At 72.0% G+C, this 193841-nt stretch carries 154 protein-coding genes, 1 tRNA gene and 4 pseudogenes; 75 read left to right on the top strand and 84 right to left on the bottom strand.

Features of this window, described 5'->3' with window-relative positions; translation table 11 throughout:
- A pseudogene (locus ACFYW3_RS28560) lies at positions 1–512 on the top strand (hypothetical protein); the annotation flags it as partial.
- A 303-nt stretch (positions 513–815) separates the two neighbouring features.
- On the opposite strand, the gene ACFYW3_RS28555 reads toward ACFYW3_RS28560, so the two are convergent.
- From ACFYW3_RS28555 to ACFYW3_RS28485, 15 genes and pseudogenes are all read right to left on the bottom strand, one after another.
- Positions 816–1859, bottom strand: a complete 1044-nt coding sequence (locus ACFYW3_RS28555) for a methyltransferase (RefSeq protein WP_389387775.1) — start codon at positions 1857–1859, stop codon at positions 816–818.
- An 18-nt stretch (positions 1860–1877) separates the two neighbouring features.
- A complete protein-coding gene (locus tag ACFYW3_RS28550; protein ID WP_351750439.1) occupies positions 1878–3071 on the bottom strand; it encodes a cytochrome P450 in 1194 nt (397 codons plus the stop codon).
- 31 nt (positions 3072–3102) lie between these two features.
- Positions 3103–4296 (bottom strand): cytochrome P450, encoded by a 1194-nt coding sequence (locus ACFYW3_RS28545; protein ID WP_389387774.1) that lies wholly within the window; start codon positions 4294–4296, stop codon positions 3103–3105.
- Between the two features lie 299 nt (positions 4297–4595).
- Positions 4596–5438 (bottom strand): ABC transporter permease, encoded by an 843-nt coding sequence (locus ACFYW3_RS28540; protein WP_053685057.1) that lies wholly within the window; start codon positions 5436–5438, stop codon positions 4596–4598.
- Positions 5435–6379, bottom strand: coding sequence for an ABC transporter ATP-binding protein (locus ACFYW3_RS28535; protein ID WP_351750442.1), 945 nt, complete (start codon positions 6377–6379; stop codon positions 5435–5437). The genes ACFYW3_RS28540 and ACFYW3_RS28535 overlap by 4 nt, the downstream gene beginning before the upstream one ends.
- Before the next feature lie 156 nt (positions 6380–6535).
- Complete coding sequence (locus tag ACFYW3_RS28530) at positions 6536–7387, bottom strand: DUF4097 family beta strand repeat-containing protein (RefSeq protein WP_053685053.1); 852 nt, start codon at positions 7385–7387, stop codon at positions 6536–6538.
- Between the two features lie 40 nt (positions 7388–7427).
- The gene (locus ACFYW3_RS28525; RefSeq protein WP_351750444.1) at positions 7428–7934 is read right to left on the bottom strand and encodes a hypothetical protein; all 507 of its coding nucleotides are present in this window, start codon (positions 7932–7934) and stop codon (positions 7428–7430) included.
- A 211-nt stretch (positions 7935–8145) separates the two neighbouring features.
- Positions 8146–9348, bottom strand: coding sequence for a cytochrome P450 (locus ACFYW3_RS28520; protein WP_053685075.1), 1203 nt, complete (start codon positions 9346–9348; stop codon positions 8146–8148).
- A gap of 24 nt (positions 9349–9372) precedes the next feature.
- Positions 9373–9588, bottom strand: coding sequence for an MbtH family protein (locus ACFYW3_RS28515; RefSeq protein WP_053685048.1), 216 nt, complete (start codon positions 9586–9588; stop codon positions 9373–9375).
- Positions 9585–10892, bottom strand: a complete 1308-nt coding sequence (locus ACFYW3_RS28510) for a SidA/IucD/PvdA family monooxygenase (protein WP_351750448.1) — start codon at positions 10890–10892, stop codon at positions 9585–9587. Before ACFYW3_RS28510 ends, ACFYW3_RS28515 begins: the two co-directional genes overlap by 4 nt.
- 62 nt (positions 10893–10954) lie before the next feature.
- A complete protein-coding gene (locus ACFYW3_RS28505) occupies positions 10955–25993 on the bottom strand; it encodes an amino acid adenylation domain-containing protein (RefSeq protein WP_389387773.1) in 15039 nt (5012 codons plus the stop codon).
- Between the two features lie 325 nt (positions 25994–26318).
- Positions 26319–30137: an SDR family NAD(P)-dependent oxidoreductase gene (locus tag ACFYW3_RS28500; RefSeq protein WP_389387772.1), complete on the bottom strand. Its 3819-nt coding sequence runs from the start codon at positions 30135–30137 to the stop codon at positions 26319–26321.
- The gene (locus ACFYW3_RS28495) at positions 30134–30916 is read right to left on the bottom strand and encodes a thioesterase II family protein (protein ID WP_389387771.1); all 783 of its coding nucleotides are present in this window, start codon (positions 30914–30916) and stop codon (positions 30134–30136) included. The genes ACFYW3_RS28500 and ACFYW3_RS28495 overlap by 4 nt, the downstream gene beginning before the upstream one ends.
- Positions 30917–30927: 11 nt before the next feature.
- Positions 30928–35589 (bottom strand): condensation domain-containing protein, encoded by a 4662-nt coding sequence (locus ACFYW3_RS28490; RefSeq protein ID WP_389387807.1) that lies wholly within the window; start codon positions 35587–35589, stop codon positions 30928–30930.
- Positions 35590–35910: 321 nt separating this feature from the next.
- Positions 35911–37362: pseudogene (locus tag ACFYW3_RS28485) on the bottom strand (amino acid adenylation domain-containing protein); the annotation flags it as partial.
- Between the two features lie 557 nt (positions 37363–37919).
- Here ACFYW3_RS28485 and ACFYW3_RS28480 point away from each other — a divergent pair.
- From ACFYW3_RS28480 to ACFYW3_RS28460, 5 genes are all read left to right on the top strand, one after another.
- On the top strand, positions 37920–38618 hold the full coding sequence (locus ACFYW3_RS28480) for a thioesterase II family protein (protein ID WP_053683046.1): 699 nt from the start codon (positions 37920–37922) through the stop codon (positions 38616–38618).
- 6 nt (positions 38619–38624) lie between these two features.
- A complete protein-coding gene (locus ACFYW3_RS28475) occupies positions 38625–39464 on the top strand; it encodes an SDR family oxidoreductase (protein WP_063839654.1) in 840 nt (279 codons plus the stop codon).
- 59 nt (positions 39465–39523) lie between these two features.
- On the top strand, positions 39524–42826 hold the full coding sequence (locus ACFYW3_RS28470; RefSeq protein WP_389387770.1) for an amino acid adenylation domain-containing protein: 3303 nt from the start codon (positions 39524–39526) through the stop codon (positions 42824–42826).
- 75 nt (positions 42827–42901) lie between these two features.
- Positions 42902–43429, top strand: a complete 528-nt coding sequence (locus ACFYW3_RS28465) for a hypothetical protein (RefSeq protein ID WP_053683044.1) — start codon at positions 42902–42904, stop codon at positions 43427–43429.
- A gap of 974 nt (positions 43430–44403) precedes the next feature.
- On the top strand, positions 44404–45084 hold the full coding sequence (locus ACFYW3_RS28460) for an LmbU family transcriptional regulator (protein WP_389387769.1): 681 nt from the start codon (positions 44404–44406) through the stop codon (positions 45082–45084).
- A 480-nt stretch (positions 45085–45564) separates the two neighbouring features.
- On the opposite strand, the gene ACFYW3_RS28455 is transcribed toward ACFYW3_RS28460, so the two are convergent.
- Positions 45565–46209 (bottom strand): FMN-binding negative transcriptional regulator, encoded by a 645-nt coding sequence (locus tag ACFYW3_RS28455; protein WP_389387768.1) that lies wholly within the window; start codon positions 46207–46209, stop codon positions 45565–45567.
- Between the two features lie 614 nt (positions 46210–46823).
- Here ACFYW3_RS28455 and ACFYW3_RS28450 point away from each other — a divergent pair.
- Together ACFYW3_RS28450 and ACFYW3_RS28445 are read left to right on the top strand one after the other, a co-directional pair.
- Positions 46824–47423 carry a hypothetical protein gene (locus tag ACFYW3_RS28450; RefSeq protein ID WP_351762808.1) on the top strand — a complete coding sequence of 200 codons (600 nt, stop codon included), beginning with the start codon at positions 46824–46826 and terminating at the stop codon, positions 47421–47423.
- A 91-nt stretch (positions 47424–47514) separates the two neighbouring features.
- Positions 47515–49770, top strand: a complete 2256-nt coding sequence (locus ACFYW3_RS28445; protein WP_389387767.1) for an MMPL family transporter — start codon at positions 47515–47517, stop codon at positions 49768–49770.
- Between the two features lie 661 nt (positions 49771–50431).
- On the opposite strand, the gene ACFYW3_RS28440 is transcribed toward ACFYW3_RS28445, so the two are convergent.
- Positions 50432–50812 (bottom strand): DUF6221 family protein, encoded by a 381-nt coding sequence (locus tag ACFYW3_RS28440; RefSeq protein ID WP_351762802.1) that lies wholly within the window; start codon positions 50810–50812, stop codon positions 50432–50434.
- A gap of 115 nt (positions 50813–50927) precedes the next feature.
- Here ACFYW3_RS28440 and ACFYW3_RS28435 point away from each other — a divergent pair, with 115 nt between their 5' ends.
- Both ACFYW3_RS28435 and ACFYW3_RS28430 read left to right on the top strand, forming a co-directional pair.
- Entirely contained in the window at positions 50928–52052 is a 1125-nt protein-coding gene (locus ACFYW3_RS28435) for a saccharopine dehydrogenase (protein WP_389387766.1), read from the top strand.
- Positions 52049–52651, top strand: coding sequence for a TetR/AcrR family transcriptional regulator (locus ACFYW3_RS28430; protein WP_351762797.1), 603 nt, complete (start codon positions 52049–52051; stop codon positions 52649–52651). The genes ACFYW3_RS28435 and ACFYW3_RS28430 overlap by 4 nt, the downstream gene beginning before the upstream one ends.
- A 414-nt stretch (positions 52652–53065) precedes the next feature.
- On the opposite strand, the gene ACFYW3_RS28425 is transcribed toward ACFYW3_RS28430, so the two are convergent.
- Complete coding sequence (locus ACFYW3_RS28425) at positions 53066–53896, bottom strand: class I SAM-dependent methyltransferase (RefSeq protein ID WP_389387765.1); 831 nt, start codon at positions 53894–53896, stop codon at positions 53066–53068.
- Between the two features lie 73 nt (positions 53897–53969).
- On the opposite strand from ACFYW3_RS28425, the gene ACFYW3_RS28420 reads away from it, so the two are divergent.
- Together ACFYW3_RS28420 and ACFYW3_RS28415 are read left to right on the top strand one after the other, a co-directional pair.
- Positions 53970–54557 carry a TetR/AcrR family transcriptional regulator gene (locus tag ACFYW3_RS28420; protein ID WP_389387764.1) on the top strand — a complete coding sequence of 196 codons (588 nt, stop codon included), beginning with the start codon at positions 53970–53972 and terminating at the stop codon, positions 54555–54557.
- 199 nt (positions 54558–54756) lie between these two features.
- Positions 54757–54833: transfer RNA gene (locus ACFYW3_RS28415), tRNA-Met, on the top strand.
- A gap of 67 nt (positions 54834–54900) precedes the next feature.
- Here the strand turns inward: ACFYW3_RS28415 and ACFYW3_RS28410 are convergent.
- Positions 54901–55179, bottom strand: coding sequence for a hypothetical protein (locus ACFYW3_RS28410; protein WP_351762789.1), 279 nt, complete (start codon positions 55177–55179; stop codon positions 54901–54903).
- A gap of 104 nt (positions 55180–55283) precedes the next feature.
- On the opposite strand from ACFYW3_RS28410, the gene ACFYW3_RS28405 reads away from it, so the two are divergent.
- From ACFYW3_RS28405 to ACFYW3_RS28395, 3 genes are all read left to right on the top strand, one after another.
- Positions 55284–56099, top strand: coding sequence for a hypothetical protein (locus ACFYW3_RS28405; RefSeq protein WP_389387763.1), 816 nt, complete (start codon positions 55284–55286; stop codon positions 56097–56099).
- Between the two features lie 301 nt (positions 56100–56400).
- Complete coding sequence (locus ACFYW3_RS28400) at positions 56401–57774, top strand: hypothetical protein (RefSeq protein ID WP_389387762.1); 1374 nt, start codon at positions 56401–56403, stop codon at positions 57772–57774.
- 391 nt (positions 57775–58165) lie between these two features.
- Positions 58166–58717: a YciI family protein gene (locus ACFYW3_RS28395; RefSeq protein ID WP_351762780.1), complete on the top strand. Its 552-nt coding sequence runs from the start codon at positions 58166–58168 to the stop codon at positions 58715–58717.
- Between the two features lie 523 nt (positions 58718–59240).
- Here the strand turns inward: ACFYW3_RS28395 and ACFYW3_RS28390 are convergent.
- Positions 59241–60092 carry an immunity 49 family protein gene (locus tag ACFYW3_RS28390; protein ID WP_389387761.1) on the bottom strand — a complete coding sequence of 284 codons (852 nt, stop codon included), beginning with the start codon at positions 60090–60092 and terminating at the stop codon, positions 59241–59243.
- 860 nt (positions 60093–60952) lie between these two features.
- On the opposite strand from ACFYW3_RS28390, the gene ACFYW3_RS28385 reads away from it, so the two are divergent.
- Together ACFYW3_RS28385 and ACFYW3_RS28380 are read left to right on the top strand one after the other, a co-directional pair.
- Positions 60953–61708: an alpha/beta hydrolase gene (locus ACFYW3_RS28385; RefSeq protein ID WP_351763410.1), complete on the top strand. Its 756-nt coding sequence runs from the start codon at positions 60953–60955 to the stop codon at positions 61706–61708.
- 394 nt (positions 61709–62102) lie between these two features.
- On the top strand, positions 62103–62468 hold the full coding sequence (locus ACFYW3_RS28380) for a DUF1330 domain-containing protein (protein ID WP_351763408.1): 366 nt from the start codon (positions 62103–62105) through the stop codon (positions 62466–62468).
- A gap of 106 nt (positions 62469–62574) precedes the next feature.
- Here the strand turns inward: ACFYW3_RS28380 and ACFYW3_RS28375 are convergent, their stop codons facing one another.
- Entirely contained in the window at positions 62575–63033 is a 459-nt protein-coding gene (locus ACFYW3_RS28375) for a GNAT family N-acetyltransferase (RefSeq protein ID WP_389387760.1), read from the bottom strand.
- A gap of 413 nt (positions 63034–63446) precedes the next feature.
- Here ACFYW3_RS28375 and ACFYW3_RS28370 point away from each other — a divergent pair, with 413 nt between their 5' ends.
- The 3 genes from ACFYW3_RS28370 to mihF all read left to right on the top strand — a co-directional run bounded on the left by ACFYW3_RS28370 (position 63447) and on the right by mihF (position 66189).
- Entirely contained in the window at positions 63447–64199 is a 753-nt protein-coding gene (locus ACFYW3_RS28370; protein WP_351763402.1) for a hypothetical protein, read from the top strand.
- A 276-nt stretch (positions 64200–64475) separates the two neighbouring features.
- The gene (locus ACFYW3_RS28365) at positions 64476–65048 is read left to right on the top strand and encodes a hypothetical protein (RefSeq protein ID WP_389387759.1); all 573 of its coding nucleotides are present in this window, start codon (positions 64476–64478) and stop codon (positions 65046–65048) included.
- Positions 65049–65829: 781 nt separating this feature from the next.
- Positions 65830–66189: an integration host factor, actinobacterial type gene (mihF, locus tag ACFYW3_RS28360; protein ID WP_351763398.1), complete on the top strand. Its 360-nt coding sequence runs from the start codon at positions 65830–65832 to the stop codon at positions 66187–66189.
- A 319-nt stretch (positions 66190–66508) separates the two neighbouring features.
- On the opposite strand, the gene ACFYW3_RS28355 is transcribed toward mihF, so the two are convergent.
- Together ACFYW3_RS28355 and ACFYW3_RS28350 are read right to left on the bottom strand one after the other, a co-directional pair.
- Entirely contained in the window at positions 66509–68089 is a 1581-nt protein-coding gene (locus ACFYW3_RS28355; RefSeq protein WP_389387758.1) for an MFS transporter, read from the bottom strand.
- A gap of 420 nt (positions 68090–68509) precedes the next feature.
- Positions 68510–69730: a PucR family transcriptional regulator gene (locus ACFYW3_RS28350; RefSeq protein ID WP_389387757.1), complete on the bottom strand. Its 1221-nt coding sequence runs from the start codon at positions 69728–69730 to the stop codon at positions 68510–68512.
- Between the two features lie 435 nt (positions 69731–70165).
- Between ACFYW3_RS28350 and ACFYW3_RS28345 the strand changes: the two genes are divergently transcribed.
- A complete protein-coding gene (locus ACFYW3_RS28345; protein ID WP_351761715.1) occupies positions 70166–70786 on the top strand; it encodes a hypothetical protein in 621 nt (206 codons plus the stop codon).
- A gap of 92 nt (positions 70787–70878) precedes the next feature.
- Here ACFYW3_RS28345 and ACFYW3_RS28340 read toward each other — a convergent pair whose 3' ends face one another.
- Entirely contained in the window at positions 70879–71472 is a 594-nt protein-coding gene (locus tag ACFYW3_RS28340) for an MBL fold metallo-hydrolase (RefSeq protein WP_389387756.1), read from the bottom strand.
- A 138-nt stretch (positions 71473–71610) separates the two neighbouring features.
- On the opposite strand from ACFYW3_RS28340, the gene ACFYW3_RS28335 reads away from it, so the two are divergent.
- Complete coding sequence (locus tag ACFYW3_RS28335) at positions 71611–72519, top strand: GlxA family transcriptional regulator (protein ID WP_389387806.1); 909 nt, start codon at positions 71611–71613, stop codon at positions 72517–72519.
- An 87-nt stretch (positions 72520–72606) separates the two neighbouring features.
- Here the strand turns inward: ACFYW3_RS28335 and ACFYW3_RS28330 are convergent, their stop codons facing one another.
- Positions 72607–73125: a DUF1203 domain-containing protein gene (locus tag ACFYW3_RS28330; protein WP_351761709.1), complete on the bottom strand. Its 519-nt coding sequence runs from the start codon at positions 73123–73125 to the stop codon at positions 72607–72609.
- A gap of 358 nt (positions 73126–73483) precedes the next feature.
- On the opposite strand from ACFYW3_RS28330, the gene ACFYW3_RS28325 reads away from it, so the two are divergent.
- The 4 genes from ACFYW3_RS28325 to ACFYW3_RS28310 all read left to right on the top strand — a co-directional run bounded on the left by ACFYW3_RS28325 (position 73484) and on the right by ACFYW3_RS28310 (position 75753).
- Entirely contained in the window at positions 73484–73798 is a 315-nt protein-coding gene (locus ACFYW3_RS28325; RefSeq protein ID WP_351761706.1) for a hypothetical protein, read from the top strand.
- Positions 73791–74702 (top strand): hypothetical protein, encoded by a 912-nt coding sequence (locus ACFYW3_RS28320; RefSeq protein WP_351761704.1) that lies wholly within the window; start codon positions 73791–73793, stop codon positions 74700–74702. Before ACFYW3_RS28325 ends, ACFYW3_RS28320 begins: the two co-directional genes overlap by 8 nt.
- 624 nt (positions 74703–75326) lie before the next feature.
- On the top strand, positions 75327–75584 hold the full coding sequence (locus ACFYW3_RS28315; RefSeq protein WP_351761701.1) for a hypothetical protein: 258 nt from the start codon (positions 75327–75329) through the stop codon (positions 75582–75584).
- A 10-nt stretch (positions 75585–75594) separates the two neighbouring features.
- Complete coding sequence (locus ACFYW3_RS28310) at positions 75595–75753, top strand: hypothetical protein (protein WP_389387755.1); 159 nt, start codon at positions 75595–75597, stop codon at positions 75751–75753.
- Between the two features lie 83 nt (positions 75754–75836).
- Here ACFYW3_RS28310 and ACFYW3_RS28305 read toward each other — a convergent pair whose 3' ends face one another.
- From ACFYW3_RS28305 to ACFYW3_RS28290, 4 genes are all read right to left on the bottom strand, one after another.
- On the bottom strand, positions 75837–75998 hold the full coding sequence (locus tag ACFYW3_RS28305; protein ID WP_053676175.1) for a hypothetical protein: 162 nt from the start codon (positions 75996–75998) through the stop codon (positions 75837–75839).
- A 148-nt stretch (positions 75999–76146) separates the two neighbouring features.
- Entirely contained in the window at positions 76147–76596 is a 450-nt protein-coding gene (locus ACFYW3_RS28300; RefSeq protein WP_389387754.1) for a DUF2267 domain-containing protein, read from the bottom strand.
- A 50-nt stretch (positions 76597–76646) separates the two neighbouring features.
- Complete coding sequence (locus ACFYW3_RS28295; protein ID WP_351761696.1) at positions 76647–77042, bottom strand: DUF2267 domain-containing protein; 396 nt, start codon at positions 77040–77042, stop codon at positions 76647–76649.
- A gap of 146 nt (positions 77043–77188) precedes the next feature.
- Positions 77189–77623 carry an Hsp20/alpha crystallin family protein gene (locus tag ACFYW3_RS28290; RefSeq protein ID WP_389387753.1) on the bottom strand — a complete coding sequence of 145 codons (435 nt, stop codon included), beginning with the start codon at positions 77621–77623 and terminating at the stop codon, positions 77189–77191.
- Between the two features lie 129 nt (positions 77624–77752).
- Here ACFYW3_RS28290 and ACFYW3_RS28285 point away from each other — a divergent pair, with 129 nt between their 5' ends.
- The 3 genes from ACFYW3_RS28285 to ACFYW3_RS28275 all read left to right on the top strand — a co-directional run bounded on the left by ACFYW3_RS28285 (position 77753) and on the right by ACFYW3_RS28275 (position 80327).
- Positions 77753–78463, top strand: coding sequence for an HSP18 transcriptional regulator (locus ACFYW3_RS28285; protein WP_389387752.1), 711 nt, complete (start codon positions 77753–77755; stop codon positions 78461–78463).
- A gap of 102 nt (positions 78464–78565) precedes the next feature.
- Entirely contained in the window at positions 78566–79738 is a 1173-nt protein-coding gene (locus ACFYW3_RS28280) for a PP2C family protein-serine/threonine phosphatase (RefSeq protein WP_351761688.1), read from the top strand.
- 217 nt (positions 79739–79955) lie between these two features.
- On the top strand, positions 79956–80327 hold the full coding sequence (locus tag ACFYW3_RS28275) for an FKBP-type peptidyl-prolyl cis-trans isomerase (protein WP_389387751.1): 372 nt from the start codon (positions 79956–79958) through the stop codon (positions 80325–80327).
- Between the two features lie 102 nt (positions 80328–80429).
- Here the strand turns inward: ACFYW3_RS28275 and ACFYW3_RS28270 are convergent, their stop codons facing one another.
- The 7 genes from ACFYW3_RS28270 to ACFYW3_RS28240 form a co-directional block, all read right to left on the bottom strand.
- The gene (locus tag ACFYW3_RS28270) at positions 80430–80606 is read right to left on the bottom strand and encodes a hypothetical protein (protein ID WP_351761684.1); all 177 of its coding nucleotides are present in this window, start codon (positions 80604–80606) and stop codon (positions 80430–80432) included.
- A gap of 240 nt (positions 80607–80846) precedes the next feature.
- Positions 80847–81359, bottom strand: a complete 513-nt coding sequence (locus tag ACFYW3_RS28265; protein WP_389387750.1) for a protein phosphatase — start codon at positions 81357–81359, stop codon at positions 80847–80849.
- Between the two features lie 154 nt (positions 81360–81513).
- On the bottom strand, positions 81514–82287 hold the full coding sequence (locus ACFYW3_RS28260; RefSeq protein ID WP_389387749.1) for an alpha/beta fold hydrolase: 774 nt from the start codon (positions 82285–82287) through the stop codon (positions 81514–81516).
- Between the two features lie 47 nt (positions 82288–82334).
- On the bottom strand, positions 82335–82466 hold the full coding sequence (locus ACFYW3_RS28255) for a hypothetical protein (protein WP_389387748.1): 132 nt from the start codon (positions 82464–82466) through the stop codon (positions 82335–82337).
- On the bottom strand, positions 82463–82843 hold the full coding sequence (locus ACFYW3_RS28250) for a DUF1048 domain-containing protein (protein WP_389387747.1): 381 nt from the start codon (positions 82841–82843) through the stop codon (positions 82463–82465). The genes ACFYW3_RS28255 and ACFYW3_RS28250 overlap by 4 nt, the downstream gene beginning before the upstream one ends.
- A 2-nt stretch (positions 82844–82845) precedes the next feature.
- A complete protein-coding gene (locus tag ACFYW3_RS28245) occupies positions 82846–83175 on the bottom strand; it encodes a PadR family transcriptional regulator (protein ID WP_351761674.1) in 330 nt (109 codons plus the stop codon).
- A gap of 306 nt (positions 83176–83481) precedes the next feature.
- The gene (locus ACFYW3_RS28240; RefSeq protein WP_389387746.1) at positions 83482–83979 is read right to left on the bottom strand and encodes a hypothetical protein; all 498 of its coding nucleotides are present in this window, start codon (positions 83977–83979) and stop codon (positions 83482–83484) included.
- 896 nt (positions 83980–84875) lie between these two features.
- On the opposite strand from ACFYW3_RS28240, the gene ACFYW3_RS28235 reads away from it, so the two are divergent.
- The 4 genes from ACFYW3_RS28235 (at position 84876) to ACFYW3_RS28220 (ending at position 89035) form a co-directional block, all read left to right on the top strand.
- The gene (locus ACFYW3_RS28235; protein WP_389387745.1) at positions 84876–86915 is read left to right on the top strand and encodes an ABC transporter ATP-binding protein; all 2040 of its coding nucleotides are present in this window, start codon (positions 84876–84878) and stop codon (positions 86913–86915) included.
- A 121-nt stretch (positions 86916–87036) separates the two neighbouring features.
- Positions 87037–87297 (top strand): NUDIX domain-containing protein, encoded by a 261-nt coding sequence (locus tag ACFYW3_RS28230; RefSeq protein ID WP_389387744.1) that lies wholly within the window; start codon positions 87037–87039, stop codon positions 87295–87297.
- Complete coding sequence (locus ACFYW3_RS28225; RefSeq protein WP_351761664.1) at positions 87294–87860, top strand: NUDIX domain-containing protein; 567 nt, start codon at positions 87294–87296, stop codon at positions 87858–87860. The genes ACFYW3_RS28230 and ACFYW3_RS28225 overlap by 4 nt, the downstream gene beginning before the upstream one ends.
- A 356-nt stretch (positions 87861–88216) precedes the next feature.
- Complete coding sequence (locus tag ACFYW3_RS28220) at positions 88217–89035, top strand: hypothetical protein (RefSeq protein WP_389387743.1); 819 nt, start codon at positions 88217–88219, stop codon at positions 89033–89035.
- 255 nt (positions 89036–89290) lie between these two features.
- On the opposite strand, the gene ACFYW3_RS28215 is transcribed toward ACFYW3_RS28220, so the two are convergent.
- The 3 genes from ACFYW3_RS28215 to ACFYW3_RS28205 all read right to left on the bottom strand — a co-directional run bounded on the left by ACFYW3_RS28215 (position 89291) and on the right by ACFYW3_RS28205 (position 91781).
- Complete coding sequence (locus tag ACFYW3_RS28215) at positions 89291–90181, bottom strand: hypothetical protein (RefSeq protein ID WP_389387742.1); 891 nt, start codon at positions 90179–90181, stop codon at positions 89291–89293.
- 10 nt (positions 90182–90191) lie between these two features.
- On the bottom strand, positions 90192–90755 hold the full coding sequence (locus ACFYW3_RS28210) for a papain-like cysteine protease family protein (protein ID WP_351761657.1): 564 nt from the start codon (positions 90753–90755) through the stop codon (positions 90192–90194).
- Positions 90756–91046: 291 nt separating this feature from the next.
- Positions 91047–91781, bottom strand: coding sequence for a dienelactone hydrolase family protein (locus ACFYW3_RS28205; RefSeq protein ID WP_389387741.1), 735 nt, complete (start codon positions 91779–91781; stop codon positions 91047–91049).
- 428 nt (positions 91782–92209) lie between these two features.
- Between ACFYW3_RS28205 and ACFYW3_RS28200 the strand changes: the two genes are divergently transcribed.
- Positions 92210–92425: a hypothetical protein gene (locus tag ACFYW3_RS28200; RefSeq protein ID WP_351761652.1), complete on the top strand. Its 216-nt coding sequence runs from the start codon at positions 92210–92212 to the stop codon at positions 92423–92425.
- Between the two features lie 80 nt (positions 92426–92505).
- Here the strand turns inward: ACFYW3_RS28200 and ACFYW3_RS28195 are convergent, their stop codons facing one another.
- From ACFYW3_RS28195 to ACFYW3_RS28175, 5 genes are all read right to left on the bottom strand, one after another.
- Entirely contained in the window at positions 92506–92856 is a 351-nt protein-coding gene (locus ACFYW3_RS28195) for a hypothetical protein (RefSeq protein ID WP_389387740.1), read from the bottom strand.
- Between the two features lie 142 nt (positions 92857–92998).
- The gene (locus tag ACFYW3_RS28190; RefSeq protein ID WP_384616653.1) at positions 92999–93343 is read right to left on the bottom strand and encodes a beta/gamma crystallin domain-containing protein; all 345 of its coding nucleotides are present in this window, start codon (positions 93341–93343) and stop codon (positions 92999–93001) included.
- A 294-nt stretch (positions 93344–93637) separates the two neighbouring features.
- Positions 93638–94330 carry a hypothetical protein gene (locus ACFYW3_RS28185; protein WP_389387739.1) on the bottom strand — a complete coding sequence of 231 codons (693 nt, stop codon included), beginning with the start codon at positions 94328–94330 and terminating at the stop codon, positions 93638–93640.
- 559 nt (positions 94331–94889) lie between these two features.
- Positions 94890–95282, bottom strand: coding sequence for a nuclear transport factor 2 family protein (locus ACFYW3_RS28180; RefSeq protein ID WP_351761641.1), 393 nt, complete (start codon positions 95280–95282; stop codon positions 94890–94892).
- A gap of 72 nt (positions 95283–95354) precedes the next feature.
- Positions 95355–96575, bottom strand: a complete 1221-nt coding sequence (locus ACFYW3_RS28175; protein ID WP_389387738.1) for an alpha/beta fold hydrolase — start codon at positions 96573–96575, stop codon at positions 95355–95357.
- A 98-nt stretch (positions 96576–96673) separates the two neighbouring features.
- Here ACFYW3_RS28175 and ACFYW3_RS28170 point away from each other — a divergent pair, with 98 nt between their 5' ends.
- Positions 96674–97267 carry a TetR/AcrR family transcriptional regulator gene (locus ACFYW3_RS28170; protein WP_351761636.1) on the top strand — a complete coding sequence of 198 codons (594 nt, stop codon included), beginning with the start codon at positions 96674–96676 and terminating at the stop codon, positions 97265–97267.
- A 345-nt stretch (positions 97268–97612) separates the two neighbouring features.
- Here the strand turns inward: ACFYW3_RS28170 and ACFYW3_RS28165 are convergent, their stop codons facing one another.
- Together ACFYW3_RS28165 and ACFYW3_RS28160 are read right to left on the bottom strand one after the other, a co-directional pair.
- Entirely contained in the window at positions 97613–98209 is a 597-nt protein-coding gene (locus ACFYW3_RS28165) for a hypothetical protein (RefSeq protein WP_389387737.1), read from the bottom strand.
- A 424-nt stretch (positions 98210–98633) separates the two neighbouring features.
- On the bottom strand, positions 98634–98939 hold the full coding sequence (locus tag ACFYW3_RS28160) for an SCO0607 family lipoprotein (RefSeq protein WP_351762821.1): 306 nt from the start codon (positions 98937–98939) through the stop codon (positions 98634–98636).
- 247 nt (positions 98940–99186) lie between these two features.
- On the opposite strand from ACFYW3_RS28160, the gene ACFYW3_RS28155 reads away from it, so the two are divergent.
- The gene (locus tag ACFYW3_RS28155; RefSeq protein WP_389387736.1) at positions 99187–99429 is read left to right on the top strand and encodes a hypothetical protein; all 243 of its coding nucleotides are present in this window, start codon (positions 99187–99189) and stop codon (positions 99427–99429) included.
- Positions 99430–99503: 74 nt separating this feature from the next.
- Here the strand turns inward: ACFYW3_RS28155 and ACFYW3_RS28150 are convergent, their stop codons facing one another.
- Positions 99504–100424 carry a helix-turn-helix domain-containing protein gene (locus ACFYW3_RS28150; protein ID WP_389387735.1) on the bottom strand — a complete coding sequence of 307 codons (921 nt, stop codon included), beginning with the start codon at positions 100422–100424 and terminating at the stop codon, positions 99504–99506.
- A gap of 525 nt (positions 100425–100949) precedes the next feature.
- On the opposite strand from ACFYW3_RS28150, the gene ACFYW3_RS28145 reads away from it, so the two are divergent.
- From ACFYW3_RS28145 to ACFYW3_RS28125, 5 genes are all read left to right on the top strand, one after another.
- The gene (locus ACFYW3_RS28145) at positions 100950–101606 is read left to right on the top strand and encodes a helix-turn-helix domain-containing protein (protein ID WP_351762827.1); all 657 of its coding nucleotides are present in this window, start codon (positions 100950–100952) and stop codon (positions 101604–101606) included.
- Positions 101607–101846: 240 nt separating this feature from the next.
- Positions 101847–102389, top strand: coding sequence for a toxin-antitoxin system, toxin component (locus tag ACFYW3_RS28140; RefSeq protein ID WP_389387734.1), 543 nt, complete (start codon positions 101847–101849; stop codon positions 102387–102389).
- Position 102390: 1 nt separating this feature from the next.
- Positions 102391–103557, top strand: coding sequence for an MAB_1171c family putative transporter (locus ACFYW3_RS28135; RefSeq protein ID WP_389387733.1), 1167 nt, complete (start codon positions 102391–102393; stop codon positions 103555–103557).
- 180 nt (positions 103558–103737) lie between these two features.
- A complete protein-coding gene (locus ACFYW3_RS28130) occupies positions 103738–105174 on the top strand; it encodes an NAD(P)/FAD-dependent oxidoreductase (RefSeq protein ID WP_389387732.1) in 1437 nt (478 codons plus the stop codon).
- A 450-nt stretch (positions 105175–105624) separates the two neighbouring features.
- Positions 105625–106434, top strand: coding sequence for a helix-turn-helix domain-containing protein (locus ACFYW3_RS28125; RefSeq protein ID WP_351762838.1), 810 nt, complete (start codon positions 105625–105627; stop codon positions 106432–106434).
- 76 nt (positions 106435–106510) lie between these two features.
- Here ACFYW3_RS28125 and ACFYW3_RS28120 read toward each other — a convergent pair whose 3' ends face one another.
- Both ACFYW3_RS28120 and ACFYW3_RS28115 read right to left on the bottom strand, forming a co-directional pair.
- Positions 106511–107851 (bottom strand): MFS transporter, encoded by a 1341-nt coding sequence (locus ACFYW3_RS28120; RefSeq protein ID WP_389387731.1) that lies wholly within the window; start codon positions 107849–107851, stop codon positions 106511–106513.
- Complete coding sequence (locus ACFYW3_RS28115) at positions 107848–108606, bottom strand: GntR family transcriptional regulator (protein ID WP_389387730.1); 759 nt, start codon at positions 108604–108606, stop codon at positions 107848–107850. The genes ACFYW3_RS28120 and ACFYW3_RS28115 overlap by 4 nt, the downstream gene beginning before the upstream one ends.
- A gap of 254 nt (positions 108607–108860) precedes the next feature.
- Between ACFYW3_RS28115 and ACFYW3_RS28110 the strand changes: the two genes are divergently transcribed.
- The gene (locus tag ACFYW3_RS28110) at positions 108861–110168 is read left to right on the top strand and encodes a M48 family metallopeptidase (protein WP_351762844.1); all 1308 of its coding nucleotides are present in this window, start codon (positions 108861–108863) and stop codon (positions 110166–110168) included.
- 122 nt (positions 110169–110290) lie between these two features.
- Here ACFYW3_RS28110 and ACFYW3_RS28105 read toward each other — a convergent pair whose 3' ends face one another.
- Positions 110291–113134 (bottom strand): AAA family ATPase, encoded by a 2844-nt coding sequence (locus ACFYW3_RS28105; RefSeq protein ID WP_389387729.1) that lies wholly within the window; start codon positions 113132–113134, stop codon positions 110291–110293.
- Between the two features lie 305 nt (positions 113135–113439).
- On the opposite strand from ACFYW3_RS28105, the gene ACFYW3_RS28100 reads away from it, so the two are divergent.
- The 3 genes from ACFYW3_RS28100 to ACFYW3_RS28090 all read left to right on the top strand — a co-directional run bounded on the left by ACFYW3_RS28100 (position 113440) and on the right by ACFYW3_RS28090 (position 117067).
- Entirely contained in the window at positions 113440–114126 is a 687-nt protein-coding gene (locus ACFYW3_RS28100; RefSeq protein WP_389387728.1) for a LuxR C-terminal-related transcriptional regulator, read from the top strand.
- 164 nt (positions 114127–114290) lie between these two features.
- Positions 114291–114977, top strand: a complete 687-nt coding sequence (locus ACFYW3_RS28095; protein ID WP_351762850.1) for a DUF4255 domain-containing protein — start codon at positions 114291–114293, stop codon at positions 114975–114977.
- The gene (locus ACFYW3_RS28090) at positions 114974–117067 is read left to right on the top strand and encodes an ATP-binding protein (protein WP_389387727.1); all 2094 of its coding nucleotides are present in this window, start codon (positions 114974–114976) and stop codon (positions 117065–117067) included. The genes ACFYW3_RS28095 and ACFYW3_RS28090 overlap by 4 nt, the downstream gene beginning before the upstream one ends.
- A 74-nt stretch (positions 117068–117141) precedes the next feature.
- Here ACFYW3_RS28090 and ACFYW3_RS28085 read toward each other — a convergent pair whose 3' ends face one another.
- A complete protein-coding gene (locus tag ACFYW3_RS28085) occupies positions 117142–118554 on the bottom strand; it encodes an RICIN domain-containing protein (RefSeq protein ID WP_389387726.1) in 1413 nt (470 codons plus the stop codon).
- 85 nt (positions 118555–118639) lie between these two features.
- Complete coding sequence (locus ACFYW3_RS28080; protein ID WP_389387725.1) at positions 118640–120358, bottom strand: DUF4157 domain-containing protein; 1719 nt, start codon at positions 120356–120358, stop codon at positions 118640–118642.
- 265 nt (positions 120359–120623) lie between these two features.
- Here ACFYW3_RS28080 and ACFYW3_RS28075 point away from each other — a divergent pair, with 265 nt between their 5' ends.
- The 12 genes from ACFYW3_RS28075 to ACFYW3_RS28020 all read left to right on the top strand — a co-directional run bounded on the left by ACFYW3_RS28075 (position 120624) and on the right by ACFYW3_RS28020 (position 135269).
- Positions 120624–122225 carry a phage tail sheath subtilisin-like domain-containing protein gene (locus ACFYW3_RS28075; RefSeq protein WP_389387724.1) on the top strand — a complete coding sequence of 534 codons (1602 nt, stop codon included), beginning with the start codon at positions 120624–120626 and terminating at the stop codon, positions 122223–122225.
- Between the two features lie 72 nt (positions 122226–122297).
- A complete protein-coding gene (locus tag ACFYW3_RS28070) occupies positions 122298–122741 on the top strand; it encodes a phage tail protein (protein ID WP_053676562.1) in 444 nt (147 codons plus the stop codon).
- Positions 122741–123253 carry a hypothetical protein gene (locus ACFYW3_RS28065; RefSeq protein ID WP_351757654.1) on the top strand — a complete coding sequence of 171 codons (513 nt, stop codon included), beginning with the start codon at positions 122741–122743 and terminating at the stop codon, positions 123251–123253. Before ACFYW3_RS28070 ends, ACFYW3_RS28065 begins: the two co-directional genes overlap by 1 nt.
- Positions 123250–123408, top strand: a complete 159-nt coding sequence (locus ACFYW3_RS28060) for a DUF6760 family protein (protein ID WP_199826461.1) — start codon at positions 123250–123252, stop codon at positions 123406–123408. The genes ACFYW3_RS28065 and ACFYW3_RS28060 overlap by 4 nt, the downstream gene beginning before the upstream one ends.
- A gap of 3211 nt (positions 123409–126619) precedes the next feature.
- The gene (locus ACFYW3_RS28055; RefSeq protein WP_389387723.1) at positions 126620–127345 is read left to right on the top strand and encodes a hypothetical protein; all 726 of its coding nucleotides are present in this window, start codon (positions 126620–126622) and stop codon (positions 127343–127345) included.
- 163 nt (positions 127346–127508) lie between these two features.
- Positions 127509–127931, top strand: coding sequence for a phage tail protein (locus ACFYW3_RS28050; RefSeq protein ID WP_053684973.1), 423 nt, complete (start codon positions 127509–127511; stop codon positions 127929–127931).
- A 30-nt stretch (positions 127932–127961) separates the two neighbouring features.
- The gene (locus ACFYW3_RS28045; RefSeq protein ID WP_389387722.1) at positions 127962–128684 is read left to right on the top strand and encodes a LysM peptidoglycan-binding domain-containing protein; all 723 of its coding nucleotides are present in this window, start codon (positions 127962–127964) and stop codon (positions 128682–128684) included.
- On the top strand, positions 128684–130600 hold the full coding sequence (locus tag ACFYW3_RS28040; RefSeq protein WP_389387721.1) for a VgrG-related protein: 1917 nt from the start codon (positions 128684–128686) through the stop codon (positions 130598–130600). The genes ACFYW3_RS28045 and ACFYW3_RS28040 overlap by 1 nt, the downstream gene beginning before the upstream one ends.
- 61 nt (positions 130601–130661) lie before the next feature.
- Positions 130662–131093 carry a GPW/gp25 family protein gene (locus tag ACFYW3_RS28035; protein ID WP_389387720.1) on the top strand — a complete coding sequence of 144 codons (432 nt, stop codon included), beginning with the start codon at positions 130662–130664 and terminating at the stop codon, positions 131091–131093.
- A complete protein-coding gene (locus ACFYW3_RS28030; RefSeq protein ID WP_389387719.1) occupies positions 131093–133051 on the top strand; it encodes a putative baseplate assembly protein in 1959 nt (652 codons plus the stop codon). The genes ACFYW3_RS28035 and ACFYW3_RS28030 overlap by 1 nt, the downstream gene beginning before the upstream one ends.
- A 59-nt stretch (positions 133052–133110) precedes the next feature.
- On the top strand, positions 133111–133620 hold the full coding sequence (locus tag ACFYW3_RS28025; RefSeq protein ID WP_351757754.1) for a phage tail protein: 510 nt from the start codon (positions 133111–133113) through the stop codon (positions 133618–133620).
- Positions 133617–135269: an NADase-type glycan-binding domain-containing protein gene (locus ACFYW3_RS28020; RefSeq protein ID WP_389387718.1), complete on the top strand. Its 1653-nt coding sequence runs from the start codon at positions 133617–133619 to the stop codon at positions 135267–135269. The genes ACFYW3_RS28025 and ACFYW3_RS28020 overlap by 4 nt, the downstream gene beginning before the upstream one ends.
- A gap of 458 nt (positions 135270–135727) precedes the next feature.
- On the opposite strand, the gene ACFYW3_RS28015 is transcribed toward ACFYW3_RS28020, so the two are convergent.
- The 7 genes from ACFYW3_RS28015 to ACFYW3_RS27985 form a co-directional block, all read right to left on the bottom strand.
- On the bottom strand, positions 135728–138739 hold the full coding sequence (locus ACFYW3_RS28015) for a condensation domain-containing protein (RefSeq protein ID WP_389387717.1): 3012 nt from the start codon (positions 138737–138739) through the stop codon (positions 135728–135730).
- Positions 138729–140612 carry an amino acid adenylation domain-containing protein gene (locus ACFYW3_RS28010; protein ID WP_389387716.1) on the bottom strand — a complete coding sequence of 628 codons (1884 nt, stop codon included), beginning with the start codon at positions 140610–140612 and terminating at the stop codon, positions 138729–138731. The genes ACFYW3_RS28015 and ACFYW3_RS28010 overlap by 11 nt, the downstream gene beginning before the upstream one ends.
- Before the next feature lies 1 nt (position 140613).
- Positions 140614–142626: a non-ribosomal peptide synthetase gene (locus ACFYW3_RS28005; protein WP_389387715.1), complete on the bottom strand. Its 2013-nt coding sequence runs from the start codon at positions 142624–142626 to the stop codon at positions 140614–140616.
- On the bottom strand, positions 142626–145802 hold the full coding sequence (locus ACFYW3_RS28000) for an amino acid adenylation domain-containing protein (protein WP_389387714.1): 3177 nt from the start codon (positions 145800–145802) through the stop codon (positions 142626–142628). Before ACFYW3_RS28000 ends, ACFYW3_RS28005 begins: the two co-directional genes overlap by 1 nt.
- 221 nt (positions 145803–146023) lie before the next feature.
- Positions 146024–147319, bottom strand: a complete 1296-nt coding sequence (locus ACFYW3_RS27995; RefSeq protein ID WP_389387713.1) for a condensation domain-containing protein — start codon at positions 147317–147319, stop codon at positions 146024–146026.
- Positions 147320–147407: 88 nt separating this feature from the next.
- Entirely contained in the window at positions 147408–148772 is a 1365-nt protein-coding gene (locus ACFYW3_RS27990) for an MFS transporter (RefSeq protein ID WP_351757690.1), read from the bottom strand.
- A 397-nt stretch (positions 148773–149169) separates the two neighbouring features.
- The gene (locus ACFYW3_RS27985; RefSeq protein WP_389387712.1) at positions 149170–150030 is read right to left on the bottom strand and encodes an SDR family oxidoreductase; all 861 of its coding nucleotides are present in this window, start codon (positions 150028–150030) and stop codon (positions 149170–149172) included.
- 50 nt (positions 150031–150080) lie between these two features.
- On the opposite strand from ACFYW3_RS27985, the gene ACFYW3_RS27980 reads away from it, so the two are divergent.
- Positions 150081–150731 (top strand): TetR/AcrR family transcriptional regulator, encoded by a 651-nt coding sequence (locus tag ACFYW3_RS27980; RefSeq protein ID WP_389387711.1) that lies wholly within the window; start codon positions 150081–150083, stop codon positions 150729–150731.
- 269 nt (positions 150732–151000) lie between these two features.
- Here ACFYW3_RS27980 and ACFYW3_RS27975 read toward each other — a convergent pair whose 3' ends face one another.
- Positions 151001–151621 (bottom strand): hypothetical protein, encoded by a 621-nt coding sequence (locus tag ACFYW3_RS27975; RefSeq protein ID WP_389387710.1) that lies wholly within the window; start codon positions 151619–151621, stop codon positions 151001–151003.
- A 257-nt stretch (positions 151622–151878) separates the two neighbouring features.
- Complete coding sequence (locus ACFYW3_RS27970; protein ID WP_389387709.1) at positions 151879–152175, bottom strand: hypothetical protein; 297 nt, start codon at positions 152173–152175, stop codon at positions 151879–151881.
- Between the two features lie 171 nt (positions 152176–152346).
- On the opposite strand from ACFYW3_RS27970, the gene ACFYW3_RS27965 reads away from it, so the two are divergent.
- A complete protein-coding gene (locus ACFYW3_RS27965) occupies positions 152347–152961 on the top strand; it encodes a DUF4328 domain-containing protein (protein ID WP_351757703.1) in 615 nt (204 codons plus the stop codon).
- Positions 152962–153096: 135 nt separating this feature from the next.
- On the opposite strand, the gene ACFYW3_RS27960 is transcribed toward ACFYW3_RS27965, so the two are convergent.
- Entirely contained in the window at positions 153097–153534 is a 438-nt protein-coding gene (locus ACFYW3_RS27960) for a MarR family winged helix-turn-helix transcriptional regulator (RefSeq protein WP_351757706.1), read from the bottom strand.
- Between the two features lie 141 nt (positions 153535–153675).
- Here ACFYW3_RS27960 and ACFYW3_RS27955 point away from each other — a divergent pair, with 141 nt between their 5' ends.
- Entirely contained in the window at positions 153676–154602 is a 927-nt protein-coding gene (locus ACFYW3_RS27955; protein WP_389387708.1) for a zinc-binding alcohol dehydrogenase family protein, read from the top strand.
- A 62-nt stretch (positions 154603–154664) separates the two neighbouring features.
- Here the strand turns inward: ACFYW3_RS27955 and ACFYW3_RS27950 are convergent, their stop codons facing one another.
- From ACFYW3_RS27950 to ACFYW3_RS27940, 3 genes and pseudogenes are all read right to left on the bottom strand, one after another.
- Positions 154665–155483, bottom strand: a complete 819-nt coding sequence (locus ACFYW3_RS27950) for a hypothetical protein (protein WP_389387707.1) — start codon at positions 155481–155483, stop codon at positions 154665–154667.
- A gap of 128 nt (positions 155484–155611) precedes the next feature.
- A pseudogene (locus ACFYW3_RS27945) lies at positions 155612–155824 on the bottom strand (FG-GAP-like repeat-containing protein); the annotation flags it as partial.
- 67 nt (positions 155825–155891) lie between these two features.
- Positions 155892–156653: a hypothetical protein gene (locus ACFYW3_RS27940; protein WP_389387706.1), complete on the bottom strand. Its 762-nt coding sequence runs from the start codon at positions 156651–156653 to the stop codon at positions 155892–155894.
- Between the two features lie 716 nt (positions 156654–157369).
- Here ACFYW3_RS27940 and ACFYW3_RS27935 point away from each other — a divergent pair.
- The 3 genes and pseudogenes from ACFYW3_RS27935 to ACFYW3_RS27925 form a co-directional block, all read left to right on the top strand.
- A pseudogene (locus ACFYW3_RS27935) lies at positions 157370–157648 on the top strand (DUF6545 domain-containing protein); the annotation flags it as partial.
- A gap of 29 nt (positions 157649–157677) precedes the next feature.
- Positions 157678–157821: a hypothetical protein gene (locus ACFYW3_RS27930; protein WP_389387705.1), complete on the top strand. Its 144-nt coding sequence runs from the start codon at positions 157678–157680 to the stop codon at positions 157819–157821.
- A gap of 107 nt (positions 157822–157928) precedes the next feature.
- Positions 157929–158471: an SMI1/KNR4 family protein gene (locus ACFYW3_RS27925; RefSeq protein WP_351757719.1), complete on the top strand. Its 543-nt coding sequence runs from the start codon at positions 157929–157931 to the stop codon at positions 158469–158471.
- 70 nt (positions 158472–158541) lie between these two features.
- Here the strand turns inward: ACFYW3_RS27925 and ACFYW3_RS27920 are convergent, their stop codons facing one another.
- Together ACFYW3_RS27920 and ACFYW3_RS27915 are read right to left on the bottom strand one after the other, a co-directional pair.
- A complete protein-coding gene (locus ACFYW3_RS27920; protein WP_389387704.1) occupies positions 158542–160197 on the bottom strand; it encodes a sigma-70 family RNA polymerase sigma factor in 1656 nt (551 codons plus the stop codon).
- Positions 160198–161449: 1252 nt separating this feature from the next.
- Positions 161450–161728 carry a GlsB/YeaQ/YmgE family stress response membrane protein gene (locus ACFYW3_RS27915; RefSeq protein ID WP_351757726.1) on the bottom strand — a complete coding sequence of 93 codons (279 nt, stop codon included), beginning with the start codon at positions 161726–161728 and terminating at the stop codon, positions 161450–161452.
- A gap of 170 nt (positions 161729–161898) precedes the next feature.
- On the opposite strand from ACFYW3_RS27915, the gene ACFYW3_RS27910 reads away from it, so the two are divergent.
- A complete protein-coding gene (locus tag ACFYW3_RS27910) occupies positions 161899–162522 on the top strand; it encodes a hypothetical protein (protein ID WP_351757728.1) in 624 nt (207 codons plus the stop codon).
- A gap of 296 nt (positions 162523–162818) precedes the next feature.
- Here the strand turns inward: ACFYW3_RS27910 and ACFYW3_RS27905 are convergent, their stop codons facing one another.
- The 5 genes from ACFYW3_RS27905 to ACFYW3_RS27885 all read right to left on the bottom strand — a co-directional run bounded on the left by ACFYW3_RS27905 (position 162819) and on the right by ACFYW3_RS27885 (position 169829).
- Positions 162819–163022, bottom strand: coding sequence for a cold-shock protein (locus ACFYW3_RS27905; RefSeq protein ID WP_053683670.1), 204 nt, complete (start codon positions 163020–163022; stop codon positions 162819–162821).
- 167 nt (positions 163023–163189) lie between these two features.
- On the bottom strand, positions 163190–163666 hold the full coding sequence (locus tag ACFYW3_RS27900) for a hypothetical protein (protein WP_389387703.1): 477 nt from the start codon (positions 163664–163666) through the stop codon (positions 163190–163192).
- A 68-nt stretch (positions 163667–163734) separates the two neighbouring features.
- On the bottom strand, positions 163735–165312 hold the full coding sequence (locus ACFYW3_RS27895) for a glycosyltransferase family 2 protein (protein ID WP_389387702.1): 1578 nt from the start codon (positions 165310–165312) through the stop codon (positions 163735–163737).
- Positions 165313–165707: 395 nt separating this feature from the next.
- On the bottom strand, positions 165708–166163 hold the full coding sequence (locus ACFYW3_RS27890; RefSeq protein WP_389387701.1) for a hypothetical protein: 456 nt from the start codon (positions 166161–166163) through the stop codon (positions 165708–165710).
- Between the two features lie 129 nt (positions 166164–166292).
- Positions 166293–169829 carry a chemotaxis protein gene (locus ACFYW3_RS27885; RefSeq protein ID WP_389387700.1) on the bottom strand — a complete coding sequence of 1179 codons (3537 nt, stop codon included), beginning with the start codon at positions 169827–169829 and terminating at the stop codon, positions 166293–166295.
- A gap of 447 nt (positions 169830–170276) precedes the next feature.
- Between ACFYW3_RS27885 and ACFYW3_RS27880 the strand changes: the two genes are divergently transcribed.
- From ACFYW3_RS27880 to ACFYW3_RS27870, 3 genes are all read left to right on the top strand, one after another.
- Positions 170277–170795 carry a hypothetical protein gene (locus ACFYW3_RS27880; RefSeq protein ID WP_351757741.1) on the top strand — a complete coding sequence of 173 codons (519 nt, stop codon included), beginning with the start codon at positions 170277–170279 and terminating at the stop codon, positions 170793–170795.
- 363 nt (positions 170796–171158) lie between these two features.
- Complete coding sequence (locus ACFYW3_RS27875; RefSeq protein WP_389387699.1) at positions 171159–172916, top strand: trypsin-like serine protease; 1758 nt, start codon at positions 171159–171161, stop codon at positions 172914–172916.
- 285 nt (positions 172917–173201) lie between these two features.
- A complete protein-coding gene (locus tag ACFYW3_RS27870) occupies positions 173202–174839 on the top strand; it encodes a trypsin-like serine protease (protein WP_389387698.1) in 1638 nt (545 codons plus the stop codon).
- A 271-nt stretch (positions 174840–175110) separates the two neighbouring features.
- Here ACFYW3_RS27870 and ACFYW3_RS27865 read toward each other — a convergent pair whose 3' ends face one another.
- The 5 genes from ACFYW3_RS27865 to ACFYW3_RS27845 form a co-directional block, all read right to left on the bottom strand.
- Positions 175111–175755: a dihydrofolate reductase family protein gene (locus ACFYW3_RS27865; RefSeq protein ID WP_351757749.1), complete on the bottom strand. Its 645-nt coding sequence runs from the start codon at positions 175753–175755 to the stop codon at positions 175111–175113.
- A 148-nt stretch (positions 175756–175903) separates the two neighbouring features.
- The gene (locus ACFYW3_RS27860; protein ID WP_389387697.1) at positions 175904–178180 is read right to left on the bottom strand and encodes a DPP IV N-terminal domain-containing protein; all 2277 of its coding nucleotides are present in this window, start codon (positions 178178–178180) and stop codon (positions 175904–175906) included.
- Between the two features lie 110 nt (positions 178181–178290).
- The gene (locus ACFYW3_RS27855) at positions 178291–178962 is read right to left on the bottom strand and encodes a DUF4097 family beta strand repeat-containing protein (RefSeq protein WP_389387696.1); all 672 of its coding nucleotides are present in this window, start codon (positions 178960–178962) and stop codon (positions 178291–178293) included.
- 461 nt (positions 178963–179423) lie between these two features.
- Entirely contained in the window at positions 179424–180287 is an 864-nt protein-coding gene (locus tag ACFYW3_RS27850; RefSeq protein WP_389387695.1) for an ABC transporter permease, read from the bottom strand.
- A complete protein-coding gene (locus ACFYW3_RS27845; RefSeq protein ID WP_389387694.1) occupies positions 180284–181198 on the bottom strand; it encodes an ATP-binding cassette domain-containing protein in 915 nt (304 codons plus the stop codon). Before ACFYW3_RS27845 ends, ACFYW3_RS27850 begins: the two co-directional genes overlap by 4 nt.
- 132 nt (positions 181199–181330) lie before the next feature.
- Here ACFYW3_RS27845 and ACFYW3_RS27840 point away from each other — a divergent pair, with 132 nt between their 5' ends.
- Together ACFYW3_RS27840 and ACFYW3_RS27835 are read left to right on the top strand one after the other, a co-directional pair.
- Entirely contained in the window at positions 181331–182506 is a 1176-nt protein-coding gene (locus tag ACFYW3_RS27840) for a sensor histidine kinase (protein ID WP_389387693.1), read from the top strand.
- The gene (locus tag ACFYW3_RS27835; protein WP_351756445.1) at positions 182503–183162 is read left to right on the top strand and encodes a response regulator transcription factor; all 660 of its coding nucleotides are present in this window, start codon (positions 182503–182505) and stop codon (positions 183160–183162) included. The genes ACFYW3_RS27840 and ACFYW3_RS27835 overlap by 4 nt, the downstream gene beginning before the upstream one ends.
- A 23-nt stretch (positions 183163–183185) precedes the next feature.
- Here ACFYW3_RS27835 and ACFYW3_RS27830 read toward each other — a convergent pair whose 3' ends face one another.
- Positions 183186–185015, bottom strand: coding sequence for an alkyl/aryl-sulfatase (locus tag ACFYW3_RS27830; protein ID WP_389387692.1), 1830 nt, complete (start codon positions 185013–185015; stop codon positions 183186–183188).
- 266 nt (positions 185016–185281) lie between these two features.
- On the opposite strand from ACFYW3_RS27830, the gene ACFYW3_RS27825 reads away from it, so the two are divergent.
- Positions 185282–185797 carry a hypothetical protein gene (locus ACFYW3_RS27825; protein ID WP_351756439.1) on the top strand — a complete coding sequence of 172 codons (516 nt, stop codon included), beginning with the start codon at positions 185282–185284 and terminating at the stop codon, positions 185795–185797.
- A 322-nt stretch (positions 185798–186119) separates the two neighbouring features.
- On the opposite strand, the gene ACFYW3_RS27820 is transcribed toward ACFYW3_RS27825, so the two are convergent.
- The 3 genes from ACFYW3_RS27820 to ACFYW3_RS27810 form a co-directional block, all read right to left on the bottom strand.
- Complete coding sequence (locus ACFYW3_RS27820; protein WP_389387691.1) at positions 186120–187238, bottom strand: NAD(P)-dependent oxidoreductase; 1119 nt, start codon at positions 187236–187238, stop codon at positions 186120–186122.
- Positions 187226–187348, bottom strand: a complete 123-nt coding sequence (locus tag ACFYW3_RS27815; protein WP_351756433.1) for a hypothetical protein — start codon at positions 187346–187348, stop codon at positions 187226–187228. The genes ACFYW3_RS27820 and ACFYW3_RS27815 overlap by 13 nt, the downstream gene beginning before the upstream one ends.
- Before the next feature lie 104 nt (positions 187349–187452).
- Positions 187453–188163, bottom strand: coding sequence for a YitT family protein (locus tag ACFYW3_RS27810; protein ID WP_389387690.1), 711 nt, complete (start codon positions 188161–188163; stop codon positions 187453–187455).
- 61 nt (positions 188164–188224) lie between these two features.
- On the opposite strand from ACFYW3_RS27810, the gene ACFYW3_RS27805 reads away from it, so the two are divergent.
- A complete protein-coding gene (locus tag ACFYW3_RS27805; protein WP_389387689.1) occupies positions 188225–189628 on the top strand; it encodes a PLP-dependent aminotransferase family protein in 1404 nt (467 codons plus the stop codon).
- Positions 189629–189916: 288 nt separating this feature from the next.
- Here ACFYW3_RS27805 and ACFYW3_RS27800 read toward each other — a convergent pair whose 3' ends face one another.
- Both ACFYW3_RS27800 and ACFYW3_RS27795 read right to left on the bottom strand, forming a co-directional pair.
- Positions 189917–190228, bottom strand: coding sequence for a hypothetical protein (locus tag ACFYW3_RS27800; protein ID WP_351756424.1), 312 nt, complete (start codon positions 190226–190228; stop codon positions 189917–189919).
- A gap of 477 nt (positions 190229–190705) precedes the next feature.
- Positions 190706–191281 (bottom strand): DUF2231 domain-containing protein, encoded by a 576-nt coding sequence (locus tag ACFYW3_RS27795; protein ID WP_389387688.1) that lies wholly within the window; start codon positions 191279–191281, stop codon positions 190706–190708.
- 283 nt (positions 191282–191564) lie between these two features.
- Here ACFYW3_RS27795 and ACFYW3_RS27790 point away from each other — a divergent pair, with 283 nt between their 5' ends.
- The 3 genes from ACFYW3_RS27790 to ACFYW3_RS27780 all read left to right on the top strand — a co-directional run bounded on the left by ACFYW3_RS27790 (position 191565) and on the right by ACFYW3_RS27780 (position 192883).
- Positions 191565–191753, top strand: a complete 189-nt coding sequence (locus tag ACFYW3_RS27790; RefSeq protein ID WP_351756419.1) for a hypothetical protein — start codon at positions 191565–191567, stop codon at positions 191751–191753.
- A 230-nt stretch (positions 191754–191983) separates the two neighbouring features.
- On the top strand, positions 191984–192331 hold the full coding sequence (locus tag ACFYW3_RS27785; protein ID WP_351756416.1) for an STAS domain-containing protein: 348 nt from the start codon (positions 191984–191986) through the stop codon (positions 192329–192331).
- A gap of 141 nt (positions 192332–192472) precedes the next feature.
- Positions 192473–192883, top strand: a complete 411-nt coding sequence (locus tag ACFYW3_RS27780) for an ATP-binding protein (protein ID WP_351756414.1) — start codon at positions 192473–192475, stop codon at positions 192881–192883.
- 294 nt (positions 192884–193177) lie between these two features.
- Here the strand turns inward: ACFYW3_RS27780 and ACFYW3_RS27775 are convergent, their stop codons facing one another.
- Positions 193178–193339, bottom strand: a complete 162-nt coding sequence (locus ACFYW3_RS27775; RefSeq protein ID WP_053676175.1) for a hypothetical protein — start codon at positions 193337–193339, stop codon at positions 193178–193180.
- A gap of 208 nt (positions 193340–193547) precedes the next feature.
- Between ACFYW3_RS27775 and ACFYW3_RS27770 the strand changes: the two genes are divergently transcribed.
- Positions 193548–193721, top strand: coding sequence for a CsbD family protein (locus tag ACFYW3_RS27770; protein ID WP_351382683.1), 174 nt, complete (start codon positions 193548–193550; stop codon positions 193719–193721).
- Positions 193722–193841 lie beyond the last annotated feature (120 nt).

Below are 193841 nucleotides of genomic sequence, written 5' to 3'. Positions count from 1 at the left end.
CAGGCGGCGCCGGTCCGCCGACGGACCAGGAGACCGGTGGCCATGCCGGCCCACCCACCGACCAGGAGACCGGGGCAGGCGGCGCCGGTCCGCCGACGGACCAGGAGACCGGTGGCCATGCCGGCCCACCCACCGACCAGGAGACCGGGGCAGGCGGCGCCGGTCCGCCGACCGACGGCGAGATCGGCAACGGGGGCGGTCCCTGCGGGCCCGCGGACTGGTTCGACATGACCCGGGACTTCCAGGCCTACCTCCAACAGCACCTCACCAAGGCAGACGACGGCACCGTCTCCCAGGGCTCCGTGCGGGAGACCCGCGTCCGGAAGGTGAGCGCCGCCGGAGAGGCGCGGATCACCTTCGTCTCCTACTTCACCGACGACGCCCTCAGCCGTGACGCCGCGCTCCGTCTGGCGCGGCTGTTCGCCGACTGGCGGCGCGAGGTCTACGGCGACACGGGCAGGGTGACGGTCCGTACCACCGAAGGGACGGTGCTCGTCACCCTGACCTGGTGACCCCCGGCCTTCGCACGTCCCATCACCGCGCGCCTGCCGACTGACCGTGAGGCCGGCGGCGACGTCCTTCGGACACGTCGGCGACGTCAACCGCCTTCCTGCCGCGGCGTCCGGGAACCGCGCATGCGACGTACGCGCGACCGCCTCCATGGCGTGAATCGGAGGAACCGGCACGCTCGCGAGGCACCGAGTCGGGGGTCAGGTCGTGGGGGCCGGGTCTTGCGGTCACGTCGTGGGGTCACGTCGTGGGGTCACATCGTGGCGTCACATCGTGGGGTCACATCGTGGGGTCACGTCGTGAGGTCACGTCGTGGGGGTCGCCTCGATGACGTGATAGTCGGGCATGCCGTCCGGCACGGGGACCGGGAAGGTACCGGTCAACTTGAAACCGGCCCCGGCCAGCAACTGCGCGTACTCCTCCTCGGTACGCTCCCGACCCCCGGCGAACACCAGGTTGTTGAGGTCGGTGAGCCCGTACGCCGCCGACGCCTCGGGGGTCAGCACCGGCGGCATCAGGGTCTCCACCAGCAGCAGCCGTCCCGTGGGCGGCAGGCCCGCACGACAGCCGCGCAGCAGCTCCCCGGCCCGCTCGTCGCCCAGGTCCCGGACCAGGTTGTTGAGCAGGCAGGCGTCGGATCCCGGTGGCAGCGGCGTCCCGGAGCCGGCGGTGAGCTCGCACCGGTCGGCGACCCCCGCGGCTGCCAGGGCGGCCGAGGTGCGCTCCAGGTTCTCCTCGCGTTCGTGGATCACCGCGCGCAGCGCGGGCACGGCGGTCAGGACGGCCGCGGTCAGGGTGCCGTCGTCGCCGCCGAGGTCGGCGAGGAGGGAGAAGCGGGAGAAGTCGTACGCCGCGACGACGCCCGGCGCGAACACCGCGCCGACCTGGGCCATCCCGGTGCGCAGCTTCGCCGCCGTCTGCGGATCGGCGAGCATCGTCTCGTGGGCGGTCAACCCGGAGACGGGGTCCCGGGCGGGCCGGCCGCTGCGGACGACCTCCGTCAGCTCGCCCCAGGCGCGCCAGAGCTCCGGCGCGGTGGAGAGCATGACGTCGTCGCGTTCGGCCCCCGCCAGGCCGCGGCCGAGCGCGGTCAGCGAGAACCGTTCCTCGTCGAGCTGGGTGACGAGGCCCAGGCCGGCGAGGGCGCGCAGCAGTCGGCGCAGCGCGGCGGGGTCCGTGCCGGTCTGCCGCGCGAGGTCGGGGTGGGTGCGGGGGCCGTCGCCGAGGGCTTCGGGAATCCCCAGCTCGGCGGCGGTGTAGAGGATGCGGGCCGGGACGAAGCCGAGGGCCATGTGGGACAGCGACTGCTCGGCGGGGGCGGTCCCGGCCGACCCTTCGGTGACGGACAAGGCGTCTCCTCTCAGGAGTCAGGAGGTCAGCAGGGGGAGCGTGTTGACGCCGACCATGTCGGGTGTCGGGAAGAAGGTCGGGGGCCGCTCGGGGTCCGTTCGGAGCACCGGGAAGCGGTCGAGGAGGGCGTTCAGCGCGATCTTGCCCTCCAGGCGGGCGAGGGGGGCGCCGATGCAGAAGTGGACTCCGTGGCCGAACCCGAAGTGCGGGTTGGGGTCCCGGGACGGGTCGAAGGCCTCGGGGTCGGTGAACTGCAGCGGGTCGCGGTTGCCGGCTCCCAGCCAGAGCATGACGATCTGGTCCTTGGGGATGGTGGTCCCGGCGATCTCCACCTCGGTCCGGGTCGCGCGGGCGAGCGCGGTGGAGGGCGACAGCAGACGCAGGGCCTCCTCGATGGCGCCCGGCACCAGCGTGCGGTCCGCGCGGACCTTCGCGGCCGCCTCGGGGTAGGCGTCCAGGCACAGGACGGTGTTCCCGAGGAGCATGGTGGTGGTGACGTGGCCGGTGACGAGCAGGATGTTCGCGACGTTGACGATCTCGTTGTCGGTCAGGCGGCGGCCGTCCGCCTCGGCCTGCACGAGGTGTGTCAGCAGGTCCTCGCGGGGGTTGCGCCGCCGGTCGCGCACGTGCCCGGCCATGTAGTCGAGGAGCGGGCGCAGTCTTTCGGTGGCGTCGCGGACGTCGGCGGCGCCCTGGCCGCTGCCGTCGAGGAAGCTGAAGCCGCTGAAGCCCTCGATGATGTCGTCGGCCCATGTCCGGAACAAGGTCCGGTCCTCGGCCGGGACGCCCAGCAGCTCGGCGATGACGATGACCGGCAGCGGGTAGGCCAGGTCGGCCGCGACCTCGATCTCCGGCCGGCCCTCGACGGCGTCGAGCAGGTCCCGGGTGATGTCGGCGACCCGCGCCTCCATGCCGGCGACCAGCCGCGGAGTGAAGGCACGGCTGACGAGCTGCCGGTAGGTGCGGTGCCGCGGCGGGTCCATCTGCGACATGTCCCCTTCCAACAGCGGGGCGTCGACCGAGACCGGCAGGAGGTGGGCGAGGTCGGAGGTGAACGTGGCGTGGTCACCGAGGATGTGGCGCGCCTCAGCGTGGCCGTAGACGTTCCACACGCCCTGCGCCTCGTCGAAGAGGACGGGCGAGGCGGGCCGGTGGCCGCGCAGCCACTCGTGCTCGGGGTGGATGTTCCACCGTTCCACGACCGTGGTCATCACGCTTCTCCTTGCCGGGGGCTTCGGGGGGTCACTGGGTGACGACGGGCAGGGTGGCGACGCCGCTGGCATCCACCACCTGCAGGAACGTCGGCGGGTTCGCCGGGTCGGCCCGCAGGTTGGGCAGGCGGTCCAGCAGGGTCTCCACCGCCGCCCGGCTCTCCATCCGGGCCAGTTGGCGGCCCAGGCAGAAGTGGATGCCGCGTCCGAGACCGAGGTGCGCGTTGGGGGATCGCCCCGCGTCGAACCGGTCGGGGTCCTGGAACTGCCGCTCGTCCCGGTTCGCGGCGCCGGTCCACACGATCATCAGCTGGTCCGCGGGGATGACCGTGCCGGCCACCTCCACCGCGGCGTTCGTGGCGCGGCCGACGCCGCATATGGGGCTCATGTACCGCATGGACTCCTCCAGGAGCGGAGGGACCAGCGCACGATCGGCCCGGACCCGGGCGTCCTGGTCGGGGAAGGCGTCCAGGCAGAGCACGGTGTTGGCGATGAGCATGGCCGTGGTGAGGTGTCCGTTGACGAGCAGGCGGTTGGCGATGTTCGCGATCTGGCTGTCGTTGAGGCGTTCGCCGCCCAGTTCGGCGTGGACGAGCTTGCTGATCAGGTCCTCGCGCGGTCGCCTGCGGCTCTCCGCCGCCCGCTCGTGCCAGTAGTCGCGCATTTCCCAGAGGAGTTCGAGTTCCTTGTGGAGTTCTTCTTCCTGTTCCAGGACGGTCTCCGGCGACTCGAACTTCTCCGAGCCGTCGAGCATCTTGTCCATCCACGTGCGGAAGATGGCGCGGTCGCTTTCCGGGACCCCCAGGAGGTCGGAAATCATGATGAGCGGCAGCGGGGCGGCGAATTCCGCGACGAGGTCGAACTTCTGCTTTCCGTCGATCTGGTCGACGAGTTCGTCGACGATGCCCTGGACCCTGGATTCGAGTTTCGCGACGAGTTGAGGAGTGAAGGCGTAGTCGACGAGTCCGCGCAGCTTGCGGTGGAGCGGCGGGTCGGTGTGGCTGAAGTCCCCCTCCACCACCGACTCGTCGAGTTTGATGGGGTCCAGCCGCATGGTGTCGCTGGAGAAGGTCCGGGGGTCGCCGAGTATCGCAGCCGCTTCGGGATACCCGTAGACGTTCCACAACTGCAGTTCCTCGTCGTAGTCGACGAGTTTCTCCGGCCGCTGGCCACGCAGCCAGAAATGGCCCGGGTGCATGTCCCACGTGTCGACGGGCGAGGTCACAGGAGTGTCCTTCCGGGAATCAGGCAGGGGGTCGCCGATGCGCGTTCCGCGCGGCCGCCGCTGCGAATGGGGCGGCGAATTCGGCAAGCGCGTTCAGTCTTCAAGCGGGCGGTCCGCGGTGTCAAGGCCGGTCCGTACGAGGGGTGTTGTCCCGGCGACGGGACAGCCGCGGCGGGCCCCCGCGACGGCACGCGGGGGCGGCACTGAGGGGCGTACGGGCGTACGGGCGTACGGGCGTACGGGCGTACGGGCGTACGGGCGTACGGGCGACCGTACGGGAAGGCTGTCGCCGTGGTTCCTCAGCCGACGCGCTGCATGGCCTTCTCGCGGCGGGCGGCGACGGTCGAGCCGGACTCCCGGCGGGCCATGCGGCGCAGGACGATCGGGGCGAGGACCAGGCCGACCACCGCCCAGGCGGTGAGCACTCCGACGGTCTCCAGGTGCCGCCAGGACTCGCCGAGTTCGACGGTGACGGCGTCGTCGGGCAGCAGGGCCGAGCGCATGCCGAGGCCGAGCCAGTAGATCGGGAAGACCTGGGCGACCCACTGCACCCATTCGGGCATCGAGGTGATGGGGTAGAAGATCCCCGAGGTGCCGATCATGGCGAGAATGGGCAGGGTGAGCAGGCCCTGGCTGCGGGCGCTGCTGAACACCGATCCCAGGACCGCGCCGATCGGCAGGGTGGCCACCAGGCCCAGGAGCAGGACCCAGCCGAGCGTCAGCCAGGAACCCAGGTCGCCGACCGTGAGGCCGGGGATGAGGAACAGGGCCGGCACGAGGAAGATGGCGAGGTCGACGATCACGCCGCCGGCCACGGAAATGATCTTTCCGATGAGGTAGGCGGGCATGCCGTGCGGGGTGGCCTTGGCCCTGAGCAGCGTGCCGTCCTCGCGTTCCGCCGTCAGCAACTGGCTCATCGAGACCATGGCCATGGCGGCGTTCATGCCGAGGATGCCGGGCAGGACCAGGGTGCCGAGCTCGAACCCGCTGTCCCCGAAGGACACGTCCCTGAGGAAGTAGAGCACGACCAGCATCAGCACCGGCCAGAAGAAGTGGTTGAACAGATCGCCGCCGTTGGTGAACGACTGGCGCAGTTCGATGCCGCCGCGGGCCCATCCCGCGCGCAGTGCGGTCCTGTTCATCGGGCCGGTTCCCCCAACTCGTCCGCCGGGGTGGTCGCCCCGGTCTCGGCTCCGCCGGCGTCGGCCTGCTGCCGCACCAGGGAGAGGTAGGTGTCCTCCAGCGTCGCCTTGCGGATCTCCAGGTCGGTGATCGACTCCCCGTACTGCCGGAAGAGGTCGAAGGCGAACTTGGTGGAGTCCGAGGTCGTCCGGTGGTACTGCGAGCCGTCGCGCGACCAGCGGACCTCGTCCTCGCCGACGATGCGTTCGGCGAGTTCCTGGGCGGTGCCGTCGGCGATGATCCGGCCGCCCCTGAGGATCATGATGCGGTCCGCGAGCTTCTGTGCCTCGTGCAGGTCGTGGGTGGTCAGGACGATGGTGGTGTCCTGTTCGCGGGCGAGCCGGGCCACGAGGTCGTGGAACTCGCGCCGGGCGACCGGGTCCAGTCCGGCGGTCGGCTCGTCCAGGAAGAGCAGTTCGGGGCGGCCCACGATGCCCACGGCGACGTCGAGGCGGCGGCGCTGGCCGCCGGAGAGCATCCGGACCTTCTTGTCCGCCTGCGCGGTCAGGCCGACCGCGGCGACGAGCTCGTCGGTGTCCCAGGGGCGCCGGACGGACTGCGTGGAGTACCGGGCGTAGTAGAGGCCGAGGTGCGCCAGCAGCTCGCGGACCCGCCAGCGGCCGTGGTCGCGCCAGGACTGCAGGACGACGCCGACCCGGGCCCGCCAGGGCTCGTCGGCGTGCGCGGGGTCGGTGTCCAGGACCTCGACCCGGCCGGCGGAGCGGGTGCGGAAGCCCTCCAGGATCTCCAGCGTGGTGGTCTTGCCCGCTCCGTTCGGCCCGAGCAGGCAGACCACCTCCCCGTGCCGGACGCGGAAGGTGACATCCCTCAGGACCTCGGCGGTGCCGTAACTCATGCGCAGGCCGTCGACGTCGATCACGACCCGTTCGGCTGTTGTCATAGTTCTTCCCTCATGGGTGCACGTCTCTCCGGTGGGGGAACGATCGGGGTGGCGGCCCAGGAGCCGCGGGGGACGATGGACTCCCGGGCCGCCCGGCCTCGGCCGCGTGCGTTCGCGGGTGTGCCGAGGCCCGTCCGTGGGGTGGGCGCGATGTGTTCAGGAACGGTGGACGGCGATGTCGCCGCTGTAGGTGCGCACGCGCACCTCGACGATCTCGTCTCCGGTCGCGGGGCCGCCGACGGTCTTCAGGGCGTTGTGCACGGTTCCGGTCAGGGTGCTCACGTCGAGCCGGGCGGCCGTGCCTTCCCGGATGCCGATCTCGATCTCGGCGGAGGAGGCGGTGAGTACGACGGTGCCGCGGACGATCTCGGCGAGCCGGATCCGGCCGTGGGCGGTCTTCGCCTCGACGTCGCCCTGCGCCCGCTCCACGTGGAAGTCGCCGTTCATGCCGCTCAGCCGCAACTCGCCGGTGATCTCCCCGATCCGGGTCTCGCCGTGGTCGTTGCCGATGTGGGCGGAGCCGTCGATCCTGTCGACGCGGACGCCGCCCGAGCCGTTGCCGATCCTGACGCTGCCGACGGCGTGGCCGACGGCGATCTCGCCCCGGGAGGTGCTGAGCCGCAGCGGCCCCGCCTCGTCGAAGCGGAAGTCGCCGTGCGCGGCCTCGAAGCGGCACTCGCCGAGCCGGCCCTCGGCCCGCAGGGTGACCGCGGTGCCGCGGCCGCGGACCTGGGATCCGGCGGGCAGTTCGACGTCCAGGTCCACGGAACCGACCTGGCGGGCGGATCCCGGCCAGTGGATGCCCTGTCCGGCGACGCGGACCGAGAGCCGGTCGTGCGTGCAGTCGACGCGTGCCTGTTCGGCGGCCTTGACGTCGGCGGGGTCGGAGGGGTCGGTCGGACGCACCTCGACGACGGTGTCGTCGCGGTCCGCCGCCCTGATGGACAGGTTGCCGTGGGGGATCTCGATGCGAGCGGAGATCGGTCCCGGGGTCTTGAACGTTGTCATGCCGGCCTTCCCTGGTGAGCCGTCGGTGCGGACGGGTGCGCTAGCGCACCCAACCCACGTTGTACTGCCCTTCCTGCGCCGGCGGGCCCTCGGGGCGGGGCGGCCCGCCCAGGGTCGCGGTGACGGCCCGGACCAGCCAGGTGTTCACCGACAGGCCCTCCCGGCCGGCCGCTTCCTCGATGCGCGCCTTGAGGTGTTCCGGCGGGCGGAAGTTGATGCGTGCCGGGGCGCCGTCCTCTTCGGCGGCGGGCGGGTGCGACTCCGGTTGCGGTTGCGGTTGCGGGGCCTTCGCGGTGCGGGGACCGGCCGTCGGGGTCACCACGAGGGCGGGGTCGAGCCCGCGCAGCCGAACCTCGACGGCCTGTGGGGCGAGGTCGCGGGAGACCTCGTCCGCCGCCGCGGACAGCACACCGAGGAGGGTCAGTCGTACGGAGGCGTCCAGCGCGGAAGCGAGGCGTTCCGCGACGGCGAGGGCTTCCCCGCCGGCCGCCTCCGCGGCGACGAGGAACTCGCCGCGGACGTTCTCGACGAAGGGCGTCAACTTCATAGCGCCATGATGGCACACGCATGGCGCCATCCACAACCAGGCCAGGGCGCCACTCCTCGATCGGACGCGACCCGACCGTTTCAAGCGAGCGCCGAGCCTGAGGGATCCTGTCGGCGCCGTTCACTTGTACGCTGGCGCCACAGTGGCGCCGACATGCCTGCGGCGGCGGCCCCCGAGGGGGCCGCCGCCGCAGGCCGTGCTCCGTCGTGCGTCAGTCCCGCGAGGTGCGCACCGGCAGGGTCGCCACCCCGGTGGTGTCGAAGCCGGGCATGAACGTCGGCGGGTGGTCGGGGTCGGTGAGAAGCTCCGGGAAGCGGTCGAAGAGCAGGTTCAGCGCGACCCGACCCTCCATCCGCGCCAGCGGGCCGCCGAGACAGAAGTGGATGCCGCGGCCGAACCCGAGGTGCGGGTTGGGCCCGCGGGTCACGTCGAAGACGTCCGGATCCGCGAACTGCCGCGGGTCCCTGTTCGCGGCCCCGAACCACACCATGACCATCTGGTCCGCGTCCAGCCGCCGCCCGGCGACCTCCACCTCCGCCGTGGTGGCGCGGTACGTCGCGGCCACCGGGCTCATGAAGCGCATGGACTCCTCCAGCAGACCGGGCACCAGTGACCGGTCGCGCCGCACCCTGGCCGCCTGCTCGGGGTAACTGTCCAGGCACAGCACCGTGTTGCCGATCAGCATGGTGGTCGTCAGATACCCCGCGATCAACAGCATCTTGGCGAAGTTGACGATGTGGTTGTCGCTCAGCCCGCGTCCGCCCAGCCGCGCCGAGGCGAGCCGGCCCAGCAGGTCGTCCCGCTCACCGCGACGCCGGCACTCGGCCGTGTGCTCCCGCAGGTACTCCAGCATCTTGCGCATCGGGACCATGCCCGCCTCGAAGATGCGTTCCTGGTCCTCGGCATCGTCCTCCATGGACACGTCGCCGAGGCTGAGCACCATCTGCGTCATCCAGCCCTCGAACAGGTGCCGGTCGGCGGCCGGGATGCTCAGCAGCTCCGCCACCACGGTCACCGGCAGCGGGTAGGCCAGGCTCGTCATCAGGTCGAACCGGTCCCGGTCGGCCACCGCGTCCAGCAGTTCGTGGGTGAGAGCGGTGATCCGGGGCTCCAGGTCGGCCACCACCTTCGGGGTGAAGGCGTGGCCGACCAGGCTGCGCAGTTCGCGGTGGTCCGGCGGGTCGGTCTGGAGCAGGTCGCCCTCGGTGAACGACTCGTCGGCGCCCATCGGCAGCAGTCTCGCCATGTGCGAGGAGAAGACCTGCGGGGTGCTGAGGACCTCCACGGCCTCGCGGTAGCCGTAGACGTTCCAGGCGTTGGTCTTCTCGTCGAACTCGACCGGATGCCCCGGGCCGCGTCCGTGGAGCCAGAAGTGCTCCGGGTGGATGCCCCAGCGCTCGGCCGGACTGGTCATGAGGTTCCCCTTCACCGTGTCCCTTCAGCCGTTCGCCATGGCCTCGCGCAGGCTCCTGGGCCTCATGTCCGACCAGTTCGCCTCCACGTACGCCTCGCACTCCTGCCGGCCCTCCTCGCCGAACACGACCCGCCAGCCGTCGGGCACGGCGGCGAAGGAAGGCCACAGCGAGTGCTGCTCCTCGTCGTTGACCAGGACGAGGAAGCGGCCGGTCTCGTCGTCGAACGGGTTGCTGCTCATGCGTCGGTTCCCTTCGTGGTGGCACCGGACAGCAGCCGGGCCGTGATCGATCGCGCGATGTCACCGCTGCGGACGGCGATGTTCGACAGCAGTGAGGACGCGAGTCCGTGGGTGTGCTCGGTGCCGCCCTGGAGGTAGAGCCCCGCGTCCAGGCCCTCCCCCGTGACCATGCGGTAGTCGCGGGTGACCCGGTGCCGGCCGTTCTCGTCGCGCAGGCAGTGCGCGTCGAGGTCGCCGAGGACCGCCGCGGGATCCATCGGGGCGTATCCGGTCGCGCAGACCAGGACGTCCACGTCCAGGTCGTACGTTTCCTCGTCGGCCAGTGAGTGCACGGTGATCCGGGTGTGGCCGCCGGCGGGCCGGGCGTCGGTGACCCGCGCCAGGTTGCGGAAGTCCAGCCGGCCGGCGCCGTTGAACTCGTCCTCGTAGGCGCGCTCGTACAGGCCCCGGATGACCTCGTCGTCGACCACCGAGTAGTTGGTGTTCCGGTGGTTGTCCCAGATCGCGTCCTTGGACCGCTGCGAGCCGTGGAAGTAGCGGTCCACCGCCTCCGGGTCGAACACCTGGTTGGCGAAGGGCGTGTCGTCGGCGATGGCGTAGCCGTACGACGGCACGATCGCCGTCACCCGGACCTCGGGCAGGTGGTCGTGGAGGTACCTGACGATCTCGGCGGCGCTCTGGCCGGCGCCGACGACCGCCACCCGGCGCAGCGGGCGACCCTGCCGCTCCCGCAGCCGGTGCAGGAACCGCGAGCTGTGCCAGACGTGTTCGCCGGCCTCCAGCCCGGCGGGCATCCGGGGCACCAGGCCGGTGGAGACGACCACGTTGAGCGCCTCGACGGACCGGGTGCCGCCGGCGGCGTCCCGCATCCGGACGCGGACGCGCCGCGCGGGCCCGCCGTCGTCCGCGGGGACCGCCGACATCCCGGTGACCTCGCAGGAGTAGTCGGCCTTCAGGGTCAGCTTCGACTCGGCCCATTCGAGGTAGTCGTGGAACTCCCGCCGGGTGGGGAAGAAGTCCTGGTTGTTGACGAAGCGGGTGAGACGGCCCACGTCGTGCAGGTAGGAGACGAAGCCGAACCGCGACGCGGGGTCGCGGAAGGTCGCCAGGTCCTTCAGGAAGGACACCTGCATCTTCGCCGAGGGCAGCAGCATGCCCCGGTGCCAGCCCAGCGACGGCTGCCGCTCGAAGAAGGCGGAGCTGACCGGATGCGGGCCCTCCTCCAGTGCGACGGCCAGCGACAGGTTGGAGGGCCCGAAGCCGACGCCCACGACGTCGTAGGTCTCCGGAGCACTGGTATCCATGCGATTTCCCCTCGTGTCGGAAAAGCGGGACCGGCGGGCGCGCTCGCCGCCGGAACGGCGGCTCAGCGGCCGGCGAGTTCGCGGGTGATGACGGCGCAGATCTCCGCCGCCGGTCCCGGCAGGTACAGGTCCTCGTGGGCGGCGTGGACGGGGTGGCGGTGCACGGTGCCGCCGACGTACGGCGCCCACGGCGGCGCGTAGGTGCCCTCCGGCTTGGGCACCGCGTCGAAGAGCAGCACGTCGCCGTCGAAGACGGGCACCGGGAAGCCGGGCATCAGGGACGTGTAGTTGAGCCCGATCCGAACGGCGGTCTCGACGAGGCTCTCGTAGTCGTCGGCGCCGACGGCTCCGGTGAGGTGCTGGGCGAAGTAGTCGCGGAACTCGGTCTCGGTCGGCAGGGGCCGGCCGGCGAGACTGCTGCTCGGCACGCTGTCGAGCAGCGCCACCAGTCCCACCTCGTGTCCGCGACGCCGCAGTTCCGCGGCCATCGCGTGGGCCAGGGTGCCGCCGCTGGACAGGCCCATCAGGTGGAAGGGCCCTTCGGGCTGCACCGCCAGGACCTCCGCCACGTAGTCGTCGACCATCTCCGCCACCGAGCCGGGCAGCGGAGTCGACCCGTCGAAGCCCTTCGCCTGGAGCCCGTACACCGGCCGGTCCTTGGGGAGCAGTCCGGCGAAGCCCAGGTAGGGCCAGCTCAGGCCGCCGCCGGGGTGCACCCACCACAGCGGTTCGCGGTCCCCGTCTCCCTTGACGGTCAGGACGGGCGCGAACGGGTCGGCGTCCGAGGCGGTGCCGACGCCGCTGTCCGCTTCGAGGCGGGCGGCGAGTCCGGCGGCCGTCGGCGACTGGAAGACCACGCGCAGCGGCACCTCGACGCCCAGGACGGCCCGGATCCGGGTCACCAGCCGGTTGACGAGCAGGGAGTGGCCGCCCAGGTCGAAGAAGTCGTCGGTGGACCCGACCGGGCCGGTCCCCAGCACCTCGGCGAACAGGCCGCACATGATGGCCTCCCGGGTGCTCTGCGGGGCGCGTCCGGCCGTGGTCCGGGCCGTGTCGGGCGCGGGCAGGGCGCGGCGGTCGAGTTTGCGGCTCGCCGTGAGCGGCACCGCGTCGATGACGAGGAGCGAGGGCGGAACCATGTGTCCGGGCAACCGGTCGCGCAGGTGGCGGGCCAGATCGGCCGGGCCGGGCTCGGCCTCTCCGGCGGCCACGACGTACCCGGCGAGCCGGCGATCGCCCGTGCGGGTGTCGACGACGACGACCGCCTCCCGGACGTCCGGGTGGTCGCGCAGCGCGGCCTCGATCTCGCCGAGCTCGATGCGGAACCCGCGGATCTTGACCTGTTCGTCGGTCCGCCCGCGGAAGAGCAGGTCGCCGTCGCCGGTCCACTCGACCACGTCGCCGGTGCGGTACATCCGCTCGCCGGGTGCGCCGAAGGGGGAGGCGAGGAACCGGCCGGCGGTCAGGGCCGGCCGACCCGTGTAGCCGCGGGCCAACCCGGCGCCCGCGATGTACAGCTCGCCCGGGACGCCGGGCGGGACGGGGCGCAGCGCGCCGTCGAGGACGTGGACGCGGGTACCGGCGACCGGCCGGCCGATGGGGCGGGCGCCGCCGTCGCCGGTGAGGGGCAGGCTCATGGTGGCGCAGACGGTGGCCTCGGTCGGGCCGTAGACGTTGACCACGCGCCGGCCGGGCGTCCAGCGGGCGACGAGGTCGGGGGCGGCCGCCTCGCCACCCAGGACCAGGCAGGACAGACCCGACATGGATCCGTCGGGCATGGCGGCGAGCATGGTCGGGGTGAGCATCAGGTGGGTCACCCCGTGCCGCTCGACGGTGTCGGCCAGCGGCGTGCCCGGGACCAGTTCGGCGGCGTCCGCCATCACCAGCGAGGCACCGGAGAGCAGGGCGGTGAACACCTCGCACAGCGAGACGTCGAAGCTGGGCGAGACCAGTTGCAGCATGCGGTCGGCAGGGGTGAACGCCAGCCGTTCCACGTGGGACAGGACCAGGCCGGCCAAGCCCCGGTGGGTGACGGCCACTCCCTTGGGGAGGCCGGTGGAACCGGAGGTGTAGATGACGTACGCGGTGTTGTCGACGGTGGCGCGGACGCCCGGCACGGCCCCGGTGGCGGTCTCGGCTTCGGTGGGCGCCGGCGGCGGCGCGTCGACCCGCAGGGCGGGGACCTCAGACGCGGACAGGGCGTCGGCGGTCGTGGCGTCGACGAGGGCGAGCCGGGCACCGGAGTCCCGCGCCATGAACGCGATCCGGCCGGGGGGCAGGGCCGGGTCGACCGGCAGGTAGGCGCCGCCGGCCTTCAGGACCGCGAGCAGGGCGGTGACCAGGGCGGGCGAGCGCCGTACGGACACCGCCACCACCGTCTCGGGCCCCACCCCGTGCCGGGCGAGTTCGTGGGCCAGGGCGTCGGAGCGGGCGTCGATCTCCCGGTAGGTCGATCGCCGGCCCTCGAAGTGGACGGCGACGGCGTCGGGGGTGGCGGCCGCTTGGCGGGCGAACTGCTCGGCGACGGTCCCGGGGGCCGTCTCGCGGGCGGTGTCGTTGAAACCGGCGAGCACCTTGTCCCGGTCGGGGCCGGTGAGGGTGTCCAGGACGCCGAGCGGGGTGCCGGGGTCGGCCGCGATGAGCTGCAGGACCCGCGCGAACCGCTCGGCGACGTCCTCGGCGGTGCCGGCGCCGACCAGGGGCTGCCGGTACCGCATGGCGATCCGCAGGTGCGGGTCGGCGGTGGCGGCGACGCCGAACGGGTAGTGGGTGCCGCCGTCGGAGCCGATCCGGGCCACTCGGACCCCGGCGTCGCCGCCGGCCTCGGCGATGGCCGTGCGGTCGACGGGGAAGGACTCGAAGACGACGACGGTGTCGAAGAGGACGGGCAGCCCGGTGGAGCGCTGGACGTCGGCGAGTGAGACGTGATGGTGGTCCAGCAGGGCGGCCTGCCGGCCTTGGAGCGCGGTCAGCATTTCGCCGAGGGTGTCCCACGGGGAGAGGCGGACCCGGACCGGCAGGGTGTTGATGAACAGTCCGACCATCGCGTCGGCGTCGGGGACGGTGGGCGGGCGGCCGGAGACGGTGGTGCCGAAGACGACGTCCCGGCGGCCGGTCAGGCCGGCGAGCACCAGCGCCCACGCGCCCTGGACCAGGGTGTTGAGGGTGACGCCCAGTTCGGCGGCGCGCCGGGTCAACTCGCGAGCCGTGTCGGGGGTGAGCGGGACGTCGAGCCGGCCGGTGTCGCCGGTGTCCGCGTCGGCGGCGGGGTCGGGGTCGGGCCCGCCCCTGCCGACGGCGAGGAGGGTCGGCTCGTCGGTGCCGTCGAGTTCCTCGGCCCAGGCCCGTGCGGAGGCCTCGTGGTCCCGGGCGGCGAGCCAGGTGAGGAAGTCGCGGTAGCCGCGGACCCGGGGCAGCGCGGTGGGGTCGCCCGCGGAGGCGTAGAGCGCCATCAGGTCGCGGGTCAGCAGGGGCAGGGACCAGCCGTCGAAGAGGACGTGGTGCGCGGTCAGCACGAGCCGGGCGTCCGTGTCGGAGGTCCGCAGCAGTGCCATGCGCAGCAGCGGTGCGACGGCGGGGTCGAAGTGGTCCTGCCGGTCGGCGTCGAGGAAGCGCCGCAGGGCGTCGTCGCGGGCCTCGTCGTCCAGGTCCCGCAGGTCCTCCTGTCGCCAGGGCAGCCGGACGCCGTCGACGACGAGTTGCACCCGGTCGCCGGACAGGCCGGGGACGAAGGCGGTGCGCAGGGCGGCGTGGCGGTCCAGGAGGGCCTGGCCGGCGCGGCGCATCCGGTCGGGGTCCACCTCTCCGTCGAGGTGGTGGACCATCTGGACGTGGTAGGCGTCGTGCCCGGACTCGGCCAGCCGGGACTGGAAGAGCAGGCCTTCCTGGAGGCCGGTGAGGGGCCATACGTCGGCGAGGCCGGGGTACTGCTTCTCCCAGGTCTCCAGTTCGCCTTGGCGGACGGTGACGAGCGGTACGTCGGAGGGGGTCAGGCCGCCGGCGCCGGGCCGCGTGGCGTGCCGGGCCAGTGCCTCCAGCGCGGTGTGCCACAGGTCGGCGAGTTCCCGGACGTCCTCGCGGGACAGCAGGCCGGTGGGGAAGTCGAAGCGGGCCTGGAGGGCGGGGCCGTTGTCGGTGTCGGCGACGAAGGCGTTGACGTCGACGGTCGCCATCGCCGGCATGGCGGGGTCGAGGGCCGCCGTCAGCCCGGTGCCCGCTTCGGTGAAGCCCTCTCCCCTGAGGTGGGCGGGCATGTCGGTGGCGGCGAACCGGCCGAGGTAGTTGAAGGCGATCTGGCCGGTGGAGTGCGGGGCGAGAACGGCGGCGGTCTCCTCGTTGAGGTGCCGCAGCAGCCCGTACCCGAGTCCCTTGCCGGGGACGGCCAGGAGCTGTTCCTTGACGGCCTTCAGAACGGCGCCGGCCGCCGGACCCCCCTCGAACACCTCGTCGAGGTCGACGTCACCGACGTCGAGCCGGACCGGGAACACGGTGGTGAACCAGCCGACCGTCCGCGACAGGTCCGCGCCCTCGACCGCGTCGTCCTCCCGGCCGTGTCCTTCCAGGCGGAGGAGGACCGAGGACTCCTCGTCGCCGCGGTTCCGGCGCCAGGCGGTCACGGCGAGGGCGAGGGCGGCGAGCAGCCCGTCGTTGACGCCGCCGCGGAACGCCGCCGGGAGGGCGGCGAGCAGGGCCTCGGTGACCGGGGCGGAAAGATGGACGGAGAGGTGGTCGACGGTGGCCTGGGTGTCTCGGGCGGGATCCAGGGCCCGTGACCCCAACAACGGGTCCGGCCCCTCCACCACCGACAACCACCACCCGAGCTCCGCCACCCGCTCCCCGCGCGAGGCATCCTCCACCAACGCGTGCGACCACCGCCGCACCGACGTCACCGGAGCCTCCAACCCCGCCACACCCCCCGACCGCAACCCCACCCACGCCTGCGCCAGATCCGGCAACAGGATCCGCCACGACACCCCGTCCACCACCAGGTGATGCACCACCACCAACAACCGACCCACACCCTCGAACCACACGAACCGCACCATCACCCCCGCCCACGGATCCAACAACCCCGCGGCCACATCCAACTCACCCTGCACATCAGCCCCGACACCCGCCGACGACAACAACCCGGCCACATCGACCGAACCCCGCTCCCCCACCACCAGACCACCCACCACCAACCGCGCACGCAACACCTCGTGCCGATCCACCACCGCACCCAACACCGCCACCAAACCCGCCCGATCAATCCCCACCGGCAACTCCACCACCGCCGACATCGCGAACCGGCCGATGTTCCCTCCGAGTTCGAGGAGGTGCCGGGCGATCGGCAGGAGCGGCATCCAGCCCTCGCCGTCGTCGGCGGGCCGTGCGGGGGCGGCGGTGGCGCCCTCGGTGAGGGTCGCGGCGGAGGCGAGTTCGGCGACCGTGCGGAGTTCGAAGATCTGCCGCGGGGTCACGGACACGCCGCGGGCCCGGGCGCGGGCCACGACCTGGATGGAGCGGATGCTGTCGCCGCCGACCAGGAAGTAGTCGTCGTCGACGCCGACCCGGTCCAGGCCCAGCACCTCGGCGTACACCTCGGCCAGGACCTGTTCCTGCCTGGTGCCGGGGGCGCGGTAGTCGCCGCCGGTGAAGACCGGTTCGGGCAGTGCCGCGGGGTCGGGCCGTCCGTCGGGGCCGAGCGGCAGCGCCGGCAGGGACACGAACACGGCGGGGACGAGTTCGGCGGGCAGCCGTCCGGTCAGGAAGTCCCTGAGCTGGGCGGCCGAGGCGCCGGGGGTGAGTTCCAGGGCGTCCGCGGGGTCCCCGTCCGAGGTGGCGGGGACCGTGTAGGCGACCAGGCGGCGGCCGTTGCCGGTCCCGTCGTGGGTGATGACGACGGCCTCGGCCACGCCGGGGTGGGCGGTGAGGGCCGCCTCCACCCGGGTGCGGTCGACGGCGGCGGCGCGCACGGCCGGCTGCCGGATGGCGGCGGTGGCCGCGGCGCCGGGCGCGGGCAGCGGGCGGTCCGGGGTGTCGGCGACCCGTGCGAGCAGGTCGGTGAACCGGCGGGTGAACTCCTCGGCGGTGGCCCGGTCGTAGAGGTCGGTGGCGTACTCCAGGCCACCGACGACGCCGGTGCCGGGGATGTCGGCCATGGTGAGGAACAGGTCGAACTTCGCAGTGTCGTTGGCGACGGTGTCCAGGGACACCCGCAGACCGCTGAGCTCGAAGTCCTCCCGGACGATGTGTTGCCAGCCGAACATCACCTGGAACAGCGGGTGGTGAGAGGTGGAGCGGTCGGGGTTGAGGAGTTCCACGAGTCGTTCGAAGGGCACGTCCTGGTTGTCGTACGCCGCCAGCGCCCGGTCGCGCACCTGGGCGAGGACGTCGGTGAAGGAGGGGTCGGAGTCCATCCGGACGCGCAGCACCCAGGTGTTGACGAAGAACCCGACGAGGTCGGCCAGTGCCTCGTCGGTGCGGCCGGCGATGGGGGACCCGATGGCGACGTCGTCACCCGCGCCGGACTCGCGCAGCAGGACCGCCAGGGCCGCCTGGAGGACCATCGAGACGGTCGCGCCGTGCGCCCGGCCCAGGTCGGCCACGGCCCGCGCGAGGGCGGGGTCGAGCGTGAACTCGACCAGGCCGCCGCGGTGACTGGGGGCGGCGGGGCGGGGCCGGTCGGTCGGCAGCGCGATCGGCTGGGGCAGGCCGTCCAGTTCCGTCCGCCAGTAGGCGGACTGACGGGCCATGAGGCTCAGGGGATCGGCCTCGTCGCCGAGGAGGTCGCGCTGCCAGCGGGCGTAGTCGGTGTAGCGGACGGCCGGAGCGGGCAGGCCGGGGTCCCGGCCGGCCAGGCGGGCCTCGTAGGCGGCGCCGAGGTCCCGCATGAGCGGCGGGATGGACTCGCCGTCGCCGGCGATGTGGTGGATGACGAGGACGAGGCGGTGGTCGGCGGGTCCCAGGCGCAGCACGGTCGCACGCAGGGGCAGGTCGGCGGCGAGGTCGAAGACGTGGGAGACCGCGCGGGCGACGGCGGCGTCGGGGGTGTCCCGTTCCCCGGGGCCGCACTCGACCACGGGCAGCGGCACGTTCACCGTCGTGGCGGGCGAGACCTGCTGGAAGGGGACACCGTCGGCGTCCTCGCCGATCAGGGTGCGCAGCGCCTCGTGGCGGGCGATCACGTCGTGGAGGGCGCGGTTGAGGGCGGGGAGGTCCAGCGGCCCGGTCAGCCGCAGCACCAGGGGCAGGTTGTAGGTCGCCGAGGCGCCCTCGAACCGGTCCACGAACCAGATGCGTCGCTGCGCGAAGGAGAGCGGCACCCGGTCGGGACGGTCGTCGGCGCGCCGGAGTTCGGGCCGGGCGGGGACGCCGAGGGCGGGCTGGAGGGCGAGCTTCGCGACGGTCGGGGCGTCGAACAGGGCGCGCAGCGGGACCTCGGCGCCCAGCGTGGCCCGGATCCGGCCGATCAGGCGGGTGGCGAGCAAGGAGTGGCCGCCGAGGGCGAAGAAGTTCTCGTCGATGCCGACCTTCCGGAGTCCGAGGACCTCGGCGAACAGGGTGCACAGCACCTCTTCGCGGACGGTCCGGGGTTCCCGGCCGCCTTCGGCGCCGCCCAGTTCCGGCTGCGGGAGCGCGGCGCGGTCCAGCTTGCCGCTCGGGGTCGTGGGGAGGGCGTCGAGGAGGACGAACGCGGAGGGGACCATGTAGCCGGGCAGGCCGGCTTCGGCGTGGGCGCGCAGAGCGGTCGCGAGCGGGCCGGTGTCGGGGCGGGCGGTGCCCGGCAGGGCGACGGCCGTGGCCGCGGGGACGGCGTACGCGACGAGGATCCGGCCGCCGGAGGGTCCCTCGCGGACGACGGCGACGGTCTGTTCCACGCCGGGGTGGCCGCTCAGAACGTTCTCGACCTCGCCGAGTTCGATGCGGAAGCCGCGGATCTTGACCTGGTCGTCTGCGCGTCCGAGGTACTCCAGGGTGCCGTCCTCGCGCATGCGGGCCACGTCGCCCGAGCGGTACATCCGCTCACCGGGCCCGCCGTGGGGGTCGGCGGTGAAGCGTGCCGCGGTCAGGGCGCCGCGGCCGTGGTAGCCGCGGGCCAGGTGGGGGCCGGCGATGTACAGCTCGCCGGGGACGCCGACGGGGACCGGCCGCAGGGCGTGGTCGAGCAGGTGGATCCGGGTGTGCGGCAGCGGGCGGCCTATGGGCGGGACGCCGGGACCCGCGAGCGGCTCGCTCAGGGTGGCCACGATGGTGGTCTCGGTGGGCCCGTAGGCGTTGATCAGTCGGCGGCCCGGCGCCCAGCGTTGGACGAGCTCCTCGCCGGCCGCCTCGGCGCCGACGACCAGGGTGCGCAGTCCGTCCAGCCCCTCGGGGTCGAGGGTGGCGACCAGGGAGGGGACGAGCAGGGCGTGGGTGACGCGGCGTTCGCGCAGGAACCGGCCGAGTGCCTCGCCGACCAGCGGGCCGTGGGGCGGCAGCACGAGGGCGGCGCCGCTCGCCAGTGCCATGAGCACCTCCATGGCGGCGCCGTCGAAGCTGGCGGAGGCGAACTGCAGGACGCGGCTGTCGGGGGTGATGCGCATGCGCTCGGTCATGGCCTCGGCGAGGCCGGCGAACCCGGTGTGGGTGACGAGGACGCCCTTGGGGCGGCCGGTGGAACCCGAGGTGTAGACGACGTAGGCGAGGTCCTCGGGTCGCGGGTGCGGGAGCGGGGCGGTGGCCGGTCGGGTGGCGATGCGGTCGTGGTCGGCCTGCAGGTCGACCACGACCGCGGCGCCCGGTGCGAGCCGGCCGCGAGCGTCGCCGGCGGTGACGACGAGGGTGGCGCCGGAGTCGGCGAGCATGTAGGCGAGCCGGTCGGCCGGGTAGCCGGGGTCGAGCGGGACGTGGGCGGCCCCCGCCTTCATGATGCCGAGCATGCCGGTCAGGAGGTCCGCGCCGCGTTCCAGGCACAGGGCGACGATCGTGCCGGGTCCGGCGCCGAGGTCCCTCAGGTGGTGGGCGAGCCGGTCGGAGCGCGCGTCGAGTTCCGCGTAGGACAGGGCGGTCCGGTCGTCCTCGACGGCGAGGGCGTCGGGGCGGGCGGCGGCGTGGGCGCGGAAGAGGCCGGGGAGGGTCTCGGCGGGCACCGGCGGGCCGGCGTCCGCGGACGCCTCGGTCGGGGTGCGGCCGTCGGCGGCCACCGTGCCCAGCGGGTCGACGCGGCCGGTGAGTCGCTCGGGGTCTTCGGCGATCAGGCGCAGCAGGTGCCCGAGCCGTTCGGCGATGCCGGTCACGGTCTGCCGGTCGAAGACGTGGTGGTGGTACTGAAGGGCCAGTCGCAGGTGGGGGTCGGCGTCGGCGGTCACCACGAGCGGGTAGTGGCTGCCGGTGAACGGGGTGAGGCCGGTGATGGCCACCTCGGAGGCGTCGCCGGCGGCGTTGATGCCGGCCCGGTCGACGGGGTAGGACTCGAAGACGACGACGGTGTCGAACAGGGCGGCCAGTCCGGCGGCGCTCTGGATGTCGGCCAGTGCGTGGTGGTGGTGGTCCAGGAGGGCCGCCTGTCGGTCCTGGAGGTCCGTGAGCAGTTCGCCCAGTGACCGGGCCGGGGCGCAGTCCACGCGCACGGGCAGGGTGTTGATGAACAGGCCGACCATGCCGTCGACGCCGGTGACGGCGGGCGGCCGGCCGGAGACGGTGGTGCCGAAGACGACGTCGCGGCGGCCGGTGAGGGCGCCCAGGAGCAGCGCCCAGCCGCCCTGGACCAGGGTGTTGAGGGTGATGCCGAGTTGTGCGGCGCGCCGGGCGAGGTCGCGGGCGAGGTCCGCGGGCAGGGGCACGGCGACCTGTCCGACCTCGGTGTGGAGTTCGGTCCCGGCGGTCGGGGCCAGCAGGGTGGGTTCGTCGACGCCGTCGAGTTCCTCGGCCCAGGCGCGGGAGGCCGCGTCGCGGTCCTGGGCGGCGAGCCAGGTGAGGAAGTCGCGGTAGCCGCGGACCCGGGGCAGCGCGGTGGGGTCGCCCGCACAGGCGTAGAGCGCCATCAGGTCGCGCATCAGCAAGGGGACGGACCAGCCGTCGAAGAGCACGTGGTGGGCGGTCAGGACGAGTTCGGCGCGGTCCGCTCCGGTGGTGAGCAGGGTCATGCGCAGCAGCGGTGGCCGGACCGGGTCGAAGTGGTCGTCCTGGTCCTCGCGCAGGACGCGGGCGAGTTCCGCGGCGCGTTCCTCCTCGCCCGCGTGGCGCAGGTCGTGGTGGTGCCAGGGCAGCCGGACGCCGTCGACGACGAGTTGCACCCGGTCGCCGGAGGGGCCGGGGACGAAAGCGGTGCGCAGGTTGGGGTGGCGGTCCAAGAGGGCCTGGCCGGCGCGGCGCATCCGGTCGGGGTCCACGGGGCCCGACAGGTGGTGGACCATCTGCATGTGGTAGGCGTCGAAGCTGGTTCCGGCGAGCAGGGCGTGGAAGAGCAGGCCTTCCTGGAGGCCGGTGAGGGGCCATACGTCGGTGAGTCCGGGGTACTGCTCCTGCCAGGTGTCCAGGTCGTTCTGGCGGACGGTGACGAGCGGTACGTCGGAGGGGGTCGGGCCGCCGGCGCCGGGCCGCGTGGCGTGCCGGGCCAGTGCCTCCAGTGCGGTGTGCCACAGGTCGGCGAGTTCCCGGACGTCCTCGCGGGACAGCAGTCCGGTGGGGAAGGCGAAGCGGGCGGTGAGCCGCGGTCCGTCCTCGCCGTCGATGACCAGGGCGTTGACGTCGAGGACGGACGGGGCGGGCATGTCCGGGTCCATCCGCGGGATGAGGCTCTCGGTGCCGGCGGCGCGGTTCCATCCGTTGCCGCGCAGGTGTGCGGGCATGTCGGTGGTGGAGGAGTGGCGGCCGAGGTAGTTGAAGGCGATCTGGCCGGTGGGGTGCGGGGCGAGGACGGCGGCGGTCTCCTCGTTGAGGTGTCGCAGCAGCCCGTACCCGAGTCCCTTGCCGGGGACGGCCAGGAGCTGTTCCTTGACGGCCTTCAGAACGGCGCCGGCTGCCGGACCCCCCTCGAACACCTCGTCGAGGTCGACGTCACCGACGTCGAGCCGGACCGGGAACACGGTGGTGAACCAGCCGACCGTCCGCGACAGGTCCGCACCGGGTACGGCTTCCTCCTGCCGGCCGTGTCCTTCCAGCCGGATCAGGGTGGAGCTGTCGTCGGCGCCCCTGGAGCGGCGCCAGGCGGTCACGGCGAGGGCGAGGGCGGCGAGCAGCCCGTCGTTGACGCCGCCGCGGAAGGCGGCGGGGACGTCGGTCAGCAGGGCGCGGGTCGCCTCGGCCGGGAGGGTCGTCCACAGGTCCTCGACGGTGGCCTGGGTGTCTCGGGCGGGATCCAGGGCCCGTGACCCCAACAACGGGTCCGGCCCCTCCACCACCGACAACCACCACCCGAGCTCCGCCACCCGCTCCCCGCGCGAGGCATCCTCCACCAACGCGTGCGACCACCGCCGCACCGACGTCACCGGAGCCTCCAACCCCGCCACACCCCCCGACCGCAACCCCACCCACGCCTGCGCCAGATCCGGCAACAGAATCCGCCACGACACCCCGTCCACCACCAGGTGATGCACCACCACCAACAACCGACCCACACCCTCAAACCACACGAACCGCACCATCACCCCCGCCCACGGATCCAACAACCCCGCGGCCACATCCAACTCACCCTGCACATCAGCCCCGACACCCGCCGACGACAACAACCCGGCCACATCGACCGAACCCCGCTCCCCCACCACCAGACCACCCACCACCAACCGCGCACGCAACACCTCGTGCCGATCCACCACCGCACCCAACACCGCCACCAAACCCGCCCGATCAATCCCCACCGGCAACTCCACCACCGCCGACATCGCGAACCGGCCGATGCCACCGCCCTGTTCGAGCAGGTGGGCGGCGATCGGGGAGAACGGCATCCAGCCCTCACCGCCGCCGTCGAGTTCCGCGAGGGCGACGGGGCGGGCCGCCTCGCGCTCGCCGGCCGCGGCGGACAGCTCGGCCACCGTGCGGAGCTGGAAGATCTCGCGCGGGGTGACCTCGACCCCGCGGGCGCGGGCCCGGGAGACGACCTGGATGGAGCGGATGCTGTCGCCGCCGACGGCGAAGAAGTCGTCGTCCACGCCGACCCGGTCCAGGCCCAGCACCTCGGCGTACACCTCGGCCAGGACGCGTTCGCGTTCCGAGCCGGGGGCGCGGTAGCGCTCGCCGGTGAACTCCGGCGCCGGCAGCGCGGCCCGGTCGAGTTTGCCGTTGGGGGCGAGCGGGAGCCGGTCGAGCATCACGAAGGCGGCGGGCACCATGAACTCGGGCAGCCGCTCGGAGGCGAAGGCGCGCAGCTCCGCGGCGGAGACGCCGGCGGTCAGGTCGACCTCCAACTGCCCGAGGCTGTCGACGGCCGCCTCGGTGCCGGCGACGGCACCGGTGGACACGACGTGGGCGACGAGCTGTTTGCCGCCGGGCCGGTCATGGGCGGTGACGACGGCCTGGACGACGCCGGGGTGGGCGATGAGCGCGGCCTCGACCTCGCCCGCCTCGATCCGGAAGCCCCGGATCTTCAACTGGGCGTCTTCGCGTCCGGCGAACTCCACTTCGCCGTCGGTGTTCCAGCGGGCAAGGTCGCCGGTGCGGTACATGCGGTCGCCGGGGGCGCCGAAGGGGTCGGCGACGAACCGGCCGGCCGTCAGGGCGGGCCGGTCCCGGTAGCCGCGCCCGATCTCGCCGGCGACGTACAGCTCGCCGACGACCCCCGGCGGCACCGGAGCGAGACCGGGGCCGAGCACGTAGGTCCGCATGTTGCCCAGCGGTACGCCGACGGGGGCGCTGTCGGGGCCGTCGGCGTCGGGGACGGCGGAGGTGGTGGCGTAGAAGCTCTCGCTCTGGCCGTAGGCGTTGACGATCCGGACCCCGGGGAAGGCCTGCCGGGTGCGCCGCACGAGTGAGGAGGGCAGGGCCTCGCCCGCGAAGACGACGATGTCGACGGAGGTCGTGTGCGCGAGGTGGTCGACGAGTTCGGCGAAGACCGAGGGGACGGTGCTGATCACACTGCCCGTCCAGCCGTCGCGTTCGCCGAGGACGAGCACGTCGCGGACGATCTCGACGGTGCCGCCGGCGGCGAGCGTGGTGACGATCTCGAAGACGGACACGTCGAAGTTGACCGAGGTTCCGGCCAGCGTCCTGGATCCGGGGCCGAGCCCGACGGCCGGGGCCAGGCCGGTCACTCCGTTCACCACGCCTCGGTGGGTGATGGACACGCCCTTGGGAACCCCGGTGGAGCCGGAGGTGTACATCACGTAGGCGAGGTTGTCGGGTGCCGGGGTGACGGTGGGCGGCCGGCGGGCGGTGCCGTCCAGGTCGAGTTCGTCGAGGTGCAGGCGCGGGCCCCCGCCCTCGGGGAGGCCCGGGGCGGTCCCGGTGTCGGTCAGCAGCAGGCCGGGACGGGCCTCGGTGAGGATGCGGCCGAGCCGGGCGCTGGGGTAGCGGGGGTCGACCGGCAGATAGGCGGCGCCCGACTTCCAGACCCCGAGGAGGGCGGTGACCAGGTCGGCGGAGCGCGGCAGGGCGAGCCCGACCAGGGTCTCCGGTGCGGCGCCGTGTCCGGCGAGGACGTGGGCGAGCCGGTCGGAGCGGGCGTCGAGCTCGCGGTAGGTCAGCTCCCGGCCGTCGCAGACCACGGCCACGGCGTCGGGGGTGCGGGCCGCCTGCCGGGCGAAGAGGGCGGGCACGGTGGCGTCGGCCGGGACGGGCGCGGCGGTGTCGTTGCGGGCGACCAGCGTCGCGTGCTCGGCGGGGGTCAGGGCGTCGGCCACCGCGATCGGCGCCGCGGGGGCGGCGACCAGTTGGGAGAGGAGGCGTACGAAGCGGTCTCCGAGGGCGGCGGCCGTGTCGCGGTCGAACAGGTCGGTGGCGTACTCCAGGGTGCAGCGCAGCCCGCCGTCGCCGCTCGCGGTGAAGTTGAACTCCAGGTCGAACTTGGCGGTCGGGGTGGGGACCGCCTCCAGGGTGGCGGTCAGGCCCGGCAGGTCGAGGGTGATCTCGGCCTCGCTCTGCCAACTGAACATCACCTGGAAGAAGGGGTGGTAGGCGGTGGAGCGCTCCGGGTTCAGTGCCTCGACGAGGCGTTCGAAGGGCACCGCCTGCTGGTCGTAGGCGGACAGCGCCTTGTCCAGGACCCGGTCGAGGACCTGCTCGGTGGTGGGGGTGTCGGACAGGTCCACGCGCAGCACCCAGGTGTTGACGAAGAACCCGACGAGGTCGCTCAGCGCCTCCTCGGTGCGGCCGGCGATGGTCGAGCCGATGGTGACGTCCGGCCCGGCGCCGCTGTGCTGGAGCAGGACCGCGAGCGCGGCCTGCATGGCCATCGACTGGGTCAGGCCGCGGGAGCGCCCCAGTTCCGCGGCCGCGAGGGCCAGGGCGGGGGTGACGGTGAACTCGACGGCGTCGCCGCGGTGGCTTGCCCGCGGGGGTCGGGGGCGGTCCGCGGACAGGGTCGACTGCTGGGGGGCTCCGGCCAGTTCCCGGCGCCAGTAAGCGAGTTGGGTGGACAGCACGCTGTCCGGGTCGGCGGGGTCACCGAGCAGTTCCCGCTGCCAGAGGGTGTAGTCGCCGTACTGCACGGCGAGTTCGGGCCACTGCGGGGCCGTGGCGGTCAGCCGGCCGGTGTAGGCGGCGGCCAGGTCGCGGCCGAGCGGGCCCATCGACTCGCCGTCGGCGGCGGCGTGGTGGACGGTCAGCACCAGGACGTGCTCGGCCGGTGCGCTGCGGACGAGCAGGGCGCGGAGCGGGATCTCGGTGGCGAGGTCGAAGCGGTGGGCGGCGGCGCCGGCGACGGCCTCCGCGAGGGCCTCGGGGTCCGCTTCGACGACGGGGAGCGGGACGCGCGCCTCGGCGGCGGGAAGCACCCGCTGGACCGGGAGGCCGGCCTCGTCCTCGACGAACAGCGTCCGCAGGCTCTCGTGACGGCCGACCACGTCGTTCAGCGCCTCGGTGAGGGCGCCGGTGTCCAGGGTTCCGCTCAGGCGCAGGACGAAGGGGATGTTGTACGTCGACGAAGGCCCCTCGAAACGGTCGATGAACCACAGGCGGCGCTGTGCGAAGGACAGGGGGATCATTTCGCGTCTACTCCTCGATCGGTCTTCTGCGCAGACGAGGCCTGTCCGGGCGCGGCCCTCGGCGTCGGTCGCGGGGCGGTTCGACGTTCACGGGAATCCGGAGAATCGGCGGTGCGGTCCGGATCGGAATCACACATCGCGGTGCGGGCGCTTCTCGTGGGCGCCACCGCGGATTTCCACGACGCATACTTCCCGCCGCCGCACGGCGGGGTCAAGGAAACGCGGACGGGAGGGGGCGCCGTGCGCGGTGGCCTTGTCCCGGCGACGGGACAAGGCCACCGCGGCGCGCGCACGCGGGTGCGGGTGGGGCGTGGGGGCCGGCCGGTCAGGCCGCGCGTCGGCGGCCGATCGCCTCGGCCATCGCCGCCAGGGTGGGGTGCTCGTACAGCTCCTGCGTGCCGACCCGGACCGCGAAGGCGTCCTCCACCAGGGCCAGCAGCCGGGTGGCGCGGATGGAGTTCCCGCCCAGGTCGAAGAACGAGGTGTCGCGTCCCACGCGAGCGCCGTCCAGGGCCTGTGACCACAGCGCGGCCAGCTTCTCCTCGCGTTCGCCGACCGGCGCGGTGAAGGCCCGGCGGGGCCGTCCGGGTGCGGTGTCGCGCAGCAGGGCGGCGGTGTCCACGTTCCCGTCGGCCGTCTTGGGGACCGCCGTCACCTCGACGAGCCGGATCGGGACCGGACACCGGCGCAGACCGGCCGCCGCGGCGGCCCGGACCGTCTCGGGTGCCACCCCCTCCGCCGTGTACGCCACGATCGCCTCGCCCGCCCGCAGCCGGTCCGGGACCAACTCGTCCATGACGGCCGGATTCGACGGGTCCGGGCCCACGGCGAGGCGGTGGTGCGGTGAGGCGACCGCGTCGAGGAACAACTGGAGTCCGTCCGCAGGGTCGATGACGCGGAATCCGCGGCTCACGGCAGCGGCCGCGGAGCGTCCGCGGTTCATTCCCGTTCCGGTCCACATGCTCCAGGACAGGCAGTGAACCGGGCGGTGGCGTTCGTGGTGCCAGTGGTCGGCAAATCCGGCGAGGAACGCGTTGGCGGCGGAATAGGCTCCGAACGAATGGCCGCCGAATTCCCCGTTGACGGAGCCGAAGAGGACCAGGTGCGCGTCGGGCCGGGTTTCCAGGACATCGGCGACGGCGAGGGTGCCGGCGACCTTGGCCCGGTAGTGGGCGGCGAACCCCTCGGGGGTCTCGCGGGCGACGGTGTGCCGTTCCAGGTCCTCCCATTGGGCGGTCGGGTCCGCCCCGGCCAGGTGCAGCACGCCGTCCAGGCCGCTGCCCCAGCGGGCCTCGGCCGCGGCGACGGCCGCGGTCAACGCGGCGGTGTCGGCGACGTCGAGCTGCCGGTACTCCACGTCGCCGAGCGCGCGCAGTGCGGCGAGCCGGTCCGCGCGTTCGCCGTCGGCCGGGGAGCGGCCGACGAGGAGCAGGCGGGCGCCGTGCGCGGCCACCAGGTACCCGGCGACGTCGTGGGCGATCCCGCCGAGTCCACCGGTGACCAGGTACCGGCCGCCCGCCGACGGGAGGCCCGGGGCCCGCCGGTCCGCGGCGGGCCCGGGGGTCACCGGGGCGAGCAGCGGCCGCAGCCGGGCGCCGCCGCGCACGGCGACGACGCCGCGCCGGTCGCGGTCGGCGAGTTCGCCGCGGACCGCGGCCGGCCAGGCGCCGGGGTCGGTGGCGGGCAGGTCCGCCAGCCGGATCGGCCGGCCGGGGTCCTCGTCCGCGGCGGTCCGTACGAGGGCGGGCAGCGCACACGTGCCCAGGTCGACGGTGTCGCCGTCCTGTGCGTGGACGGAGCCCGAGGTGAGGACGAGCAGCCCGGCACCGTCGGCGGCCCCGTCCGCCAGCGCCCCGGCCAGCGCCGCGAACTCGGCGGTGGCCCGTGCGAGGCGGTCGTGCGGGTCGCTGTCCGGTTCGGGCGGCAGGGTGAGGATCACCGTGCCGACCGGGCCGTGGTCGGCGGCGACGGTCGCCAGGAGCAGGCGCAGGGCGTCGCGGTCGTCGAGGGCGGCGGCGTACCGGCCGGGTGCCTCCCTGACCGGGCCGGCGCCCCGGCGGACCGTGACGACGGATCCGTCGACGGCGAGCCGGGTCAGGTCGGTGTCCTCGGCCAGGACGACGCGGACACCGTCGGCGTCCGGGCCTTCGGCGGCCCGCGGGGCGGGGGCCGCGGCGGGGGCGGGGCCCCACCGGCGCTCGAACAGCCAGGCGTCCGCCGGTGCTTCGGGTTCGTCCGCGCCGATCGCCCGACCGTCGAAGACGCCGGAGCGGAAGGCCTCGACGAGCGCGCTGCGCTGGATCTTGCCGCTGGGGGTCTTGGGGAACTCCGCCTCGGTGACGGGCACGACGAGGTCGGGGGCGATCCCGGCCTCCCGGGCGAGGGTGGACCGTACCGACTCGGCGGTGGCCGTCAGGGCCTCCTCGCCCCACTGCCGCGGGACCAGGAAGACGACCAGGCGGTCGGACTCCTCGCCGGGCTCGCGCACGCCGGCGGCCGCGCTGAAACTGACCCGCACGCCGTCGACGCGCTCCACGACGCTCTCGATCTCGTGCGCCATGTAGTTGATGCCCCGGACGATGATCTGGTCCTTGCGGCGGCCGGCGATGACGACCTCGCCGTCGTGCACGAACGCCAGGTCGCCGGTGCGGAACCAGCCGTCGGCGTCATAGGCCTCCGCGTTGGCCTCCGTGTTGGCGAAGTAGCCCCGCATCATGGTCAGTCCGCGGATCCGCAGTTCGCCCAGGCGGCCCTCCGGCAGCACCCGGCCCGCGTCGTCGACGACCCGGAGCCGGACGCCGGGCAGCGGGCGGCCGACGGTGGACAGCACCACGGCCTCCTTGGCGCCGGGGTCGAGGTGCCGCACGAGGCCGCCGAGCGACGCCGGGTCGATCGCGACCGTACCCGCCCCCCGGTCGTCCCGGTGCTGGCGGGCGTAGGTGACCCCGGAGCAGGTCTCCGACATCCCCCACACCGGCCGCATCGCGTCGGCCGGCAACCCGTGCGGGGCCAGCAGCTCCAGGAAGCGGTGGCTGGTCGCGGCGATGACGGGCTCTCCCGCGTTGGTGATCTCCCGCAGACAGGACAGGTCCCAGGAACGAGCTCGGATCTCGTCGGCGCGTTCGTTGGCCATGGCGAAGACGAAGTTGGGGGCCCAGAGGTTGGTGGCCCGGTAGCGGTCCACCCAGTCGAGCCAGAGCAGCGGGTCGCCCAGGGAGTGCTCGATCCGGGCGTTGACGTGCATGCAGCGCAGGAACACGTCACGGACGTTGTACATGGCGACGGTGACGTGGTCGAACGGCATCCAGATGAGGCTGACGTCGTCCTCGGTGAGCCCGCAGTGCGCGGCGACCGCCAGGGAGCGGGCGGCCACGCTCGCGTTGGTGTGCTGCACGCACTTGGGCACGCCGGTGCTGCCGGAGGTCAGCAGGTTGAGGACCGGGGACCCGGGGGTGGCGTCGAACCAGTCGGCGGGCGCGAGGGGGGCGTGGTCGAGCAGGGCGCCGACGGTGAGGATCCGGACCTCGGGCTCGTCCCACAGCGTGCGCACGTCGGCGAGCGCCCCCGCGGTGGCATCGTCGGTGAGCAGCACGGGCCGGTCCAGCAGGGTCCAGGCGTTGTGCAGCTTGCGGTTGGTCTCGTTGGCCGCCCGGTAGGTCGTGGCCACGCCGACCGGGGTGGGGACGAACCCGCCGAGGACACAGGCCCAGAAGGCGGTGAGGAAGTCCTCGTTGTCGTCGAACTGGAACAGCGCCGCGTCTCCGGGCCGAAGGCCGGCGGCGCGCAGGCCGCTCAGCACCCGCTGTGCGGCGTCCAGGAGTTCGGGGTAGGTGCGCAGGACGTCCTCGCGTCCCTTGCGGATGAAGATCGTGCCCTTGTCGGGTGCGGTCGCCGCCGCCGCGACGAGGGCCTCCCGGAGGGTGGCGGGCGCGCCCTCCGGGACGGTGAACGGGCCGCCGTCCAGGTCGGCCGGGGTGGCGTCCGCGGGGTCCGGCTCCGCCGGCGCCGCGGCCGGGTGGGGGGCCGGGGCGGGTCGCAACCCGCGGCGTACGGCGGCAGCGGCCTCGCCGACGCCCGGTACGGAGCGAACGGCCTCGGTGACGGCGTCCAGGGCCTCGGCGATCGGGTCGTGGTGGTCGCTCACGCGGTCCTCCCCGGTTGCCGCGCGGCCGGTACTCGGGCCGCGATCAGGTCGACGACCCCGGCGGGCGAGTCCATGAAGTAGAAGTGGCCGCCGGGCCGGAAGTGCACCTCGAAGGCGCCGGTGGTCTGGTCGCGCCAGCCCTCCACGGACTCCCTGGGGGCCCGGGGGTCGCCGTCGCCGGCGATGACGGTGATCGGGCAGTCCAGTGGCACGTCCGGGGCGGTGCGGTGGCGTTCCCACAGGGTGAAGTCCGCCCGGAGCACAGGCAGCAGGGAGGCCATCACGAACTCGTCGGCGGCGATCTCCTCGTCGATCCCGCCGAGTTCGGTCATCGCCTGGTGGAACTCCTCGTCGGGCAGGTCGTACAGCGGCCGTACGCCGGTGGCCCCGGGGGCGGGCTGCGCGGAGAGGAACAGGGCCCGGGGAACCGGCCCGCCCCGGGCCCGCAGCGCCTTGGCGAGTTCGAAGGCGAGGGCGGCGCCGCAGGAGTGCCCGAAGAAGGAGAACGAGCCGCCCAGGACCGGCCGCAGCGCGTGGACGAGGGTCTGGACCAGCGGGGCGACCTCGATGAAGGGCTCTTCGACGATGCGGTTCTGACGGCCCGGCAGTTGGACGGCGACAAGCTCGATGTCGGGGGGCAGCAGGGGCACCCAGTCGGCGTAGGCGGTGGCGCCGGCGCCGGCGTGCGGGAAGCAGATCAGGCGGTGGCGGCTGTCGGGCCGCCGGGCGCGCCAGATGTACGGGGCCTCGGAGACGAGCTCCGCGCTCTGGACGGTCATGCTGGGTCCTCCTAGCTCATCTTGCGCAAGCGGGGGCCGCTCGCGGTGGCGATCTCGTCCCAGTGCGCCGCGAGGGCGGCGGCGGTGGCGTGCTGGAAGACGGCGCGGATGGAGACCTCGACGCCCAGCTCGTTGCGGATCCGGCCGATGAGGCGGGTCGCGAGCAGGGAGTTGCCGCCGAGGGCGAAGAAGTCGTCGTCCACGCCGACGTGTTCGCGTCCCAGGACGGCCGTGAACAGCCGGGTCAGCCTGCTTTCGCGGGCGTCGCCCGGTGCGCGCCGGGGCGTGGCGGGCGCGGGCAGTCCTCGGGTGTCCAGGCGTCCGGTGGCGGTCAGCGGCAACCGGTCGAGCAACTGCACGGTGCCGGGCACCAGGTGCCGCGGGAGCAGGCCCGCGACGTGGCCGCGCAGTTCCTCGCCGGTGACGGCGGCTCGCTCGCGCAGCACGGCGTACGCGGCGGGGGCGGGGCCGCTGGCCGGGTCCGCGGGAGGCACGGCGGCCGCCGCCACGACATCGGGGTGGTCCAGCAGGACGGCCCGTACGGCCCGGTGACCGGTCCCGGGGTCTTCGGTCCCCGCCCGCGGCACGCCGCCGTCGACATCGGCGCGGACGCTCAGCCCGGTGCGGTACATGCGGGATCCGGGCGGCCCGTACGGGTCGGCGACGTACCGGGCGGCGGTCGGCACGGTGGCGTGGGCCCCGCCCTGGGCGCGCAGCCCGGTCAGGTAGAGCTCGCCGGTCGCACCGGGATCGGCCGGGGCGAGCGAAGGGGTGAGGACCCGGGCCGGACCGGTGCCGGCGGGGCCGGCGGGTGGTGCGTCCGCGCCTGCGTGGACCTCGATGGTCCGGCCTGCCAGGAGGGCTCGGAGGAGGTCGGCCGCGGGGGTGTCCGGGCCGGCGGACAGGGGCTCCGCGGCGGGGGTGGTCGGGGGTGCCGCCGGGTCGTCGGTCGCGGCCGCGAGCGCGGCGTGTGTGAGGAGGGTCCCGTACGGGCGGGCCGCGGCGTCCGGGGCGTAGGTCAGGAGGGCCGGCCATGCGGGGTGGTGGACGGGCCAGGCGGGGCGTACGACGGAACCGGCGGCGGGCGCGTCCTTGAGGAGGTCCTGCCCTGGCTCCACCGGGATCTCGGGCAGGTCGCCCCACGGGCGGTGGCCGGTAGCCGCCGCGGTGACGACGGCGACGGGGCGGGCCTCGCGGAGCACCGCCGTGGTCCAGGCGGCGGGGTCCGCGGGGTCGAGCGGCAGGGCGCAGCCTCCCGCGGTGAGCACGGCCAGCAGTGCCACGGCCCGTTCGGCCGGGTCGGTGCAGGCCACGGCGACGACGTCGGCCGGTGCGACTCCGGTGGCGCGCAGTGCGGCGGCGAGACGGCCGGCGCGGTCCGGCAGCCGGCCCGCGGTGGTCGTCCCCCGGGCGGTGACGAGCGCCGGGGCGTCGGCATCGCGGGCGGCCCGGGCCTCGTGGTCCGGCAGGGCCCGGACCGTCGGGTCCGGCAGGGCCCGGGCCGGGGCGGCGGTCCGCGTGCGGGGACCGTCGGGTGCGGGGGCCAACGCGGCGGCGATCGTGACGCGCGGGTCGGCGGCGAACGCCCGCAGCACACGCGTCAGTCGGTCGCCGATCCGGGCCACTCGATCCCGGTCGAGGGAGCCGTGCCGGTACTGGAGGCGCAGGCGCGGCACCGGGTCCTGGTCGGCCATCACCACGAGCGGGTAGTGGGAGCCGGCGATGTTGCGGAACGTCGGCTCGGACAGTCCGGCCGCGGCGGCCGACCGGGCGATGGCGGCGCGGTCGAAGGGATGGGACTGGTAGACGACCAGGGTGTCGAAGAGGACCTTCAGCCCGGTGGCCTCGTGGAGGTCGGCGAGGGCGCAGTCGTGGTGGTCCAGCAGAGCGGCCTGGTCGTCCTGCACCCGGGCGGCGACGTCGGCGAACGGCTCACCGGGGGTGACGCGGACCCGTACCGGCAGGGTGTTGATGAACAGCCCGACGGTGGAGTCGACATCCTCCAGGCCGGGCGGGCGGCCGGAGACGGTGGTGCCGAACAGCACGTCGGTGCGGCCGGTCAGTTCGGTGAGGACCGCGGCCCAGGCCGCCTGGAGCACGCTGTTGGGGGTGGTGCCGCAGGCGGCGGCCCGGCGGGTCAGGGCCTCGGCCTCGGCCGCGTTCAGGGGCAGCTCCAGCTCGCCGAACCCGGTGGCGTCGCCGTCGGTACCGCTGGTGGCGCCGCTGTCGGGGGCGATCAGGGTGGCGGCGTCCACCCCCTCCAGCGAGGCGGTGTACGCGGCCGCGGAAGCGGTGGCGTCACTGCGGCCGAGCAGGGCGAGGAATCCGGCGAAGGAGGGCGCCGCGACGGGGGCCGGGGCACCCGCGGTGGCGGCGTACAGGTCCAACAGGTCGCGCATCAGCAGCGGTTCGGACCAGCCGTCGAAGAGGACGTGGTGGGCGGTGAGGACGACCTCGGTCCGCCCGGTGGCCGCGGCGCCTGCCCCCGGGCCGCCGCCGTCCCCGTCCCCGCCGCCCTCCACGTCCACGTCCACGTCCCCGTCCCCGTCCCCGTCCCCGTCCCCGTCCCCGGGAACGATGCGGGCGAGGGTCATCCGCAGCAGCGGGGGCGTCGCCGTGTCGAAGGGCACGGCCCGGTCGGCGGCGAGGAAGTCCTCGAACCCCGCCGCGGACAGCCGGACCTCCCGCCAGGGAAGTTCCGCGCCGTCGACGACCAGTTGGACGGTGTCGCCCTCGGCGCCGGCCGCGTAGACGGTGCGCAGCCCGGTGTGCCGGTCCAGGAGGGCCTGGCCGGCTCGGCGCATCCGGGCGGCGTCGACCGCGCCGGTGAACCCGAACACGAGCTGCACCTGGTAGGTGTCGGCGTCGGCGCCGGCCAGCCCGGAGTGGTGCAGGAGACCGGCTTGGGTGGTGGTCGGCGGCCACACGTCGGCGAGGCCGGGGTACTGCTTCTCCCAGGCCTCGATCTCGGTCTGGGACACCTTCAGCACTGGGAGGTCCGAAGGGGTCAGACCGCCCGCGCCGGGGGTGGCGGTGTGCCGGGCCAGCGCCTCCAGGGCGTCTTGCCAGAGCCCGGCGAGTTCGCCCACCTCGGCGGTGGAGAGCACGCCCGCGGGCGCCCCGAAGACGGCGCCCAGCCGGGGCCCGCCGGGTGTGTCGGCGACCATCGCGTTGACGTCCAGCTCGCACAGGGCGGGCATGGCCGGGTCGTGTCCGGCATCGAGTTCGGCGAACTCGGTGTACTCGGCCACCTCGGGGGTCTGCGTCCAGCCCAGGCCGCGCAGTTCCTCGGGCATGTCGGCGGCGGAGAACCGACCGAGGTAGTTGAAGCCGACCTGGCCCAGTCCGTACGGGGCCAGGACCGGGCCGGTGTCCGGGTTGAGGTGGCGCAGAAGGCCGTAGCCGAGGCCCTTGCCGGGCAGTGCGGCCAGTTGCTCCTTGACCGTCTTGACGACGGAACCGGCCGCGGGGCCGCCGCGGAACGCGTCGTCGAGGTCGGCGCCGGCGAGGTCCAACCGTACGGGGAAGACGCTGGTGAACCAGCCGACGGTACGGGAGAGGTCGGCTCCGGGGACGGCGTCCTCCTCCCGGCCGTGGCCTTCCAGGCGCAGCAGCGTCGAGGACTCCGCCACGCCCCGGGCACGGCGCCACGCGGAGACCGCCATGGCCAGCGCGGCGAGGAGCACGTCGTTGACACCGCCGTGGAAGGCGGCCGGAACCGTGGTCAGCAGCGGCGCCGTCACCTCGGCGGAGAGCCGTACGCGCACCTTGCCGACGGTGGCGCGCACGTCCACGGCCGGATCCAGGCGGCGGGCGCCGAGAACCGGGTCGGGGCCGTCCACGACGGCGCGCCACCGCGGCAGTTCGGCCACCCGCTCGGGGCGCAGGGCCTCTTCGGCCAGGGCGTGGGCCCAGCGCCGGGCGGAGGTCACCGGCGTGGCCAGTTCGGGTCGGCGGCCCGCGCGGACCTGCTTCCAGGCGGCGGCGAGGTCGGGGAGCAGGATCTTCCAGGAGACCCCGTCGATCACCAGGTGGTGGATGCCGATCAGCAGTCGTCCCGGCCCGGACGGCGGGCGGAACCGGACGAAGGCGGCGATCCGCCCCGCCGCGGGGTCCAGCCGGCCTGCCAGCGCGTCGAGTTCGCGGGCGAGCAGGTCGCGCCAGGCCCCGCCGGAGTACACGCCGTCGTGGTCGACGGTGCGGATCAGGGCTGCGGCGTCCACGGTGTCGGGCGGCGCGACGAACATCCCGTCGGCCGTCAGGCGGGCCCGCAGCAGGTCGTGCCGGTCGAGGACGGCGGCGAGGGTGGCGGCCAGGCCGTCCTCGTCGATGTCCTCGGGCAGGTCGAGGACGACCGCCTGGAGCAGCCGGCCGAAGCCGGGGGCGTGGTCGCCGATCCAGTGCGCGACCGGCATCAGCGGCATGGGGCCGCTGCCCCCGCCGGCGAGTTCGGGAAGCACGGGGCGCGTCCGGGGGTCGACCGAGCCCGCGGCCGCGGCGAGCGCGGCCACGGTCCGGCGGCGGAACACCTCGCGGGAGGTGACTTCGACGCCCAGGGCCCGGGCCCGGGCCACGACCTGGATCGACTGGATGCTGTCGCCGCCCAGGGTGAGGAAGTCGTCGTCGATGCCGATCCCGGGGTGGTCCAGGACCTCGGCGAAGACCGCGGCCAGGACCTCCTCGTGCGGGGTGCGCGGCGCCCGGTAAGGGGAGCCGCCGGTGGGCCCGGGGGCGGGCAGCGCGGCCCGGTCGAGCTTGCCGTTCGCCGTCAGGGGCAGCCGCTCCAGCAGCACGATCGCGGCGGGCACCATGTAGGCGGGCAGGCGCTGTGCCACGTCCCGAACGAGGTCGGTGGCGAGGTCGGTGGAACCGGGTTCGCCGAGGTCGCCGGTGCTCCCGGCCGCGCCGGGCGGGGGCGGGCCGACGGCCGGGGCGGCGGCACGGTGCCCGTCGGTGACGTCGCCGGTGTCGGCCGCGGCGCGCCGCCGGGCGGGGACCACGTACCCGACGAGCTGCCGGGCCGTGCCCGTGCCGTGCTCGCGCGCGACGACGGCGGCGTGGGCGACGTCCGGGTGCGCCAGCAGCGCCGCCTCGATCTCGCCGGGTTCGATGCGGAAGCCGCGGATCTTGACCTGGGTGTCGGCGCGGCCCTGGTAGAGGAGGTCTCCGTCGGTGTCGACGGTGACCAGGTCGCCGGTGCGGTACATGCGCCCGCCGGGGGGGCCGAAGGGGTCGGCCGTGAACCGGCCGGCGGTGAGCGAGGGACGGTTCAGGTAGCCGCGGGCGACGCCGGCGCCGGCGACGTAGAGCTCGCCCAGGGCGCCGGGGGCGACGGGGCACAGGGCCTCGTCCAGGACGCGGGCGTGCAGGGTGTCCAGGGGTCTGCCGATCGGCACCTGGCTTCCGGCCTCGGACGCAGGGCGACGGGCGATGCGGTGGCTGGTGGCGAAGACGGTGGTCTCGGTCGGGCCGTAGCCGTTGACGAAGGTGATGTCCGGGCAGGCGGCCATGGCCCGTTCCACGGACCGAGGCGAGACCCGGTCGCCGCCCACCCAGACCTCGCGCAGCCCGGCCAGGGCGTGGACGTCCTCCTCCACCAGCACGTCGAACAGGGCGCTGGTCAGCCAGATCGCGGTGATGCCCTGGCGGGCCACGACGGCGGCCAGGGCGTCGGGGGTGAGGTCGAGGGCCGGACTCACCACGACCCGGCCACCGTTGAGGAGGGGGACCCACAGTTCGTAGACGGAGGCGTCGAAGGCCGGCGGGGAGTGCAGGAGCACCCTCGCGTGGGCGCCGCCCCGGAAGCGGCTGTCACCGGCCAGTGCCACCACGTCCCGGTCGGTGACGCCGATGCCCTTGGGCGTCCCGGTCGAGCCGGACGTGTAGATCACGTACGTGAGGCCGGCGGGGTGCCGGCGCGGGGCGGCGCCGCCGCCTCGGTCTCCCGTGGCGCCCGGGTCCGCCGCCTTCCCCGGGCCGTCGGCGCGGAGGAGTTCCGGCAGGGTCAGGGAGGGCGGGCGCCGCCGGGCCGTGTCCGCCGGCAGCACCGGGCGCGCGTCCTCCAGCAGCAGCACCGGCCGCGCGTCGCCCAACATGAACTCGACCCGCTCGGCCGGGTAGTCGGGATCGAGCGGCAGGTAGGCGCCGCCGGCCTTCAGGATGCCCAGCAGTGCGACGACCGTGTCGGCGGAACGGGGCAGGCACACGCCGACCAGTGACTCCGGTCCGACGCCGCGCGCGGTCAGCGCCGCGGCCACGTGCCCGGCCCGCTCGTCGAGTTCGCGGTACGTCAGGTGCGCGTCGCCGCCGACCACGGCGACGGCTTCGGGCGTCAGGCGGGCCTGCCGCTCGAACAGGGCCGGGACCGTCGGGTCGGGGAGCGGTCCGGTCCCGTCGGCGACCACCTCCGGCGAGCGGCCCGACTCCAACGGATCATGCACAGCCATCACCCCATGCGAACGGTTTCGATCGGACAGTTCGGTCTTCGAGCAGCCACCGCGGCTCGTCCGCCGGGCGGGCGGTGGGCCCCGGACGTACCGCCCGGACATCGCGGGGCGCCTCGTCAGATCGGGGAACTGCCCACACCTTCACTTCTGGATCCGGCCGGGTCAAGCGGTCGCCGGGGCGGGTGCCGCGGCGGGTGCGTCCCGTCGACAGGACACTTCGATCGGCTGTCGACAGGACACCTCGATCGGCTTACGGTGAAGCGGCCGGACGCCTCCGGGACCTTCCGCGACAACGTCGGCCGACCTGGGGTGCGCCCCGTGCGACGGGCCGGCGGGCACCGTGCGACGTCGCACGGTGCGGCGCGTACGCGCCGCTCGCGCCTGCCCGACCGGCGGACCACACCACCTGCCCGGGGGCACCGCGCCCCGGTACCCGTCGGGGACCGGCGCGTCCGGGGCGCCGTGGCCGGGGCGCCGCGTCCGGACCGGTCCGTCGTCCTGCCCGGCCCGCCGCCCGCGGTCCGGCCTTCCACATGCCCGAAACGAACGGGGAGCTCATGCCGTCACAGCCGTTTCCGTTGGTCTGTCTGCCCTTCGCCGGCAGCGGCGCGGGGTTCTACCGTGCCTGGGTGCCCGACGCCCTGCCGGCCGTCCGGGTCATTCCGGTACAGCTGCCGGGGCGCGAGGAGCTCTTCCTGGAGGAGCCGTTCACCGACGCCATCGACGCCGCCGCCGCCCTGGTCCCGCGGATCGACGAACTCACCTCCGGGTACGAGGAGTTCGGCATCTTCGGACACAGCCTGGGCGCGGTCCTCGGCTACGAGGTGGCCCGCGGGCTCCAAGAGCTCGGCCGGCCCGGTCCGGCGCGCCTCTTCGTCAGCGGCTCGCCGGGGCCGTTCAACGGCCGCGACGCGCGGGCCACGGGCCTGAGCGACGAGGAGTTCCTGCTGCGGGTCCAGGAGTTCGCCGGGTACCGGCACGCGGCGTTCGACGACCCCGACCTGCGGGAGCTGCTGCTGCCCTTGCTGCGCGCCGACGTCGCGATGCACGAGAACTACAAGCCGTCCTCGGACGTGCCGCTCCGGATCCCGGTCACGGCGCTGCGCGGCGCGACCGACGAACTGGTGTCCGCCGAGCACGCCCGTCAGTGGGCGCAGGTCACCGAAGCGGAGTTCCGGTACGCCGAACTGCCCGGCGGGCACATGTACCTGGCGGACTCCACCGCGGCCCTGCTGCGCACCGTCACCGGGAGCTGATCCGGCATGGGTACCGGGACGGGGTTGCTGGAGGGCAAGACCGCGGTGATCACGGGCGCGGCCCGCGGGATCGGCAGGGAGTGCGCGGTCCGGTTCGCGCGGGAGGGCGCCGACGTCGCGCTGTTCGACATCGCGGGCGACCTGCCCGCCGTGGGCTACCCGCTCGGCAGCCCTGAGCAGTTGGAGCACACGGCCGCACTGTGCGAGCGGGCCGGGGCCGCGGTGGTCACGGCGCGGGTGGACGTGCGCGATCCGGTCCGGGTCCGGGAGGCCGTCACGGAGGTGCTGGAGCGGTTCCACGCAGTGGACGTCCTGGTCAACAACGCGGGGATCGCCGCACCTTCGGGTCTGGTGTTGGACGAGATCGACGAGGCCGACTGGGCCCTGATGCTGGACGTCGACCTGACCGGCGCCTGGCGAATGATCAAAGCGCTGGCTCCGGTGATGGTGAAACAGCGGTCCGGGAGCATCGTCAACGTCGCCTCCACCGCGGGACTCGTCGGGTACCGGCACTTCAGCGGGTACGTCGCCGCCAAGCACGGCCTCGTCGGACTGACGAAGGCGGCGGCGCTCGACTACGCCCCGCACCGGGTGCGGGTCAACGCGCTCTGCCCGGGTTCGGTGCGCGACAACCCGCTGGTCGAGGGCCGGATGCTGGCCGAGATCGCCCGTTCGCTGGACGTGCCGGCCGGCCAGTACGAGGAGATCTTCCTTCGCGACCAGCCGATGAACGCGTTCGTGGAGACCTCCGACGTCGCGGGCGCGGCCACCTGGCTCGCCGGCGACGACACACGACAGGTCACCGGCTCGGTGATCACCGTGGACGGAGGGTTCACGAGCAGGTGAGCACCCCGGCGCAGGCGTTCAGGCATCCCACCGCTCCGACCCCGGCAGGAGACCCGATCATGGTGACACCGACCGCACCCCCGCACCCGGCGGTCCTGGCAGCGGAGCGACCCCGCCCCGCGGACGCGGAGCCCGGGACCCCGCCCCTCTGGGACGCGATCCTGCCCTCGGGCCGACCGCTGTCCGCCCGGGGTCGGGACTGTCACGCGCTGGTCGTGCCGCTACCGGCCCCGGTGGACGCCGCGGCACTGCGCCGCCGCCTGGCCGACACGGCACCCTCGCCGGTCGACGGCGGCGCCGGGGAGGGCATCCGCCTGTGGGAGACGGCCGTGCCGGCTCCCGCGGAGGGGGCGGTCGCGCGGGAGCGGCTGCACCGCGAGGCGCTGCGCCCGGTCCGGGCCGGGCTCTCCCCGGTACGCGCCACGCTGCTGAGCCACACCGACGGCACGGCGCACCTGGTCCTCGTCGCGGAACGGTCCGCCGTGCCGGCGACCGCGCTGCGCCGACTGGCGGACGTGGCGACCGGGCGGGCGCGCCCCCCGGCCGACGGGCGTACCGGCGCGGCGCGCGGCGCCGGCCGAGCCGACGGCACCGCCGCCGGTACGGGCGTCGCACCCGGCGCGGCGGCCACGGCCGTCGGGGAATCCACCGGTGCCGCGACGGTCGTCCCCTCCCTCGCCGGTACGGCCCCCGGGGGCCGCCGGCCGCACGTCGACTGGGGGCTCGGCGACCCGGGCCGGCACGGCGTGGCCGGCGCCCGCGCCCTGGCCCTGCCCCGCGGCGCCCTGGACTCGGACCTGCTGCTCGCCGCCGTGGCCCTGACGCTCACGCGGTACACCGGCGAGCCTGAAGCGGAGGTGGGCCTGCTGGACACCCGGCGGGACGGCGACGGGTTGGCCGTCCTTCGGATCGGCCCGGTGGACGAGGACGCGGGTGCGCCCGCGCTGTCGGCCGCTGCCCGGGCCGCCCGGGCCGCCCGGGCCGCCGACGTCGAGGCGCTGCCCGCGGTGGGGGTGGTGGTGGCCACCGCCGCCGAGGAGGCCGGCGCCCACCTGCCCGCGCTGGCGCCGGTCTTCCCGCTCGCCCTGCACTGCGCACAGGGCCCGGACGGCACCGTGCGGGCGTCCGCCTGGTACGACGAGGGCGTGTTCGCCCCCGAGGTCGTGGAGCACTTCTGCGCCGCGGTGGAGCGCGCCGCGGGCCAGCTCGCGACGGACGACGACCGCCCCCTGACGACACTGCCCCTGCTGGCACCGTCGGAGGCGGCGGAAGTGCTGCGGCTCGGCGGCCTCGGAACCCCGGTGCCCGCCGGCGGGGAACGCCCGGGGACGGACGGCCGGGCGCGCCCGGCCGCGCCGCGGATCGACCGGCGCTTCGAGGAAGTGGCGCGCCGCTCGCCGGACTCCGTCGCCGTCACGGACGGCACCACGACACTGACGTATCGCCAACTACGGGATCGGGCCGACGCGATCGCCGCCGGGCTGTGGGCCCGCGGCGTCTCCCCCGGCAGCCTGGTGGGCGTCTGCCTCGACCGCGGTACGCCGCTCGTCGCGGCGTTGCTGGGCATCCTGCGGGCGGGCTGCGCGTACGTCCCCATGGACTTCCGGTACCCGCAGGACCGGTTGCGGTACACCGTCGAGGACGCGGGGGTCCCGATCGTGATCGGCGATCCCGGTCACCTTCCGGCCGTACCCGGCGTCCAGGTGGCCGATGTCGAGGACCTGGCCCGCACGCCGCTCCCGCCCTCCCCGCGAGCCGCTCCCACGTCCGGGGCGGACGGGGTGGACGGGGCGTCCGGGGCGGACGGGGCGGACGGGGCGGACGACGCCGCGTACGTGATCTACACCTCGGGTTCGACCGGCCGCCCCAAGGGGGTCGTCATCCCGCACCGCAACGTCACCGCGTTGCTCGACGCCACTTCCGCCGACTTCGCGCTGGGCCCGGACGACGTGTGGACCCTCTTCCACTCCACCGCCTTCGACTTCTCGGTGTGGGAGATGTGGGGTTGCCTGCTGACCGGGGGCCGACTGGTCGTCGTCCCGTACTGGACCACGCGCGACACGGAGGAGTTCCACCGGCTGCTGGCCGAGGAGCGGGTCACCGTGCTCAACCAGACCCCATCCGCCTTCACCCCGCTCGTGCGTACCGATCGGTCCGCGGGCCGGGACCTGGCGGTCAGGCTGCTGATCTTCGGCGGTGAGCCGCTGGACGTACGGGTCCTGGGGCCGTGGTTCGCCCGCCACTCCCCCGCCCTCTGCCGGGTGGTGAACATGTTCGGCATCACCGAGACCACCGTTCACGTCACCGCGCAGTCCGTCACCCCCGCCGAACTCGCGGCCGGGTCCCGGTCGGTGGGCCATGCCCTGCCGGGCTGGTCGCTGTCGGTCCGCGACGCGCGCGGCCGGCTGCTGCCGCCGGGGGCGGCGGGCGAGATCCACGTCGGCGGGGCGGGCCTGGCCCACGGCTACCTGGGCCGCGCGGAGCTGACGGCGCAGCGCTTCGTCACCGATCCGGTCACCGGGGAACGTCTCTACCGCAGCGGCGACAAGGGCCGGTTGCACCCCGACGGCCGACTCGACCACCTCGGCAGGCTGGACAACCAGGTCAAGGTCCGCGGGCACCGGATCGAGCTGGACGAGATCCGGTCCGTACTCGCCGCGACCCCCGGCGTGGACGCCGCGCTCGTCGTGGTCGCCCAGGATCCGCCCGGGGAGCCGGCGGGCGGTCCGGCGGGCGGTCCGGCGGGCGATCCGGGGGGCGGTCCGGCGGGCGGCGGTCCGGCGGGCGGCGGTCCGGGGGGCGCGAGGATCGACGCGTACGTGGTCCTCGCCGAGGAGCACGACAACGCGACCGCTCCGCGCGGGCTGCTCGACGAAGCCCGCCGCATCCTGCCCGAGTACATGGTCCCCTCGACGCTCACCGTCCTGCCCGCCATCCCCCTGACCGCCAACGGCAAGCCCGATGTCGCCCGGCTCCCCGCGCCCGCCGCGGCCGGAGCGGCCGGAGCGGCAGCACGGGCGAGCGGCGTCGGATCCGGCTCGGCGAGGAACCCGGCCGACGACCCCACGACCGGCGCACCCGGCGCGGACTCCCCCGGCCAGGGAGGTGGTGTGGCGAAGGTGGTGCTGGAGGTCTGGAGCGCGTGCCTGCGCCGCGAGGTGACCCCGGAGGACAACTTCTTCGAGCTCGGCGGCAACTCGCTCCTGGTCGTGCACGCGCTCGGCGCCCTGCGCGAGCGGGGTCTGCCCCGCGTGACGGTCCGCGACTTCTACACCCACTCCACCGCGGCCCTGTTCGTCACGTTCGTCGAGGGACTGGTCGGCGGCACGGACGACGCCGCACGGCCCGGGGTGCCGGCGTAGCCCGGCGCTCGGCCGACCCGGCCGCCCGGGCCGGGCGACTTGCACGTCGCCCCACGTCAGCGTGAGGATGACGCCATGGAACTCATGCGCTATGTCGACGATCTGCGGCAGGAACTGGTGACCGCCGCGGAGGCGGGCGACGCGCAGACGCGCGAAGTCGCCGAACGGCTGGTCGCGCCGCTGAACTCCGCCGTCCGGCTGGTCCTGCTCGACGCCCTGTCGGCGGCCGCGGACGAGATCACCCGGGAGCTCGCCCCGGGCTCCGTCGAGGTCCGGCTGCGTGGCCTCGACCCGCGTTTCGTCGTCACCCTCCCGCCGTCCGAGGATCCGGCCGGGGGCCCCGCCGCGCAGCCGCTCGACGTCGCACTGCCGCCACTGCCCGTCGGCAGCGCCGCGAAGGACGGCGCCACTTCCCGCATCAACTTCCGTCCGCCCGAGCAGCTGAAGGCCAGGATCGAGGAGGCGGCCGGCCGGGAGGGCCTGTCGGTCAACGCCTGGCTCGTCCGGGCGGCTTCGGGGATGCTCGGCCACGAGGAGCCGGGCCGCCGCCCCGAACCGCGCGCGCCACACGGCGGCCAGAGCTACACGGGCTGGGTGAAGTGACCCCACGGCCCCCGGCGCCGCCCGCGCGGGACTGACCGGTCCGGTCGTGTGCGCCGCGCGGGCCGCGGAGCATGCGGGGCACCGCCCTCCGCCCGCGTGAGGCGCACGCCCCACCGCCCGCCGGGCTGACGCCGCACGCCCCCCGTCCGCGTGAGCGCACGCCCTCCGCCCGCGTGACGCGCACACCCTCCCTCCGCGTGAGGCGCACGCCCCACCACCGCCGGGCCGGCCCCCCGTCCGCGTGAGCGCACGCCCCACCACCCCCGGGCCGACGCCCCTTCGCGCACGCTCCGCGCTCCGCGCGCCCCGCACGCCGTCCCGGCCGTGGTCGGCCGCGGCCCTTCCTTGCCCTCCAGCCCTCCCCCTGTGGCGGAATCCGATCTTCCGGATGACTGGATCGGCTTGCCCCGGAGGCGGAATCCGAGCATCCGCATCCACGGCCGCCCTACCCGCGCGGCGAGGGCCGGCACCGGCCCGACGACTGTGTCCGGCCGACGGGCACGTTCCTTGAACATTGCGACGGTGGCGGGTTCTACTGGAACGGTCTTTCGGGCGCGTCCTCGAGGTCCGCTCGATATCGAGGGCAACAGCCTGCCGGAAGCTGCCAAGTCGGGGGAGGACTTGTGGTCAGGGCGTACGCGGCGACGAAGAGACCGACGCATGACCGCGACCGGCGGGCGGCGGGGCGGCGCCGCGCCCCGGACACCGTGCCCCGGACACCCCGCGCCTGACGCACGGGGCCACGCCCCTCGTCCCGCCCCCGGGGCCCGCGACCGGAATCCCGGGGCGCGCGGGAATCATCGGGCCTCGGTCCGTCTTCAAGCCGTTGACGGGAACGGCACCCGGCCGGTCCCCGAGGCAGCACGCGCCCTCCACCGATGCCCCACCCCGATACGAGCACCCCGCCCTGCCCTGATGGGGGCCGGCCGTGCTCCGACGCCATGCACGCCACATCCACACGGGAGGATCTAAGGATGAACGAGTCCGCCGACAGAGACGGATCCAAGGTCGCGCACTTCGGCAAGCGTTCGGAGACCGTGCCGTGCCAGCGAAGAGCGGAGGGCTCCGCACCCCGCAGCCAGGTACTCACGACGAACGTGGGTCTGCGGATACCGGCCGGACTGACCTTCGATGACTGGGAACGAGCCGGACGCCAGCTTTCCGGCATCGTGAACTCCTCGTCCTGGTGGCTCGGTGACTGGCTGGTGTACGGCAAGGACCACTACACCGACCGCTACCAGCGCGGCCTCCGGGCCGCGGGCCTGCAGTACCAGACGCTCCGCAACTACGCGTGGGTGTCCAGGCGCTTCGACTTACGACGGCGCCGGGCGGCGCTCACCTTCCAGCATCACGCGGAGCTGGCGTCCCTGTCCGCGGAGGAACAGGAGACGTGGCTGGATCGGGCCGAGCAGATGGAATGGACGACCAAGCAGCTGCGCAATGCCGTCCGGCTCGGACGCCGGGAGGGGATCGGCGCGCACAAGCCGGCCGAGCCGACGCGACAACTGGCCCTGCCCGGCCATCGGATTCAGTGGTGGCACCGGGCGGCCGCACGGTCGGGCATCGACTTCGAGCAGTGGGTGCTCGCCACCCTCGACCGGGCCGCGGAGCGGACACTGGAGGAGGAGGAGGAACGTGCGGGCCTCAGTGCGTGACCCGCACCACCGCCGGGACGAACGGGCCGGTAGCCCGATAGCCCGGTAGCCCGGTAGCCCCAGGCATGGCACCAGCCCCAGAAGCACCATTGAGACACAGGTCTCGCAGCAGCCGGATGGTTTCCGGTGGCCGTCGCGCCACGTGGTGGTGTTGACCAGGCCGCGGGGCAGCCGCCGGGCAGTTGACGCAGGCGCTCGGCCGGGGATTCCCGGCCGAGCGTTTCGCGTGGGCACCGGTCGAGCCGGCCGGCTACGCGTCCAGGTGCTCGGGGTCGTGGACACGCCGCTCGGCGCCTTTGTCGAGGTACTGCCGCGGCAGACCGTTCGTGTTCTCGTCGGAGCCACGCCGCCGGCTGCCGCGGCGGGGTCTCAGAAGCGGGTACCGGATCTCGAAGTGCCTCGCACCCCGTCAACCGGAGTGTGGCGGCAACCACGGGAACCCGACCTCGGGGTACGGGCCCTGGCCCCGGCGGCCTGCCGTCACGCGAGCCGACCCATGAGCGCCGCGGTCTCGCGGTGCCGGCCGCAGTCCCGGCGGCCGAAGTCCCGCCGGACGCGGTCACGAACCTCCGGCTCCTGTTCCTGACTCAGTTTGAACATGCCGTCGGCTCCCGACACCGTCAGGCGGAACGCGCCGACGCCGGGCAGGATCTGGCGGAAATACCCGAGGGATTCCTCCATGTCCCAGTCGGCTCCGAAATCCTTCTCGAATGCCCGCACGGTGCTCTTCACGACGTGAAGGGTTTCCTCGGTGTCCTCGATCTTCACGATGCTGCCGCGCACATGGACCGAGGTGAAATTCCAAGTGGGCGCCGCCGGGGACCTTTCGTAAACGGTGGGTGATACATAGGCGTGCGGGCCGGTGAACGCAAGCAGCGCCGAATCACCGGTCTCCATGGCGCGCCAGTGGGGATTGGCCCTGTTCATGTGCCCGAGCAGAATCGTGCCGGAAAGGTCCGGCGCCCACGGACCGTCGGCGTCCGGATCGGGTATGACCGGCAGGTGCGTGGCGAACGGGGCATCCTGGCCTGCCGAGTTGGCGACCATGAGGGCGAGGGGGTTGTTTCTGATCAGATCGACCATCCACGAGGTTTCCGGCTGGCGATAGAAAGCGGGTACGAACACGGGGAAGAACCGTCCCTTCGGTGGCCCTGCGGTGCGAAGTCGGCACGCCCACGGGTATTCGGGATTCGCATTCCGGGTGGGCGGAGCCCGATCAGGAATGCCATTTGACCGCTGTCCCGTCGACGGGACAAGAGTTCTGGCCCCGGGGCGCGTCCGAATGCGGCCGGAAAGACGTGGAATCCCGGATTGCCGTCGCAGGCACGGGGACTCGGCGCAGCGAGGCTCCGCGCGCGGCCTCGCCGAGGGCGGAGCGGCACGGCCTCGCCGAGATGCGGTGACCGGTGCGGTGGCGGTGCCACCTCGGCGAGGTGCGGTGTCGCGGCGGCACGGCCTCGCCGAGGTGCGGTGCGGTGCGGTGCGGTGCGGTGACGGATCGTCCGCCGCGGCACCCGTGGACGGCGACCACGCCTCCACCGACGCCACATCAGGTGATGGCGCCACGAGTGGCGTCATTCCGCACCCCATCTCCTCGCCAAATACCGCATGACGTAACAGCAAATGCCCTTCAAAACACGACATTTCAGCCACACACTCCACCCGGCGCGATCCGGCCAAATCGCCGGATGGCGCCCACAGGCCCTGGAATGGCGTCACTGATGTGCCATCATGACGTCATGGACCTCACGCCGTATGTCGAGCACCTCCGACGCGAGCTTGCGGCCGTCGCCGAGGCGGGTAACGACACCCGCGCGCTGGCGGATCGGCTCGCCGCCCCGCTGGAGTCGGCGACCAGGCTGGTCCTGCTCAACGCCCTGTCCGAAGCCATGAGTCAGGTCAGCCGTGAGCTGGCCCCCGGCTCCGTGGTCCTGCGGCTCGACGGCCTGGCACCGGAGTTCGTGGTGACCCCTCCGGCCCCGGACACCGGCCGGACCGGGCCCCGCGGGTCCCGGCGCCCGGCCGTGCCCGCTCCCGAGGACCCGCGCGGTCACATCCGGCTCCGGTTCGCCGACGCGCCCGCGTACGAATCGGCGGTCGCGGCCTTCGGACCGGTGCCGCGGGACGACGACGCCCTGGCCCTCTATGTCCCCACCGACGGCGGCATCCACGCGATCCGGTCCGTCCTGGACGTACTGGACCGCGCGTCGATCGAAGCCGAGACCCTCACCGTGCACACCCCGGACCTGGACAACGTCTTCCGGGCCCTCACCGGCGGCCCGCCGGCCGGCGCCCCGGGCCCGCCACCCGCACGGGACGTGCCGGACGACGGCACGTGAGCCCCCACACCCTCCACGACCCCCACGATCCGTCGCCCCACACCCCCGGCCCACCGCTTGCCCGGCACGTCCGGTTAGGAGCTCTTTCGCTGTGGCTACAGTCCTGTACAAACTCGGCCGCCTGGCCTTCCGCCGCAGGGGCCTCACCCTCCTGCTGTGGATGCTGGTCTTCGCGGGCGGGGTGCTCGCCGCCGCTTCCGCCCCGCCCCTCCCCTCCGACACGTTCACCATGCCGGGTACGGAGACCCAGAAGGCCTACGACCTCCTCAAGGAGAAGTTTCCCGACATCAGCACCGACGGCGCCAAGGCCCGGGTCGTGGTGAGGGCACCGGCCGGCGCCAAACTCGCCGACCCGGCGCAGAAGGCGAAGGTCGACGCACTCGTCGCCGACCTCACCCGCTCGCCCGAAGTCGTCAGCGTCGTCGACCCGTTCCGGGGTCAGGCCGTCAGCAAGGACGGCACCACCGGTTACGCGTCCGTCGCCTACGAGGTCGGGGCGACCAGCATCAGCCCGGAGACGCACGCCGCGCTCACCAAGGCCGTGTCCGACGCCCGCGCGAGCGGCCTGACGGTGGAGATGGGCGGCGACGCGGTGCCGCCGTCCCAGTCGATGGGGTCGGGCGAGATCATCGGGCTCACCGTCGCCGCCTTGGTCCTGCTCGCCACCTTCGGCTCCCTGGTGGCGGCCGGCATGCCGCTGCTGACCGCACTGCTGGGCGTCGGCGTGGGCATCTGCGGCATCGTCGCACTGGGCAGCGCCCTCGGTCTGTCCTCCACCACCTCGACCCTCGCGCTGATGCTCGGCCTCGCCGTGGGCATCGACTACGCCCTGTTCGTCATCTCCCGCTACCGCGCGGAAATCGGCGACGGGCGGGAGCGGGAGGAGGCCGCGGGCAGGGCCGTGGGCACCGCCGGTTCGGCCGTCGTCTTCGCGGGCCTGACCGTGATCGTGGCCCTCGCCGGCCTCGCCGTCGTCGACATCCCGCTGCTGACCAAGATGGGCCTGGCCGGCGCCGGCACCGTCCTCGTCGCCGTCCTGGTCGCCGTCACCCTCGTACCCGCGCTCCTCGGGTTCGCCCCGATCAAGGTGCTGCGCCGCCGGGACCGCGCCCAGCACTACGGCAAGCCCGCCTCGGCGCGCACACTGCGCAAGGCCGAGAAGCGGGCGGGCCGGGCGGACGGCAACCTCGCGGTGCGCTGGGCCGGCCTGGTGCTGCGGCGGCCGGTCGCGGTGCTCCTGATCGGTGTGGTCGGGCTCGGCGCCGTCGCCGTCCCCGCCGCCGGCCTGGAACTCGGGCTCCCGTCCGAGGGCACGATGGCCGTCGAGACGACCCAGCGCAAGGCCTACGACCTGGTCACCGAGTCGTTCGGGCCCGGCTCCAACGGCCCCCTGATGGTGACGGTGGAGGCCGACGACGCGGCGGCCGTCGCGGTGACCGTCGGCGAGCGACTCGCCCGCCAGGACGGCGTGGTCTCGGTGAGCCCGCCGCAGGCCAACAAGGCGGGCGACACCGCGATCGTCAACCTGGTCCCGGCCACCGGCCCCGCCGACCTGAAGACCGAGGACCTGGTCCGCTCCCTGCGCGAGGCCGCCCACGAGATCGAGGGAGACACCGGAGGGCGTGTCCTGGTAGCCGGACAGACGGCGATGTTCATCGACTTCTCCGAGACCCTGGACAAGGCGCTCGTGCCCTACCTCGCCCTGGTCGTCGGGCTGGCGTTCGTGCTGCTGATGCTGGTCTTCCGGTCCGTCCTGGTGCCGCTCAAGGCCGCGTTGGGCTTCCTGCTGTCGGTCGCCGCCGCCCTCGGCGCGGTCGTGGCGGTGTTCCAGTGGGGCTGGTTGGCGGACGTCTTCGGGGTGGACGAGCCCGGTCCCGTGATGAGCACGATGCCGATCTTCATGATCGGTGTGGTCTTCGGCCTGGCGATGGACTACGAGGTGTTCCTGGTGACCCGGATGCGGGAGGCGTACACCCACGGGGCCTCCACCCGGGAGGCCGTGGTGACCGGGTTCCGGTACGGCGGCCGGGTGGTGGCCGCCGCGGCGCTCATCATGATCAGCGTGTTCTCGGGCTTCATCCTGCAGGACAACGACTTCATCCAGATGATCGGTTTCGGGCTGGCGGTCGCGGTGCTGTTCGACGCGTTCGTCGTCAGGATGGCGATCGTGCCGGCACTGTTCGCCCTACTGGATGACCGGGCGTGGTGGATCCCCCGCTGGCTCGACCGGGTCCTGCCCGACATGGACGTGGAGGGGGCCCGGCTGTCACCGACCGGCCCGGCCGCAACGGTCCCGCCCGGCAGGCGTACCGAGTCGGCCGGCGTCCGCCCCGACCGGCAGGCGTGACCGGGGAGGGACCGCCCGACGGACCGGCGCCCGGACGGTCCCTCCAACCGCTGCCTGGGCCGCCCCGGCCCCGGCGGGGTCCTGGCCCGGCGCGAGTCGGGACGCCGCCCATGGCATCTCGACAGCAGCCACCTGACGCGCCGCCTGAAAGGCCGCCGCCGAGAAGCCGCCGAGAAGCCGTCTGACAAGCAGAGGGGTGTCCGCACACGTGCGGACACCCCTCTCAGATGCCCTCCCGGTCCCCGTCGGGTCTCCGATCCATGTCGAGTTGATCAACGGAATCGCGAAGAGCGCACCGTAGACCAGCCCGACCCACTGGGGAACGACGGCCGGCAGAGCACCGCCGAGGCTCCCGCAACCGACACGCCGACACCCGACGCTCGACACCCGTCGCCGGTCGCCAAGGTGGCCGTCAGAACGAACCGCGGCGCGCTCAACAACCCTATCCCTGGGGCAAGTTCAACCACGGATACTCCTGCCGAGACGACCCTCGGCCCTGGCTGGGGACGGGTTCCGACGACAGTCGGTGATCAGCGCAACCCGGATTCTCGACGGAAAAGGGCGGCGCTGTCAGACGCGCCCCGCCCCGCGCCAGTTGGTCGCTGTGGCGGGAAGTGGGCTGTCTCCAGGGTTCATTCATGGCAGACGAGAATGAGGCGGTTCAGGCGCCTCGGGGGAAGTCGGGGTGGTCGACGTAGGGTGACGCGAGGTCGAGCAGGTCGTCGCACGGCCAGGGGTCACCGTCGAACTGACAGTCGTCGCGGTCGTCCCACGGTAGTTCCGGGTCCCCCACGGCCGGACTGAGGACGTGGCGGGCCAGGATGCGGCGCTTGGCCTCGACCTCACGCCGAATGCGGGCCGGGTCGTGCAGGGCCACATGCGCGGCAATCGTGGGGTGGAAGCCCGAGAGCTCCACCTGACAGAAGTCGACCGCGTGCCCCCGGGCAGACCACCGCCCGCATCCGTCACCGCCGCAGCACCGAGCCAGGCCGGCCTCCTCATCCAGCCGCGCCTCGAGGAACGTCACCAGGTCTTCGCTCACAAGGCCATCCTCGCCCGTGGGCCGGGCTTCGTCACCTCTCGAAGAACGATCGGCAACACCAGCCCCCGGGTCCTTGGAATCGCATTCCTAGGTCATCTGACCTAGAGTGGGGCGCATGATCACCGAACTGAGCGACGAGCTGTACCCCGACCCTTCCGGCCCCGTCCTGATCACCGGCGGTTACGGCACCGTGGGCGCCGAGATCGCCCGCATCCTGGCCCCGGACACGCCGACCCTGCTCACCGGCCGCAACCCCGACCGCGGCAGGGCGCTGGCCGCCGAGGTCGGGGCCGAAGTGCGCGCCTGGGACCTGGCGGACCCCGCACCCTTCCGCGCGGGCGTTCGCGCCGTCATCAGCTCGGTCAACGACCCCTCGGACCGGGTGCTTCACGCCGCCGCGGCCGCCGGCGTGCCCTACGTCGACATCACCCGGTGGACCGGCCGCCTGCAGCGGGCGGTCACCGTCGCCGCGCTGCTCCGGCCGACGGCGCCGGTGTTGCTGTCCTCTGCCTGGATGGGCGGAGTCAGCAGCCTGGTGGCGGCGACGCTGGCCGAGGAGCTGGGCGGCGCCGAGCGGGTCGAGATCGCCGTCCGGTGGGACATGGCCGACCGGGCCGGAGCGGATTCCGTCGAGTTCATGGACCGCCTGGGCGTGGCGTTCGAGGTCGTGGACGGCGGGGGACGCCGGCTCGCCTCTCCGATGACCGAGTCCCGCACGGTACGCATCGGCGGAACGCCCGTGCGCGTGGCGCGCATCGACACCCCGGAACAGTTCACCCTGCCGCTGACCCTCGGTACCACCACCGCGGCCACCCGCATCGGGTTCAGTTCCCCGGCCGCGACCCGCGCGCTCCTCGCTCTTCGCGGCACGGGATTCTTCCGCTGGGCCGGCGGAGAACGCTGGGCTCCGGCGCGTCGGGCCCTGCTCCACTCGCCGGGCGAGGGCGGAACGGCCCGACTGCGCGTGGACGTCACCCACCGCGGGCGTACCCGTACCGCGACCGTCACCGATCCGCTCGGCCAGCACCACCTGACGGCGGTCGGGGCCGTCCTGGGCCTGCGCCGCGTCCTCGGCACCGACGGCTCCCCCGCCCCCCGGGGCCTGGCCTTCCCCGAGCAGCACCCGGACCCGGCCCGCGCGGTCGAGCTGCTCGTCGGGCACGGTGTCGGAATCGTCTTCGACGAGGACGACGCCTTCGGTACGGGCCACGGCCGTGCCGGGACGCGAGCCGCCGCGTGAGCCCCGCACCGGGGCCCACACCCAAGGGCCGGCAGCGGCGTACGGCTCTCCTCGACGCGGCCGAGCGCGTCCTCACCTCTTCCGGAGGGTCCGAACTGACCCTGCGGGCTGTCGCCGAGGAAGCCGGCGTCCGGCTGGGCCACCTCCAGTACTACTTCCCCACCCGTGCCGCCCTCCTGTCGGCGCTCCTCGAACGCGTCCTCTCCTCGTCCCTGGAGCGGGTCACCGCCCTCACCGTCGACACGGCACACCGCAGCGGGTACGAGGCCGTGCTCGACAGCCTCCTCTCCGACCACGACGACCCGCGCCTGGTACGCCTGTTCACCGAGGTGTGGGCACTGGCCGCGCACGACGAGGAGGCGGCTGCGGCGGTCCGCGCGTTCTACGACCAGTACGTCGCGCACGTGGCCGCGTTCCTCCGGGACCAGGCGCCGGGCTTGACCGTGGCCGAAGCACACCACAGGGCCGAGGTGTTCGTCATGCTCATGGAGGGGTCAGCCCTGTTCCGCTCCGGCATCACCGGTCGCCGCACGGCCGGCACCGACGCCCGCCTGCGCGAGACGGTGCTCGCCCTGCTCGAAGGCGATGTCCGTCCCTGACCATCGCTCGGGCGGCGGCCGATCCCGGCGGCCCCCACCCACCCGCGCCCGCAGACGGCACGGCCGGGCAAAAAATCCCGACCACCTGCGGGTCGAAGTCCGCCGGCAGCAGCCGAGCCGGCTCCGGACGGCTCTCGTGGTCGACCAGCCCACGCGTCGTCGCCGACGCGTACTCCCCGGGATGACGCCTGTGGGTTGAGCCGCTCCGTTGGCAGTGAGTCCTGCTGAGACTCTGGATTCCATGTTGCGTGAGCAACAGGCCGATCGGCTGATCTTCAGCAATCGTGTGGCCCGCCGGGACAGGCCATTGGACTGAGGTCCGGTGCAAGGAGCCGGAGAGTCTGCCCCGCGTCCCCGGGGACGTCGCCGAGCTCATCGGTCTGCTCGCGCGGCGACGCCCGACGGTTGCGGCGGTCAGGCCGTGTTGGAGCGGGTCGAGGTGATCACGACGGATGTGTAGGGCATGGTGGCGTGTCCGCCGAGCTTGTCGATCGCGGTTCCGGCACTGTCCAGGACCTCCGCCATTTTGTCTGCGGGGAGTTGGGTGAGGCCGCCGAAGGTGGGGAGTTGGTCGAGCCACTCCTCTCGGGAGTAGGTGCACTCCCAGGCGAAGCGCCACTGTTCCGGCTCACTGAAGCTGCCGGTCTGCCGGATCCCGTCGGCGATCTTCGCGAACAGTGGCTGGTAGGCGTCCACGGCCGATCCTCTCAGCAGGCCGGGGTTGAACGGGGAATCGGGGGCGACCCGTTGGAGTGCTTCGGCGAGGGCGTCGATCACCTCGGACGGGAGCTGGGGGACGTGGTGGAAGGGAGCGAGCCGGCCGCCGGGCCGGAGCACCTGGGCCGCCTTGGCCGCGCCGGCGACGGGGTCCACCCAGTGCCAGGCGGTGCCGGCGATGACCGCGTCGAACTGCCGCCCGGCCGACTGCCAGTCCTCGAACCTGGCGACCTCGACCTCGACACCGCTGCGTCGCGCGAAGGCGGCCATCCGCTCGTCGGGCTCGACACCGAGCACCGTGCATCCGGCCGCCTGGAATTGCCGGGCCTCGATACCGGTCCCGGCTCCGACGTCGAGGACGTGCCGACCCGGGCTTGCCGCGACGATCCTGTCCACCAGGGCCTCGGGATACGGCGGTCGGGCGCGGTCGTAGCGTTCGGCGTCCACACCGAACGACTCGGCTGTCTGCCGGTGGCGGTGGGGCTCGGGCCCGGACTTGTCCGGCTGTCCCCGCGATAAAGTGGGCATGCGCCCACACTAATGGGCGGTTGCCCACTTGTTGAGGCGGGGCGGCGCGGAAAGGGAGACAATGCCGTCAGGGGTGCACATCCACAACGTGCGCGGCCAGTTGTTCGAAGCCGCCGAGCGTGTCCTGCTTCGGGACGGGCCCGACGCGTTGACCAGCCGGGCGGTCACGGAGGAGGCGAACTGTGCCAAGGGCGTGCTGCACCGGCACTTCACCGACTTCGACGCTTTCCTGGCGGAACTGGTCCTCGACCGCGTCCGCGGCATCGAGGACCGAACCCCGACTCTGCGTGCCGCCGCCGGCACCCGGAGCGTGGTGGACAACCTCGCCGACGCCCTGCAGGACCTGTTCGGGCCCGTCACGGTGGCAATCGTCGCGCTCATCACCTTCCGCGACGGCCTCCGTGCCCGGCTGCGCGAGGCCGGTCTGACCGGCATCCCACTGGCCATGCAAGGCACCGCCATGATCGCCGCATACCTCACCGCCGAGCGGGAGTCGGGGCGCCTGGCCGATGACGCCGACATCGACACACTCGCCCCCACCCTCGTCGGGGCCGGGCACCTGATGTTCGCCGACCGGACAAGCGCCCCGCCGCAGAGCACCGCCGTCCGCAAGATGGTGACCACCGTCATCGCCGGCGCCTTGCGGCCACCCCAGCCGTAGGCCGGCCGCCGGTCAGGTGACGGAGGATTGCGCTGCGTCCAAGAGGCCGAGCACCACAGGTGCTGTCAACGCCACCCGGAAGACTGCCGGCCGACCGCCGGCGATCGACCGACACTGCTGACAAAGACCCGGAAGCTACAGGGACGGCGTGAATTCGGTCGGAAGCACGGGGCCAGTGGCGTAGGGTTGGTCCTACCGACGCGGGGTGGAGCAGCTCGGTAGCTCGCTGGGCTCATAACCCAGAGGTCGCAGGTTCAAATCCTGTCCCCGCTACCAACGCGACAGCCCCCTCGACCACCAGGTCGAGGGGGCTGTTCGCATTCAAGGCCCTGCCCGCCAGTGGCTACGAGGCGGCGCAGCGGGCGGGAACGGCGGCTCGGGACGCGATCCGCATCCGCGCCCCGTCCCACACCACGGTCTCCGCGGGCAGGATCAGCAGCCCCACCTCTCCGTCGGCGCAAGCCGCGTCGATACGCCGCACTTGCACGGCCGCGCCTCCCGCGCCTGCCATGTAGACCGTGGGGTCGACCTCCCAGCCGTGCTCGGCCAGCCACACCTCCAACTGGAACATGTCGGCCGGCGTCGCCCCGCGCGGCCATACGTGCGTGCTCTCGATGTCCATGTCCGTCCCCCCGCTGAGGTCGGGTCTCCGACCACCGGCGATCCTCGCACCCGGCACCGACAAAGGTCCTCCTCTTTTAGGCTCGGACGCTCCGCTTCTTCGGTATGGGACCCTGCGTCACCAACGCCCTGTCGAGCCGCCTGACCGCCGAGGTGCGGCGCGAAGGGGTGCGCTGGGTCCAGGAGTACACGCGCGGCGTCGCGTCCACCCCTCCCACCGCCGTAGGGCCGGCGACCGGAAGTGGGACTGCCATCGCCTTCTGGCCCGACACCGACGTCTTCGGGACCGCGCAGTGCTCGTTCGCCGTACTTGCGGAGCGCTTCAGGGAACTGGCCTTCCTGAACCGGGGATTGGGCATCTCGCTGATCGACGAACGCACACCCGGCGGGGCCGCCCGTCGGATGCCGTTCCAAGCTCCGGGCGGTACAAGGGACTTGGTCGCCCTTCTCGACGCGCAAGTCGGGTCCCCCGTTCACCCGGAGGTCATCGGCTTCGAGCGGGAGGACCTGCGGATGGCGGGGACCGTGGAGGTGGCCCTTCGGTGGTGCGGCTCCCGCCAGGAGCGGGTACGGAGCTTCGCCAACAGCACGCGCACCCCCGAAGGCGGCGCGCATGAGCTGGGCTTCCGCGACGGGGTGGCGGCCGCGGTCACCTCGTACGCGCGGCAGCGGCGGCTGCTGACGGGCGCCGACCCCGACCTCCGCGCCGACCAGATCGGCGAAGGGCTGACGGTGGTCGTGTCGGTGAAGCTGGACCATCCCGAGTACGTCGGCGCCGCCCTCGGCGGGCTGGGTGGTGCCGCGGTGCGTCCCCGCGTCGCGGAGGCCGTTCGGGAACACCTCGGTACCTGGCTGGAGGGACACCCCGAGCAGGCCGCGGCCGTCGTCGGCGGAATCATCCGCCGCGCCCGCCGAAGCTGAGCGGGTCCATCATGGCCGTCGTGGTGTCCTCTCCGTGCCCTGCGCCCGCGGCGGAGCCTCAGCGTGCCAACGCCCGGCCCAGGGCTCCGGTTCGTCCTCGTCGTGTGATCAGGTCCTGGAGGGCGGGATGGCGCGAGTTGCGGCCCGCGATCCCGCAACTGCCCGCCGAGCTCATGCACCGGTTGCTGGATGTCGCGATGTCGCGCGCGTCGAACGCCGAGAAGTTCCGATCGGCATGTCGTGGCTGCGGCCCGTGGATATCCGGTTGGGCACCTGGCCGGGGAATGACAGGGTGAGGCTCATGCCGTCACCCACCGTCGAAGAACTCCTCCGGGCACTGCACGCCTCGCTCACACTGCGCATGCGTCCGGAGGATGTGGCCCGGCTCATCCAGGATCTTCATGCGGCACGGGGCACCGAACTCGACGAGGCCACCGAGGCGGCACTCGGCAAAGCCGCCGAACACTCGCTGCGCAACCTTTGGCACGGCTACACCTCCATGCGGGAGGACTTTGCCCGCCCGGTTGGCGCACAGCGCCAACTCGCCCGTGCCACAAGCCTGTTCACGGATCTGCCGGAAGTTCCGGACAGTGCCGGGGACGATCCGGACCACATCGAGGCAGTGATCCGGCGTGCAGGCGAGTCCATAGGCCGCGAGTACGGCCAGAACGACTTCGGCACGGACCGTCTCGACCGGGGTGCGCGAACCGCTGCCGGCCTCGGCGAGGTCTCCAAGCGCCAGTACAACAAGCGCTTCCGTCTCCTGCGCCGCATGGAGGCCAAACTCGCGCGACTGATCCACGAGCAACACCGCAGCGAGGTCACGATGACGGGCAAGGGGGCACTCGCGCACGTTCTGCCGTACGGTCTCTTCGCCGCCGATCCGGACACGGCGGCCTTCATCGCGTACATCACGGCGCGGGGCTACATGCGCAGCGTCTTCACGAACGGCCGCCAGCGCCAGGTCTACGACGACGTCGCCGCGGCACTGTTCCAACGCTTGCGTGCGCAGCCCGAGCGGACCTGCTGGTCCGCGGTCGCGCATGTCCATCCCACTTCGGAGGTGCTGGGCGCGGTCTCCGAAGAGGACCTCACTCGACTGCTGGTCCGATGGAACGGTTTCCTGCGCCAGGTCGCGGACCTGTTGGAGGACGCCTGGAATCGGCACCCGCTGGAGCGCGCAACGATGATCGTGCGCCGCGGCGACGACTCATCGACGTGGAACCAGGCCGCGCAGGCGTGGAACACGGCCCGAGCGCACTGGTTCGCGATTCTGTTCGAACTCGGCCAGGAGGAGATTCTGGACCGGGTCTGCCCGGGCAAGGTTCCCCGCCTGATGGCTGCCGATGTGGCGTACTGGCACCGCATGAGCGGCGGGGGGCTGCACCCCGACACCTACATCTGGGCAGCGTTGCCGTTGCCCTGGGAAGTGCTCCGGGGGGAGAAGGAGTGTCCGCGTTCGTTGGTCGAGGCAGTCTGCGCCCGCCATCGGAGGGATCCCATTGCCACCGCCTGGACCGCCCCCAGACCGGCGGCTGAGGCCGTCGCCTTCCACCGGACGCCCGAACTCGTACACGGTGTCGCCGTTGCGGACCCCCTCATGGCCAGTGCCCTCCGATCGGCAGGGGTGTTCTCCGGCCATGGCAAGCGCGCGGCGGCGAGGGAGTGGCAGTGACGGCCTGCCCAGGGGCTCGGGAAAATCGGTTGCCCGGAACGGCAGCCCCAGCCATGATCGACGCGGCGACGAGGAAGCTCTGCGGAGGAGCGCCCGGCTCTAATCCCGGGTGGACGTAGGTTCGAATCCTGCCCTCGTCGCCACCCCGTACGAGCGCTCTGCCTCCCGCGCACCGCCTTCCTCGTTCCGCGTTCCTCCCTCTGCGTTTCTCGTTCCGCGTTTCTCGTTCCTCGTCGCTTCCGAAGACGGACCTGTCGATCGGAGCGACGGTGGACTTTCGATGAAGTACGGCATGTGCCATGGCGTCAGGTTCCGGGGGCGATCCACGACCAGGCACCCTGTTCGGTCCTGGTTCTTGGCACCGGGTCTCAACCGACGAGATCCTTGGGACATGGAGTTCTTCGTCTACCACCGAGACCGGCCCGACTCCGAGGGTTTGCGCAAGGAGCTGTTGGAGGAGCACTGGTCCTACATGGACTCGTTCTCGCGGGAGATGATCGCCCGCGGCCCCACCCTGTCCCGGGACGGCGGCACGCCCACCGGCAGCGTGCACATGGTCGACCTGCCGGACCCCGCCACCGCCCGCGCATTCGCCTTCGACGAGCCCGGCCATCAGGCCGGCGTCTACCGGGACGTACTGCTGCGGCGGTGGCGCAACCTGCTGGGGCGCACCATGTGGGACTTCCACGGCGGCCGAACCGGCGGCCACCGGTACCTGGTACTCGGCCTCGGAACGGGCCGGCCCGCCGACCTCGCCGTGCCGGCCGACCGGAGCGAACTGATCGCCTACGGGCCGCTGTTGTCCGACGACGGCGCCGCGTGGCTGGGCACTGCGGCCCTGCTCCGGGCACCAGACCCGCAGACGGCGCGCGCCGTCCTGACCCCCGACCGATACGCGGCGATCGAGGTACACGACTGGCAGTTCGGCGGACGACCGGCATGAAACCCCGCGACGGCCGACGCCGGTGAGCAGCTCCGGCCAGACCGCCGACCGGGAGCGAGGGGTCGGCCGGGAGCGGACTGCCTCCATGGTGTCGCGGGTGAGACGATGCCACCGGGAGACGTTCGCCGCGTACGTCTCCTCCGGGAACGTGGCGCGGTGGACGCTGACCGTCCAGTCCAGGCGGGCCCAGAAGTCCCCTTCGGCGGGGCGCTGTTCGTACTGGGGGTCGTCGGGGACCGGGGACGAAGTCGTACGGCGACGCGTCCAGGCGTTGAGGGAAGCGCCCGAGCGAGCGGGTGTGGGCCAGTGCCACTTCGCATGGCCGACCGCTGCCGACGTAGAGGTACTGGTCCCAGCCGGTGTGTACCGCGAACGCTCCCCCCGCCGCCACGCGGCACGAGGCGGCACCAGGCGCCGTTGTCGCGGAGCATGACTCGGACGTGTTCCAAGCCGACATCGGTCGGCACCAACGCGCCGTCGTGGAACCCGCCACCTCATGAGCGAGACGTCAATCAGCGACGCATCACATGGGGAATTCACCGAGCCAGGAGCGGTGCAGCAGGTGGTGAGGCAGATAGCCCGACTCGACCTGGACCGGCATCTTGCCGTCGAAGGCGAGGCAGGCCAGGGCCAGGGGGGCCAGGGCGAGGTGACCGCCCGGCTTCTCGGATCGTTCATCGGCGGTCCAGTACGCCTTGTGCAGCTCCAGCGTACGCACCAGGGCCTCGTTGAAACCGTTCGCGTCCCGTATGACGAACAGGCGGAAGAGGTTGATCGGCGGGGCCAGCACCCCCTCCAGCAGCCCCCGCGATACCCGCACCGCGACCTCGGGTGACGACATCTCCACCGCGCGGGTCAACTTCTCCACCAGGCCGGGCCCCTGAAGCCAGTACGTCTGCAGCGTGTCGACCCAGTGCAGGACGTACTCCTCGAACCCACTGGCAATGAGTCGGTCGACGGGGAACCGGCACAGCTCGGTGATCCGCGTCTGGTCCCGGCACACCACGGCGAGCCAGAACGTGCTGAGCCACGTCCCAAGGGTCGAGGCGGCCTCGTCACTCCTGGCCGGCAGCGTACGCACCTGGCGGTTGATCAGGCACTCCACGGAACCTTCGCCCGCGGAATTGGTCGCGAAGATCGCGGAACCCAACTGAAGAGCGTTGACGACCGCTTCCCAGGTCTCCGACTTCGCCGCACGCGGATCGACGGTGCAGCGGGCCCCGAGGTGCATCAGCGCACTGCCGAAGACCCGCCCGAGGGAGTGCGGGTACTGTTCCAGTTCGTCGATGTCCTCCGTGAGGTACTCGCCAAGGGTTTCAACCCATTCCTCTTCCCTGATGCCGGCCGTGAAATGTCTGGGGACAACTACCGCCACCGAAGACTCCCTTGTTGATGTCGAAGCGCAGATACTGGTATTCGGTGTCCGGTACTCACGATGTCCCGGTTGTCAGGTGTGCGCCTCCCGAACTGGTCGTTGCCGACGCACGGATGTTGCAGGGAGACACTTCGCGGTCGGTGGGTACGGCAGCTTGCCCGCCGTGTCGGGGCCGCGGGCGGCCAGGGATTCGGTGCCGTCGACCGCGGCGACCAGCTTCCGGCCGTCTCGGGGCCGCCGGCCCAACAGGTCTACAGGGTGTCGGTCCAGGCAACCCGGGTAGGGAAGACGGCGGCTCTCGGGTCCAGCGGACAGTGCCCTTGGCGAGGGTGAGCGTGGTGTGCATGGCGTCGACCAGCCCGGTGGGGCGTTCCTCCGGAGCCTCGATCCGCTTCCGTGCATTCTCCTGGAGCACGCTGATGCCCTCTTCCGCGTTCCCCGAGGGACAGGGGTGACGGGGAACCATCGGGACCAACGCGTTTCTCCTTGGAGGATCGTGAAGTACGTGACCTCGGCGCCAGCATACTTGCCGGTGTTCTCGACAGCCTGGCCCAGGACGCGGCGAAGGTCTCGTTCCCGATGGCACCCATCACGGAAAGTGAGCCGCCCGTTGGAAGGCGCGACGACACGTCACGTTGCTCCGCGTAGCGTCGCCGTGGCATCCGGCCAGGGACCCTCCGCCGAAGAAACTCGTTTGGCCGACCAGCGCGACCACTGCTACCTTCCCGAAGGCCGTGCGAGAGAACAAGGAGGTGGTACCCGTGAACGCAGTATCGACATGGGTGCTCTCCTGCGGGGTCACGGTCGGGCGATAGGTCGTCCGGGAGCGCCGTTCCAGTGCACTCCCGAAAGGCACGACCATGCATTTCACTTCCGAGCAACACCTCGACGACGGCGTCCTCGAACGCGATTTCACCCTCGGCGAGTTCACCCTCGGCGAGATCCCCGGCATCCTGTGGACGCCCGCGTCGGCATCCGCATCCGCACCGGCGCCGCTGATCCTGCTCGGCCACCCTCCCCTCGGGCTGCGAAAGATGTACCCGCGACTGGTGGACAGGGCTCGGCGCTCCGCGGCGGAGGGTTTCGCCTCGGCCACCATCGAGCTCCCCGGAAGCGGTGATCGGCCCCGTTGGCCCACCGTCGAGGAGGCCCGCGCCGACGTGCGCCGGGCGATCGAGGCCGGCGAGCCGGTCAGCGGCGAGATCGTCGACGCCCTCGTCCTCCCGCTGGTCGACAAGGCGGTCCCGGAGTGGCAGGCCGCTCTGGACGGCCTGCTCGCGCTGCCCGAACTCGGCGGCCCGGTCGGGTACTCGGGGGGATTGATCTCCATCGGCATTCGGCTGGCGGTGGTCGACCCGCGCATCTCGGCCGCTGTTCTGTTCGCCGGGAGTTTCGTGCCTCGCGCCATGTTCGAGGAGGCCCGGCAGGTCACCGTTCCACTGCACGTCCTCTTGCAGTGGGACGACGAGGGAAACGAGCGGCAGGCGGCCCTGGACCTGTTCGACGCCTTCGGCTCCAAGGAGAAGTCCCTCCACGCCAATCTCGGCGGGCACGCCGGCGTCCCGCAGTTCGCGGGGGACGTGGCGACCCAGTTCCTCACCCGACATCTGAAGTGAGGCCGGGCCGTCAGACCACCGGCGGACGGTAGTCGACATCGGCAGGCATGCCGTTCATCGAGGACGGGTCCCGGCCCCTCCGCAGCTCTCCGCACCGTGGGCCCCTGCTGATCGGCGACTCCTCCGGGAGCGGATCGTTGCCCATCTGGTGGTTGCCCGTCCGGTCCAAAGCCGACGAGTCCCCTCCACCGTCCGGAGTCGAGGTCGTCGCACGCGTCGATCGCTTCTCCGGACGCGAGCGGTGCCGGGCCGGGCCGGCCCACGCCCGGGGCGTGCGGGGGCCGTGGGGTGCTTCCTCGACCCGGTGGCAATTACTTCCGGGGTAATCGCGCCGTCCAACCGCCCTCGGCTACGTTCACGGTCACCGTCCGCACCCCCAGAGCGAAAGGAGCCCGTGGTGCCCGCTTACGGCTTCGCTCATCTCCGCAGCCGCCGGAATCACTCCGACGTCATGGAGTACCTGGAGCGCATCCAGGAAACCCTCGACCCTTTCGCCGGCCGCTTCGTCATCCACGGTCCGCCGGCCGAAGTCGTAGAGGGCACCTGGCCCGGCAGCATGGTGCTGATCGAGTTTCCCAGCCTGGCCGATGCCCGTGCCTGGTACGACTCTCCGGCCTACCGGGCCATCCTGCGCTTGCGTACCGACCACATCGAAGGCGACCTACTGCTGATCGAGGGTGTCGGGCCGGACTACCACCCGGCCGAACGAGCTCGCAAGCTGCGAACGGAAGCCGGCCGAGCGAGCCGGTCGACCACGTAGTCCAGGCGGTCGCGGAACCAGTGCCGATCGCGGTGCGGCCGCCAGTCCAGCGTCGTGGCGGAGACATCGGTCGGCCGGAGAAGCTGTCGTCGCCGCCTTCACGCTCCTACAGGGTGCGCTGGTACCGGGCTTCGGATACGGATACTCCGTCGTAGTCGTCAGCCTGGACCGCACCATCAGCGACGTAGCCGGCACGCTCGTAGAAGCGACGTGCCGTGGTGTTCTGTTCGAGGACCCACAACCGCATGTGGTCGAAACCGCTGGTAAGAGCGCGGGCGTGCACGGCTTCGAGCAGTGTGCGGCCGATCCCGGTCCCGATGAGTGAGGGCTGGACGTACAGGGCGTACAGCTCACCGGAAGCCGCACTTGTTCCGGTGCCGCGACAGGGCCCGAAGCACGCCCAACCCACGACCCGGCCAAGGGTGTCGACCGCCACCAGGTCGGTCGTGGCCGCCTTCGACCTCTTGAAGTGCTGTCGACGCCGTCGAGCATCCGCTTCGACCGTCATCCCGTCGAGGTGGGATCGGGGAAGGATCCCGACGTACGCGGCCTTCCAGCCAGTCACTCGTATCCCTGATACAGCCGCGACATCGGCCTCTGTCATGGCTCGTACAGTCAACATCTCGGCACCCTAGGGGATCCACCACCACCGCCGCACGGGAATCACGGTCGTCGGCCGTGGAAACCACGCGGAGAACCCGTGTCACGACCTTGCCCATACAAGTGCCGGCACTGGACCGTCGCGTCTGGCCGTCCAACTCCCCGCGATACTTGCGGGAGGATTCCCCGCTCACCAACCAACCAACCAACCAGCCCGAGTCCACTCGACCTCTACCCGGCGGCATACGCCAGGGTCGCCGACGAGATCCGCGAGACCGAACGGTTCGACGACCCCGAACAGTGGCGCGTCGACTAGCATCCGTTCGTGTGCCCTGAGCCCCGATCGAACCATGTGACCGTGCGGTACCACCTCCTGCGGTGCTGGTCGTGAAGGCCCTGCTGATGGCCTCCGCCGCAGCGCAGGTGGGCGACGTCGGCCGGGTCGCACGACCCCTCGTACTGGGCGCAGTCATCCTGGCGGCGCTGTGGTGGGGCGGCCGGAGCCTGGGGCGCCGTACGGAACGCCGGCGGTGGACCGTGGCCGTGGGTACGGCCATGGCGATGGCGGCGGTGGCCTTCGTGAGCAGTACGTGGGCGGTCGCGGAAGCCCGCCGGACCGTGCCTGCCGTACCTGTGGGTCCCATGGCCCAGGGACCGCGGGTATTGCCCGGGCCTCCCCCCGAGGTGGCCGGCCGCCTCCGGCTGCTCGCCGGTGCCGACGCCGACCGGGCCGCGGTTCAATGGCCGGCGGTGATGCCTGGCGACCACTGGTTCTACGCTTCGCGCGGCACATCGGCACCGGTTGCCGTCCTGTTCGTACGTCCCGCGACCGCGGATCCGGTGTGGACGATTCAGAGGCTGATCCACGCCACCGAGACACCGGAACGGGAGAGGGGAACGGTGCCGTTCGGTGAGGACGGGCCGGACGGCCGGATCTGGTGTGGGCTCGGCAGGATTCCCCACGATCAGGGGCGCGCCGCGCCCGCCGCCTACTGCTACTGGGGTGGCCAACTGTCGGAAGGCGCCGTCATCCTTCCCCACGAGACGGAACTCACCGCGGCCGCAAGCGCGACCCGCACATTCCGCGAGGCCCTCGCCACTGGTGGAACGGTTCCCGCCCCTCAGGCGTAGGCCGTGAGGCTGGGCCGGACGCGGGACTGGCCCTCGGCCTCACCGCCCTTCGCGCCGGCAGGTACGCTCACGCGCAACCGCCGCCCCGCGTCCGGGGGGCCTCGGCTCCCGTCACCATATGGACCGGCGCATCCCTGCTTGACGGCCGGCCACCACGACGGGCGGTCCGGCCATTCCGCGTTGCCTCAACGACGGCCGAGGACACGAGCTCCGACGGCGAGCCCTGGAAGGACCGTTGAACCGCCAGTGACCGAGCCATCGACACACATCTCACGGATGCCTGACATGCGGCGCCTGCTCAGCCCACTCGGCGAGACGTTGGGTGAGGACATCGACTGGGACGAGATGCGGGGCGCGTACGGAACGGCGTTTCCCGGCGACTTCCGGGAGTTCATCGACCAGTTCGGAGGCGGATCCATCGAGGACCAGCTCGTGGTCCTCTCTCCTCGTCTGGACGAGTCCCAGCCGAACGCGGTCTCCCGGTTCAACCGGCCCGTCATCGTCGAGGCGGATCGCCACGACGGATGGGAGTCACCCGAACTGGCTCAGCGGTATCCGCTGGCGAAGATGCTCATCTGGGGCGACACCGTGGGCGCGGACACCTTGTGCTGGTTCACGGAGGATCAGGACCCCGACGCGTGGCCCGTGGCCGTGTTCAGCCGTTCCAGCCTGATGTGGTCCCTCCATCGATGCGGGATGACCGGGTTCCTCGCCCGGGTCCTGACGGGCGACCTGCCCGATTCGCCGCTGTCGGACGAATCGCTGCTCGGGTGGGGCGAGGCCCGATTCCTGCACTCACATGACGAGAAGGCACTCCATGAAGCGGGCATCGACCCCTGGGAGTGGTGAACGAGAAGAACAGCCCCGGTCTGCGCGTGGCGGCGGCGGGCCGACCGAACCCCTCGACCGACCGAAGGGCCTGCGATGTCCAACGTCTCGTCGAGTACGGGCACATGGTGAAGGCCCAGGCCAGATAGTTGAGGCGGATAACCTCGTCGCGTCCACTGCCCAGGGCCCGGGCTGTGTTGACGGACCACTGGAAGACCTGGGCCCACAGTCCCAGTGCGGGGTGCGGTCGGAGAACCAGTGCGTCGTTTCGGCGGTTGCCTGCGGCGAGCGCGGCGCGGCGCGGCGCGGCGGAAGAGGGTGCGGGCAGGCGGGGTCAGTTGCCGGTAGGACAGGCAGAAGGTGGCCAGGAAAACGCCGAACGCATTACCGGTCGACCATACGCCAGGTGAGAGGCGTCCGATAAACGTCGACGGCCGCACCTGCCACAACATCGGCGAGATTCAGTTCCAAGTGGGCAGGGACCAGCCGCGATTGGCGCGCTCCTCACGCACGGCAGCGCCGCGGCTTGGCGTCGTCCGCAGCCCAGGCGCGTCCTGTGGAGTGAGGACCGCGCCCGCGGCGTCGGCGCAAGCGTCGGCGTCGGCGTCGGCGTCGGCGTCGGCGTCGGCGTCGGCGTCGGCGTCGGCGTCGGCGTCGCAGGAGTCTCATTCACGACGCCGAGCGCATCACCGACCGCCGTTTCGGCCCGCCCGTATAGCCGTCGATGACAAAACCCGCCGCAAATCGCCCCTACGGGCAGGTCAGGATGTTAAGTACATCCCTACGACGAAAGGATCACGCCATGGCAATGCCCGTCCTGACCCCGGCCCAGAGGGCCGAAGCCCGCCGAAAAGCCGCTGCCGTCCGCAAGGAACGCAGCGAACTGATGGCCGCGCTGAAAACCGGAAGCCTGCCCCTTGCCGCCTTGCTGGAGCGCGACGATGCCGTGGTCGGCAGGATCCGGCTACGCCGCCTCGTCGAATCGCTACCCGGCATAGGCTCCGTGCGCGCCGGACGGCTCCTCGCCAACCTCGACATCTGCGAGACCCGCCGCATCCAGGGACTCGGCCCCAACCAGCGCGCCCGACTGCTCGCACTCGCCCCCGCCAGGGCCGGCCGCCGGTCAGGATCTGTCTCGTTGTCCGGCGTCGGGTCCAGATGAGAATGCCGGCGAGGCGGCGTACGGCCTGCCGGGTGACGGCGAGTTCGTCCGCTCGGATGGCCGGGCCGCGCACCGTTTGAGGCGGTTGGGGCATCGTTCGACGGTGTTCCGCCGCTCGCAACCCGAGCGGTCGATGCCGGGCGGGCGGGCGGCCGCCCTCGCTGCAGCCCGCCTCGATCAGCCCCAGTCGGCCTCAGCCCGCCTCGATCAGCCTCGGTCGGCCTCGGTCGGCCTCAGTCCGTGGCCGATCCGGTCGGACGGCTACCGGATGATCGCGCGCGTACTCGGCGCCGCGGACGCGCCCGGTGGGCGCGGGAGCTCACCCACGCCAGAGCCCGCTCGGGGCACTCTCCAGCGGCGAGTTCTCGAACTGCTCCGCGCGGGCGAGCGCGGCCCGCTGCTCCTCGGCGCGCCTCGCGGCGAGCCACTCTTCCTGTGCGGCGGCTGACGCGCGCGCCGCAAAGCCGTTCCGCGACATCTGATGGCGGTCGGGCCCGCTCACACCGGCCATCCGGGTATCTCCCTCGTTCACAGGGGAGTTGACATGGCGCTTCTGGTCGTGTCGGGAACGCCGGTGGCGGCCGCGGCGACGGGCGGGCCCGAGCTTGCGGTGGGCGAGGGTGAGGATGGTCAGCGCGGTGGCCGCGCCGGCCGCGGGAAGCGCGGCGAGTACGTAGAGGCGTGCGGCGAGGGCCGCGGCGAGGGCGGTTCCGGCGGCCTGGCCGGTGCCGACCGAGAGGATCAGCCAGGCGTACGCCTCGGTGGTGCGGGAGGCCGGGGCGAGGGAGTCCACGGTGTGGAAGCCGTTGGTGATGATCAGGGTGAAGAACAGCCCCGGGATCGCCGTGAGGGCGATGGCTGTGCGGGGGCCGGGCTGGGCCAACAGGGGCAACCACCCGAGGAGGAACAGGGCGCTGGTGGCGATGAGTTGGGTGGTGGTCGTGCCGGGACGCGTCCGGCGGGCGTACATCAGGCTCCCCAGGAGACTGCCGGTGGAGAACGCGGCGGGAATCACTCCGGAGAGCATGGCCGGCCCGTGAGTGGCGGCCATGCCCGCGGCCCACACGTTCATCGCTCCGAACGCGAATCCCGTTCCCGCCATCGAGGTGAACAGCAGGATCAGGCCGGCGCTCATCAGCCGTCCCCTTCCGGCCGCCCCATCGGCGGTGGGACGCCAACTCCGCGACGGTACGGCGGTCAAGACGACCGCAGCGCCCACGAGGGCGAGGGCGGCGGTCGCGTTCAAGGCGGTGTCGGGCCCGTACGCGGTGGCGAGCCACGAGGCGAGCAAGGGGCCGGCGATGTAGAGGAGTCCCTGCGAGCCGGTGTCGAGGGCTTGCACGACGCGGCGCCGCCCGAGGTCGGGCAGGACCGTCGGCCACAGCGCCCGCAGCCCTGCCTCCAGGGGTGGTGTGACCAGACCCGCGAATCCCACCACGGCGGTCACCGACGCCGGGTTGCCGTCCGCCCCGATCAAGGGGAGCGTGGCCAGGCAGCCGGCGTTGAGCAGCACCGCCGGTGTCGATACGCGCGTCTGGCCGTAGCGGTCCATCAGTTTGCCCTTGACCGGCTGGGACAGCCCGGACGCCAACCCGTAGAGGGCGGCGAGCACTCCGGCGAAACCAAGCGACCCTCCGCCGCCGGTGATCCACAGGACGAGTCCCACGGGAACCATGCTGTTGGGCAGGCGCCCGATCAGGGTGCCGCCGAGCAGGCGGACAACGTCGCGGCTGCCCAACACGGCGCCGTACGTGACGGGCCGCGGGGCGGTGGTCGGGTGATCGGCCAGGGTCAACGGGGTGGGGCTTTCCGTCAGAGGGCGTGCGATGCGGGGGGAGGTGCGGGCGGGGCGCCACCGGCCTTGTGTGAGCCCGGTGGTGGCCGCAGGCACTGCGGCCACGGGCGGTGCCTGCGGCCGACGGCCGCGGGGCGAGGCGCGAGCAGAGGTGGTCGGAGGTGGGGGGTGTGGTACGGCGGCAGGACCGAGGGGGGGGTGCGCTCCCCCAGTCGCCCGCCGATCTGTGCGAGGTGTGGACCTGGTGGATGGTGTGTGCGGAGAGCATCCGCGGGCGGGTGGCGATCTCCCGGCGGGCCCGGGTGTTCAGCGTGGCTGCCCAGGTGGAGCAGGTGCCGAGGGACCCGGAGCGGGAGCGTAACCCGGAGCCGACCGGCCACAGCAGAACTTGTGATCTTCCGACAAGACCTCAGGATCAGCCGCGGTTGAGGACACGAAAGGAACCGACACGAAGGGAGCCGGCGCTCCCCCGCATCTGCGGGGAAGGACCGGCTCCCTTCCTGTCGGGGGTTGTTGTCCTGGGGTCTAGAGGCCGTTGACTCGGGCCATGCGTCCGGCGCCCAGCGGTGGGCGGAATTCGGCGGTGACGACGCGGGCCCGGCGGGTCACTCGGGAGTGTTGGCGTCGGACCTGGGCCATGAGGCGCCTGCTGCGCAGGGCCATTTCCAGTTCGAAGCGGGTGCGGGGGTCGCGCAGCCCGGGGCCGAAGAGCTTCTCCAGTTGTCGCATGCGGTAGCGGACGGTCTGGGGGTGCACGCTCAGGGCCTTCGCGGCCTCGGGTGCCCCACCGCCTTCCAGCCAGGCGAGGAGTGTGACTTCGAGTCGTTCGCTCTGGCGGGGCGTGAGGTCGGCCAGGGGGCGCAGCCAGCGTGCGGCCAGTGCGTGGGCCAGGGGCTCGTCCTGGAGCAGCATCAGTGTCGAGAGGTGGTCGTCGACGAAGACGGCGCGTACGTCGGGGCCGGAGCGGGTGGGGGTGAGGTTGAGCAGGCGTACGGCCCAGCGCAGGGAGGAAGCGGTGTCGCGGGGTGGGACGGGGTGTCCGACGGCGGCGAACCGGCCGCGCAGTGAGCCTTCGAGTGTGGTGCGGGTGTCCGGGTCGGGGTTGGGGACGAGCAGGCAGGGCTGTCCGTTGACCAGTCCGGCCAGGGCGTCGTCCAGGACGGCGGCGAGTTGCTGGGTCTCGCCGGGCGAGGCCAGGGCGATGGCCCGGACGGAGGCGGGCAGGGGCCAGCGGGCCGCCCCGGCCAGTTCGGCCAGGGCTATTTCGGACATGGGCATGTCAGATGTGAGAACGGCGAAGAGCTCTCGCCGAGCACGTTCGGGCCCGGTGCGTTCGGTCCCCGTGCGTTCGAGCCCTGCGCGTTCGAGCCCTGCGCGTTCGAGCCCTGCGCGTTCGAGCCCTGCGCGTTCGGTCCCCGTGCGTTCGGTCCCGATGCCGGATCCCTGGGAGGGGACCGCCTTGAGGGTGGGCAACGAGCCGCCGCCGTGCGCGTCCTGTTGCCGAGCGACTTCCTCATCCTGCCGCGTAGCCGAAAGTTCGCGGTAGCCGAGAGCCGCGAGAAGGGCCGACTCCACCCGCTGCCTGACGACCTCGTCGCCGATGCCCTCGATGCGAGCGGAGAGACCGGGGACGCCGTCCCGCAACTCTTCCACGATCCCCGCGGCCAGCGCGGGCAGTTCCTTTCGCAGGACCCGGGTCCATTCCCGGCGCGGTCGGGACCAGATGCGGTTAAGAAGTTCACACATTGTTACCTCGTTCCCAAGGCGCAGGCCCTGCCCCCGCATGGGGAGTTGAGTGCCTCGTACTCCCTTCAAGAGAACGCCGACCGCCCCCGATCCCGCGACATTGCCTGGATTTTACCTTCGGAGAGGTGTGGCGGCGCGAAGGCCTGTTCTCGGCCGGGCGCCGGCCCGTCATCCGAGGCGTGCACCGCGGCCTCTCCGTCACGCGACTCGGCCTCCTCGGCCCGCGCATACGGGTCAAGATCAGCGGCTCGGCGGCCGGGTCGTTCCCTTCCGGACCAGCGTGGAGCAGGCACCTCTGGTGTGGATCCGCCGGTTCGCGGGGCGAGCGAACCATGCCCGGCCGGTGTGACCAATGAGCGCGGGATGCCGTCTCATGGGGTGACAGTCCGTACCCAGGGGGGAATGATGAACCATCGCTCAGGCCGTGTACTCGGTATGACCGTCGCCGCGTTGGTCGGCTTGGTCGGTTGCGGCAGCGGCAGCGGCAGCGGTAAGCAGCCCGACGGTCCAGCGCCCGAGGCCCGCTCGTCGGCCGTACCCGAGCACATTGCCGCCTACCGTGCCGGATACACCGAGGGCAAGGCCGTCTACGACTCCTCGGGCAAGGGGGCGGCCGTGCGCGAGACGGTATGGGGCGGCTGTACCCGCCGGGCCCTGCAGGCCGGGAGCGCCGCCGAGATGGATCGTGGTTCCTGGGTGCGAGGCTGCCACAACGGCGTCGCGAACTCCCCTGAGCGGTTACCCACCGGCCCCATGACCAAGCGGACCACGAATGTGGAGATGCTGGAGCGGTTCCGCGCTTGGGCTCGTACCAAGGGCGAGGCGCTGGAAGTCGATCACGTCCACAAGCTGGCCATGGTCCAACTGACCCAGGTGGACTATGACGTTGAGTTGAGCACGGACTACTCGGCAGGGTCTTCCGGGAAGCCCGCGTCCGAATCGCTCGCCCGGCGTTTCGTCGAGTGGTGGGACGGCGATCATCGCCTGGACGGTATCGCCAGGAATGTCCTGGTCCTTGAGGCGGATGGAAAGAGGCTGACCGCGCAGCGCATCTGAGGACGCGCCAACGGCGCCGCCGACGCCCACGCCGCCGCGGGCCCACGGCGGAGGCCTCGTGGGTCGGCCACGACGCGCACGCGGGACAGCCCTTAGCGTGGCGTGTCGTCGTCGGCCTTGAACGGGCCGCCGTGGCCGGGCACGATCAGGTCCGCGGCGGCCAGCACCCGGAGCCGGGAGGCGCGCAACACCTCACGGTCGGGGGCCACCGGGTCGTCCGCGGGGCCCTGCGAGTGCCACCACAGGTCACCGGCGAACGCCACCACGCCGGTGTCCGTGCCGGCCAGCAGGGTGATGTCCTCAGGACTGTGTCCCGGTGTGCGGATCAGCCTCAGCGACGGCGTCAGTTCGTAGCCCTCCGCGTCACGGTTCCTCCACTGGTCGCCCAGGTACTCCACCTTGTGGTCGTGCACCCTGGCCCGCTCGAACAGGCCGACGTTCATGGTGTTGTCCGGGTGGTGGTGGCTGAGCACCACGTCGGTGATGTCGTCGGGACCGAGCCCCAACCCCGCGAACGGGCCGAGAATGTGGTCACGGCTCGCCACCATGCCCGGGTCGAAGATCACATGCCTGCCGGCGTCGGACACATAGGAGACGGTGGCGGCGACTCCGGGTCCGGTGGAGCCGACGTATCCGGTGGTCAGGATCGTGTACTTGGCGCTGCGGCCGAGCGGTGCGTCTGTCATGGCCCCCATCCTTCCGGGCCGGCCCATCGCCCACGAGTGGCACAACTGCCGCTGATCGCAGGATTGGTGCCACACTGCCACACTGTACGGGTGCCTCCCTTCGTGACCGTCGCCGCGTACGCCCCGCCCGGAGTCGGCATGCTCGCCGTCGGCATCGTCACCGAGGTCTTCGGTTGGCACGGCGAGACACTGCCCGGCTTCGACTTCGCCCTGTGCACCGACCGGCCCGGGCCGGTCCCCACCGACCTCGGCGTGCCGCTCACCATCACGCAAGGCCTGGACCGGCTCGCCTCAGCCGATCTGGTGATCGCCCTGCCGTGGGCCGGCTTTCGCACACCCCTCGCTCCCGCCGTGCTGGACGCGCTGTCCACCGCGTACGGGCGCGGCTCACTGGTCGCGGCCCACTGTGTCGGCGCTTTCGCGCTCGCCGCCGCCGGACTGCTCGACGGCCGGCGGGCCACCACCCACTGGCGGTTCGCGGAACTGCTCGCCCGCCGCCACCCCCAAGTCACCGTCGAACCCGACGCCCTCTACATCGACGAAGGACGCGTCATCACGGGCGCGGGGGCCGCCGCCGGCTTCGATCTCTGCCTGCACCTGCTCAGGCGGGAACACGGAGCGGCGATGGCGAACACGGTCGCCCGCGACATCGTGTTGCCCTCCCACCGCGACGGCGGGCAGGCACAGTACCTGTCCGCCCCCGTCCCCGAAGGCTCCCGCGACGAGCGTCTCGCCGAGGTACTCGCGTGGGCCCGCGAGAACCTCCACCAGCCCCTCCCCGTCGCTGAACTGGCCCGGCGCGCCTTGATGAGCAAACGCTCCTTCGCCCGCCGCTTCACCGCCGCGACCGGCACCACCCCCCACGCCTGGCTGCGGAACCTGCGCCTGAGCAGCGCCGAAGAACTCCTGGAGACCACGACCCTGCCGGTGGAGGAGATCGCCCACCGCGTCGGATACGGAAGCGCGGCCGTCCTGCGCGAACAGTTCGTGCGCCGCCGGGGAGTCCCACCCCGCTCTTACCGCCGCACCTTCACGAACACGCCGTGACGACCACACCATGACGAACGCCATGACGAACATGCCGTGACGAACGTGCCGTAACGGACGCGCCGCGACGAGACGACGAGCGTTCGGCTACCGGCCCTTGGCGGAGGGCCGTCGCACCTCGAAGTGGAAGCACCCGTATTCCAGAGCCCTGACGTGTACGAGCACGACCTCCGGATCGTGAAAGGCATCGTCGAAGGCCGCATCGAAGCCGGCCGTGGCGTCAGCCGGAATCTCCAGCAGGCGGCCGCCCGCGATATGGCCCCGGGAGTCATAGCGGCGGACGGTACGCAGGGCGCCCGGCCGATCGAAGGGGTAGCTCTCGCCGGCGGTGAACCCGCCGCAGTCATCGGCGTGGATGAAGACGGGGCCCTGTTCGTCGTACGCGCCCGGATCCGCGCCCTTGGCGGCGGCCCAGCGACGCAGCGGAGCGTACGAGACGAGAGCGATCCGCTCGCCGCACGTGATGGGGCGCAGACAGCAGCGCAGGGGAGAGTCGGCGTCGTCGCGGGTGGCGATGTACGGGGCGCAGGGACGGCCCGCATCGTCGGCAACCCGCAGTTCCTCCAGAACTGCCGCGTCGACGGGGAGCACGGTGTACTTGGTCATGTGCTCAGGCTGGCTCGACGCATGTGTGAACGCCGGCGGGAAACGGACGTCACGTTGCCGCGGGCGAGGTGGGTGCGGTGGGCGAGGTGGGTGCGGTGGGTGCGGTGGAGGAGCCGTGCACGTCGGGAGTGGGGCTCCTGGGCGCCGGCCGGCAGATCCAGACGGAGACGACGGCGGGGTTCGTGCGGCGGCGCGGGCGGCGACCGTTGCGAGGGCCGCAACGACGCGCGCGGCCCGGCGGAACTCCTCGCGATCCCGGCCGGCTGCAGAACCGACAAGACGATCCCGACGCTTATATGCCGACCGGTGTCACCCGGATGGCACGCACCCAGACCAAGATCGAGAGCGTTTAAGGAATATGACAACAGCAAAGCTACCCGTCTCCCTCCGCACAGCCGCGGAGGGAGATGGACAGGGAGGCAGCTTTCAGTCCGGGGCCGCCCGGATCGGAAAGTGGATGTTCACTCCGCCCTCAACCGACCGCGGCGAGACCCGGAACGCGACGCTGGGAATCGGCGGTCTGGAAATCGATCTTCGTTATTCCTCCTCGATCTTCGAGGACTTCCTCCACACGATGAGCGTGATCCAGGCCGAGTTCGGCAGGCGGTCGGGAGCGACGCCACCATCCGCGACGACGGTCGCCGAATGCTCGGGTGACAGCTTCCGTGTATGAGTCATACGGATATCCGGACCTCCAAGGCTTCCCGTCCCACCCGGAAACCTCCGGGTTCTGGGGCCGGCCCGAGCACCAGCAACTCCCGTCCCCCGGGCGGCCGCTCGACGCGCCCGACGAGACGCAAGCACCGTGGGATCCGGCGACGGAACTCGCCCATCTTCTCCAAGAGAGCGCCGTACTGGGGCAGCCGGACTTCACTCGAATCGCCTTCGGTGACATCGGGGACACCGGGGACACGGCCGGCGCCATCGGGTTCGTCGCGGGTCCGCAGCACACACCCGGCGAGCGTCCGCCCACACCACCCTCCGGTGGACACCGCCGAAACCAGTCGAAGTCGCCGGTGTTGACCCTGGTGCAGACGGGGAGTCTGTTCACCGCCGTGCTGGTCGCCGCCATCGCCACCGTGGTGAGCATCCTCAGTGGTCTGGCCATCTGTGACGCCCTGCGCCACAGCGCCGCACCCCACACGGCCCGTGAAGTGGTCAACTGGTGGCCCTTGTTGATCTACGGTCCCTGGATGGTCGCCTCCCTGTCCATCCTCAGATCCGCTCTGCACCAGCGCCGCGCGCTCCACTCCTGGTCGATCGTCCTGTTGTTCTCCACCCTGGCCACACTTCTGTGCGTGGCCCAGGCACCCAGAACGATCGCCGCCGGGGCGGCGTCCGCCCTTCCCGCCGTCGCGGCGCTGGCCTGCTTCCAACAGTTGGTCCGTCAGATCACCCTCACACGACCACCTCGCCAGGCCGCCCCACGACACCGAACCCCGTCGCTCTCCACGTCGGCGCAGCTCAAGCAGACGGCCACGGCTGCCGGCCGCGTCCAGGACAGGACGGCTCCCGGCTACCCCGCGACGGACAACAGGACCATCCGCCAGACGTCCCACAGTCACGGATTCGGGTAAGCCCCGGAGCGGTCGCACGCACGCGGCCACACCACTCGCGCCACTCCACGTCACGGCCTCCGACGCGGGCAATCGGTTGAGGATGCGGGGACAGGCGGCGGAGCACGTTCGCATCGGAACGATGAGCGGTGTCACGCCGGCGGGGCGGGGGTGGCCACCCTCAAGTTCTCCGATTCCCTGCTCGGCGAGCGTCGGTGAGATCCAGCAGGGGGGTTGGACGCCAGTGCGTACCGTCGGTGGCGTCCGGCCGGTCGACGCGCGTGCCATCGGCGGGACGGGGCGTTCGCCGTGCGAGCGCGGTAGGGGTGATCCGGGGCGCGTGTGACATCGCGAAGGACGCCGTCGGTCGAGGACACAAACCGGTCCAACCCGACACGGGCGGCGCCCTCGAAGCGCGGTTGCGGTAGCGGTGTCGGTAGCGGTAACGGCCGATACCTCCCTGGCCAACCCGGTCCTTCCCACGCGTCAGAGGGATGCTCGCCTGCACCCTTGAAACGAAGATCGAAACCGATGGTCACGGGCGGTGTACAGACTCGGCCCGACGGTCCCCCCACTCGTCACGGGCCGGTCATGGAGCCACCCCCACACGCACGTCTTCCACGTCTCCCACGAGAGGTCAGCACCATGGTGTACGAGATGACCCACGCCGAACGAACCCGGTACAAGCGGAGCCAGGACGCCGCCTACCAGGCCGGTGAAGACGCCGTCACCAACCTCCAGGCGGCGCTCACGCTCGCGGACATGACCCTTCCCTCCCTGAGCAACCACGGGCCGGTGGCAGGCCACGGCTTCGTCCGACTCGGAGGATGCAACGCGGCCTTCGCCAACCGACTCGCCGAAGTCATCGCCGCAGGCGCCGACGCTCTGCAACACCAACGGTGACCCTCGTCCCATGACCGTCGCGACACCGGCCCCCACCCGCCGGCAGCACCGACGGCCGACCCCACCCACGTACCGGCCACCGGCCCACGTCGGCGGCAATGCCGTCAGGCTGACCACCGGCCAGTACCGGGACCGGACCGGGCATGACGGCGGGGCCCACCCCCGGTGAAGGGGTGGGCCCCGTAAGCCTCGCGCACGTACGCCGAAGTCGGTACGCCGAAGCGGTAGGCCGAAGTCCGTACGCCTGAACCGCTACCAGCGGTACCAGCGGCCGCTACCTCCCTTGGGACGGGCGACGAAACCGACCAGCCACAGCACCAACACCGCGATCGCGACCCACCAAAGGATCTTCACCGCGAAACCGGCGCCGAAAAGGATCAGAGCGAGCAGAAGAACAAGAAGCAGGGGAACCATGATTATCAACCTCCGAAGCGTCTTCTGCCCTGCCGATCCCCGCACATGCGTTTCTTATTTAGGCGTTTCTTATCCCCCCAGACGGGAAGCCGCACAGCCCTTCCACCGCCTCCCGGCCCCATACATATCCGCTCGAAGAAAGGTCGGCTCAGGCGGCGAGTCGGGAATGGGGCTGTCGCAACTGCGCCTGACCGAAGAGGAGGGCGTAGCCGTCGGGCAGTCGGCGGAGGATGCGTGCCAGGAGGTCGGGGCCCGCGAGGGAGGCGACGGCCGCGAGGACGGCGCCGGTGTCCCAACGGGCTGTGGCCGGGGTTCCGCCGGCGCGGGCGGCCAGGTCTTTGACGAAGCCCCAGCCGGTGAGCTGTTCGCCGTCGGGTGCGGGGGCGGTCAGTGCGCGGGCGGCCTCGATGGGCAGGCGGTGGGCGAGGTCGACGCGTTCGTCGCCGGTGATCTGCCGGCCGAGCGCCGTCAGGACGGCGCGTACGACCTCCTCGGCGCGCTCGCGGGTGGGGTAGGCGCCCTCGTGGCGCACGCGTTCCAGCATCTGGTCGAACGACATGGCGATGGTGGGCCGGGCCGAGTGAGGCTGGTCGTACATGGGGGCGGTTGCCTTTCTCTTCGAGGGGTCGTGACGGGGTGTGGCGACCGTCAGGTGGGCTGGGGATGGCCGAACAACAGGTCGTAACCCGGAGGGAGTTGGAGGAGAACGTCGCGGGTGAGGACGTCGCCCGCGGCTGCGGCGACGGTGCTGAGGACCGCGCCGATGTCCCACAGGGCCGTCTTCTCGGTGGCGCCCTCGATCCAGGCGGCGGTCGCGCGGACGAAGCGCTCGGGTGAGAGCGGTTCGGCGGCCTGGAGGGGGTTGAGGAGGATGAGGGCGTACGTCTCGGGGAGCCGGGCGGCGAGTTCGGCACGGACGGTGCCTGCGAGGTGTGCGCCCAGCAGGGCCAGGACGACCCGGGCCGCGCGATCGGCTTCGTGCGGCGTCGGATACTCGCCGCGTTCCTGAACGTGGGTGAGGAAAGCCTCCTGACGCATCGACATCACATCACCTCCGGGGAGGAACGAATGGGTACGGGGCGGGGGCTCGAGTGCGGGTGCGGGTGCGGGTGCGGGTGCGGGTGCGGGTGCGGAGGACGGGTACCGGAGGGGTCGGTTTCCCCGTCCTCCACCGCCGGGTGCGGTCCGGGTCAGCCTGAGATCTGCTTGCGACCGTCGGTGCCGCCGACGCTGATCTTCCTCGACTTGGCTCGCTCCGCGATCGGGATCCGCAGGGTCAGCACGCCCGCGTCGTAGTCGGCCTGGATGCGCTCGGTGTCGAGGGTGTCGGCCAGCACGATCTGGCGGGAGAACACACCGAGGGGCCGCTCGGAGAGCTCCATCCGCACGGTGTCCGCCTTCGCGGCCGGGCGGCGCTCGGCCTTCACCCGCAGCATGTTCCGCTCGACGTCGATGTCGATCGCCTCCGGGTTCACTCCCGGGAGATCGAAGGCGATCACGTACTCCTCGCCCTCGCGGTAGGCGTCCATCGGCATGAGCGACGGCTTCGACCAGGTCCCCGACGTACCCGACAACTGCTGGACGATCCGGTCCATCTCGCGGAACGGGTCAGTGCGCATCAACATCGCGAAACACCTCCTGTTGGCTCTGGCAGAAACTGCCAATGCGCCTCAACGTGCCTCCGTTGTAACATGTCATCGAAACGATGACAAGCACGCACCGTCATCCATACGATGACCATGTCGAGGAGTGCCATGACCGAGCCCGAGCCCACCCGATCGACCGAACCGATCCCCTTCCCTGCCGCGGCGACGGCATTGGAAGCCATCGACAAGGCCCTGCGAGACACGCGGCGGCAACCCGCGGGAGCACGGGCGGCCGACCCGGAGCCCTCGTCGGACCCGGCATCCTCGTCCGACCCCGACCCCGACCTCGACCCCGATCCCCGCCCGGCTCTGGCCGCGCTGCTGATGCTGCGCGAGATCCGCGAGCAGCTCTCCGGCTGGGAGAGCGGACTGATCGAGACCGCCCGCGGTCAGGGCGCGAGCTGGGCCGATCTCGCCGGACCCCTCGGTGTCGCCAGCCGCCAGGCCGCCGAACGCCGCTATCTGCGCCTGCGCCCCGGTACCGCGGGCAGTACGGGGGAGCAGCGCGTCCAGGCCACCCGCGACTCGCGCGCGGCCGACCGCACCGTGACCGCCTGGGCCCGCGACAACGCCGCCGACCTGCGCCGTCTCGCCGGTCAGGTCAGCGCCCTCACCGGCCTCCCCGCCGCCGCTGAGATCTCCGTGGGAGACCTGAACCAGGCGCTCGCCGACAACGACGCCGCCCACCTCGTCCAACCCCTGGCCGACGCCCGGGCCCATCTACGCCCCGAGGACTCCGACCTCGCCGACCGCATCGACGCCATGACCCGGCACACCGGCCGACTCCGGCAGGACAGTCACGACCAGCGCAACACCTGACCCGACGCGTCGGGCCGCCGCTTCCTCCCGCGACACGTACGGGGCGCGCCCCCGGTGTGTCACCTCCCCCACCGGTCCCCTCTCGAAGAAATGATCCCGACCATGACGAACTTCCTCGCTGTGGAGCGCGCCCTGCGCACGGCCGCGCCCCACGACCTCCTCCGGTCGATCCGCGCCGCCCTGGTCGAGCACTTCCGCGCGATCGAGGTCGACCTCCTCATGGCCGACTACAGCCTCACCGTGCTCCAACCGGTGACCGCACTGCCCCAGACCGCGGATCCCCTGTCCGTACAGGCCAGCCCTGAGGGCCGGGCCTTCGGCAGCCAGGAACCGTACGAGCAGTCCACGGCACAGGACGGCGCCGTGGACCTTCACCTTCCGGTGACCGTCCGCGGTGACCGGATGGGGATCCTCACCGTGCGCATGCCCGAGGACGCGTGCACCCCGGAGACCGTCGGTGAACTGACCGACCTGGCGGAACTGTTGGGACACGAGATCGTCGTGGCCGAGCGCGACACCGACCTCTACCTCCAGGCCCGACGGGCCAGCCGTCTCACCCTGGCGGCCGAGATGCAGTGGCAGTTGCTGCCCGCGCGGGCATGCGCCCGCCCCGAGTACGCCATCGGGGCCCAACTGGAGCCGGCCTACGACATCCACGGCGACAACTTCGACTGGTCCACCACCGCCGAGACTCTCACCCTGACCGTCACGAACGGAATGGGCGAGGGAATCCAGGCCTCACTCCTGACCAACCTCGCCATCAACGCGTTGCGCAACGCCAGGCGGGCGGGCGTGGACATCGCCGATCAGGCGGCGCTCGCCGACCAGGCCGTCTACGGGCAGTATCGCGGGCACCAGTACGTGTCCACCCTGCTGTTGTCCTTCGAACTGGCCACCGGACGAGGCCAGGTCGTGGACGCCGGCTCTCCGCGGCTATGGCGCTACAGGGACAGATCCGTCGAACGCATCGAGTTCGACGCGCAACTCCCCCTCGGAATGATCGAGGAATCCGACTACACCGCACAGGACTTCCAGGCCCTGCCCGGCGACCGCCTGATCTTCGCCAGCGACGGCGTCTACGCGGCCGCCCGCGAAGGCGGGGAAACGTACAGCGAACGCGCCCTGGCTCGGGCGATCCACGCCACCAGCCTCCTGCCCGCCGCGGCCGTGCCCCGCGCGATCCTCCAGGAGCTGGCCGCATACCGTGATGCCGACCCCGACGACGACGCCCTCGTCCTGTGCATGGACTGGTTCGGCCGACCCGCCGCGGCTTGACCGCCTGCTCCACCGCAGCGCCCCACCGACAGCGCAGCGCCCACCATCCCGTCCAACCGGCGCGGCGTCGGGGTGTGCGCCGCCATCACTCGGTTGAGGTCGAGATTGAGGTTCGGGAAGGATCGACCTTTCGGTACCGTGATCACATGGACGCATGGAGTGACCATGCGCGTGGTCGGCCCCGCCGGTGACTTCCGGTGGGAGGAACGAGGTTGCAATGAGCCTGTCGAAGCCCGAGATCGATTTCCCCGAAGGTGACCCGCCCGCCGACCTGCAGATCATGGACATCGTCGTGGGGGACGGCGCCGAGGCGAAGCCCGGCAGCATGGTCGAGGTCCACTACGCGGGGGTCACCTTCTCCTCCGGGGAGGAGTTCGACGCCTCCTGGAACCGGGGACAGTCGTTCAGGTTCCCTCTGGGGGCCGGCAGGGTCATCAAGGGCTGGGACCAGGGAGTCGCGGGCATGAAGGTCGGGGGGCGGCGCGAGCTCACCATTCCCCCGCACCTCGCCTACGGCAGCCAGTCGCCCTCCCCTCTGATCCCACCGGGCTCGACGCTCATCTTCGTGGTGGACCTGCTCGGAGTCTGAGCCAGACGCCACGGCTGCCCGGCCACGCTGCTGCGCGGTGAGGCCGGGCAGGACCCTTTGCCCCGGTTCCCGCACCGCACCGCGCGTGCGGTCCCTGTCGCGTCAGGGGTGGCCGCGATCGGGGCGGCGGTCCCCGGGCATCGCCGCGCGCAGCCTCCTCGCCATGTCCGCGCTCTGTCCGGGCGCTGGTGCCAGTACGCCGTTCTCGGTCATGAGCGCATGAAACTGCTGCTGCTCGTAGGGGACTCCCGGGGGCAGCCCGGCGATGTGCCAGTGCACGTGAGCGTTGTGGTGTGGTACGGGCTGTCGGTCAACCCCACATGCTGCCGCCGCGGAGGCCGGCTGTCCGCGGTGTCCGTGAATTCGCCACACCGCCGCGCGCGTTGCGCCGGCCCTGGTTGGTCGTCCACGGCCTCGACGAGAACCCCGCGGCGCTCGAAAACCCTCTCCCGCTCGCGGTCCGGGCGGAGGGAGTCCACGACGATGTCTCGGACCGGTTCCCGACCTTGCGCGGATGGTTCAGTCGGAGGTGTCGAGTCCGCTCAGGAGGTAGGCCACGTGAAGCCCGGTGCTGAGGTACTGCACGAAGGTCTCGTTGTTGAGTGCTCGCGGCGAACGTCGCCGCCGGATCAGGCTGATGGCCGTGTGAGGGTCGTGGCCCAGCTCGATGAGGGACTGTGCGATGACCAGTCCGGAGCGGTTGTGGCCGGAATGGCAGCGCACGAGCACGGTGCGACCGGCTCGTAGGGCGCGTGTCGTGGTGCGGGCCAACTCCTGGACGGAGTGGATCTGGTCGGTGGTGAGCGGGCCGTCGGGTAGCTCGGTGATCAGGTGCTGGACTGCCAGGTGTGGACCGTGGCCCGCGCGGGTGAACAGACTGATGACCAGATCGAACTCGTCACCCGCGACGGCCGGCCGGACTTCGCCGGCGCTGTCGGTCCAGAAGTGTCCGCCCATCCAGAGTCCTGGCCTGATCTCGCTCCAGGGCTCGTCGGGCTCGGGGACATCACGGTCTTTCTGACGGGTCTTCATTCGCTCCCTTCCCCGAGGAACAACGGCGTGGGCCGGCTCCGGTGTTCCCCATCGCCCACGATGGGCGGGCTCCTCGATCCCGGGGGCACGCGAGTCCACCGTGACAGCGACCGAGGCTGCAGCCCGGACGGTCGCCCGTCCGCCGGTCAGACCTTCAACGCCGGTCGTGGTCAGGGGCGATGACCTCGCGTACGGCTGCGGCGATGGCAGGGAAGTCCTTTCTCAGGATCGCCCCGTGGTTGGAGCTGACCTTCGCACCGAGCCGAATGTTCGACTTGCGCTCGAACACCGGATCGAGACCTGCGCGAATGCGTTCCTGCTCATCGCCCTTGCTTCCGAAGGACCTCCCCGAAGCAAGCACGTACCGCACCGGGACAGTGATGTTGTCCAACACCGGGCCCAGCTCGCGCTCGCGGGCGAGCCTGCCGACCTCGATGTTGCTGTTCGCCATCTGTTCGGCACTCATCCTCGGGGTCAGGCCCGTCGGACGCAGCAGCGGCATGATCCAGCTCGTCCGCTTGAAGAACCGCCGGATCCCCTGCTCCATCTCCTCGGTGAGCCAGTCGTACGGCTGCGCACCGTCGACCAGGACCGCACCCAGGCAGCGGTCGGGATTGCGGGCGGCCCAGTGCGCCCCGACGAACGCCCCGTACGACCAGCCCACCACCAGCGCCCGGTCCACACCCCTGGCCGCGAGAACGGCATCGACGTCCCGGACCGCGGCTTCGAAGGAATAGTCCGCCGAACGCTTCGACTTCCTCCCACGAGCTCGCTCGTCGTAGGTGATGTGCCGCCACCCAGTCCCCAGGTCGGCGATGACCCGCCGCCAGTACCCCTGAGTGGCGAAGTGGCCGTTGAGATAGACCACGGGGATGCCGGGACCGCCGGTGTCGGTGACGGCCAGTGCCGTATCGTCGACCGCCACCATGCCGGTCCACCTCGAATCGGTGGGGGATGTGCCGCTCCTCGCCATGTTCACCCCCCGGCCGTGTCGGACGTCTCGTACGGCAGCTCCGGGCCCGGCACGCGGATCTCCGGTTCGAAGGTCGTGGGCGCGGTCATCGCCGTCATGGCCGTCATCGCCGTCATCGCCGTCATCGCCGTCATCGGGGCGCCTGCCCATCGTCTTCTTCGGCACGCGCGATGGCGTCCGTCAGTTGCTTCCGCGCACGAGGGGGAACATAGCCACCCTCCGAGTAGTTCTGGACGAACGTCTCCACGAAGTCCACCGGATCCTCCCCGACGATCTCGCGGATCGGCGTTCCGTTCGCCGCCGCCTGCTCGAACAGGTCGGCGAGGTCTTCGAACATCGACGCGTTGCTGTCGCCGTCGGTCGGCACGAAGTGCATCGCGTACCGCTCGATCGCCTCGACAGCCGCGCGATGGTTCGCGGGAAGCTCCTTGACGCGCGCCTTGTACGCCCTCCAGCGCTTCTTGGGCCCGATCACCTTCGAGATGAGGCCGCTCTTTTCGACATCGGACATGGCTACTCGCCCCCTTCGCGGAGCTTTTCCAGTCGTTCCGTGAGGAAGCTCCACGTCCTCCAGAACTCTTCGAGGTACTCCCGTCCCTGAGCGTTGAGGGAGTGCACCTTGCGCGGCGGCCCCTTCTCGGAGGGGACCTTCTCCACGTCGACGAGGCCACGCTTCTCGATCCTGATGAGCAGCGCGTAGACGGTTCCTTCGGCGATGTCGGAGAAACCCTGTTCCCGCAGTCGTGCGGTGATTTCGTAGCCGTAGGCGGGCCGGCCGGACAGGGACGCGAGAATGAGGCCTTCCAGCGTGCCCTTGAGCATCTCGGTCAGCAGCTTGGACATGAAACACCTCCCCCTGAGCTATTCAGCGCTACTGAGTACCGGTCCACCGTAACGCCGACCACCGGTACCTAGCAAGACCGAATAGTGTCCGTCCCGGAAGGTGCAGTGCGTGGCGCCGTGGCTCGTTTCCACGCCAGTCTCGGAGCGGACGCGCGAGACGGCATCAGCCATGGCCGTATCGCGTATCGCGCATGAGGCGGAACACGAGTGGTGTCCGCCACCCACGCCGTCACTTCCTCGCCCCTCGCCCCCATGGCCCCCATGGCCCCCAGCCCCCCATGCCCCATGCTGCAGGCGCAGTGGATTTCAGCCGCCGGACACGTAGATGAACGTCTCGCCGGTTCCGAGGGATCTCAACCTCATCGCCTTCAGCGACTTGTCCTTCTCGTCCCGCTGAACGAATCTCTGGAGCTCGAGCACGGAAGCAGGCGGCAGGGTGTCCGATACCCGCGCCACGATCTGCGCGAGGGACGTCCCCAGCAGCTCCGCACTGTGGTGCACGGCGCCCAGGACGATCACGTTCTCGCGAGGATCGGGAAGACGCTGTTCCGCGATGCCAACCGCCACCACGGCGCGCTCAAGAGGCTCTTCGGCGTCACGGCGAACGGCCTCGACGGCCATTCTCTGTCCGTACGCGCTGAGCACACTGGCGGCTCGGGGGCTGACCGCCCCGACAAGCTCCCCTCGCCGCTCGTTGCTTGCGGACCTGTAGGTGGAGATGTAGTCGTTCACCACTTGGTCGAGGTCGTGAGGTATCCGCATCCCCAGATACCCGTTGAATCGCTTGTCATCAAGCCTTCCCATGGCCCCCACTCCCGGTTCTTGACGTGATCGGCACGTGATTGCCCACTGTGGTGTCGGGCGCGGCAGCGCGAGGGAAGGCGGCCGATGACGGCGTTCCCCGTGACGTGGGCAAGTGAGAGCCACGTACGCGGCATCGACCACCACCACGGCTCTTGGGCGTCCTGCGCAGGCGTCGTTCCAGAAGGCTCGATGAGGTGGCCCGAAGCGGTCGCCCGGCCGGCCGGAAGTCGTGGTGGTCATCCTGAGCTGCCAGGTAGCGCACCCGGGCAGCGTAGGCGACAGGGCCGCTGCCGGCACCAGTCGGGAGCGGCGTCCTCACCCCGGGCATACCGATGTCGACGGCGACTCGTTGTGGGTCTCGCCCCGTGGCTGCGCCCAAGCCGCTGACCGCGGACGTGCCGAGGCCGCGGACCTGTACGCGGCCCTGGATGTCGGGAGATCGACCAGGTGGCATGGAACGAGGGCACCGCCGCTCTCCTTGACGAACAGGGGCAGGGGCACAGGGGCACAGGGGCACAGGGAAACGTTGCCGCAGCACGCTTGCCGATGGCCGAAGGGCGGCAAGTCCTCATACGGGTGACACACCGAGTCGAACGCGATCCGGACGCGAAACGCCAAGCCGCGGTTGGCCAGGCGCACCGCATGGAACATGTGTTCACGATCTGCCCCCGATTCGGCCGTGACGAGGCGCCTTTGGCGCCGTTCTTGGAGCACCAGTGCCCCTACCGCACCCATCTGGAGGACACCGTGCGTCCCACACCCAGCCCCCGGTACACCCTGGCCACATTCGAACACCGCATGGCGCTGAACCGTGCCCGGCCGAAGCCCGTACACGGGGTTGACGGAGCCGGCGGCCGGTCCCGCCGCTCATCGCGAACCGGTTCGGGGTGGAGGGCATGACCGGGCGGCGGGAGAAGGACGAAGCGGTTCCTTCGGAGGCGGAGACGGAGAATGAGGCGAAGACGGACTCGGACTCGGACTCGGAGAGGCTGCTCTTCGGCGGGGAGTTGGCGTACGACATCGGCTGGGAACGGCATGAGGGCGCGTGGCTGAAGCTTCGGCTGTGGAGCATGGCCAAGGGCCTGCCGCGCATGGTCGGCATGGGGGTGCGGCTCGCCCACCTCGCTGACGCCCGCGCCTTGCGCGTGGTCCTCGGCGCCGAGCTCGGCCGCGGTATCACCCAGGCGGTCGGGCTGGTGGCCGTCAACAGCGTTCTGGGCCATCTCCTGGGTGGCGGCTCCACGAACGAACGCCTTGCCCACGCCGTGCCCGCCCTCGCGGTGATCGCGGTGACGGCGTTACTGGGCTCGCTGCTGCGGTCCGCGTCCACGGCGGCGACGGGCACCCTGGAGCCGAAGGTTCAGCGGGTCGCGACCGAGCGGTATCTGGGGCTGGTGCACCGGGTGGAGCTGGCGGCGATCGAGGACGACGAGTTCCACCGGTTGCTGGACGCCGCCCGCTACGGCGCAGACTCCGCCCGCCGGATGATCCGTTACTGCACCGACACGCTGAACTCGGCGATCTCGCTGATCGCCGCGGCCGGCGTCCTCACGGTGCTCCACCCGGCGTTGCTGCCGCTCCTGGTCCTCATGACCCTGCCGAGCGCCTGGAGTTCTCTGACCATCTCCAAGCAGCGCTACATCTCCTTCCACGCGTTCGTCCAGCACGCCCGCGCCGGGCTCCTGCTCGGGCAACTCCTGACACAGCAGGAAGCCGCCGCCGAAGTCCGCGTCCACGAGGTCGGTCCGTTCCTGCTGGAGCACTTCAGGAACATGGCCGAGACCAGTGAGCGCGAGCAGACCCGGCTGGCCCGCAAGGCCGCACGGGTCGGCCTGATCGCCGACGGAGCGGGCGGCCTCGCGACGGTGCTCACGTACGGTGCGCTGGGACTGCTGCTGTGGAGCGGGGCGATGGAACTCGCGGTGGCCGGGACGGCGGTACTGGCGATCCGTACCGGCGCGTCCAGCCTCGACGCGCTGGTGCTGCAGATCACCGACCTGCACCAGGAGTCCCTCTTCGTCGCCGACTACGAGCGCCTGTGCACCGAGGCCGAGGCCCGTGCCATCCCCACCACCGGCGAGCCACTGCCGGAGCGGCTGCGGGAGATCCGTTTCGAGAAGGTCACCTTCACCTACCCGGGGAGCACCGGCGAACAGCCGGAACCGACCCTGCGCGAGGTGTCCCTGTCCTTGCCGATGGGCAAGGTCATCGCCCTGGTCGGGGAGAACGGCTCCGGCAAGTCCACCCTGATCAAGCTCCTGGCCGGCCTCTACCTCCCCGACGAGGGGGGCGGCACGATCTGGTGGGACGGAGTCGACGCCGCCAAGGCCGACCGCGGACAGATCTTCTCCAGGGTCGGGCTGATGTCGCAGTCGTTCTTCCATTGGCCGTTCACGTTCCGGGTCAACGTCGGGATCGGCCGGCCCACCCGCCCGATCGACGATCAGGCGGTCGAGGCCGCCGCCGCCTACTCGGGCGCCGACACCGTCCTCGCCGGTCTTCCCCGCGGACTCGGCACGCTCCTGGCCCGCGGCTACCGGGGCGGGCACCAGATCTCCGGCGGCCAGTGGCAGAAGATCGGCATCAGCCGGGCGAAGTACAAGGACGCCCAGATCCTCGTGGTCGACGAGCCCACCAGCGCGCTCGACGCGGTCGCCGAGCAGCAGGTCTTCGACCAGATCCGGGCCCTCGCCGCCACCGGCCAGACCATCGTCCTGATCACACACCGGCTCCACTCCGTACGACACGCCGACGTCATCCACGTCCTGAAGGACGGGCAGGTCGCCGAGTCCGGCACCTTCGCCGACCTCATGGACGAGACCGCCGGCGGCGGGGAGTTCCGCAGCGCATACCTCGTGCAGGCCGCGGCCTTCGCCGACAGCCTGCCCGCCCCGCGCGACGGCCGCGCGGACGCCAGGGCGGAGGGCAAGGCGTGAGTTCCGCGGTTCCGCGTCGTGGACGCGGCCCCGGGCGGGGCCCGATCCGCCGGCCGGCCGGCCGCGGGTCCGGGCGCCGGTGCACCTCCTACGTCCCCACCCGATCCGAAGGAGCCTCCGCATGACCACCCCGTCCGCCGAACCGCCCGGAACCGCCGCGCTGCTCGTCAACTCGCGCGGCGAACACCTCCTTCATCGTGACGCCAACAAGCCGTGGATCTGCGACCCGGGTACGTGGTCGATCCCGGGCGGGGACCGGGAGGGCAAGGAATCCTGCCGTCAGGCCGTCGAGCGGGAACTGTACGAGGAGACCGGCCTTCTCGTGGCTCCGCAGCAGGGCACGGCCTTCCTGTTCGCCCCGCGAGCAGGGGGTGCGCGGTGAGCGGGGCGCGGCACGCCGAGCCGGTGGACGTGCACCTGATCCTGCGCAGGGAGACCGGGGAGGTGCCGGAGGTCCTGCTGTCGCGGCGGGCCGGCCAGGTGTACGCGGCCGGGCTGTGGCATCTTCCGTCGGGGCATCTGGACGGCCCGCACGAGGACGTCGTCACCGCCCTGGTGCGCGAGGCCCGGGAAGAAACGGGCGTCGACATCGACCCGGCCGATGTGCGGGCCGCCGTCACCGTGCACCACCGCGGCCCGGGCGGATCCTCGCGCACCGGAGTCTTCTTCGAGGTTCGGCGGTGGACGGGCGAGCCCCGGATCGCGGAGCCGGACGTCTGTGACGCGATGGACTGGGCCCGCCTCGACGCTCTGCCCGCCGCGATGGTGGCGTACTGCCGTGCCGGCCTGGACGCGTACGCGGCCGGGGCCCGGTTCGCGGTGCACTTCCAGCGCCCCGGCGACACCATCGCCTACGACCCCTGCGCCGACCGGCTCCACCTCGTCCCGGACGTGGCCGACCCGTCGCCGGGCAGCCGACCATCGACATGGCCCTCGACGCCGTGAGCGGAACGGGCCGCTGCCCACACCGGGTGTATTCCTCGGCGAGAGCGAACCTCCAGGTCGACCAACCACTGAAGCCCATCCGTCACGACCGCTCCCCCTCTCCGTCCGTCCACCCATCCGCGGCACGAATCCGTTCCTGAACCCTCGCCATGAACACTGCCAGACCCGCTCAAGGCGCCTACGGAGACTCTTGGTTCACTCTTGTCGCAGAGATGATGTCCCCAACATGGCGGTCCACGGAGAAGGAGTGGGCGCGGAGCCGTGAGGGGCAAGAGGCAGACCAGTTCGACGCAGGGGGCGGGCCGGACATGACAAGAGGGCGAATGCGTGCCATGGGAATACGGTGGGGCGGAGCCATGGCGTCGGCCTTATTGCTGATGATGTCCGCGGGGCAGGCGTTCGCGGGGCAGACCGTGGATCCGCCTGTCCCGACAGTGGAGGGGGCGCAGTTGTCCGCGCGCCCCGGTGAGCGACTCACGTTCACCGTGGCCTCGTACCTGGTGGGGATGAACGGATACCAGGTGGCCTCCGAGATCTTCGTTCAGCACGGGACGCTGAGGATGAACGATTCGGCCATCACCGCTGTGGCCACCGTGGCATGTGACACCGCTCCAGGCGTGTACCCGGTCGAGATGACCGGGCCCGGCGGCCCCACCGAGGGGGTCAAGGGCAACACTTGGGTGACCGTGAAGGTCGCGGACATCGGCGAGGCCGAACGCCGGGCCTGCCCCGGGAAGGTCTCGGCCCTCCCCCCGGAACAACTGGAGGAGCGCTGGCCCGCGAGTGCGTCCTGGCCTCAGTCACCCTGGGACGTAAGGACGTTCCGGCCCGGTGAAAGGAGGACGCTCGAGTCTTCGGACGCGCAGATAGGGCACGGCGACACTCTCACCTCGCCGGGTTTCACCGATCGGGCCGTCATGCACGGGGCAAAGGGAATGACGGCGACGGCGACGATCCGCTGCGACGCCGAGCCCGGTCTGTACGAGGTCCGGTGGGTGGGCGATGACGAGGTCTGGGCCCGCTATCGGGTGACCTCGGCCGTACCCGGCTGCCAGGACCCGACGACCGGCGCTGCCTGGCGGACGACTCCCTGGCTGCTCGGTGGGGCCGTGGCCCTGGCCGCGGTGGGAACAGCCGGCTACGTCTTCCTTCGACGCCACCGCAAGACGGCCTAGGTGACCGCAGGCGGCCGCGGCCTCGTCGGTCAGTCTCCGAAGGTCATCGATGACGCCGACACCGTCCGGACCGCGATCGACGTAGCGGCTCGCCCGGGGTGGGGATCCATGTGACCGCGCGGTTGCCCATCGGCGGAAACCGCTCGTGGCCGCGCGACCATGCCGGCTTGGGCGAGGTCGGGTGAGCCGGCCGGTGGGGACTCGCTCCGTCCTGCCGGCTGCCAGGACGGAGCGAGGGAGTGTGCCGGTTGGGGCTCAGCCGGTGCTTGCCCGCCGGCGCCGGAGGAGCAGGGCGGCTCCGCCCGCGAGGACGAGTGCCGTGCTGGAACCGCCGGCCAGGAGCAGGGTGGAGGACGAGGCGTCGTCCTGCGTGCGCTGAAGGCCGTAACCGCTGGAGTAGCCCTTGGTGTCGTAATCCGAGCCGGGCAGCTTGTCGGCGTAGCGGGCCTTCACCAGCTTCTGGTAGTCGCTCAGCGACACCGACGCCCGGCCGCCCAGACCTTGCCGGGCCTGGTCGTTGAGCGCCTCGACGGTGAGGAGCTTGAGCTGGTACCAGCCGCGGATCTGCGGCTCGGTGAAGACCAGCGTGCCCACGGTGGCCTTGCCGGCGTACGCGGCGTCGCTGTCGCCGTCACGCACGGCCGCCAGGTGCCAGCCGCCGCCATGGGTGGGGGCGAGCATGACGGTGGCGTCGCGTCCGTTGACGGTGGTGCTCAGCGAGGAGACCAGCCCCGTCAACTTGACCGCCTTGGCGGGCAGCGCCTGGGCGGTGCCCGCGGCGAACGCGGGCGTGATCTCGTTCAGCGCCACCGGATCCTTGATCGTGAAGACCGGGAGGCCCTGGCACGGCTCGGCGGTTTCGGGGATCGTCTGCACCGGACCGCCGGCGCCGTCGGTCGGTACCGGGGTGCGCAGGAAGCGGCAGACGGTGTTGCGTACGTCGGCGGACTTCACCGCGTTGAGAGCCGCTTGGTAGTCGGGGATGTCGGCCGGCAGAGGGTCCTTGGCCGGGGCCGCGTGGGTCGGACCGACGACGGACAGCAGTGCGGACGTGCTCAGTGCGATGACGGTGGACAGACGGGAAATGCGGCGGTTCGCCCGCCGGCCGGACGGTTCGGTGTCGCTGGTGTCGCTGGTGTCGCGCATGTCGCCTTCCTTAGCGGGAGATGCCGATGCGGGAGTGGGTCCACTTGGACGAGCTGTTGCTCACGTAGTCGTTGTAGTTCCACCACGTGTACGTGGTGGTGCCCGGCCACGGGTCGGCCACGGCGATCGTGCTGTTCGCGGTGTCGAAGCCGTAGATCACGTTCATGTGGCCGCCACCGGACGTCCATCCGATGCGGGCACCGAGTGGCCGGCCCGCCTTGACGTCGGTGTACACCTGGTTGAACGTGGCCGCGCTGTTCAGACCCGAGCCGGTGTGGGTCATGCCGAGGCTGCCCCAGCCCTTGGCCATGTCATCGAGCGTGGCGGGCTGGTTGTTGCAGCCGTAGTAGGGCTGAGCCCGGTCGCAGAAGTCCGTCTGTGTGGAGCCGAACCCGTGGAACTTGGCGATGGTCAGCCCGGAGGCGACCCAGCACCATTGGCTCTTCTCCTGCTTCAGCATGTTGATGCTGTCCTGGCCCGCTTCCGCGTGAGCCGTGCCTCCCGTGGCCGCGAGCGATCCCAAGGCGGCCAGCGCGATGGCCGACGCCGTGGTTCCGTACCTGAACCTGCCCATTTTCCTGCCTTCCCCTGATGGGTACAACGAGACGAACGGGGCGATCTGGCAGGAATATGACAGCGCATCATGACTGGGTCACATAGGGGCCTTGCGGGAAGTTCGCCCCTAGTGATTATTTGTCAGGTCATCATGGGAATCCGACAGTGACGGCGTCCTGGAGGAGCACGCTCCCGTACAGCTCCGACACGGCCTCCTCCGCCGCGTCGGAGGAGGCCGGAGTGTACGGGCGTCGAGACGTCGCCGGCCCTCCGGAGCCGTGTGCTCGGGTTCGGTTTCCGAGCCGGAGCCTCAGCTGTCGGTCAAGGTGCGGTCGAGGAGGGGGAGCAGGTGGTCCCAGTGGCGTTGCAGGCCGGCGGGGTCGAAGGCGTCGGTGTCGGACATGGTGAACCCGTGGACGGTGCCGGGGTAGATCTCGGAGGTGTGGGCGACGCCCGAGGCGTGCAGGGCCCGGTTGAGTTCTCCCAGGGCTTCGGGCGTCAGGTCGCTTTCGGCATGGCCGAAGTGGACCTGGGCGGTGATCCCGGCGAAGGCGCCGGGCCCGTCCGCTCCCACGGGACCGTGGAATGCCGCGAGGGCGGCCACCCGGCCGGGGTGAGCCGCGGCGGTACGCGTCGCCAGAAGGCCGCCTATGCAGTAGCCGGTGACGGCGACCGGTCCGGCGGCGACCTCGGGCCGGGAGGTGAGGAATCCGAGGTAGGCGCCGGCATCGCTCAGGGCGCGCTCCGCGGTGTGCGCCTCGATCAAGGGCATCAGCCGGGCGAAGACGGCGGACCGGGCCTCTCCGTCGATGTACTCGGGAAGTTCGATCACCGGTGTCGGGCCGTGCCGGTAGAACACGTTGGGTACGAGCACGTAGTACCCGTGCCCGGCCAGTTCGCGGGCCATCTCCCGCAGTACGGGCCGGATGCCGAAGCCGTCCGGGTACATCAGCACCCCCGGGAACCGCTCGCCGCGGTCGGGGAAAGCGGCGAAAGCGTCGGCCTGGCCGGCAGCGGTGGGGATGTGCAGCATCTGGGTGGGCATGACTTCTCCTGTCGTGGTTGACGTATCGAGCTGTGGTCGACACGACAGGAGGCGGAGCCCGCGCGGCAACGCCGGACCCTCGATTCCACAGCGGGCCGGCGCCGGCCCGTACGGCGCTCAGAGCAGCGCCGGGTCATCAATCCGTGTGTGGCTCAAGGCCGTCCCGGTGGTCATCGCCGCCCAACGTAGCCCACCGGGCGGGATCGAATCCACCGCGTTTCCGGGCCACCGTGCCGCTCGCGGGAGTGATCGCGGGAGTGATCGCGGGAGATCGCGAGTGATAGGGAATGCCCCGGGCGGCGCCACGGGTCCCGAGCCCGGGTGTCGCCGCCCCCATCGGCGACTCGGCCGTCCCGTTCGCACGTTTCCGCCTCCGCGGCCGACCGTGGGCCCTTCCCCCGCCTGAGACAATCAGAGGGAAGGAACGAATGAACGAAGGGGTGGAGACCATGGCCGGTCTGGTGCTGTTCGGCGTTCTGGTGCTCGCCATCGGCGGGTGCGTATGCGTGGTGTGGGCGGAACGCGGCGGTCCCCGTTGGGTCCGCGCTCTGGCGACCGTGACGCTCGCCGCGAGCGAGCTGGTACGTCGTTCCGGGAAGAAGCGGCGCCGAAACCTGAACGGGACCAGCGGCAACGGCGACTGAGGGGCGCGGAGTCCGTCAACGGGGCCGGCCACCGACTCAAAGGCCGGATCGACACCATCGAGCGCGGGACCGCGGTCCCCTCATCGAATGATGCAGGGGTCTGGCAGCGGCGCGTCCCCCTCGCCTTCCGCGGTGAGGACTTCTCGCGCCAGTTGCCGGACACGGTCCCACTCCGCGTCGGTGGACAACGCCTGTCTCGTCCACCGATCCGTTCCCTCGTCCTTGGCCATCTCGCTGAAGATCTCGTCGATCATCCGCAGATCGGACAGCGCGGTGGCACCGAGCCGGCCCTCCTGGGCCAGTCGCTCGGCCAATCGGAAGCCGTCATCGAAGCCGAGGACGATCTCATCCGGGGGTACGTCGTACTTCTCCAGCCAGGCCACCTGCACCGGGGCAGGAGCCGCGACCAGGACCACCCCCTCGATCAGCATGTGCCGACGCGCCGAAGGACCAGGAATCTCCACAAGGTCATCATGTCACGGCCCCACACACGCCCCCGTCGTGGCTCTCCCGCGCCCCTGCGGGGCCGCGCCCCGGGCACGGCCCCGCAGGGGTGATCGGATCGTCAGATCGTCACAGGATCTCGATGGAGTTGACCTTGGGCGGGTGGTTCGGGAACGTGATCTCCGTCCAGCGGTTGATCCTCACGGAGTCGCCGTTGGCGTCGTAGTAGATCAGGTCGTTGTTGCCGGTGGAGATCTTGTCGACCCACCAGCCTCCGAACCCGGTCCGCCCCTTGTTCGCGTAGCAGTCCACGCTCTGCCGACCACCCTCGTGGGACCAGATCTTCAGGAAGTTCTCACCGCCCCGGCACTCGACGTGATCGATGGCGAACGCGTTGCCGGGGATGGTCAGGGTCAGCGATGCCGCCGCGGCGAACGCCACGGCAGCCGATCGGACGAACCTCTTCGGCTTCATGGGCACGATCTCTCCTTCACGGGAATCGAGCGAAAGGGGCGCCCCGTGCCCCTGGGCACGTCGGCCACCCACACCGCGACGGACCGGTCGACGGCCTTCGCGGTTGCACATCGAGATTCCCCTGTGGTCTGTGCCCTCTGCAATCAACTCCGTCGCGCACGGCCGGAATTAACACCATGTTGTCCCAATTCTGACCTCTGGTCCTCAGTTGAAACGTTTGAGCGACTTGGTGGCTTGACGTCCCGGCTCGTCCGCCGGGGCGAAGTCCGGCATCCCGGCCATGGCCGGAGAACGTCAGTCCCTGCCCAGCGTCCGTGCGTACTCGGCGAGTTGACTCTCCTGGTCCCGGGTCACGTGCCGGATCTCCCACACCAGCATGGCTGTGTCGACCACCTCGGGCGCCGGGTCGGGGCCCGCCACCGAACGGCGGACGCCGGTCAGCTCGGCCAGCACGGCGACCGGTACGCCGAGTGTCGCCGCGAAGCCGTCGAGCATCTCCGCATCGATCGGCTTGACGCCTCGCCCCACCGCTCCGATGGTCGAGGCCGCCTTGCAGACGCCGGACATCAGACACATCACCTTTGCCGTGCCCAACCAGTTCAGGTTACGGAGCGCGAGCATCCGCAGGAGGAGCGAGCCGAACCCCGGTGGATACCGCTCGTGCGGGCGGGGCTCCCAGGGAGTGAGCGTGCCCGCCGGCGCGGTCGTGGAGCGGGCACGGACGCGCAGCAGCCGCCGGCCGGCCGCGGGCAGGTCGAGGGAGCACGACACCAGGGAACCGGAAGCGCCGGCCCTCTCGTCGAAGAGCCACGCGGTGTCGGGTACGGGGAGGTCCGCGACGAGCAGGAGGTCATGGGTGCGCAGCCCGGTCCGCTCCGCGAGGACGTCGAGGAACTCATCGGTCGGCGGCCACGTGGCCGAGAGGCCGACCGCGCCCGCGAGGCGCGCCAGACGTACGTCGGGCTCGGGGTAGGTCGAGGTTTCCATGGCCACCACGGCTTCGGTAGGGGTTGGTCGGTCGCGTCGGTCCCGGGTGCATGCTGTTCACCGCGTACCGGGCCGCCCGATACCGCTCGGAGCCGTACGGATCGGTGGGCGCCGTCCGCAGCACCTCGTAAAGGCACGACGGACCCCCGGCGGCGGAATTCCTCTGCGCGTACCCCTGGCCGGCTCCCCCGGAACCCGCCGAGTCGGCGGTTCACGTGACGGGATGAGGGCAGGTGACACCCCGTCACGAGATGATGGTTGGTCAAGCCTGCCACCTGGACCCTACCAAGGGGAGCCTCAAAACGATCAACGGATATGAGCCGGTCTGGCCGGATGAAACCGGTGGAAGGACGGTCGGAGATCGCCCTTGCGCACCGGCTGTCGGGCGGTGGTCGGCACGGGGCGAAGTCCGACACCGGGTCCCGGCCGCTTCGATTCGCCGCGCGAGTTTCCGATGGTCTCCCGTGTGACGGTGCGATCCGCACCGGCCACCCAGCACATTCCCGGCGCCGCACGATCGCGCGTCGAATCGCCGCGGTGGTCGGCGTGGTGGGCGATGTCAGCGGGCGCTGCCGATGTTGCGGTCGGCGTCGGAGCCGCTCAGCATCAAGGTGGTTTCCTCGATGCGGTGGAAGCGGCCGTCGGGAGCGAGGTCGGCGAAGACGTAGACCTCCATGGTGACGATGGTGCCGTCGTTCTTGGTGATGTGGCAGGTGTGCCGGTCGGCGTACTTGTCGCCGTCGTACAACTCGTCGTGGACCTCGACCGTGCCGCCGGCGACGATGCCGCGCAGGTGGCCGATGTGGTCGAGGAACTCCGCGCGGTCGGCCCACTCGCCGTCCGTGCGCTGGCGGTACCCGGGGGTGAAGTGGCGCTCGGCGGCCTCCTCCAGGGTGATGTCGCGGTTGAAGAGCAGGTCGTTGAGGGCGGCTTCGATTCCGGTGCGGTTCATCGGGACTTCCTTGTGGTGTGAGGTGGCGAGGAAAGGCCGGCGCCGGCGATGCGCCGGACGCCGGCGGGGCCTTCAGGCGACGGTCGCGAGGGTGGTGTCGAGCCAGTTGAGGACGCGGGCGAGGGCCAGGCGCATGGCACCGGGGTGGCAGTGGGCGCCGGCACCTTCCTCGGTGGTGAACAACATCAGGGTCTTGGGGCAGGTCAGGTGCTCGTAGAGCTGCTCGGGCTGGCCCTTGAAGAACTCGTCCTCGGCGGCGTCGCACACGAGGGTGGGGCACTGGATCAGCTCGGCGATGCCGCGTTCGAGGGTGTAGTCCAGGTAGGAGGCGGCGAAGGCCCGAGGGGTGTCGACGCCCATCACGTACATCCCGTGGTTGAACGCCCACCGGGCGGTGGCGTCCTGGGCCATGATCTCCTCGAAGGCCGCGTCGAGTTCGGGGGCGGACTCGGCGCGCAGGAGCCCTTCGACCTGCTCCCGGTCGCCCGGGATGTTGCGGCGGGATATCTGGCCGAGGTCGTAGACGCCGTCGACGGCGATCACGGCGGCGAGGCGGTGCTCGAAGGCGGCTGCCCTGGGGGCGAGCAAGCCGCCCATGCTGCTCCCGAGAAGCGCGATGCGCTGGTTGTCGACCTCCGGCAGGGACTCGGCGAAGTCGACGACCGGGGTGATGACGTTCTCCCAGTCCGGGCGGAAGACCATGCCCTGGTGGTGGCGGGGACCGGGCTGCCCGGGGCCGTCGAAGGTCAGGACGGTGTACCCGCGTTCCACGGCGGCCATCGCGCCGCTGAAGTGGAGTTCCTCGGCGGTGCCGTCGAAGCCGCTGTGCATGATCAGGGTCGGGCGGGGCGTGCCGGTGTCGTCGACCCGGTAGAGGTAGCCGGGCAGGGTGGTGCCCTCGTAGGGGATGCGGACCGGTTCGATGCGGGGGGTGTAGAGCGCGGCGGCGGCCTGGAAGCAGGCCACGCTGCGGTCGTAGGCGTGGTCGTGGCGGGGGTCGCACGGGGAGCCGTGCTGGAAGAACTCCGCGGACCGGTAGTAGTTGGAGGCGCGCAGGAATCCGTCCCGGGCGCTGACGGCGTGTCCCGCGTCCAGGGCCCGGCGCGCCTCGTCGGCCACCCGGTCGGCGGTCGCCAGCCACTCCTCGTACCAGCTGTCGTAGTCGCCTTCCTTGATGCGCCCGGCGGTGGAGACGACCTCGCCGAAGTCGGCGCCGCCGTAGGCGATGTGGCTCATCGAGCGCAGGGTCTCGTACCAGAACTGGGGGTTGCCGGGGAACAGCAGCGGCTTCATCACACTCTCCTTAAGCACAGATCTGTGCGTACGGCATGACTGTAGACCCCTCGGGGGTCGATAAGCAAATAGTTGTGCTTAGCGATTACGATGGGTGGGTGACTTCGAACCAACCGGCCCCGCGCCTGCGCAAGAGCCCCGAGCAGGTCCGCTCGGCCGTCCACCAGGCCGTCATCGACCTGCTGTCCGACCCCCGGGGCGCGGACCTCACCATCCCCGCCGTCGCGCAGCGCGCCGGGGTGAACCACACCAGCGTCTACCGGCGTTGGGGCAGCCGGGAGGCGCTCCTGGCCGACGTGGTCGTCACCCGTCTCGAACGGGACTGGCCGCTCGCCGACACCGGCAGCCTCCGCGGCGACCTGACGGCCTGGGTGGAGGCGGGCGTCGCGAGCATCCGCACGCCCGAAGGGAGACTGCTCATTCGCGCCGTCGCCCTGTCGATGCCGGGCAATGCCACGGCACAGGGGCAACGCGCGGAGCAGTTCGAACGCCGCATCGGCGCGATCGAGCGCATCCGCGACCGCGCCGCCGCCCGCGGCGAGGTCCCCCCGCCGATCGACCAGATCCTCGACCAACTCGTCGCGCCGCTCTACCTGCGGGCGATCTTCGGCATCGACCCGCCGGCCTCCGGCTACCCGGAACTCCTCGTGAACCGCCTCCTCGGCAGCACGGCCACACCGGGGCGGGCCTGAGGGCGGATCACTCCCGCCGGCGCGGCTCCGGGCACGACGCCGGCGCGGGCGCGGGCACGGGCGGCGCGGGCGCGGGCGGCGCGGGCGCGGGCGGCGCGGGCGCGGGCGGCGCGGGCGGCGCGGCGCGGGCACGGGCGGCGCGGCGCGGGCACGGGCGGCGCGGGCGCGGGCGGCGCGGCGCGGGCGGCGCGGCGCGGGCGGCGCGGGCATGGGCGGTGCGCGCGCCGGGTTCCACCGTTGTTCGGGGTGCCGATGCCCCCGTCCTCGGACAGTCGCCCGCGCCCACCGTCGCCCTCGCCCGGGGCGGCGTCGGTGAGGTGATGGGCGCGCGCCGCGAACTTCCCCTCAGTCTGAATCGGCCCCGACGTCCAGATCGTCGTGCCGAGTGCGCCACCTCCACAGCGTGTGTCCCACGAGAGCTACGGCGGCGAGGGCGGCGAGCACGCGAATCGTGCTCCAGGTCGCTTCGGGAACCGGCCCCGCAGTGGCCGCCTCCACATCCAGACGCACCGATGTCTCATAGAAGGCGATCAGCGGAATGAGCAGGCGGAACGAGAGGCCGGCGATGCCGGGTATGCGCGCCAGATTTCCGAAGAGTCCCACCGGCGCGCCGAAGAGAAAGGCGGCCATCCCCCACATCAGGATCCCTGACGAGCCATCTCCCCCGCTCGACGCGCCAGAGACGTCCATGCCGATCGGCGTCACGGGGCTCAAAGCCTTGGACAGGTAGTAGACGACCACGCCGACGGCCAATGCGGAGGAGGCCAACAGAGCCGCCTCGACTCTCGATGGGCGGAAGTAGCCGACCAGGAAGGCGAAACACGCCCACGACCAACCCCCGGAGAACACGATGTTCACGGCATGGAAGATCGGGCCGTCGAGTTTGATCGCGAGGGCGCCGACCAAGCCCATCACCAGGCCCGCTCCGAGGATGGTCGGCACGGCCACGAGGCGAGCGCGCGGAGAATTCATTCTGCCGGTTCCTTGTCTCGCGACATCCACTGAAGGAGATGGGGCGATCGTCTCAAGCCCCTGGCCTGATGATCGCCCATCGGTTCACCTCGCGGGAGGGGTGGTGGCCGGCGGCAGGCGGTTGGCGGTTGGCGGTGAGGACCGTGCGGGGCGGCCTCGTCCGGCTTAGCCGCAGCGCGAGCTGCATGCGATCGGCCAAGGACGTGAAGGACCCGGCGCTTTCGGCTGGTTCCCCTCCACCGGCCTGGTTGGTGGTGATGATGTCCGTGTGCCAACCGCATCGACACTCTGATCTCGGCCTTCCGCTCCTTTCACGCACGTGGCCGGAGTCCTGACGCAGGGGGAAGGCCGACTCCGGCACGGGTCGGCCCCATGCCGTCGCCGGTGCCGCCCGCTACGGGGCTGGGGCGTCGATGGTGTCGCCCTTGTCGTCGAGGGTGTGGGTGCGCCAGTACACGTCCCAGGTGTCGTCGACGTGCCGGGGCACCTTGCCGTCGGGATAGCGCGTGTAGCCCTCGGGCGGCGGCTTCCCGTCCGTGACGCAGGTGGAGCCGGTGGCTCCGACCGTCATGACGGGGTACTCCCCTCCTCGACAGACGGCGTCCTCCGTCGAGCATCCGGCCAACGTCGCAGCGAGCGCGGCTACGGTGAAGAGGACGCTGATCCCGCTCTGGTGACGGTGCGTACGAACTGTGGTCATGTTCGGCCTCCTGTCGGCCTGATGTGGGCCTGCTGTCGTTCCGGGGACATGTGCCCCGCACGAGTCCGCGCACGCACGAGCCGGGAGCCGAGAGCCGGGAGCGCCTCGGTGGCCGGGGAGCGCGAGCGCCTGGCCGACCCCGGCATCGGCCCGGCACCGATCCGGCACGGCAATGCGAAAACTCAGTCCCTCAAGTCCCTGACAAAACCGGATGATTGGTGACTGATCGCCCGGAATCCAGCCCCGCTTGCCTGACTCTCGCGGTCTCAGGGGACACCCAGGGCCACCAGGCAGCCGCCACGCTCACGTCAATCTCAACGCCCTCGCCTACGCGGCGGACCTGCTGCTCCCGGTCATCGACCTCGGTCAGGAGAAGGCGTTCACGCCCGCCGGCGCACACCGGTGGCTCGCCCACCTCCTGGTCGCGGTGGGATGGGATTTCGCCACGACCGTCGCAGCCGGTGTCACCCGTGGCCTCGAACGTCAGTGATCGAGGTACTTCCACACCACCCGCGCCGCGGGCGGCCCTGGCGCCGGAACGCACGGCCGGACGACGCACTGCTTTCAGGCGGCGTGATGGCAGTGGGAGCCTCTCCGCTCGTGCATGCATCCGTCATCGGGGCCGACCAGCACCAGCGTGATGCGCATGAGCCCGAGGGCCTGCAGCGACCGCGGGGTCTCCTCGACGAGCCGGCACCCCTGGAGACCGATCCGCGGGTCGGGGTGGCGAAGCTCGCGCAGCGAGCCTTCGTGGTGGACCAGATCGGCGCCGCATCCCAGTACCCAGTCCGGCATGTCCTTGAGGTACGTGTCGCGCAGCACGGGGTGCTGGTGGACATCGCGGCGGATGGCCTGGAGGACGGTGTCCTCGTCGTGTCGCTCCAGGCTCGACGAGAGCTGGGCGAGCATGGCGAGTTGCCACTTCAGGTGGTCGACCAGCACGGCCGGGGCGTCGGGGTGGAAGAGACCGAAGCGCAGGAAGTTGTCGGCGGGCATCGCGGTCGGGTGGTCTCGCACGCCCTCGAACAGGTCGTGGTAGGCCTTGTTCGCCATCTTGACGCCCCACCGGTGGTCGATCACGAAGGTGGGCAGCGAGAGTGCGTCCATCATCACGCCGTAGTCGCCCAGGAAGGCCGCGGTGTCCGGATCCGTGGGGCGGTCACGGTGGAACATGGCGCGCAGGGCGGGCTGTGGGGCGCGATCGACCGCGTAGCGAAAGAGGCGGTCGGTCTGATACTCGGACATCTCCAGGGCGTGTGCCAGGGAGTACAGCTTGTGGTCCGTCCACTCCTTGACCCTGCCGCGTTCCCAGTTCCCGTAGGAGCGGCCACTGATCTCGAGTCGCTCGGCGACCTCTTCCTGACTCAGGCTCAGATGATCGCGACGTCCTTTGAGGAAGCGTTGTAGACGCCGTGCTCGGATCTTCGCGGCCAGGGAGTCTCGGGGGTCCGTCCGACCGACCCCCGCATACCCGCCGGTGTCCACTGGTTCCCTCCTACGTCGTGGCTCGGTGCCTGGTCTGTCCGGCAGGGTTCGTTGGAGTTCACACGAGGCCACGAGGTCTCTCAACTTCCGGGCAGTGCGTGAGCGGCAGGGCCGTGACGTCCTGCGCGTCCCCCTGTGACGGTTCCACGGGCCTTCGTCGGCGCAGGCGAACGCCCCGCGATGCATGGCAATGACATACGAACGACTGTCGAACATCACATCGTGTGCCGATCCTGCTCTCCGCGCCCCAACCTGTCAACGATCGTGTCTTTTTGGCCTTCGAGTCGGCCGAAACCTGCCACAACGGTGGCAGGCTATGGCCGCAGAGGTTGAAGACGTAATAGCCTCCAGACGGCTCCCCGTCCGTTGCCCTGGTCCCTTGACCTGGTCCGTTGCCCTGGCCCGTCGGCCTGGTCCGTTGCCCTTGTTCGTTGTCGTGCGCCCCTTGCCCTGACCCCTTGCCCCAGTTCGTTTGTCCGTTGTCCGTGCGAAGCAGCCCTCACACCATCCAGAGGAGATCGATCGGTGACAGAAGACTCCTCGGCCTCGGAGGCCAGGGCCGCACACGCCTTGGCGGTCGGCGTTGCCAGGGTCGCCAACCTCGCGACCAAGCTCGGGCGCTCGTGCGAAGACGTCCTGGACCCCGGAGAACTCCACCTGGCCACGGGCGTACCGGTGGCTGTCGTCGAAGCCCTCCTCCGAGGGGAGAACGTCGGAGAGCCGGACATCCAGGAACGGTTCATGCAGCGCCTGGAGGTCATCCGCGCCACCCATGTGAAGGAGAACAAGCGCAAGCACTCACAGGCGCAGATCGCGAAGATGACCGGGATCTCGCGTCAGCAGATCAACGCGCTGGTCAACGGCGAACGCAGACCGACGATGGATCACTGTGCCCGCATCGAACGCTTCTTCGGCCGTCCGGCCGGTTTCCTCCAGTCCCTGGACGCCGAGGCCGTCGCCAATGCGGTACTCCCCTTGGAGAACGCCCTGTTGGAGGAGCTGGCGCAGCGGGAGCCGTCGGTCATGACGATCTCGTTCAAAGAGATTCTCGCCGGCCACGGTGTCGAGGGGATCGCGGCGCGCGCGGCGCTGCTTCCCACCGACCAGCACCGCGCGAAGGTCGCGGAGTGGCTCGACAGTTTCATGGCCGAGCTGGCGTCCGACGCGGATGGCGCCGACTGAGCCCCGGCGTGTCCCCTGGACGGCCCGACGCCACCGCAGACGGAGCGGACGGGCCGCCGGCTCGGCGGACGCGTTTCACGAAGGGCCAGGTATCGGGGGCCGGCTGATGGGTGGCGGCGACGCCGTGGACGGCGGGGCACCCATGGAGCGGGTTTCATCAGCTGTCGACAAGCAGAATCGGGGAGAACGGTGTTCAAACGACGGGGCTTGCGCAGGTCGGTCAACAACTTAGTGGGCGGGGTGCGCCACTTGCGGCCCCCCGTGCCCTCCGAGGTCCTCTGCCTGACGCTGTGCGAGGCGATGGGAAGACGTCGGGGCAGGAACATCGAGTTCCGGACGTCCAGTTTCCCCCCGGGCACGGCCAGCGGACTCGCCCTGAACCTCGGGGACAGGGACCTGATCGTCGTCGAGCGCGAGACCGCTCCGGAACACCAGGTCATCATCACCGGCCATGAGCTGCGGCATCTCGAACTGGGGCACTGTCACGAGCACGTGGAGCAGGGTGCGGTGGCCGCCCGTCTGCTCCGGCACGACGCTGTTCTTCAGGACGTCGTGGTCTCCGTCCTCGCGGTCGCGGGCCGCCAGAGTCCCGTTCTCGGCGCGAGGGGCGACATCGACGCCAAGCACGCCCAGGAAGAGGAGGACAGCGCGGAGCTGTTCGGCCTGGAACTGGCGCACAGGGTGCGGCACTTGCTGGTCCCCGCCACGACCAGGGCGCCCAACCTCAAGACGACGCAGGGCAGGATCGAGGCCGCCCTGAGCTACCGGAATGTGGGAACCTGACGTGTCCGACCTGAGCTTCTTCATACCCGCGCTCATCGCGGTGGCAGCCTTCTGCATCAGGCTTCCCGGCTTGCTCAGGAACCCTCGCGACCCTCTTCTGCGTGCCGTGGCCATGCTGCTGCTCACCGCTGCCGGCGTCTTCCTCTTCGGGATGATTCCGATGATCGCCTGGGTCAACGACCTGGTCGGCGTTCCCAACAGCGCCGCCCCCTTCGTGTACTCGATCCTCACGGCTTTCAGCGGGTGCTGCATCGTCCTGCTCATCAACTGGCGAGGTGGATCCGCCACGCGGATCAGGCAGGCCACCCGCTGGTGCCTGGCCGTGTACGGCCTGGTCATCGTCGGCCTCTTCACCTTCTTCGCGTTGGGCGACGCACCCGTCGAACGGTTGCGGGACCTGGACACCTACTACGCCACGACTCCGTACATCCGCGAGATGATCGTCTTGTACCTGGTCGCCCACGCGGCGTCGTCGCTCGTCATGACGTCCCTGTGCCGGCGTTGGTCGCGCGAGGTCACCGGGGAACTGCGGGCGGGTCTGAACCTGATGGTGTGCGGCTACCTGCTGACGGTCGCCTACGACGTGTGCAAGTTCGCCGCGGTCGGAGCCCGCTGGGCGGGTCATGACTGGGACAGTCTGAGCACCGACGTGGCACGCCCCCTGGCCTCCCTGGCCTCTCCCTTCGTCGCCATCGGGTTCGGCCTGCCGTTGGTCGTGCAACGGCTGAGGGAGCCGTGGGCGGACTGGCGGCGCTACACGCGGCTCGGACCTCTGTGGCGGCTTCTGAGCAACCTCTCCCCGGAACACCCCAGAGTGAGGATCTCGTGGCTGGCGTCGCCGGGAGTGCGGGTCATGCGGAGGGAGTCGGACATCCACGACGGCTTCCTGACGCTGAACCCGTACTTCGAACGGAGCGTCCACGATGCCGCTGCCGCCGATGCCCTGGCCTGCGGCGCCACCCCCGAGGACGCGGAGGCCGCAGCGGACGCGGCCATGGTCGTGGCCGCCAAGGAGGCTCTGCTCGCCGACCCCGAGCGCCGGGTCATCGCGTCGTCCCGGGCACTGCAGGACAGACTCGGAGGATTCCGGGACCTCGTCGGCATCTCCCGGGTGCTCGGACGCCGCTCCCCCGCCGGCGCCGCGATGCGACTGACTGCCCGAGGGTAGGAAGCTCCGCGACTCCCCCCTACGCGTCACGCGGCCGCGGCAGGGGTCCACACCTGTGTTCGGGCCGGGTCGGCACGACAACAACGGCTCCACCGCGTCCTGTCCCCGCGCCCCCGGCCCCCCCGGTCTCCTGTCCATGACGATGTCCCGCCCCACGGCGGCCCGGTAGAGAGCAGTCACATGAACGACCCCAAGAATGTTCGCCCCGGCACCATCGGGCGCCGCGCCATCGTCATCGGCGGCGGGCTCGCGGGCATGCTGGCCGCCGCGGCGCTGCGCCGCAGCGTGGACGAGATCTGGGTCGTCGAGAGCGACGACCTTCCCGACGGTGCTCTCCCCCGCAAGGGCCTGCCTCAGGCGGGACATGTCCATCTGCTCTGGAGCGGCGGCGTCCGCGCGGCCGAGGCCCTGCTGCCGGGGATCACCGACCGCTGGCTGGCGGCCGGCGCCCGGCGCATCCCGATCCCCACCGGGATGGTCGGATTCAGCAACCAGGGCTGGTTCCGGCGGTGGCGCACGGAGACGCACTTCCTGATCGCGTGCAGCCGCGACCTCCTCGACTCCGTCGTCCGGGATCACGTGTTGGCCGATCACGGCGTGAAAGTCCTGCGGCGCACCCGGGTGGAGGGTCTGGTGGGCAGCGCCGACCGTGTGACAGGCGTGATGGTGCGCAGCCCCGACGGTGTCGAGGAGGTGCTGGAGGCGGACTTCGTGGTCGACGCCAGTGGGCGGGGATCGCGCGCGCAGCACCATCTGGAGCGGCTCGGCGTGGCCACCGCCACGGAGCGCACGCTTGACACCGGTCTGGTGTACGCCAGCCGGGTCTACCGTGCCCCCGACGGCGCCGAGGACTTTCCCGTGGTCAACGTCCAGGCAGACGCGCAGGCGTCCCGTCCTGGTCAGAGCGCGGTGATCCTGCCCATCGAGGGCGACAGGTGGCTCGTGACGGTGGCCGGCACGACGGGCGGCCGGCCCACCGAAAAGGCCGAGGAGTTCCTGCCGTTCGCCCTGGGTCTGCGCCACCCGCTCGTCGGAGAACTCATCTCGCACCTTGAGCCGCTCAGTGGTGTATCGATCAATCGCAGCACCCGCAATCAGCGCCGGTTCTTCGAGAAGGTCGGCAAGTGGCCTGACCGTTTCGTGGTGCTCGGAGACGCTGTCGCGGCTTACAACCCGGCCTACGGGCACGGCATGTCGGTGGCGGCGCAAGGAGCCGTCGCCCTACAGCGGCTGGCGTCGGACCGCGGCATCACGAGCCCGGGTCTCGCTCGGCGCGCTCAGCGGGCCATCGCCCACCCCGTGTCCGCCGCGTGGAGCCTGGCGCTCGGCCAGGACGTGTTCTATCCGACTGCCGAGGGCGGCTCTCCCAACGCGGCGGACAGGCTGCTCGCCCGATACGTCGATCACCTGATGAGGACCTCGTGCGGTTCCTTCTCCATGACGAAGGAGTTCACCGACGTGACGTCACTGGAGAAGAAGCCCACCCATCTGCTCACACCTCGTGCCTTGTTGGCCGCCGCGCTGGGACCTCGGCATCCCCCGCTGGCCGGTCCGCCGCTGACTCGGCGGGAACGCGAGGTCGTTGCGGCACACAGCGTCAAGAGAATGGCGAGTTGACGCGGCCGGCGCGTTCGAGGGCCGGTTGGGAGGACCTGTGGTGGCCGGTTCCGTACGGCCGGCCACCCGGGCGGTGGGGTCCTGGGCCGCGGGGCTCCCGGGGAGGGTTCTGGGCGGTGAGGCCCTCGGAGGTTTCGTGTGGCTGTCTGCGTATCCGTCGGATGCGGCGGTCGGGTCGGCCGAGCGGGGCGCGGGCGTGGACAAGTCGCTCCCTCACCTCGTGAAGATCTTCTCCACAGTTCACCCGAAGCGATCTTCGGGATACGTCCATGCCGGCGCCTTCTCGCTCATTCCGGACGCGACACCTCACCATCCGTCACAGGAAGTCCCCTTTCCGGAAGGGGGTTTTCCTGGCCAACCCGCCGTACTCCGAGGTAAAGATCATGTACACGGACCAACAGCACCAACCACCCCAACCGACATACCGATGTGACACAAACGGGAGGAACAGTGGACATCAGCGCGCGAAACCCTCATCAACGTAGAGAGCGCGACCGGACACTCGCGGTCCTGCACGCTCTGGAGGCACTGGGTGCGGGGCCGCACCGTTTTCGCGCCATCGCCAACCGCACCGAGCTGGACGACTCGACGGTTCACCGCCGGCTGCTGCGGCTCTTCAACGCGGGGCTCTGCGATCGGCCCCGCTTCGGCCATTGGGAGCTCCGCCCCGCCACCGGCGCCATGGCCGACCTGCCTCCGGGACTGGTGCACCCCAGCCGAGCCCCCGTGCGGGGCGCCACCCTCCTCCTTGAGGGCATCCACCGACGCACCCGACAGGTGGTGCTCCTGCACACCTACTCACCCCTGGGCGGGGAGCGCGTGTGCATCTCGGCCGCCGGGACGTCCCTTCCGCGATTCCGGCGCGAACTGGCCCTCACCCCCGGGGCCGTCGACCGATTGCGCCGCGCCCCGCTCCACTGCGACGCTCCGGGCCTGGCCATGCTCGCCAACCTCGCCGGTCAGGACGTCCCCCTGCGCGACGACCTCCGCCGGATCCGCTCCGCCCAGGTGGCGGTCACCGGCTCGCCACTGCCCGGATGGAGCCTGGTGTCGGCACCTCTCCGGCGCCTGCCCGGAGCCCCGGCGGCCCCTGGCGCCGAGCCTCGCGTGGTCGCCGCCATCAGCATCCTGGCGCCCGATCTCACCCAGGGCAACGCTCACGTCGCCTACGGACCCATGCTCCGCAACGCCGTACAGGCGGTCCTCCACAACAGCGCCGCCGTCACCCGCCCCCTCGCCGCGGCCTCCCGGGCCGCATGACCCGGCCGGGGCCGGCGGAGGCCTCGGGCTGGATTTCCACCCGGTCCGAGAGCCCGACCGGTACGGGCAGTCGCACTCATCCCGGCGTCTCAACGGACGAACTGGGGGCATTGTCCGTGGGCAACGCGCGCATGGCTCGGAGGGGTGACAACACGTTGGGGAGGAAACTCAGCGTCATGCCGGCCGCCCCGATCCACAGGGTGCCTGCCGCTCCGAACACGGAGCCCGAGACTCCACCCATGATCCCGCCGAAAGGAATGCCGCCCCAGGACACGAATCGAGCGGTCGCACTCATCCGACCCATGAGTCGATCCGGTGTCAGTGCCTGCTGGAGGCTTGATTGGGCCACGACCCGAACCACTCCGCCCATCGACAGCATCGCGAGTCCGATCGCCGCCGCGTACACGCTCCACCCAGGTCGCGCCAACGGCATGAGAGCGGTCAACGGACACGTTGCCGGCGCCGCGAGCCAGATGACCGGACCGTGCCCGACCCACTTCGAGATCCTGGTTGCCACCAGCGCGCCGAGCAGGGCGCCACAGCCCATCCCGGACAGAATGAGGCCGATCGCGAAGGGCCGGAGCCCCATCTCCCGATCCAGGAAGACCAGCAGCATGGTCTGATACATGACCAGGAAGCTGTTGAACATCGCGTCCCCCGTCATGATCGCGCGCAGTACGGGCTGCCTGAGGACGAACCTCAGCCCTTCCTTGATCTCCGCTCCCCATCGCGGGCGCCCACTCGGCTCCGGTTTCGGTTCGCGTCCTCGGATGGTGAGGGCGAGCAGCCCTGACACGGCCATTCCCGCCGAACTCGCCAAGAGGGTTGCCGGGGCTCCGATCAGGACGACCAGCGGCCCCGCCATCGTCGGTCCGCCGATACTGGTCACCGAGCGTATCGCCGACAGTTTCGAGTGTCCTTCCACGAGATGGTCGCGGCCCACCAGGTGCGGGAGATGGCTGACGTACGCGACGTCGAAGAAGACGGTCAGCATTCCATGGAGCAGGGCGGCCGCGTAGAGCCACCAGATGGAGAGAAGGCCGGCCCACCACCCGAGCGGTATCGTCAAGAGGACCAGTGCCCGAGCGAGATCAGTGCTGATCATCACCGATCGCTTCCGCACCCGGTCCACCCACGCGCCGGCCGGCAACCCGACCAGGAGCGAGCCCGCCGTGGTCATCGCGGTCAGCAAACCGACCTGGAACTCATCGGCGTTCAACGAAGCGATGCCGACCAGGGGCAATGCCAGGAAGACGATGCGGTCGCCCAACTGACCGAACGCGGTGGCGGCGAACAAACGCCGGAAATCCCGATCTCGCAGGAGTCCGAGCCGGGAAGGTCGTGGCATCTTTCCTCCAGCCTCGGAAAAGGGAGAGTTGCTCCCGGGGAGAGTCGCTCTCCTGGATTCGATGGTCACGGACGGTCGACTCCGAACTCGTAGACCACTTCCCGACGCACGTCCGGAATGACCATGTCGGCGGTTTCCACGGGGCGTCCATCGACGTCGTGGATGGTGCGCTCGATCCGGAGCACGAGGTCCCCCACGCTGATCCCCAGCAGGTTCGCCTGCGCCCGGGTGGCCCGCGCCGGGCGGGGGACCTCGACCACGGTCGAGATGACCACGCCGATGGAGCGCATCCGCTCGACCACCCCCTTGCCCGCCAGGGGGCCCGTCTCGGGCAACACGATCGGTGTCCCGTCCGTGATGGCCATCGGCTCCCAGGATTCGGAGAGCTGGACGGGCTGCCCGTCGGCGAGGAACTCGTAGTGAGTGTTGACGCAGAGGTCTCCGGGGCCGATACCGAGCCGCTCGGCGATTTCCTCGGGGGCGGGAACGCGCACCCGGCTGTGGGAATCCCAGGCGTCGGCCCTGCCCCGCTCCCCCGCCTCGGAGCGGGGGGAGGAACCCCATCGGCGTTCGCGGTGCCGCGAACGGACCAGTCGCAGGCGCTCGCGCGGGGTGCGGACGTAGGTGCCCGAGCCGGCGCGGCCTTCGAGGAGACCGTCGATGATCAAACGGTCCACGGCCCTCTGCATGACGTTGCGTCCGACCCCGTACTGCTCGGAGAGCCGTGCACGCGATGGCAGGCGTTCGCCGATCTCCCACTCCCCCGCGAGGATCCGTGTGCGCAGCACGTCGGCGATCGCGAGGTACTGAGCCTCTCGGGACATGGATGATCCTCCGGTGGTTCCGCTCCGCCGCAGCTCGGAACCGGTTGCTTTCAGGGGGCGTTGGCAAGCTACTGCACGGCGGAAAAGCTGCTGGAGTAGAAGTACGCTCCGCGCTCACGCGCCCCGGAGCGGACTCCGCGCCCCACGGCCACTTCGGGGTCCCGTCGCAGGTCGAACCGGGTTGGTCGGCGCCGGGCCGGAGCTTATGCTGCCCCGACCGCGGATCCAGGGGGAGCCGCGGCGAGAGGGGGAGCATGAACGCCATCAGTGGGGGGACCACGGCGCCGGCGGTTCGGCGGTGCCCGGAGTGCGGCGCCCCGGTACCGGTGGACGAGATCTACGTGGAGTGGTGCGCGGCCTGCGACTGGAACGTGGATCCGGGCGCGCCGGACCCCGAACCGGGCCGGGTCGCGGCCTTTCGCCGGCGTCTCGCCCACACCCACGGGGAGCAGTTGGCGGCGGAGTTGGAGCAGGTCGCGGACGCGGGTGGGCCGCGTGGCCGGTCCGCCTGGTCGGTCTTGGCCCAGGGTGTGTCCGTGCTGGTGCATTCCCTGACGGCGCTGCTCGTGGTCGGCGGGGTGCTGCTGATCGTGCTGGGCTGGGAGACCGGTGTGCAGCCCGTGGTGGGGGCGGTGTCGCTGGGCGTCGCCGCGGTCCTGCGACCGCGGCCCGGGCGGCTGCCGAAGGACGGACCGGTGCTGTACCGGGCCGACGCCCCGGAGCTCTTCGGGCTGGTCGACGAGGTCGCACGGGCCCTCGGCACGGCCGGGGTGCACGCCGTGGTCGTGGAACCGACGCCGAACGCGGCGGTGACCACCTACGGCCTGCGGCAGCGCCGGGTGCTGTATCTCGGGCTGGGCCTGTGGGAGATCCTGGGCCCGCAGGAGCGGGTGGCGTTGCTGGGTCACGAACTGGGCCACTTCGCCAACGGTGACACCAGGCGAAGCCGGCTGACGGCCGGGGCGCTGCACTCGCTGTCGGTCTGGTACTACGTGCTGGGGCCGACACCGCCGGCCGGGCTGCTGGACCGGTTCGTCAACGCGTTCGTGTTCCTGCCCCGGTGCGCTGTGCTGGGTCTGCTGCGATTGCTCGACGCCCTGACGATGCGTGCCTCGCAGCACGCGGAGTACCTGGCCGACACGAGCGCGGCCCGGGTCGGGTCCTCGGTGGCGGCCGTCGCCCTGATGGACCGGTTGCTGATCGCGGGGTCGGTCGACGCCGCGCTGCGGCGGGAGTCCGTGGCCGCCGGGATGCGGGGCGGCCGGGCCGGCCGGCAGGCGCGGGAGGACGCGGAGCAGGGCTTGTGGGAGCGGGTGGCCGCCCGGTTCGCGGCGGTACCGGAGCGGGAGTACGAGCGGCTGCGCCGCGTCGCCGCCCGGCGCGGGCACAGCGTCGACTCCACGCACCCGCCGACCCACCTGCGCCGGCGCCTCGTTGCCGCCGACGGTCCGCATCCCGCGCTGGTCTCGTTCACGGGGCGGCGAGAGGCGGCCGTGGGGGCGGAGTTGGCGGCCGCCCGGGCCGTGGTGGCCCGCCAGGTCGTCCGCGACTTCGCCGGGTGACCAGGCCCTGCCGGCGATCCTCGTGCACATTCCCGCTGGTCGGCGCGCACACTGGCGCACCTCTGGGCGGGAAGGCCTCGACCCCGCCGCGGACCGTCCGTTGGCGGGTGCACGGGACGGTGTCAGGGCGGTTCCGGGGGGTCGGTGGCCGGCGGGCGGGGGCGGCCCAGGGCGGCGGACAGTTCCGCCCTGCGACGGATGCCCAACTTCCGGTAGGTGCTCGTCAGATGGGTCTCCACGGTGCGGCGGGCCAAGTGCAGCAGGTCGGCGATCTCGGTGTTCGTCCGCCCGGCCGCGGCCAGGTCCGCGATGCGGCGCTCGCTGCCGGTCAGGGCCCCCGAGCCGGTGCGCGACGCGGTCGGGACGCGGGCGCCTCCCTCGCGCAGGGCCTGTTCGGCGAGGGCGAGCAGGCGTAGCCCGCCCTTGCGTTCGGCCAGGTCCGCCGCTTCGCGCAGCGGGTCGCGGGCGCGTCCGCGTTCGCCGGCGGCGAGGAACTGGCGGCCCTGGGCGAGGAGGGCCTCGACCAGTTCCATGCCGGCGTCGGCGGGCGCGTCCCTGAGGGTTTCGACGGCCTGTCCGGCGAGGTCCAGTCCTCGGCGGCCGCCGGTCGCGGTGCCGAGGACGCGCAGGGCGCGGCCCACCGTGCGCGGGGTGTTCCACACCCGGGCCAGCCGCAGTTCCTCGGTGGCCAGGGCCAGGGCCTCCTGACCGCCGCCGAGCGCGAGGCGGCATTGGGCGACCGCCGTCCGCCAGGGGGTGACGACCGGGCTGAGCACCTCACGGGCGCTCTGGCGGCGGCCGCACTCCAGGAAGTCGTGGAGGGCGCCCGCCGGGTCGCCGGCGGCGAGGCGCTGTACTCCCCGCGCGTAGAGGAAGCGGTTCAGCTCCCATGATTCGGGGGCCCGGCTCAGGTCGAAGGCGTCGGCGAGCCGTCGGGCTTCGTCCGAGCGCCCGGTGTGGACGAGTGCCATCAGCACGTGGGCGTCCCGGTTGGAGGGTCCGCTGTGGGCGCGTGCGGCGACGGCCGCGCCGTCGCCGCGCACGGCGATCAGTCGGGCGATGTCGCCGCGGGCCGCGGCGATGTCGGCGCGGGTGTTGAGCAGGGCGTGTTCCATGGGGTGGAGCAGGGCGGGGTGCTGGCCGGCCAGGCCGCGGTCCACGAGCCGCTCGGCCTCGTCGAGTTCGTCGGCCCATTCGGCGACGGCCGCCGCCGTGCCCAGGAGGAAAGGCTCGGCCAGCGGGTCGGAGGGTTGCGCGAGCAGGGCCCGTACGCGGGTCATGGCCTCGCCGGCCGAGATCAGCCCGGCCGTCGCCTCGTACCGCACCAGCAGGGCCCGGCTGGCGGTACCGACGAGTTCGGGCGCGTACTCGCCGCTCTCGGAGAGCCGGCGGTAGGTCTCCTGCCGGGTCACGAGGTCGGCGTCGGACAGCAGGGCGGTGGCGGTCTGCACGGTGCGGGTGAGTCCCGGATGTCCGTCCAGACTGCCCTCCGTGCGCCGCAGCACCTCCAGGGCCGTGGTGACCTCGCCCCGGCCGACCAGGGCCGTGCCGAGGGCGACGGCCGTGCGCACCCGGTCGCGGGGTGCTGCCGGCAGGTGCTGTGCCTCCGCCAGGCGTGCGATGGCCACGGCGCCGTCGGCGGAGGCGTACTCCAGCGAGCCCAGTTCGGTCAGCAGCCGTTGGCGCCGGTCGTCGGAGAGCGGTTCGTCCAGGGCGCGGCGCAGATAGCCGGCGGCGTCGCCGGGGCGGGCGTCGTTCACGGCGACCGTCGCCGCGTCCTGGAGTACGCGCAGCGTCCAGGGCTTGCCGACGCCCGGCGTGCGCAGCAGGTGTGCGGCGACCGCCTCGACGCGTTCGCCGCGCCGCAGCATCGTCCTCGCGGCCACCAGGTGCGCGGCCTCCCGTCTCACCGTCGGCCAGCCGGTCAACACGGCGTCCCGCAGCAGTCGGTGGGCGTAGCGGGGCAGGCCGGCGGGGTCCGGGCGCAGGAGTCCGATGCGGGTCATGGCGGTGAGCCAGCCGGTGACGCGTGCGGGATCGGCGCCGGCGGCCTCCGCCAGCACTCCGGCCACGTCCGGTCCCACCGCGTCGCCCGCGTCGCCGGCGGGCCGTTGGTCCTCCGGCTGCGGCCAGGCTTCCTCCAGCGCCGCCAGGCAGCGGGCCACCTCGGCCGTCGCCGCGCCCGCGCTGTCCAGCCACCACGAGACGGCCGCCGGATAGCTGCCGGGGTACAGCGCGGCGCAGGTGTCCGGCAGGGGCGGGACGGTGTCCGGTACGGGGCCGTCCGGCCGCGGGCCGCCGAGGTCGTCGAGCAGGGCGTGGAGCAGCAGGGGGCTGCCCGCGCCCGCTCGTACGCACTCCGCCGTCCAGTCGGGGGTGGCCGCCGGCAGGGCGGCGTGGACGAGCTCCGCGGCGGCCGTGTCGCCGAGCGGGTCGATGGTGTGGGTGCGGACGAGGGACGGGGACAGGGATCGGGCGAGCCCGGCATGCCGGGGGTCGATGTCGTACTGGCTGCGTTCGCCGGCGACGAGCAGGACCGGTAAGCGGTCGATGTGGCGCACCGCTTCCCGCAGCCAGCGGCGTGAGGGGGCGTCGGCCAGGTGGACGTCGTCGATCGCCATCAGGAGCGGGCCCTCGTCCGCGTACGCGCGCAGCAGCCGCCACAGGCGGGCGGCGCTCCCCCGGTCGTCGTGCTCGGGAGAGAGGTCGGTGAAGTCCGCCACGGGTCCGAGGAGTTGGAGCACGGTGGCGAAGGGAATCCCGGTGTCCTCCGGGGAGCACCGTGCCCACAGCACCCGCAGGCCCCGGGCCGCGGCGTCCCGAACGGCGTTCTCCAGCACGGCGGTACGGCCGGTTCCGGTGGCTCCCTGGAGAAGCACCATGCCGCCGGAACCGGCGAGGGCCCGCTCCGTCTCGGCCGCGATCAGGGCCCGGGCGCGGTCGCGTTCACGGAGCGGCCTGGTCATCCGTGCCTCCTGTGGTGAAGGGTGTGCTTCGCCGCCGGGTGAGACGACGGATTCCGTGGCGCGGTGGCAGGAAGTGGCGTACCTCACTGCCGACCCCGCGACCTGGCCGAATGCCGAAGAGACCCGCTGTGACCTGCGGTGATGGCCGCCGAGGGCGCCGGCCTCGTGGTGCTCGCCGGCGCGGTCTCGTGGTGCGGCTCGTGGTGCTCCACGATTGCGGTTCCCGTGGCGACCCCAGAAGGGTGGAGGGTGCTCATCCGCCACCGGCCCGCATTGCGCGGCGGGCCACTGAACAGGGGAAACGGTTGCTCAACTCACCCCGCACCACGATGACGACCCCGTCCGCTCCCGGCACGGGCCACGACGCCGGTCCCGGGGACCGGCGCGTCCCCGTGGCGGTGTCCGCCGCGGACCCGATCGGCCTCGCGGGAGCGGTCGACCTGTTGCGCAGACACCCGGAGATCGAGCTTCGCGAGGAATCCGGTCCGGGCACGGTGGCCCTGCTCGTCGAGGACGCCCTCGACGAGGCGGCGTTGACCCGGCTGCGTCGGATCGTGCGCAGCGAGGGGGCGCGCGCCGTACTCGTGGTGGGCGCGATGCGCGAGAACGAGCTGATGGACGTGGTGGAGTGCGGTGTCGGCACGATCGTCTGGCGCCACGAGGCGACCGGCGAGCGGCTGGTGCAGGCGGTGTTGGCCGCGTCCCGCGGTGACGGCGATCTGCCCGCCGATCTGCTCGGCCGGCTCATCCACCAGGTGGGCACGCTGCACCGGGGCGCGGGCCGGGCCGGCGCCCCGGCCCTCGGGCTGACGTCCCGTGAGGTGGACGTCCTGCGGTTGGTCTCCGAGGGCTTTGACACCGGTGAGATCGCGGGCAAGCTGTCCTACTCCGAACGGACCGTCAAGAACGTCATGCACGGACTCACCACAAGGCTTCACCTGCGCAATCGGGCGCACGCCGTGGCTTTTGCCCTTCGGGAAGGCTACATCTGACCGTCCGGGCAAACGAACACGGCCGGAGGTGTCCGCCGGGGCAGCCCGGGCTGCCCCTCGATCGTCCCTCGTGCCCCTGCGGGTCGGACGGCAGCCCGGGGACGATCGACGGTGGACGACGGGCCGATCGGAATCGGTCGTGCGGGCGAGGCGGGAGTGCAGGCGTGATCCACGAGGTGGACGAGATGCTCAAGGGCCTCCTCGGCGGTGGGGCGTTGACGGGTTCGGGCATGGAGGTGGCCTTCGAGGCGCCGACGCGTGACTGGGCCGCCCGGCGCAACGCCCCCGTGGTCAACTGCTATCTGTACGACATCCGGGAGGACGTGGCCCGGCGTCAGCGCGGGCACGTGGGGATACGGGACGAGCGTGACGTGGTGGTGCGGCGGAGCCGGCCGCCGCGCTGGTTCAGGCTGTCGTACCTGGTGACGGCGTGGACGAAGACCCCGCTGGACGAGCACCGGTTGCTGTCCGCCGTACTCGCGACGCTGCTGCCCCGCGAGGTGGTGCCGCCGGACGAACTGCCGGGCTCGCTGGGGACGCTGGGGCTTTCCGTGCCGTTGTCCGTGGCCGGCATCCAGACGGAGTCGCGGTCGCTCGCCGAGATCTGGTCCGCGCTCGGCGGTGAACTGAAGCCGTCCCTCGACCTGGTGGTGACCGTGCCCTTCCCGGCCTACCCCGACTACGACGCGGGGCCGCCGGTCACCGAGGGCGCGACACTGCGGGTGGGCGGGCTGGACGGCGACCCGGCGGTGTCCGAGGGCCGTTCGCACCGTCCCCACCAGGTGGCGGCCGCCCGGGCGGCGCGGGTCGCCGGCAAGGACGCGGCCCCCCGCGGCTCGGACGCCGGGTGAACGCCCCGTACGCCGTCTCGTCGGCGCCGAGTCCGGAGGCGGCCAGCGCCGCGACACCACCGCCCGACACCGAAGCCGACCCCGCCCGTGCGCTGCTCACCCGTCTCGACGGGCTGCGCGGGCGGGTGTCCGCGCTGGTCGAACGGCGGGCCGCCGGCGATCCCACGGCCGACGATCCCCTGCGCGGCCTCTACCTGTCCGAGGAGGGGGTGCGCCATCTCCTCGGCACCTGGCCGCCGATGACGAACGGCGGGACGGGAGCCGACGCCCAGGGCCCGACCGACGCCGGCTCCGGTCCGGCCGTCGGTGGGGAGCAGGCGCCCGCCACCGGCGACCGGCTGGCCGTGCTGGCCGGGCGGGCGGGCCTGACCGCGCTCGACGTCGCCGTCGTGCTCGTCGCCCTCGCACCCGACGTCGACCGGACCTTCGAGCCGCTCTACGGCTATCTCAACGACGACGTGAGCAGGCGCCGGGCCACCGTCGGACTCGCCCTCGACCTGTGCGGGGTGCCCGCGCAGTCCGCGCCGGCCCGGGCCAGGCTGCACGCCTGCGCGCCCCTCGCGGCCCTCGGCCTGCTGGAGGTCGAGGAATCCGAACGTCCCTTCCTGACGCGGTCCCTGCGCGTGCCCGACCGGCTGATCGGGCATCTCCTCGGCGACGACACCCCGGACGCGGCGCTGCTCGACCTGCTGCACCCGATGCCGGAGCCGCTGCCCTCCGACACGGGCGCGCAGGAGTTCACCCACCGGCTCGCGGCCCTCCTGGAGTCCGGCCCCGCCACCGTCTACCTGCGGGAACAGCGCGAGGGCGAGGGCCTGGCCGCGTACGCCGCGGCCCTGCACGCCGCGGGCCTGGACGGGCTGTGCTGCGCGGCACCGGGTGAGCACGTCGCCGAGTTGCTGCGCGAGGCCCGGCTCAGTGGCCGGGCCGTCGTCGTTCCGGCGCTGCCCGAGCAGCCGGGCCCGCTGGTACGGGCGCTCGCCGCGGCGCCGGACGTGACCGTGCTGCTGGCCGACCCCCGCCCGTACGACCCCCACTGGTGCCCGGAGGATCCCCTGGTCCTGGACGCGCCGGGCCGCCGGGACGGTGGGACGGCCGCCTGGCGGGCCGCGCTGGGCGCGGACGCCGACGGCTTCGACCTGGCCGCGACGGTCGCCCCGTACCGCCTCGGCGGGGACCGCGTGCGGCGGGCCGCCCGGGCCGCGCACGCGCTGGCCGCCTTCGACGGCGGTCCGGTCACCGCCGCCCATGTGCGGCGCGCCGCGCGCCGCCAGTCGGCCTCGGGGCTGGAGAGCCACACCCGCCGCATCCGGCCGGCCGTGGACTGGACCGACCTGGTCCTGCCCGAAAGGCCCCTGGGGCAGTTGCGCGAACTGGCCCTGCGGGCCCGTCACCGCGGCCGGGTGCTCGGCGACTGGCGGCTCAGCGCGGGCGGTGGGCGGGGCCGGGGCGTCCTCGGGCTGTTCGCCGGGGAGTCCGGTACGGGCAAGACGTTGTCGGCGGAGGTCGTCGCGGCCGACCTCGGTCTCGATCTGTACGTGGTCCAGTTGTCGTCGGTCGTGAACAAGTACGTCGGCGAGACCCAGAAGAACCTGGAGCGGATCTTCACGGAGGCGGACCGCACCGACGCCGTGCTGCTCTTCGACGAGGCGGACGCCGTCTTCGGCAAGCGTTCCGAGGTCAAGGACGCGCACGACCGCTACGCCAACATGGAGAGCTCCTACCTGCTCCAGCGGCTGGAGTCGTTCGACGGCATCGCGCTGCTCACCACCAACCTGCGCGCGAACATCGACGAGGCGTTCACCCGGCGCCTGGACCTGGTGGTCGACTTCCCGTTCCCGGACCCCGGGCAGCGCCTCGCGTTGTGGCGGTACGGGCTGGCGCACGTGCCGGCCGTCGACGGCATCGACATGGCGCCGCTGGCCCGGGACTTCGAGCTGGCGGGCGGTTCGATCCGCAGCGCGGTGGTCACGGCCGCCTATCTCGCCGCCGGGCGCGACGGCGAGGTGACGGCGGACGACCTCTTGGAGGGCGCCCGGCGGGAGTACCGCAAGGCGGGGCGGCTGGTGCCGGGCGAGGGCGGCTGGTGATCCGGCCGGCTCACCGGGTTTGGCGGCCGCCGCCGGTCACCGGGCCCGGTGACCGGGGGCGGCCGCCGAGGGCCTCAGCCGGCCTTGGGGTGGACGATCTTCCACTCCTGGTTGCCGGTGTTGCTGCAGTCGGAGATGTCCAGCCGGTCCCCGGTGTTGGCCCCGCCGTTCACGTTCAGGCACTTGTTGTTGCTGGCGAAGTTGCGGATCCAGTAGTCGCCGCTCTCCTGCTTCTCGATCCACCACAGCTGGTTGTCGGCGGTGGTGCCGACGCAGTGGAACTCGCCGATGCCGGTGCCCACGGGCCGGCCGCCGTACTCGCCGAGGTCCATGCAGAACTTGTCCGTGGTGTTGCGGATCTGGAAGAGCGGCTTCCCGCCGGGGCCGAGCTTCGGGTACTTCACCTCGAGGTTCCAGAGCTGGTTGTCCCCGGCGGTGCCGTCGCAGTTGGCCTGCTGGACCGCCGTGTTGATGGCGCCCTTCTCGCGGCCCGGCAGATCGGCGCACTTGCGGGTGGCGGCGTTGCGCAGCAGGACGTTCTCGGCGGGCACCACGGGGGGCGGTCCCGCGGGCTTCGACGGCTTCGGTGCCTCCCCTCCGCCGCCTCCGCCGCCGTCTTCCTTGGGCTTCTCGGTCTTCGGCGGTTCCGGTTCCGCGCTGGGTGACGGCGGCGGGGGCGGCGGGGAGAGGGCCGGGGCGGGGGGCAGGACGGCTCCCACCTGCTCGGTGGCCTCGGTGGCCGCTGAGCGGACCTGCGGCTTGTAGGCGATCCAGATCATCACGAAGGCGACGCACAGGGCCAGGAAGAGCCCGAAGAAGGTGGCCAGCCAGCGCGGCAGGAAGCCGCGCTGGACGTAGGTCCCCTCGACGTCCAGCGGCTCGACTCCGGAGCGGCGCACCGCCAGGGTGTAGGGCCGTTGCTCCTTGGAGCCGAACCAGATGACCTGCCGGGGCCGCAGGGTCGTGTCGACGAACGCGGCCCTGCCGGGCTCGATCTGGACGTTCCCGGGGCGCAGCTCGTACGCGAGGTGGTCGCCGGTGTCGCTGCCCGCGACCGAAGCCGTCACCTTGGTGTTGCCGAGGTTGTCGACCGCCAGCCTGGGGCGTCCGCGGAAGCGGCCCTTCACGATCGGCGGCACGAGTTCCGCGCGCACCTCGGTGAACGGGGTGATCGTCAGGTTCCCCTCCGGGACCGTCACGGCCTCGGGATGCTCGGTCGGCGTGATCCGCACCGCGTACGGGTTGGGTCCGGCGGTGGCGTCGGGGGTCCGGGGTGGTGCGAACGTCAACTCCACCGTCCCGGTGGTGCCCGGGAACAACCGCAGGGTCGCCGGCTCCGCCGTCATCCATGGGGCCACGTCGCCGACGGGCTCGAAGCGATACTCGTCGACCACGTCACCGGTGTTGCGCACGCGCAGGCGCACGCGCGTGCTGCTGCCGGGGTCGACGGTGACGGAGGCGGGTTCCAGCGAAGTCCAAAGGCTCACCCCCGGCACGCTAACCGCGCCCGCGCCGCCGGTCAGGGGCCTTGAGGGCAGAGCTGGTTGCCCCGGCGGACCCTCACGCGCGACTTCAGGTCCTGGGCGCCCGCTCACCGTTGACGATCATGATGAACTGGGCGTAGGAGTCGGCGTTCATCAGGGCGCGCTGTCCCATGGCGTACCAGTTGGGCTGGCGGTCCGAGTCGTCGTTCTCCCCGGTGTACTCCCCCGGATCCCTCAGGGCGCGCTTGCCGAGGTTGGTCCTCTCCTGCTCCGCGGAGGCCTCGGGGAAGTCCCGGGCCAGGCTGTCGGCGATCGTGTCCTGGGTCAGCTCCGCGTCGCGCGGGCTGTATTGGTAGTCCAGGGTGCCGGCGAACCGGTGGGTGGCCTCGTGGATGACGTACCAGGCGATCTGGCCGGCCTTGGTCAGGTGGATGGGGCCGGAGCGACCCGCGTCCATCGTCGGCAGCGCCTCGCTCTTCTGCAGGTCCGGGTTGGTCGCGCGGGAGATCCGCTCGCCCAGGGTGGGATCGACCCACCCCATGACCTCGGAGGGGACGCCGGTGCCCGTGCCGACCAGGGCGATCTGCGCGCCCTGGGCGTCCAGGCCCGCCTGGATGCGCAGTACGACCTCGGCGACACGGGGCAGGAACGCCGCGATCTGCCGGGGCGTCATGGCCCGCAGGGCCGGGAAACCGGAGTGCAGCCCGCTCAGGAGCGCGCCGCTCGGATTGTCTCCCGCGGACTTCAGGAGGGCGAGGGTCGTGGCGATGTACCGCTTGGCCGTGACCAGTTCGCGGCGGGCCTTCGACTCGCGTTCGGGGTAGTCGCGTTCCGCGATGGTGCCCTTCTTGGAGAAGGTCACGTTCCCGCTGCTGTGCACCTTGCCCGTCTGGTCGTCGTAGACGTCCGTGTGGCGCGGTGTGGTTCCCGGGGGGACGCCCAGTTGGGCGGAGGTGCGGATGTCCTGGTCGTCGTCCTTGTTGCGCCAGCGCGTCTCCCTCGTGTCGACGGCGTCCGTGTAGGTGCCGCCGGGTTCGAACTCCCAGAGGGTGCGCTGGACGGCCGGGGCGCCGGGGCCCGCGGCGTTCAGGACGGTCTCGTTGCCCTCTCTCTCCTCGACTGCCGTCCGCCGGGCGATGGACGGGGCGGTGCCGTGTCCTGCCGCGAAGGCGGCGCCGTCGGCCGTGGCCGCGCGCTCGGAGCCCTGTCCGGGGTCGGTCACGGCCATGCCGGCGCCGTTGTCGTGGCCCGTCTCGCGGATGCCCCGGAGGTTCTTGTCGAGGTGGCTGGTCTCGTGGGCGAGGATCTCGGTGTTGCCGACGGCTTTGGGCCCGAGCAGGATGTGGTTGCCGACGGTCACGGCGTGGGCGCCCAGGGCCGCGGTGGCGCGCTGGGCCGCCGGGTTGTCGTGGACCTGCCCGGCACCCAGGTGGTCGTTGCGGTAGAACGCCTTCGCCTTGCTCAGGAAGGGGTCGGGGAGCGGGCTGCTCGGCGTGGCCAGCGCGGCCCCGAGGAGACCGAGCTGCGACGCGGGCCCGGCGTCACGCTCCCCCTCGTGCTCGTGGCCATGGCCGTGCTCGTGGTCGTGCTCGTGCCGCGCGGACTCCCGGCGCTGGACGGTCGGTTCCGCGTGCCCGCAGCCGGGGCCGTGCCGGTGCCGCCGCGCCTCGACGGCGCGGGCCACGGCCGCGTTCCCCGCCGCCTGGTGGAGGCTGAGCAGTCTCTGTACGGGCGGGCTCGGCGGCACCGCCCGGCGGGAGGTGTCCCGTTCGTCCGACGACGGATTCCGTTGACCGTGCGCGCGCATGACGCTCTCTCTCGACTGTCCGGACGACTGGCCATCCAGCCCTACCCGATCCCCCGCCGACCCCACAGGTCCGCGGGGGCAGACCTCGGGGCAGCCGGGACGGCCCCCTTCGCCCGGGCGTACCGCCCTTGCCCCCGCCGCTGCCTGGAGGGGCAGCGGCGGGGGCAACGACGGTGCCCCCGCTCGGGTACCGGGGGACGTTTCGGCGGGCGCGACCCTCGGGTCAGGGTGGAGTGTCCTGTCTCGTACCCGAGGAGAGCAGAGCATGCCGTCCTATCTGTCGCCCGGCGTCTACGTCGAGGAGGTGGCCAGCGGTTCGCGCCCGATCGAGGGAGTGGGCACGTCGGTGGCCGCGTTCGTCGGTCTGGCGCCGACCGGCCCGCTGAACGAGCCCACGCTGGTGACCAACTGGACTCAGTACGTCGCGGCCTTCGGCGACTTCACCGACGGCTATTACCTCGCGCACTCCGTGTACGGGTTCTTCAACAACGGCGGTTCTGCGGCGTACGTCGTGCGCGTCGGCGGCTCCGCCGAGGACGCCGCAGGCCAGGCGCAGACGTCCGCGCCCGCCGCGGTCACCGGTGCGGCTCCCCGGGCCGCGCTGCCCGCCGCGGAGTCCCGTCCGCTCGGTACGTTCGCCGTGGCGGCCACCGCGGAAGGCGGCGGTCCGCTGTCCGTGGAGGTCGCCGACGCCGAGGGCGAGGGGCCCGCCGAGCGCTTCAAGCTGATCGTCAAGGACGGCGACAAGCCGGTCGAGACCTTCGACGTGAGCGCGAAGAAGGGCAACCGTTCCTACGTCGTCACGCAGGTCAAGGAGCGTTCCAAGCTCATCGTCGTGACCGAGGCCGCGCCGTCCGCGCAGTTGGCCCGTCCGGAGAACCAGACGGTGGCGCTGCCGGCGCCGCCGCCCGCGCCCGTGGAGCCGGCCGCGCCGGCCGGTCGCGCCGAGGGTTCCCACCCCGGCCCGGCGCAGTACCTCGGTGACTCCGCCGACCGCACGGGCTTCGGCGGTCTGGAGGCCGTGGACGAGATCTCCATGGTCGCCGTGCCCGACCTGATGGCCGCCTACCAGCGCGGTGCGATCGACCTGGAGGCCGTCAAGGCGGTCCAGCTCGGTCTGATCGCGCACTGCGAGCTGATGGGCGACCGGGTCGCGATCATCGACCCGCCGCCCGGCCTGAACGCCCGTGACATCCGGGTCTGGCGCCAGGAGACGGCCAACTACGACTCCAAGTACGCGGCCCTGTACTACCCCTGGATCAAGTCCTTCGACCCGGCGACCGGGCAGTCGCGCCTGGTCCCGCCGAGCGGCCACGTCGCCGGCATCTGGGCCCGCAACGACTCCGAGCGCGGTGTCCACAAGGCCCCCGCCAACGAGGTCGTCCGCGGCGCCGTCGACCTCGAACTCCAGATCACCCGGGGCGAGCAGGACCTGCTCAACCCGATCGGCGTGAACTGCATCCGGGCCTTCCCCGGCCGCGGCATCCGCGTCTGGGGTGCCCGCACCCTCTCCTCCGACCCGGCCTGGCGCTACCTGAACATCCGCCGGTACTTCAACTACCTGGAGGAGTCGATCCTGATCGGCACCCAGTGGGTGGTGTTCGAGCCGAACGACCACAACCTCTGGGCGCGCATCCGCCGGAACGTCTCCGCGTTCCTGGTCAACGAGTGGCGCGGCGGCGCCCTGTTCGGGCAGAGCCCCGAGCAGGCGTACTACGTCAAGTGTGACGAGGAGACGAACCCGCCGGAGTCGGTCGACCTCGGCCGGGTCATCTGCGAGATCGGCATCGCGCCGGTCAAGCCCGCCGAGTTCGTGATCTTCCGACTGGCGCAGTTCTCCGGCGGCAACGGGGAGCTGGAGGAGTAACCGGGCGCGGAGCCCGGCTCCGCCCCCGTCGCCTCCCCGAGCCCCTCCCCTCCTCAGAAGGACAACGAACGCATGAGTCTCCAGCCGGGTGACGCCCTCACGTCACACAACTTCGGTCTCCAGATCGACGGGGTGATGGTCGAGTATCTCGCCGAGGTCAGCGGTCTCACCCTCGAACAGGACGTCATCACCTACCAGCAGAACAGCGCGCAGGGTCGGGCCGAGGTGTCGCTGCTGCCGGGCGTGCAGAAGAACGGCCAGTGCACGGTCGTGCGCGGCATGACCCAGTCGGCCTCGTTCACGCAGTGGATCAACGACTCGATCCGCGGCCAGATGAGCACGGCCCGCAAGAACGCCTCCATCATCATGATGGACTTCCAGAACAACCCGGTGAAGCGCTACAACCTGCGCAACGCCTGGTGCAGCAAGATCGACGCGAGCACCGTGAAGGCCGGCGAGGCGGCGGCGCTGACCGAGACCGTCACCATCGTGTTCGAAGAACTGGTCATCGAGTAATGCGGCGTTCGGCTGCCAAGGCTCCGGCCTCGATGGCGCCCCAGACCGCGGCGGCGGGGGCGGAGTTCCCCCGCTCGGCTCCCGCCGCCGCACCGGACCGCGGACCCGCCGGCCCGCCGACCGAACAGACCCCGAGGCAGTCCTTGCGTACCGAGTTCCCCTTCGAGCTGCCGCGAGGGTACGTCGACGACTCCGGCACCGTGCACCGTGACGGTGTCATGCGACTGTCCACGGCGCGCGACGAACTGGTCCCGCTGCGGGACGTGCGCGTACAGGAGAACCCGGCGTACCTCTCGGTGGTGCTGCTCGGCCGGGTCATCGTCCGGCTGGGCACGCTGTCGATGGTGCACGACGGGATCGTGGAGAACATGTTCGCGTCCGACCTGGCGTTCCTCCAGGACTTCTACCGCCAGATCAACGCGGAGGGCCACACCCGCGCGGCCGTGCAGTGCCCGCACTGCTCGGAGCCCTTCGAGGTGGAGCTCGGCGGGAGCCGCCTGGGGGAATCGTGACGTACGCGACCGACCGACTGCACGAGGAGATCGCGTACGTCGCCTACCACTTCCACTGGGGCCCGGACGCGATCCTGGACCTGGAGCACCAGGATCGACGCCGGTACACCGAGCAGATCGCGTCCCTCGTGACGCGCGGCGCCCCGGAGGCTTGAGCACGTGGCATTCCTGGACCGGCTGAGGGGACGGCGGAGCGGAGGCACGGCGGCGCCCGACGGCTCCCCGGCTCCGGACACCGAACGACCCGCGGGCACAACGTCCGCGGCGGCCTCCGGAGGCGCGATTCCCGCGACCTCCGGGGCCCCGGAGGCTTCCGCGGCCCCGGTGGCCGTCGCCGCCTGGGCCGGCCTGCCGCCGATGCGGCGGACGACGGGCGGCGCACCGACGGGCGTCGCGGACACCGGTTTCGGCGGGCGGCTGCCGACCTGGCAGAACCCCTCGTTCACCCGGGGCTCCTCTCCCGCGGTGCTGGACCCCGCTGCGGGCGGCGGCCTGCTCTCGGGCGCGCCGACCGAGTCCGCCCGGCCGGTCGTGAGCCTCGGACGGCCCGCCCCGGACCTGCCGTCGGGCCGTCCCACCGGCGCGCCCGCCGTACGGAGCGTGCCGGTGGCGCCGTTGCGGGCGATCCCGCAGCGCACGGAGTCCCCGGCGGCGACCGGGGCCGTTTCGTCGCCGTCACCGGCCTCGGCATCGGCATCGGCGCCGGCACCCGCTTCGGCTTCGGCTTCGGCTTCGGCTTCGGCACCAGCCTCGGCATCGGCTTCGGCATCGGCGCGCGAGGCGCGGCCCGTCGGGTCGGTGCAGGCGGTGGCGGTGCCCCCGGCGCCTCCGGTACAGCGCTCGCGCGCCGACCGGCCGGCGCGGGCTCAGGCGCCGGCGCGGGAGTCGGGGCCTGCCCCGGCCCGGTCGGCGAACCGTGGTGTCCAGGTGACGCCCGTACAGCCGGCTCCGCCCCGGACACGGCAACTCCTGGCCAAGGCTCCGCCCCCACCCGCGGCCGACCGGCGCACCCTGCCCTCGACGCGCGGGACCACCCGTGCGCCGGCGGCGACGCCGCCCGCGCCGGGTTCGGCTGCCTCGGCTTCCCGTGCCGACTCGGCTTCCCCTGCTGCCTCGGCTGCCTCGGCTGCCGAGGGCGACCCGGGCGGCCCCGGCGCGTCCGCAGCTTCTTCCGCCTCCGCCTCCGCCTCGAGTGTCGTGCCCGCCGTGCAGCGGGCTGCGGCTCCCCGCCCGGGCGGTCCTTCCGCTGCCGGGGACGCCGCACCCCCGGCAGCGTCCCCGGCCCCTTCGTCGTTCCCGGCCCGTTCGGCACCTTCTGAGCGTTCGACATCCCCTGGGCGTTCGGCACGCTCTGAAAGTGCGTCGTCCTCCGACCGCGCGTCGTCCCCTACACCTCCCCCGTCCCCGGACCGTCCGGCGTCCACGGCTGGTCCGTCATCCCCGGCCCGTCCGGCGTCCCTCGGTGACTCCGTCGTTCCGCCCACGCCGGCGGGCGAGCCGCAGGTCACCCGTCCCCTGCGGGACCGTCCCGTACCGGGCGCTCCCGTACGGGACACCCCGCCGCGCGCCGCGTCGGCGGAGCGCAGCGGTCCGACCGTCGGGCGGGCGGGACTTGGCGCGCCCGTACAGCGCGGGACGGCGTCCGGAACCGAGGCTTTCGCACCGCGATCCGGCGCACCGGGCGGGTCAGGCCCGTCGGGTGTTCCGGGTGGGTCCGGTGTTTCGGGTATGTCCGGCGTTGCGGGTGGGTCCGGCGTTGCGGGCACGCGGGGGTCGTCGGCATTCGGGGCGGCGTCCTCCGGGCCGCGTGAGGTGTCCCCGCAGGGCACGCCGCCCGCCTCGAGGGCGCCGCGCACGGACACGCCCGGCGAGGGGGAGAGGTCGCCCGCGACCGGTGTCTCCGGCTCCGCGCGAGAGGTGGCCCCGCCCTCCCCCGCGCCGCAGTCCGGGGCAGCGACGTCGCCGGCGTCACCGCCGCCCGTCTCGACCGGGAGGGCGTCGACGTCCGGGCCCGGTGCGCCCGTTCAGCGGGCGGTACCCGCGCCCGGAGCGACACCGCCCGCTCCGGCCGGCGCTCGTCGCTCCCCCACGGTGCCCGACGGCCCGGCCGCCGGGCCCGCGGTCCAGCGAAACGTCCGACCCCACGCGCCCGCGACCACGCCCACGCCCACGCCCACCCAGAGTGGTGGCCCGACGGCCGTCCCCGACGCGCCGACGGCGCACGCCGCTCCCCCGCAGGTACGCCCCACGGCCCCTCCGCCTGCCCCCGCGGGGGCGGGCGCCCCGGGGACGCCCCGACCGGTTCCGCACACCACGCCCCGGACCGACGCACCCGGACCGACGCACGTTCCCGGCACTCCGGCCGTACAGCGCGCCGTGGCCGCGGCGACCCCGGTGGCGGCGCCACCCACCGAACCCGTTCCCGCGTCTCGGCCCGCCGACCGGCCCGCCGACACCTCTCTCCCGCCCCGGGCGGCCCGACCGGAACAGCCGTCGGCCGTCCGGACTTCCACCGGCACCCCGTTGCCCGCCCCCGGCCCCCCGGATCCGCGTCCGGCCACGGCGGCGCCAGCGGCGCCGGCGGCGGTGCAACGCTCCACGAACCTCCCGCCCGCCTCCGCCGGCGCACCGGCGCCCGTCGTCCGTCGCGCGGCCGCACCCCCGTCGGCTCCCGGCCGTGCGGGGTCGCGGCGCGGACCCGTTGCCCCGAGTCCCGGCCCGGAGTCCACAACCCCGACCCCGACCCCGACCCCGAACCCGATTCCGAACCCGACCTCGACCCCGACCCCGAACCCGATTCCGATTCCGAACCCGACCTCGGCCTCGACCCCGCCGAAGGCCCCGACCACCGCCTCGCACACCCGTACTTCCGACGGCTCCGCGCCCGTTGGACCGGTGCAGCGCCATGCCGCCCCTCCCCGTGCGGGGCTCGGTGCGCCCCTTCCGTCCCCCGCGCACCCCACGCACCCCACGCACCCCACGCCCGAGGCCACGACGCCGACGGCACCGGCGGCGAGCGCCGCGCACGTCGCGGCACGGAGTCCGGTGACCGGCCGCACGCCCGTCCCCCCGCGCGTCGAAGTGCCACGCGTCGACGCCCCGCGCCCCTCCGGCTCCCTGCCGGCCGCCGGGCGACGTTCCCCCCTCGGCGCTCCCCTCACGGCCGCGCCCGCGCTCCCGTCGCCGGGCGCCGCGCAGCAGCCTCCCGGTTCCCGCGCCGCGGCTTCGACTTCCTTGCCGGTCCAGCGGGCCTCGGCCACACCGACCGCACCCCTCTCACCGACCGCACCGACCCTGCCGCCCCCGCCGGTCGCACCGGTCGCGCTGACCACGCCGGTCGCGGGGTTTCCCCCGATCCCCGCGCCCGTGACACAGCCGCCCCCGGCCCTCCCCTCCCCCGCGCCCGCGCTCCCGTCGCCCGTGCTGAACGCGCCGGCCCTTCCCCGTACCGCCGACGCGCTCCCCGTCCAACGGGCCCTCCCCGTGCGGGGCGTTCCCCTGCGCCGGCCCTCCGTGTCCGGTGCGGCCGGCGCGGCGCGCGGTCCGCTTCCCGTGGCGTCGCTGACTCCGCCGCCCGCGGCCGCGCCCATGGCGTTGGTCGCGGCACGGCCGGCCGGGGCACCGTCCGGGAGTTCGTCGCCGTCCGGGCCCACGGTCCAGCGCTTTCCCTCCCTCGGCTTCGGCTCAAGCTCCGGTTCCGGCTCGGGTTCGGGTTCGGGTTCCGGGTCCGGCAGGTCCATCCGTGCGCTCGCGTCCGCCGCGGCGGCCACCGCGGCGTCGACGCTGGGGCATCGCCGGCCACCGTCGCAGCAGGAGTCGCGGGCCGAACCGCCGTCGCCGTACGAGCCGCCCGTCACGCACGGCCCGCCCCCGCCCGGTGGTCGTCCGGCTCCCGGGGCGGTGGTCTCCCGGGAGAGCCCGCCGCCCGAGTACACCGCGGTCCCCGCCGGCTCGTTCGATCCGCGCGAGTTGACCGAGTTCCAGTTGGACGAGTTGGTGCACCGGATCATCGACCGGGTCACCCGCCTCGTCCGCACGGAACTGCGGATGGACCGCGAACGGATCGGCAGGCTCCGCGATCCGCGCGCCTGACGGGCCCGCGGCTGCCCGAACCGCGCTCCGCGCACCCGGCCGACGGACACGCCCACGGATCCGCCGACGATTCGGCCGATGGACCCGACCGGTCACGCGCCGGCCGCCGGTGGCCGGTCCACCGCCCGACACCACCGCAGAACGACAGAAAGGCCCACCTCGGATGCCGCGCCAGGACCCCGGGTCCACCATCTGGTTCACCCTCACCATCGACGGCGAGAGCCTCGGGTACTTCAACGGGTGTCAAGGCCTGTCGTCCCAGGTGGAGATCGAGCACCGCCAGGAGGGCGGCAACAACGGCTTCGTGTGGCACCTGCCCACCCGGGTCACGTTCTCCACCATCCGACTGACCCGGCCGCTCACTCCGGACACCGCGAAGGTCGCCAAGTGGATCTCGTCGGTCCAGACGGGGATCAAGCGACCCACCGCCCAGATCGCGGCGCTGCGGGCCGACGGCTCGCTGGTGGCCCGCTGGGGGCTCATCGACGTCCTGCCGGTGAGCTGGCAGGGCCCCACCCTCGACCCCGCGAGCCCGGCCGTGGCCACGGAGGTCCTGGAGATCGCCCACCACGGGTTCACGGACTGACGGCGCGGCAGAGCGGAAAGGAGCACACCCATGGCCACGAGCAGCAAGGGCGCCGGCAAGAGTCTGGTGCGCGCGACGCTGGCGATCCACGAGCCTCCGGTCGGGACGAGCACGACGCCCGGGGCGCTGATGAGGAGGTTCGGCTTCGAGTTCAATCCGGCGCAGTTGTCGCTGAGTCAGCGCGCGCAGTGGAAGGCGACGCCGACGATGGCCGTGCGCGACGGTTCCAAGCCGGAGTTCATGGGTGCCGAGCCGCGTGAGATGACGCTGGAGATCTTCCTGGACTCCTCCACCGCGCCGACGCGCAACACGGTGCTGAAGAAGGTCGAGTCGCTGTTGGGCTGTTGCGAGGTGACGGCGAAGAGCATCGCCGCCGACCAGCCGTCGCCGCCGTGGGTGGTGTTCGAATGGGGGTCGTTCTCCACGGCCCGGTTCGTGGCGTACGTGAGTTCCGTCGAGGCGTCGTACACCCTCTTCGGCACCACGGGCGTGCCCATCCGGGCCACCTGTCAGGTGCACCTGGTGGAGATCCCGGGGAAGACCAAGAACCAGAACCCGACGTCCGGCGCGCTCACCGCGCAGCGCGTGCACCGGGTCGTGGCCGGCGACTCGTTGCAGTCGTTGGCGTGGCGGGAGTACGGCACGGCCACCGTGTGGCGGGCGATCGCCGAGATCAACGGCATCGACGACCCGTCCCGGTTGCGGGCGGGCACCGAGCTGGTGCTTCCCGCGCCCGAGGAGGTGGCGCGCTGATGGTGCAGCCCGCGTTCTCCAGCATCATGCAGGTGCGGATCGGCTCCGCGAAGCTTCCCGACGACATCGCCCCGCTGCTCGTGGAGGGGTGGGTCGACCAGGGCGTCGGCGTGCCCGCCGCGTTCCGGTTGACGTTCCGCGACCCGTACCGTCTGGTCCTCGGCAAGCTCGGCGTCACCTTCGGCACGAGGGTGGTCCTCACGCCGATCGCCGACGGCCAGGGCGGTGGCAAGCCCCTCCTGACGGGTGAGGTCACCGCGTTGGAGGCGGACTACGACGGCACCGGGAGCTTCACCGTGATCCGCGGCTACGACCTCGGGCACCGGATGATGCGCCAACGTCGTGTCGTCGCCTACCGCAATCAGAAGGCCTCCGACATCGCCCGCAAGCTCGCCGCCCTGGACGGTGTGCCGATCGGCCGGATCCAGCCGACGAAGGGCATGTACGGCTTCATCTCGCAGTCCAACGTCACCGACTGGGACTTCCTGTCCCGGCTCGCCGACGAGAACAACATGGTGATGTCCCTGGACGCCAAGGGGAAGTTCCGGTTCGTCACGCCGACCCCGTCGGCGGGCGGGCCGTCCCCGCAGGCCGACGGTGACAGCAGCCCCTTCGTGCTCCAGGCCGGTCACGACATCCTCCGGTTGCGGGCGGCGGTCACCGCCGCCGACCAGGTGGGCACGGTCGAGTCGCGCGGCTGGAACGTCACCACCAAGAAGAAGATCGTCGAGACGGCGTCGGTCAGCACCGATCCGGGCATCTCGATCGGCCTCACTCCGGGCCAGGCGGCGGGGAAGTTCGCGTCGGCGCGGCTCGTGGAGACCGCCATGCCGTACGACCGGCAGGACGAGGTGCAGAACGCCGCCAAGGCCCTCGCCGCCGACGTCACCTCGTCGTTCGCGGAGCTGGAGGTCGCCGTGTACGGCAATCCCCGGTTGCGGCCGGGCGTTGCCGTGGCCCTCGGTGACGTGGGCAAGCCCTTCGAGGGCAAGTACACCGTCACCTCCGCGCGGCACGTCTTCGGCGACGGCCGACACTACGAGTCCTGGATCACGGTGAGCGGCCGCCAGTGGCGCTCCCTGTACGGGCTGGCGTCGGGCGGGGGCGGCGCGGACGCCGCGAGCGCGGCCCGGCTGCCCGGTGTCGCGAACGCGATCGTCACCGATGTGCAGGACCCGTTGAAGCAGGGGCGCGTGAAACTCCAGTTCCCGTGGCTGGACAACATGTACGTGAGCGACTGGGCCCGCAGCGTGCAGTCGGGAGGGGTGGGCGGCGGCGGCATCTTCCCCATGGACGTCGGCGACGAGGTGCTGGTCGGCTTCGACCGGGGCGCCCTGGACCACCCGTTCGTGATCGGCGGTCTCTACAACGGCCGCGACCTGCCGTCGAAGGTCGACGACGTGCCCCTGCACGACGGTCTGAAGCGCAAGGCCGCCCGGCACACCCTGTCCGACCGGCAGGCCAACCGCGTCGACCTGCTCAGCCAGCGGACCGGCCGGCGCAGGCAGGGCGTCCGGATCGCCAGCGGTGACGACCGGTTGACCATCAACCTCGACCGCACCAAGACGGAGATCACCGTCGACAGCCAGGGGTCGGTGACCATCAAGGGCGGCCGTTCGGTGTCCGTCGAGGCCGGCACCGACCTGACGCTCAGTGCCCGGCGCCGGCTCTCCATCAAGAGCGGCGGCATCCTCGACATCCAGGGCCGCGGCATCGTCAACCTCAGGTCGCTCGCGGGCGCCGTGACCATCGACGCGATGGGCGCGCTCAACCTGAAGTCCCTGGGAGCCGCCATGATCTCCTCCGGCGGCACGGTGCAGGTCAACTCCATCGCCAACGTCGGCATCCGCGCCGTCCGGCTCGACCTCCAGGGCCTCGTCTTCGTCAACACCGTGAAGTACCCCCTCCCCGCATGACCGGACGACCGCACCGGCGCGCCCGTGCCGTCGGCAGAAGGAAGAGGCAGGTGGCCCCCTGATGGCCGAACAGTTCATCGGCTCCGGCTGGGCGTTCCCGATGCGCATCGGACCCACCGGGGGCATCGCGCTGGTCGGTGGCGAGCGCGAGGTCGAGGAGGCCATCCGGCTCGTGCTGGCCACCGCCCCGGGCGAGCGGCCGATGCGCCCGGAGTTCGGCTGCGCCATCCACGACCTCGTCTTCGCCCCCGTCAACGAGCAGACCGCGGGGCGCATCCAGCACGAGGTGTACGTGAGCCTGGACCGCTGGGAACCCAGGATCGAGGTCCACGACGTGGAGGTGTCCACCGGCGGTGACCAGAGCGTCCTGTTCATCGACGTCCGGTACTCCGTGCGCGGGACCAACAATCCGCGCAGCCTCGTCTTCCCCTTCTACGTCATCCCCTCCCACGACGAGCCGGGCGCGCCGGGCTCCTTGGAAAGCGACCTCTGATGTCCCTGCCCTCCCCCAACCTCGACGACCGGCGCTTCCAGCAGTTCGTCGACGACGCCAAGCGCTACATCCAGCAGCGCGCCCCGGAGTGGACCGATCACAACGTCTCCGACCCCGGCGTCACGCTCGTCGAGACGGTCGCGCACATGGCGGACCAGATCGTGTACCGGCTCAACCGCGTCCCGGAGAAGAACCACCTCGCGTTCCTCGACCTGGTGGGCATCACGCTGTTCCCGCCCTCCGCGGCACGCACCGACGTCACGTTCTGGCTGTCCGCGCCCCAGGAGGACGTGATCCTGGTCCAGGCCGGCGCCGAGGTCGCCACGCTGCGCACCGAGCGGGAGGACGCCGTCGTCTTCGCGACCGAGCGCGACCTGGCCGTCGTCCCGTGCGCGCTGTCCCACCTGGTGGTGCAGCACCAGGGGCGGCCCGTCGTGGACCGCACCACGGATCTCGTCGAGGGCAAGGACGTGCTGTGCTTCGCCGAGGCCCCGCAGCCCGGCGACTGCATGTTGATCGGCCTGAGCGCGGCGGTTCCGCACTGTGCGCTCGCGCTGGAGCTCGACAGCCGTGTCGACGGCGTCGGTGTCGATCCCCGTCAGCCGCCGCTGGTGTGGGAGGCCTGGACCGAGGACGGCTGGCAGCCCTGTGAGGTGGACCGGGACGGCACCGGCGGTCTCAACCGGCCCGGCGACGTCGTCGTGCACCTGCCCGCCGGTCACGTGCTCTCCCGCAACGGCGGGCACGAGGCGGGCTGGGTCCGCTGCCGCGTCACCGATCCGCTGCCGGGGCAGCCCTTCTACACCACCTCGCCGAGCATCCGCTCCGTCGAGGCCTACACCATCGGTGGCACCACCCGCGCCGTGCACGCCGAGACCGTCCACGACGAGGCCCTCGGCGAGGCCAACGGGCTGCCGGGCCAGCGACTGCGGCTCACCCACGCCCCGGTCGTCGCCGACGATCCGCCGCTGCTCCTGCAGACCGCCGACGACGACGGCTGGCAGGACTGGCAGGTGGTCCCGCACTTCGCCGCGTCCCGGCCCGAGGACCATCACGTCACCCTGGAGGCCGCGACCGGCGAGATCGCGTTCGGCCCGGCCGTCCGCGAACCGGACGGGACGCTGCGCCAGTACGGGGCCGTCGCCCCCAAGGGCGCCGTCGTGCGCGCGCATCGCTACCGCACCGGCGGCGGACGCGGCGGCAACGTGGCGCGCGGCGCCGTCCAGGTGCTGCGTACGTCCATCCCGTACGTCGCCGAGGTCGTCAACCGGGAGGCGGCGCGCGGCGGCGTCGACGGCGAGACCGTCGAGGAGGCCAAGTTGCGGGCGCCGATCACGCTCCGCGCCCAGGACCGTGCCGTCACCCTGCGGGACTACGAGGAGTTGGCGCGCCGCGCCGCGCCCGAGACCGCGCGCATCACCTGCCTGGAGGGCGAGGAGGGCACGCACGGCGCCTACGCGGTCCGCGTCCTCGTCGTCCCGCAGGCGGTGCCCGATCCGGGCGGGCGGCTGCGGTTCGAGCAACTGGTGCCCGGTGACGCCCTGTTGGGTCGGATCACGCGCCATCTCGACGAGCGTCGTCTCATCGGTACCCGGCTGGCCGTCGGCCCGCCGTACTACCAGGGCGTCACCGTCGTCGCCACCGTGCACGCCTTCCGCGGCGTCGACACCGACCGGGTGCGCCGCCAGGCGCACGACGCGCTCTACCGCCACCTCGATCCGCTGACCGGCGGTGCGGACGGCCAGGGTTGGCCGTTCGGCCGCCCCGTGCAGACCGGTGAGGTGTTCGCGGTCCTCCAGCGGGTCCCCGGGGTGGAACTCGTCGACGAGGTCGTGCTGCACCCCGCCGATCCCCTCACCGGCAAGCGCGGCAACCCGACCGACCGCATCGACCTGGAGCGGCCGTCGTTGGTCTTCTCCTTCGACCACCGCGTCCGGGTGATCGGGGACGGCGGGTGACGGCCACTCCCTACCGGGGTTCTGTCGACGGCCTCGGCTCCTCGCTCCCGCTGGGCACGATGCTGCCCGCCGTCTTCGCCGACGACGATCTGGCCCAGCGGTTCGTCGGCGGACTCGACGACGTCCTCGCGCCCATCCTGAACGTCCTGGACTGCCTGGACACCTACTTCGACCCGGCGTTGACCCCGGTCGACTTCGCCCTGTGGCTCGGCACCTGGGTGGGCGCCGAGACCGACGGCGGCGAGCCCGAGCCCCGGCTGCGGGCCGCCGTCGCGGCGGCCGTCGCATTGCACCGGATCCGCGGCACCCGCCGCGGCCTCGCGGAGGCGGTACGGCTGGCGTTCGGTGTGGTGCCCGAGATCACCGAGAGCGGCGGCGCCGACTGGAACGCCCGCCCCCTCGGACCGTTCCCCGGTGACCCGCGCCCGCGTCTGCACGTCGCCCTCCGGCTGCCCGACCCGACTCCGGCCGACTTCCACCGCCTGGACTCCCTCGTCGCCGCCGCCCGCCCCGCCCACATGCCCTACGCGGTCGAGGTGACCGCCACCGAAAGGACCCCGGAGAAATGACCACGCAGAACTGCGCCGAGTGCGGAACGCGCGCAGAACCGGGCCAGTCGTTCTGCGACGCGTGCGGCGCCGTGCTGAGCTGGGACCAGGGCGCCCGCGCCGCACGGCCCGCCGGCGCGTCGTCACACGTGCGCGACCCCGCCGCGGACGCGGTACGGACCCCGCACGAGCCCGGCCGGACGGCGGGCGACTCGGACAGCGGTGCGCCCGAGCGCGCCCGTACGGCCACCGGCACCATGGACGCCGCCCGTGCGGAGCGGGCGGCGCGTGCCGCCGGCCGGGGCACCGGGGCCGCCGCGGCGTCCGCCGCCGGCGGTTCGCGGGGGCCCGCGTCGGACCCGGCGGAACCCGACAGCCGTGTGACCGCAGGGAGCCCGGACGTCACCCGGACGCGGGAGACCGCCGGCGATGCGGGGCCGTCCGGGGCCGCGGGAGCGCCTGGGACCGCGGCAGCGTCCGCGGTGACGGGAGCGCCCGGCGACCCGGACGGCCCCGACACGGAGGGCCCCGACGCGCCCGGACACGCCGAATCGGTGGGACGTGCCGAATCGGTGGGACGTGCCGGGGAGTCGGACCGGTCCGTGCCGCCGGCGCGAACGGGCGGTTCCGGGGGCGCGGAGCCGTCCGGTCCGACCGCCGGCGGCGGGCGTCCCGCCGGTCCGGGGCCGGCCCACCCGGACCGCCCCGGCACTCCCTCGCCGCGGGACACGGCGGCCACCGCCCCGACCCCGCACGCGCTGAGCGACACCATGTCCGACCGGGCCCGCTCCCTCCTGGTGCCCGTGGCGGACCCGGAGGCGCCGCACGACGCTCCGGCGGCCGTCGCGCCGGTCCTGCCCGGCAGGCCGGACGCCGAACGGCCCGCCGTACGCGCCCCGGGACCGCAGCCCGGCATCGTGGGCGGGCCGCCGTGCCGGTGGTGCGCGACGCCCAACCGTCCCGACCGCCACTACTGCGTGCGCTGCGCGATGCCGCTGGCCGAGACCGCCGATGCCGCCGCGGTCGGACGGGCTCCCTGGTGGCGGCGGCTCTTCGCCGGGCGGCGCCGCGAGACGCCGTGGGCGGGCGACCGGCCCCGGCTGCGCCGCGTGTTCGACCGCATCGGCACCTGGATCACCCTGGCGGTCGTCGTCACCCTGGCGATCCTCGGCCTCGTGTACCTGCCCGACGGCGTCCAGGCCACCCGGGACCACTTCGCCAAACGCGCGCCCGTGGCCCCCGACCGAATCACGGCTTCCCGCTCGTACCCCGAGCACAAGCCGGAGCTCGCCTTCGACAAGCGCAGCAACACCTGGTGGGGCCCCGGCGTCTCGCAGTCCGGCCAGGGCGAGTGGATCGAGGTCGGCTTCAGCGAGCCGACCCGACTGCTGGATGTGATCATCACCCCGGGCGTCTCCGCGAAGGCCGACAAGATCGGCGAGTCCGCCCTGCCGCACCGCGTCACGGCGACGATCACCGGGAAGGACGGCAAGGTCACCACGCGCCCGCTGACCCTGGATCAGGGGGCGGGCGGCCAGCGGCGTGCGTTCCGTGTCGGCGAGGTCACGAAGGTCCGCTTCACCATAGAGTCCGCGCACGCGGTCTCCGCCGACAAGCAGGTCGCCATCACGGAGATCGAGTTCTTCGGCCCGTCGAACGCCAACCGCTGACGAGTCCGGGGGCGCCCCGTCCGACACGGCACCCGCGCCGTGCCGGACGGGGCGCTCCCACGACCGTGTCCGGTCCGCAGGTCCGCCGGTTCACGGCCCCGGGCGTGGACGGAGACGCGGACCGGCAGGACCGTCGATCACGAGGTCCGTCAAGTGGTCCGGCGAAGGCCCCCGTTACCCGGCACCGGCCGCCGCGTCCCGCCACCCGCCGCCCCCGCGGAGAACCGACTGGAAGGAACTGCGCCATCGGTTCATCCGGCTGCTCTCTCCCATCGCGCGAGTCTCACGGGTCTCGCGGGTCTCGCGGGTCGCCGTGCCGGCTTCAACCGGGTTTCGCCGTGGCCGTGCCTTCTCCGCACCGGTGGGCAGCGCGTGAAAGCGTCCGCCTCAGACGTGAGCGGGTTCGATCGGGGCCGGGCCCGGAGCCCGGTGCGGGGCTCCGGGCGCGGCTCGGCGGGTCAGCCGGTGTTGGGGGCCATGCCGCCGATCATCTCGGCCAGCACGGCCCGCCGGTCCTCTCCCGGCCGTGCCTGAAGGGGGCGGGCCAGGCGGGCGGCGTCGTAGTGCCAGCGGTGATCGAGGTCCGGGGGGACGTCGTCGGTTTCGCGGAGGTCGGCGCGGGTGTCGAGCAGTTCCGTGAGGTCGAGGGCCAGGTCACGCCAGGAGACGTGGCCGCTCGAGGCGTTGGCGACCCCGCCCACGGGACGGTCCAGGCTCTCGGCCACCGCGCGGGCCAGGGCGGCCGCGTGCACCCACGCGACTCCGTACCAGGGGTGTCCGCCGGTGCCGGGACGCGGCAGTTCGATCGGCCGGCCCTCGCGGGCGGACTGGTAGAGCGTGCCGATGGCGCCCCAGCGCAACTGTTCGCGCAGCCGGTCGTGCGCCCCCCACACGATCGGTGACCGTACGGCGCTCGCGCCGCCGCGTCCCTCGGTTCCCGCGGCGCGCAGCAGCAGGGCCTCGCAGTCGAGCTTGGCCCTGCCGTACGGGCTGACGGGCTCGTGGGGCGGCGCCTCCTCGGCGACCCGGTCCGTGTCGGGGTGCCCGTAGGCGTCGACGCTGCTGACGAAGACGAACGGTCCGCGCCGCCAGGCGTCGACCATCGCCTCCATCGCCGCCAGGTCCACGTCGTGCCGGGTGAAGGTGCAGGCGGAGTGGACGATCGCGTCGGCGTGCGCGACGGCGTCCCGCAGCCCGGCCAGATCGGTGAGGTCCCCCTCGATGACGTCGACGCCCTCGCCGGCGATCAGGTGGGCGGACTCGGGCCGGGCCAGCGCCAGCACGGGGCGGCCCTGTGCGGCCAGTTCCCGTACGACGAACGCGCCGACTCCGCCCGTCGCACCGGTGACCAGGACCGTGCCCGGCCGGATGTCCCGGGAGCGGGGCGCCGGCCTGCTCGCGGCCTTCGCGGCGCTCTGCCGTGCCGCCCGTTCGTCGAGGAGCGCGGTCAGCGCCCGGGGCGTGCGTGCCTGGAGGACGTCGAGGCCCGTGAGGGGCAGGCCGAGGTCCGTACGGAGCCGATCGGCGAGCTGGACGGCCTTCAGGGAGTGGCCGCCGAGGGCGAAGAAGTCGTCGTCGGGCGCGACGAGGACACCGAGCACGGCGGTGAAGGTCTCCGTGACCGCTTCGGCCCGGGGGCCGGACGGGGCGCTCGGCGTGGACGACCCGGGCAGCCGGCCGCGGTCGAGGGGCCCGGCGGCCTCGCGCGGAAGCGCGTCGAGCAGGGTGACCGCGGCGGGCACGGACTCGGGGGCGAGCGAGCGGCGCAGCAGGCCCAGCAGTTCGTGACCGGACGAGCCGACGCTGTCGTGCAGGACGGCGTAGGCGACGGGCGGCCCCTGGGCGGGGCGTACCACCGTGGCGTCGGCGACCTGCGGGTGGGCGCGCAAGGCCCGCGCGGCCGGATGGCCGTCGCCGTCCGGGTCGTCGCCGTCCGCTTCCCCGCCCTCCGGGCCGTCACCGTGGTCCGGCGGGACGTCGTGGTGCGGGCCGGCCAGGGGCTGTCGGTCCAGGGCGAGTTCCGGGTCGGCCGCCACCGCGTGGAGCAGGGCCGCGTAGTCCCGTACGGCCGCCTCCGCCACGGTGTCGTCCAGCGTGTTCCCGTCGTACTGGACGAGCGCCACCGGTTGTGCGGCGTCGCCCAGGCCCAGGCCGTAGGACAGGGTGAACTTCGCGCCGTCGCCGGGTACGTCGACGTACTCGGCCGAGGTGCCCGGCAGGCGCAGGACCGTCGGCTCGCCGAGGACGTCGGAGGTGACGCGGACCAGCGCGGTGCCGTCGGCGCCGCGTGCCCCGGCCCCGAGGCGTTCGAGGACCAGGTCGAAGGGGATGTGCCGGTGACGCTGGGCTTCGAGGAGCGCGTCCTGTACCCGGCGCAGCAGGTGGACGAAGGACGGGGCGCCGGAGACGTCGACCCGTACGGGCAGGGTGTTGACGCACAGGCCGACCAGGCCGCGCATGGCGGTACCGCTGCGGTGGGTGCCCGCGACGCCGATGACCAGGTCGTCGTCTCCGGTGAGACGGTGCAGCGCCGCGAACGCCGCGGTGAGCGACACCGCGAAGAGGGTGGCGTTGCGCTCCGCGCCCAGCGCGCGCAGGGCGTCGGGCACGGCCGCGGCGAGGGGTACGGTCCGCACGGCCGCGGGCCGGACCGCGGTGTCCACCGCGGCCGCCTCCGGTCGGGGCAGGCGCGGTGGGGCGGCGTCGGCCAGCAGGTCGCTCCAGCGGTGCAGTTCCGCCTCGAAGCCGGGTAGGGCGTCGTGCTCGCGGCGTGCGTGGTCGGCGTACTGGGGCGGTGTGGCGAGGGTGTGCGGGCTCGTCCCGTCGGTGGCCGCCGTGTAGAGGACGGCGAGTTCGCCGGCCACCGTCTCCAGTGAGCCGCCGTCCACGGCGATGTGGTGGAACGTCAGCAGCAGGGTGTGGTCCTGCGGGCCGTGGCGCAGGACGAGGGCCCGTACGGCCTCGCCGGCAGCGAGGTCGAACGGCCGGGCCGACTCGCGTCGCAGCAGCCCGGGGGCGTGCGTCAGGTCGGTGTCGACGACGGGTACGGGGACCGTGCGCGGCGCGGGAAGCACCTCCTGGCAGGGCTCTCCCGCGCGCTCCGTGTAGCGGGTACGGAGGATGCCGTGCCGGGCCACCAGGGAGGTGAGGGCGCAGGTGAACGCGGCCACGTCGAAGGGCCCGCGCATCCGGGTGGCGAACGGTACGTGGTACGAGTCGCCCGCTCCGCCGAGCCGTTCCATCAGCCACATGCGGCGCTGGGCGCGGGAGAGGGGAACGCTTGCGTCCTGCGGGGCGGTACCGGAGGAGTGTCCGGTGTCCCGCGGTGCGGGGCCGCCCGCGCCGTCGGTCGCCCCGGCGGGGGGTCCGGCCGTCACGCGTCGGGCGGTTCCGGCGCGGGCCCGGCGCAGCAGTTCCCGCTGGAGGTGCTGTTGGCGCTCGCGGGCCGCGGAGTCGGCGTCAGTGGACATCGCTGTGCTCCGGGGTCTCGGGGTGGAGGTCGCCGTGGGCGGCCAGGAGGGCGCGTTCGACCAGTGCGGCCTGCGCGGCGACGGTCGGGGCGGCGAAGAAGTCGGCGAGGGAGAGTTCCACGCCGAGTTCCTCGCGCAGGTCGTCGGTGACGGCGAGGGCGAGCAGGGAGTGGCCGCCGAGGGCGAGGAACTCGGCGTCGGCGCGGGTGACCTCGCTGCCCAGTTCCCGGCTCCACACCTCGGCGACGGCCTGTTCCAACGGGCTCATCGGCTGCGCGGACGCCTCGGCGGGCCCGCTCCCGGCCGCGTGCGCCCGGGCGGTGAGGGCGCGTCGGTCGACCTTGCCGGCCGGGGTGAGGGGAAGCCGTTCCAGGACGGTGACCGTGTCGGGGACCAGGTGGGCGGGCAGGACCGCGGTGAGCCGCTCGCGCAGCGCCGCGCCGGACGGCACGGGGCCGGGCGCGGCGACGACGAACGCGACGAGGGAGGCCTCGGGGGTGCCGGCGCCGTCGACGGTGACGGCTGCGTCGTCCACGTCCGGCTGCTCGCGCAGGGTGTGTTCGACCTCGGCGGGTTCGATGCGGAAGCCGCGGACCTTCACCTGGTCGTCGTTGCGGCCGTGGAAGAGGAGGATGCCGTCGGTCCGGAGGGAGACCATGTCGCCCGTGCGGTAGAGCCGGCCGGCGGCGGGGTGTTCGACGAACCGTTCGGCGGTGAGTTCGGGCAGGCCCGTGTACCCGTGGGCGAGCCTGCTACCGCCGATCCACAGTTCGCCCCGGTCACCGTCGGCCACCGGCCGGCCGTCGGCGTCCAGGACGTGCGCCGTGGCACCGGCGATGGGCGCGCCGATCGGTATCGGCGCCTCGAAGTCCTGCTCGGTGACCCGGTGGGCGGTGGCGAAGGTGGTCGTCTCGGTCGGCCCGTAGCCGTTGACGAGCTCCAGCCAGGGGAAGGCGGTGAGCACCTCACGGGCCTGGGTGGTGGCCATCGCCTCGCCGCCCACGACGACCGAGCGGAGCTGGGCGAAGACGCGGGAGCGGCGTGCGGCGAGCTGGTGGAAGAGGGCCGTTGTGAAGAACGCCACCGTCACGCCGTGCCGCTCGACGTGCCGGGCCAGGTCCTCCAGGGTGGGGCGCTGCTCGGTGCAGACGACGACCGCGGCGCCGTTGGCGAGCGCGACCCAGACTTCGAACGTCGAGGCGTCGAAGGTCATCGGCGAGTGGAACAGGACGCGGTCGCGGCCGGTGAGGGTGACGTAGTCGGGTGCGGTGACCAGCTCGGCGATGGCGCCGTGCGGCACGGCGACGCCCTTGGGACGGCCGGTGGAGCCGGAGGTGAACATGATGAACGCCGCGCTGTCCGGCTCGGACGCGTCGACCGGCCGGCCGCTCGTGAGCGGCTCCTCGGGCAGGGCGAGGACGGGGCCGGGGAGCCTGGCCGCCTCCAGCAGTTTCGCGTCGCCGACGGTGAGCGTCACCTCGGCGTCGGTGATCATCGCCTTGGTACGCGGCCCGGGCTGGGCGGGGTCGAGCGGTACGCAGACCGCTCCGGCGAGCCACAGCCCGAGCTGGGCCACGACCGTGCGGGACGACCGCGTCGTCAGCAGCGCCACCCGGTCGCCGCGCGCCACCCCGTTGTCGCGCAGGCGGGCCGCGAGGGAGTGGCCGGCCTGGAGGAGCCGGCCGTAGGTGAGGGTGGTGTCCCCGTCCACGACGGCGAGGGCGTTCGGGGTGAGTTCGGCGTGCCGCGCGACGAGCGCCGGCAGGGTGGCCGCACGTGTCGAGGGCGGTACGGGCGTGGTGGTGCGGGCGGCGGCCGGCGGTACGGGCGTGCCGTTCACCGGGTCGACGGGGCGCAAGGTGGTGGGTGTCATGTCAGGCTCCTTCCGGGCGCGGGGTCCGGCGCTGGTCGAGGAGGGCCGCGAAGGCCCGCAGGTCGGTGCTGAGCAGCAGCTCGTGGGCGCGCGGGCGTACTCCGGTCTCGCGTTCGACGATCGCGAGCAGCCGCGCGGCGACGACGGAGGTGCCACCGGCGTCGGTGAAGTGGTCGCCGAGGCCGGTGCCGGGGCGGCCGAGGAGATCGCGCACGGACGTCAGCACGAGCCGCTCGGTGGCGGTGGCGTCGGCGAGGTCGTCCGGGTCGGCGGCGCGGGACGGCACGGGATCCGTGGCCTGGGCCCGGGCTGCCAGGGCGGCCCGGTCCACCTTGCCGTTGGCGTCGAGCGGGTAGCCGTCGACGATCCGTACGGCGGCGGGGACGGCCTGTTCGGGGAGCCAGGCGCGGACCGCGGCGAGGAGGTCCGCGGTCGCGGGTTCGGCGCCGTCGGCGGGCCGTACGTGGGCGACGAGGCGGCTGTGGCCGGAGCTGTCGCGCAGCACGGTGACGACGGCGCTGCGCACCCGGTGGTCCTGCTCGAAGGCGGCTTCCACCTCGGCCGGTTCGATCCGCACCCCGCTGATCTTCACCTGGTCGTCGAGGCGGCCGAGGAAGTCCAGGCTGCCGTCGGCGTTCATCCGTACCCGGTCGCCGGTGCGGTAGAGGCGGCCGGCGGCGGGGTGCTCGACGAACCGCTCGGCGGTGAGTTCGGGGTCGAGGTAGCCGAGCGCCAGGCAGTGGCCGCCGACGCGCAGTTCGCCGTCCTGTCCGCGGGCGACGGGCCGGCCCTCGTCGTCGGTGACGAGGACGGTGACGCCCGGCAGGGCGGTGCCGATGGGCGGCGGTGTCAGGTCGCCGGCCTCGGGGTCGGTGCCGCGCATGGCGTGGGTGGTGGTGACGACGGTGGCTTCCGCGGGGCCGTAGGCGTTGTGGACGGTGGCGGTGACGTCGGCGCCGGGGCGGCGGCGCATGCGGTCGCCGCCGACGACGAGGTGACGCAGTCTCAGGTCCTGCGGCCACGGCCGGTCCAGGAGCGGTTCGATGGTGGGAGTGGCCGCCACGGCGTGGGTGAGGCCGGTGTCACGCCACCAGTCCGTGAGCACGTGCGAGTCCCAGCGGGTGTCGTCCGGGGCCGGGACGAGGGCGGCGCCCGAGGTCAGGCCGGCCCACAGTTCCAGCAGGTGCGGGTCGAAGGCGACACCGATGAGCAGGGACTGCCGGTCGCCCGGCGCCAGGCCGGTCTCGGCCCGGTACCACTCCAGGGCGACGGACAGCGAGGCCTCGGCCACGGCGACCGCCTTGGGGCGGCCGGTGGAGCCGGAGGTGAGGACGGCGTACAGGGCGCCTTCGGGTGCGCGCCGGGTGCCGCGGCCGGAGCCGGCGAAGGCGGCCACGGCGGTGGCGGGGGCGTTGACACCGTCGGTGGGCAGCGGCAGCGGGGTGTGCTCCCCGCTCCGGTGTTCCTCGGGCAGGACGGCGGGGTCGCCGATGAGGCAGGCGACGTCGAGGTCCTCGGTGACGGCCTGGGTGCGGCGTTCGCCGGGGCGGGGGCCGAGCGGCAGGTAGACGGCGCCGATCCGGGCGAGCGCGACGGCGGTGACCACCAGGGCGGTGGAGCGGTCGAGGCACACGCCGACCAGGTCACCGGGCCGTACGCGGTCGCCCAGGGCGGCGGCGACCCGCACGGCCGCCGCGTCGAGGTCCTGGTACGTCCAGGTCCGCGTTCCGTCGATCACGGCCGGGGCCTGCGGGTCCCGCCGGGCCTGCTCCTCGAAGCGGGCCAGCACACCGGTCGGTTCGGCGGCGGGGCCGTGGGCGACGCTCGGCACGGTGCCGGTGCCGGTGCCGGTGTCGGTGTCGGTGTCGGTGTCGGTGTCGTGCGCGGTGGCGAGGCCGGTGTCGGTGTCGGTGTCGTGCGCGGTGGCAAGGCCGGTGCCGGTGTCGTGCGCGGTGGCGAGGCCGGTGTCGACGGGCGTGGCGGGGGCGACGGGAAGGGTCGGGGACTGGGTCATCACGACTCCGTGGAAAGGGTGGTGGTGGCGAGGGCGTCGGCCTGGTCGGCGAGCACGGGGTTGCGGAAGAGCACCTTCAGCGGCGGGCGCGTGCCCAACCGGGGCTCCAGCCAGGCGGCCAGTTCGGCGGCGAGCAGGGAGTGGCCCCCGCTGTGGAAGAAGTGGGAGCGGGCGTCGAAACGGCTGTGGCCGAGGACCTCGCGCCAGCCTTCCGCGAGCAGCGCCGTCATCGGGTCGTCGGACACGGCGGCGGTCGCGGGCCCGGGTTCGGAACCGGTTTCGGCGTCGGCGTCGGCCCCGGCCCCGGTCGTCGCGGTGTCGTCGGGGTCGAGCGCCGCCGCCCGGCGGGACAGGGCCGTACGGTCGGGCTTGCCGCCGGCGAGGGTCGGCATGGTCTCCAGCCGTGCCCACCGGGCGGGTACGAGCGGGCCGGGCAGGCGCAGGCTCAGCTCGGCGTGCAGCGCCTTCTCGTCGAAGTCCGCGCCGTCGGCGCCGTCTTCGAGGAAGCCGACGAGCCTGGGCCCGCCCGTTGTCTCCCGGTCCAGTACGACGGCGCAGGACCGGCCGCCGAGCACCGCGGACGCCGCCGCCTCGATCTCCTCCAGCTCGATGCGGTGACCGCGCAACTTGATCTGGTTGTCGCGTCGCCCGAGGAAGTACAGCAGCCCGTCCAGACCTCGGTAGCCGAGGTCGCCGGTGAGGTAGACGCGCTCCCCGTCGAGTGCGTCGACGGCGATGAACCGGGCGGCCGTCACCTCCGCGTTGCCCGGGTAGCCCTCGGCGAGGCCGGGTCCGGCGACGGCGAGTTCACCGACGGCGCCGGCCGGCAGGGGGCGGTGGTGGGCGTCCAGGACGAGGACCCGCTCGCCCGGGAGTTCGGTGCCCAGGGGGATCTCGGCGCCCTCGGCGAGGGCGTCGCGGGAGACCTCGTGGACGGTGGAGCTGATGGCCGCCTCCGTGACTCCGTACACGTTGAGCACGGTGGCGTCGGTGTCGGCGAGGACGCCGCGCAGGGCTTCCACGGGAAGGCGTTCGCCGCCGAGGACCAGGAGCCTGGGCGTCCAGCTCGCGTCGCGCAGTGCGGGACGCAGGTCCTCGCGGGTGGCGAGGAAGTAGCTGGTGGGCAGGTTGGCGACGGTGACGCGGGCGGACGCGAGCAGTTCGGCGAGTTCCGCGCCCGTGGGCACCTCGCGCTCGGGCAGGACCAGGCACGCCCCGGCGTGCAGGGTCGGCAGCACCTCCTCCAGGGCGACGTCGAAGGACGGCTGGGCGAACATCAGGACCCGGTCCGAGGTGACGAGGCCGAACCGGTCGGCGGCCGCCGTCATGTGGTGCGTCAGCGCCGCGTGGCCGACGGCGACGGGCTTCGGCGTGCCGGTGGAGCCGGAGGTGTGGATGACGTACGCGGTGTCGGGCAGCAGGGCGCCCTCGCGCGCGGCGGGCAGTGCCGGGGCGTCGATCCGGGCGATCGGCAGTGCTTCCGGCAGGACCGGGGCGCCGTCGCCGGTGAGGACCAGGGCGGGGGCGAGCCGTTCCAGCAGGAGTCCGAGGCGGGCCGGCGGGTCGGAGGGGGACAGCGGGCAGTAGACGGCGCCGGTGCGCAGGCACGCGAGCAGGGCGACGACCGAGTCGGTGCCCCGGGGCAGGACCGCGGCCACCGGCCGGCCGGGCGTCACACCGGCGGCGCGCAGCCGCTCGGCGAGCGAGCCGACGCGGTCGTCGAGTTCGCCGTAGGTGAGACGGCGCGCGCCGCACAACAGGGCCGGCAGCGAGGGGTGGTGCGCGGCCACGGGGTCCAGCGGATCGCGGTCGCTCGGCACGGGCACGGGCTCGGCGGCCGGTGCCACGGCGGTCGGTGCGAGGTCGGCGAGCGGGCTCCCGGGGCTGTCGAGGTAGGCGCGCAGCAGGTCCAGGAAGCGGCCCGCGAGCAGCCGGGCGACGTCCTCGCCGAGGAGGTCCGCGTCGTAGTCCCAGACCAGGGTCATGCCGGGCGAGCCGTGGCGCGGGGTGACGCCGCGCCGGTCGTCGGGGAGCAGCACCACGTCGAGGTCGAAGCGGGTGGTGCCGGTGTTGAACCCCTCGAAGAGGGTGATGTCGAGACCGGGTACGTCGATCTCGGGCAGCGGTGCGTCGTGGGCGCTGAACATGACGGAGAACAGCGGGTTGTCGGCGCCGGAGGTGTGCATGCCGAGCGCCCGGGTCAGTTCCTGGACCGGCACGTCCTGGTGCGGCAGGGCCCGGATGAGGGTGTCGGTGACGTCGTACATGGTCTCCTGGGCGGAGACGGCGCCGTCCAGGGAGATGGGCAGCGGGATGGTGTTGACGAACATGCCCACGGCGTCCTCGTAGCCGAGGGGGCGGTTGCCGACGGCGGTGCCGATGACCATCCGGGAGCGGCCGCTGTGCCGGCGCAGGAGTTCGGCGAACAGCCCGAGGAGCGTGGCGAACGGGGTGAGGCCGCGCGCACGGGTGTGGCCGCGCAGGCGTTCGGCGAGATCGGCGCCGATGGTCTGGCGAAGCTGGCCGCCGTTGTGCCGGCGGCGGGCGCCGGGGCGGACGAGACCGGGCAGCGGCAGGTCGTGGGGCTGATCGGCGAGTTCGGTCCGCCAGAAGTCCAGCGATTCGGGGGCGTACGAGGTCTCGGCCTGAGCCCGGACATGGTCCGCGTACGACGAGGCGGGCGGGAGCTCCGGGGTCTCGCCGAGGACGTGGGCGCGGTAGACGCGGAAGACGTCGTCGAGCAGGATCGCGAAGGAGTGGCCGTCGTGGATCAGGTGGTGCTCGACGTGGACCAGCCGGTGATGGCGCTCGGCGAGCCGCACGAGCGTCCAGCGGATCAGCGGCGCCTCGAAGGTGTCGAGCGGTGTCTCGGCCTCGGCGCGCAGGAGATCGGCGAACGCCGCCTCGGGGTCCTTCTCCGTACCGAGGTCGATCGTGCGCAGCCTCGGCGGACACTGCGGCGCGACCCGCTGCCCCGGTACGGACCCGGTGGAGGCGACGAGTTCGAGGCGCAGGCCGGGGTGGCGTGCCAGGGTGGCGGCGAGTCCCAGCCGCAGCGCCTCGGCGTCGAGCGGGCCCCACAGGTCCAGCGCGGCGGTGAAGTTGTAGGCGCGACTGCCGGGCTGCATCTGTTCGTGCAGCCAGACGATCTCCTGCGAGGAGGAGAGGGGAAGCATGGGCGATCCCTGAGGTTGTCGGGTCGGTTTCCGGTGCCGGTCACGGTTGTGTCCGGTGGTCGTGCGGGCGGCTTCGCGGGTCGCGCGGTGCCGTTTCGGGCGTGGGGGGATGCCATGGGGGGAAACTCGGGGTGCGCGGTGGTGTGGGACGCGCGGTGGTGTAGGGCGGTGCGGGGTGCGGGGCGGTGATGCCCGCAGGGGCCGGGGTCGCGGCCGCGGGGTCAGAGCGCGGTGTGCTCGGAGGGGCGCAGCGCGTGGGTGAGCGCGTCGAACGCCCGGTGCGCGGCGGTGTCGTCGAGCACCGCGCGGTCCCACACCATCCGCAGCCGGATCTCCGCTCCCTGGGTGACGGAGACGGCGAAGGGACCGCGGACGGGTCTGCCGTCGACGTGGACCTCCCGTCCCTCGACCCCGGCCAGTTCGAGGAGTGGGCGGCGGCTGTCGTCGTCCACGGTGAGCAGTCCGTCGAGGCCGCCGGTCCAGTCCGAGCCGGCGGCCCGCACGGCGGCCACGACCGCGTCGAAGGGCGCGTCGGCCCGGTCGAGGTCGTCCCACCACGCGTCGGCCGTAGCCTCCGGGTCGGGTGCTCTTCCGGTGTCGGCGGGGAAGACGACGGTGTTGAGGAAGCAGCCGATGACCGGCTCGGCTCCCGGGGGACGACCGCCCCACGGGTAGCCGAGCGGGACCGCGAGGTCCGGGCCGTACAGCTCGCGGGCCGCGGCGCGGCAGGCGTCGAGCAGTCCGGGGAAGGGTACGCCGCCGTCGTGTGCGGGCAGCCTGATCTGCGCGACGCCGCTGGGCAACGCGCCGTCGGGCACGCGTGCCGGCCGGGGTGACGGGGCGTGGGCGCGGAGCGTACGCAGCCGGTCCGCCCAGTACGCGGCCGCCTCGGGCGTCTCCGCCCTTTCCTCGGCGGCGAGTTGGCGCAGGACCGTGTCCCGGTAGGCGGTGAGTTCGGCTTCCGTCTCCCCCGGTGCGACGCGGGACGCGGTGGTCTCCTCGCGGTACGCGGCGCCGAGTTCGTCGACGATCCGTGCCAGCGAGCGGCCGTCGCAGACGGCGTGGTCCAGGACGATGGCGAGGACGTCCTCCTCGCGCTCCTCGTCGCGTACGAGGAAGAGGCGCAGGGGGGAACCCTGTGCGTCCCACGAGGCCGCCGCGCGCCGGAGCGTGTCGGCGGGCCGCTCCCCCGGCATCGGGGTCGGCCGGGTCAGGCCGACGTCCGGATCGGCGACGCGAAGGACGGGAGTGCCGCGCACGACGGCGGGCCGCGCGCGCAGGGCGGTGTGCCGTGCGGCGAGCCTGTGGGCCGCTGCCCGCAGGCGTTCGGGGTCGATGGTCCCGTACGGGAAGGCGAAGAACATCGGTACCAGGTCGGGGCGGCCCGACGGATCCAGCGAACGCACCAGGAGGAAGCGGCGCTGTGCTCCGGTGACGGGCAGCAGGACGTCGGACCGGTCGCCGGCGGCGGTGAGACGCCGGTAACGGGCCAGGTACTGACTCGTGATGCTGAGCACGTGGTTCTCTCTGTCGAGGCCGCGGTCGCGGTCGCGGTCGCGCGGAAGGGTGTGGCGGCGCGGGTGGTCCCGCGTGCGGTACGGGTGGTCAGCGGGTGGGCGCGGGGGCCTGGCGTTCGTCGCCGGCGGCGGTGTTCTCCCGCGCCGTCTCGTCGCCGGCGCCGGCGTCGTCCCGCGGACCGGGAGTCCCCACGGTGTCGTCCTGCGGGGCGGGCAGGTCCCGCATCCGGCGCAGCGGGGAGAGCAGCAGCGGCAGCGGTACGGCGAGGATGCCGACGGCGCACCAGGCGAGGGCCGTACGCGACCCGTGGGACTGGGCGAGGGCGCCGCCGAGGAGCGCGCCGAGCGGCAGGGTGCCCCACATGAGGAAGCGCAGGGTGGCGTTCATCCGGCCGAGCAGGCGTGGTGGGCACAGCCCTTGGCGGAAGCTGACCTGGGCGATGTTGTAGACGACGGCGCCGAAGGAGACGACCGCCGATCCGGCGGCGAAGAGGGCCGCCCCGGAGACGCCGTGCCCGGACAGCGGCCACAGCAGGGCGAACGGGCCGGTCACCAGGACGGACAGGAGGATGACCCGGGCCTGCCCCAGCCGGGCCGCGAGGCGTCCGGCGCACAGGGCGCCCAGAAGCCCTCCGACGGCGGAGGCGGACAGCACCAGCCCGAGCCCGCCGGGCTTCAACCCGACCACGCGGACGAGGTGCACGGTCTGTGTCGCCATGAGGACGGCGGTGCAGAGGTTGGCGAGGCCGGTGGTGAGGGCGATGACACGGAGCAGCGGATGGCCGAAGACGAAGCGGACGCCTTCGGCGATCTCCTTGCGCAGGGAGGCCCCGGCGGCGGGCTCGGGTGTTTCCTCGGGCTGCTTGACGCGCATGAGGAACAGGGCGGAGAGCAGGTAGCCGATGGCGTCGGCGACGACGGCGAGGTGGGCTCCGACGAGCTGTACCAGTCCGCCGCCGACGCCGGGGCCGGTCACCTGGGCGGTGGAACGGACCGTCTCCAAGGCGCCGTTGCCGGCCACGAGTTGGTCACGGGGCAGGATCTGCGGCAGGTAGCTCTGATGGGCGACGTCGAAGAACACGGTCGCCACGCCGATCACGAGCGCGACGACGTAGAGCTGGGCCATGGTCAGGGCGTGGGCGAGCGCGGCGGCGGGGATGCTCGCCATGGCCACGGCGCGGACCAGGTCCGCGCGGATCATCAGGGCCCGCTTGCGCATGCGGTCGACGAGTGCCCCGGCGGGCAATCCGACGAGCAGGAAGGCGGCGGTCTCCGCGGCGGTCAGAAGGCCCACCTGGAAGGCGGGGGCGTCGAGTTCGAGGACGGCCACGAGGGGCAGTGCCACGAGCGTCACCTGGGCACCGAGCTGCCCGGTGGCGGCTCCCGCGAGCAGCAGCCGGAAGTCGCGCACACGCATGGGGCCACCGGCGGCGGCTCGGGATGTTTCGGACATGCGATCGACATTCACCGACCCACCGATCAGGAGTCAAAGCAACCCTGTCAGTTTCGGACTTCTTTTGCGTCACCATGGGGGCAACTCGGGAAATCTTTCGCCCTACCCGGGGTACGGCCGCGTGAATTCCTGTCGGTCACGCTCGGACCCGGGACAGGTGGGGCAAGGGGAGGCGGCGGGTGCGAGGAACGACCGAACGGCGCACCTTACGCTGAGTGATCAGTCCAATCCTGACCGAAAAGGCTCATCTGTGATCACGCCGCTACGGAATCATCCATTCCATCCGCTATGAACGTCACGTGTCGTCGATCAACGCCGTATGACGTCGACACCGCCGGCATGGCGGCGGACCTCACACCCCCGTCACGGGAGACTCGACCCGAGGGCCGACGGCGGCTCACTTCGGCTGGTGACGGCGGAGGTTGGCGGCGAGGACGCGGTCGAGCATCCGGTCGGACAGCATCGGACCCAGGCGCATGATCAGGGCGGCGTCCCGACCGGCGGTGTAGCGGGTGCGGGGCCTGCGCGCCGTCACCGCCTTCGCGATGACCAGGGCGGCGGCGTCGGCGGTCAGGCCCGACGCGGTGCCCGCGGCCATCAACGCGTTGTTCGCCCGGACCAGGTTCCCGTAACGCTCGTCCTGCTCCGGCGTCATCCGGGCGGCCAGGTCGTTCGCCGTCGCGATCCCGCGGGCGGCGATCTCCGTGCGGACGCCGCCGGGCTCGACCACGACCACCTGTACGCCCAGCGGCGCGACCTCCCGGCGCAGTGAGTCGCTGACCGCCTCCAGGGCGAACTTCGCGCCGGCGTAAGCGCCGTAGGTGGCCATGGCGTACTTGCCGCCGATCGAACTGATGTTGACCACACGCCCCTTGCCGCGCAGCAGCGCGGGCAGGAGCGCCTGGGTGACGGCGATGTGGCCGAACAGGTTGACTTCGAACACCCGCCGCCACTCGGGCAACGGCAGGGCTTCGACCGGGGCGTTCACCTGGATGCCGGCGTTGTTGACGAGCGCGTGCAGTGCGCGACGGTCGCCGGCGACCCGTGCGGCGAGTGCCTCCACCTGCTCGGACTCGGTGATGTCGAGGATGACCGGCTCGATGCCGGTCGACCGGATGGCGTCGGCGTCCCGGTCGCGTCGCACGCCGGCCAGGACGTGGAATCCCCTGCGGGCCAGTTCACGGGCGGCTGACGCGCCCATACCCGTGGAGGCTCCGGTCACGACGATCAGCTTCGAAGTTTCAGATGACGTTGTCACCTCAACCACCGTACCGGTTCAGATGACACTGTCAACTGTAGGATGGGGTCATGCCCACTCGTGCGGAGTCCGCCGCCCTCACCCGCCGCGCTCTGCTCGACGCGGCCGCCGACCTCCTCGATCTCGGGGGCCCCGAGGCCGTCACCCTGCGCGAGGTGGGCGCTCGGGCAGGTGTGAGCCGGGGAGCGCCGTACCGGCACTTCACCGGCAAGGACAGCCTGCTGACCGCCCTCGCGACCGAAGGCTGGGAACGGATCGCCGACCAGGTCCACGCCCTGCGGACCGATCCGGCCCTGCCGGCATCAGACAAGCTGGGCGGCGCTCTGCGCACCCTCATCGGCGTCGGCCGGGACCAACCGCACCTGTACCAGATGTTGTTCAGGCGCCCCGGACAACGCCCCGAAGACCTCGACGAGGGGCTCGATCACGTCCGGCGTCGGCTGTGCACACCCGCGGGCGACCCGGCGGCGGACCGCGTCCGTGCCGCCGGGCGCTTCCAGGACGAGTTCCTGCCCCTCGTCGCCGAACTCGTCGGGGAGCCGAACGCACGGCACTACGGCACCCTGTTGCTCGCCGGCACGCACGGCATCGCGGACATGGAGCTCAGCGGCCACATCGGCACGGGCATGTTGCGCACCACCGCCGACGAGCTCGTCGACACCCTCGTCCGCATGGTCGCGGACGCCGGCGAGGCGACCTGACATCGCCCGCGCCCCGACGAGGGCACACTCCGCGCCCCTCGCGGGGGAGCCGGGGCCCCTCACCTCTGGTCCGACCAGCCGGTCTCGCGAGCACATGGCATCACGGTCGGTCGGCCCTCCACGGAAAGTCGGAAAGTGAGCCGGAACCACGACTCGTGAACGGGGCGGGTACCGCGCGGCGGGTACCGAAACGTTCGCCCCGTTGTGGCGCCCTGACGGCTCCACGGGGCAGGGCGTCGACCTCCGCCGGGCCCACGTCCACCGGTCCGTCAGTCCAGGGTGAACTGGAAGTGCGCCGTCTCCCGGAAGTCCGCGGTCGGCGGGTCGACTTCCACCGTGACCGGGATCCCCTTCCTGCTCGGCTTGACGCGGACCGGCACGGTTCGTTTCTTCTCCGTGCCCAGCGGTGGCATGAGGGCGGCGGCGGCCTCCCGCCGGTTCGACCAGGTCACGCTGTATTCGGAGACGCAGTCGTCGAGCGACTCGCCCGCGCGGACCACCAGGGGTGCGAGGCCGGATTCGGACACGGCGGAGTCCAATGACTCCCCGCCGGGGCGGAGTTCTTCGTCCGTGTCGTTGTCGTAGGTCACCGTGAGGCTGTAGGAACCGTCGGACTCCGCGCGCGGCCGACTGACGGTCACCTTCAGGCCGTCCTCGTACCGCGCGGTCGCGCCCGGGCCGAGAGGGTCCGCCACGGATCCGGAAGGGCCGCTCTGCTCCAACTGACCGTAACCGTCGAAGCCCTTCTCGAACTCGGCCAGTGCCCAGGCACCCAGAACGACGAGGCCGGTGAGGATGACGACGGCGATCGCGCAGCCGTTGAACCCCCGCGGGCTGTCCGAGGTCGGGGTGCCGGTCGGGGTACTGGTGGGGGTCTGATCCGTGTCCATGCAGGTCACGATAGGGAGCGGCGGGCGCACGGATCATGAGCAGGCGTACTCAAAGACCGCCTGAGTAGCCCACCTCGTGGGCCCCGTCCGGTCGGCCCGGCCCCCGGCGCCCGGCGGGGAAGAGGTGGACGATCAGCGACATGGTCCGGGGTGCGAGCAGCGCGGCGGCCGGCCCTTGGACCGCGCGGGCCGCCCTTCACCAACGATGACGCACGCACACGTCGATGCGCACGACAGGCTCCGGGCGAGGACGCGTGTCAGTCTGCCGAGGGGCGCCAGGCGTGGGCCAGTCGTGCGGCGGCCCCGGCACCCCAGAGCCAGACGAGGACGGCCATGAGCCCGGCTCCGACCAGGGCGACGTGGAGCATGTCCGCGGTGTCGTCGTGCTCGCCGGTGTAGGCGACGGCTCGGATGGGCGTGGCGAGCCAGTGGTGCGCGCACAGGCCGATCAGCGCCGCTGAGGCGAGGGCGGACGAGCAGCGTGAAGAAAGCGGTGCTGAGGTAGATGGTCCTGTTCCCGGCGAGCACGCCGACCGGACCCGGGGATTCCTCATGGACGGATGGGTCCGCTCTGGCGTACTTTCCCCTCTGCACGCACATCTGCGGGCCACTTACGCTTGCCTGCCCGTGGGGGTTCCACCGTCATGTCCTCATCCGGCGTTCTCCGTCCACGCCCGCCCATTCCCGTACGATCGCCGGGTGCTTCGCGCGGTCTGCTCGCGGGGGTGTGCTTCCTGCTGGCGGCCGTCGCCGCCGGGGACCTCTTCTCGCTGTACATCGGCGCCCGACTGCACGCCGATGTGGAGACGGACGGGGGCTTCGCCTTCGTCTCCGAGGACCGGTTGGACCGGGCCGACCACCTGTTCCTGGTCTACGACCAGATCCACGTGGTCGGACTCGCGGCGTGTGCGGCCGTCCTCATCACCTGGTTCCACCGGATGCGTCGCAACGCCGGCTCACTGGCCCCCGACCAGTTCGGAAAGGGACCGGGCTGGGCGATCGGGGCCTGGTTCGTACCCGTCGCCTTCCTCTGGATGCCGTACCGCATCGCCGTCGACATGTGGAGCGCCGGCACCCGGGCGAAGCCGTCCGCAGGCCCGACCGGCGTCTCCTTCTGGCCGGTGAACCTCTGGTGGGGCTCCTTCACCGGATCGGTCCTGCTCGGCTGGTGCGCGAACCTGGGCTACCGGCGTGCCGAGGACCTCGACTCGCTCCTCGACGCGGTGAACCTGGGGATGGCGGCAGCGGCACTGAACATCGTCGCTGCGGCCTCGGCGGCGTACTTCGCCGTCCGGCTGACACGTCTGCTGAACCCCGCGACGGGCGGCGGCAGCCGCTGAGCACTCCGGCCGGGCTTGTGCGCGACGCGGCCGCCGGTGATGAACTTCGGGGCGGTGCGCGCCTGAGCGTCCTTCTCCACCCCCCTCCACCCTTCCCGCCCGATCCGTCTGCTGCGCCTGTTCCGTCTGTTCCGTCTACTCCACGATCAGACGGGTGAGCAGCGCCCGCAGTTGCTCTCGTTCGGCCGGGGCCAGCGGGGCGAGCAGGGCCTCATTGGCCTGGTCACCCAGCTCCTCCAGCCTGCGCAACAACCTCCGGCCGGCCGCGGTGAGCGCGAGCGCGTTCTTGCGGGCATCGCGGGGATCCCGGGTGCGGCTGATCAGCTTCTTGGCTTGCAGCTCGTTGAGCACCGTGACCATGTCCTTGGGGTCGATCCGGACGGTGCGTGACAACTCGGCTTGCGCGATGGGGCCGAGTTCGGCGATGCCGCACAGTACGGCGTGATGCTGCATCCGCACGCCCTCCTCGGCCAGTTGCCCGCTGACCAGGCTGTGCCCGCGGGCCGCGGCGCGGCCCAGCAACCAGCTCGGCAGGGTCCGCAAGCGACTGAGTGGCGCGGGGGTGGTGTCCATGGAGTCAGCCTAGCCGAATTCATTGGACCTCCCAATGAATTCGTCCTATCGTTGGGTCGACCAACGGATTGCGGCCGCGGATCGCCGCGCCGGACCGCCGCGCCGGATCGCCGTCGCGGATCGCAGCAGGGGGAGGCGCACATGCGCAAGATCAGGTTCCAGCCGCAGGACACCGTCGAGCCCTTCAGGATCGACGAGGTGGCCACTCCCGTACCGGGCCCCGGGCAACTGCTGGTGAACACCGAGGTCGTGGGCGTGAGCCTGGGCCTGGTCAGGGCGCTGCGCGCGGGCACGGAGCCGACTGCCGAGCCCGGGGGCGAGATGGTGGGCCGGGTCGCCGCGCTGGGAGCGGGCGTGGAGGGCTTCCGGGTCGGCGACCGGGTGGGCGGGGTGGCCTTCGAGGGTGTCCACGCCCAGTCGGTGCTCGCCGTCCCGGCCATGGTCACCGCCGTCCCGCCGCAGGTGACCGCAGCCGACGCGCTGGCGCTGGTTCGCGGCGGCCTGGTCGCGCTGAGCGCGCTGCGTGCGGGACGCTTCGAGGAGGGCGAGTCCGTCCTGGTCACCGCGGCGGCGAGCGGCGCCGGGCACTTGGCCGTGCAGTTGGCCAAGGCTCTGGGTGCGAGCCGCGTGGTCGCGGCCGTCAGGTCAGCGGACAAGGCCGACTTCGTGCGTGGATGCGGCGCCGACGAGGTGGTGATCTACGCGCAGGACTCCTGGGGAGACCCGGTGGACCTGGTCCTCGACGGCGTCGGCGGCGATCTGGTGCAGCGGGGCGTGGACGCCCTCTCCCCCCACGGCAGGCTCGTGGCGTTCAGCGCGGGTGGCGGCGCCGTGGACGCCGGCAGCCTGCTCGGCGGCCTCAAGTCGGTCATCGGGCTCTCGATCGGGCTGATCGCCCGCCGGCAACCCGAACTGATCGAGCAGCGCAGGGCCGAACTGTGGGACCTGCACGCCGCCGGCCGCCTGCGCCCGGCACACGAGGCCCTGCCCCTCGATCAGGTGGACAAGGCTGTCGAGCTGATCGAATCCCGCAGAAACCTCGGCAGGGTCCTGCTGCACACGACCTGACCGTCGTGCCCGGGCGCGTTCGTGCCGGTCTCGCCACCCGTCGGCTGATCGTGACCCGGCCCTCACCCGTGCACACGTCGCCGCCGGGGCGGATGGGACGTCGACTCGACCGCCCCCGTTGCGTCACCGGAACCGAGGATCTTGTCGTACGCGTTCCAGCCGTCGCCGACCCGGATGGGGTCGCCGACCTTCTGGGCGTACCCGTCGCCGGGGTAGATCCACGGGACGCCGGTCTTGTCGCGGGCGAGCAGGTCTCCGTGACCGTCACCGGTCACGTCGCCGGGACCGGTGACGGAGGTGTAGGCGTCCCAGCCGACGCCGAGGTCCCCGGCCCGGTGGAGGCGGCCTTCCGTCAGGAGCCTGCCACCGCTCGGGCGCAGCTTGGTGACGATGCCCGAGCCGTCGAGCGAGGTGGCGCAGCCGATGGTGTCCTTCTCAAGCCCGTCGTTCGTGGGGGTCGAGAACTGCCCGTTGTTCCGGGCCCTGCGGCTCCAGGTCCGCCCGTCGGCGTCGCGGCCGATGAGGTGCCTCTTCCCGAAGTCGGGCCGACCGCCCGCCCCCGCGAGCACGTCGGCTCCCGCCCAGCCCGACCGGTGGAGCACCGGGTCCGCGAAGCGGCCCTGGCCGATGGCCCGGTAGAGGTAGCGGTCGCCGTTCAAGGTCCGGGCGAGGAGGTCGGACGGTCCGTCGCCGTCCCGGTCGTCGGCGCTCAGGAGCTGGTTGCACGTGTGCCGGCCCGCGCCCAACTCGACACCGGCTTTGAACGGCTGCGCGGCATTGCCCGTGCCGGCCAAGAAGACCAGGTCGTCGGTCCTGTTGCGGACGTAGACGTAGACGTCGCCGATGCCGTCGGCGTCGGCGTCGGCGTCGGCGTCGGCCACCCCGATGATCTGGTCGAAGTCGGACCAGACGCCGGGCGCCTTGATCCGTGCGCGAACGGCGCCTTGGGGTCGCCGGTGCCCGGGAACAGGTAAAGGTCGCCGCCGTAGGTGCGGGCGAGAATGTCGTTCTTGCCGTCGCCCGACAGGTCGCCCGCTGCGAAGATCTTGTTGTGGATGTTCCAGCCCGTGCTGCTCCAAGCCGCTTGATACGGGTCGTTGTTGACGTCGACGAAGAGCTTGAGCGTGCCGTCGGTCCTCACGATGAGGAGTTCCGACATGCCGTTGCCGTCCAGATCGCCCGAGGTGATCAGTACCTGGGTGCCGACAAGGTCCAAGTCCACGAGCAACCCTTGCGTGTCCGTGGAGTCGGGCCGTACGGCGATGAGGGAGCCGAGCCACCTCACCCCGTCAGGCCGAACGGCGGGCCTCGTCGCGAATGTACGCCAACACCCTTTCCAGCGAACGCCGTTCGCGATCCGCGTGGCCGGCCGGGAAGGCCTCGCGGGCTCGCTCGTAGTCCTCGTGCCGGAAGGGCTTCGGCTGTTGCGGGGTCAGCCAGAGGATCAGGGGGCTGACCCCGGCCCGCTGGTAGGCGGCCAACTTGTGGTGTCCGTCGAGGAGGTACCCCACCAGGCCGGCGGGACTCGGACGCAGCGCGACCAGCACGGGCAGGCCGCCGCTCCTGATCCGCCGCGCGTAATCCCGTACGACGGCCTCGTGGCGCGGGGGCCAGTGGTCCGTGGTGAGCAGCGCGAGGTCCTCCTCCGCGTACCACTGCTCGATCGCGTGGCCGCGGGGGTGGACCGTGCGCAGTTCGTGCGGAGCCGTCTGGACGGTCATCACGTACCGGCCCGGCGCCAGGAGCGTCAGCAGCGGGCGGAGCCGCTGTGGGTCGGGGGGCAGGTGGTGGCCGGTGACGGGATCCACCTTGAGGTCCGGGCAGCCCAGCCACTCGGTGAGGGCCTTGACCTCGCCGATCCCGGGTGCGTCGACTCCCGCGCGGACGGCCAGCCAACCGACGCTGCCGCAGCCGTCGTTGCCCTCCAGCAGTACGGGATCACCGGCGAGCACCAGCAGGCCGGCCGCGGCGTCCCCGGTGACCTCGATGATGCCGAGCCCGTCCGGGACCTCGCAGACTACGGGCGGGGGTGGATGGATTCCGGCGACCATCGACCAAGTCTGTCAGAGGTTCGGACACCGGTCGGACCGATGACGGGCAGACACGGATCGCCCGACCACTCACCTCCCGGCCCGCACGGCCGCGCCTCGAAGCGAAACGGCACACTTCTCCCCCACGCTCACCGCCGGCCCAGGCGTCCGGATGCCCAGACCTCAAGGCCGCCGGAGTGACGCGCGCCACTCTCCGGGTTCCTTCGGGTCGGGCGTGAGCGATCACGGTCGGTATGAGGCCCTCGACATCGCCCGATGACGGTCGACGGAAGACTCGATGAGTCGTGCCAGTGCCTCGTGTGAAGCTTTTGATCACCGTCGGCAACCGACCTGTGCCGCCACGCACATCACAGGGGGAATCCACCTGTTCACACAACGACGTCGGCGTGCGCTCCTGGGCGTCTTCGCCGCCACTGCCGTCACCGCCGCGATGGCCGCCACGGCCGGTACGGCCTTCGCTTCCGGCGATCCGGCGGGGGCCGACCGGGCCCGTGCCGCGGCCGGGACGGAGCAGCGGGCCAAGGATGTCCAGGGGCCGGGGCGGCTCGCCCGCGCGGCCGGTTCCGTCGAGACGCCGAGCTTCCCGATGGCCGGTGTGAACAAGCAGTCCACCGAGCCGTATCCGTACTTCCCGGACCGCAAGGGCGCCTTCGAGGACCGGCACCACGTGAAGGTCGGCTTCGACGCCTTCGCCGACGCGATCGACGTCCCGCAGCGACCTCTTGGCCCTGTGGGACCTGCGGTTCCGCCTGCACCGGCGGGTGATCGAGATCAGGGACGGCTGTCTGGCCCTGGGCGGGCAGGTCACCCCCGGGCTCCCCTCCGCCCCGGGGCCGGAGGGGAGCGTCGAGGAGCGGGCGCGGTGGGAGGCGGCGCGCATGGCGGCCGCCCTCGCGGGGCGGCCCGGGCATGACGGAAGGAGCGGGCGGAACGAGACGGACGGGAGGGACGGGTGTGGTGGAACAGGCGTGGTGGAACAGGCGGGGGTGACGTAACGGACGGCCGGGACGGAACGGGGGGCCGGGTGGACAACGCCTCACCCGCGTCGGTGATGAACCCGGGCGACCTGGACCTCTCCACCGATGTGCGGTGGCTGGTCCAGGTCTCCCGAGCCTTCGCCTCAACCCCCGCCGCGCGGCCGGAGCGCGACCGCGCGACCGCCCCGTGAGCGCCCTCGGCCGGCGAACGCCGGCAACGCAGGACACCCGGAGACAGACCACGGGGCCCGCGACGGCCACCATTGATTCCGCGCAATCCCACGCTGAGAGGCCGGCCGTGAACCCTTCCCTCGCCCATCTCGTTCGATCCGTCCCACCGTCCAATGCCCCTCGGGCCCACGACTGGGCACGTGTCGAGGACCTCCTCGGAACCGCACTGCCGAGCGACTACAAGGAGCTCGTCGATCTCTACGGAGGCGGTCTCTTCGACGATGCCATCTGGATACTCGAGCCCGACTGCCCCCGCACGCACTACGACCTGGTGACGCAGAACCGCGACCTCGCCGAGGCCAGGCAACGGCTCTGGCAGGGCGGGGAACCCCGGCCCGCCCGACTGGACGAGTCAGGCTCCCGCATCATCGCCTGGGCCGTGACCGAGAACGGTGACTGCCTGTACTGGCACGCCCGCCCCGGCCAGGAACCCGAACAGTGGACGGTCATGCTCAAGGAGGGCCGCGGGCGCGAATGGGAGTTCCACGCCCAGTCGTGCTCCGAGTTCCTGCGGTCCATCCTCCTCACCGGCGACACCGAGTCCGAGATGTTCTACGACTTCCCGATGGAGGGACCTCACGAGTTCCGTCCCGGCTCCGGCCTGTGGTGAGTTCAGGTCGCTCCCACCGCCTACAGACCGTGTCGGCGGTGGGACCCGTTCCCGAGGAGCGGGCGCGGGCTCAGCGCAGGGAGAAGAGGAGGTTGACCGAGTTGTAGTAGTTGGGCAGGTGCGCCATGTCCGAGCCCGGGCGCGGCGGGTCGGCCTTCGGCCAGTTGCGGGGGCCCAGCAGGTGGTCGGAGTAGTCGCTGTGCGCGACCCTCGGCACGAACCAGACGTGGTACGCGCCGGACCGCGCGTCCGGTTCGAACCGCCAGAGCTGGGTGGCGCGGTCCGCGCCGCTCCGGCAGGGGCGAAGGGTGACCTCGACGAGGTTCCCGCCGCCGGAGGTTCCGTCGAGGCAGGTGCCGGTGTCGGCGTTCCGGAGTTGGTGGGTGTTCCTCCAGGCGGGCAGCCGCTGCCATCCCTGGGAGGCTTTGCCGGTGCACTTCTCAAGCTGCACACGGCCGTCGGAACGGCCGCCGCCAACGCCGACGCACAGCCCCGAGCCCACGTTGACCAGGGCGTCGCCGGCGGGACCCGTCGAGGGTGATGCCGAGGTCGGCTTGGTGGTGGCCGAGGAGGCAGCGGAGGTCGAGGCGGAGGGGCCGGGTGTCGCGGAGGTGGAGGCGGAGGCGGAGGTGGCCGACGCCGACGCGGGCGTGCCGATGGCCACGAAGGGTGTCACGGCCGGAAGCGGGCCTCCGGGGGCCGCGGCCGTTCTGGCGGGTACGGCGACCTGATCGGACCGGTTGTTCTCGGCCTCGGCCGGCAGCAGGGCGACCACGGTGGCCGTCGTTCCCACCACGGCCACCGCCGTGGCCCACTTCGCGGCACTGATCTTGGCTCCGGCGAGCTGGGTCCCGTTCAGCGTTCCCGCTCCCGCGGCGAGGTGGGCGCCGTTCTCGCCCAGGGTCGCCAGGAAGGAGGCGGGTTTCCACAGCAGGATTCCGCCCAGCAGCAGCACACCCAGGCGGCCGTTGACGTCGCGCAGGTCGCGCTCGGCCCGCGCGCAGTCGGCGCACCCCTGGAGGTGGCGGCCCAGGTCCCGGGTGCGGCGCTTGCCCGGCCGACGGAGCATGGCGGCGATCTGCCCGCCGTAGTGCCGGCACTCGTCGCTCGCGCTCTGGTCGAGGTGGGCGCGCAAGTACGCCTCCCTCAGACCTTCCCGTGCACGCGCGACCAGCGAGCCGACGCCGCCCGCCGAGATTCCGAGGCGTCCGGCGGTCTCCGCCGCCGGCTCGTGCTCGACGACGGCGTGCCACAGCACGGCCTGCCAGCGCTCAGGCAGCGACCGGTAGGCCCGCAGGACCAGCGACCCCTCTTCCGCCGAGAAGACGCTCTCCTCGGCGTCCTGGTCGTCCGCGAGCTGCGCGGCCCATTCCTCGAAGTCGTCGGACAGCCGCGTACGGGCGCTCTCCCGCGCCCGTGCGGCCGCCAGGCGGCGCACGCAGACCAACAGGTACGGCCGCCAGGCGTACTCGGGTCCGGCACCCCAGGCGACGGCCCGGTAGGTACGGGCGAAGGCCTCGGCGGCGAGGTCCTGGGCGGTGGACAGGTCCCGGCAGCAGCTACGCGCGTAGGCGAGCACCGAGGCATGGTGCCGCGTGAACACCTCGGCCATCACGTCGCTGACCTCGGCGTCGGACTCCGAGGTGTGGCCACGCAGCAGGGCGCAGAGCTCCCCGTCGGTGAGGCTTCGGAGATGCTGCTGACGGGCGGTACCCGGTGTACTCAACACGTGCTCCTGTTTGGCTTGCTGATGACCCGCAAGGCGGCTTCCCGGGACATCCGTCATGAGGAGGGTGCGGCGCTGCGCCCGTACCGGAATTTCGCGCAAGTGTGCACTCTCGCAGGGCCGCAAGCAAACGAGTGCTCGTCGGCGTGACGCGCGGACGGTGGCGGTCGCCGTGGGCGGATCGACGGAGGAAGCCGGGCGGACGGGCCCGGATCCAAGGCCACCGAGACCCTCTTCTCGGCACCAACACCCCTGCTGTACAGGCACGTTGACGCTCAAAGCCGGTATGCGACAGCACCCTGGAAGTGATCATGATCCTCACGGCCGACTCGCTCGTGCGCAGCGGGGACGCTCCCCGGTCCGGGCTTTCCTTCCGGAGAGTTCTGCGTCTCACCCCTCCGAGCCGGTCGGGAGGATCAGGCGAACCGGAATGCCCGGCTTGTTGCGAAGACGGCGTGATCTCCGCTCCGCTGGAACGGACTCGGTGTCCGAGAAGCCCGGATGGTCGGGAGGCGCGTCGCGACCGGCCCGGGTACGAGCGGGCCCGGTCCCGGCCTCTTCCCGTACAGCCGCCGTCCGCGCTCTCGCTCTCGCTCTCGGGCAACGAAGCGGGCGGAGCGGGCGAACGGGAGGGGCCGGTCGGGTCGCGTGCACCGCTCGTCAGGACGCCGAGCCGGGAGCGGCTCGGCGTCCCGGCGCAACCGTGTGATCATGGAGGCGCCGCGTTCCTTCGACGCTCTCGTCGTCATCAGCGACCGGGTGAGGTCCGGGAACGACCCCTGTACGGAGTGGCCGTGGACGCGATGGCCATCGATGCCCTCCCCGGCGGCGGATTCGTCCTCTCCGGAATGGGAGGACCGAACTCCCGGTCCGGCCAGATCTTCGACCCCGACGGCCACTCCAGGCGTCGCTTCCCGATGGGACGTACCTGACGTACCTGACGCACCTGGTCGCGGACCGCCGGGCCGGATTCTGGGCCGGGTACGCCGTTGAAGGTGGTGACCGTGCCGTGATCTCGACCTGACGGGACGGCGGTCACCTGACAGCACGGCGGTGACCTGACGGGACGGCGGTGACCTGACGGCACGCTCGCAGGTGAAGTGCACGGTGGAGTTGCGGCCTGGGGCAGCGCTTCGTCGCTCCCGTACGAGGCTCCCGTACGTCGCTCCCGTACGAGGCTCCCGTACACGCGGAACGGCTCCGCCCTCGCGAGGAGGGGGAGCCGTTTCCGTCAGCGGTGGGGGCGTGCCACTCAGGCGTGGCGGTGGTGACGGTTGTTGCCGGTGACGAGTCGGTAGACCGCGAGGAGGATGACGGAGCCGATGATGGCGGCGATCCAGGTGGAGAGGTCGAAGAAGCCGTCGATGGAGTCGACGCCGAAGACGACCTTGCCGAGCCAGCCGCCGAGCAGGCCGCCGGCGATGCCGATGAGCATGGTGATGATCACGCCGCCCGGGTCCTTGCCCGGCATCAGAGCCTTGGCGATGAAGCCCGCGAGCAGTCCGATCAGGATCCAGGCGATGATGCCCATGACGCTTCTCCTACCTCGATGAATAAAGCCGGTGTCAACGAGCGTCTGCACCGGGCGGAGGTTTCCAAACGTCCCGAGTTCTTGATCGTTCCGCGTGGGCGGGAAGTGGCTTCGGTGGCTCGGACCGGACCGAGCCCTCATGACGCAGGGTCACGCCATAGGGTGCGCTGATGGAAACAGAGCAGTGCCGTACCCGCCGAGTGCCGCGACCAGCCCTGTACCCGCTCATCACCGCGGGGTGCCTGCTCCTCTCCTGCGCCGCGGGCTGGAGCAACATGTTGCTCCTCGTCGCGGGGCGGGTCATCCCGAGTTGGGCGGTGAGCGCGGCCCTGCTCCTCGTGTCGCTGGTCCTCATGGGAGTCGCCGCCGTACGGCGCCTCTCGGAGGATGGACGGCGCCGCTCGGAGGATGGGCGCAAGACAGGGCGTCATATGGCTCTGCCACCGTTCCTGAGGGGTCTGGCGGTGGTCGTGGCCGTACTGGGCAGTGTGTTCGGCGTGTTGGGCGACGTCGGTGCGGAGTACCACGTGCTCCACCCCACGGGCCCGCACGGTTGCAGAGCCGTCGTGCGGGAGACGTCGTTCCTGGTCATCGGGAACGGCGACGTGTACGCGGTGGGCCGGACCGGCATCGCCTGGCGGCCGGCGGGTTCCTGGTGGGCCGACGACGCCTATCGCCCCATCGCCAGGGGCACGTACGAGCTGCGGTGGGGCCCGCAGGACGGCACCTTGGCGCTCCGCGGCAGCACGACCGATCCGGTCATGGAAGGAGTCCACCGCGTCGACTGCGGCTGACGTGTCCTCGTACCGACTCCGGCGTGCCTCACTCGCCGCCGAGTTCCTCCGCCGTGTCGGCGAGGCCGCGCGCGACGCAGTCCTGCGCATCGCCAAGTCGGGGCGCTCAAGGACGCGTCCGACACGGAACCTCCCAGTCCGACCATTGCACGATGTCCCCGAACCGCCGCACGACGACGGTTTCCCCGTCGGCCGTGCCCCGGCGGGTCAGCGGTCAGTGGTGGAGCGATCCCCGGGGTGCCGGTCGTGCGCCGCCCCGGGGTTCGTGTTCCGGGGCGGCGCCGTCGACGTACGGGTCAGGCGGCGGTGATGTTCTCCGCCTGCGGGCCCTTCTGGCCCTGCGTGATGTCGAAGGTCACGGCCTGGCCTTCCTGGAGCTCGCGGTAGCCGGTGGAGTTGATGTTGGAGTAGTGCGCGAAGACGTCCGGTCCGCCGCCGTCCTGCGCGATGAAGCCGAAGCCCTTTTCGGCGTTGAACCACTTCACGGTTCCGCTGGCCATGTTCTTGCCTTCCAGTCGAAGTCGGATCCGCACCACGCGGACCCGGAGGTGATCGCCCTGGTCCGGCACTGCACAGCGAAACACCCACGCCAGGGGCGCGGGCAGGTACTGCGAACCACGACAGCTGGAGCTGAAGTTACACGCCGGAGCCGTTCGTCACCAGAGAGCTAGGGCCACTGAGGTGGAAGTTCGTGTCGGTGGCGGCGATATCCGTGACCAGGACGGGAGACCCTCGCGGGCGTCCTGCCCGGCCGCACGAGGTTGCCGAGGTGGCTCTCCGGGGCGCCCGGCCGGAACCGCACACCCGTCAGTTCGAGGAACCCCGTGTTGTCCCGGGTGGACTCCCCGCCCCGCTCGCAGAAGAGGACCAGCGGCTCGTGGAGATCGGGAAGGCCCGCGACCGCGGCCGGGTTCCGCGCCCGGAGCTCGGACGTGCGGACCACGGCCCGGAGCTCGGACGTGCGGACCACGCCCGAACAGGTCCCCCGAACCTCCCCGTTGGGCGGCCGACTCAGGAAGTCGGCCGGTTCGGCTGCCGGTTCGAGGGTCGGCCGGACCTCGGGATCCACGTACGAGGTCACGTCGAAGCAGGGCCGGCCGCCCTCGGCCGCGAACGCCCGGGCCCACACGGCCGCCCGTCGCATGTACTCACGGGCAGGACACGGCGGGGCTGGACATGCCGGAAGGCGGCATCACGGTCACTCGGCGCCACTCAGCCCGCCGCCGTCAGGGAGAAGCGGCGGACCACCTCGATGCTGAGGTTGTCGTGGATGGTGAAGAACGGGCAGGCGGCGAGTTCCGTGCCGCTCGCCGCGTCGCGGGCGACCACTCGGGGGCGGCGCGCCGTGCGGTCCAGGTCCGGCGCGTGCTTGCGGCCCAGCCGCACCCGGCGGGTCACTCCGTCGGCCCGTACGTCCAGGAACGCGTCCCACACGCCCGGCCCGATGGGGGCACCGCCGTCCACCACGGCCAGGTTCGCCTCCACCCGGAATCCGGCCGTGTCCAGGCCCTCCCCCAGGTCCGGGGAGGCGACCGCGACGACTTCGGCGGTGTGCTCCCGGCCGCTGTCGCGTTCCCGCAGGACCAGCTCGCCGCCCAGCCGGGCGGTGCTCAGCGACTCCACGTACGCGTGACCGGTCAGGCTGACCTTGCCGCCCTTCCAGGCCATCGACGCGAGGTAGTGCTGGGCGCGCAGCTTCGCCGTGACGTCGAACAGGACGTCCGGGAGGCCGGCGGTCGGATCCCGGAACAGCGGGTAGAGCCGGTACACCCGGCCGTTCTCCGCGAAGTCCTCGGGCGGCTCCGTGACGGGGTCGTACTCCATGAGCCGCTCGAAGGCGCTCGGCGGGCAACTGACGAAGGCGTACAGGCGGATCCAGTCGATCCGGGTCAGCTCCTCGCCCATGTCCGGGGTCCAGTACGTCTGGACGAGCGCCCGCCCGCGGGCGTACACCTCGGCCGTGAACGCCGGGTTGCGGTGTCGGGCGTTGACGCCCGGCAGGAGTGCCGTACGGATCAGGCTGCGGAAGTGGCGGCCCAGCATGCGACGGCGGCCCACGGGGTCGTGTACCCGATCGGCCACCAGGGCCATGACGCGCTCGATGTGGCGCACCGTCTCGTCGGCCGTCCGGCTGCGCGAGGTGATGTTCTGCCCGTCTTCACGCAGGCGCAGGTAGTAGCAGTCGTAGTCGCCGACCACGGAGATCGTGCCGGCGGCCAGGTAGGCGGCGGTGACGAAGACCTGGTCCTCGCCGTACCAGAGGTCGACCGGGAAGCGGATGCGGTCGGCTTCGATGATCTGGCGGCTGATGAGCTTGGCGACGTGCAGCGACCGGTAGACCTCGGAGGTGTACAGGTCCGCGACCTCGGCGTGGCGGTAGGCCTTCTCGGAGACGGTGCGGCCGAGGCCCACGTGGCGGCCGAGCACGATGTCGCTGCCCTGCGCGTCGGCCATCGTCAGGAGCCGTTCCAACGCCTCCGGGCCGAGGCGGTCGTCGGCGTCGAGCGCGAACACGAACCGGCCCCGGGCCAGGTCGAGGGCCCTGTTGCGGGGGCCGCCCGGGCCGCCGGAATTCGCCTGGTGCACCACCCGCACCTGTGGGTGGAGGGCGGCGAAACGGTCGAGTTCCGCGCCGGTCCCGTCCGTGGAACCGTCGTCGACGGCGATGATCTCCAGCCGGGCCATGCCCAGGGTCTGGCCCGCGACCGAGTCGAGGCACTCGGTCAGGTAGGGCATCGCGTTGTAGGCAGCGATGATCACCGATATGTCGGGGAGACGTTCGTGGGGCATGCAGAGATTATGAACGCCGCCGGATGCCGGCCGGCCGGGCGGGGGAGGGGGCGGGGGCGAACGGGGTGCCCGTCGGGGCGGGGGCCTCGGGTGGGGAGCCGGGTGAGGGGGCCCGGTGGGGTCCCGGGGCCCGACTGAAGCCCACCTCGGGTCCTGGCCGGTGCTCGATCGGCGGGTCCGTCTCGCCCGTCCCGCTCGGCCGCACGATCGGTGTGGCACCGCGGCACGCAGATCGGGCCCACCCCGGTTCCAGGGTGGGCCCGATGCCTCTTCGATCAGCCCGGGACCTGGTCTGGTGTGTCGGACCGAATCTTCCGGAGTTCGCGACACCAAAGCCATTCCACGCGGCTCTCTCCGGCGTCATCCGGAGTTGCGAACAGGCGTGACGGTCGCCGTCAGTCGCTCTTTCCCACCCGGCCCGGCAACCTTGATTCCATATAGAGGGAGGTTTTACTCCCCTCGGGATCCAGCAGCACTCTGAATTCAGCGTCCTTGGGCGTACGGAACCCGATGTATTTCTTGTACTTCTTGCTCGCGTCGAGATTGAGCTTGAACTGCTTCATGTGTTCTGGCCCGAAGGGCGGTTCCGTGGGTGGGATCTTGCGACCTCCGACACTGTCCCATCCGGAAGCAGGCCAGTAGAGCGGACGCGAGAGATCGACGTGATGGTCCTTGAGGTATTGCTCCACACAGCTCGTGGAAGCCGTGAAACTCATCGCCAGATCGATGCCCGGCGCAGAGGTCTGCCCCGAGAACGTCAGGTTCTCGGTGGGGCAGGGTGGGAGTTCCAGTTGGAATCCCTTCAGGACGTCATCCCTGTCTTCCGCTCCACAGCCCGCGACGAAGACCACGGAAAGAGCGCAAAGGGCTGCGACGAACCCTGCCGTCCCGGAGCGCCCACCGCGGGCGCTCCTCATGTTGCCCGACTCCCGCATCTACCCTCCATGAGATCATTCAACTACGGCACAGAACCGCCCGAACTAGGGCAGAGTGATATCGATCGATGAGTTCTTGCTGCCGTGAATCTCATAGTCACGGGCCCAGCCGACTCGGTGCAGTTCAGCGAAGACACCCAGATCGACTCCGTGGAACTTGTCACCGTAGTCGAAGTTGTAGTTCTTGAAGACATCGATGCGGGTGTCACCGGTGACCCTCACCTTGCCGCCGTCGAGCTTCGTCATGGTGACGGAGCCACTCTGGCGGTAGTTGAACCCGCGAAGAGCGAACGTGAGGTCACCGTCGTTGTCGTCGAACGCGCCGGCCAGCCAGCGGGTGTCCAGGTTGACGCGGCAGGTCGCACCCGTTCCGCCCGGGCAGTTCGAGATCGCGTTGCCCAAGGTCGCCTTGAGGTCGTCCCGACGGCTGCCCTCCCAGATCTTGTCGCCGATGAGCTTGTCCATCTGCCCCGAGGAGAGGTTGTACGGGCTGTCCGGCCTCGTGGTCCAGTAGCCGTAGAGTTCGCAGGCCAGCGGGCCCTTGTAACAGGTCGCGAGCTGTCCGGAGAACATCACGCTGCTCAGATACGAGTCCGCCCCGAGGTACTCCCACCACTTCGCGGAGTCGTACTCGGGGTGACCCGCCTGACCGTCCCCGGGTGCGGCCCCGCCCTTACCCGTGGCGTCGATCCCACCGGTGTTCGAGGATGCCCTGGTCTTGTACGCCTCAAGGGTCTTGCGCACGGCGATGTCCCAGGCGTCCACGGCCGCCTTCGCGGCGGCGGTGGCGTCCTGGCTCGCGGCGTAGGCCGATGCGCGGGCCGACAGGGCGGACTGCTGGGCGTCCGCGGCGTAGGAGGCGGCCTTCGAGGCGGAGTAGCGAGCGGAAGCCGCGGAAGCGTCGGCCTGCTTGGCCGCGCTCTGAGCCTGCTGGGCCGCGCTGCGGGCCTGCTTGGCGGATGCGGCGGCCTGCTTGGCCGAGGCGTCGGCGGACTCCGCGGACTTCTTCGCGTCCGCGGCGTAGCCGGCGGCCTGGTTCTTCGCCTTCACGGCCTCCTGGGCGGCCTTGATCGCCTCGTCGGACGCGTCCTTGGCGTTGGCCGCGGCCTCCACGGCCAACTGGGCGTTCTGGTTGGCGGTCGCCGCCGCGTTGGCCGCGCCGGCGATCAGGCCCTTGATGTTCGCGGCATGGGACGCCGCGTCCTGGTCGAGTTGAGCCGCCCGGTATCGGCCGACCGTCACGAAGTCGTGCAGCATGCGCGCCGAGCCCTCGAGGGCGACGAAGGCCGCCGCCTTGACCTGCGGGCCACCACTCGCCTTGAGCTGCAGCGCCGTCGCGCGGTCGTCCTCCTCGCGCGCCGCGAACCAGCCGGTGTCCAGGAAGGTGCGCAGGGCGTCGGTGGTGCGTGCGTCGATGGCGGCCGTGGCGGCCTTCTTGACCTGCGCACCGCCGGCGCCGGAGATCTCCAGCACCCGCTCGCGCATCTCCTCCTGCTGCGCGTCGTACTGCCCGGTCTTCAGGAACGCGGTGACGTTGGTGTAGGAGCCCTGCATGGTGGTCTTCGCGGCTTGCCGCAGGGGCGTCGAGCCGCTGTCGGCCATGTGGCTGACGCGCGCCCAGTCGTCCTGTTCCTCGGCCTGCTTCCGCGAGGTCTTCAGCCATGCCTGGACTTCGCCGTCGGTACCCGTCAGCGCGTCCTCGGCGGCCTGCCGCGTCCACGGGCCACCGGTGGTCACCAGGCGCAGTGCGGCCGTACGGCCCTTGGTCACCGCGTTGGCCGGGGTCACGCCCGGGGCCACCGCGTCCGCGAGGAGCTTGGTGGTCTGCGCGTCGCGGCGGGCGGACTCGGCACGGTTGTCGGCGGCCTTGGTCGCCTGCTCCTGCTCCCGCTTCCTGACCTCTGCCGCCGCACGGGCGAACTCTTCCTTCTGCGCCTCCAACTGGGCGTCCTCGGTGGCGCGGGCCGCTTCGTAGACCTTGTCGGCCTGGGTCACGGCTTCGGAGGCCGTCTTCGCCGCGGCGACTGCCGCCAGGGCGTGCTCCGCGGACTTGTTGGCGTAGTCGACGGACTTGCCGGCCTGGGCCACCGCCTCGTCGGCGGCCTTCGCGGCCGCCCGGGCGTGGGTGACCGCGTCGGAGGCCGCCTTGTGTGCCCCGCGGGCCGCGGTGGCGGCCTTGTCGGCGAGTCGTTCTGCCGCGTCCGCCGCGTTGTTCGCGGTCGCCGCGGCGTAGCGGGCCCTGGCCGCCGCTTCGGACGCACGGCGCGAGTCCTCGGCCGCGAGACCCTTCTGGGCACTGGCGTCGGCGGCTGCCGTCGCGGCGGCCGCCGCGTTGTTGCCCGCACTGGCTGCCGAGCGTGCGGCGCTGGTCGCACCCGACAGGGCCTCGATGGCCCTGAACACGGAGTTGACGGCGCTCTGCGCCCCGTCCGCGGCGATGCGCGCCTGGTCGGCCGCCTCACGAGCGGCCTTCGTCTGGCCGGCGTCCCTGGACGCGGCGGACGCGGCGTCGTACGCCCGGGCGGCGGCGTTGCCGGCGGCGGAGGCCGCGGCCGCCGCCGACGAGGCGGCGGAGGCCGCGGTGCGCGCCGCGGAGATGGCGGTGTTGGACGCGCGGATCGCGGTGCGCGCGGCGTCGGCCGCGGCACTGGCGGCGTTGGCCGCCTCACGCGACTTCAGAGCGGCCTCCTGCGAGGACTCCTTGGCGGCGGCCGTCTCCTTCTTGGCCTTTTCCGCCGCGGCCCTCGCCAGCGTGGCGGCCTTCTCCGCCTTGGCACCGGCTTCCTTGGCGGCCTCGGTCTCGGCCTTGGCGGTGTCACTGGCCTTGTTCGCCAGGTCGGCGAGCTGAGTGACCGTGAGGGTTTCCTGGTCGCGGGCGCGCGCGAGGTGCTGCCCGTTCATCAGGAACTCGTGCATCTCGGCGGGGGTGCCGCTCAGTGCCGCCTGCGCGGCCTTCTTGAGCAGCGGTCCCGCGGAGGCGGAGATCTGCAGGATCTCCATCCGCTCGTCCTCCTCCTGGGCAGCCGGTTGGCCCTCGGCGAGGAAGTCCATCATCGCGTCGACGGTGCCCTTGTCGATCGCCTTGGTGCCGGCCTCGCGCACCGAGTCGCCCGCACCGTTCATCACCTGGAGCACGGCCATGCGCTGATCCTCGATCAGCGACTGCCCCCAGCCGGAGGCGAGGTAGGCGGAGAGCTGCTCGGGGGTCCCGCTCAGGGCCTGGTTCAGGCCCTTGCGGACCGAGGGCCCGCTCTCGTTGATGAGCTGGAGCGCCTTGACCCGATTGTCCACCAGGACCAGTTCGGGTGCCTGGTTCACCAGGAAGTCGTGCACGGCGGCATCGGGAGCCGTGAGCACCTTCTCCGCGGCGGCCCTGGTCTCGTCGCCACCGCCGCGCCACAACGCGAACAACTGGGCACGCTCGTTCGGCGGCAACGGCTTGGCCGGCTCCGCCGCGGAAGCGGACACACCGCCCAACAGCCCTGCCCCCATCGCGAGGGACAGTGCCCCCACGACCGAGGAACGGGCGAGCACCCCACCCCACGCCGGTCTCACCCGGAAACGCGTGTCTTTCTCCGACACTTCGCCATCCCCCACTTCATCAAACAAGGCCGGAAGCGCAGGAGCTTCCGGCCCGACATTCCGATTGGTCGCCGTCATGGTCGCAGCAGAAACGACCGCCCACGGAAAACGGAATGGGTCGATCCGAACAATGACAAGAATGCGGAACCATGCATTCCTACCCCACAACTACCCTGATTGGAAACGATGTTGACGATGCGAATCGCGCCCTGAAAGCCCTCCGAACGACCCACAGGAAGGTGTGTTAATTAGCTCACAGCCCGTCAACTTGGGTCATTGCAAAGACAAATGATAGGAATGCCGTTGCCGTCCCGGACCACAGCAGTGCGACAGGCGTGGCCTGCAGGGCAACCAGGGGGGAAGCACGGGGACCTGGTTGGCCGTCAGACGGCCGACCCGCAGGCATCCGTCTGCCCCCCGTCGCATGTTCCCTGAAAGTGGAAGCTGATGAAGCTCTCTCCTGCCGTACTCCTCGCCAGTGCCGTCGCCGGCGTGATCGCGATGGCGGGTGTCGCGGTCGCCGTGGACGGACGCGCCGGCGGTGCCGGAGTCCAGGCCACCGGTACCGATGTCCCCCCGTTCGCGGTGGAGGACTTCCAGTACCCGCAGGCGGAGGCCGCCGCGGCTCTCGCAGCCCGCGGCATCAAGCTGAAGAGCGGCGACGGACACATCGTCTACACCGCGTGCGGGACGGACGCCGACCCCAACCGCATCGAGGTCTACAGCCACAAGGAGCCGAACAAGCCCTTCTGCTTCCGTGTCACCGGCAACGGCGGCTCGCTGGTCCTCGAACTGCCGCGCGTCTACGCCGTCCGCTCCAACGACTACAAGGTCCACGTCGACATGACGGTGGAGAACACCCAGGTCTCCTTCGAGGTGCCGAAGAACGAGTGGGTCGGCGTCGGCAAGACCGCCGACAAGGAGAAGCGCGACCACGCGCTCGTGGCACTCACCGCCTCGAAGTAACAGCCCATTCGGCGCGGCACGACGTAGCCGCCTCACGCCGGCGGGAATCTTCCGGGCACCGCATCAGACAGCGGCGTACGAAGGCCTTCCGAAGCGCATGTGCGACGGCAGGGGCGATGACCGCCCAGACCTCGGCCCTCAAGGCCGGCAGGCCGCCCGTGTCGATGCCCGCACCCCCACATCACCCCCCACACACCTCACACCTCACCACCATGAGGCGGAGCTCGCACGTCCGTGCCCGCACGCTCTCGAACCACCCTGGCTCTTCACCTCCCGGCTGCGCCGGTCGACCGCGTGAAGAGTCCTACATGAAGAGGAAGCATGTCCTTCGTCCGTCCGAGACCGAAGTGGTTGGCTGCCTGTATGACGGCAGGCATCGCCGCTTCACTGCTGTCCGCCGGCACCGCCGACGCCGTGGTGGGTTCCCCCGCCGCCACCGGCACGTACACGTTCGCCGCCCGGCTGAGCATCGGTTCCGAGGCCACTGCCCGGTCGTGCACCGCCGCTCTGGTCGACGACCAGTGGGTGGCCACCGCCGCCAGTTGCTTCGCCGGCACCCCGGGACAGTCCGTCCCGGCCGGGCAGCCGCAGCAGCCCGCCACCGCCACCTTGAGCAACGGTCAGACCCTCAAGGTCATCGATCTCGTTCCCCGCGACGACCGGGACCTGGTCCTGGCTCGGCTGGAGCGCTCGGTCACCGGCATCACCCCGGCGAACTTCGCCACGGCCGCCCCCGTCCAGGGTGCCCAGCTCATCGCCGCCGGCTACGGACGCACGAAGACGGACTGGGTGCCCGACCGGCTCCACCGGGCCGACTTCAGCGTGACCGGCACGAGCGCCGGTGCGTTCGACGTCGTCGGCAAGACCGCCGCGGACGCCCTGTGCAAGGGAGACACCGGCGCTCCGCTGCTCAACACGGCCGGGGAGATCACCGGTGTGGGCAGCAGGTCCTGGCAGGGCGGCTGCCTCGGCACCGCCCCGACGGAGACCCGTACCAACGCGGTCGCGGCCCGTACCGACGGCCTGGCAGGCTGGCTCGACTCGGCGCGGCAGCGCCCCGTCATGGTCAAGAGCGGCCAGACCCTGCAGTCGGGCGAGACGCTGGCCTCCGAGAACGCCCAGCTGATCATGCAGGACGACGGCAACATGGTCCTGTACCACCGCACCGGCGGACAGAACAAGGGCGGCGCCCTGTGGGCGTCCGGCACCGGCGGCAACCCGGGCGCGTTCGCCAGGATGCAGCCCGACGGCAACTTCGTCGTCTACAAGAAGGGCTCCACCGGCGACGAGGCCGCGGGCGCCCTCTGGGCGTCGGGCACCGCCGGCAACGCGAGCGCCCGCCTGGAACTTCAGGGTGACGCCAACCTCGTCGTCTACACCAAGGACGGCGGTCACGGCATCGGCGGCCACCTGTGGCACTCCGACACCTACCCCCGCGGTGACAAGCTCACCTCCGGCGCGAAGCTCATGCCCGGTCACTGGCTGACCAACGGCAAGAACGTCCTGATGATGGACATCCAGGGCAACGTCCTCGTCCGCGACGTGGCCACCAGCCGCGAGGTGTGGGGCAAGTACACCTGGGACTGGGGTTCGTACCTGTCCATGCAGGCCGACGGCAACCTCGTCCTGTACAAGAAGGGGACCGACACCGGGGCCCTGTGGGCCACCGGCACCCACGGCGGCGACGGTTCCTACGCCACCCTGGACAACAACGGCAGCCTGACCGTGCGTTGGAAGGAAGGCGGTCCGCGCTGGGGCAGCAGCAGCCTGGTCGGCGCCCAGTCGAACCGCTGCCTGGACTTCGACGGGACCAACGCCACCATCTACGGCTGCTGGGGCGGAGCGAACCAGCAGTGGGACTACACTCCCGCCAAGGAAATGCGCCTCGACGGCAACCTGTGCCTGACCGCCGAGACCGGGGCCCCGCAGACCTCGCGGCTCAAGGCCCTGACCTGCGACGGCCGCAGCGAGCAGAAGTGGAACTACGACGGAACCACCCTCGCCAGCGCCGTGAAGCCCGACCAGTGCGTGAACGTCTTCAGTGAGGCGACCGCCGATGGCTCCGCCGTCGGCCTGTGGGCCTGCGGCAACGGCGCCAACGCCAAGTGGAACCGAGTCTGAGCTCCAAGTGAAAGCGCGTCCGACCCCTCCCGCCCCGCGCGGGCGGCCCGAGCGGCCGACGGGTCCGAGCGCACCACCCCTGCGCGGGGGCCCGGCCGACCGGGCCCCCGCGTCTTGGAGCCGCACTCCGTGACACCCGTCCGGCTGGGTACCCGGGGGGCGATGCGCCGACGGCCTCCATCCGCCCCCCTTGCCCGGACCGCGCGTCACCGGCTCACAGCCGCCCCGCATTCGTTCCGTTCACGCGCGCCCGCGCACCGAATCCCGGCTCAAAGGATGCTCCACATGTCTGTTCTCCGTCCGCGCCCGGCACGGATGACCGGTCTCCTCGTGACCACGACGGCGCTCACCGCCGGTCTGGTCAACGCGGGTACCGCCCAAGCGGTGACCGGCCCGGAAGCGACGTCCGGCCGGCACCTCTCCGTCGTCAGGCTGAACATCGGCGACGAGACCCTCAACCGTGCCTGCAGCGGCACTTTGGTCGACCCCTCCTGGGTCCTGACCGCCGCGAGCTGCTTCGCCACCACCCCCGGCGAGACCGTCGCGGCCGGCAAGCCCGCCCTGAAGACCACGGCGACCCTCAGCGACGAGAAGACCATCGAGGTCGCCGAGATCGCTCCGCGCACGGATCGCGACGTGGTCCTCGCCCGCCTGGCCACCCCCGCCGGCGGTCTCACCGGTGTCAAGCGCGCCACCACCGCCCCCACGGCGGGCGTGGACGTGACGGCGGCCGGGTTCGGGCGGACCAGGACCGAATGGGTTCCCGCCAAGCCCCACACCGGAGCCTTCACCGTCACCGCCTCGGACGCCACCACCCTCGCCATCACCGGCAAGGGCACCGACGCCCTCTGCAAGGGCGACACCGGCGGCCCGCTGCTCAGCTCCGCCGGCGAGCTCATTGCCGTCAACAGCCGCTCCTGGCAGGGTGGTTGCCTGGGCGGCAACCCCACCGAGACGCGTACCGGCGCCGTCTCCGCCCGCGTCGACGACCTCCGCGAGTGGATCGACGGGTACCGTTCCCGCGCCCTGGGGTGGAAGACCCAGGCCCTGGTGCAGTCGGGCAGCAGCCTCTACCAGGGTGTCCGTATGCCCGACGGTTCCTGGACCGACTTCACCGACGTCCAGGGCAAGGCCGGCAATCTCGGTGGAATCAGGTCCTCCGCGGCCGTGGGCATGAACGGCGACACCCACGTCCTCGCCATCAGCAACAGCGGCGGGCTCTTCCACGCCGTCCGCAAGCAGGACGGCACCTGGGGCACCTTCGGTGACGTCTTCTCCCAGGCCGCCACCCTCGGCAACCTGACCCAGGTCTCCGCCACGAACACCGGCTGGGACCTCCACGTCATCGCCGTCGCCGACGGCAAGGCCTTCCACACCGTCCGCACCGCGGACGGCCAGTGGTCGAAGTTCAAGGACATCTCCAGCGGCTCCGTCGGCAACGTGACGGCCGCGGCCACCGCGAGCATCCGCGGTGAGCTCCAGGTCGCCCTCGTTTCCGGCGGCAAGGCCTACCACTCGATCCGCCAGACCAACGGGAACTGGCTGGGCTGGGGCAACGTCGCCCAGGCCGCCGGCAACACGGGCCCCATCACCGCGATCAGCGCCGCCGGCAGCGGCGACGAGGCCCACTTCGTCATCGCCACCGACAACGGCGCCCGCCAGTACCACACCATCCGCAACTTCAACGGCACCTGGGCCCCCTTCGGTGAGCTGAAGGACGTCCTGGGCGCCGTGACCGCGAAGTCCGTCTCCGCGGCCGCCGTCAACGGCGAGGTCCAGGTTGCCGTGACCACCGCCGACGGCAAGGTCCTGCACACCACCCGCCACGCCGACCGCACCTGGGACTCCCCCGCGACGGTGGCCCTCCAGGGCCTGCCCGCAGCTCCTGGCCACCTCGCGATGACCCCCACCTGGAACGGCTGACCGAGGGCCCGGATCGACCGTCCGGCCGGCCCCGCTCGCACCAGGACCAGGACCAGCGTCCCGGAGCGGGCGGGGCTCCTTGGTCACCGCGGATCAAGGGCACGGCGGATCAAGGGCACGGCGGACTCGCCGGTCGGCCGATACCCTTCCGTACCTCGCGGACGCCCACGGATGCCCGCGGATGCCCAGGGATGCCCGGGGCTGGTGTCTTGTCCGGTCCTGTGATGCTGTCAGGACCACCGGAACCGGGCAGGGCCCGTGCCGGGATCGGTCACTTCCGCCAGAACAAGTGGTGCGTCACCCCGCTCGGGCTGGGAACGACGTCCAGGTGGAACCGGTCGAGCAGTTCATCGGGAGACTCCCACAGCCGCACTCCTGACCCGAACTTCACCGGCGAGACCGCCACATGCAGGGTGTCGACGAGGTCGGCGTCGAGGAACTGCCGGATGGTGGTCGCTCCCCCGCCGAGCCGGACGTCCTTTCCCCGCGCCGCTTCCCGCGCCTGTTCGAGGACCGTGGCCGGGTCGCCGCCCACGAAGTGGAACGTGGTGTCGGAGAGCGTGAACGAAGGACGCTCGTGGTGGGTCATGACGAACACCGGAGTGTGGAACGGGGGCTCCTGTCCCCACCACCCCTGCCAGTCGTGGTCCTGCCAGGGCCCCCGCTGCGGCCCGAACTTGTTGCGGCCCATGATCTCGGCTCCGATGTCGCGGGCGTAGTCCCGTGTGAGGTAGTCGTCCAGGCCCCGGCTGCCCCCGGGATCGGTGCGCATCGGCCAGCTCGCCGTGGCGCCGGCCCAGGCGAACAGCTTCTCGGGCGCTACATGGCCGAAGGGCCTCTCCAGGGTCTGGTCGTCACCGGCACCGATTCCGTCACTCGAGACATTGAAGTTCTGGACTCTCAGCAGTTGAGCCACGCGTTCCTCCTGTGATGGCGACGACAACGGTGATGAGACTCTCCGGACCGGACGAACTCATCGGTGTGTCCGAGACCGGCCCGAATCAGACTAGATCGCCTGAGACCGGACTCCCATGAACCGGACCCCGAGGAACCGTGATGCCCGCTCAGGCGAACAGTTCGCCGAGCAACTCGGGGCCGAGGGGGATGGGGGCCGGGCGGTAGGCGGGCGGCTGCGTACCCATCAGCTCGCGCACGAGGAAGTCCCAGGAACGCTTGCGGACGTAGGTCAGGCAGTCGATGAACGTGTGCTCGGCGCCCGGCACGATGAGCAGCTCGAAGTCCTTGTCGGCGGCGATGAGCCGGTCGGCCAGGCGCAGTGTGTGGTGCGGGTGGACCTGGTCGTCCAATTCGCCGTGGACGAGCAGGAGTTTGCCGGCGAGCCGGTCCGCGATGTCCACGTTGGAGGTACGGGCCCAGGCCTCGGGGTTGTCCGCGCCGTCGTAGGTCTCCACGAAACCCGGGTTGAAGTGGGGGGCGTCGTGGGAACCGGAGAGCGCGACCCCGACCTTGAACACCTCGGGGTGGTCCAGCATGGCCCGCGCCGCGGCGAACCCGCCTCCGGAGTGGCCCATCACGCCCACCCGGTCCAGGTCCATCCACGGGCGGGACCGGGCCAGTTGCCGCAGCGCCGCGACATGGTCGGCGAGGCAGCCGGCATCGGCCAACCGGCCGTACGAGGCGTCGTGGAAGGACTTGCTCCGCCCCGGGGTGCCCCGCCCGTCCAGTGCCACCACCACGAAGCCCAGTGCCGCGAGGGGTTCCGCGTCGAGTCCCATCCCGCCGGGGTCGAAGGAAGGGGCGACCCGGTCGAGCTGCGGGCCGGGGTAGACATTGTCCACCACCGGGTAGCGCCGGGCGGGGTCGAACCCGCGGGGTCGGTACAGCACGCCGTGGATGTCCGTCACTCCGTCGGCCGCCTTGACGCGGAAGCGTTCCGGCGCCGTCCAGCCGGTGGCGGTGAGCTTGTCGATGTCGGCGCGCTCCAGCTCGACCGGCACGCGCCCGGTCCAGTCCCGGACGCGGGTCACGGGCGGGGTGTCGACGGTGGACGCGGAGTCGATGAAGTACTCCTGGTGGTCCGGCATGGTGACGACGTGGTCCAGCGTGTCGTCGGTGACCTTGGCGAAGCCGGAGCCGTCGAGGGCGACCCGGCACACCGTGCGCCGGTACGGATCCTCTTCGACCAGCCCGGAGGCGGTGAAGTACACCACCCGCTCGGCCTCGTCGACGCGCAGGATCTGGCGCACCGCCCACTCTCCGGAGGTGACCCGCCCGAGGAGTTCGCCGGTGCGCAGGTCGTGGCGGTACAGGTGGCCCCAGCCGTCCCGCTGCGAGTACCACAGCACCTCGTCGGCGAGTATCCGTACGATCGGCGGTTCGTACATCCACTGGTTGGGCTCCACACGGGTGGACCCGGTCTCGGCGAGCACGGCGGTGACCTCGCCGGTGGTCGGGTCCAGCCGGTACAGGGTGAGCGTGCGCAGGTCGCGCGGTCGGTCGAGGTAGTACACCGCCGAGCCGTCCGGGGCCCACCACGCCCACTTGGCCGTGATCGGCGACAGTTGCGGCATGAGCAGTGGTTCGGCCTGCGCGCGGACCACCGTGCCCTCGACGACGTCCAGCACGACCAGTTCGGCCAGCGGCAGGTGCTCGTCCCCGGCGTAGGCGTACCGCTGGGTGTGCAGGAGGGGTGCGCCGCCGTCGGCGGGCCTGGCCTGCACCAGGTGGGTCTGTCGGACTGCGCGCTCGTCGGTCCGGTGCGCGAGCACCTTCGTCGAGTCGGGCGACCAGGCCACCGCGGGCGGCAGGTACGGCAACCCGATCTTGCGCAGCAGGGTGCCGTTGCCCGTGCAGTCCGGGCCGGGGCCGTACTGGTGGTCGGGCGCGCCGTCGGTGGTCAGCGCCCACTCGCGGCCGTCGGACAGCGAGCGGGCCCACAGGTCGTGGCCCCGCCGGTACACCGTGAACTTCCCGTCGGGCGAGGGTACTTCCAGGGGGTTGCCGGGCGGTGTGAACACGGCCGGTTCACAGGCGTAGCCGTCCAGGCGGCAGCGCCAGTACTCACCGAACGCGGCGAACTCCACTGCGTCTGAAGCCAGTTCGATGGCCGTGAACGGCAGGGCCTCGGGGTCGACCTGTTGTCCGGAGGCGGCGGTCAGCGCGTCGGCGAGCCGCGCGTGGTCGAAGGCCGGCTCGCGGGTGCCGGCCGCCGGATCGACCAGGACGAACCGGCGGCCGACGCCCGTGCTGACGGCGTACCAGAAGCGGGCGCCTCCGTCGATCCACTGCGGTCTGACCTTGTCGCCGATGACGAGTTCGCCGGGGCGAACGGGGCGACGGAAGAGTTGTTCTGCGGCCTGGTAGTCCTGAGTGGTGCTCATTCTCTGTGTCCCCTGTCGGTTTCGGTCTCGGTCTCGGCCATGAGTGGTTCCGGTCGGGCCGCGGGTCGGAGGCTGCGGTTCAGATCGGGCCGCGGGTCGGAGGCTGCGGTTCAGAGGCTGCGGGCGGTGATGTCGCCGTGGGCGGTGGTCGCGTGGATGCTCAGACCGGCGGTGGCGCCTTCGGTGTTCAGAAGTGCGTTGTGGATCCGGCCGTGACCGGTACCCGCGTCCAGGGAGGCGGAGACCCCGCGTGCCGCGCCGACCGTGATGTCGCCGGCCTCCGTGCGCAGGTCGACCGTGCCGCGTACGGCCTCGGTGATGCGCAGGTCGCCCTTGCGGGTGCTGATCTCCGCCGGGCCGCCGAGCCGGCCGACCGAGATGTCCCCGGCGAGGAGGGTGAGGCGGGCGCCCGCGGTCTCGTCGAGTTTGACCGTGCCCCGCGCGCCCTCGAAGGTCACCTCACCGAGGCGACCCACGCCCCGGAACTCGACGGCGGCCGTCTTCGCCTCGACGTGGGAACCGGCGGGCACCTGGACCGTGACCTCGACGGAACCGGAAGCGCCGAGCACCTGGTTCCCCGCCTCCGGAACCGTGATCCGCAGGACCCCGTCGACGTACTCGACCGCGGTCCGCTCCGTCGCCTTCACATCACGACCCTTCGAGGCACTCACGGGGAGAACCTCGACGGCCGTGTCGGCGCGCTCGGCGGCGATGAACCGAACATGACCGGCGGGAACGTCCAGGACGACCGAGACCGGGGCGGGGGTGTCGAACTTCAGCATGGTGACTTCCTTCGCATCGTTGTTTCTGATGAGGGAAAAGCTACGTTGCGTTTTAGAAATCAGCAACGTGCTTGCCGCCCTAAGTCGCCATCACTGCAGCTCAGATGCCATATATCGTTGCATCGGAATGACGCCTAATGCAACAGCCCCTTCCCGTTCGTTGCAATGATCTAGGAGTGAACGCTATGGCCGAGTAGCCGGTGTCGGGAGACGAGCTCGGCGCCGCCGCGCACATCCGCACGCCGGTCGGAGCCCCTCACCCCTCGGGGATCCGCTCGTCCGGTGCCTCGGCGACCTGATCGCAGCTCAGGCTGTTCTGGTCTCGTACCGGTTCGCGGTCGGCGAGCCGACGTTCCGCCTCACCGCCCAGGCCCACCCCACGCCCACGCACCCACACCCGCGCACCCGCGCACCCGCGCACCCGCACCCGACCGCGCACCCGACCACGCACCCGACCACGCTCAGAGATCCCGTCGCCGCACGACCGTCACGGCGACGGCCACCGATACGGCCGCCCAGGCGGCGAGCGCGATCCAGGAGCCCGTGATCGTGGCGGGGTACGCGCCCAGGCTGGTGTGGGAGTCCGGGTTCAGGGCCAGCCGGCTCTGGGCGGCGAGCGGCAGGTGATTGCCGATCTCCTTCAGGACCCGGTACCGCTCGCCGCCGAAGAGCATGGGCAGGACGAAGAGGAGCGCCACGACGGCGACGATCGAGGCGGTGGCGTGTCGCAGTACGGCGCCGAGTGCCAGCCCGATGAGCGCGCAGACCGGGATGACCAGTGCGTATGCCGTGACGGCGCGCAGGCAACCGGGGTCGTGGATGGACAGTCCGACGTGGCGGGAGGCCAGCATCGCGTTGGTGGCGAAGAACGATGTCACGGAGACGACGAGGCCGAGAACGAGCGTGATCGCCGTGACGAGGCCCACCTTCGCCGCCATCACGGCGCGCCTGTCGGGGGTGGCGGCGAGCGTGGTGCGGATCATTCCGGTGGCGTACTCCCCGAAGACCGTGATGGCGCCGAAGCCGCCCGCGGCAAGTGCCATGACGGCGGCGGCGATGTTGCCCAGGCCGTGGAACAACGGGTCGTACCTGAAGGGCGGCAGACCGGGGAGCGGGGGGTGCGGCCGGTCGATGTACGGCAGGTCGGAGTGGACGCCGTTGATGTTGATCGCGATGGCGACGACCGCGCTGAGTGCGAGTACCCAGTAAGTCGACCGGAGCGACCGCACTTTGATCCACTCGGCGGCGAGCAGGTCGACGAACCTGGCCGTCGGTTCGGCTGTGTGCGTGGACGGCCGGGTGCGGGGGGACGGCATGGCGCTCATCGGGCTTCTCCCGCGAGGTATTCGACGCTGTCGGCGGTGAGGGACATGAACGCCGACTCCAGGGACGAGGTACGGGTGGTGAGTTCGTGCAGCACGATGCGGTGACGGTGGGCCAGTTCGCCGATCCGGGCCGCGGTCAGACCGGCCACCAGCCCGGCCCGGTCGCTTCCCTCCCGGCTCACCGACGCGCCCTCGGCGGTCAACACCGGTTCCAGCTCCGCCAGATCGGGTGTGCGCACCACCACGTGCGGGGAGGAGTGGCGGGCCGAGAAGTCCTCAAGGCTCTGGTCGGCGATCAACCGGCCCTGGCCCATGACGATGAGCCGGTCGGCGGTGTGTTCCATCTCGGCCATCATGTGGCTGGAGACGAACACGGTGCGGCCCTCGGACGCCAGACGACGGAACAGCCCGCGCACCCACAGCACGCCCTCGGGGTCCAGACCGTTCAGGGGCTCGTCGAACAGGAGCACCGGGGGATCGCCGAGCAGGGCGCCCGCGATGCCGAGACGCTGCTTCATCCCGAGGGAGAACCCTCCGATGCGGCGCCGCGCCGCCTTGGCCAGCCCGACCTCCCGCAGGACCTCGTCCACACGGGCCAACGGAATGCGGTTGCCGCGGGCCAGGGCGGACAGGTGCGCCTGTGCGCTGCGCCCGCCGTGGACGTCCTGGGCGTCCAGGAGCGCGCCGACGTGACGCAGTCCGCGCGGGCGTTGGGAGAAGGGAACCCCGTCCACGGTGACGGAGCCGCTGGTGGGGGCGTTCAGGCCCAGGATCATGCGCAGCGTGGTGGATTTGCCGGCGCCGTTCGGGCCGAGGAAGCCGGTGACCTTGCCCGGTTCCACGGTGAAGGTCAGGTTGTCGACGGCGAGTGCGTCGCCGAACCGCTTGGTCAGTCGGATGGATTCGATCATGGGTACAAGCTGCCGGGGAGGGCAGGGAGCCGGCATCGGCTGGTGGTTCACATGTGTGAGCCCTGCTGGTGGCCCGGGGGATTACGCCCGTGGGCCAATGCCCCGGTGGGAGCGCGTCGATAGGATCGGCTGATGATCGCCACTCCTCATCCACCCCTGCTCAAGCGCGTGCCACCGGGTGTGTGGGTGGCGGCCTTCTGGTCGACCCTCATCCTGGTACGCACGTTCCAGCGGCCGGACGAACTGCAGCGTCTGCTCCGGTACAACGGCAACATCGAGGACGCACCGCTGCTGGTCACCGCCGTCGTCACGACCCTGGGCACGCTGCTGCTGTTCCGCGCGCCACTGGCCGCCGTCGCCGTCGCGCTCGCGGGCGCCGTCTTCTCGCTCGGAATGCCGGTACGGGAAACCCCGTTCGTGCTCTTCCTGCTGGCCGACGCGGCCGTGGGCTACACCGCGGCGACCCGCTCACGGCGGGTCTCGGTCCTCTCCGCCGCGCTCCCGGTCGGCGCGCTGGCCGCGTACACGGTCTGGCGGCTGGGAAGCGGGTACGCCTTCAACCTCTCGGTGCCGACCGCCCTCGCGTCGACCGTCGTCATCGCCTGGCTGATCGGCAACACGATCCGTCAGAACCGGTCGCACGCGGACACGGTACGCGCCCAGGCCACCCAGCAGGCGATCACGGCCGAGCGGCTGCGGATCGCCCGGGAACTCCACGACATGGTCGCGCACAACATCGGCATCATCACCATCCAGGCGGGCATCGGCAGCCGGGTCATGGACACCCAGCCCACCGAGACCCGCAACGCGCTGGAAGCCATCGAGGCCACCGGCAGGGAGACCCTCGCCGGCCTGCGGCGGATGCTCGGCGCACTGCGCCGGAGCGACCAGGAGTCCGCGCCGCTCGACCCGACTCCGGGCCTCGCCGCCCTCGACCGACTGGTCGACAAGACCGCGGCCGCCGGGGTCCGGGTCGCACTTCAGTGGCGGGGCGACCGTCGCGACCTGCCCTCCGACGTCGACCTGGCGGCCTTCCGCATCGTCCAGGAGGCGGTCACCAACGTGGTGCGGCACTCGGGCATCGGGGACTGCACCGTGACGGTCGCCTACGAGCGCGACGAACTGGCCGTCGACATCGTCGACCTTGGCTGCGGCGGCACTCCCACGGCGTCCGGTTACGGCCTCGTCGGCATGCGGGAACGGGTCGACCTGCTGCACGGCGAGTTCAGCGCCGGGCCGCGTCCGGAAGGCGGCTTCCGGGTCGCGGCACGGCTACCCCTGCCCCGGCCCGTGGAGGCCGGAAGGTGATCCGAGTCGTCCTGATCGACGATCAGCCCCTGATCCGCACCGGCCTGCGGGTCCTCATCGCCGACATCCCCGACATGGAGGTGGTGGGGGACGCCGGAAACGGAGCCGACGCGGTGGAACTGGTCCGACAACTGCGGCCGGACGTCACCATCATGGACATCCGCATGCCCGGCATGAACGGCATCGAGGCCACCCGCCGGATCAGGGCGGATCCGGGGTCGAGGACCCGCGTACTCGTCCTCACCACCTTCGACGACGACGAGTACGTCTACGGCGCGCTTCGCGCCGGAGCGAGCGGGTTCCTCGTCAAGGACATGCCGCTGGAAACCATCCTCGACGGGATCAGGGTCGTCGCCGCCGGGGACGCCCTCATAGCCCCGAGCGTCACCCGCCGTCTCATCGAGGAGTTCGCGGCACGGCCCGAGCCCACTGCCACCCGCCGGACGGCGACGTACGGCATCACCGACCGGGAACGCGAAGTCCTGACCCTCGTCGGTCGCGGCCTGTCCAACGCCGGGATCGCCGAGGAGCTGTCCATCAGCGTGGCCACGGCCAAGGCTCACGTCGCACGGCTCTTCACCAAACTCGACGCGCGCGACCGGGTCCACCTCGTCATCCTCGCCTACGAGATGGGCCTGGTCTCGCCTCCACGATGAGGCCCGCTCCCGGGCGGCCGCGGTCAGGGCGTGACGATGGCGAAGTCGGGGTCGGGGGTGTCGAGCAGGCTCGCGAGGGTCGCGAAGACCTGCGGGTCGCCCTGGACGTTCACGCCGTCAAGGCCCTTGCCGTCCAGGACGGCGAGCAGTTGTGGCTTGGTCAGGGTAAGGGTGAGGTCGGCGGCCGGGGCGAGCCCGTTCGCCTCCGCGGCGGTGTCGGTGCTGCGGTAGGTGAGTGCTCCGTTGGCCAGCAGCAGGTGCCAGGTGCGGCCCTCGTCGGTGACGTTCCAGTTCATCGTGAGCTTCTCGTCCCATGCGCGCGGCCCGTCGACGCGGATCGCGAGGGAGTCGACGAGCATGTCGACGGTGAGTGCCATCGCCATCTCGGGGTTGGTCGCGTCCAGGGTGGTGTGCGCGACCGTGCCGCGCAGTTCCTGGGCTCCCATCAGGTAGAAGTTGCGCCAGGTGCCGTTCTCCGCGCCGTGGCCGAGCTTCTCGTACACCGAGGCCAGTGCCCGCTTGGCTGCCGTGTCTTCGGGGGCGGCGAAGACGGCGTGTCCCAGGAGCGTCGCGGCGAAGCGCAGGTCCCCGGTGGCGGCGTACTCCTCGCCCTTGGCGACCAGCGCGGGAACGCCGCCGTAGTCGGCGGCGAAGCGACGGGCCTGCTCGACCGGCGGGTGTTCCCACAGGTGAGCGGGGTTGCCGTCGAACCAGCCCATGTAGCGCTGGTAGATGGCCTTCACGTTGTGGCTGACGGAACCGTAGTAGCCGCGGTCGGCCCACCGGCGCGCGATGGCCGGCGGCAGTTCGATCAACTCGGCGATCTCCAGGCCGGTCAGGCCTTGGTTGATCATGCGAAGGGTCTGGTCGTGCAGGTACGCCCACATGTCCCGTTGGCCGGCCAGGTGCTCGACGATGCGCTCCCGGCCCCAGGTGGGCCAGTGGTGGGAGGCGAACGCGACCTCGGCCCGGTCGCCGAACAGGGCGATCGTCTCGCTCAGGTAGTGCGCCCAGACGCGGGTGTCGCGGACCAACGCGCCGCGCAGGGTCAGGATGTTGTGCATGGTGTGCGTGGCGTTCTCCGCCATGCACAGCGTGCGCCGGTCGGGGAAGTAGAAGTTCATCTCCGCGGGCGCCTCGGTGCCCGGTGTCATCTGGAAGACGATCCGCACACCGTCGAGGGTCTCCTCCTGGCCGGTGTGGGTGATGTCCAGTGTCGGCGGTACGAGGGTGATCGTGCCCTTCGACGTCGTCATGCCCAGTCCCGCGCCGATCTGCCCGGCAGGCCCCCTGGCCAGTTCGGCGCCGTACATGTACACCGCGCGGCGGGTCATCGCGCCACCCGCGTACACGTTCTCCGCCACCGCGTGCTCCAGGAACCCGGCCGGGGCGAGCACCGGCACCGGGGCGTGGCCGTGCGGCAGGACCCCGCGTGAGCCGCCGAAGTGGTCGCCGTGCGAGTGCGTGTAGATCAGCCCGGTGACCGGGCGGTCGCCGCGGTGTTCGCGGTACAGCGCGAGCGCGGCGGCCGCGGTCTCGGCGGAGATCAGCGGGTCGATGACGATGACACCGGTGTCACCTTCGACGAGCGTCATGTTCGACAGGTCCAGGTTCCGGACCTGGTAGATCCCTTCGGTCACCTCGAACAGGCCCTGCTTGTCGCACAGCCGGCTCTGCCGCCAGAGGCTGGGGTGCGCGGTGTCGGGGCAGTCCGCGGCCAGGAACCCGTACGCGTCACCGTCCCAGATGACGCGACCGTCGTCCGCCCGGACGATCGCCGGTGCGAGGGCGGCGACGAAGCCCCGTTCGGCGTCCTCGAAGTCGGAGTTGTCGGCGTAGTCGAGATCAGTCATAGGGAACAAATAACCCAAAGAGGAGCGATTTACTCGTCGCCGGGGCGGGGCTCGGGCAACCGGTTCGGTCGGGGCGGCGCGGTGCGGAGCGGAGCGGTGCTGGAGCAGGTGCCGGTGCCGGTGCCGGTGCCGGTGCCCCGTCATGATCGGCGGGATGGGAGACTGGCCGGCCGTGCACACGACTGATGGCTGATGGCTGATTTGGCTGATGCCAGACGGCGGACGGCGGACGGCAGAGGCGGAGAGCAGACAGGGTGGAGATCATCGTGCGACGACGACAGAGGCGCACAGCCGTGGCGTCCCTGGCCATGGCGGCACTGGTGACAGCGACGGCGACGGCCTGTTCCTCTCCGCGGCAAGATCTCGGCCCGCTGCCCGCGGACACGGCGGTCGCGGAGATGACGTCCGTACTGGCGGCGGAAGGCATCACGGTGGAGCGGAAACCCCCGAACCTCAACGGCATCTGTCTCGAACAGCTCATGGGACGGCATGCGGCGGAGACGGCGGTCACCGCCCTCAAGGCGGCCTTCGTGCGGGCCCGTTCCGAACATGGCTGGCAGGCCGGTCCTGACATGAGCAACGGGACGCTTACGCTGACGAAGAGCAACTGGACTGTCACGGCAGGCCTCCCCGGAGGGCAGGTGGCCCAAGGAGTTGAGGCGCCGATCTTCCTTTTGCTGAAGTGCGTGGACGGTGACAGCACCCCGTCCGCCGCCACCTCGCCTCCCGCGACCGCGCTCACGCCTTCGACGGCGCCGACACCCTCCCCGGCGTCACCCTGACGGACCGGACGGACCTGCCGGATCTGACAGACCTGCCAGACCTGCCGGGTGACGGGTGACGGGTGACGGACCTGACGGGCCTGACGGGTCTGACAAGCCCGCCGGGCACCCCCGGCCCGCCCGCGACGAGACACGGCGGGAAAGCATCTCGCCCCACCTCAGCGGGGCCCTTCCCGGGAGGGGCTGGGCCGTCTCTTTCGGATCGTGCCGGTCAGGCCCGCGTCGTCCGGTGCCGTGCATCGCAAGGCGGAGAGGCTCCCGAGTACTGGACGTCCTCGGGTGCCTCGACAACGCGGCGAGGTGCGGTGCCGGGCGGCGCGGGTCAGGCAAGATCCGAAAGAGACGGCCCAGGCGGGCCTGGCTGCCGCAGGAACCGCTCGAACTCCTCCAGGAGCCGTCGTGACGCCGTCTGCATCGCGGACCGGGTCATGCCCGCCGCGTGGGGGGACAGGACGCAATGGGGGTTGTCCGCAAGGGGCGAGGAGAAGCCGGGGCCCTCCACGTCGAAGACGTCGACCGCGGCCCGCCAGGGTCCGGACTCCGGGTCCCGCAGCGCGCGGTCGAGCGCCGCTTCGGGGACGACGCTCGCTCGGGCGGTGTTGATCAGAACCGATCCGGGGCGCATCATCCGCAGCTCGTCGACCCCGATGAGGGCGGCCGTCTCGGGAGTGGCCGGCACGTGGACCGAGACCACGTCACAGCCGGTCAGCAAGTCGGCGAGGGTCTCCACCCGACGGCCGGGCCAACCCGCCGCCCGCTCATCGGTGAACCGCGGCGACCCGAACACCCGGACTTCGGCGCCGAACGCGCCCACCAGATCGGCCACCCTTCGGGCGATCGACCCCGAGCCCACCAGCCCGACCCGCGCGCCCGCGAGACTGCCCGTGGGCAGGCCCTCGATCGCCGCGCTCCAGGAGCCTTCGCGCAGGGCGTGCGCGCGCCGGGAGACATCGCGCAGCGCATCGAGCATGAGCGCCACGGTGAGTTCGGCAACCGCGTGCGCGTTCGCTCCCGGCGTCGTCCGGATGGCGACTCCCAGCCGCCGCGCCGCCTCGTGGTCGAAGGTGTCGGACCCGGCGGCGGCCCTCCCGACGAGCGAGAGACGCCGCCGGAGACCGCCGGCCGTGGCCCGCTCCAGCAGGGCTTGAGTGAGGGGGATCCCGGCCCGGCACTTCAGGGCCTCGTACCCTTCCCCGTCTGCCTCGATCTGTTCGGTCAGTTGCTCTTCCGAGAAGCCGTCGAAGTCGACCGTCTCCCACTCGGCCTCGATGCGTGCCCGGAGGCCGGCGTCCGGGACGCGCCGAAGGTTGACGGTCGGGCGGAGGCCGAGATCGACCAGGGCGGTCAGTTCCGTGAGTGCCGTCTCGCCCGGCGCCGGATCCACGACGAGCACCCGGGCGGAGGTGCGAAAGTCCCGCGCCCCCGCCCTCACGCGCCCCACCCGTGCCCCTGCTCGACGGACGTGGCGCGGGGGCGGTCCAGCAGCGTGTCTCTCCCGAGCGCCCTGAACCGCAACTCGCGTATGTGGCAGGGAGAGTTGTGCGGACTCATGACCGCTCCTTCCGGGAACTCGTCGCGATGCGATCGAGGTCTACGAGACTACGAGCCCTACGAGACTACGAGCCACAACAGGTGACAAGGGCAACGGTGGAGGTTCATCGGCCGCGCCGTGCGCGTGCGGAGGCCTCGGGGAGGCGAACCGCCACCAGCGGGAGGAAGCAGCCGACCAGAGGTCCCATGCACAGTGCGATCAGCACGGTTCCGATGCCGAGCGTTCCCCCCAGAAGCCATCCGGCGCCGGCGACGGTGACCTCGACGCCGGTGCGGACCACGGCGAGAGGCAGGTGTGTGAGTCGAACGAGTCCGGTCATGATGCCGTCGCGTGGCCCCGAGCCGAACTGCGCCCCGAGGTAGAGCGCGTCGAAGAACGCCAGTGCGACCAGGCCGAGGGCGAGGTATCCGATCCGGGTGAGTGGTCCCTGTGGGTGGGGGAGCACAGTGGCGGTGGCATCGGCGGCGAAGCCGACGATCGCCACGTTGAGGAGCGTGCCCAGCCCGGGCGGTTCTCGCAGGGGGATCCACGCAAGGAGCACAAGCAGTGAGATCAGGTTGGTCGCCCGCCCGAACGAGACGCCGAGAGACGTGGCCGTCCCTTCCGTGAGCACGTTCCAGCCCGCCGCGCCGAGCCCGGACTGGACGAGCATCATGACGGCGGCCCCGTAGCCCGCCAAGCCGAACAGGAGTTGGGGGATGCGACGCGCTTTCCGGGCTGCCCGGACCTGGGCGAGCGCGTTCATGCGTGGGAGCACGGGCGGGTGGTGGGGAGCCGGGACGGAGGTGTGTGCCGTGGAGGCAGGAGGTGCCATGCGGTGAGTCTTCGGGGCATCTGGCCCTGGGTTCCATAGCCAGATTGACTATGCTGGTCGAGTGAAGATCAGCTCGCACGCGGTGGCGCGGATGTTGGGGACGTGGCAGGAGGGGCCGGGGCCGGCGCATCAACGTCTCTCCGACAGACTGCGTCTGCTCATCCTGGATGGACGCGTCTCCCTCGGCGCGGCCCTGCCGAGCGAGCGTGACCTGGCCACCGCGCTCGGCACCAGCAGGACCACCGTCGGTGCCGCGTTCCGCACGCTGGTCGAGCACGGATACCTCGCCACACAGGCCCGTACCAGGGCGACGGTGCGGCTGCCCGGCGACGCCCCGCCCCGGCAACCGGTCCGCACGGACGCGGACACCGTCGACCTGTCCTTCGCGGCGCCGGCCGCGCCCGTCGAAATCCTCCACGCCGCGTTCGCGACGGCTCTCGAACAGCTTCCACGACACTTCGAGCGGCACGGCTACGACCGCTACGGCACCGCGGAGCTGCGCGAAGCAGTCGCCGAGTGGTACCAACGGCGAGGATTGCCCACCCGGCCCGACCACATCCTGATCACCAACGGCGCACAGCACGCGCTGGCGCTCCTGACGCGCGTGCTTGTGTCGCCACGCGACAAGGTCCTCATCGATCATCCGACCTACCCGCACGCCATCACGACCTTCACCGAAGCGCGCGCCCGTCTCCTGCCCGTCGCCATGGGCTCTGCCGTGGGCTCTTACGGCTGGGACACCGAGCAACTCCAAGCGGTGGGGCGAGCCGCGAACCTGGCCTACCTGATCCCCGACTTCCACAACCCGACCGGGATGTGCATGTCCACGAGCGTGCGCCAACGGCTCAAGCTCGCGTGTCCCACCGTCGTCGACGAGACCATGACCGATCTGGCCCTGGATATTCCGAGCCCGGAACCCCTGGCCGCGCACATGCCGACAGCCATCAGCATCGGCTCGGTGTCCAAGAGCGTCTGGGGCGGCCTGCGCACAGGTTGGATCCGCGCGCTGCCCTCTCTCCTGGAACGCGTCGCACAAGCCCGTCCCACCACCGACCTCGGCACCCCTGTGGTCGAACAGCTCGCCACGGCAAGTCTTCTGAATGAGCATCAGACCCGGCGGTCCGACACGCTCCAGCACCTCAGGTCACAACGTGACGCCCTGCGGCAAGCACTCACCGAGTACCTGCCGAACGTCCACACCCTTCAGCCAGTCGGGGGTGTGACACTCTGGGCGACGTTCCACGAGCCCATCAGTTCACGGCTCGCAGCCGTGGCGCCCGACCACGGGGTGACGATCGCGGCCGGACCACGTTTCGGGGTCGGAGGCGCTTTCGAACGCAACATCCGCCTGCCGTACACACTCCCTCCGGGGCAACTGGTCCAGGGGATCCGCAGACTCGCACAGGCCGAACAGGCGCTCCTCCGCGGCGCCACCGGAACGCACACCCCCGCACCCGTCGCATGAGCGCGACGACGCCATGACCGAGGCCATGACCGGACTCATGACCAAACTGATGACCGATCTCATGACCTGTCGCAGCCGGCCGCGTCGGGAAACCGGGATCCGTGTCCCTCATCCGCCGGTCGCAGGACGGAGCACCGGCCGAACCCATCGAGTAGGTCACGCTGCGCATCGGATGCCCTTCCTCGGGGACAGGTTTCGACACCACGACACCACGACCACGACGCCGCGACACCCCGACCCGCCGGCCGTCACACGACACGGCTTGCACGCTCCGCCCAGGCCACGGCACTAGGCGTCCAACGCGGCCAGGCCCTCCTGCCAGCGCGTGCGCCGTTCCTCGGGGCTCTGCTCCCACCACGGGGCACCGCGCTCCCCGAGAGCCACCTTCGCCAGCCGCACCCTGTCCCGGGCCGCGCGCTCGGCCCGGGGGTCGTGGGCGCGAAGCGCGACGCCGACGGCCCGCCGGGCAGCCATCAGATGGACGCGCAGGCGGGCGCTCACGTCATCGGGGATGGCCGGGTCGGTGGCGCGCCACCGTCGTCCGCCGATGACGACGTGATGACCGTCCGGGGTGGTGTCCGGCGGGGGTTTCCGAGTCACGGGAACCGCTTGCCCCCACCGGGCACGCGGCAACCAACCTTGAGCCGAACGCCTGCCTGCCGGCTCTGCGGCGTTGTCCGTCCCTGCGGCCAGGGCCTGTCCGGCGGATCCTCGGCTCGATCACGGTAGCTGTAGGTCGTGCTCGGCGTAGGGCGGCGGTGGTCTGGCCGTCGAAGTATGCGGCGTGCACGTCGGCGATCGTGTCGCCCGTGGCAGCCGGCCGGCGTCCACCCTTGTTGCCTTTCGCCTCGGCGGCCCGCAGTCCGTCGCAGGTCAGTTCCCGCTGGAGGTCACGCCGGCGTTCGCCGGCGGCCAGTGCTGTGGCCGGGAGGGGTTGCCGGGGCGCGGTGTCCGGTGCGGTGCATCGCAAGGCGAAGGACTGCCGCTTGTACGGGACGTACTCGGGCGGTCCGACAACGCGGCGAGGTGCCGTGCCGGGCGCCCCGACACGGTGAACCTTTCCGGTCACAGGACTAGCTAGGCCGGATACGCTCCGACCGCCTGGCGGTAGGCCACGTGGCCTCCGAGCGCGCCGGTGACGGCGACGGCCGTCAGCCCTGCCACCGACCACAGTCGACCCTTCGTCCGCCGGCCACTCAGCCGGTTCGTGAGGGCGATGGCGTAACAGGTGACCGCGACGGCGTTGGAGGCCGCGTGAGCGAGTCCCACCCGGGCCTGCTCGGGTGGGAGGTCGGCCCAGTCGACCCAGCCGGCCACGGCCGCCGGGGCCACACCGGCCAGGCCCACCGCCGTGAGGACGGTTCCCCCGCACTGAGCTCCCGGTACGAAGTCCAGAACGGCGGCCGACAGCCAACAGCCGATGGGCACCTGCACCAGAACGGGATGGACGGGATGGCCCAGTGCCCGGCCGCGCAGGAGATCACGCGTCCCGCCCAGCGGCAGCGCGCGGATCGCTTTCCGCAGTGCCCGCACGGCCGGGTCCACCTGTGTCGAGTGCTCGATGCGGTCCAGTGCCGTCAGCCACCACGTCGACGCCGTCCCCAGGGCGGATCGGCCGGGAGGGACGGGAAGGTCGGAGATGTGTGTGTCCATGCGCAGCACCTACCCGCCGTCGCGCGGCGCCCCCGACGGCGGACGGGCGGGTGCGCCCACAAGGCCCTGCGATGTCAGCCTCCCGGGTGGGCTCTGCCCCTGCCGTAGCCACCGTTAACGCCGTTAACGCCCCGACTGCCGCGACCATCGAAGACGACGGTCGGCATGGGGGCTCGCCGGGAGGGAAGACGCAGCCCGAGCGGAACCCGTATCCGCCGCCACTTACGCCGCCAGAGCGCGCCAGGGCCTCGGCGGGCGGGGACGGGCGCTCCAGGAGGAGAACATGGCGCTCGAAAAGAACGACCGGGTGGGCTACCGCGATGGCCGAGAGGGCCGACACCACGGCCGTGTCGAGGAGGTTCGCGATCCGGGACCGCATGCGGTGTACCGGATTCGCAACGAGCTCACCAACGAGATCCAGGTCATCACGCAGGAGCAGATCGTGCAGGGAGCGGGCGAGGCGGACGCGTGACCGGCTGACCCGGACCCGGACCCGGACCCGGGCGAGGGCTCGTACCAGGTCCCTGGTTGATCCAGACCCGGGTCGGGCCCGGGCCGCTCGTCGGCGGGCCGCCCGGGGGGCTCCCGGGTGGGGCTCCTGTGACGCGCCCGCGGGACATCACGGCGTGCACTTTGTACGTGATCCGGGTCCTCTGGGGACCCGGGCCGATTCGGCCGTTCGCCATGTAGGAACATGGCGTGGTGAACGGAGACGAAGCGGTGGTCACCACGACCACGCACGAAGGCATGACCGTCGTACGCCTGCGCGGTGATCTCGACGGTGAGAGCGCGCCGGATCTTGCTCGGGCTCTCGTCGAGGCAGCGGCACGCGGCGCTTCCCGCACGGTGGTCGACCTGTCCCAAGCGGAATTCGCGGACTCCTCCGTCCTCCACGCACTGTTCGACGCACGGAAGGCTCACATGGCGGCGGGAGTGGTTCTCGTTCTCGCGGGCCCACTACAGGTGGCGATCCGCCGACTGTTCGAGGTGACCGGATCCGGACCCGCGTTCCGCATGACGGACTCCCTGGAGACCGCGATGACATGCTGAGCCCACGTCGTGCACGTCCCCCGTCCCAACCGGCGTGTCACCACATGACGCGCCCGACGATGGGCAGGCGATGACGGTATGAACGCGTCCACAGAAGCCGATGACGGCCGCGGCTCCGGATACCGAGAGGACCGCGGTCCCATGACCGTCGCGACACCGGCTCCCCACCCGCCGGCACCACCGACGGCCGACCCCGCTCGCGTACCGGCCAACGCCGCCGCCGCCCGCGCCAGGGTCAGCGACCTCCTGCGCCGTGCGGGCATCAGCCTGGACAGCGTCACCGCCGCGGACACCCTCCTCGTCACCTCCGAACTCGTCACCAACGCGATCCGCCACGGCGGCGGCCTCACCGCGTTCCACACCGAAATCGCCGACGACACCCTCCTCTTGTCCGTCGCCGACGCCAACCCCCACACCCCCCAGCCCCGCACCGGCACCCCCGACCGGCCCGGCGGCTACGGATGGCCACTCATCAAACGCCTCACCCAACGAGTCGACATCCGCACGCGCCTCGACGGCAAAACCATCAACGCCGAACTACGCCTCGCCTGAACCCGATTCCCGGCCACGGGCTTGACCTCGTGACGGCACCGGCCACGCCACGTCGACGTTCCCCCGACCGAGCCGCCGGCGGAGGTCGGCGGCAATGCCGCGAGGCTGACCACCGACCAGTGCCGGACCCGGACCGGACATGACACCGGGCCCGGACCGGACATGACACCGGGCCCGGACCGGACATGACGGCGGGGCCCACCCCCGGTGAAGGGGTGGGCCCCGTAAGCCTCGCGCAAGTACGCCGAAGTCGGTACGCCGAAGCGGTAGGCCGAAGTCCGTACGCCTGAACCGCTACCAGCGGTACCAGCGGCCGCTACCTCCCTTGGGACGGGCGACGAAACCGACCAGCCACAGCACCAACACCGCGATCGCGACCCACCAAAGGATCTTCACCGCGAAACCGGCGCCGAAAAGAATCAGAGCGAGCAAAAGAACAAGAAGCAGGGGAACCATGATTATCAACCTCCGAAGCGTCTTCTGCCCTGCCGATCCCCGCACATGCGTTTCTTATTTAGGCGTTTCTTATCCGCCCAGGCGGGAAGCCGCACAGCCCTTCCATCGCCTCGCGTCTCCCATGTGCCGACCCGTCGACACGTTTGTCTCGCCATAAGTGGGCAGACGTTCCTGCGTAAGCGTTCTCTACCACTTGGAAGTGATGACCGTGTCCGGTGAAGAGAAGACCCAGGCCAAGACCGAGCAGGCCAAGGGCAAGGTCAAGGAAACCGCCGGCCGTCTCGTCGGCAACGAACGCCTGACCGCCGAAGGCCGCGCCGAACAGGCCAAGGGCGACGCGCGCCAGGCCAAGGAGAAGATCAAGGACGTCCTGAAGGACTGACCTCAGGGCGAACGTGCTGGAGGGGGGGGGGCCGGCGGGGGGGCCCCCCCCCCCCCCCGCGGGGGGGGGGGGGGGTGGGGGTAAAAAAAACAGCGTGGGGGAGTGCGAGCGGGGCGCGCC

This window comes from Streptomyces sp. NPDC002602, from assembly GCF_042889445.1.
Classification (GTDB): Bacteria; Actinomycetota; Actinomycetes; order Streptomycetales; family Streptomycetaceae; genus Streptomyces.
The sequence above is the reverse complement of the archived record's forward strand: the minus strand, read 5'-3'. Positions and strand labels throughout refer to the sequence as shown.

Excerpts from the sequence above, each read along its gene's own strand:
- ACFYW3_RS28550 (WP_351750439.1), bottom strand. The coding sequence starts at position 3,071 with ATGACCACGGTCGTGGAACGGTGGAACATCCACCCCGAGCACGAGTGG.
- ACFYW3_RS28540 (WP_053685057.1), bottom strand. The coding sequence starts at position 5,438 with ATGAACAGGACCGCACTGCGCGCGGGATGGGCCCGCGGCGGCATCGAA.
- ACFYW3_RS28535 (WP_351750442.1), bottom strand. The coding sequence starts at position 6,379 with ATGACAACAGCCGAACGGGTCGTGATCGACGTCGACGGCCTGCGCATG.
- ACFYW3_RS28530 (WP_053685053.1), bottom strand. The coding sequence starts at position 7,387 with ATGACAACGTTCAAGACCCCGGGACCGATCTCCGCTCGCATCGAGATC.
- ACFYW3_RS28525 (WP_351750444.1), bottom strand. The coding sequence starts at position 7,934 with ATGAAGTTGACGCCCTTCGTCGAGAACGTCCGCGGCGAGTTCCTCGTC.
- ACFYW3_RS28520 (WP_053685075.1), bottom strand. The coding sequence starts at position 9,348 with ATGACCAGTCCGGCCGAGCGCTGGGGCATCCACCCGGAGCACTTCTGG.
- ACFYW3_RS28515 (WP_053685048.1), bottom strand. The coding sequence starts at position 9,588 with ATGAGCAGCAACCCGTTCGACGACGAGACCGGCCGCTTCCTCGTCCTG.
- ACFYW3_RS28510 (WP_351750448.1), bottom strand. The coding sequence starts at position 10,892 with ATGGATACCAGTGCTCCGGAGACCTACGACGTCGTGGGCGTCGGCTTC.
- ACFYW3_RS28505 (WP_389387773.1), bottom strand. The coding sequence starts at position 25,993 with ATGATCCCCCTGTCCTTCGCACAGCGCCGCCTGTGGTTCATCGACCGT.
- ACFYW3_RS28495 (WP_389387771.1), bottom strand. The coding sequence starts at position 30,916 with ATGACCGTCCAGAGCGCGGAGCTCGTCTCCGAGGCCCCGTACATCTGG.
- ACFYW3_RS28480 (WP_053683046.1), top strand. The coding sequence starts at position 37,920 with ATGCCGTCACAGCCGTTTCCGTTGGTCTGTCTGCCCTTCGCCGGCAGC.
- ACFYW3_RS28475 (WP_063839654.1), top strand. The coding sequence starts at position 38,625 with ATGGGTACCGGGACGGGGTTGCTGGAGGGCAAGACCGCGGTGATCACG.
- ACFYW3_RS28470 (WP_389387770.1), top strand. The coding sequence starts at position 39,524 with ATGGTGACACCGACCGCACCCCCGCACCCGGCGGTCCTGGCAGCGGAG.
- ACFYW3_RS28465 (WP_053683044.1), top strand. The coding sequence starts at position 42,902 with ATGGAACTCATGCGCTATGTCGACGATCTGCGGCAGGAACTGGTGACC.
- ACFYW3_RS28460 (WP_389387769.1), top strand. The coding sequence starts at position 44,404 with ATGAACGAGTCCGCCGACAGAGACGGATCCAAGGTCGCGCACTTCGGC.
- ACFYW3_RS28450 (WP_351762808.1), top strand. The coding sequence starts at position 46,824 with ATGGACCTCACGCCGTATGTCGAGCACCTCCGACGCGAGCTTGCGGCC.
- ACFYW3_RS28435 (WP_389387766.1), top strand. The coding sequence starts at position 50,928 with ATGATCACCGAACTGAGCGACGAGCTGTACCCCGACCCTTCCGGCCCC.
- ACFYW3_RS28425 (WP_389387765.1), bottom strand. The coding sequence starts at position 53,896 with ATGCCCACTTTATCGCGGGGACAGCCGGACAAGTCCGGGCCCGAGCCC.
- ACFYW3_RS28410 (WP_351762789.1), bottom strand. The coding sequence starts at position 55,179 with ATGGACATCGAGAGCACGCACGTATGGCCGCGCGGGGCGACGCCGGCC.
- ACFYW3_RS28405 (WP_389387763.1), top strand. The coding sequence starts at position 55,284 with ATGGGACCCTGCGTCACCAACGCCCTGTCGAGCCGCCTGACCGCCGAG.
- ACFYW3_RS28400 (WP_389387762.1), top strand. The coding sequence starts at position 56,401 with ATGCCGTCACCCACCGTCGAAGAACTCCTCCGGGCACTGCACGCCTCG.
- ACFYW3_RS28395 (WP_351762780.1), top strand. The coding sequence starts at position 58,166 with ATGGAGTTCTTCGTCTACCACCGAGACCGGCCCGACTCCGAGGGTTTG.
- ACFYW3_RS28385 (WP_351763410.1), top strand. The coding sequence starts at position 60,953 with ATGCATTTCACTTCCGAGCAACACCTCGACGACGGCGTCCTCGAACGC.
- ACFYW3_RS28365 (WP_389387759.1), top strand. The coding sequence starts at position 64,476 with ATGCCTGACATGCGGCGCCTGCTCAGCCCACTCGGCGAGACGTTGGGT.
- mihF (WP_351763398.1), top strand. The coding sequence starts at position 65,830 with ATGGCAATGCCCGTCCTGACCCCGGCCCAGAGGGCCGAAGCCCGCCGA.
- ACFYW3_RS28350 (WP_389387757.1), bottom strand. The coding sequence starts at position 69,730 with ATGTGTGAACTTCTTAACCGCATCTGGTCCCGACCGCGCCGGGAATGG.
- ACFYW3_RS28345 (WP_351761715.1), top strand. The coding sequence starts at position 70,166 with ATGACCGTCGCCGCGTTGGTCGGCTTGGTCGGTTGCGGCAGCGGCAGC.
- ACFYW3_RS28340 (WP_389387756.1), bottom strand. The coding sequence starts at position 71,472 with ATGACAGACGCACCGCTCGGCCGCAGCGCCAAGTACACGATCCTGACC.
- ACFYW3_RS28335 (WP_389387806.1), top strand. The coding sequence starts at position 71,611 with ATGCTCGCCGTCGGCATCGTCACCGAGGTCTTCGGTTGGCACGGCGAG.
- ACFYW3_RS28330 (WP_351761709.1), bottom strand. The coding sequence starts at position 73,125 with ATGACCAAGTACACCGTGCTCCCCGTCGACGCGGCAGTTCTGGAGGAA.
- ACFYW3_RS28325 (WP_351761706.1), top strand. The coding sequence starts at position 73,484 with ATGACAACAGCAAAGCTACCCGTCTCCCTCCGCACAGCCGCGGAGGGA.
- ACFYW3_RS28315 (WP_351761701.1), top strand. The coding sequence starts at position 75,327 with ATGGTGTACGAGATGACCCACGCCGAACGAACCCGGTACAAGCGGAGC.
- ACFYW3_RS28310 (WP_389387755.1), top strand. The coding sequence starts at position 75,595 with ATGACCGTCGCGACACCGGCCCCCACCCGCCGGCAGCACCGACGGCCG.
- ACFYW3_RS28305 (WP_053676175.1), bottom strand. The coding sequence starts at position 75,998 with ATGGTTCCCCTGCTTCTTGTTCTTCTGCTCGCTCTGATCCTTTTCGGC.
- ACFYW3_RS28300 (WP_389387754.1), bottom strand. The coding sequence starts at position 76,596 with ATGTACGACCAGCCTCACTCGGCCCGGCCCACCATCGCCATGTCGTTC.
- ACFYW3_RS28295 (WP_351761696.1), bottom strand. The coding sequence starts at position 77,042 with ATGTCGATGCGTCAGGAGGCTTTCCTCACCCACGTTCAGGAACGCGGC.
- ACFYW3_RS28290 (WP_389387753.1), bottom strand. The coding sequence starts at position 77,623 with ATGTTGATGCGCACTGACCCGTTCCGCGAGATGGACCGGATCGTCCAG.
- ACFYW3_RS28285 (WP_389387752.1), top strand. The coding sequence starts at position 77,753 with ATGACCGAGCCCGAGCCCACCCGATCGACCGAACCGATCCCCTTCCCT.
- ACFYW3_RS28280 (WP_351761688.1), top strand. The coding sequence starts at position 78,566 with ATGACGAACTTCCTCGCTGTGGAGCGCGCCCTGCGCACGGCCGCGCCC.
- ACFYW3_RS28275 (WP_389387751.1), top strand. The coding sequence starts at position 79,956 with ATGAGCCTGTCGAAGCCCGAGATCGATTTCCCCGAAGGTGACCCGCCC.
- ACFYW3_RS28265 (WP_389387750.1), bottom strand. The coding sequence starts at position 81,359 with ATGAAGACCCGTCAGAAAGACCGTGATGTCCCCGAGCCCGACGAGCCC.
- ACFYW3_RS28260 (WP_389387749.1), bottom strand. The coding sequence starts at position 82,287 with ATGGTGGCGGTCGACGATACGGCACTGGCCGTCACCGACACCGGCGGT.
- ACFYW3_RS28255 (WP_389387748.1), bottom strand. The coding sequence starts at position 82,466 with ATGACGGCGATGACGGCGATGACGGCGATGACGGCCATGACGGCGATG.
- ACFYW3_RS28250 (WP_389387747.1), bottom strand. The coding sequence starts at position 82,843 with ATGTCCGATGTCGAAAAGAGCGGCCTCATCTCGAAGGTGATCGGGCCC.
- ACFYW3_RS28245 (WP_351761674.1), bottom strand. The coding sequence starts at position 83,175 with ATGTCCAAGCTGCTGACCGAGATGCTCAAGGGCACGCTGGAAGGCCTC.
- ACFYW3_RS28240 (WP_389387746.1), bottom strand. The coding sequence starts at position 83,979 with ATGGGAAGGCTTGATGACAAGCGATTCAACGGGTATCTGGGGATGCGG.
- ACFYW3_RS28235 (WP_389387745.1), top strand. The coding sequence starts at position 84,876 with ATGACCGGGCGGCGGGAGAAGGACGAAGCGGTTCCTTCGGAGGCGGAG.
- ACFYW3_RS28230 (WP_389387744.1), top strand. The coding sequence starts at position 87,037 with ATGACCACCCCGTCCGCCGAACCGCCCGGAACCGCCGCGCTGCTCGTC.
- ACFYW3_RS28220 (WP_389387743.1), top strand. The coding sequence starts at position 88,217 with ATGGCGTCGGCCTTATTGCTGATGATGTCCGCGGGGCAGGCGTTCGCG.
- ACFYW3_RS28215 (WP_389387742.1), bottom strand. The coding sequence starts at position 90,181 with ATGCGCGACACCAGCGACACCAGCGACACCGAACCGTCCGGCCGGCGG.
- ACFYW3_RS28210 (WP_351761657.1), bottom strand. The coding sequence starts at position 90,755 with ATGGGCAGGTTCAGGTACGGAACCACGGCGTCGGCCATCGCGCTGGCC.
- ACFYW3_RS28205 (WP_389387741.1), bottom strand. The coding sequence starts at position 91,781 with ATGCCCACCCAGATGCTGCACATCCCCACCGCTGCCGGCCAGGCCGAC.
- ACFYW3_RS28200 (WP_351761652.1), top strand. The coding sequence starts at position 92,210 with ATGAACGAAGGGGTGGAGACCATGGCCGGTCTGGTGCTGTTCGGCGTT.
- ACFYW3_RS28195 (WP_389387740.1), bottom strand. The coding sequence starts at position 92,856 with ATGCTGATCGAGGGGGTGGTCCTGGTCGCGGCTCCTGCCCCGGTGCAG.
- ACFYW3_RS28190 (WP_384616653.1), bottom strand. The coding sequence starts at position 93,343 with ATGAAGCCGAAGAGGTTCGTCCGATCGGCTGCCGTGGCGTTCGCCGCG.
- ACFYW3_RS28185 (WP_389387739.1), bottom strand. The coding sequence starts at position 94,330 with ATGGAAACCTCGACCTACCCCGAGCCCGACGTACGTCTGGCGCGCCTC.
- ACFYW3_RS28180 (WP_351761641.1), bottom strand. The coding sequence starts at position 95,282 with ATGAACCGCACCGGAATCGAAGCCGCCCTCAACGACCTGCTCTTCAAC.
- ACFYW3_RS28175 (WP_389387738.1), bottom strand. The coding sequence starts at position 96,575 with ATGAAGCCGCTGCTGTTCCCCGGCAACCCCCAGTTCTGGTACGAGACC.
- ACFYW3_RS28160 (WP_351762821.1), bottom strand. The coding sequence starts at position 98,939 with ATGACCACAGTTCGTACGCACCGTCACCAGAGCGGGATCAGCGTCCTC.
- ACFYW3_RS28130 (WP_389387732.1), top strand. The coding sequence starts at position 103,738 with ATGAACGACCCCAAGAATGTTCGCCCCGGCACCATCGGGCGCCGCGCC.
- ACFYW3_RS28115 (WP_389387730.1), bottom strand. The coding sequence starts at position 108,606 with ATGTCCCGAGAGGCTCAGTACCTCGCGATCGCCGACGTGCTGCGCACA.
- ACFYW3_RS28110 (WP_351762844.1), top strand. The coding sequence starts at position 108,861 with ATGAACGCCATCAGTGGGGGGACCACGGCGCCGGCGGTTCGGCGGTGC.
- ACFYW3_RS28105 (WP_389387729.1), bottom strand. The coding sequence starts at position 113,134 with ATGACCAGGCCGCTCCGTGAACGCGACCGCGCCCGGGCCCTGATCGCG.
- ACFYW3_RS28080 (WP_389387725.1), bottom strand. The coding sequence starts at position 120,358 with ATGCGCGCGCACGGTCAACGGAATCCGTCGTCGGACGAACGGGACACC.
- ACFYW3_RS28075 (WP_389387724.1), top strand. The coding sequence starts at position 120,624 with ATGCCGTCCTATCTGTCGCCCGGCGTCTACGTCGAGGAGGTGGCCAGC.
- ACFYW3_RS28070 (WP_053676562.1), top strand. The coding sequence starts at position 122,298 with ATGAGTCTCCAGCCGGGTGACGCCCTCACGTCACACAACTTCGGTCTC.
- ACFYW3_RS28065 (WP_351757654.1), top strand. The coding sequence starts at position 122,741 with ATGCGGCGTTCGGCTGCCAAGGCTCCGGCCTCGATGGCGCCCCAGACC.
- ACFYW3_RS28050 (WP_053684973.1), top strand. The coding sequence starts at position 127,509 with ATGCCGCGCCAGGACCCCGGGTCCACCATCTGGTTCACCCTCACCATC.
- ACFYW3_RS28045 (WP_389387722.1), top strand. The coding sequence starts at position 127,962 with ATGGCCACGAGCAGCAAGGGCGCCGGCAAGAGTCTGGTGCGCGCGACG.
- ACFYW3_RS28040 (WP_389387721.1), top strand. The coding sequence starts at position 128,684 with ATGGTGCAGCCCGCGTTCTCCAGCATCATGCAGGTGCGGATCGGCTCC.
- ACFYW3_RS28035 (WP_389387720.1), top strand. The coding sequence starts at position 130,662 with ATGGCCGAACAGTTCATCGGCTCCGGCTGGGCGTTCCCGATGCGCATC.
- ACFYW3_RS28030 (WP_389387719.1), top strand. The coding sequence starts at position 131,093 with ATGTCCCTGCCCTCCCCCAACCTCGACGACCGGCGCTTCCAGCAGTTC.
- ACFYW3_RS28025 (WP_351757754.1), top strand. The coding sequence starts at position 133,111 with ATGCTGCCCGCCGTCTTCGCCGACGACGATCTGGCCCAGCGGTTCGTC.
- ACFYW3_RS28020 (WP_389387718.1), top strand. The coding sequence starts at position 133,617 with ATGACCACGCAGAACTGCGCCGAGTGCGGAACGCGCGCAGAACCGGGC.
- ACFYW3_RS28015 (WP_389387717.1), bottom strand. The coding sequence starts at position 138,739 with ATGTCCACTGACGCCGACTCCGCGGCCCGCGAGCGCCAACAGCACCTC.
- ACFYW3_RS28010 (WP_389387716.1), bottom strand. The coding sequence starts at position 140,612 with ATGACACCCACCACCTTGCGCCCCGTCGACCCGGTGAACGGCACGCCC.
- ACFYW3_RS28005 (WP_389387715.1), bottom strand. The coding sequence starts at position 142,626 with ATGACCCAGTCCCCGACCCTTCCCGTCGCCCCCGCCACGCCCGTCGAC.
- ACFYW3_RS28000 (WP_389387714.1), bottom strand. The coding sequence starts at position 145,802 with ATGCTTCCCCTCTCCTCCTCGCAGGAGATCGTCTGGCTGCACGAACAG.
- ACFYW3_RS27990 (WP_351757690.1), bottom strand. The coding sequence starts at position 148,772 with ATGTCCGAAACATCCCGAGCCGCCGCCGGTGGCCCCATGCGTGTGCGC.
- ACFYW3_RS27980 (WP_389387711.1), top strand. The coding sequence starts at position 150,081 with ATGCCCACTCGTGCGGAGTCCGCCGCCCTCACCCGCCGCGCTCTGCTC.
- ACFYW3_RS27975 (WP_389387710.1), bottom strand. The coding sequence starts at position 151,621 with ATGGACACGGATCAGACCCCCACCAGTACCCCGACCGGCACCCCGACC.
- ACFYW3_RS27970 (WP_389387709.1), bottom strand. The coding sequence starts at position 152,175 with ATGAGGAATCCCCGGGTCCGGTCGGCGTGCTCGCCGGGAACAGGACCA.
- ACFYW3_RS27960 (WP_351757706.1), bottom strand. The coding sequence starts at position 153,534 with ATGGACACCACCCCCGCGCCACTCAGTCGCTTGCGGACCCTGCCGAGC.
- ACFYW3_RS27955 (WP_389387708.1), top strand. The coding sequence starts at position 153,676 with ATGCGCAAGATCAGGTTCCAGCCGCAGGACACCGTCGAGCCCTTCAGG.
- ACFYW3_RS27940 (WP_389387706.1), bottom strand. The coding sequence starts at position 156,653 with ATGGTCGCCGGAATCCATCCACCCCCGCCCGTAGTCTGCGAGGTCCCG.
- ACFYW3_RS27915 (WP_351757726.1), bottom strand. The coding sequence starts at position 161,728 with ATGGGCATCATCGCCTGGATCCTGATCGGACTGCTCGCGGGCTTCATC.
- ACFYW3_RS27910 (WP_351757728.1), top strand. The coding sequence starts at position 161,899 with ATGGAAACAGAGCAGTGCCGTACCCGCCGAGTGCCGCGACCAGCCCTG.
- ACFYW3_RS27905 (WP_053683670.1), bottom strand. The coding sequence starts at position 163,022 with ATGGCCAGCGGAACCGTGAAGTGGTTCAACGCCGAAAAGGGCTTCGGC.
- ACFYW3_RS27900 (WP_389387703.1), bottom strand. The coding sequence starts at position 163,666 with ATGCGACGGGCGGCCGTGTGGGCCCGGGCGTTCGCGGCCGAGGGCGGC.
- ACFYW3_RS27895 (WP_389387702.1), bottom strand. The coding sequence starts at position 165,312 with ATGCCCCACGAACGTCTCCCCGACATATCGGTGATCATCGCTGCCTAC.
- ACFYW3_RS27880 (WP_351757741.1), top strand. The coding sequence starts at position 170,277 with ATGAAGCTCTCTCCTGCCGTACTCCTCGCCAGTGCCGTCGCCGGCGTG.
- ACFYW3_RS27875 (WP_389387699.1), top strand. The coding sequence starts at position 171,159 with ATGACGGCAGGCATCGCCGCTTCACTGCTGTCCGCCGGCACCGCCGAC.
- ACFYW3_RS27870 (WP_389387698.1), top strand. The coding sequence starts at position 173,202 with ATGTCTGTTCTCCGTCCGCGCCCGGCACGGATGACCGGTCTCCTCGTG.
- ACFYW3_RS27860 (WP_389387697.1), bottom strand. The coding sequence starts at position 178,180 with ATGAGCACCACTCAGGACTACCAGGCCGCAGAACAACTCTTCCGTCGC.
- ACFYW3_RS27855 (WP_389387696.1), bottom strand. The coding sequence starts at position 178,962 with ATGCTGAAGTTCGACACCCCCGCCCCGGTCTCGGTCGTCCTGGACGTT.
- ACFYW3_RS27850 (WP_389387695.1), bottom strand. The coding sequence starts at position 180,287 with ATGAGCGCCATGCCGTCCCCCCGCACCCGGCCGTCCACGCACACAGCC.
- ACFYW3_RS27845 (WP_389387694.1), bottom strand. The coding sequence starts at position 181,198 with ATGATCGAATCCATCCGACTGACCAAGCGGTTCGGCGACGCACTCGCC.
- ACFYW3_RS27840 (WP_389387693.1), top strand. The coding sequence starts at position 181,331 with ATGATCGCCACTCCTCATCCACCCCTGCTCAAGCGCGTGCCACCGGGT.
- ACFYW3_RS27830 (WP_389387692.1), bottom strand. The coding sequence starts at position 185,015 with ATGACTGATCTCGACTACGCCGACAACTCCGACTTCGAGGACGCCGAA.
- ACFYW3_RS27815 (WP_351756433.1), bottom strand. The coding sequence starts at position 187,348 with ATGAGTCCGCACAACTCTCCCTGCCACATACGCGAGTTGCGGTTCAGG.
- ACFYW3_RS27810 (WP_389387690.1), bottom strand. The coding sequence starts at position 188,163 with ATGGCACCTCCTGCCTCCACGGCACACACCTCCGTCCCGGCTCCCCAC.
- ACFYW3_RS27795 (WP_389387688.1), bottom strand. The coding sequence starts at position 191,281 with ATGGACACACACATCTCCGACCTTCCCGTCCCTCCCGGCCGATCCGCC.
- ACFYW3_RS27790 (WP_351756419.1), top strand. The coding sequence starts at position 191,565 with ATGGCGCTCGAAAAGAACGACCGGGTGGGCTACCGCGATGGCCGAGAG.
- ACFYW3_RS27780 (WP_351756414.1), top strand. The coding sequence starts at position 192,473 with ATGACCGTCGCGACACCGGCTCCCCACCCGCCGGCACCACCGACGGCC.
- ACFYW3_RS27775 (WP_053676175.1), bottom strand. The coding sequence starts at position 193,339 with ATGGTTCCCCTGCTTCTTGTTCTTTTGCTCGCTCTGATTCTTTTCGGC.